At 65.5% G+C, this 230,686-nt stretch carries 162 protein-coding genes, 2 tRNA genes, 3 rRNA genes, 1 other RNA gene, 4 pseudogenes and 1 riboswitch (2 of these 173 only partly in view); of the genes and pseudogenes, 111 read left to right on the top strand and 61 right to left on the bottom strand.

The window, feature by feature from the left end:
- Positions 1 to 413, top strand: partial view of a biliverdin-producing heme oxygenase gene (locus ACDH77_RS20155; protein ID WP_008573226.1) — the 3' portion only. The gene continues 181 nt to the left of window position 1, outside the view; 413 of the gene's 594 nt are visible here — the last part of the coding sequence; the start codon falls outside the window, past its left edge; its stop codon occupies positions 411 to 413.
- Positions 410 to 2,314: a bacteriophytochrome BphP gene (gene bphP, locus ACDH77_RS20150; RefSeq protein WP_031425156.1), complete on the top strand. Its 1,905-nt coding sequence runs from the start codon at positions 410 to 412 to the stop codon at positions 2,312 to 2,314. Before ACDH77_RS20155 ends, bphP begins: the two co-directional genes overlap by 4 nt.
- Positions 2,315 to 2,388: 74 nt before the next feature.
- On the opposite strand, the gene ACDH77_RS20145 is transcribed toward bphP, so the two are convergent.
- Complete coding sequence (locus tag ACDH77_RS20145; protein WP_372353631.1) at positions 2,389 to 3,570, bottom strand: benzoate/H(+) symporter BenE family transporter; 1,182 nt, start codon at positions 3,568 to 3,570, stop codon at positions 2,389 to 2,391.
- A gap of 748 nt (positions 3,571 to 4,318) precedes the next feature.
- On the opposite strand from ACDH77_RS20145, the gene ACDH77_RS20140 reads away from it, so the two are divergent.
- From ACDH77_RS20140 to ACDH77_RS20105, 8 genes are all read left to right on the top strand, one after another.
- Positions 4,319 to 5,865, top strand: a 16S ribosomal RNA gene (locus tag ACDH77_RS20140).
- A 95-nt stretch (positions 5,866 to 5,960) separates the two neighbouring features.
- Positions 5,961 to 6,036: transfer RNA gene (locus ACDH77_RS20135), tRNA-Ala, on the top strand.
- An 18-nt stretch (positions 6,037 to 6,054) separates the two neighbouring features.
- Positions 6,055 to 6,131: transfer RNA gene (locus ACDH77_RS20130), tRNA-Ile, on the top strand.
- Between the two features lie 227 nt (positions 6,132 to 6,358).
- A 23S ribosomal RNA gene (locus ACDH77_RS20125) occupies positions 6,359 to 9,239 on the top strand.
- 127 nt (positions 9,240 to 9,366) lie between these two features.
- Positions 9,367 to 9,481: ribosomal RNA gene (gene rrf, locus ACDH77_RS20120) — 5S ribosomal RNA — on the top strand.
- The 16S, 23S and 5S rRNA genes sit together here with 2 tRNA genes alongside, the layout of an rRNA operon.
- Positions 9,482 to 10,288: 807 nt before the next feature.
- Positions 10,289 to 11,104, top strand: coding sequence for a bifunctional DNA-formamidopyrimidine glycosylase/DNA-(apurinic or apyrimidinic site) lyase (mutM, locus tag ACDH77_RS20115; RefSeq protein ID WP_008571924.1), 816 nt, complete (start codon positions 10,289 to 10,291; stop codon positions 11,102 to 11,104).
- Between the two features lie 718 nt (positions 11,105 to 11,822).
- On the top strand, positions 11,823 to 12,800 hold the full coding sequence (locus ACDH77_RS20110; RefSeq protein WP_218489065.1) for a DUF4380 domain-containing protein: 978 nt from the start codon (positions 11,823 to 11,825) through the stop codon (positions 12,798 to 12,800).
- A 68-nt stretch (positions 12,801 to 12,868) separates the two neighbouring features.
- The gene (locus ACDH77_RS20105; RefSeq protein ID WP_042774141.1) at positions 12,869 to 14,470 is read left to right on the top strand and encodes a glucan biosynthesis protein; all 1,602 of its coding nucleotides are present in this window, start codon (positions 12,869 to 12,871) and stop codon (positions 14,468 to 14,470) included.
- A 175-nt stretch (positions 14,471 to 14,645) separates the two neighbouring features.
- Here ACDH77_RS20105 and ACDH77_RS20100 read toward each other — a convergent pair whose 3' ends face one another.
- Positions 14,646 to 15,890, bottom strand: a complete 1,245-nt coding sequence (locus tag ACDH77_RS20100) for a GAF domain-containing protein (RefSeq protein WP_218489036.1) — start codon at positions 15,888 to 15,890, stop codon at positions 14,646 to 14,648.
- 428 nt (positions 15,891 to 16,318) lie between these two features.
- The gene (locus ACDH77_RS20095) at positions 16,319 to 16,948 is read right to left on the bottom strand and encodes a thymidine kinase (protein WP_005917020.1); all 630 of its coding nucleotides are present in this window, start codon (positions 16,946 to 16,948) and stop codon (positions 16,319 to 16,321) included.
- A 205-nt stretch (positions 16,949 to 17,153) separates the two neighbouring features.
- On the opposite strand from ACDH77_RS20095, the gene ACDH77_RS20090 reads away from it, so the two are divergent.
- The 3 genes from ACDH77_RS20090 (at position 17,154) to ACDH77_RS20080 (ending at position 21,293) form a co-directional block, all read left to right on the top strand.
- Positions 17,154 to 19,130: a UvrD-helicase domain-containing protein gene (locus ACDH77_RS20090; RefSeq protein WP_011052868.1), complete on the top strand. Its 1,977-nt coding sequence runs from the start codon at positions 17,154 to 17,156 to the stop codon at positions 19,128 to 19,130.
- 540 nt (positions 19,131 to 19,670) lie between these two features.
- On the top strand, positions 19,671 to 20,207 hold the full coding sequence (locus ACDH77_RS20085; RefSeq protein WP_029820808.1) for a GNAT family N-acetyltransferase: 537 nt from the start codon (positions 19,671 to 19,673) through the stop codon (positions 20,205 to 20,207).
- 51 nt (positions 20,208 to 20,258) lie between these two features.
- Positions 20,259 to 21,293 (top strand): DUF4272 domain-containing protein, encoded by a 1,035-nt coding sequence (locus ACDH77_RS20080; protein WP_218489038.1) that lies wholly within the window; start codon positions 20,259 to 20,261, stop codon positions 21,291 to 21,293.
- A 283-nt stretch (positions 21,294 to 21,576) separates the two neighbouring features.
- Here the strand turns inward: ACDH77_RS20080 and ACDH77_RS20075 are convergent, their stop codons facing one another.
- Positions 21,577 to 22,245, bottom strand: coding sequence for a YceH family protein (locus ACDH77_RS20075; protein WP_218489039.1), 669 nt, complete (start codon positions 22,243 to 22,245; stop codon positions 21,577 to 21,579).
- Positions 22,246 to 22,576: 331 nt separating this feature from the next.
- On the opposite strand from ACDH77_RS20075, the gene ACDH77_RS20070 reads away from it, so the two are divergent.
- Together ACDH77_RS20070 and pyrF are read left to right on the top strand one after the other, a co-directional pair.
- Positions 22,577 to 23,536, top strand: coding sequence for a 5'-nucleotidase, lipoprotein e(P4) family (locus ACDH77_RS20070; RefSeq protein ID WP_041469920.1), 960 nt, complete (start codon positions 22,577 to 22,579; stop codon positions 23,534 to 23,536).
- Positions 23,533 to 24,264 (top strand): orotidine-5'-phosphate decarboxylase, encoded by a 732-nt coding sequence (pyrF, locus tag ACDH77_RS20065; protein ID WP_122272105.1) that lies wholly within the window; start codon positions 23,533 to 23,535, stop codon positions 24,262 to 24,264. The genes ACDH77_RS20070 and pyrF overlap by 4 nt, the downstream gene beginning before the upstream one ends.
- 409 nt (positions 24,265 to 24,673) lie before the next feature.
- Here pyrF and ACDH77_RS20060 read toward each other — a convergent pair whose 3' ends face one another.
- From ACDH77_RS20060 to ACDH77_RS20045, 4 genes are all read right to left on the bottom strand, one after another.
- On the bottom strand, positions 24,674 to 26,194 hold the full coding sequence (locus ACDH77_RS20060; protein ID WP_127170857.1) for a tryptophan halogenase family protein: 1,521 nt from the start codon (positions 26,192 to 26,194) through the stop codon (positions 24,674 to 24,676).
- A 105-nt stretch (positions 26,195 to 26,299) separates the two neighbouring features.
- A complete protein-coding gene (locus ACDH77_RS20055) occupies positions 26,300 to 29,335 on the bottom strand; it encodes a TonB-dependent receptor domain-containing protein (protein WP_127165759.1) in 3,036 nt (1,011 codons plus the stop codon).
- Between the two features lie 316 nt (positions 29,336 to 29,651).
- On the bottom strand, positions 29,652 to 32,690 hold the full coding sequence (locus ACDH77_RS20050; protein ID WP_031424929.1) for a TonB-dependent receptor domain-containing protein: 3,039 nt from the start codon (positions 32,688 to 32,690) through the stop codon (positions 29,652 to 29,654).
- A gap of 167 nt (positions 32,691 to 32,857) precedes the next feature.
- Positions 32,858 to 33,910: a LacI family DNA-binding transcriptional regulator gene (locus ACDH77_RS20045; RefSeq protein WP_008571910.1), complete on the bottom strand. Its 1,053-nt coding sequence runs from the start codon at positions 33,908 to 33,910 to the stop codon at positions 32,858 to 32,860.
- Positions 33,911 to 34,321: 411 nt separating this feature from the next.
- Here ACDH77_RS20045 and ACDH77_RS20040 point away from each other — a divergent pair, with 411 nt between their 5' ends.
- Together ACDH77_RS20040 and plsB are read left to right on the top strand one after the other, a co-directional pair.
- Positions 34,322 to 35,293, top strand: coding sequence for a hypothetical protein (locus ACDH77_RS20040; RefSeq protein WP_031424928.1), 972 nt, complete (start codon positions 34,322 to 34,324; stop codon positions 35,291 to 35,293).
- The gene (gene plsB / locus ACDH77_RS20035) at positions 35,293 to 37,959 is read left to right on the top strand and encodes a glycerol-3-phosphate 1-O-acyltransferase PlsB (RefSeq protein WP_011349118.1); all 2,667 of its coding nucleotides are present in this window, start codon (positions 35,293 to 35,295) and stop codon (positions 37,957 to 37,959) included. The genes ACDH77_RS20040 and plsB overlap by 1 nt, the downstream gene beginning before the upstream one ends.
- Positions 37,960 to 37,963: 4 nt before the next feature.
- Here the strand turns inward: plsB and ACDH77_RS20030 are convergent.
- A non-coding RNA gene (locus ACDH77_RS20030) (sX9 sRNA) lies at positions 37,964 to 38,039 on the bottom strand.
- 259 nt (positions 38,040 to 38,298) lie between these two features.
- Here ACDH77_RS20030 and ACDH77_RS20025 point away from each other — a divergent pair.
- Positions 38,299 to 39,279, top strand: coding sequence for a zinc-binding dehydrogenase (locus ACDH77_RS20025; protein ID WP_008573818.1), 981 nt, complete (start codon positions 38,299 to 38,301; stop codon positions 39,277 to 39,279).
- A 626-nt stretch (positions 39,280 to 39,905) separates the two neighbouring features.
- Here ACDH77_RS20025 and ACDH77_RS20020 read toward each other — a convergent pair.
- Positions 39,906 to 40,109 carry a YdcH family protein gene (locus tag ACDH77_RS20020; RefSeq protein WP_008573820.1) on the bottom strand — a complete coding sequence of 68 codons (204 nt, stop codon included), beginning with the start codon at positions 40,107 to 40,109 and terminating at the stop codon, positions 39,906 to 39,908.
- A 152-nt stretch (positions 40,110 to 40,261) separates the two neighbouring features.
- Between ACDH77_RS20020 and ACDH77_RS20015 the strand changes: the two genes are divergently transcribed.
- The 3 genes from ACDH77_RS20015 to ACDH77_RS20005 all read left to right on the top strand — a co-directional run bounded on the left by ACDH77_RS20015 (position 40,262) and on the right by ACDH77_RS20005 (position 41,857).
- A complete protein-coding gene (locus ACDH77_RS20015; RefSeq protein ID WP_008573822.1) occupies positions 40,262 to 40,834 on the top strand; it encodes a hypothetical protein in 573 nt (190 codons plus the stop codon).
- Between the two features lie 57 nt (positions 40,835 to 40,891).
- Positions 40,892 to 41,290: a DUF5076 domain-containing protein gene (locus ACDH77_RS20010; protein ID WP_011349115.1), complete on the top strand. Its 399-nt coding sequence runs from the start codon at positions 40,892 to 40,894 to the stop codon at positions 41,288 to 41,290.
- Between the two features lie 213 nt (positions 41,291 to 41,503).
- On the top strand, positions 41,504 to 41,857 hold the full coding sequence (locus ACDH77_RS20005) for a ribonuclease E inhibitor RraB (RefSeq protein ID WP_372353630.1): 354 nt from the start codon (positions 41,504 to 41,506) through the stop codon (positions 41,855 to 41,857).
- Between the two features lie 59 nt (positions 41,858 to 41,916).
- Here the strand turns inward: ACDH77_RS20005 and ACDH77_RS20000 are convergent, their stop codons facing one another.
- From ACDH77_RS20000 to ACDH77_RS19985, 4 genes are all read right to left on the bottom strand, one after another.
- Complete coding sequence (locus tag ACDH77_RS20000) at positions 41,917 to 42,450, bottom strand: lipocalin family protein (RefSeq protein WP_184423226.1); 534 nt, start codon at positions 42,448 to 42,450, stop codon at positions 41,917 to 41,919.
- Positions 42,451 to 42,789: 339 nt separating this feature from the next.
- Complete coding sequence (locus tag ACDH77_RS19995) at positions 42,790 to 43,824, bottom strand: glycoside hydrolase family 43 protein (protein WP_055026858.1); 1,035 nt, start codon at positions 43,822 to 43,824, stop codon at positions 42,790 to 42,792.
- Positions 43,825 to 43,856: 32 nt separating this feature from the next.
- Positions 43,857 to 45,344 (bottom strand): MFS transporter, encoded by a 1,488-nt coding sequence (locus ACDH77_RS19990; protein WP_372353629.1) that lies wholly within the window; start codon positions 45,342 to 45,344, stop codon positions 43,857 to 43,859.
- 98 nt (positions 45,345 to 45,442) lie between these two features.
- Complete coding sequence (locus tag ACDH77_RS19985) at positions 45,443 to 48,376, bottom strand: TonB-dependent receptor (protein ID WP_372353628.1); 2,934 nt, start codon at positions 48,374 to 48,376, stop codon at positions 45,443 to 45,445.
- 460 nt (positions 48,377 to 48,836) lie between these two features.
- On the opposite strand from ACDH77_RS19985, the gene ACDH77_RS19980 reads away from it, so the two are divergent.
- The 17 genes from ACDH77_RS19980 (at position 48,837) to ACDH77_RS19900 (ending at position 69,518) form a co-directional block, all read left to right on the top strand.
- Positions 48,837 to 50,150 (top strand): MFS transporter, encoded by a 1,314-nt coding sequence (locus tag ACDH77_RS19980; RefSeq protein ID WP_218505733.1) that lies wholly within the window; start codon positions 48,837 to 48,839, stop codon positions 50,148 to 50,150.
- 9 nt (positions 50,151 to 50,159) lie between these two features.
- The gene (locus tag ACDH77_RS19975; RefSeq protein ID WP_277575418.1) at positions 50,160 to 51,152 is read left to right on the top strand and encodes an endo-1,4-beta-xylanase; all 993 of its coding nucleotides are present in this window, start codon (positions 50,160 to 50,162) and stop codon (positions 51,150 to 51,152) included.
- Entirely contained in the window at positions 51,149 to 51,550 is a 402-nt protein-coding gene (locus ACDH77_RS19970; RefSeq protein ID WP_372353627.1) for a hypothetical protein, read from the top strand. The genes ACDH77_RS19975 and ACDH77_RS19970 overlap by 4 nt, the downstream gene beginning before the upstream one ends.
- A 100-nt stretch (positions 51,551 to 51,650) precedes the next feature.
- On the top strand, positions 51,651 to 52,628 hold the full coding sequence (locus ACDH77_RS19965; RefSeq protein ID WP_008573839.1) for an endo-1,4-beta-xylanase: 978 nt from the start codon (positions 51,651 to 51,653) through the stop codon (positions 52,626 to 52,628).
- 40 nt (positions 52,629 to 52,668) lie between these two features.
- Positions 52,669 to 54,087, top strand: coding sequence for a glucuronate isomerase (gene uxaC / locus ACDH77_RS19960; RefSeq protein ID WP_218489040.1), 1,419 nt, complete (start codon positions 52,669 to 52,671; stop codon positions 54,085 to 54,087).
- A gap of 84 nt (positions 54,088 to 54,171) precedes the next feature.
- The gene (gene galB, locus ACDH77_RS19955) at positions 54,172 to 56,943 is read left to right on the top strand and encodes a beta-galactosidase GalB (protein WP_372353626.1); all 2,772 of its coding nucleotides are present in this window, start codon (positions 54,172 to 54,174) and stop codon (positions 56,941 to 56,943) included.
- Between the two features lie 47 nt (positions 56,944 to 56,990).
- Entirely contained in the window at positions 56,991 to 58,175 is a 1,185-nt protein-coding gene (locus ACDH77_RS19950; protein WP_014091488.1) for an endo-1,4-beta-xylanase, read from the top strand.
- Positions 58,176 to 58,388: 213 nt separating this feature from the next.
- Positions 58,389 to 59,426 carry an SMP-30/gluconolactonase/LRE family protein gene (locus tag ACDH77_RS19945; RefSeq protein WP_029820783.1) on the top strand — a complete coding sequence of 346 codons (1,038 nt, stop codon included), beginning with the start codon at positions 58,389 to 58,391 and terminating at the stop codon, positions 59,424 to 59,426.
- 511 nt (positions 59,427 to 59,937) lie between these two features.
- The gene (locus tag ACDH77_RS19940) at positions 59,938 to 60,384 is read left to right on the top strand and encodes a DUF2147 domain-containing protein (protein ID WP_277574465.1); all 447 of its coding nucleotides are present in this window, start codon (positions 59,938 to 59,940) and stop codon (positions 60,382 to 60,384) included.
- 82 nt (positions 60,385 to 60,466) lie between these two features.
- Entirely contained in the window at positions 60,467 to 61,384 is a 918-nt protein-coding gene (locus ACDH77_RS19935; protein ID WP_277574464.1) for a TorF family putative porin, read from the top strand.
- A complete protein-coding gene (locus tag ACDH77_RS19930) occupies positions 61,384 to 63,030 on the top strand; it encodes a xylulokinase (RefSeq protein WP_008573852.1) in 1,647 nt (548 codons plus the stop codon). The genes ACDH77_RS19935 and ACDH77_RS19930 overlap by 1 nt, the downstream gene beginning before the upstream one ends.
- Entirely contained in the window at positions 63,017 to 63,697 is a 681-nt protein-coding gene (locus tag ACDH77_RS19925; protein WP_008573853.1) for a class II aldolase/adducin family protein, read from the top strand. Before ACDH77_RS19930 ends, ACDH77_RS19925 begins: the two co-directional genes overlap by 14 nt.
- An 11-nt stretch (positions 63,698 to 63,708) precedes the next feature.
- Positions 63,709 to 65,157, top strand: a complete 1,449-nt coding sequence (locus ACDH77_RS19920) for an aspartate aminotransferase family protein (RefSeq protein WP_031424915.1) — start codon at positions 63,709 to 63,711, stop codon at positions 65,155 to 65,157.
- Positions 65,158 to 65,161: 4 nt separating this feature from the next.
- A complete protein-coding gene (locus tag ACDH77_RS19915; RefSeq protein WP_031424914.1) occupies positions 65,162 to 65,803 on the top strand; it encodes a hypothetical protein in 642 nt (213 codons plus the stop codon).
- A 78-nt stretch (positions 65,804 to 65,881) separates the two neighbouring features.
- Positions 65,882 to 67,021 carry an MFS transporter gene (locus ACDH77_RS19910; RefSeq protein ID WP_109291776.1) on the top strand — a complete coding sequence of 380 codons (1,140 nt, stop codon included), beginning with the start codon at positions 65,882 to 65,884 and terminating at the stop codon, positions 67,019 to 67,021.
- 102 nt (positions 67,022 to 67,123) lie between these two features.
- A complete protein-coding gene (locus tag ACDH77_RS19905) occupies positions 67,124 to 68,560 on the top strand; it encodes an aldehyde dehydrogenase family protein (RefSeq protein ID WP_372164695.1) in 1,437 nt (478 codons plus the stop codon).
- A gap of 211 nt (positions 68,561 to 68,771) precedes the next feature.
- Positions 68,772 to 69,518 (top strand): TetR/AcrR family transcriptional regulator, encoded by a 747-nt coding sequence (locus ACDH77_RS19900; protein WP_029820776.1) that lies wholly within the window; start codon positions 68,772 to 68,774, stop codon positions 69,516 to 69,518.
- 132 nt (positions 69,519 to 69,650) lie between these two features.
- On the opposite strand, the gene ACDH77_RS19895 is transcribed toward ACDH77_RS19900, so the two are convergent.
- From ACDH77_RS19895 to ACDH77_RS19885, 3 genes are all read right to left on the bottom strand, one after another.
- Positions 69,651 to 70,673 carry a Kelch repeat-containing protein gene (locus ACDH77_RS19895; RefSeq protein ID WP_372353625.1) on the bottom strand — a complete coding sequence of 341 codons (1,023 nt, stop codon included), beginning with the start codon at positions 70,671 to 70,673 and terminating at the stop codon, positions 69,651 to 69,653.
- Between the two features lie 552 nt (positions 70,674 to 71,225).
- On the bottom strand, positions 71,226 to 71,759 hold the full coding sequence (locus tag ACDH77_RS19890; protein ID WP_109298472.1) for a hypothetical protein: 534 nt from the start codon (positions 71,757 to 71,759) through the stop codon (positions 71,226 to 71,228).
- A gap of 224 nt (positions 71,760 to 71,983) precedes the next feature.
- On the bottom strand, positions 71,984 to 72,142 hold the full coding sequence (locus ACDH77_RS19885; protein ID WP_011349095.1) for a DUF2256 domain-containing protein: 159 nt from the start codon (positions 72,140 to 72,142) through the stop codon (positions 71,984 to 71,986).
- 239 nt (positions 72,143 to 72,381) lie between these two features.
- Between ACDH77_RS19885 and ACDH77_RS19880 the strand changes: the two genes are divergently transcribed.
- Together ACDH77_RS19880 and ACDH77_RS19875 are read left to right on the top strand one after the other, a co-directional pair.
- Entirely contained in the window at positions 72,382 to 72,792 is a 411-nt protein-coding gene (locus ACDH77_RS19880; RefSeq protein ID WP_065613382.1) for a hypothetical protein, read from the top strand.
- Between the two features lie 108 nt (positions 72,793 to 72,900).
- Positions 72,901 to 73,290 carry a bleomycin resistance protein gene (locus ACDH77_RS19875; protein WP_011349093.1) on the top strand — a complete coding sequence of 130 codons (390 nt, stop codon included), beginning with the start codon at positions 72,901 to 72,903 and terminating at the stop codon, positions 73,288 to 73,290.
- A gap of 81 nt (positions 73,291 to 73,371) precedes the next feature.
- Here the strand turns inward: ACDH77_RS19875 and ACDH77_RS19870 are convergent, their stop codons facing one another.
- The 6 genes from ACDH77_RS19870 to ACDH77_RS19845 form a co-directional block, all read right to left on the bottom strand.
- Positions 73,372 to 74,844 carry a mannitol dehydrogenase family protein gene (locus ACDH77_RS19870; protein WP_372353624.1) on the bottom strand — a complete coding sequence of 491 codons (1,473 nt, stop codon included), beginning with the start codon at positions 74,842 to 74,844 and terminating at the stop codon, positions 73,372 to 73,374.
- A 148-nt stretch (positions 74,845 to 74,992) separates the two neighbouring features.
- On the bottom strand, positions 74,993 to 77,701 hold the full coding sequence (locus tag ACDH77_RS19865; protein ID WP_372353623.1) for a glycoside hydrolase family 3 C-terminal domain-containing protein: 2,709 nt from the start codon (positions 77,699 to 77,701) through the stop codon (positions 74,993 to 74,995).
- 2 nt (positions 77,702 to 77,703) lie between these two features.
- Positions 77,704 to 79,374 carry a glycoside hydrolase family 43 protein gene (locus tag ACDH77_RS19860; protein ID WP_338338531.1) on the bottom strand — a complete coding sequence of 557 codons (1,671 nt, stop codon included), beginning with the start codon at positions 79,372 to 79,374 and terminating at the stop codon, positions 77,704 to 77,706.
- Between the two features lie 23 nt (positions 79,375 to 79,397).
- Positions 79,398 to 80,657 carry a D-mannonate dehydratase ManD gene (gene manD / locus ACDH77_RS19855; protein ID WP_372353622.1) on the bottom strand — a complete coding sequence of 420 codons (1,260 nt, stop codon included), beginning with the start codon at positions 80,655 to 80,657 and terminating at the stop codon, positions 79,398 to 79,400.
- An 11-nt stretch (positions 80,658 to 80,668) separates the two neighbouring features.
- Entirely contained in the window at positions 80,669 to 82,633 is a 1,965-nt protein-coding gene (locus ACDH77_RS19850) for a sialate O-acetylesterase (RefSeq protein ID WP_372353621.1), read from the bottom strand.
- Positions 82,630 to 84,825: an alpha-glucuronidase family glycosyl hydrolase gene (locus ACDH77_RS19845; protein ID WP_372353922.1), complete on the bottom strand. Its 2,196-nt coding sequence runs from the start codon at positions 84,823 to 84,825 to the stop codon at positions 82,630 to 82,632. The genes ACDH77_RS19850 and ACDH77_RS19845 overlap by 4 nt, the downstream gene beginning before the upstream one ends.
- Before the next feature lie 176 nt (positions 84,826 to 85,001).
- Between ACDH77_RS19845 and ACDH77_RS19840 the strand changes: the two genes are divergently transcribed.
- A complete protein-coding gene (locus tag ACDH77_RS19840) occupies positions 85,002 to 86,075 on the top strand; it encodes a LacI family DNA-binding transcriptional regulator (protein WP_011349086.1) in 1,074 nt (357 codons plus the stop codon).
- A 212-nt stretch (positions 86,076 to 86,287) separates the two neighbouring features.
- Here ACDH77_RS19840 and xylA read toward each other — a convergent pair whose 3' ends face one another.
- Complete coding sequence (gene xylA / locus ACDH77_RS19835) at positions 86,288 to 87,625, bottom strand: xylose isomerase (protein ID WP_122272683.1); 1,338 nt, start codon at positions 87,623 to 87,625, stop codon at positions 86,288 to 86,290.
- A gap of 605 nt (positions 87,626 to 88,230) precedes the next feature.
- Here xylA and ttcA point away from each other — a divergent pair.
- From ttcA to ACDH77_RS19820, 3 genes are all read left to right on the top strand, one after another.
- Positions 88,231 to 89,148: a tRNA 2-thiocytidine(32) synthetase TtcA gene (gene ttcA, locus ACDH77_RS19830; RefSeq protein ID WP_014091470.1), complete on the top strand. Its 918-nt coding sequence runs from the start codon at positions 88,231 to 88,233 to the stop codon at positions 89,146 to 89,148.
- A 63-nt stretch (positions 89,149 to 89,211) separates the two neighbouring features.
- Positions 89,212 to 90,117, top strand: a complete 906-nt coding sequence (locus ACDH77_RS19825; RefSeq protein ID WP_008577753.1) for a recombination-associated protein RdgC — start codon at positions 89,212 to 89,214, stop codon at positions 90,115 to 90,117.
- A 561-nt stretch (positions 90,118 to 90,678) separates the two neighbouring features.
- Positions 90,679 to 91,464: a SprT family zinc-dependent metalloprotease gene (locus ACDH77_RS19820; RefSeq protein WP_011349082.1), complete on the top strand. Its 786-nt coding sequence runs from the start codon at positions 90,679 to 90,681 to the stop codon at positions 91,462 to 91,464.
- Positions 91,465 to 91,593: 129 nt separating this feature from the next.
- On the opposite strand, the gene ACDH77_RS19815 is transcribed toward ACDH77_RS19820, so the two are convergent.
- Genes ACDH77_RS19815 through hemH form a run of 3 tightly spaced genes read right to left on the bottom strand, consistent with a single transcriptional unit; the run spans position 91,594 to position 93,738 of the window.
- A complete protein-coding gene (locus ACDH77_RS19815; protein WP_031424903.1) occupies positions 91,594 to 91,860 on the bottom strand; it encodes a hypothetical protein in 267 nt (88 codons plus the stop codon).
- Positions 91,861 to 91,909: 49 nt separating this feature from the next.
- A complete protein-coding gene (locus ACDH77_RS19810; RefSeq protein ID WP_277574472.1) occupies positions 91,910 to 92,770 on the bottom strand; it encodes an alpha/beta fold hydrolase in 861 nt (286 codons plus the stop codon).
- Positions 92,771 to 92,772: 2 nt separating this feature from the next.
- Complete coding sequence (gene hemH, locus ACDH77_RS19805) at positions 92,773 to 93,738, bottom strand: ferrochelatase (protein WP_031424901.1); 966 nt, start codon at positions 93,736 to 93,738, stop codon at positions 92,773 to 92,775.
- A 153-nt stretch (positions 93,739 to 93,891) separates the two neighbouring features.
- Here hemH and ACDH77_RS19800 point away from each other — a divergent pair, with 153 nt between their 5' ends.
- The 4 genes from ACDH77_RS19800 to tatC all read left to right on the top strand — a co-directional run bounded on the left by ACDH77_RS19800 (position 93,892) and on the right by tatC (position 96,476).
- Complete coding sequence (locus ACDH77_RS19800; protein WP_218499233.1) at positions 93,892 to 94,800, top strand: YSC84-related protein; 909 nt, start codon at positions 93,892 to 93,894, stop codon at positions 94,798 to 94,800.
- 72 nt (positions 94,801 to 94,872) lie between these two features.
- The gene (gene tatA, locus ACDH77_RS19795) at positions 94,873 to 95,100 is read left to right on the top strand and encodes a Sec-independent protein translocase subunit TatA (RefSeq protein WP_003484969.1); all 228 of its coding nucleotides are present in this window, start codon (positions 94,873 to 94,875) and stop codon (positions 95,098 to 95,100) included.
- 15 nt (positions 95,101 to 95,115) lie between these two features.
- Complete coding sequence (tatB, locus tag ACDH77_RS19790) at positions 95,116 to 95,742, top strand: Sec-independent protein translocase protein TatB (RefSeq protein WP_008577765.1); 627 nt, start codon at positions 95,116 to 95,118, stop codon at positions 95,740 to 95,742.
- Positions 95,739 to 96,476, top strand: a complete 738-nt coding sequence (gene tatC / locus ACDH77_RS19785) for a twin-arginine translocase subunit TatC (RefSeq protein ID WP_005923115.1) — start codon at positions 95,739 to 95,741, stop codon at positions 96,474 to 96,476. Before tatB ends, tatC begins: the two co-directional genes overlap by 4 nt.
- A 184-nt stretch (positions 96,477 to 96,660) precedes the next feature.
- On the opposite strand, the gene ACDH77_RS19780 is transcribed toward tatC, so the two are convergent.
- Together ACDH77_RS19780 and ACDH77_RS19775 are read right to left on the bottom strand one after the other, a co-directional pair.
- Positions 96,661 to 97,560 (bottom strand): BPSS1780 family membrane protein, encoded by a 900-nt coding sequence (locus tag ACDH77_RS19780; RefSeq protein ID WP_029820758.1) that lies wholly within the window; start codon positions 97,558 to 97,560, stop codon positions 96,661 to 96,663.
- A gap of 59 nt (positions 97,561 to 97,619) precedes the next feature.
- Positions 97,620 to 98,372, bottom strand: coding sequence for a glutamine amidotransferase (locus ACDH77_RS19775; RefSeq protein ID WP_029820757.1), 753 nt, complete (start codon positions 98,370 to 98,372; stop codon positions 97,620 to 97,622).
- A gap of 469 nt (positions 98,373 to 98,841) precedes the next feature.
- Here ACDH77_RS19775 and xopAD point away from each other — a divergent pair, with 469 nt between their 5' ends.
- Entirely contained in the window at positions 98,842 to 107,499 is an 8,658-nt protein-coding gene (gene xopAD, locus ACDH77_RS19770) for a XopAD/skwp family type III secretion system effector (RefSeq protein WP_372353620.1), read from the top strand.
- Positions 107,500 to 107,893: 394 nt separating this feature from the next.
- Here the strand turns inward: xopAD and ACDH77_RS19765 are convergent, their stop codons facing one another.
- A complete protein-coding gene (locus ACDH77_RS19765) occupies positions 107,894 to 109,708 on the bottom strand; it encodes a GspE/PulE family protein (RefSeq protein ID WP_372353619.1) in 1,815 nt (604 codons plus the stop codon).
- An 89-nt stretch (positions 109,709 to 109,797) separates the two neighbouring features.
- Between ACDH77_RS19765 and glyQ the strand changes: the two genes are divergently transcribed.
- The 3 genes from glyQ to ACDH77_RS19750 all read left to right on the top strand — a co-directional run bounded on the left by glyQ (position 109,798) and on the right by ACDH77_RS19750 (position 114,809).
- Positions 109,798 to 110,706: a glycine--tRNA ligase subunit alpha gene (gene glyQ, locus ACDH77_RS19760; protein ID WP_008577775.1), complete on the top strand. Its 909-nt coding sequence runs from the start codon at positions 109,798 to 109,800 to the stop codon at positions 110,704 to 110,706.
- Between the two features lie 318 nt (positions 110,707 to 111,024).
- Positions 111,025 to 113,220, top strand: coding sequence for a glycine--tRNA ligase subunit beta (glyS, locus tag ACDH77_RS19755; RefSeq protein ID WP_277574454.1), 2,196 nt, complete (start codon positions 111,025 to 111,027; stop codon positions 113,218 to 113,220).
- Entirely contained in the window at positions 113,220 to 114,809 is a 1,590-nt protein-coding gene (locus ACDH77_RS19750) for a sulfotransferase (protein ID WP_372353618.1), read from the top strand. The genes glyS and ACDH77_RS19750 overlap by 1 nt, the downstream gene beginning before the upstream one ends.
- Before the next feature lie 253 nt (positions 114,810 to 115,062).
- Here the strand turns inward: ACDH77_RS19750 and ACDH77_RS19745 are convergent, their stop codons facing one another.
- The gene (locus ACDH77_RS19745; protein ID WP_031424896.1) at positions 115,063 to 117,753 is read right to left on the bottom strand and encodes a TonB-dependent siderophore receptor; all 2,691 of its coding nucleotides are present in this window, start codon (positions 117,751 to 117,753) and stop codon (positions 115,063 to 115,065) included.
- A gap of 237 nt (positions 117,754 to 117,990) precedes the next feature.
- Here ACDH77_RS19745 and ACDH77_RS19740 point away from each other — a divergent pair, with 237 nt between their 5' ends.
- The 5 genes from ACDH77_RS19740 to ACDH77_RS19720 all read left to right on the top strand — a co-directional run bounded on the left by ACDH77_RS19740 (position 117,991) and on the right by ACDH77_RS19720 (position 124,990).
- Positions 117,991 to 119,772 (top strand): autotransporter assembly complex protein TamA, encoded by a 1,782-nt coding sequence (locus ACDH77_RS19740; protein ID WP_008571752.1) that lies wholly within the window; start codon positions 117,991 to 117,993, stop codon positions 119,770 to 119,772.
- On the top strand, positions 119,769 to 123,623 hold the full coding sequence (locus ACDH77_RS19735; RefSeq protein ID WP_372353617.1) for a translocation/assembly module TamB domain-containing protein: 3,855 nt from the start codon (positions 119,769 to 119,771) through the stop codon (positions 123,621 to 123,623). Before ACDH77_RS19740 ends, ACDH77_RS19735 begins: the two co-directional genes overlap by 4 nt.
- A 270-nt stretch (positions 123,624 to 123,893) precedes the next feature.
- Positions 123,894 to 124,322 carry a hypothetical protein gene (locus tag ACDH77_RS19730; protein ID WP_008571740.1) on the top strand — a complete coding sequence of 143 codons (429 nt, stop codon included), beginning with the start codon at positions 123,894 to 123,896 and terminating at the stop codon, positions 124,320 to 124,322.
- Between the two features lie 10 nt (positions 124,323 to 124,332).
- Positions 124,333 to 124,782: a type II 3-dehydroquinate dehydratase gene (locus ACDH77_RS19725; RefSeq protein ID WP_014091453.1), complete on the top strand. Its 450-nt coding sequence runs from the start codon at positions 124,333 to 124,335 to the stop codon at positions 124,780 to 124,782.
- Entirely contained in the window at positions 124,763 to 124,990 is a 228-nt protein-coding gene (locus ACDH77_RS19720) for a hypothetical protein (protein ID WP_005914565.1), read from the top strand. Before ACDH77_RS19725 ends, ACDH77_RS19720 begins: the two co-directional genes overlap by 20 nt.
- A 339-nt stretch (positions 124,991 to 125,329) precedes the next feature.
- On the opposite strand, the gene ACDH77_RS19715 is transcribed toward ACDH77_RS19720, so the two are convergent.
- Positions 125,330 to 127,060: a PQQ-binding-like beta-propeller repeat protein gene (locus tag ACDH77_RS19715; RefSeq protein WP_008571737.1), complete on the bottom strand. Its 1,731-nt coding sequence runs from the start codon at positions 127,058 to 127,060 to the stop codon at positions 125,330 to 125,332.
- Between the two features lie 815 nt (positions 127,061 to 127,875).
- The gene (locus tag ACDH77_RS19710) at positions 127,876 to 128,460 is read right to left on the bottom strand and encodes a gluconokinase (RefSeq protein WP_008571736.1); all 585 of its coding nucleotides are present in this window, start codon (positions 128,458 to 128,460) and stop codon (positions 127,876 to 127,878) included.
- A gap of 157 nt (positions 128,461 to 128,617) precedes the next feature.
- Here ACDH77_RS19710 and ACDH77_RS19705 point away from each other — a divergent pair, with 157 nt between their 5' ends.
- Together ACDH77_RS19705 and ACDH77_RS19700 are read left to right on the top strand one after the other, a co-directional pair.
- Positions 128,618 to 130,000 (top strand): MFS transporter, encoded by a 1,383-nt coding sequence (locus ACDH77_RS19705; RefSeq protein WP_008571735.1) that lies wholly within the window; start codon positions 128,618 to 128,620, stop codon positions 129,998 to 130,000.
- A gap of 2 nt (positions 130,001 to 130,002) precedes the next feature.
- The gene (locus tag ACDH77_RS19700) at positions 130,003 to 132,402 is read left to right on the top strand and encodes a GH36-type glycosyl hydrolase domain-containing protein (RefSeq protein ID WP_218556131.1); all 2,400 of its coding nucleotides are present in this window, start codon (positions 130,003 to 130,005) and stop codon (positions 132,400 to 132,402) included.
- Positions 132,403 to 132,495: 93 nt separating this feature from the next.
- On the opposite strand, the gene ACDH77_RS19695 is transcribed toward ACDH77_RS19700, so the two are convergent.
- Positions 132,496 to 135,138, bottom strand: a complete 2,643-nt coding sequence (locus ACDH77_RS19695) for a glycosyl hydrolase 115 family protein (protein ID WP_372353616.1) — start codon at positions 135,136 to 135,138, stop codon at positions 132,496 to 132,498.
- Positions 135,139 to 135,861: 723 nt separating this feature from the next.
- Between ACDH77_RS19695 and ACDH77_RS19690 the strand changes: the two genes are divergently transcribed.
- Positions 135,862 to 139,314 carry a PAS domain-containing hybrid sensor histidine kinase/response regulator gene (locus ACDH77_RS19690; RefSeq protein ID WP_031424891.1) on the top strand — a complete coding sequence of 1,151 codons (3,453 nt, stop codon included), beginning with the start codon at positions 135,862 to 135,864 and terminating at the stop codon, positions 139,312 to 139,314.
- A gap of 96 nt (positions 139,315 to 139,410) precedes the next feature.
- Here the strand turns inward: ACDH77_RS19690 and ACDH77_RS19685 are convergent, their stop codons facing one another.
- Positions 139,411 to 139,995 carry a manganese efflux pump MntP family protein gene (locus ACDH77_RS19685; RefSeq protein WP_008571731.1) on the bottom strand — a complete coding sequence of 195 codons (585 nt, stop codon included), beginning with the start codon at positions 139,993 to 139,995 and terminating at the stop codon, positions 139,411 to 139,413.
- 12 nt (positions 139,996 to 140,007) lie between these two features.
- Positions 140,008 to 140,168: riboswitch (yybP-ykoY riboswitch) on the bottom strand.
- Between the two features lie 265 nt (positions 140,169 to 140,433).
- The gene (locus ACDH77_RS19680; protein WP_372353615.1) at positions 140,434 to 141,183 is read right to left on the bottom strand and encodes an IclR family transcriptional regulator; all 750 of its coding nucleotides are present in this window, start codon (positions 141,181 to 141,183) and stop codon (positions 140,434 to 140,436) included.
- Positions 141,184 to 141,363: 180 nt separating this feature from the next.
- Between ACDH77_RS19680 and fucP the strand changes: the two genes are divergently transcribed.
- Together fucP and ACDH77_RS19670 are read left to right on the top strand one after the other, a co-directional pair.
- The gene (fucP, locus tag ACDH77_RS19675) at positions 141,364 to 142,665 is read left to right on the top strand and encodes an L-fucose:H+ symporter permease (protein ID WP_218533370.1); all 1,302 of its coding nucleotides are present in this window, start codon (positions 141,364 to 141,366) and stop codon (positions 142,663 to 142,665) included.
- Positions 142,666 to 142,667: 2 nt separating this feature from the next.
- The gene (locus ACDH77_RS19670) at positions 142,668 to 143,027 is read left to right on the top strand and encodes an L-fucose mutarotase (protein ID WP_011349049.1); all 360 of its coding nucleotides are present in this window, start codon (positions 142,668 to 142,670) and stop codon (positions 143,025 to 143,027) included.
- Positions 143,028 to 143,252: 225 nt separating this feature from the next.
- On the opposite strand, the gene ACDH77_RS19665 is transcribed toward ACDH77_RS19670, so the two are convergent.
- The 6 genes and pseudogenes from ACDH77_RS19665 to ACDH77_RS19640 all read right to left on the bottom strand — a co-directional run bounded on the left by ACDH77_RS19665 (position 143,253) and on the right by ACDH77_RS19640 (position 149,059).
- Positions 143,253 to 144,575 (bottom strand): L-fuconate dehydratase, encoded by a 1,323-nt coding sequence (locus tag ACDH77_RS19665; protein WP_372353614.1) that lies wholly within the window; start codon positions 144,573 to 144,575, stop codon positions 143,253 to 143,255.
- Between the two features lie 576 nt (positions 144,576 to 145,151).
- Entirely contained in the window at positions 145,152 to 146,009 is an 858-nt protein-coding gene (locus ACDH77_RS19660) for a fumarylacetoacetate hydrolase family protein (RefSeq protein WP_031424886.1), read from the bottom strand.
- Between the two features lie 169 nt (positions 146,010 to 146,178).
- Positions 146,179 to 146,949 carry an SDR family oxidoreductase gene (locus ACDH77_RS19655; RefSeq protein WP_008576004.1) on the bottom strand — a complete coding sequence of 257 codons (771 nt, stop codon included), beginning with the start codon at positions 146,947 to 146,949 and terminating at the stop codon, positions 146,179 to 146,181.
- Entirely contained in the window at positions 146,946 to 147,818 is an 873-nt protein-coding gene (locus ACDH77_RS19650; protein ID WP_372353613.1) for an amidohydrolase, read from the bottom strand. Before ACDH77_RS19650 ends, ACDH77_RS19655 begins: the two co-directional genes overlap by 4 nt.
- Positions 147,815 to 148,825 carry an aldo/keto reductase gene (locus tag ACDH77_RS19645; RefSeq protein ID WP_136733726.1) on the bottom strand — a complete coding sequence of 337 codons (1,011 nt, stop codon included), beginning with the start codon at positions 148,823 to 148,825 and terminating at the stop codon, positions 147,815 to 147,817. The genes ACDH77_RS19650 and ACDH77_RS19645 overlap by 4 nt, the downstream gene beginning before the upstream one ends.
- Positions 148,822 to 149,059, bottom strand: a pseudogene (locus ACDH77_RS19640) (hypothetical protein). The gene ACDH77_RS19645 and the pseudogene ACDH77_RS19640 overlap by 4 nt, the downstream one beginning before the upstream one ends.
- A gap of 72 nt (positions 149,060 to 149,131) precedes the next feature.
- On the opposite strand from ACDH77_RS19640, the gene ACDH77_RS19635 reads away from it, so the two are divergent.
- Positions 149,132 to 150,754: a family 43 glycosylhydrolase gene (locus tag ACDH77_RS19635; protein WP_031424883.1), complete on the top strand. Its 1,623-nt coding sequence runs from the start codon at positions 149,132 to 149,134 to the stop codon at positions 150,752 to 150,754.
- 208 nt (positions 150,755 to 150,962) lie between these two features.
- On the opposite strand, the gene ACDH77_RS19630 is transcribed toward ACDH77_RS19635, so the two are convergent.
- On the bottom strand, positions 150,963 to 151,166 hold the full coding sequence (locus ACDH77_RS19630; RefSeq protein ID WP_005922076.1) for a hypothetical protein: 204 nt from the start codon (positions 151,164 to 151,166) through the stop codon (positions 150,963 to 150,965).
- Positions 151,167 to 151,169: 3 nt separating this feature from the next.
- Entirely contained in the window at positions 151,170 to 151,733 is a 564-nt protein-coding gene (locus ACDH77_RS19625) for a peroxiredoxin family protein (RefSeq protein ID WP_008575992.1), read from the bottom strand.
- 553 nt (positions 151,734 to 152,286) lie between these two features.
- On the opposite strand from ACDH77_RS19625, the pseudogene ACDH77_RS19620 reads away from it, so the two are divergent.
- Positions 152,287 to 153,193, top strand: a pseudogene (locus ACDH77_RS19620) (DUF4424 family protein).
- 285 nt (positions 153,194 to 153,478) lie between these two features.
- On the opposite strand, the gene ACDH77_RS19615 reads toward ACDH77_RS19620, so the two are convergent.
- Positions 153,479 to 154,147, bottom strand: a complete 669-nt coding sequence (locus ACDH77_RS19615; RefSeq protein WP_008575987.1) for a response regulator transcription factor — start codon at positions 154,145 to 154,147, stop codon at positions 153,479 to 153,481.
- Between the two features lie 210 nt (positions 154,148 to 154,357).
- Entirely contained in the window at positions 154,358 to 156,301 is a 1,944-nt protein-coding gene (gene acs, locus ACDH77_RS19610; RefSeq protein ID WP_041469907.1) for an acetate--CoA ligase, read from the bottom strand.
- Positions 156,302 to 156,597: 296 nt separating this feature from the next.
- Between acs and ACDH77_RS19605 the strand changes: the two genes are divergently transcribed.
- The 5 genes from ACDH77_RS19605 (at position 156,598) to ACDH77_RS19585 (ending at position 162,012) form a co-directional block, all read left to right on the top strand.
- A complete protein-coding gene (locus ACDH77_RS19605; protein WP_008575984.1) occupies positions 156,598 to 157,980 on the top strand; it encodes a DcaP family trimeric outer membrane transporter in 1,383 nt (460 codons plus the stop codon).
- Between the two features lie 86 nt (positions 157,981 to 158,066).
- Positions 158,067 to 158,384 carry a DUF485 domain-containing protein gene (locus ACDH77_RS19600; protein ID WP_008575982.1) on the top strand — a complete coding sequence of 106 codons (318 nt, stop codon included), beginning with the start codon at positions 158,067 to 158,069 and terminating at the stop codon, positions 158,382 to 158,384.
- Complete coding sequence (locus ACDH77_RS19595) at positions 158,381 to 160,108, top strand: cation acetate symporter (protein WP_127171732.1); 1,728 nt, start codon at positions 158,381 to 158,383, stop codon at positions 160,106 to 160,108. The genes ACDH77_RS19600 and ACDH77_RS19595 overlap by 4 nt, the downstream gene beginning before the upstream one ends.
- A gap of 690 nt (positions 160,109 to 160,798) precedes the next feature.
- The gene (xth, locus tag ACDH77_RS19590; RefSeq protein ID WP_122272141.1) at positions 160,799 to 161,578 is read left to right on the top strand and encodes an exodeoxyribonuclease III; all 780 of its coding nucleotides are present in this window, start codon (positions 160,799 to 160,801) and stop codon (positions 161,576 to 161,578) included.
- Positions 161,575 to 162,012 carry a GFA family protein gene (locus ACDH77_RS19585; RefSeq protein ID WP_008575974.1) on the top strand — a complete coding sequence of 146 codons (438 nt, stop codon included), beginning with the start codon at positions 161,575 to 161,577 and terminating at the stop codon, positions 162,010 to 162,012. The genes xth and ACDH77_RS19585 overlap by 4 nt, the downstream gene beginning before the upstream one ends.
- A gap of 61 nt (positions 162,013 to 162,073) precedes the next feature.
- Here the strand turns inward: ACDH77_RS19585 and ACDH77_RS19580 are convergent, their stop codons facing one another.
- Positions 162,074 to 162,325 carry a GlsB/YeaQ/YmgE family stress response membrane protein gene (locus ACDH77_RS19580; RefSeq protein WP_005914591.1) on the bottom strand — a complete coding sequence of 84 codons (252 nt, stop codon included), beginning with the start codon at positions 162,323 to 162,325 and terminating at the stop codon, positions 162,074 to 162,076.
- A gap of 126 nt (positions 162,326 to 162,451) precedes the next feature.
- Between ACDH77_RS19580 and ACDH77_RS19575 the strand changes: the two genes are divergently transcribed.
- Complete coding sequence (locus tag ACDH77_RS19575; protein ID WP_008575969.1) at positions 162,452 to 163,048, top strand: 4'-phosphopantetheinyl transferase family protein; 597 nt, start codon at positions 162,452 to 162,454, stop codon at positions 163,046 to 163,048.
- Positions 163,049 to 163,066: 18 nt separating this feature from the next.
- Here the strand turns inward: ACDH77_RS19575 and ACDH77_RS19570 are convergent, their stop codons facing one another.
- Both ACDH77_RS19570 and ACDH77_RS19565 read right to left on the bottom strand, forming a co-directional pair.
- A complete protein-coding gene (locus ACDH77_RS19570; protein ID WP_029820729.1) occupies positions 163,067 to 164,638 on the bottom strand; it encodes an alkaline phosphatase D family protein in 1,572 nt (523 codons plus the stop codon).
- A gap of 171 nt (positions 164,639 to 164,809) precedes the next feature.
- Positions 164,810 to 166,438, bottom strand: a complete 1,629-nt coding sequence (locus ACDH77_RS19565; RefSeq protein WP_372353612.1) for an alkaline phosphatase — start codon at positions 166,436 to 166,438, stop codon at positions 164,810 to 164,812.
- A gap of 223 nt (positions 166,439 to 166,661) precedes the next feature.
- Here ACDH77_RS19565 and rsmG point away from each other — a divergent pair, with 223 nt between their 5' ends.
- The 10 genes and pseudogenes from rsmG (at position 166,662) to rpmG (ending at position 178,161) form a co-directional block, all read left to right on the top strand.
- Positions 166,662 to 167,300: a 16S rRNA (guanine(527)-N(7))-methyltransferase RsmG gene (gene rsmG, locus ACDH77_RS19560; RefSeq protein ID WP_372353611.1), complete on the top strand. Its 639-nt coding sequence runs from the start codon at positions 166,662 to 166,664 to the stop codon at positions 167,298 to 167,300.
- Between the two features lie 308 nt (positions 167,301 to 167,608).
- Positions 167,609 to 169,426 carry a DUF885 family protein gene (locus ACDH77_RS19555; RefSeq protein WP_218489058.1) on the top strand — a complete coding sequence of 606 codons (1,818 nt, stop codon included), beginning with the start codon at positions 167,609 to 167,611 and terminating at the stop codon, positions 169,424 to 169,426.
- 152 nt (positions 169,427 to 169,578) lie between these two features.
- Positions 169,579 to 169,826 (top strand): annotated as a pseudogene (locus tag ACDH77_RS19550) (hypothetical protein); the annotation flags it as partial.
- An 87-nt stretch (positions 169,827 to 169,913) separates the two neighbouring features.
- Positions 169,914 to 170,297, top strand: a complete 384-nt coding sequence (locus ACDH77_RS19545) for a DUF2946 family protein (protein WP_008577212.1) — start codon at positions 169,914 to 169,916, stop codon at positions 170,295 to 170,297.
- A gap of 55 nt (positions 170,298 to 170,352) precedes the next feature.
- The gene (locus ACDH77_RS19540) at positions 170,353 to 171,624 is read left to right on the top strand and encodes a TolC family protein (RefSeq protein WP_372353610.1); all 1,272 of its coding nucleotides are present in this window, start codon (positions 170,353 to 170,355) and stop codon (positions 171,622 to 171,624) included.
- A 182-nt stretch (positions 171,625 to 171,806) separates the two neighbouring features.
- The gene (locus tag ACDH77_RS19535; RefSeq protein ID WP_372353609.1) at positions 171,807 to 173,078 is read left to right on the top strand and encodes an efflux RND transporter periplasmic adaptor subunit; all 1,272 of its coding nucleotides are present in this window, start codon (positions 171,807 to 171,809) and stop codon (positions 173,076 to 173,078) included.
- A gap of 549 nt (positions 173,079 to 173,627) precedes the next feature.
- A complete protein-coding gene (locus ACDH77_RS19530) occupies positions 173,628 to 176,840 on the top strand; it encodes a CusA/CzcA family heavy metal efflux RND transporter (protein ID WP_338338505.1) in 3,213 nt (1,070 codons plus the stop codon).
- On the top strand, positions 176,837 to 177,484 hold the full coding sequence (locus tag ACDH77_RS19525; protein ID WP_338338504.1) for a cation transporter: 648 nt from the start codon (positions 176,837 to 176,839) through the stop codon (positions 177,482 to 177,484). Before ACDH77_RS19530 ends, ACDH77_RS19525 begins: the two co-directional genes overlap by 4 nt.
- A gap of 259 nt (positions 177,485 to 177,743) precedes the next feature.
- On the top strand, positions 177,744 to 177,980 hold the full coding sequence (rpmB, locus tag ACDH77_RS19520) for a 50S ribosomal protein L28 (RefSeq protein ID WP_002809459.1): 237 nt from the start codon (positions 177,744 to 177,746) through the stop codon (positions 177,978 to 177,980).
- Positions 177,981 to 177,993: 13 nt separating this feature from the next.
- Entirely contained in the window at positions 177,994 to 178,161 is a 168-nt protein-coding gene (gene rpmG / locus ACDH77_RS19515; RefSeq protein WP_002809462.1) for a 50S ribosomal protein L33, read from the top strand.
- Between the two features lie 323 nt (positions 178,162 to 178,484).
- Here rpmG and ACDH77_RS19510 read toward each other — a convergent pair whose 3' ends face one another.
- The 3 genes from ACDH77_RS19510 to ACDH77_RS19500 form a co-directional block, all read right to left on the bottom strand.
- Entirely contained in the window at positions 178,485 to 179,507 is a 1,023-nt protein-coding gene (locus tag ACDH77_RS19510) for an amidohydrolase family protein (protein WP_372353608.1), read from the bottom strand.
- A 228-nt stretch (positions 179,508 to 179,735) separates the two neighbouring features.
- On the bottom strand, positions 179,736 to 180,791 hold the full coding sequence (locus ACDH77_RS19505; RefSeq protein ID WP_372353607.1) for a 4-oxalomesaconate tautomerase: 1,056 nt from the start codon (positions 180,789 to 180,791) through the stop codon (positions 179,736 to 179,738).
- Positions 180,784 to 181,455 (bottom strand): 4-carboxy-4-hydroxy-2-oxoadipate aldolase/oxaloacetate decarboxylase, encoded by a 672-nt coding sequence (locus ACDH77_RS19500; protein WP_011349026.1) that lies wholly within the window; start codon positions 181,453 to 181,455, stop codon positions 180,784 to 180,786. Before ACDH77_RS19500 ends, ACDH77_RS19505 begins: the two co-directional genes overlap by 8 nt.
- Positions 181,456 to 181,556: 101 nt before the next feature.
- Here ACDH77_RS19500 and ACDH77_RS19495 point away from each other — a divergent pair, with 101 nt between their 5' ends.
- On the top strand, positions 181,557 to 182,861 hold the full coding sequence (locus ACDH77_RS19495; RefSeq protein ID WP_031424861.1) for a LysR substrate-binding domain-containing protein: 1,305 nt from the start codon (positions 181,557 to 181,559) through the stop codon (positions 182,859 to 182,861).
- A gap of 16 nt (positions 182,862 to 182,877) precedes the next feature.
- Positions 182,878 to 184,296, top strand: a complete 1,419-nt coding sequence (gene cls, locus ACDH77_RS19490; RefSeq protein ID WP_109290447.1) for a cardiolipin synthase — start codon at positions 182,878 to 182,880, stop codon at positions 184,294 to 184,296.
- Positions 184,297 to 184,306: 10 nt separating this feature from the next.
- On the opposite strand, the gene ACDH77_RS19485 is transcribed toward cls, so the two are convergent.
- Positions 184,307 to 184,702 (bottom strand): VOC family protein, encoded by a 396-nt coding sequence (locus ACDH77_RS19485; protein ID WP_031424857.1) that lies wholly within the window; start codon positions 184,700 to 184,702, stop codon positions 184,307 to 184,309.
- Positions 184,703 to 184,871: 169 nt separating this feature from the next.
- Between ACDH77_RS19485 and ACDH77_RS19480 the strand changes: the two genes are divergently transcribed.
- Together ACDH77_RS19480 and uvrD are read left to right on the top strand one after the other, a co-directional pair.
- Positions 184,872 to 186,266, top strand: a complete 1,395-nt coding sequence (locus ACDH77_RS19480) for an FAD/NAD(P)-binding protein (protein ID WP_031424855.1) — start codon at positions 184,872 to 184,874, stop codon at positions 186,264 to 186,266.
- A 304-nt stretch (positions 186,267 to 186,570) separates the two neighbouring features.
- Positions 186,571 to 188,757 carry a DNA helicase II gene (uvrD, locus tag ACDH77_RS19475; protein WP_031424853.1) on the top strand — a complete coding sequence of 729 codons (2,187 nt, stop codon included), beginning with the start codon at positions 186,571 to 186,573 and terminating at the stop codon, positions 188,755 to 188,757.
- A 182-nt stretch (positions 188,758 to 188,939) separates the two neighbouring features.
- On the opposite strand, the gene ACDH77_RS19470 is transcribed toward uvrD, so the two are convergent.
- Entirely contained in the window at positions 188,940 to 189,164 is a 225-nt protein-coding gene (locus ACDH77_RS19470; RefSeq protein WP_031424851.1) for a hypothetical protein, read from the bottom strand.
- Between the two features lie 449 nt (positions 189,165 to 189,613).
- Here ACDH77_RS19470 and ACDH77_RS19465 point away from each other — a divergent pair, with 449 nt between their 5' ends.
- Positions 189,614 to 190,195, top strand: coding sequence for a sugar O-acetyltransferase (locus ACDH77_RS19465; RefSeq protein ID WP_031424849.1), 582 nt, complete (start codon positions 189,614 to 189,616; stop codon positions 190,193 to 190,195).
- A gap of 250 nt (positions 190,196 to 190,445) precedes the next feature.
- Positions 190,446 to 190,892 carry a universal stress protein gene (locus tag ACDH77_RS19460; RefSeq protein WP_008572535.1) on the top strand — a complete coding sequence of 149 codons (447 nt, stop codon included), beginning with the start codon at positions 190,446 to 190,448 and terminating at the stop codon, positions 190,890 to 190,892.
- 96 nt (positions 190,893 to 190,988) lie between these two features.
- Here the strand turns inward: ACDH77_RS19460 and tagK are convergent, their stop codons facing one another.
- Positions 190,989 to 191,660, bottom strand: coding sequence for a transcriptional regulator TagK (tagK, locus tag ACDH77_RS19455; protein WP_031424847.1), 672 nt, complete (start codon positions 191,658 to 191,660; stop codon positions 190,989 to 190,991).
- Between the two features lie 313 nt (positions 191,661 to 191,973).
- On the opposite strand from tagK, the gene tssB reads away from it, so the two are divergent.
- From tssB to ACDH77_RS19380, 15 genes and pseudogenes are all read left to right on the top strand, one after another.
- Positions 191,974 to 192,483: a type VI secretion system contractile sheath small subunit gene (gene tssB / locus ACDH77_RS19450; RefSeq protein WP_008572540.1), complete on the top strand. Its 510-nt coding sequence runs from the start codon at positions 191,974 to 191,976 to the stop codon at positions 192,481 to 192,483.
- A 4-nt stretch (positions 192,484 to 192,487) separates the two neighbouring features.
- The gene (gene tssC, locus ACDH77_RS19445) at positions 192,488 to 193,981 is read left to right on the top strand and encodes a type VI secretion system contractile sheath large subunit (RefSeq protein ID WP_008572541.1); all 1,494 of its coding nucleotides are present in this window, start codon (positions 192,488 to 192,490) and stop codon (positions 193,979 to 193,981) included.
- Between the two features lie 82 nt (positions 193,982 to 194,063).
- Positions 194,064 to 194,567 (top strand): Hcp family type VI secretion system effector, encoded by a 504-nt coding sequence (locus ACDH77_RS19440; RefSeq protein WP_008572542.1) that lies wholly within the window; start codon positions 194,064 to 194,066, stop codon positions 194,565 to 194,567.
- A gap of 251 nt (positions 194,568 to 194,818) precedes the next feature.
- A complete protein-coding gene (locus ACDH77_RS19435) occupies positions 194,819 to 195,613 on the top strand; it encodes a type VI secretion system accessory protein TagJ (protein ID WP_109290448.1) in 795 nt (264 codons plus the stop codon).
- Positions 195,614 to 195,619: 6 nt separating this feature from the next.
- Positions 195,620 to 196,123: a type VI secretion system baseplate subunit TssE gene (tssE, locus tag ACDH77_RS19430; RefSeq protein WP_008572544.1), complete on the top strand. Its 504-nt coding sequence runs from the start codon at positions 195,620 to 195,622 to the stop codon at positions 196,121 to 196,123.
- Between the two features lie 4 nt (positions 196,124 to 196,127).
- Positions 196,128 to 198,011 (top strand): type VI secretion system baseplate subunit TssF, encoded by a 1,884-nt coding sequence (tssF, locus tag ACDH77_RS19425; RefSeq protein ID WP_031424838.1) that lies wholly within the window; start codon positions 196,128 to 196,130, stop codon positions 198,009 to 198,011.
- Complete coding sequence (gene tssG, locus ACDH77_RS19420; RefSeq protein ID WP_031424836.1) at positions 197,975 to 199,015, top strand: type VI secretion system baseplate subunit TssG; 1,041 nt, start codon at positions 197,975 to 197,977, stop codon at positions 199,013 to 199,015. The genes tssF and tssG overlap by 37 nt, the downstream gene beginning before the upstream one ends.
- A 56-nt stretch (positions 199,016 to 199,071) precedes the next feature.
- A complete protein-coding gene (gene tssH, locus ACDH77_RS19415; RefSeq protein ID WP_372353606.1) occupies positions 199,072 to 201,810 on the top strand; it encodes a type VI secretion system ATPase TssH in 2,739 nt (912 codons plus the stop codon).
- 43 nt (positions 201,811 to 201,853) lie between these two features.
- On the top strand, positions 201,854 to 202,735 hold the full coding sequence (locus ACDH77_RS19410; RefSeq protein ID WP_372353605.1) for a LirA/MavJ family T4SS effector: 882 nt from the start codon (positions 201,854 to 201,856) through the stop codon (positions 202,733 to 202,735).
- Positions 202,736 to 202,824: 89 nt separating this feature from the next.
- Positions 202,825 to 202,941 (top strand): annotated as a pseudogene (locus tag ACDH77_RS19405) (IS5/IS1182 family transposase); the annotation flags it as partial.
- A gap of 379 nt (positions 202,942 to 203,320) precedes the next feature.
- Positions 203,321 to 204,010, top strand: coding sequence for a hypothetical protein (locus tag ACDH77_RS19400; protein ID WP_031424834.1), 690 nt, complete (start codon positions 203,321 to 203,323; stop codon positions 204,008 to 204,010).
- Positions 204,011 to 204,472: 462 nt separating this feature from the next.
- The gene (locus ACDH77_RS19395; RefSeq protein ID WP_031424832.1) at positions 204,473 to 204,862 is read left to right on the top strand and encodes a DUF4124 domain-containing protein; all 390 of its coding nucleotides are present in this window, start codon (positions 204,473 to 204,475) and stop codon (positions 204,860 to 204,862) included.
- A 51-nt stretch (positions 204,863 to 204,913) separates the two neighbouring features.
- Complete coding sequence (locus ACDH77_RS19390; protein ID WP_031424830.1) at positions 204,914 to 205,573, top strand: CPBP family intramembrane glutamic endopeptidase; 660 nt, start codon at positions 204,914 to 204,916, stop codon at positions 205,571 to 205,573.
- 60 nt (positions 205,574 to 205,633) lie between these two features.
- A complete protein-coding gene (locus tag ACDH77_RS19385) occupies positions 205,634 to 206,368 on the top strand; it encodes a hypothetical protein (RefSeq protein WP_014091413.1) in 735 nt (244 codons plus the stop codon).
- Between the two features lie 473 nt (positions 206,369 to 206,841).
- Positions 206,842 to 207,950 (top strand): IS3-like element ISXca2 family transposase gene (locus ACDH77_RS19380; RefSeq protein WP_087944180.1). Its coding sequence is split into 2 segments (ribosomal slippage): positions 206,842 to 207,094 and positions 207,094 to 207,950, totalling 1,110 coding nucleotides; the frame shifts between segments, so codons are not numbered across the junction.
- 241 nt (positions 207,951 to 208,191) lie between these two features.
- Here ACDH77_RS19380 and ACDH77_RS19375 read toward each other — a convergent pair.
- The 5 genes from ACDH77_RS19375 to ACDH77_RS19355 all read right to left on the bottom strand — a co-directional run bounded on the left by ACDH77_RS19375 (position 208,192) and on the right by ACDH77_RS19355 (position 215,920).
- Complete coding sequence (locus tag ACDH77_RS19375) at positions 208,192 to 209,496, bottom strand: jacalin-like lectin (RefSeq protein WP_031424827.1); 1,305 nt, start codon at positions 209,494 to 209,496, stop codon at positions 208,192 to 208,194.
- Between the two features lie 71 nt (positions 209,497 to 209,567).
- Positions 209,568 to 210,869: a histidine-type phosphatase gene (locus tag ACDH77_RS19370; protein WP_014091412.1), complete on the bottom strand. Its 1,302-nt coding sequence runs from the start codon at positions 210,867 to 210,869 to the stop codon at positions 209,568 to 209,570.
- A gap of 103 nt (positions 210,870 to 210,972) precedes the next feature.
- On the bottom strand, positions 210,973 to 213,864 hold the full coding sequence (locus ACDH77_RS19365; RefSeq protein ID WP_372353604.1) for a TonB-dependent receptor: 2,892 nt from the start codon (positions 213,862 to 213,864) through the stop codon (positions 210,973 to 210,975).
- 461 nt (positions 213,865 to 214,325) lie between these two features.
- A complete protein-coding gene (locus ACDH77_RS19360) occupies positions 214,326 to 215,402 on the bottom strand; it encodes a FecR family protein (protein ID WP_008573293.1) in 1,077 nt (358 codons plus the stop codon).
- Positions 215,393 to 215,920: an RNA polymerase sigma factor gene (locus tag ACDH77_RS19355; protein WP_014091409.1), complete on the bottom strand. Its 528-nt coding sequence runs from the start codon at positions 215,918 to 215,920 to the stop codon at positions 215,393 to 215,395. Before ACDH77_RS19355 ends, ACDH77_RS19360 begins: the two co-directional genes overlap by 10 nt.
- Before the next feature lie 349 nt (positions 215,921 to 216,269).
- Here ACDH77_RS19355 and ecfK point away from each other — a divergent pair, with 349 nt between their 5' ends.
- The 7 genes from ecfK (at position 216,270) to tagH (ending at position 225,542) form a co-directional block, all read left to right on the top strand.
- Complete coding sequence (gene ecfK / locus ACDH77_RS19350; RefSeq protein ID WP_017156342.1) at positions 216,270 to 216,809, top strand: ECF-type sigma factor EcfK; 540 nt, start codon at positions 216,270 to 216,272, stop codon at positions 216,807 to 216,809.
- Positions 216,788 to 219,307, top strand: a complete 2,520-nt coding sequence (locus ACDH77_RS19345) for a protein kinase domain-containing protein (protein WP_031424822.1) — start codon at positions 216,788 to 216,790, stop codon at positions 219,305 to 219,307. The genes ecfK and ACDH77_RS19345 overlap by 22 nt, the downstream gene beginning before the upstream one ends.
- 43 nt (positions 219,308 to 219,350) lie before the next feature.
- The gene (locus tag ACDH77_RS19340) at positions 219,351 to 219,665 is read left to right on the top strand and encodes a PAAR domain-containing protein (RefSeq protein ID WP_014091406.1); all 315 of its coding nucleotides are present in this window, start codon (positions 219,351 to 219,353) and stop codon (positions 219,663 to 219,665) included.
- Between the two features lie 232 nt (positions 219,666 to 219,897).
- Positions 219,898 to 221,229: a tetratricopeptide repeat protein gene (locus ACDH77_RS19335; RefSeq protein WP_046935130.1), complete on the top strand. Its 1,332-nt coding sequence runs from the start codon at positions 219,898 to 219,900 to the stop codon at positions 221,227 to 221,229.
- Positions 221,230 to 221,378: 149 nt separating this feature from the next.
- Entirely contained in the window at positions 221,379 to 223,346 is a 1,968-nt protein-coding gene (locus ACDH77_RS19330; RefSeq protein ID WP_372353603.1) for a type VI secretion system tip protein VgrG, read from the top strand.
- Positions 223,343 to 223,891, top strand: a complete 549-nt coding sequence (locus ACDH77_RS19325; RefSeq protein WP_218497496.1) for a DUF6931 family protein — start codon at positions 223,343 to 223,345, stop codon at positions 223,889 to 223,891. The genes ACDH77_RS19330 and ACDH77_RS19325 overlap by 4 nt, the downstream gene beginning before the upstream one ends.
- 319 nt (positions 223,892 to 224,210) lie before the next feature.
- On the top strand, positions 224,211 to 225,542 hold the full coding sequence (gene tagH, locus ACDH77_RS19320; RefSeq protein WP_372353602.1) for a type VI secretion system-associated FHA domain protein TagH: 1,332 nt from the start codon (positions 224,211 to 224,213) through the stop codon (positions 225,540 to 225,542).
- Between the two features lie 58 nt (positions 225,543 to 225,600).
- Here tagH and ACDH77_RS19315 read toward each other — a convergent pair whose 3' ends face one another.
- Positions 225,601 to 226,482, bottom strand: coding sequence for a LysR family transcriptional regulator (locus ACDH77_RS19315; RefSeq protein WP_057681276.1), 882 nt, complete (start codon positions 226,480 to 226,482; stop codon positions 225,601 to 225,603).
- A gap of 237 nt (positions 226,483 to 226,719) precedes the next feature.
- Here ACDH77_RS19315 and ACDH77_RS19310 point away from each other — a divergent pair, with 237 nt between their 5' ends.
- The 3 genes from ACDH77_RS19310 to icmH all read left to right on the top strand — a co-directional run.
- A complete protein-coding gene (locus tag ACDH77_RS19310) occupies positions 226,720 to 227,610 on the top strand; it encodes an aldo/keto reductase family oxidoreductase (protein WP_031424811.1) in 891 nt (296 codons plus the stop codon).
- A 501-nt stretch (positions 227,611 to 228,111) separates the two neighbouring features.
- Positions 228,112 to 229,446 (top strand): type VI secretion system baseplate subunit TssK, encoded by a 1,335-nt coding sequence (tssK, locus tag ACDH77_RS19305; RefSeq protein ID WP_031424809.1) that lies wholly within the window; start codon positions 228,112 to 228,114, stop codon positions 229,444 to 229,446.
- A protein-coding gene (icmH, locus tag ACDH77_RS19300; protein ID WP_372353601.1) for a type IVB secretion system protein IcmH/DotU crosses the window boundary here: on the top strand, positions 229,428 to 230,686 show its 5' portion. 19 nt of this gene lie beyond the right edge of the window; only the first 1,259 of its 1,278 coding nucleotides appear in the window; it begins with the start codon at positions 229,428 to 229,430; its stop codon lies off the right edge, out of view. Before tssK ends, icmH begins: the two co-directional genes overlap by 19 nt.

The raw sequence follows: 230,686 nt of genomic DNA, 5'->3' as shown, positions 1-230,686 counted from the left end.
AAGCGCAACTCGGCAACTGGCTGGCCACCCTGGTCGGCAACGGCTGGCATTACCGCCGTCGGGTGCCGGCACTGCGCGATGACCTGCGCGCGCTCGGCCAGCAACCGGATCTGCCGGCCGCACTGCCCGCCACTGCCGACGATGCCGCGCGCTGGGGCATGTTGTACGTCATCGAAGGCTCGCAGCTCGGTGGACGGGTGATCGCACGCAGCGTGCGCAAGCAGCAGCCCGCGCTGGCCGGCGCCCTGCGCTATTTCGAGATGGCCGACGACGACCCGGCCGGCTGGCGCCGCTTCCAGGCAGCGCTGGACCGACGCCTGGCCACCCCATCCGCACGCGACGCCGCCATCGACGGCGCGCAGGCCATGTTCGCCCACTTCCATACCTGCCTCGCAGCGGAGCCACAGCCGTGAATCAGTCCACCGAACCTCTGGATATGGATGTCTGCGCGCGGGAACCGATCCATATTCCCGGCCTGATCCAGCCTTACGGCGTGTTGCTGGTGATCGAACCGGCCGATGGCCGCATCGTGCAGGCCAGCAGCACCGCCGCCGATCTGATCGGCGTGCCGATGGATGCCCTGCTGGGCATGCCGTACACCCAGGTGCTGGAACTGCCCGATGCGCAACCATTTGCAGTAGACGATCAACCGCAGCACCTGCTGCACGCCGATGTGCGCTTCCCGCAGCGCAGCGCGCCGACCGATCATCCCTGGGTGGCCGCCTGGCATCTGTATCCGGAGCAATGGCTGATTGAAATCGAGCCGCGCGACGCGCGCCTGATGGATGTCACCCTGCGCGAAGCGCTGCCGCTGTTGCGCAGCATCGAGCGCGATGCCGGCATCGACGAAGCGGCGGTGCGCGCGGCCAAGGGCCTGCGCAGCATGATCGGCTTCGACCGGGTGATGGTCTATCGCTTCGACGAAGAGTGGAATGGCGACGTCATCGCCGAAGCGCGCCAGCCCGAACTGGAAGCCTATCTGGGCCTGCATTACCCGGCCAGCGACATCCCGGCGCAGGCACGCGCGCTGTACCTGCGCAACCGCGTGCGCCAGATCGCCGATGTGCGGTACCAGCCGTCGCCGATCCAGCCCACCTTGCATCCGCGCCTGGGCACCCCGGTGGATCTGAGCGATGTCAGCCTGCGCAGCGTCTCGCCGGTGCACTTGGAATACCTGGCCAACATGGGCGTCAGCGCCACCCTGGTGTCCTCGATCGTGGTCAACGATGCGCTCTGGGGGCTGATTTCCTGTCACCACTACAGCCCGCACTTCACCAGCCATGCCATGCGCGATGCCACCGATGCGGTGACCCGCGCGCTGGCCGGGCGCATCGGCGCGCTGCAGGCGGTGGGGCGGGCGCGGCTGGAGTCGGTGCTGCTCACCATCCGCGAAAAGCTGATCACCGACTTCAACGACGCCGAGCACCTGACCGTGGACATGCTCGCCGACATGGCCCCGGACCTGATGGACGTGGTCGACGCCGATGGCGTGGCAATCTTCCACGGCAACGAAATCAGCCGTCATGGCAGCGTGCCGGATGCAGAGGCGTTGCGCCGCATCCGCGACCACATCGAATCCGAGCATCACGACGCCCTGCGCGAGGATGCGGTCGGTGCCCTGCATGTGGACGCCATCGGCGAGGTGTTCCCCGAGCTGGCCGACCTCGCTCCGCTGGCTGCCGGCTTCATCTTCGTGCCGCTGATGCCGCAATCGCGTAGCGCCCTGTTGTGGACCCGCCGCGAGCAGGTGCAGCAGGTCAAATGGGCCGGCAACCCGCAGCTGGCCAAGCTGCAGGACATCCCCAATTCGCGGCTGTCGCCACGCAAGAGTTTCGATCTGTGGCAGCAGACCGTGCGCGGCCGCGCACGGCGCTGGTCGCCGCTGCATCTGGAATCGGCGCGCAGCCTGCGTGTGCTGATCGAACTGATGGAACGCAAGCGCTTCCAGCAGGATTTCACTCTGCTCGAAGCCTCGCTGTCGCGGCTGCGCGACGGGGTGGCCATCATCGAACGCGGTGCCAACGCCGCTGCGCACCGGCTGATGTTCGTCAACCCGGCGTTCGCCGAACTCAGCCAGACCGAAGTGGCCGAGTTGATCGGTTGCGACATCCTCGCTTTGCTGGCCGACGATGCCGCACGTGGCAAGGTCGAACTGTTCGAAGAGGCGCTACGCCTGGGTCGCGCCGCCTATGTCACCTTGCCGCTGCGCACCCGCGATGGTGCACCGGTGTATCGCCAGTTCCATCTCGAACCCTTGCCCAGCCCCAGCGGCGTCACTGCGCACTGGCTGCTGCAGTTGCGCGACCCGGAGTAAGAGCGCTGCGATCACCGGCAGGCGGCCAGCGCATGCGTCTGCCGCACTTGGTGCTCCATCAGCGGGCACGCACGCTAAGGCGCTGGCTTCGTCCGCAATGCCAGCAACGTGATCGTTCCGGCCACCAGGCCCCAGAACGCCGCGCCGATCCCGACCAGCGTCAGCCCGGAGGCGGTGACCAGAAAGGTGATCAACGCCGCTTCGCGTTCGCTGTCCTCGCGCAATGCCGCCGCCAGGCTATTGCCGATGGTGCCTAGCAGCGCGATCCCGGCAATGGCCATCACCAATTCACGCGGGAAGGCCGCAAACACCGCTGCCACGGTCGCACCGAACAACCCGACCAGCAGGTAGAACACGCCTGCACTGACCGCAGCGGTGTAGCGCCGCGCCGGATCTTCATGCGCTTCGCGACCCATGCAGATCGCCGCCGTAATCGCCGCCAGATTCAACGCAAAGCCACCGAACGGCGCCAGCACCGCATTGACCGCACCGATCCAGCCGACCGTCGGTGAGATCGGCACCGCATAGCCGGACGCCCGGATCACCGCCACGCCCGGCACGTTCTGCGAGGCCATGGTCACCACGAACAACGGAATCGCCAGGCCGAACAGCGCCGCCCACGATAGCGACGGCACTACCAGCACCGGGTGGGCCAGTTGCAACTGCACCGCCTCCAACCGCAGCAGCCCGCCGCTGGCAGCGATCGCAATACCCACCAACAAGGTCGCAATCACCGCATAGCGCGCGAACCAGCGCCGCCCGCCCAGGTAGGTCGCCAACATCGCCAGCGCCAGCAACAGCTGGCTCTGCATCGCCACAAAGATGTCCAGGCCGAAGCGCAACAACACGCCGGCCAGCATCCCGGAGGCAAGCGAGACCGGAATCCGCCGGATCGCGCGTTCGAACAATCCCGAAAACCCGGCCACCATCCCCAACACCGCGGCCACCACAAACGCACCGACCGCCTCGCCCAACGGCACCCCGGCTGCACTGCCGATCAGCATCGCCGCGCCCGGCGTGGACCAGGCCGTGACCACCGGCACGCGGTAGCGCAGCGACAAGCCGATACACGTCACGCCCATGCCGATGCCCAGTGCCCACATCCACGATGCAATTTGCGCCTGGTCGGCGCCCAGATGGCGCGCGGCCTCGAATACGATCACCGCAGAGCTGGCGAACCCCACCAGCACGGTGACAAACCCGGCGGCAATCGCGGGCAGGGATAGATCGCGAAGCAGATAGCGGGAAGCGGGCATGAGGGCGCTCTCTGTCTGGTACATGCATTTTCATCGAGCCATCCCGCGATCGAGACCGCACCGTTACGCCTCCGGGTGTCGATCAATGAGCCTGCAGCCTGCATGCGTGCGGGACGTGGTGAGAGTGCGCAATCGCGTGCCGTATCCGCGTCGATACAGGTCGATGTCATGCCAGCGTCAAAAAGTGCTTGCACTTCTGCGTGGTCTCGATAAACTGCGCGGCCTCGCTCAAGACGGCGGCGCTTCTCGAAGCAGCGCAACAACGAACGAGGCGAATCGGAGACATCACAAGGTGTTGACGAAACGAAAAAGCCGGCTATGATGGGCGGCTCGCTACACGGAAAGACGCTACGGCGGATTGAGGTGCAGCGGCGGCAACTTCCTCTTCACGAGGGGTTGACGAGGATGAAAAGCCTGCTAATATGGCCGGCTCGCTTCGCAGAAAACCTTCGGCTTCAAACGAAGCAGCGTCAACCGCCTCCAAATGAGGTGTTGACGGCAAGAAAAAGTCCGCTATAATGGGCGGCTCGCTTCGACGGAAACGGCGAAGCTGACGGGAACGGCGCTGAGGCCACTTCCCCATGTTCTTTGACAGTGTGCGCAGGTAATTTGTGCGGACGCCTGCAGGAAGGATGATTGTCCATCTTGCAGACGTTTAATCAAGCAACATATTAATTGCTTTGCAAGCGATAAGTTGCCAGTGGTTGGACTTCTGCAGCTAAAGTATTTGCCTTCGGGCATGTAATTTTAAGTGAAGAGTTTGATCCTGGCTCAGAGTGAACGCTGGCGGCAGGCCTAACACATGCAAGTCGAACGGCAGCACAGTAAGAGCTTGCTCTTATGGGTGGCGAGTGGCGGACGGGTGAGGAATACATCGGAATCTACTCTTTCGTGGGGGATAACGTAGGGAAACTTACGCTAATACCGCATACGACCTACGGGTGAAAGCGGAGGACCTTCGGGCTTCGCGCGGTTGAATGAGCCGATGTCGGATTAGCTAGTTGGCGGGGTAAAGGCCCACCAAGGCGACGATCCGTAGCTGGTCTGAGAGGATGATCAGCCACACTGGAACTGAGACACGGTCCAGACTCCTACGGGAGGCAGCAGTGGGGAATATTGGACAATGGGCGCAAGCCTGATCCAGCCATGCCGCGTGGGTGAAGAAGGCCTTCGGGTTGTAAAGCCCTTTTGTTGGGAAAGAAAAGCAGTCGGTTAATACCCGATTGTTCTGACGGTACCCAAAGAATAAGCACCGGCTAACTTCGTGCCAGCAGCCGCGGTAATACGAAGGGTGCAAGCGTTACTCGGAATTACTGGGCGTAAAGCGTGCGTAGGTGGTGGTTTAAGTCTGTTGTGAAAGCCCTGGGCTCAACCTGGGAATTGCAGTGGATACTGGATCACTAGAGTGTGGTAGAGGGTAGCGGAATTCCCGGTGTAGCAGTGAAATGCGTAGAGATCGGGAGGAACATCCGTGGCGAAGGCGGCTACCTGGACCAACACTGACACTGAGGCACGAAAGCGTGGGGAGCAAACAGGATTAGATACCCTGGTAGTCCACGCCCTAAACGATGCGAACTGGATGTTGGGTGCAATTTGGCACGCAGTATCGAAGCTAACGCGTTAAGTTCGCCGCCTGGGGAGTACGGTCGCAAGACTGAAACTCAAAGGAATTGACGGGGGCCCGCACAAGCGGTGGAGTATGTGGTTTAATTCGATGCAACGCGAAGAACCTTACCTGGTCTTGACATCCACGGAACTTTCCAGAGATGGATTGGTGCCTTCGGGAACCGTGAGACAGGTGCTGCATGGCTGTCGTCAGCTCGTGTCGTGAGATGTTGGGTTAAGTCCCGCAACGAGCGCAACCCTTGTCCTTAGTTGCCAGCACGTAATGGTGGGAACTCTAAGGAGACCGCCGGTGACAAACCGGAGGAAGGTGGGGATGACGTCAAGTCATCATGGCCCTTACGACCAGGGCTACACACGTACTACAATGGTAGGGACAGAGGGCTGCAAACCCGCGAGGGCAAGCCAATCCCAGAAACCCTATCTCAGTCCGGATTGGAGTCTGCAACTCGACTCCATGAAGTCGGAATCGCTAGTAATCGCAGATCAGCATTGCTGCGGTGAATACGTTCCCGGGCCTTGTACACACCGCCCGTCACACCATGGGAGTTTGTTGCACCAGAAGCAGGTAGCTTAACCTTCGGGAGGGCGCTTGCCACGGTGTGGCCGATGACTGGGGTGAAGTCGTAACAAGGTAGCCGTATCGGAAGGTGCGGCTGGATCACCTCCTTTTGAGCATGACGTCATCGTCCTGTCGGGCGTCCTCACAAATTACCTGCATTCAGAGATGCGTATCGGCACAGGCCGATATGCGAAAGTCCCATCATGGGGCCTTAGCTCAGCTGGGAGAGCACCTGCTTTGCAAGCAGGGGGTCGTCGGTTCGATCCCGACAGGCTCCACCATTTGAGTGAAACGACTTTGGGTCTGTAGCTCAGGTGGTTAGAGCGCACCCCTGATAAGGGTGAGGTCGGTGGTTCGAGTCCTCCCAGACCCACCACTCTGAATGTAGTGCACACTTAAGAATTTATATGGCTCAGCGTTGAGGCTGAGACATGTTCTTTTATAACTTGTGACGTAGCGAGCGTTTGAGATATCTATCTAAACGTGTCGTTGAGGCTAAGGCGGGGACTTCGAGTCCCTAAATAATTGAGTCGTATGTTCGCGTTGGTGGCTTTGTACCCCACACAACACGGCATATGACCCTGAGGCAACTTGGGGTTATATGGTCAAGCGAATAAGCGCACACGGTGGATGCCTAGGCGGTCAGAGGCGATGAAGGACGTGGTAGCCTGCGAAAAGTGTCGGGGAGCTGGCAACAAGCTTTGATCCGGCAATATCCGAATGGGGAAACCCACTGCTTCGGCAGTATCCTGCAGTGAATTCATAGCTGCTGGAAGCGAACCCGGTGAACTGAAATATCTAAGTAACCGGAGGAAAAGAAATCAACCGAGATTCCCTAAGTAGTGACGAGCGAACGGGGAGCAGCCCTTAAGCTGGAATGGCTTTAGAAAAACAATCTGGAAAGATTGGCCATAGAAGGTGATAGCCCTGTATTTAAAAGGGCCACTCCAGTGAAGACGAGTAGGGCGGGGCACGTGAAACCCTGTCTGAATATGGGGGGACCATCCTCCAAGGCTAAATACTCCTGACCGACCGATAGTGAACCAGTACCGTGAGGGAAAGGCGAAAAGAACCCCGGAGAGGGGAGTGAAATAGATCCTGAAACCGTGTGCGTACAAGCAGTAGGAGCTCGCAAGAGTGACTGCGTACCTTTTGTATAATGGGTCAGCGACTTACTGTTCGTGGCAAGCTTAACCGTATAGGGGAGGCGAAGGGAAACCGAGTCTGATAAGGGCGCATAGTCGCGGGCAGTAGACCCGAAACCGGGTGATCTAGTCATGGCCAGGGTGAAGGTGCCGTAACAGGTACTGGAGGCCCGAACCCACGTCTGTTGCAAAAGACGGGGATGAGCTGTGATTAGGAGTGAAAAGCTAATCGAACCCGGAGATAGCTGGTTCTCCTCGAAAGCTATTTAGGTAGCGCCTCATATGTATCCTCTCGGGGGTAGAGCACTGTTATGGCTAGGGGGTCATCGCGACTTACCAAACCATTGCAAACTCCGAATACCGAGACGGACTGTATGGGAGACACACGGCGGGTGCTAACGTCCGTCGTGAAAAGGGAAACAACCCAGACCCACAGCTAAGGTCCCAAATTCACTGCTAAGTGGAAAACGATGTGGAAAGGCATAGACAGCCAGGAGGTTGGCTTAGAAGCAGCCACCCTTTAAAGAAAGCGTAATAGCTCACTGGTCGAGTCGGTCTGCGCGGAAGATTTAACGGGGCTAAGCAGTGAACCGAAGCTTGGGGTGCATAAAACTTGTTTTATGCGCGGTAGAGGAGCGTTCCGTAAGCCTGCGAAGGTGGATTGAGAAGTCTGCTGGAGGTATCGGAAGTGCGAATGCTGACATGAGTAACGATAATGCGGGTGAAAAGCCCGCACGCCGAAAGCCCAAGGTTTCCTTGCGCAACGTTAATCGACGCAGGGTTAGTCGGTCCCTAAGGCGAGGGCGAAAGCCGTAGTCGATGGGAAGCAGGTTAATATTCCTGCACCTCGCGTGAGTGCGATGGAGGGACGGAGAAGGTTAGGTGTACCGGGCGTTGGTTGTCCCGGGGAAAGGCGGTAGGTTTGGATCTTTGGCAAATCCGGGATCCTTTAAGACCGAGCACCGAGACGAGCCTTTATGGCGAAGTCACTGATACCACGCTTCCAGGAAAAGCTCCTAAGCTTCAGCTCACGAAGACCGTACCGTAAACCGACACAGGTGGGTAGGATGAGAATTCTCAGGCGCTTGAGAGAACTCGGGTGAAGGAACTAGGCAACATGGCACCGTAACTTCGGGAGAAGGTGCACCCTTTTTGGTGGCTCGTGCGAGCTATAGCTGAAGAGGGTCGCAGAAACCAGGCCGCTGCGACTGTTTATCAAAAACACAGCACTCTGCAAACACGAAAGTGGACGTATAGGGTGTGACGCCTGCCCGGTGCTGGAAGGTTAATTGATGGGGTCAGCCGCAAGGCGAAGCTCTTGATCGAAGCCCCAGTAAACGGCGGCCGTAACTATAACGGTCCTAAGGTAGCGAAATTCCTTGTCGGGTAAGTTCCGACCTGCACGAATGGCGTAACGACAGCGGCGCTGTCTCCACCCGAGACTCAGTGAAATTGAAATCGCTGTGAAGATGCAGCGTTCCCGTGGCAAGACGGAAAGACCCCGTGAACCTTTACTATAGCTTTACACTGAACGTTGAGTTCGTCTGTGTAGGATAGGTGGGAGGCTATGAAACTGTGGCGCTAGCTGCAGTGGAGCCATCCTTGAAATACCACCCTGTCGTGCTTGACGTTCTAACCTAGGTCCGTTATCCGGATCAGGGACCGTGTATGGTGGGTAGTTTGACTGGGGCGGTCTCCTCCTAAAGAGTAACGGAGGAGCACGAAGGTACGCTCAGCGCGGTCGGACATCGCGCACTGTGTGCAAAGGCATAAGCGTGCTTGACTGCAAGATCGACGGATCAAGCAGGTACGAAAGTAGGTCTTAGTGATCCGGTGGTTCTGTATGGAAGGGCCATCGCTCAACGGATAAAAGGTACTCCGGGGATAACAGGCTGATACCGCCCAAGAGTTCATATCGACGGCGGTGTTTGGCACCTCGATGTCGGCTCATCACATCCTGGGGCTGTAGTCGGTCCCAAGGGTATGGCTGTTCGCCATTTAAAGTGGTACGCGAGCTGGGTTCAGAACGTCGTGAGACAGTTCGGTCCCTATCTGCCATGGGCGTTGGAAGTTTGAGAGGGGCTGCTCCTAGTACGAGAGGACCGGAGTGGACGAACCTCTGGTGTTCCGGTTGTCACGCCAGTGGCATTGCCGGGTAGCTATGTTCGGAAGCGATAACCGCTGAAAGCATCTAAGCGGGAAGCGCGCCTCAAGATGAGACTTCCCGGGGCACAAGCCCCCTAAAGGAACCATGTAGACTACGTGGTTGATAGGTCAGGTGTGTAAGTACAGCAATGTATTGAGCTAACTGATACTAATGATCCGTGCGGCTTGACCATATAACCTCAAGTTGCCTTGGTCCCAACGAACGTTGGTAGATCATCAAATGCAAGCTACGTCACAAGTTAACTCTGCGAGACTGGGCGCCTTAATCCGTTTCTTGGATGGCGACGCTCCAACCGTCTCCCTGGTGAAATTAGCGCTGTGGAACCACCCGATCCCATCCCGAACTCGGAAGTGAAACGCAGCTGCGCCGATGGTAGTGTGGCTCAAGCCATGCGAGAGTAGGTCATCGCCAGGGGCTTTACCCCGAAACCCTCAGTCCAAACGGACTGAGGGTTTCTTTTTTGCGCGAGCGCTGCATAGCGCCGCGCGCAAACGCGCCTCGCATCCCCCACGCGTTACCACGCAAGGCGCTGGCGCATCTGCGCCGCTTGCCGACCGGCACCGATGTCATGCCGTACGTACAGTACCGCCGGGGCCGGTAGCCCGTCAGGACGCTGGCACCAAGCCTCGCCACACACGCCACGCGCCCATCTCTTGGAGAAAAGGGCGCGATCCATCTGTTGGCCAAAAACCTGCCTGGCCAATGCCAGATGCACGGGTGCGGTAGTGGCTGAAGCCGATAACAGACATCGCCCATGACAGCCTCGCTCGGCCGACGTCCTAGTGCGCATATCCTCGATACAAAGAACGGCCTGGAGCGGGTCGATCACGGCATCAGTGATGGGCCCCACATCCTTGGTGAGACAAGACGCAAGGAGGACGTTTCACATATCCAGTCCCAGAAACTGGATCGCCAACGCAGGGCTCAGCATTACATCGCTGCGCCATTGATCGGCTCCACGCGGTGCAGTCGAAGAACGCGTAGATGCGAGCCAGAAACGCAAGGGCCGCCGCTGCGAAAGATCAGCAGGTCACGTCGAAACGAATCGTGATCCGATATCTTCAGTTCACGGTATGACGTGGAAGTAGCGCTTCTATCAGGCGGGCAAGGCAGGGATAGACCAGCGATGGCACGCCGGCAGCGTCGCATTGATTGCATTTGAGTGTTTCGACCCCATTAGCTGCCTTGCCGGTATGTGACCGGCGCTTGTTGGATGCGCTGATGCCCGAGTTGCCCGAGGTCGAAACGACGTTGCGTGGCCTGTCGCCGCATCTGGTTGGGCAGCGGATCCATGGCGTGATCCTGCGTCGGCCCGATTTGCGCTGGCCGATTCCCGAGCAGATCGAGCGCTTGCTCCCCGGCGCTACCATTACCAACGTGCGCCGACGCGCGAAATATCTGTTGATCGATACAGATGCGGGCGGCAGCGCGCTGTTGCATCTGGGGATGTCCGGAAGTCTGCGGGTGCTGCCAGGCGATACCCTGCCGCGGGCGCATGACCATGTGGATATCAGTCTGCAGAACGGGCGCGTGCTGCGCTTCAACGATCCGCGTCGCTTTGGCTGCCTGCTGTGGCAATCCGGCACACAAACCCATGAGTTGCTCGCTGCGCTTGGTCCAGAACCATTATCGGACGCATTTACTGGCGATTATCTCCACGCACTGGCACAAGGGCGGCGTGCCGCCGTCAAAACCTTTTTGATGGATCAGGCCGTGGTTGTCGGGGTTGGAAATATCTACGCTGCCGAAAGCCTGCATCGGGCGGGAATCAGTCCGCTGCGCGAGGCGGGAAAAGTGTCGCTGGCGCGGTATCGGCGTCTGGCTGACGCAGTGAAAGACATCCTGGCGTATGCCATTCAACGCGGCGGGACTACCTTGCGCGACTTCATCAGCCCGGATGGTGCGCCTGGCTATTTCGAGCAGGAACTCTCTGTGTACGGGCGCGAAGGCGAGGCCTGCAAGCAGTGCGGGCGGGTGCTGAAGCACGCGACGATTGGTCAACGCGCCACGGTGTGGTGCGGGAGCTGTCAGCGATAAGCGCGATATCGCGCCGACGCGGTGTTTGAGCACTGGCACTCGCGGTGTTTGAGCACTGGCACTCGCGCGATCGTGTCACCATCGTTGCCGCGCAAGTCACAACAAAGCGACTCCGATCAACTCTCCATATGGCTCGACTGCGGGCGTGCTACACGCGTCTGCTCTGCGCAATGCTGTGACGGTCGACGCGGCTCTCTTGGGCACCGTAGTTTTCGGCATGCACTGGCTGGTTGCGGCGCATGCGGTCGGGCCGCCCGAGACTACTGAATCGATCGCTATACCGCACCTTTAAAGCGGCCAGCTAGCTGCAGGAATCGTCGCGATCGTTACGCTCGCTCTGGATACCGGCATCGGGCGTGCGCTCCAACCTGCATGCATGTCCGGGCGCAGGTGCCGACCGCACGGAAACCCTCTTCTGCTCGAGTCCGTCGAGAGTGCTCAGCGCCCAACGTGGCCAGTTCTCCAGGCAAGCATAGTGCGACATCGCACCTTAGCTGCAGCGGAGGTACAGCAAGCAGCCGCGAGCAGCGGTGTCCTGGTGTCCAGGTAGGCGGCGGGCCACAATCGTGAAGTCCTCATGTGGAAGCGCTGTATGTCCAGCTCGCGACAGCTTGTCATTCCTCTGATCCTTATCGGTGCATGTGCGCTGGTAGCCATGCCGTCGACCGGCGCGATGACGCCCTCTTCGAGCGCGGCAGCTGCCGTAGAGCGTCTCCAGTTGAAGACCAACGCGATAGAGCTGAGCGTCACGCCGGCATTTGGCGGGCGCGTGCTGTCGTTCCATCTGCGCGGCCAGCCCAACGTGTTGAAGGTCGGTGCGGCAGTGGAGCAACAGCCTGCGCCCGAGGTGTCGGTCACTGCGGGGGATATTCCCTATTTCGGCCATGATGTGTGGGTCGGGCCGCAGAGTCAGTGGTGGTTGCACCAGCAGCTCAACCACGAGCGTCAGGCGGCGGCCGCGGTGTGGCCGCCGGATCCGTATCTGTCCCTGGCGCAGACGCGCGTCAACGTGCGTCGTCATGACGTGGTGGAATTTGAAGGGGTGCCCAGCCCGCTGACCGGGGTGCAATTGCGCAAGCAGATCAAACGTTCTGCAGTGCGTGCGGATACCGTCGACATCCAGGCCAGCGCACGTAATATCCGCGCGCAGCCAATTGCCTGGGATCTTTGGTTCAATACGCGGGTTGCGGCAACGACGCGGGTGTTTGTGCCCGTTGCCGCTGCTGCGGATATCCGGCTGCAGCCGCCGCGCGAGCCCGGCACGATTGCGCCGCGCTATCAGCATGAGCGCGGCCTGCTCGCGCTGCGCGCCGATACGCGTCCAGACCAATTGATCCAGCGCGGCAAGCTATTGCTGCAGCCGTCGGCAGGATGGATGGCCGGGTTCGCAGGCGGGCAGGTCTTGGTGATTCGCTTCGCGCATCAACCGCTGTCGGCGATCCATCCCGAGCAAGGCCAGGTGGAGTTGTATCTGGATGCGCCACCCCGGCATCCGGAACAGGGATTGCTGGAAATGGAGGTGCACGCGCCGTATCGGCAGCTTGCGCCAGGTGCGCAAATGCAGGCACAGGAGCAGTGGACGCTGCTGCGCTATACCGGGCCGGATGAGGAACAGGCGCAGCGGCGGTTCCTTTGCAGCCACGCCAACGCGCTGGCGCTGGCCAATGCGTGCGATGCGTCGCCTGCGCCTCGCTGAGATGCGCATTCACGTCGATGCCGGGCTGTGGCTATGATGTCGCCCATTCCCTGACCAGATCGATGCGCATGCAACGACGCCACTTCCTGAAGAATGCTGCTGCCGCATTGGCCGCGCTCGGTTTGCCGACGTTGCCGCAGTGGGCGCTGGCGGCCAAGGCCGTTGGCCTGCGTCGACTCGGGCAACCGCAACCCTTCGACTACGCCTGGTTGAAAGGGCAGGCGCGCGCGCTGGCGAAGGCGCCTTACAAAAGTCACAAGCAGGTATTGCCGGGGCCGCTTGAGGCGCTGAACTGGGATCAGTATCAGTCCATCCGCTACCGCCAGGACCACGCGTTGTGGGCCGATGGCAACGGCAAATTCCAGGCCAAGTTCTTCCACCTGGGACTGTATTTCCATACCCCGGTGCACATTTACGACATCGTCGATGGCAAGGCACAGCAACTGGCCTACGACCCGGCGGCATTCGATTACGGCCGCAGCGGGCTGGGCGGCAAGCAATTGCCAAAGGATCTGGGCTTTGCCGGTTTCCGGCTCAACACACGCAAGGACACCGAACGCGACTTCTCGGCATTCCTGGGTGCAAGCTATTTCCGTGCGGTCGGCAAGGAAGGCCAGTATGGGCAGTCGGCACGCGGGCTGGCCATCGATACCGGTACCGGCGGGCCGGAAGAGTTTCCGGATTTCATCGCCTATTACCTGGAGCAGCCGGCCGACGATTCGGACACGGTGGTGGTGTACGGCTTGCTGGATTCGCCCAGCGTTGCCGGCGCGTACCGCTTCGCCATCACCAATGGCGATGTGCTGCTGATGGATATCGACAGCGCGCTGTACCCACGCAAGGCGATCGAGCGGCTGGGTATCGGCCCGTGCACCAGCATGTACCAGGTCGGCGAAAACGATAACCGGATGGACTGGGATTGGCGTCCGGAAATTCACGACACCGATGGCCTGGCGATGTGGACCGGCGGCGGCGAATGGATCTGGCGCCCGTTATGCAACCCGCCGCATCTGCGTTTCAACATGTTCGTCGACGAGAACCCGCGTGGGTTCGGGCTGCTGCAGCGCGACCGCAACTTCGACCATTACCAGGACGATGGCGTGTTTTACGAAAAGCGCCCGTGCCTGTGGGTGGAACCCAAGAGTGGTTGGGGCAAGGGCTCGGTGCAGCTGGTCGAGATTCCGACCGTGGACGAGACCTTCGACAACATCGTGGCGTTCTGGAACCCGCAAGCCAAGCCGCAGCCGGGGCAGGAACTGCTGATGGGCTACCGGCTGTACTGGGGCGCGCAGCCGCCGGCCAGCTCGCCGTTGGCGCATTGCGTGGCGACCCGAACCGGCCTCGGCGGCATCGTCGGGCAAAAACGCAGCCATTTCTCCTGGCGCTTCGCGGTGGATTTTGCCGGTGGCGAACTGGCCGCGCTGGCAAAGGACGCAAAGGCCAAGGTGGAGGCGGTGTTGCAGGTGTCGCGCGGCACCACTGAAATCGTGTCGGCGCGCCCGCTGCACGAGCTCAAGGGCTATCGGGCGATGTTCGACCTGGTGCCGCCGGACGAGGGCACCCAGCAGATCGATATCCGCCTGTATCTGCGCGCCAATGGCAAGCCGCTCACCGAAACCTGGCTGTACCAGTGGACGCCGCCGCCGCCGAGCGAGCGCAAGATTTACTGAGAAGCGCCGGGCGGGGCGGCCGGCGACGCTTGTTGCGGGCATCGCGGGGCCAGCGCGGTCGCATGCGGCAATGCGGCGCCAGGGGACGCGTGGCCAGCTGCGGCATGCAGCATGCGGTTGGAGCGCCATCTGTTGTCGGACGTGTTTGCGGGACGATCGTCGCTGCGTAAAGCACTCAGGCCGGCGCCGAGGTGCCGACCAGGTGAAGTCGTCCGCGCGGACGTGTGCAGGCCAGCTCCACGCGGAAGCAGGTGCCGTCCTTGCCGCTGATGATGCGTAATTCGCCTTGATGGGCCTTTGCGATCTGCGCTGCCATATGCAGGCCCAGATCGACATCCGGTAGCGCACGTCCGCCGGTATGCACATGGGTGGAAGCGTGCAGCACATCCAGCCGCCGTGGATCGATCCCATCCAGATTGCAGACTTCGATGCGTAGCCGGCCATGTTCGGTGACCGCGACCGCCTTGATCAGCGAACTTTGCGGCCCTTGCACGACGGCGTTGATCATCAGGCTGCCGAACATCTGCGCCAGCCGAATCGCATCGCCGTGCACCGGCTCGTCGATGGCCACATGCGTGGACAGCACCTGGTTGGGGTAGGCGGCGCGGGTTTCGTCCACGACCTGGGAGAGTGCATCGACCAAGTCGCTCCCGTCGCCATAGTCCAGCTGCAACCAATCGAGTTCGATGCCGCGAGCGAAATCGCAGGCGAAATCGATCAGTTCTTCCATGCGCCGCAGGCTACGCTGCAGCGAGCGGATGGAGCTGCCGTAGCGATGGTCGAGTTGGTCGATGGACAGCATATCCACCACCGCATGCATGGACTGCAATGGGTTGCGCAGGTCGTGCCCGAGAATGCCGATGAATTCTTCGCGCAAGCGCGCCGAGGCGCCAACACGGCCCAGTTCGCTGCGGGCGCGTCGCGATTCCAGCGCGCTTTCTTCGGCGCGTTGCTCGGCCTGGATCTGTGCGGCCAGCAACTGTGCGAGCAGTTCGACCTTTTCCACCAGCGGTGCGTCCATGACGCGCGGCTGCGGATCCAGCGCGCACAAGGTGCCGAACACGCTGCCATCGTCGAACCTGATCGGCACCGAGACGTAGCTTTCGAAGCCGTAGAGCCGCGGCGAGGGATGATCGCGGTAGATCGGGTCATCCGATGCATGCCCGAACCACACCGCATTGCCTTTCACCCGTACGCTGTCGCAAAACGTGGTGGCCAGCGGAAGTTCGTCGCCCGGACGCAGGCCAAAGGACAGTGCATCGTGCACCTGGCAGGTGATCCAGCGCGCGTCGGTGACGCGGGCGACGGCGGCAAATCCCATCCCGGTCAGGCGGGTGAGCACGCTCAACACGTCGGCGACCGAGGAGAGCCGGCCGACACGCGCGATATCGGCGCGCAATGCGGGAGGCAGTGGATCCATGAGTGCCTCCAAAGAGTGGACGCTTGCCAGTTTACAGGACCGCGGTTGCGCCCGGTTGCGTGGTGCGCCGCTGTCTCACAGGCGCCACGATACGCCTGTCTGATGGCGCTCGCGACGCCGGCGTGACCGCATGCCCGCACGGGTTTAGCAGCGCATGCAAAGCGTATAGAGCGTGGCCGGCGGTCGCGGCTGGCTGTCGACGAACGCGGTGCCGCACCGTGTGCTGATGTGTGGTTGTAGCCGCTGGCGCCAGTGCGGCGGTGAGCGTTTGGTGTTGGCGAACGACCAACGGCGATGTGCAAACCCCTGCTTCCAGCGCGATATCGCAGCGCAAACGAGGATGCGCGCACACGCTGCTCCGGGGCAGTGCTGTCCTGGATGCACCACGGCAGCGCGGATGGCCGCGGGTGCGGTACCAGGCCCCGGCGCTAGGCGACGGGCAGCGGCAAGGCGATCTGCAGCGGATCGATGCGGCCTTCGCCACGCATGATCTTCTTGAACTCGGCCCGGCTGACCGACACATAGCGCTCGTTGCCGCCGATTTCCACCTGCGGACCGTCCTGCACCGCGTGCCCGTGTGCATCCACGCGGACGGTCATGGTGGCCTTGCTGCCGCTGTGGCAGATGGTCTTGATTTCTTCCAGCTCGTCGGCCCAGGCCAGCAGGAACTGGCTGCCCTCGAACAACTCGCCACGAAAATCGGTACGCAAGCCGTAACACAGCACCGGAATCCGCAGCCGGTCGACCACCTCGCTCAACTGCCAGACCTGCGCGCGGCTGAGGAATTGCGCTTCGTCCACCAGCACGCAGTGCAACGCGCCGTCGTTGTGGATGTCGCGTTCGACCAGCTGCTGCAACTCGGTGTCGCGCTCGAAGATACGCCCGTCCGCGCGCAGGCCGATCCGCGAGGCGACCACGCCGCTGCCGGCGCGGTGGTCGAGCTTGGGCGTGAGGATCAGCGTGCGCATGCCGCGCTCGCGGTAGTTGTGCGCCGATTGCAGCAAGGTGGTGGTCTTGCCGGCATTCATCGCCGAATAGTAGAAATAGAGCTTGGCCATCGGGCGATTTTACCGGGCCAGGCAGCAGGATGCGGCGCCTGTGTGTGCTGCGCTGGCGCGGTCGGGCGGGGTCGACGCCTGCCGTCGAGCGTGTGGGAGCAGCCTCCGGTTGTGGGCAGGGCTAGCCGCACTGGAGACATGAATCCATCGCGTCGGCCAGCCGTGGGCAGCCCCGGTACAATGGCGCGCTCTGTCGGAAGCCTCTATGTACGGTCTCAATCCCCCGCAAAGCGCCGCCGTGCTGCACTGCGAAGGTCCCCTGTTGGTGCTGGCCGGCGCCGGCAGCGGCAAGACGCGCGTGATCGTGGAAAAGATCGCGCATCTGATCGCCATCGGCCGCTATCCGGCCAAGCGGATCGCCGCGATCACCTTCACCAACAAATCCGCCAAGGAAATGCGCGAGCGTGTGGCCAAGCGCATTCGCGGCGACGGTGCCGAGGGCCTGACGATCTGCACCTTCCACGCACTGGGCCTGAAGTTTCTGCAGATCGAGCACGCCGCCGCCGGTTTGAAGCGCGGCTTTTCGATCTTCGATTCGGACGATGCCGCCGCGCAGATCAAGGACCTGATGCATGGCGCCAAGCCCGATGCGATCGAAGATGCCAAGAACCTGATCTCGCGCGCCAAGAATGCCGGCCTGTCGCCGGAGCAGGCGATGGCGGCCGCACGCAGCACCCGCGAAAAGGAAGCGGCCAGCTTGTACGAGCGCTACCAGGCGCGGCTGACCACTTTCAACGCAGTGGACTTCGACGACCTGATCCGTCTGCCGGTGCAGATCCTGGAAGCCAACGAAGACATCGTGATGGGCTGGCGCGAGCGCATCGGCTACCTGCTGGTGGACGAGTGCCAGGACACCAACGATGCGCAGTACCGGCTGCTGAAGATGCTGGCCGGGCCGCGCGGCAACTTCACCTGCGTGGGCGACGACGACCAGAGCATCTATGCCTGGCGCGGCGCCAATCCGGAAAACCTGCAGCAGATGGCGCGCGATTATCCGGCGCTGGAAATCATCAAGCTGGAACAGAACTACCGCTGCTCCAATCGTGTGCTGCGTGCGGCCAACGCGTTGATCGCGCACAACCCGCATGAGCATTTGAAGACCTTGTGGAGCGACCAGGCCGACGGCGAGCGCATCCGCGTGTGGGAATGCCGCGACAGCGAGCACGAAGCCGAAAAGGTCGCCGCGGAGATCTCGTTCCTGGGTACCGCCAAGCAGGTGCCGTGGAGCGACTTCTGCATTCTGTTCCGTGGCAATTTTCAATCGCGGCCGCTGGAAAAAGCGCTGCAGCTGTTGCGCGTGCCGTATCACCTCACCGGTGGTACCGCGTTTCTGGAGCGGCAGGAGGTCAAGGACTTGCTGTCGTGGTTGCGGTTGATCGTCAACCCGGATGACGACGCGGCGTTCTTGCGTGCCGTGCAGTCGCCCAAGCGCGAAGTCGGTGCGACCTCGCTGGCGCGTCTTGCCGAACTTGCCAGCGCCAAGTCGGTACCGATGTCGCGCGCAGCCGAGTCGATGGGCGCCTTGCAGCATTTACCGCCGCGCGCGGCCAACGGTTTGAGTGCGTTTACCGACATCCTGCGCGACATGCGCGAGCACTCGTCCAGCATGCCGGCCGGCGAGCTGGTGCGCCTGCTGGCCGACAAGTCCGGTTTGCTCAACGACTTGCGCAATCAATCGAAAGACGAGACCGGCTTCCAGCGGCGCAAGCGCAATCTGGACGAGCTGGCCGAGTGGTTCGAAGGTGGTCCGCGCGGTGCAAGCGCCAGCGATCTGGCTGCGCAGTTGGCGTTGCTGTCGCGCAACGACAAGGACGATGGCGGCAACCAGGTGCGCATGATGACCATGCATGCGTCCAAGGGACTGGAATTCCGCTATGTCTTCATCGTCGGCTGCGAGGACGGCGTGCTGCCGCACGAAGTGAGCCTGGAAGAAGGCAATCTGCAGGAAGAGCGCCGCCTGCTGTACGTGGGAATCACCCGCGCCAAGGAGCAGCTGTGGATGAGTCACAGCAAGCTGACGCGCAAGTTCGGCGAGCATGTGCGACTGAAGCCGAGCCGGTTTTTCGATGAGATTCCGGCCGAAGAACTGCAGCGCGATGGTGCCGACCCGGTGGCCGACGCCGAGCGCAAGAAGGAACGCGCCAGTGCGGGATTGGCCGCGATCCAGGCATTGTTCGACTGAGTTCTCCTGAGCCGCGCGGGCAGCTTTGGGCCACATGAGGTGAGTCTGGCAGGCAAGGCGGCGCTGGGCGCCTGCCGGATGCACTGCGGGTGAGTGCGTGGCACACATCGGTTGCCAGGCGTGCCTGACGCTGAGCCTCCCGGGCCGGCTGCCCTGCGCGGCACGCGTGCGCAAGGATGGAGCGCATCGTGAACGTCTCGGCCGTGATGCGCTGGCGGTCAGGCGTGCATCGATGCGCAGTCTTGCCGCTCGACGTGCGTACTACGCGCTGCAGCACGCGACCTGCAACAGACGTGGAACAGCCTGGCATGCAGGCCCGGCATGATCGCCCGCGCCGTCGCTGGCACGGCCCAAGGCTGGAGCGTTGCTGGCCAGCCAGGCGAGCCGGCAACGCGCCGGTGGCGCACGCCAGTTGCACCACCCAACCGGAGTGATATCGCCAACCGTGCGGGTACTGCAGCGTGGCCATGCATGCGGTCGTCAGACTTGTCAGTGCCACTGCCGCACGGCAGTCTGAGGTTCCCGCCAACGGAGTGCGCCGTGACCGTCATCCTCGAAACCGCACGCGTGCGCTTGCGTCTGCTCGATCCCGAGCGCGATGCCGAGGCAATGCTGGCGCTGGTCAACGATCCTGCGTTCATCGCCGGCATCAACGACCGCGGTATCCGCACCCGCGAGCAGGCGCGCGAGCATGTGCGCGAATGGGCGCAGGCGCATCAGCAACGACACGGCTTCGCGCACTGGGCGCTGGAAACGCGCGAGGCAGGCACCTTCATGGGCACCTTGGGCCTGTTGTGCCGCGAGACCTTGCCGGTGCCGCATATCGGTTTTGCGCTGTTGCCCGCGTATCGCGGCAAGGGCTATGTGACCGAAGCCGGGCGCGCGGTGCTGGAGCATGCACGCCAGGTACTGGGATTGACGCAGGTGTGCGCGATCGTCTCGCCAGGCAATGCGGAGTCGATCCGCGCGCTGGAAGCACTGGGGCTGCGCTATGAGAGCCTGCGGGTGCTGAGTCCCGGCACCGAGGCCGTGGCGTACTACACGATCGACCTCGGCCCTGGTGGCGTGGACAGCTGAGCAGCGCTGCGTCACCCTGCCGGCTGTTTTCCACCGCACAGGGAGGCCTGCATGGCACTGTTGGTCAACGCCTATTCCACGCTACGCACGCCCCTGTGGCCGGACTTCCTGCCGCAGACTGCCGTGCAGCATCGCGACCACGCCGACCCGGAACTGGCCGCGCATCTGCACGGCTTTGTCGGCTATGTGAATCAGGCCGGCGATGGCCAGATGACCCAAGCGCGCTATCACCTGATGCGGCATGTGCAGCGGGTGCGGCAGCACTTCAGCTTCGAGGTGGACGATGCGGACGTCGGCGCGCTGGCGCAGTGGGCCGAGCACGCCAATGCGGTGTGTTTCCTGGCCGATGGCAGCGTGCGCGACCCGCAGGGGCGGGTGCTGATCAGCCAGGGCGAGCCGGCCATCGACGACGATGCGCAGGTACCGTATCCGCCCGATGCGTTGCAGCGGCGCGCGCAGCAACTTTCCGTGCTGGCCGCGCAAGGCATCCGCGTGCCGCCCAGCCTGCCGCCGGTGCCCGGCGAGGCCGAAGCGCGCGTGCGCGATGCGGCAGTCGTCAGTCGACGCATGCTGGCGTTGTTTGCGGTGGCGCTGCGTGCAGAGATCCTGGCCGCTGGCGATACGCCGCCGTCGCTGGCCGAGGTGGAGACGCGTCTTCCCGGCGTGGCAGATGCGCTGTCGCCGCAGGAGCGCGCCTTCTTCGCCCAGCCAGCGCCGGATGCGCAGGCGCTGGCAAACTTCGGCTGGCGTTACGAAAGCCTGGCCGTGCTGCAATGGGCCTTGGGGCTGGCCGACACGCTGCCGGAACCCAACGCGCTGTGCGATGTGCCCCTGGTTGCACAGCGCGCGCTGGACAACGCACAAGCTGCCGAGCGCCCGACGCTGGCGCGACGCCCGCTCGCCGAGCTGCTGGACACGCTGGACCGCCACCTGCGCCTGCACTGGGCGGTCCGCCAGGCCGGCCAATCCGGTCAGACGGTCCCCGCCGGCATCGTGCCGGGCGTGGTGTATGAGCGGCATTACGCGCTCAATTGGCTACTGCACTTCGAAGATGCCGAGTGGGACGAGGTGGACACGCCGACCTGAAGCTGGCGTGCCCCGACCCCGACCCCGGCGTTCGTGCGCGGGCAGCGCTTGCACCGACGCGGCAGGACTGGCCGGTGCATCCATCCAACACGCGCACACACTGACATCGTGCGGCCGGGCGACAAGACCGTGCGGGTCTTGCAGGCGATGCCGCATGCCTCTGCGTGCCGTGGTGCGTATCGAGCGATCCTGCAACTGCTGGGTCACCCAAGGCAGCTGACGTCGATGCTGCAGCACACCTGCCGCGCTGCCGCTACGGCCGTCGGTGGGTGCCGCGCACAGATCAGGCGCCAGCTGCGTCCAGCCGCGCCTGTACCGCGGCAAGCGCCTCCTGCAGTTCGACGACCGTTGCTTCCAGTGCCTGCATCCGCGCGTCCAGGTCGCTGCTGTCGCTGCCACTGCGCGCGCTCGGTGCCGCACGCGTGGCAGCGGCCTGCAGCGCCTCCACATCCAGCTCGCCGCTGAGCAGATGCATGTAACGGTCTTCGCGCTGACCGCTGGCGCGCGGCAGTTGTGCGGCCAGGCCGCGCTGGATCAGCCGCTCCAGGTGATGGCGCACGTCGTCGGCATCGTTGAAGCGCGCCAGGCGCTCGCTACGTGCGTACAGCTCGCCCAGCGTCTGCGGGCCGCGCAACAGCAGCAGGCCGATCAGTGCGACTTGCTGGCGGGTCAGATCCAGCACGCTGCCCAGGCGGTGCTCGTAACGCTCGGCACGCGAAGAAAACTGCTGGCGCACCAGGCCCAGGGTTTCCAGCTGGCGCAGCGCGTGGTGCACCACGCCAGTCTGCAGATTCAGCACCGGCTCGCGCGCGGTTTTCTGGTTGGCGGCCACCTGCGCAGCGTTGACGGTGAGCGGGTACGCGTCCGGCGTGGTGGCCTCCTTTTCGATCAGGCATCCCAGCACGCGGGCCTGGGCGGTATCGAGGACGGGCGGGGGCGAGGTCTCTGTCATGGATGACTCCGGAGGGCGATCAGCGCACAAGGATATGCCGATCCGCTGCCGGCATTCTTCCGCTGCGACGCGATGCAAGGTGGCCGACGCCATCGACGGTGTCGCGCATGTCAGCGTCGTGCGCCGGCAACGGGCGTGGGCATCCAGGAACGGGCACGGCACATATTCGCCATCGTGTGGAAGACCGATGCAGCCACGCGGTTGGACGACCGGTATTGCGGCGACCGTCATCCGTGCGCCCCTGTCATTTCGATGGCGGCGCCATCGGCCAGCGCGAGCGGTACGGCGCGAACCGGCTAAAATCGCACGCTTTATTGTCGACCCTGTCCCGGTGGATGCCATGCGCCCCTCGCTTTACGCTCCGTTGTCCTTCATCGCCTGCACCGCGCTGGCCCTGGGCGCCTGCAAGCCCGCCGACACGCAGCCAGCCCCGCACGCGCAGGAAGCCACCGCAACTGCCAATGCCGACGCCAGCGCTGCGGCCAGCAAGGCCGCAACGTCGTCCACCACTGCACCGGCCGGCGACGACAACCTCAACGCAGTGCTGTGGATGCAGCGCTCGGAGGAATACCGTGCCGTGGCCGAGCAGACCTATCGCGCTGCGGCCGACAAACTGGACGCGGCACTCAAGCAACCCAACTGGGACGCGCTGGTGCCGGAGGAACGCGGCAATGCCGCCACCGGCCTGAAGCCGGCGGTGGTGCTGGATGTGGACGAGACCGTGCTGGACAATTCGCCCTACCAGGCGCGGCTGCTGCGCGATGGCAAGGAATACGACGAGCTGAGCTGGGACCAGTGGGTGGCCGAGAAGAAGGCCACTGCCATTCCCGGCGTGGTGGATTTCGCCAAGGCCGCCAATGCCCGCGGCATCACCCTGATCTACATTTCCAACCGCGCGGTGCACCTGAAGGACGCCACCTTGGCCAATCTGCGCAGCGTGGGCCTGCCGGTGGCCGATGACAGCGTATTTCTCGGCCTGGGCACGGTGGTGCCCGGCTGCGAGCAGAACGGCAGCGAAAAGAACTGCCGCCGCCAGCTGGCCGGACAGAAGTACCGCGTGCTGATGCAGTTCGGCGACCAGCTGGGCGACTTCGTGCAGGTCACCGCCAATACCGGCCAGGCGCGTGGCGCCTTGCTGCAGCAGTACCACGACTGGTTCGGCGAACGCTGGTGGATGCTGCCCAACCCCAGCTACGGCGGCTGGGAGCCGGCGCAGTTCAACAACGACTACGCGCAACCCTGGCAAAAGCGCCACGACGCCAAGCGCGCTGCGCTGGAGGTGGCCCGATGAGCCGCGCGCCCTTGCCGCTGGCCGCGCATGAGCGGCTGATCTTCGCGCTGGATGTGCCCGGCCACGATGAAGCGATCGCCTGGGTGGACCGGCTCGGCGATTCGGTGTCGTTCTACAAGATCGGCATGGAGCTGCTGGCATCGGGCGAGTACTTCCGCGTGCTCGATGCGCTGGCCAAGCGCGACAAGCGCGTGTTCGTGGACCTCAAGTTCTTCGACATTCCCGCCACCGTGGCCGGCACGATTCGCCGCCTGGCGCAGTGGCCGGTGAGTTATTGCACGGTGCACGGCTGGCACGCCGGCATGCTGCAGGCCGCCGCCGAGGCCAATCACGGTGACATGCGCCTGCTGGCGGTCACGGTACTGACGTCGATGGGCCGCCCGGACCTGGCGGCAATGGGCATCGACCGTGAACCGGTGGACGTGGTGGTGGAACGCGCGCTGGCTGCGCAGGCCGCCGGGATCGATGGCGTGATCGCTTCGGGGCAGGAAGCCGGCCCGATCCGCCGCGCCACTGGCCCGGACTTTTCGATCGTCTGCCCCGGCATCCGCCCCGGCGGCCCGGTCGGCGACGACCAGCAACGCACGGTCGGCGTGGCGCAGGCCTTCACCGACGGCGCCGACGCGATCGTCGTTGGCCGCCCGATCCGCCAGGCGAGCGACCCTGCAGCCGCTGCCACCGCCATCCAGGACGAGATCCGCGCGGCACTGCCGCAGAACGGAAACTGATCGGGCCGAAGCAGCGGCCAGCTTCCAAATAAATCAATAGCTTAGGCGGCAACAATTAAAGCATTGCTTTAATGTGAAAGTCTCGTTAACATGCCAGCGTCCGATGTCAGTCGGAAGCTGTGCCACTCATTGTCCACCGGGCTTGTCCCGGTTTTCGAAGGGATCGGGCCTTGTGTCCGATCCTTTTTTTTGGCCGTCACGTTCGCGTGTCGTGGCGACCGACATCAGTGGCTGGCTGCGTGGTGGCATAGATCGCGCGTTACCCGCGGCACCAGGCGAGCATGCATCGCCTGGACGCACGCGCGAAGCGCGGCGTTAGCGCACGCTTGGATCCCTGCGTTCGTTATCGGTCATGCGCAACTGCCACCACCTTCAGCATCAGTTCCAGCCGCAGTGCAAACCAAGGCACTTACGGTAACGCAGCCGCCTTGCAATAGCGGTCGATGAATTGCTGGTGGCTTGGCATCACGTCCACGCAGTGGCTGATGGTCTGCGCCACGCTGGCCAGGAAGCCCTCGGCGTCGGTATCCGGCACCTGGTCCACCAGCGGGTGATATCCCTGCGGCAGGATGCCCTGGCCCACCAGTACCTGGACCCAGCTGATCTCGGCGAACATTTCTTCGGCATTGCGATAGAAGCGCCCGCTGTCGCGGAACAGGTCCAGCGTGGTCTGCAGCTCCGGGGTGATCGGCATGTGGCGGCAATGCCGCCAGAACGCGCTGTCGTCGCGCTCGGTGGCGTGGTAGTGCAGCAGCAGAAAGTCGCGGATGCGGTCGAACTCGAATGCAAGCCGGTCGTTGTAGCGCTGCACCAGCACCGGGCTGATGCCCTCGCGCGGAAACAGCTCCAGCAACTTGGAAATGCCGGACTGGATCAGATGGATGCTGGTCGATTCCAGTGGCTCCAGAAATCCGCTGGCCAGGCCCAGTGCGACGACATTGCGGTTCCAGCACTGCTTGCGCCGCCCGGTGGTGAAGCGCAGCGGGCGCGGGTCGGCCAGCGGCTTGCCGTCCAGATTGGCCAGCAACGTGGCGGCCGCTTCGTCGTCGCTGATGTGCGCGCTGCAGTACACATAGCCGTTGCCGGTGCGGTGCTGCAGCGGAATGCGCCATTGCCAGCCGGCTGCGCGCGCAGTGGAGCGTGTGTATGGCGTGGGCGGGCCCACCTTTTCGCAGGGCACTGCCAGCGCGCGATCGCACGGCAGCCAGTGGGTGAAGTCGTGATAGCCGGTGTGCAGCGCCTCTTCGATCAAAAGCCCACGGAAGCCGGAGCAATCGATGAACAAGTCGCCGTGCACCGTCTGTCCGGACGCCAGCTGCAGCGATTGCACATGGCCGCTTTCCGGATGCAGCTGCACCTGCTCGACCAACCCTTCGATGCGGGTCACGCCGCGCTGCTGCGAATACCGGCGCAGAAAGTGCGCGTATTGCGTGGCGTCGAAGTGGTACGCGTAGGCGATGTTGGCCAGCGGCGAGTTGGCCGGCACATCGCCGGCGGAGGTCATGAACTTGCCGCGCGCAGCCGCCACGGTATTGAGCGTGTACGCGCCCAACGGCTGCGCTCTGCCGCGTGCGTGTTGCTTGATCCAGTATTGGTGAAACGGCAATAGCCCCAGCGGGTGCCCGATCTGGGTGCCGAAGCCATGCATGTACGCGGTTCCCGGGCGTTGCCAGTCGACGAACTCGATACCGAGTTTGAAGCTGCCCTGGGTCTGGCGCACGAACTCGGCCTCATCGATGCCGAGCAGGTTGTTGAAGGCCTTGATGTGCGGCACGGTGGCTTCGCCCACCCCGACGGTGCCCAGCTGGTCGGACTCGATCAGCTGCACCTTGAAAGTGGGCCCGAGCACGCGCGCAAACGCGGCGGCCGCCATCCAGCCGGCGGTGCCGCCGCCGACAATGACGATGTTGCGAAGTGGAGCGGGAATCATGTCGATGCATTCCTGAGCAAGACAGCGGACGGACACACGAACGGGGCCAGCCGGCCCCGTTCGAAATACCACATGCCCGTGCCGGCGCATGTGGCAATGCGCGCATCAGAACTTGGCGCCGATCTCCAGCACCACGCTGCGCGGCACGTAGTTGATCTCGCCACTGGTGTTGATGGCGATGTCCGGAGCGAACTGACCATTGCTGCCGAAGCCGTTGTAGGCGTAAGCGCTGTAGTTCTTGAAGTTGAACGCGTTGAGCAGGTTCACACGTGCGTTGAGCTTGAAGTCGCCGGCCACGGTGAACTCCTTGGTGGCCTGGAAGTCCACCGTGCGGTAGCCCCAGATATCGCCGCCGACCAGGAACTTACCGCTACCCGGCGGGGTGACGCCGACCTGCTGGCAGGTGGCGCCATCGGGATCGGTGAAGCCGAAGCAGGCGATCGTGTTGATCGGCTCGGGCGTGGCCAACACCAGCTTGGCACCGAAGGTCACGCCCCACGGACCATCGATCGAACCGGAAGCGACAAAGCGATGTGCGGCCACGGCATCGGACTTCACGAACGGATAGCCGCGGATGGTGGCCTTATCGAAGCCGTAAGGCTCGTCGATGTTGCGGTTCTGGCGCGCGCTGGTGTGGGTGTAGGACAAGGTCAGGCCCCAACCGGATTCCTTGGTGTACGGCTTGTCGGCCGACAACAGCACCTGGCTGTTGCGTTGTTCCAGGCCGTTGCTGCCCAGGATGGTGTTCTGATAGCCCGGCACCGGCTCGCCCCACGGCACGTTGCCGTTCTGGAAGTAGGAGCCATCCGGATAGCGGTTGATCAAGCCCATCGCGAAACCGTCGTAGCTCAGGATGCGCTGGAAGGTCACATCGGTCAGCCAGTCGCCCACCTGGTTGGTGATACCGATGCTGTACTGGTCGCTGTACGGCGTCTTGAGCTTGTTGTTGAACATGAAGAGCTCGGCGCTGCCGGCGACACCGGGAATGGTGTTGAGCTGATCGATGCCGTTGAGATAGCGCGGGTCGAACGCTACGCAGGTGCGGTCGGCGCGATAGCACGTGCCGGTGGCCGGGTTTTCGAAATACACCGCCACCGGCGACAGCGCCGCCTTGCTGGTTTCCAGCGCCAACTGTTCGAACAGGTTGCGGTCGTACGAGCGCGCGGCACCGCCATGCACAATGGCGGCTTCGTCGCCGAAGATGTCATACGAAAAACCGAAGCGCGGCGCCCAGGCATCCTTGAAGTTCTTGCGGTTGTTGCCGGTGCTGATGTAGTCGGCCACGTTGATGCCGCTGGGCAGCAGACGGTTTGCCCACGGCTGGCCGGGATTTTCTGCGTCGTTGGCATACAGCGCATCGACGAACGCCTGCGAGGTGACGAAGTTGGTGTAGGCCGGGGTGTCTTCGTAATCCCAGCGCACACCGATGTTGATCATCAACTTGTCGGTGGCGGCCCAGTCGTCCTGCAGATAGATACCGTACTGCTTGGACGGCGAGACCACCGTGGCGCGCTGGCCTGGCGTGGTGTAGGGCGCAATGAAGTCCACGCGGTACGGCGTTGAGTCAATGCTGCCATTGCTGACGCGATAGCTGAACTGCGGATTCAACGCCGCCGCATCCTGCGAGGTGAGCTCGATGTCCTTGTAGTTCACACCCATCTTGATGGTGTGTTCGCCATGCCACTGGAAGCTGGTGAAGGTCAGATCGTTCTGGATGAACCAGCCTTTCTGGCTCTTGCGCTGCGCGTTCTTGCCGCCAGCCGAACCGGTGGTGAGGAACGTGCGCTCATCGATATCGGTGGAGCCGGCACGTGGCTGGAAATAGGTGTAGACGATGCCATTGCCCAGGGTGCGCGGGGTCGGGTTGTTCTCCGAATTTTCGGTGCCGACGATGACCTCGTTGAACCAGTTGTCGGCACTGTGCTGCCAACGCAGGTTGGTGCGCTTGTCCTTGTTGATCTTGTCAGTGGCCTGCGCGAGCGTGTTGGTACCGCCGACGTTGGCAGTCTGCGTCTCGTCGCGGTAGATCGTGCTCAATTCGATGCGATCGCGATCGGTGGGCTCGAAGTCGATCTTGCCGAACAACAGGTCTTCTTCGAACGGCATGTTGGCCGGGCCATATTGGCTGGCCAGGTTGGCCGGCAACTGGCTGACGAAGGCCGCCGCCTCCGAGCTCGGCTGCACGCTCTTGGGCGCCACGTTTTCCTTGCCTTCGTAGGCAACGAAGAAATGCATGCGGTCCTGGATGATCGGCCCGCCAAGTGCGAAGCCGTATTCCTTGGTCTGCGAGTCGATCTTGCCATTGGCTTCTTCGTCGGGCCGCTTGTCGCGCAGGTCCTGATCGGTATAGCGATAGAACGCTTCGCCGTGGAATTCGTTGGTGCCGGACTTGGTGGCCGCGGTAATCGCCGCGCCACTGATCTGGCCGTACTCGGCCTTGTAGTTGGAGGTAATGACCTTGTATTCGCCGATCGCCAGCTGCGGGAACGGATTGCCCTGCGTATCGCTTTGACCGGCGACGCCGCCGCTACGCACGTAGCTCTTCTGGCCTACGCCGTCGATATACAGATTGCCGGCGCTGGCATTGGATGCACCGCCGCGCAGCTTGGTGTTGCCGTTGCCATCGACCTGAAACACCATGCCCGGCACGGTATCGGCAAACTCCAGGAAGTTACGCGTGGCCTGCGGCAACTGCTGGATCTGGCGCGCGCTGATGGTGTTGCCCACTTCCGAGGTCTTGACGTCGCGAATCATCGGCGCGCTGACCGTCACCGTATCCAGCGTGGTCGCATCACCGGCAGGCGCCGCGGCCGTCTCGGTGCCTAGATCGACGATGGCGCTGGAGGCCACCGACAGGGTCACCGTGCGGCTGATGCCGTTGGATTCGACCTTGTAGGTGCCCGGCTGCAGCCCGACGATGGTGTAGTTGCCGTTCGCATTGACCGGCGCGCGTCGCACCGAGCCGGTGGCGATGTTGGTGACGACGACTTCGCTGCCGCTCTGCGCGGAAGCGACCTGGCCGCGCAAGGTGGCGTTGCTGGACTGGGCCATGGCCGGAGTGGTGGCGAACAACGAGGCGGCCAGGGCGCAGCACAACAGGCTGCGCGCCGGCAGGGTGGAGACGGTGCGGTGATTCTTCATGACTTTCCCCCTCCCAGGGGTAAAGCGCGACGCAGTGCAGTGACTGGCGCGTTGGGTTGGTGCTTTGGTGTGGAACACAGGGACAACAGGCAACAGCAGCCGCAAGGGCTGCAAGAACAACAAGGGTCTGCGGTGACGGGTGCTTGCTCCTTCAGGCACGGGTCGAGACGGGTGAGGCAATGACGACGCGTGGACGATGCAGTGCCGTGGCAATCACCGGGCAATGCAAGACCAACGATGCACCAGGGTGCGTGCCGTGCACGATGGCCAGCACAGGCGGCACCCCTGTGCTGGCGACTGCGGCGGAGCTAGCGACTTACCAGATGATGCGTGCGCTCAGGAACAGCGTCCGCGGCGAGGTGGACAGCGCCCCGTACTGGTTGATGCTGGCACGCGGGTTGTAGACGCCGTCCTGGCCCCAGTCGATGGCGTACTGGTCGTAGTTGCGGAAGTTGAGCGCATTGATCAGATCCCCGCGCACCTGCACGGTCAACGCCTCGGTGACATGCATGTCCTTGGACAGCGACAGATCCAGCTGGCGCGTGCCGAAGATGTCGCCGCCGGCGATGAACTTGCCGCCCGGTGCATCCACCGAGACGATGCGGATGTTCTCCGACGGCTGGCCGCCGTACTGGTCGTAGGACACCGCCTCATTGCGCGGCGGCACCGTGGCCAGGGTCAGCTTGGCCGAGGCGCTGATGCCCCAGAACAAATCGTAGATGCCGGTCAGCACCAGGCGGTGGCGCGGCACTGCGTTCAGATCCAGGAACGGGTAGTCGGCGATGGTGGCCGCATCGAACCCGTAGCGCTCGTCGTTGCCGCGGTTGCCGCGTGCGCGCGAGAACGTGTAGGCCGCCGTCAGCCCCCAGCCGCTTTCCTGGGTATAGGGCTTGTCGGCCGACAGCAGCAGCTGTCCGGTCTTGGTTTCCACGCCGTTATTGCCGATCAGCAGCGAACCGAAGCCCGGCGGATTCTCGTTCCACGGCTGGCCGCCATTCTGGAAGAAATCGCCATTGGGATAGCGGTTGCCCAAGGTCAGGATCAGACCGTCCTTGCTGTGAATGTAGGACACCGTGGCCGAGGTGTTCCACTCGCCCAGCCGCGTGCGCAGGCCCAGCGAATACTGGTCGGAATAAGGCGTCTTCAGATCGTTGTTGAGCAGGTCGATCTCACCGTTGCGCACACCCGAATTGACCAGACCGCCGAGGCTTGCCGGGTCGCTGAGGTAGGCCGGGTTCCAGTTGACGCAGGTACCCGGCGCCGGCGTGCAGCCGGGCGCGGCCTCGGCGAAGCGGAGCGTGTACTGCGCCAGCGCCGACTTGACCTGCTCCAGCCCCAGGATGTCGAACAGGTTGCGGTCGTAGCTGCGTCCGGCACCGCCGAACAACACCAGCGATTCGTCGCCACGGAAATCGTAGGAAAAGCCCAGGCGCGGCGCGAAGTTGTTGTTGTCCTGCTTGCGGTTATTGCCGGTGCTGATGTAGTCGTTGATGTTGACGCCGCCCTTGGCCAGTTGCTCGGCGTAGGTGGCGCTCACCGTCGGGTCGGTGCCGGGGCCGTTCAAGGCCGCCACCACTTCCGGCGGGGTCACGTTGTCCAGGTAGGATGGAATCTTCTCGCCATCCCAGCGCACGCCCAGGTTCAATTGCAGCTTGTCGTTGACGTCCCAATCGTCCTGGATGTACAGGCCCAGCTGCTTGCTCTTGGTCGTCACCGAGGGCGCCGCACCGGCAAACGGCAGGTTGAACTTCACCTGGTACGGAATTGCCGAGGTTCCCAGGCCATCGGCCACCGCGTAATAGAACGAAGGATTGACCGTCGAGTTTTCGCTCTGGGTCAGCTCCACCTCCTTGTACTTCACGCCCATCTTGATGACGTGGCTGCCGTGCCAGTCGATGCTGTTGAAGGTCAGGTCGTTCTGGAAGCTCGGGCCTTTCTGTCCCTTGCGCTGGATCGCCAGGCCGCTGGTGGCGTTGTCGCGGATCAGCACATCGTCTTCGGCAACGCCGCGGGTATAGATGTTCTGGTTGCCCAGGGTGAAGGCATTGGGGTTGAACAGCACGTCCTCGTAGGAGACACGCGCCTCGTTGACGTAACGTTCGCCGAAATGCTGCCAGCGCAGGTCATAGCGCTCTTCGGTGTTGAGGTTGTTCTTGCCGGCGATGGCGGTGTTGCGGTCGCCCACGTCGTCGCGGCTCTTTTCGTCGCGGTACTTGGCGGTCAACTCCAGGCGATCGTTCTCGCCCACGTCCCAGTCGATCTTGCCGAAGTACAGATCTTCCTTGAACGGACGGGTGACCGAACCCAGGCGGCTCTGCACGCCGGCCGGCAGGTCGTCGCTCAGGGCGCTGAAGCTGTCCGGCACCGAGACCGGGTTGGCCGACACCTCGAAGCCCTTGCCTTCGTAGCTGACGAAGAAATGCGCCTTGTCCTTGACGATCGGCCCGCTGAAGGCCATGCCGTATTCGTCCTGGTGGGTCTGGCGCTTGCTGCCGTCGGCATTGGGCGCACCGGCGCGCTCGTCGGCCTGACGCGCGCGGAAGTCGGTATTGGTGGTGCGCCCGAAGATCTCGCCGTGGAACTCGTTGCCGCCAGACTTGGTGGAGGCCACGATCGCGGCCGACCCCACCTGGTCGAACTCGGCCTTGTAGTTGGAGGTGATGACCTTGTATTCGCCGATCGCCAGCTGCGGGAACGGGTTGCCCGCGCTCTGCTCCTGGCCGGAGACGCCGCCGAACAGATAGCTCTTCTGGCCCACGCCGTCGATGTAGACGTTGACCGCCGAGCTGGCCTGCGCGCCACCGCGGATGCGGCTGTTGCCGTTGGGGTCGGTCTCGAACTGCATGCCGGGCACGGTGTCGGCGAACTCCAGGAAGTTGCGCGTCAGCTGCGGCACCGTGTTGATCTGCTTGAGCGACACATTGGTGCCCACTTCGGAGGTCTTGACCTCCTGCAGCGAGGTGGCGGTGACCTTGACCGTGTCCAGGGTAGTGGCGGTGCCATCGGCGGGCGTCGTCGCCTCGCCGACACTGCCCAGATTCAGGCTCACCGACGAGGCCACCGACAAGGTCACCGTCTTCTCGGTACCCGGGCCGGCATCCACCTTGTAGGTGCCCGGCGGCAGGCCAACCAGGGCATAGCTGCCGTCCGGCCCGGTCGCCACGCGTCGCGTGGTGCCCGTGGCGACATTGGTGGCGGTCACCGTGGTGCCTGCCTGGGACGCGGCGACTTGCCCGCGCAGGGTGGCATTACTGGACTGGGCCATGGCCGGGCTGGCGGCCAGCAACGAAGCGGCAAGGGCGCAGCACAGCAGGCTGCGCGCCGGCAGGGTGGAGACGGTACGGTAGGTCTTCATGACTTCCCCCTCCCAGGGGTCAGGCGCGTACCGGCAGCGTGGTCGGCGTGGCGCAGGGTGACGCGTTGTTTCAAGGACGAACGAGCAGCGGTAGCGGCAACGATAGAGTTATAAAAAACATAAGAAACCGTAAAGAATTCGTGAAGATGCGACAGGGTGCATAGACGTCAATGGCCCGATGTGCTGCGGGCGGCGCTGGACGCACGCACGATCAGTTCCGGAACCATCTGCGAAAACGCCGGCGGCGCAGCGTCGGAAGGCGGTGCAGGCGCATCGACCAACTGCTGGCCCAGCAACAACTGCAACGCGCGCGCGCCCAGGCCGGCGATATCCACCCGCATCGTGGTCAGCGCAGGCAGCACGTAGCGCGCCATCGGCACATCGTCGAATCCGGCCAGCGCAATGTCCTGCGGCACCTTCAGCCCGGCGTGGCCGAGCGCGAACAGGCAGCCCAAGGCCATCATGTCGTTGGCGGCGAACACGGCGTCGGGCCGCGTGTCCCGGGCCAGCGCCTGGCCGGCGCGATAACCGGATTCTTCGTCGAAATTGCCGGGCAAGACCCAGGGCTGCGCGGCCGGGTCCAGCGCCAGTTCGTCGCGATACCCGCGCAGGCGCTCATGCGCATCGAAGTTGTCGTCCGGCCCGGCGATGAAGGCGATGCGGCGGTGGCCACTGTCGCGCAGATGCCGGGTCATGACCCGCGCGCCGCCGTAGTTGTCCACATTGAGCACCGGGCGCTGGCTGGCGCTGCCGGCGCAGTTGAGCAGCACCGCCGGCAGGCCACCGGGCAGCGCGTCTTCATGCACGCCCGAATCGCCCAGCGACGGCGACATCACCACCACGCCGTCCACGCGCCCGGGCAGGCGCTCCAGTGCACGGCGCTGCGCCTGCGGGTCGCCGTGCGAACTGGACACCAGCAGGTGATAGCCCTGCTCGCGCGCCACCTGGTCGATGCCGCGGATCAATTCGGAAAAGAATTCGCCATGCAGGTCCGGCAGCACCACCCCGATGGTGTGGGTGCGCCGGCTGCTCAGGCTGCGCGCGGCGTGGTGCGGGATGTAATTGAGCGCACGCGCCACCTGCAAGACCCGCTCGCGTACCGACTCGGCCACGTGCTGATGCCCGTTCATGGTGCGCGAGACCGTCGCCACCGACACCTGCGCTTCGCGCGCAACGTCCTTGATGGTGACGCTGCCGCCTTCGGACCGTGGCCGACTCATGCTGTGGCGTTCTCCAGGTCAACGCGCGTGGCACCGCGCGCCAGGGGGAGGCGCACGGCCTGCTGGCACCGAGCGCCCGTGTCACACAGGCACATGAATGACATCAGCCCCATCTGATGGAGACCCCCCAAGCGAGATGCAGCGCACGCTAGCAGGAACTGCAAGCGCTTACATGATGCGCCGCAGCATTGGGCTAAACGCAAGTGGCGCAAGGGCTGAAGCCCGATCGCTGGACAAGTTTGTCCGAATAAGACATCAGCAGCCAATGTCGGACACTGGTCGACAACGTGCCAGGAACTACGAAAACGTAACATCTACCTACCATACCGTGGCGCACGGTTTGCGCCCGCCTTGCCGCCAATGCCTCCAGACAGCAAGATGCGCCGATCGATCAGGGGGAACATCGTGCGCATGTCGCTACCTACCGTCCGTGCAGGGCGGTTCCACTTCGCCGCGTGGCTGCTGCTGGCCGCGCTGTGCGTGAGCGGCTGCCAGCGCAACCAGACCGCGCCCGCACTGCCCGGCGCCAAGGCCGAGCCGGCCGCGGCGATGCAGGCGATGACCCTGCCGCTGCGGCGCAATGATCTGGTGGCGTATGCGCGTATCCGGGTGACGCCTGCGCAATACACCCAGCTGGAGGCGGCGTGGCGCAGCGGTGCCAGCCGTTGGCCGCTGACCGAACTGCCGCTGCCCAATGAAGTCGGCGCGCTGCTCGGGTCGTTGTCGGCGCCCGATGCCGAACGCCGCCTGCAGCAGGCCTTCGATGCGCAGCTGGCCGGCCAGGCCCAGGGCATCGCGCAGGCGGCGCAATCGCTGGGCCAGTTCGGCGTGCAATACCTGCGTAGCCGCAACGACTACCAGCCCGAGCAGCGCGCCCATTACGTGCAGTTGGTCGACGCCTTGAGCGCGTGGGCCGCCACTGCGCCGCTGGCCGATCGCCCCCGCGCCAAGGCCAGCATCGCCGACCTGGTCACCGCCGCCCGTGCCACCGGCATCACCTCCGATGCCGACCTGCAGCGGCTGGGCATGGAAGAAAGCCTGCGCCGGCTCGGGCCGTTCTGGGAAACCTGCAAGAAGGTGCTGGAGCGCTACGACCTGTCGATCGACGGCAGCCTGGACGCGCTGCGGACCGGCTTGATCAAGCAGGATGCCGACACCGCCCAGGTACGGCTGCGCTATCCGCTGGCCGCCCACGATATCGATCTGAACGTCGCGCTGATCAAGCGCGAGGGCCACTGGTACCAGCTGCAGACCCAGAACGAAGTGCAGGCGCTGCTCGATGCCCAGGCCGCGCCCTTACCCAGCGCCACTGCAGTGCCCGACACCGCAGCGGTCGCGCCGGCGAAGGCTGCCGACACCGGGCAACGCCCGGCTGGGCGATAATGACCGTGATGCCAGAACAGAATCCCCTGCCGTTCCCGGACGGCCAGCCCAGCCCGCCCAGCACTGCCGCAGCCGACACCGGCGCCACGACGGCGGCCTTGCCGCTCGCCGAGCCGGTGCCGCCGGCGGTTGCGCCATCGATCGCCCCCGGCGTTGCCGCTGCGCGCAGCGCCAAGCGCCCGTGGTGGGCGCGCCTGCTCGGCCGCCTGGCCGACCCCTGGCTGAGCCTGACCATCGAGCCGGACCAGCCCGGTCGCTACGACGACGGCCGCCCGGTGGTGTACGTGCTGGAAGACTACGGCATGTCCAATGCGCTGATTTTGGACAAGGCCTGTCGCGAAGTCGGCCTGCCGTCGCCGCTGGTGCCGTTGCCGGGCGACCCGCTGGAGCGCAAGCGGGCCTACCTGGCGCTCTCACGGCGCAGCAGCAGCAATTCGCTGATTCCCGAGCAGCGCGGCGGCAAGACCCACTCCGATTCGCTGGCCAAGTTGCTGCAGGCGCACCGCGTGCGCGCCGACCTGGACGTGCATCTGGTGCCGGTATCGATCTTCGTCGGCCGCGCGCCGGACAAGCAGAGCGGCTGGTTTGCGGTGCTGTTCTCGGAAAACTGGGCGCTGGTTGGCCGCTTCCGCCGCCTGCTGTCGGTCTTGCTCAACGGCCGCACCACCATCGTGCGCTTCGCCCCGCCGATTTCGTTGCGCCAGACCATGGCCGAAGGGCTGCCGCCCGAGCGTACCTTGCGCAAGTTGCAGCGCGTGTTGCGCACGCACTTCCGGCGCATCCGCGAAGCGGTGATCGGCCCGGACTTGTCTACCCGCCGTTTGCTGGTGGACCAGGTGCTGGCCGCCGAGTCGGTACGCGAAGCCATCGCCATCCAGGCCAAGCGCGACAATTCCAAGCCGGTCGATGCCTGGCGCAAGGCGCATGCCTATGCGTGGGAAATCGCCGCCGACTATTCCAGCCCGGTGGTCCGCTCGGCCAGCTTCCTGCTGACCCACGTGTGGAACCGCATCTACGCCGGCGTGCTGGTGCATCACCTGGACAAGCTCAAGCAGGCCGCGCCCGGGCATGAAGTGGTGTACGTACCCAGCCACCGCAGCCACATGGACTACCTGTTGCTGAGCTACCTGCTGTACGAACGCGGCATCGTGCCGCCGCACATCGTGGCCGGCATCAACCTCAACCTGCCGGTGGTCGGCACGTTGCTGCGCAAGGGCGGCGCGTTCTTCATCCGCCGCTCGATCAAGGGCAATGCGCTGTATTCGGCCGTGCTCAGCGAATACGTCGCCCAACTGGTGGCCGGCGGCTATTCCATCGAATATTTCGTCGAAGGCGGGCGTTCGCGCACCGGGCGTCTGCTGCAGCCCAAGGGCGGCATGATCGCGATGACGCTGCGCGCGTATCTGCGCCAGCCGCGCAAGCCGGTGCTGTTCCAGCCGGTATACATCGGCTACGAAAAGTTGATGGAAGGCAACAGCTACCTGGACGAGCTCACCGGCCGGCCGAAGGAAAAGGAATCCATCTGGGGCCTGCTGTGGTCCATCCCCAAGGTGCTCAAGCAGAACTACGGCCAGGTGGTGGTGAACTTCGGCGAGCCGATCGCGCTCAACGACGTGCTGGCCAGGCACGCGCCCGATTGGGACGGCCAGCCGCTGCCGGAAGACGAAAAACCCACCTGGCTGGCGCCCGCGGTGGACATGCTGTCTACGCAGATCCAGACCCGCATCAACTGCGCCGCCGACGTCAATCCGATCAACCTGCTGGCGCTGGCCCTGCTGTCCACGCCCAAGCACGCGATGGGCGAGGCCGACCTGATCGCGCAGATCGAGTTGTGCAAGAAGCTGCTGGCCGAAATGCCGTACTCGGACCGCGTCACCGTCACCCCGCACACGCCGGCGCGCATCATCACCCACGCCGAAGAGATCAACGTGCTCACGCGCGTGTCGCACCCGCTGGGCGATGTGCTCAGCGTCAGCGGCGATACCGCGGTGCTGCTGAGCTACTTCCGCAACAACGTGCTGCACCTGTTCACCGCTTCTTCGTGGGTGGCGTGCTGCTTCCAGAACAACCGCCGCATGAGCCGCGCCGGTCTGTTGCGCCTGGGCCGCACGGTGTATCCGTTCCTGCAGGCCGAGTTGTTCCTGCCGTGGAGCGAAGACCGCTTTGCCGAACGCATCGAACAGACCATCGACATGTTCGTGCGCGAAGGCCTGCTGCTCAACGTCACCGACGACGACGGCGGCATCCTGACCCGCAACACCGGGCAGACCGACGAAGTGTTCCGCCTGCGCGCGATCGGCCATTCGCTGCAACAAGCGTTCGAGCGCTATTACATCGCCATTTCGGTGCTGGTGAAGAACGGCCCGGGCGTGCTCGGTGCCGGCGAACTGGAAAGCCTGTGCCAGCAGGCCGCGCAGCGTCTGAGCCTGCTGTATGCACCGGCCGCGCCGGAGTTCTTCGACAAGACCCTGTTCCGCGGCTTCATCCAGAAATTGCGCGAGTTGCGCCTGGTGTGGCCGGACGACAACAGCAAGCTGATGTTCGACGAGCGCCTGGATGCCTGGGCCAAGGACGCCAAGTTCATTCTCGGCCGCGAACTGCGCCATACCATCGAACGCGTCAGCCCGGCAGCGGCCAAGCCGGACGTGGCTGTGCCGCCGCAGTAAAAGCGACTGACAAGACGTGGCGAGCAGTCGTCAGGTGGGTGTGGACGGCGGGCAGGAACCGGAGCGTACGCGTGGTACATGCCGATACCGGGCACCGGCCGCGCCCGCCTGGCGGCTGCACAGTCGTTTTGTTGGATGCTCTAGGCCGTTGGCGAATGCCTTCACGTCTTGCAGGGCGCGTCGGGCGCGTGGCGAGGTGGCGGTAGGCGAGCGCCGGCGGCTTTCACACAGCGGTTCCGTTCGCTTCATCGGGCGCTTGCAGCGTTCCCGTTAGCATCGCAGCACCTTTCACTGTGATCGGCTGCGTTGCACCACGGGCGTCGCCGACAGGAGACTTGCATGCGCGCAGCCATCCACACCCAGTTCGGCGACCCGGCCAAGGTGCTCGAACTCGGCGAACGGCCCACACCGCAACCCGGCAAGGGCCAGGTCCGCATCGCGATGCGGCGTTCGCCCATCCACAACCATGACCTGTGGACGGTGCGCGGCAACTACGGCTACAAGCCCACGCTGCCGGCGATCGGCGGCAGCGAAGGGTCTGGCGTGATCGATGCGCTGGGCGAAGGCGTGCAGGGCCTGCAGGTCGGCCAGCGTGTCGTCGCCGCCGGCGTGCACGAGAGCTGGGCCGACTACTTTCTGGCCGACGCAACCGGCGTGGTCCCGCTGCCCGACGCACTGGATGACGACCGCGGCTGCCAGCTCATCGCCATGCCGCTGAGCGCGTTGATGCTGATCGAGTTCCTGAATGTCGACAAAGGCGACTGGATTGTGCAGAACACCGCCAACGGCGCGGTCGGCAAGACTGTGGCCATGCTGGCTGCGGCACGCGGCATCAACGTGATCAATCTGGTGCGTCGCGATGCCGGCGTGGACGAACTCAAGGCACTGGGGATCGGGAATGCGGTGTCGACCGCGCAGGACGGTTGGCAAGACCGCGTGCGCGCGCTGGCCGGCGATGCACCGATCGTGCGCGCGATCGACTCGGTGGCTGGCAAGGCGGCAGGCGAGCTGATGGGGCTGCTCGCCGAGGGCGGCGAGTTGATCTCGTTCGGCTCGATGACCGGCGAACCGCTGGAGATTGCCAGCGGCGATGTGATCTTCAAGCAGGCCACCGTGCGCGGCTTCTGGGGCAGCAAGGTCATGGCCGCCACCAAGTCCGAGGACAAGCGCCGCATGATCGGCGAGCTGTTGAAGGCCGCGCTCGACGGCAGCCTGGCGCTGCCGGTGGAAGCGGTGTTCGATCTGGAAGACGCGGCCAAGGCGGCAGCGGCCAGTGCCGAACCGGGGCGAGGTGGCAAGATCCTGCTGCGCGCCGGTTGAGCGGGGTGCGCCGATCGAAACAGCGCCAGCGCGGGGACGGAGTGGCAGGTCGCCCGCGCTGGCTGGATGGCAGTGTCGCTTGCGCGGTGGAACTCTCAGAGCGGCTCCTAGCGAGCACTGATCTTTCGTGCGCCGCGCGGTTGTATGTGTCGTGTGGCCGATGTGGGTATTGATCCGTTGCAGCCAGCGGTCTTTCGCAGTTAGCGCTGCGCAATCAGAGTAGAGCGACTTGGCCGTTGACAACGTTCAGCACTCGTACCCTCATCCGCCCCTTCGGGGCACCTTCTCCCGGTGGGAGAAGGGAGCTTATCGGCGCGATGGGTTTAGCCGGTTCGATGCAGGAGACGTGCAGTTCCGGCTGCGATGCAGTGAGCTTCTCCAGGTACGAGAAGGAATGTCTCGACGCGAAGCGCTAGAGCCTGCTTCGGCGAAATAAGGAAGCCGCGAACCAGCGCTTTACAGAGCGTCATCCCACCAGCACAGATCAAAGCCTTTCCTCACGTCGGGGCGAGAACGCATGGCTGGTGCGCCCCTGGCGCTCGTGCCTTCGGGTGCCCGCGTCGCAAGCACGGGCTCTGGTTGAGGGACCGTTTCTGCAGCTGACGCAAGCTACCGCCAACCAGCCATCACGCCGGCTCGTCGGGCACCAACTCCATCTCCAGCCGCGTGATGCAGTCCTTGATGTGCAGCTTGCGCTTCTTCAAGCGCTTCATCTGCAGCTCGTCGTCCAGGTTCGCGGGCACGCGCTGGATCTCCTCGTCCAACGCGCGGTGGGCGCGTCGCAACTCGGCGATCTGTTCGACGATCTCGGCGGTTGACAGGGTTTCCACCCCCCGAGCATACACAACCCCGGGCTGCGCGCGTCACCCACGCTTGCCAAGCGGCCCGGGGCTGCGACAATGCCCGCGCGCCGCGGGGAAACGGCGGCGCGCCCCGTCCATCATTGCCGCGCGGCTACGGCCGTCGAGAAAGGAGTCTTTCGATGCGTCTGCATCCTTCCCTGCTGGCCCTGGGCCTGTTCGCCGCCGCCAACCTGGCCAGCGCCGCCGATGTCGCCAAGTACGACGGCTTTCTGTGCTGCAACCTGCGCACCGACGGCAGCTGGATCAGCGACAGCAACTACGCCGAAGACGGCAAGCGCATGCTCCCGGTCGGCACCCCGGTCAGCGTCACCGGCTTCGGCCGCAACCGCGTCAACCTCAAGATCGCCGGCGAAAAGCAGTCCATCGGCAACGATTACAGCCGCGACCTGGACAACACCGCCTTTGCCGCCCGGTATGTCGTCACCACCGACCCCAAGCTCAAGCTCGCTACCTTCCCGCCCAAGATTCGCCAGGCGATCAACGATGGCAAGCTAACCGGCGGCATGACCCGCGAACAGGTGCTGATGGCGGTCGGCTACCCGATCAGCAGCGAAAACCCCAACCTGGACGCCTCGCTGTGGCGCTACTGGCGCGACAGCTTCTCCGAGTACCAGGTGCAGTTCGGCCCCAGCGGCAAGCTGGTCAAGGTGACCGCCGATCCGCAGGTGATGAATTTGATCTGGGTGCCGTGAGGCACTCAGCGGAGCAGCAGGCGCCGGCGTGAGCCGGCACCTGTCATCGCCCCACGGTTGCTGATCACTGATGTCGCGTGCGTGCGCGCTGGCGAATGCAAGGCATCGACGACACCGCGCGGGTTCATTGAACGTGCGACCCCGACGAGGGAAGACATGCACGATGGTGAATTGATTATCCCGCCCGACGCACTGGCCGATCCGGAGGCCTTCGAACTGCTGCGTCTATGGGCCGCGAATGAACAGCTGCACGTGAGCATCAATCGCGATCTGGGTGGCGGTGCAGAGGACTTCGGCGAACTGCTTGCGGATCTGTTCGAGCATGCTTCGCGGATGTACGCACAGCGCGATGGCATGCCGCTCGCGCAATGTCGCACGCTGATGCTGGATGACTTCTTGCGACGCGTTGCCGACCCGAGCGGTCGGCAAGAGGGAGCGCTGCCAGTCGAGCACTAGCGGCGCCGTGCAAGGCCCTTGTTGCGCGATCGCGCGTCCCGGGCAAGCCTCTATTGACTGCGATGACTCGGTTAGCAGTGCGCCGGGCACGGACGCATCGCCGTGCTGCCTTTTGGATACCATCGACGCTGGCTTTCTCGCCCAAGGGCAAAGATCCTGGCGTCACTGGCCTTCCCGACCAACACCTGATGAGAGCGTCCTGATGAGAGTGTCATGCAGCGAGATCTGATTCTGTATCCCAAAGACGATAACGGCGACACGCTCTGGCATATCGCACAGCAAGGTGTCGACCTTTCAAAGCCGCGGGAAATCGCTTTTTCGGTGGTCTTCCCCAGCAAGGAATCGGCGCTGGAGTTCTCGGTGAAGATGCTTCGCTTCGAGCAGAAAGTCCGCTGCTGTCATTACCCGGAAAATACGGCGTTTCCCATGGATGTGACGGTCTATCCGATCATGGCGCCGTCGTACAAGGCGATTTCGGCATTCGAGGACGACTTGGCAACCGAGGCCAAGCCCTTGGGCGGCTTGAACGATGGATGGGAACTTTCTGTGGACGCGAACGACGCCTGAGGCGCTCGACCGGTTCGAGGACTGCACGGCGTGCAGATCCTCCTATCAGCGCTTTCGCATCAGCGCGCAGACTGCGGCACGCGTCGCAGCCGCGACACGTCGTAGCCCATCGCCGCGATACGCTCGACCGCTTGCTGATAGTCGGCATCGGAGACCTGCGGGGTACGCGCCATGTACCAGACGTAGTCGCGCTTGCTGCGCGCCACGATGGTCTGCGTATAGGCTGCGTCCCGCCAGGCGATCACGTACTCGGCCTTGAACGGCCAGAAGAACTGCATGCGCCAGAGCGCGCCATTGCCTTCCTTCGCCACCTGGCCGATCGGATGCATCGATTTGAGCGGCGCCTGGAAGCTGCCCTTGCGAAAGGTGAAGGTGGTCTGGATGCGACCATCCGGTCGCAGCGCGTAGCTCTCCACCGCGTCGTAGGCGCTGCGCTCGGGCCGGGTCGGAATATGCGCAATCACATACCAGTCGCCCATGAAGCGCGGCACATCAACGGTGTCTGCGCGGGGCAGGGCAGCGCGTGAATCGCTTGCGCCAGCACTGCCGTGGACCGCGAGCGTGAGTAACAACAGCATCGAACTACGTCGCATGACACTTCTACCTAAGAGGGCACGTCTAAAGCAATACGTAGCTGCACTGCGTCTGGATGCGAGCCCATGCGATGTGGTCCCAGCCTGGAGGCAAGACTGGTGTTGGTGCGTGCGACATCTCGGTGCCGTTTGCCGAGTCATCTGCGTTCAAGAGCCAAATAAGGAGCCACTCAAACGCCGGAAACGCCCAATTTATGCCGTGAGTATTGTTCAACCCTCAGCCGCCGTGATGACGACAAGGTGCGCTGAAGCATCGAGCTGAAAGGACGTTTCTTCCACCGTCAGCTGCCCAGCGATCACTGACTCGAGGGATGTCGGCGGGCGGTTGCCCAACGGCACTCACCAAGGCGATACCGCGTCTTCCCCATACGGATAAATCGTCGCGATCGTTCCATCTGCAGCATGTTCCAGCGGTGCCATCTTGATGCTGCGCAGATGCGTCTGGCCGCCCGAAAGCACGCTGTCGTGATAGAACAGATACCACTGCTCCTGGAACAAGCAGATGGAGTGATGCGTGGTCCAGCCGACCACCGGTGCGAGCAGCACGCCCTGGTAGTTGAACGGGCCGTAGGGTGAATCGCTGGTGGCGTAGCAGATCTGGTGGGTGTCGCCGGTGGAATACGACAGGTAGTACCGACCTGCATGTTGGTGGACCCAGGGACCTTCGAAGAAGCGGCGGGCGTGGTCGTCTGCGCGCAGCGGGGCGCCGTGTTCGTCGAGGATGACGACTTCGCGGCTGGGTTCGGCCAGTTCGGTCATGTGCGCGTGCAGGCGCGCCACGCGCGGGCCAAGTGCGGGTGCCTCGCCCACCGGTTCCTGATGCGTCTGCGCGTAGGCATTGTCGCGGTAGTGCTGCAGCTGGCCGCCCCAGATGCCGCCGAAGTACAGGTAATGGGCGCCGTCGTCGGCGGCGAGTACGGCCGGGTCGATCGAGTAGGTTCCGGCAATGGGCTGCGGCTCGGCGACGAACGGGCCTTCGGGGCGATCGCCCACCGCCACGCCGATCTGGAACATGCCGTCGGCGCGTTTTGCGGGGAAGTACAGATAGGTCTTGCCGTTGCGTTGTGCCGCATCCGGTGCCCACATCTGCCGCTGCGCCCAGGGCACATCGCGCACATGCAGCACTTGCCCGAGGTCTTCCACCGCCGCACCCGGATGCGCCATGCGCAACACGTGGTAGTCGGCCATGTCGAAATGCGAGCCGTCGTCGCTGAAGGCCACGCCGGCATCGAGGTCGTGCGAGGGATAGATATACAGCGCACCGTCGAATACATGTGCGGACGGGTCGGCGGTGTAGAGGTGGGTGACCAGCGGTGCGGAAATGGCGGTGCGCGCCAGCGCCTGCAGATTAGCGGCTTGCAGTTCATCGGACATGCGCGTACCTGTGCATGAAGTGGGAGGGGAGGTCAGACAGTGGCGAGCGGTGCGGCCTGGCGGCGCATGCCCAGTTCGTGCTCGATGCGGGTTTCCAGCGCCTTGTCGATTTCGTACAGCGCCAGCAATGCAGTGCCGAACAGGAAAGGAAGCGAGGCGTACACGCTGATGGCCAGGCGGATGCCGTTGGTGACGGCCGCGCCTTGCTGCGGCAGTGCTGCGTCATAGCCATAAAACGCCAGGATGCCGGCGACCAGTGCGCCGCCTACGCTCAGTCCGATCTTCAAGCCGCACAACATCGCCGAGAAGATGATGGCGGTGGCGCGGCGGTGGTTCTTCCACTCCGAGTAATCGGCCACATCGGCGATCATGGCCCACAGCAACGGGATGGTGATGCCGTAGAAATACCCGTGCAGGACGTAGGAAGCGAACACCCAGCCGATCGCATTCGGTGGGTACAGATAGAACGCCAGCAGGAACAGCGTGGAGATCAGCAGCGCGCCGCCGAAGACATTGCGCTTGCCAAAGCGGTCGGCCAGGCGTTTGGAAAAACCGATGCCCACGATCATCGCCAGGATGCCGCCGGCGCTGAATACGCTAAATGCGGAAGTCGGCGCGTCCTGTGGCCACTGCAACGCGCTCATGCCGGCGCCAGTCAGGACGCTGTTGATGCCGGCGATGAAGCGGTTGAACCCGGCGTGGTCGAGAAACTGCGTCAACGCATTCGCGTCGAGGTAGTACTTGAAGTAGTAGATGTACATCCCGCCCTTCATCGCCAGATTGATGAAGACCAGGATGGTGAGCGCCAGCATCACCAGCCAGGGCTTGTTGCGGACCAGATCGGTCAGGTCCTGGCGCACGCTGTTGCGTTGTTCGCTGATCGGCAGCACCCGCTCGCGCGTGGTGAAGAAGGTGATCAGAAAGCACAGCGTGCCGATCGCCGCGAACAGCGCCATGGTGTTGCGAAAACCCTGCGCCTTGTCGCCATTGCCCAGGATCAAGACCAACGGCAGTAACAGCACCTGGATGATGAACTGCGCAAAGGTCACCGCCAGAAAGCGATACGCCGACAAGCTGTTGCGCTGCTCCATGCTGCCGGTGAGCACGCCGCTCAAGGCCGAATACGGCAGGTTGTTGGCGACGTACACCAGCATCAGCAAGGTGTAGGTGGCAAAGGCGTAGGCGATCTTGCCCTGCTCGCCGAGCGTGGGCGTATTGAAGGCGGCCAGCGACAACGCCCCGAAAGGCAGTGCGGTCCACAGGATCCACGGGCGGAACTTGCCCCAGCGGGTGCGCGTGCGATCGGCCAAGATACCGATGACCGGCGTAAACACGAACGCGCCCAGCATGCCGACCACAAAGATCAGCGTCGCTGCCACGCTGGCAGGTATGCGGAACACATCGGTGTAGAAGAACGCCAGGAAAGTGACCAGCGTCTGGAAGATCAGATTGGCAGCCAGGTCGCCCAGGCTGTAGCCGATCTTTTCGCGCAAGGAGAGCTGCTGTGACCGATCGTTCATGAGGTGGGGCGGACTCGAAGAATGCTGCGGAAAACGCCGCGGCGCGCATTGCGCCATCGGTCGCCGCTGGGAGGAACGGCGACCGATGACGACAACACTCAAAAGGTACCGCGGATGCCGAGCATGACGGTGCGCCCGGGCTCATACAGGTCGTAGGTGGCGTTGGGCCAGGCGAAGGTCGTGCGCAACGATTCGTTGGTGATATTGGTGACGTTGAGCGTGATCTGCGGCTTGGACGGCAGCCAATCCAGTGCGTAGCTCGCCGACATATCGAGCTGGCCGCGCGCATCGGCGTTGAGGCGCGCATACGGAATGCCGTTCTGGTTGGCGCCGGAGATCACCATGTCGTCGTTCCAGGTGTAGGACAGGCGGATCGAGGCTGCGTCCTTTTCCCAGTAGACGGTGCCGTTCCAGAGGTTGGGTGCGACACCGACGGCCACCGCCGGCACGCCTTCGCCTTCGGACTGCTGGTTGACGTGGGTGTAGTTGAGGCTGAAGCCCAGGCCGTCGAACAGCTTGTCCAGCGGCTGCACCCAGATGGCCTCGGTGCCGCGGATATTGAGCACACCATCGGCATTGACCTGCGTCTGCACATCCACGGTGGCCGCATTGGGGCCGCCGCGCTGGGCCAGGCCGGCCTGCTGGATCGGCAATAGCGTGTCGTAGTTCACGCCCAGGTCGTTGAACGGAATGCGGCGGATGCCGTTGACGGTGAAGCCGGTGATGCGCTTGTTGAACAGGGTCAGGCCCACATAGCCTTCGCCGCCGGTGTACCACTCGCCGCCGAAATCAACATTGGTCGACAGATACGGCTTGAGGTTCGGATTGCCCTGCGTGGCGGTCTGCGCGGAAGGGTCGCTGAAGTTGGTGTTGGGCAGCATCGCGCTGGGATCGGGGCGGGTCAGCGTGCGCGAGCTGGACAGGCGCATGACCACCTTGTCGGCCACGTCCCATGCCACGTTGAACGAGGGCAGGGTTTCCTTGTAATCCGAATCCAGCACCTGCACGCTGCGGACGCCATTGATGGTGACCGGGCCGGTAATGGTCTGGTCGGTGGTCACATAGCGCACGCCGGCGTTGAAGCGCATGGTGCGGTTCCAGACATCGGCTTCCGCATTGGTCTCGATGTAGAAGCCCAGATTTTTTTCGCGGATGCCGCCGGTCGAAGCGCCGGTGTTGGCCGAGTTGCTCTCCGGTGCGGCATCGCGCAGCGCGTAGTAGTTGGTGTCGGCCAGGAAGCGGGAGAAGTCGGCCGTGATGAAACCGCCTGGGCCGGGTTTCAGATAGCTGGCCAGGGCCGCGTTCGGGATTGCCGAGCCGGCGCCGCCGTTGCACACGTTGCCGCCATTGCCGCGGCATACCACCTGTTCCCAGGCAGTGCTGTTGTCGAAGCCACGGATGGTGCGCTCGGCCATGTCGTAGGACGCGCCGATCTTGACGTTGCGCTTGTCCTCGCCGAACTGCAGATCAGCGCGCGCGCCGCGCGTTTCGGTCTGGCGCTTTTCGTTCTGGATATTGACCCGGCCACCCGTCCAGCCCCAGCCCAGGTTGGGGTCGTTGAGATCGAGCGGGCTGGTGATGCTGGGGTGGTCGCCGCCTTCGTTGCGGTAGTCCACGGTGGTGAACGGCGAGGTGACCAGGATGCTGGGCGATTCGCGCGCGAGCCAGCTACGGGTGGCATTGGCCTGCACATTGAGCTTGATGTCCTGCTCGGCGCCAAACAGCAGTTCCGCACCGGGATTGACGCTCCAGAACTTGACGTTTTCGTGGTACGGGCGCGCTTCCAAAAAGTACTGCGCGTTGGCGAAGGTGGCGCTGGTCACCACGTTGTTCTGATCCAGCTGCATGCCGAGCGGAATCATGTTGCCGTTGCGGCCGATCAGATTCATGCTGATCCGCTCGGTGGTGCGCTCGGCTTCGGAGTACAGCGTGTCCAGGTAAAAATGCATGCTGTCGGAAGGGCGCCATTCCAGCGACATGACCGATGCATCGCGGTCGCGATCGCCACTCATGTAGACGCTGCGGCCCAGACGCGGGATCAGCGCGTCGCTGATCTGGTCGATGCTCAGGCCCGGGTTGCGCGCCAGCAGCCAGGCGGCGTCGATGGTCTCGCCGGTGGTGAGGCCGCTGCCGGCAGTGGCGGGCACAGTGTCTGGAATGCGCCAGTTGCCGCCGCCATTGACGTTGCAAGCCGCCGGTTGGTTGGTGGCTGGCGTTCCTGCCGGCGGCGCGAGACCGCACTGGGTGTAGGTGAGGCCGGGGTTGGTCCAGCCCACGCTCTCGAAACCGCGCACGCCGAGTTTGCTGCGGACCGACGCCACACCGAACAGTGCGCCGAAGGTGCCTGCTTCATTGGTCCAGCTGCCCATGAAAGCGCCGCGTGGGGTGGTTTTTTCGCTGGTGCTGTTCCAGTCGGCCTGCGCCTGATAGGTGAAGTGCACGCCGGGGCGGTCGAACGGGCGCGCGCTGCGCATGTCCACCACACCGGAAACGCCGCCTTCGAGCATGCTCGCGGTGGGTGTCTTGCTCACCGTGAGCTGGGTGAAGAATTCGGTGGGGAACAGATTCAGATCGACTTCGCGGTTCTGGTTCTGCGCATTCAGGCCGATCGAGGCGGTAGCGATGCTGGCGCCGTTGAGCGTGGTCTTGGTGAAGCTGGTGCCCAGGCCGCGGATGGCGATATTGAGACCTTCGCCGTTGACGTCGCGCGCCAGCTGCACGCCGGGAATGCGGTTGAGCGACTCGGCGATATTCATGTCCGGAAACTTGCCGATGTCTTCGGCAAACACCGTGTCGGCAAAGCCGACCGAATCGCGCTTGGCGTCGGTGGAGAACTGGATGCTGCGTCGGTAGCCGGACACGGTGACGGTATCCAGCTGGGTCACCGCATCGTTATTGCCGGCAGTGGTTGGCGGGGTTTGCGCCGTGCTCTGGGCATCGGCGGACTGTGCCCAGGCGGCGGTGCTGGACATGCCCAGCAGGATGGATCCCAACGCGCAGGACAACGCGGTTCGTGCGTAGCTGTTCTTCACCGTAATCCCTTCCCTAACAGGTAGCAGATGTCCCACGCATCGCCCCTGCGCAGGGAGTGCCGCTGCCGTTGCGCGGCGCGACGATGGTGCGATGGGGGAGACGGACGATCAGTGCATTTGATGTTAGCGCTAACAAAATCGGAACATCACGCTGCAGGGCAGCATAGATGCGTGCACGCGCCGGCAGGCCGCCGGCCAACCCACGCCGTCGCGCCGGACGCGCTTGCGTACGGGGGCGCAGTGTTGCACTGCGCGATGGATTTATCGCGATGCCGTGTTAATGGTAGCGCTATCATCCGTGGCGCAAGGCCACCTTCGTGCAGGTGCAGTGGTCGATGAATCGAACCGAAGAACACGGCAGCGACGGTCCCGGCCGGCACCTGATGGGTGCACGCTTGCACCACGTCGGGCAATCCGCGCAGGAAGCTGGCGCGCTGGCGCGCCCGCATAGGCCACGCGCATGAGCGAGGTGCCCGCCGCGGCCCCGGGGGCCGCAACGGCAAGGCTCGGCCGGGTGCGCTGGCGGGTCTGCGCCCTGCTGCTCGCGGCCACCACCATCAACTATGTGGACCGCCAGGTACTGGGCGTGCTGGCGCCGTTTCTGCAGACGCAGATCGGTTGGAACGAAATCCAGTACGGCTATATCGTCACCGCATTCCAGGCGGCGTATGCGCTGGGCTTGCTGTGCAGCGGTGCGGTGATCGACCGCTTCGGCACTCGGCTCGGCTATGCGCTGGCGATCGGCCTGTGGAGCCTGGCGGCGATGGGGCATGCCTTGGCCACCAGCGTGGTGGGGTTTGCGATTGCGCGGTTTTTCCTGGGCCTTGGCGAATCGGGCAATTTTCCTGCAGCGCTCAAGACGGTGGCCGAATGGTTCCCGCGCCGTGAGCGCGCGCTGGCCACCGGCATCTTCAATTCCGGCTCCAATATCGGGGCCATTGTTGCCCCATTGTTGGTGCCGTTGATTGCCACCGCCTGGGGCTGGCAGGCGGCATTCCTGTTCACCGGCGTGCTCAGTGCAACCTGGTTGGCGGTGTGGTGGTTCAGCTATCACCCGCCCGAGCAGCAACCCCGGTTGTCTGCCGCAGAACTGGCGCACATCCGCAGCGATGCGCATGAGCCGGTGCAGCGCCGGCTGTCGTGGTTACAGGTGCTGCAGCATCGGCAAGCCTGGGCGTTTGTGCTGGGCAAGTTCATCACCGACCCGATCTGGTGGTTCTTCCTGTTCTGGCTGCCGAAGTTCCTGCACGCCGAATATGGCCTGAGCCTGCTGCAATTGGGCGTGCCCTTGATCGTGATCTTCGTGCTGGCCGACATCGGCAGCATTGCCGGTGGTTGGGTGGCCGGGCGTTTCATCGCACGTGGCTGGAGCGTCAATCGCGCACGCAAGACCGCGATGCTGATCTGCGCGATTTCCGTCGTGCCCATCGTCTTTGCCGCACGCGCCGACAACCTGTGGCTGGCGGTCGCGCTGATCGGGCTGGCCACTGCCGCCCATCAGGGCTGGTCGGCGAATCTGTTTACGCTGCCTTCGGACATGTTTCCGCGCCACGCGGTTGCCACGGTGGTGGGCATCGGCGGCTTTGCCGGTGCGGTGGGCGGCATGCTGATCGCCACCTTCATCGGCTTTCTGTTGCAAGCCACCGGCAGCTATGTGCCGGTGTTTCTGATGGCAGGCTCTGCCTACCTGCTGGCCTTGGCCGTCGTGCACACGCTGGTGCCGCAGCTGGAGCCGGCGCAGTTGCCTGCCGATCCAGCGCCGATATCGTCCTGAGGTGAGCCTATGCACATGCGCGCAGTAACACTGGGGTTATTGATGGCGGCGGGCATGGCCGCGCCAACCCACGCGGCACCGCTGGCAGCGGCGGCGTCCAAGTTCCTCGGAAGTGCGTACGGCGCGCAGCAGGCGCCGGGGTTTGCGCAGTACTGGAACAAGCTCACCCCGGAAAACGGCGGCAAATGGGGCAGTGTGGAGGCGGTGCGCGACCAGATGGACTGGAGCACGCTGGATGCGGCATACCGGTTTGCCCAGGCCAATCAGATGCCATTCCAGATGCATGTCATGGTGTGGGGCAACCAGCAGCCGGAATGGATCAAGACCTTGCGGCCGGCCGAGCAGCGCCGCGAGATCGAGCAATGGTTTGCCGCCGTTGCGCAGCGCTACCCGGATATCGCGCTGCTGGAGGTGGTGAACGAGCCACTCAACGACCCGCCCAGCAAGGCCGATACCGGCGGCGGCAATTATCTGCAGGCGCTGGGGGGTAACGGCGACAGCGGCTGGGAATGGGTACTGCAATCGTTTCGGCTTGCGCGCCAGCATTTTCCCAACACCAAGTTGATGATCAACGACTACAGCATTACCAATAGCGCGCAGGCCACGCAGAAGTATTTGCAGATCGTGCGGCTGCTGCAGCGTGAGAACCTGGTCGATGCGATCGGGGTGCAGGAGCATGCCTTCGAGACCACGCCGGAGGTGGCGATGTCGGTGCATCGCGACAATCTGGATGCGTTGGCCGCCACAGGCCTGCCGATCTACATCACCGAGTTCGATCTGGACGGGCCGACCGATGCGCAGCAGCTGGCCGACTATAAGCGTGTGTTTCCGGTGTTCTGGGAACACCCGGCAGTGCATGGCATCACCCTGTGGGGCTTTCGGCCCGGGTTGTGGCGCGACAAGGAAGCTGCCTACCTGATCCGCGCCGACCGCACCGAACGTCCGGCGCTCGCGTGGCTGCGCGACTACGTTGCAGCCCATCCCGGTGCACCTGCGCCATGACAATTATTGATGCGCGCCGCGCTCACAGACCTTTGTCTGGTGTCCTGACCTTATGCCGATGCGCGCACGTCATCGTGTTGGCTGCATGCGCCGTGTGGCAAATAGCCGCGCTGACCGCGCTGACCGCGCTGACCACTGCCGCACACCAAGGCGGGTCGGCATGTCCTTTTACGCTGCTTGCTGACCTGCTTGCTGACCTGCTTGCTTGTCCTGCAGTCGCAAGAATGGACAGCCTCGGCGCCATCCTGATCACACCGTTCATTGGTTTCGTTTTGCAGGCCATCGGCGGCTACATTTCGAAATTTTTTTACGGTGGGTGCGGCCTACATTCTGGCGCTGGCGGTGGTGCACCGCCTGGTGTCACGACGCAGCCGGCGCGAGTGGAGCAACCGGCCTAGACGCGGTTCCAGGTGTCTGCGCACTTGGCGTCGATCCGACGCACGTCAGCGCACCTGCTCCTTTCCGTAGCTGCCTTGCTCACTTATCGAGGATGCCAACATGTTGAAACTCCGTTATCCGCTCACGCTTGTGCTGTTGCTGGGCGCGTATGCGTCCGCTGTTGCCGGGCCCATCGCTGCCGGCAAGCAGCGCGTCCTGGGCAGCGCCTACAGCCCACAGCAAGCGCAGGGCTTCACCAACTACTGGAACGCCGACGTGCCCGAAAATGCGGGCAAATGGGGCAGCGTCGAGCCCGTGCGCGGCCAGATGAACTGGGGCCCGCTCGACGAGGCTTACCAGTTGGCCAAGCGCAACCACATGCAATTCCAGTTCCATGTCGGGCTCTGGGGTGCCCAGCAGCCGACGTGGGTGCGCAACCTGCCGCCAAACGAGCAGCTTGCGGCGATCGAGCACTGGTTTGCCGCGATTGCGCAGCGCTACCCCGACATCGACTTGATGCAGGTGGCCAACGAGACGCTGCCGGGTCACAACCAGCCGGACAATCGCCGCAGCGATACGGGCAACTATCTGCGGGCACTGGGCGGCACCGGGGCGACCGGCGTGGACTGGGTGCTTGAGGCATTCCGCCTGGCACGCAAGTATTTCCCCCATACCAAGTTGATGATCAACGACTACAACGTCACCGAGTACAACGACCAAGCCAGGCAGTATCTGCACACCATCCAGCTGCTGCAGCAAGAACACCTGATCGATGCGATCGGCATCCAGGGGCACCTGTCGAGCAACGGCCCCTCAGTTTCGGTGCAGCGCGCCAACCTCGACCTGTTGGCGTCCACCGGACTGCCGATCTACATCACCGAGTTCGACCTGGATGGGCGTACCGACGCTCAGCAGTTGGCAGCCTGGCAGCGTTTCTTCCCGATGTTCTGGGAGCATCCGGCCGTGCGTGGCGTGAACGTGTGGGGTTTCCGTCACGGTCTATGGCGTGAAAATGAAGGTGCATATCTGATCAATTACGACGGCAGCGAACGCCCGGCCTTGACCTGGCTACGCAGCTACGTTGCCAGCAGGCCCTGACCGGGCTTCCTTCTCATTGTCCATAGGGCTGATATCGATCATGCGTTCTTCCGTGTTGTCCTTGCATCCCGATCGTTTGTTGCCGGCCGATCCCGGCACGCGCGCGATCGCCCGCCGCCTGTACGCACAGGTCGCAACGCTGCCGATCATCAGCCCGCATGGCCACACCGACCCGGCCTGGTTCGCCACCAATGCACCGTTTGCCAACGCCACCGAACTGTTGTTGGTGCCGGACCACTATGTATTCCGCATGTTGTACAGCCAGGGCATCGACCTCGATGCCCTGGGCATCCCGCGCGCAGATGGAACCCGCGCAGCAGTCGACCCGCGTGCGGCATGGCGCGTGTTTGCCGAGCACTACACGTTGTTGCGCGGCACGCCGTCGGCGCTATGGCTCAATCATGTGTTCCATGATGTCTTCGATTTGCGTATCCGTCTCGATGCCGGCACCGCCGATCACTATTACGACCACATCACCGCCGCGCTGCGAACGCCGGCATTCCTGCCGCGTGCGCTGTTCGAGCGCTTCAATATCGAGGTGATCGCCACCACCGAATCGCCGCTGGATCGGCTGCAGCACCATGCGGCCATTGCCGCCAGCGGTTGGCAGGGACGGGTGGTGACGGCGTATCGCCCTGACCCGGTCGTGGACCCGGAGCACGAGCAGTTTGCCGGCGCGCTGCAGCAGTTCGGCGCGCTCACCGGTGAGGACGTGCTCAGCTGGGATGGCTACCTGCGTGCGCATCGGCAACGGCGTGCGTTCTTTGCCGCGCATGGCGCCACCTCGACCGATCACGGGCACCCCAGCGCCGCGACCGCCGATCTGTCACCAGCCGAAGCGCAGCGCCTGTTCGATACGGTGGTGCGCGGTGCGGCCACGCCGGAGCAGGCCGAACTGTTTCGCGCGCAGGTGCTGACCGAAATGGCGGCGATGAGCCTTGACGACGGCCTGGTGATGCAGCTGCATCCGGGCTGCTTCCGCAATCACAATCGGCAGCTCTTCGGGCAGTACGGACGCGACAAGGGCGCCGACATTCCGATGCGCACCGACTACGTGCATGCGTTGAAGCCCCTGCTGGATCGGCATGGCAACGACCCGCGCCTGCGCCTGATCGTGTTCACCCTGGACGAAACCAGCTACAGCCGCGAGCTGGCGCCATTGGCCGGGCATTACCCCTCCCTGCTGCTCGGCCCGGCGTGGTGGTTCCATGATGCGCCGGAGGGCATGTGGCGCTTTCGCGAGCAGACCCTGGCCAGCGCCGGCTTCTACAACACCGTGGGCTTCAACGACGATACCCGCGCATTCCTGTCCATTCCCGCGCGGCACGATGTGGCGCGGCGCGTGGACAGCGCCTTCCTGGCCAAACTCGTTGCCGAGCACCGGCTGGAAGAGGACGAGGCAACCGAGGTGGCAATCGACCTGGCCTACCGCCTACCCAAGCAAGCGTACAACTTGTGAGGTGGCGTAAACGGAGGGCGGCAGTGCCGAGGCGTGCGCACGCGGCGCCACTGCATCCTGCGCAGCGGCAGGATCGGTGAACTGATGCGTGAACACGCCAAGCACAACGTCACACGAGCGCTGCGCGCAGGTTATGCAGCACGTGCCTGCACAGGGCTTTTCTGGCTCTGCAGTGCATGGCCCATCATCGCAGCACCGCACGCTGCCAGCGACGCCTCGCGCGAACGTATTTCGCTGGATGCGCAGTGGCGCTTTCATCGTGGCGACCCGCCCGCAAACCAGGAAATCCTGGACTACGATGTGCGCCCGCAGGTGGTGCGCAGCAGCGATGGCAAGGTGGCCGATGCGCAGCCGGAACAAGCGCAGCTCATCGATGCGCCCGCCGTGCGCGTGCTCAAGCCGTGGATCCTGCCCACCGCCAACGGTTTGATCGCAGACCCGGCCCAACGGCACATACGCCCTCCAGGCAATCCGGGCAGCACGGTGGCGTATGTGCAGCCGCACTTCGACGACAGCGCATGGGAAACCGTGGACCTGCCGCATGACTGGGCCATTGCCGGGCCGTTCCTGGCAGATGGGCCTTACGGTGGCATGGGTCGGTTGCCGAGCTGGGGCATCGGCTGGTATCGCAAGCGCCTGGACATCCCGGCCAGCGATCGCGGCCGCGCGATGTTTCTGGATCTCGATGGTGCGATGTCTTACGCCACGGTCTGGCTCAACGGCAAGCTTGTCGGCGGCTGGCCGTACGGTTACAGCTCCTGGCGCGTGGATCTGACGCCGTATGTGATCGCAGGCAAGCGCAATCAATTGGCCATTCGCCTGGATAACCCGCCCGAGTCAGCGCGTTGGTATCCAGGCGGTGGGCTGTATCGCAACGTGTGGCTGACCAAAGCGGCGCCGTTGCATATCGCGCACTGGGGCACGCAGCTGACCACGCCGTACGTCTCGGCCGATGCGGCGCAGGTGCAGCTGACCGTCACCTTGGACAACGCCGCCCGCGGCGCAACCCAGGCGCAGGTGCGCACAGCGATTTATCTGCTCGACGATGCAAGCGACCGGCCCAGTGGCGAAGCGGTCGCGCGCATTCCCGCGCAGCCCATCAGCGTCCCTGCCGGCGGCACGGCGCAGGTGCAAGGCAGCACCCGGATCGATGCCCCGCGCCTGTGGGGGCCTCCACCCACGCAGCACCCGCATCGCTATGTGGCCGTCACCGAGGTCGACCAACAGGGACGCGTGGTGGACCGCTACGAAACCCGCTTCGGCATTCGCAGCATCGTGTTCGACGCCGACAAGGGCCTACTGGTCAACGGCGAGCACGTGCCGATCCGCGGGGTGAACAATCATCACGACCTGGGCGCGCTCGGTGCAGCGTTCAACAGGCGCGCCGCCGAGCGACAGTTGCAATTGCTGCAGCAGATGGGCGCCAACGCCATCCGCATGAGCCATAACCCGCCTGCGCCCGAATTGCTCGACCTGACCGACCGCATGGGCCTGCTGGTGGTGGATGAGGTGTTCGACAGTTGGGAGATGAAGAAGACCCCGCTGGACTTTCATCTGGTGTTTCCGCAGTGGCATGCCGCCGATCTGCGCGCGATGCTGCGCCGCGACCGCAACCACCCCTCGGTGATGCTGTGGAGCGTGGGCAACGAGGTTGGCGAGCAATACACCAGCCAACAGGGCGCGGCGATTGCGCGCACGCTGCGCGCCATCGTGCATGCAGAAGACCCGACGCGCCCGGCCACGGTGGCGATGAACTACGCCTCGCCCGAGATGCCGCTGCCCGCTGCGCTGGATGTCGTCAGCCTCAATTACCAGGGCGAAGGCATCCGCGATGCAGCCGAGTTCGAGGGTACCGAGCGCATCCGTAAACCGCCGCAATACCCCGCGTTCCATGCACGGTTTCCACACAAGGCCATTGTCAGCAGCGAGACTGCCTCGGCACTGAGCAGTCGTGGCGTGTACCTGTTTCCGGTCACTGCGGACAACAGCGCACCGGTACGCGATGGCCGTGGCGGCGATTCGGTGGCGCATCAGGTCAGCGCGTACGAACTGCATGCGGTGGACTTTGGCTCCAGCGCGGACAAGGTGTTCGCTGCGTTGGATCAACACCCTTACGTGGCCGGTGAGTTCGTCTGGACCGGGTTCGATTACCTGGGCGAGCCCACCCCGTATTACAGCTCGCGCAGTTCCTACTCGGGCATCTTCGATCTGGCCGGCTTCCCGAAGGACCGTTACTGGCTCTATCAGTCGCGCTGGCGTCCGGAACTGCCGGTGGCGCATCTGCTGCCGCATTGGAGCTGGCCAGGGCGCGAAGGACAGGTCACGCCCGTGCATGTGTTCACCTCCGGCGACGAGGCCGAACTCTTCGTCAACGGCGTTTCGCAGGGGCGCAAGCGCAAGGCGCCACGGCAGTACCGGCTACGCTGGGACGCGGTGGTGTACCAGCCGGGCGAATTGCGGGTGCAGGCGTACAAGGACGGCAAGCCGTGGGCCAGCGAGCGCGTGCAGACGGCAGGCCGCGCCGCGCGCATGCAGCTGACGCCGGATCGGGGCAGTATCCGCGGCGACGGACAAGACCTGAGCTTCATCACCGTGCGCCTGCTCGATCGCGACGGACGTCCCGCACCGACCGCGGGCGACCGCCTGCGCTTCCGCATCGAAGGCCCTGGCGAGTTGGTGGCCACCGACAACGGCGACCCCACCAATCTGGAAACGTTCGCTGCGTCGCAACGTCATGCCTTCAATGGGCTGTGCCTGGCGATCGTGCGTGCCAAGGCCGGGGCGCGTGGCACGATCACCGTGCATGTGGAATCGGACACGTTGCAAGCCGCACAGACCCAGGTGGCGGTGCAGTGATGCGATCCAGTGCAATCGAAACCTGTGACCTCTCAACGGACCTGCTCATGCACATCAACCGCGCCAACCTCACCAAACGCCTGGGATTGCTGATCGCCGGCCTCAGTGCAGTGTGCACGCTGCAGGCCCTGGCCGCGTGCGGGACGCCCGGCACCTCGCTCAAGCAGGCGTATGCGCAAGGGTTTCTGCTGGGGACTGCCGTCAATGCCGATATCGTCTCCGGCAAGGACGCAGCCTCCGCTGCGTTGGCGGCCTGTCACTTCAATGCGGTGACCGCGGAAAACGTGATGAAGGCCGAAGTGGTGGCGCCGCGTCGTGGGGTGCAGGATTTCAGCGCAGCCGATGCATTCGTGGCCTACGCACAGCGCAATCGGCAGTTCGTGGTCGGTCACACCCTGGTCTGGCACAACCAGACACCGGAGTGGTTCTTCACTACCGCCGATGGTCGGCCCAATACGCCGGCACAGCAGCTGGAACGCATGCGTGCGCATATCGCGGCGGTGGCCGGGCGTTACACGGGCAAGGTGCAAGCCTGGGATGTGGTCAACGAAATCATCGACGAAGACGGCAGTTACCGTTCGACCAACTGGGTACAGCGCGTGGGCGACGGCGACACGGTGGTCCGCAATGCCTTCACCTTCGCACAGCGCTATGCACCGGATGCGCAGCTCTACTACAACGATTTCAATGCATGGCGGCCGGCCAAGCGTGATGGCATCGTGCGCATGGTCAAGATGCTGCAGCAGGCTGGTGTCCGTATCGATGGCGTGGGCATGCAAGGCCATTGGGGGCTGAACTACCCCAGCTTGCGCGACATCGAGGACGCGATCGATGCGTACGCTGCGCTTGGCGTCAAGGTCATGATCACCGAGCTGGACATCGATGTGTTGCCGCTCACCAAGGAAGGCCAGATCATCGGCACCGGCATGGCGCACAAGCAGTTTCAGCTGCCGGAATTCAAGCGCTTTCTCGACCCCTATCGTGATGGTTTGCCTGCCGACGTGCAGGCGCAATTGCGCGACCGGTATGCCGAACTGTTCGCGCTGTTCTGGCGCAAGCGCGACAAGATTGCGCGCGTCAGCGTGTGGGGCGTCAGCGATGACATGTCGTGGAAAAACGATTACCCGGTACCTGGGCGCACCAACTATCCGCTGCTGTTCGATCGCAATCATCAACCCAAGCCGGCGTTGGATGCGGTGTTGGCCGTGCCCACCGCAACCGCTGCACGCTAGCGGCTGCCGGCCCAAGAGCTGCTGACAACCAGGGCCCGGGCAACAGGCGAGCACGGCCGATGTTCGGTGCGGCATGGATGGCTCGAAACACCGCATTCCTGCGTGCCGTGCACCTCATAGATGCATGCGCGCGATGCATTGGTGGCCGCTATGCGCAGTCGCCTGCACACGCATGATGGCATCATGCCCCCAACCATGAGACAGGACTGACCGATGCGCTTGCCGTCTTATCTGCTGTTGGCCGTGCCGTTGCTGGCGGTGCTTGCTGCCTGCACCAAGCAGACTCCACCGACGCCGCGTTTTGCGGCCATCGGCCAGCTGCAGACATTCGACCGCCGCTTCGGTGATGTGGTGGCAAGCGATGCGCGCATCGAGAAGCTCACCGAAGGCTTCACCTGGTCCGAAGGCCCGGCATGGGTACGCAAGGGAGGCTATCTGTTGTTTACGGATGTGCCGGAAAACAAGCTGTATCGCTGGTCCGAACAGGCCGGCCTGTCGGTCCTGCTCTCGCCCTCCGGCTACACCGGCCCGGAACTGCCCACGCTGCGCGAAGCCGGCGCCAATGGTCTGTACGCCGAGCCCGACGGCACGGTGCTGCTAGCCGATTCCGGCACGCGCATCCTGGCCAGGCTCGATCCGGTCACGCGCAAGAAGACACCGCTTGCGACTGCCTTCGAGGGCCACCGCTTCAACAGCCCCAACGATGTCGTGCGGCGCAGCGATGGCGTGGTGTTCTTCACCGACCCGCCGTACGGGTTGAAGGATCTGGATAAATCGCCGGTCAAGGAGCTGCGCTTCAATGGCGTCTATCGCCTGGACACCGATGGCAGCGTGCATCTGCTGGACGATGGCCTGAGCTTTCCCAACGGCATTGCCCTGTCGCCGGATGCGCGCACCTTGTACGTCTCCAACTCCGATCCGCAACGGCCGATCTGGATGGCGTATGCACTGGATGCACAGGGCGCCGTCACCGGCAAGCGTGTGTTTGCCGATGCGTCCGACCTGATCGCCAAGGATGTTCCCGGCCTGCCCGACGGCATGGCGGTTGCCGCCGACGGTACGTTGTTTGCGACCGGCCCCGGCGGGGTGATCGTTTTCGATCCCGCCGGCCAACGCCTGGGTCGCATCGCCACCGGCGAGGCCGTCTCCAACTGCGCCTTCGGCAACGATGGCCACACGCTGTACATGACCTCGCACGCGATGCTGGCGCGCGTGCGCGTGAAGTCGCTGGGCCTGCAGTTCGTGCGCTAGACGATCGCGGCGATGCTGCTGCATCGCCTCGCGATGGACACGCACGTCTGGCCGCATGCGTGTCTGACCGCAGCGCCAATCGCCTGGTACTGCCGCTGTATCGGCTGCCTTGTGTACTGCCTCGGTCAATCGTCCAGCCGCCACAGGCCGCTTGCTTGCAGACAAGGCCAGCGGCCATGACGCGCGCCCGCACGACGCGTCCTCGCCCGTAGCGCCACCGCTGCCGGTCTTACCGAGCAGCGTGGTGCCCGCACCTCCGACCGCCGGCCGCAGCGCCTGCGAGCCAGGCCTTTTACCTGGCTCGCCGCACCAACGTTGGCGACCGCAACCGTGGTGCGGCGCGTCAAAACAGGCGTGCACCGAATCGCTCTTGCACCGCGCAACGCCTGCTGCGCCAAGGCGTGCAGCTGTCCAGGCAATCGCCACGCTTGAGCCTGTTGCAAAAAGGTAATCATCGCTATACGGTAGTTTTCACTACTGTCATGAGCGGGTTGCCCGCGGGGTTGCGGCAATGAACGAAGCTTGCGTTTCCCGGTTGCTGCGCACCCTGGCGTGCGTTGTCGTAGCGGCGCTGCCGCTGATGCCTGCGCTGGCGGCAGCGTCCTCGCCGGTACAGGGCCTGTGGCTGACTGCGGCCAAGGACGCCGTCATCGCATTTGCGCCGTGTACCGATGCCGCCAGCGCGATGTGCGGAAAGGTGGTGTGGGACAAGGACGCCGGCACGCCGAAGGACACCTGCGGTGTGCAGATCGCGCGCCTGGAGCGCGACGACAACGGCACCTGGCGCGACGGTTGGGCATTCGATCCGCGCAGCGGCAAGCGCTACAAGGCCACGCTGCGTAGCAAGGGCGACAGCCTGACCCTGCGCGCGTTCATCGGCGCCGAAGTGCTCGGCGAAGACATGCTGTTTACCCGCGTGCAGGCCCTGCCATCCACGCCGGTGTGCGCCAGCCACTAGCTGCGGCCAGCGCTACATGCGCGCGCAGCACCGGCCGCCGCGATCGCGGCGGTTCTCACTCACATCCACCGGGGGAATCCAGATGGCGAAGATCCATGTCGGCGCGGTTGTCGCGTGTGCGTTGCTGCAAGGTGCGGCTTGCCTGCCGGCGCAGGCCCAGCAAGCCGACCCGGCCAGCGAAGGCAGCGTGGCGACCTATCAGTTCGACAACCAGGTCAAGCTGATGAGCGAACAGCGCACGCGCGGCATCTCCGATTCGTTGATGCGGCCCTCGGCCAAGTGGAGCACCCAGTTCGTGCATGCCAGCGGGCTGGTCGCCTTGCTGGAAGTGGCCGGGGTCAGCAAGAAGCAGTTCGTCAATGGCGACGGCCTGGGCGTCACCCTGGCGGGCGGTTATCGCTTCGGCAATCCGGACGGCTGGCACGCTGGCGTGGGCTTGGCCACCGAGCGATTCCCGGGCGCACACTTCATGGCGCCGCACAGCATCGACCTGGAAACCGGCACGCCGACCGACGTGCGCACGACCAACTACAACAGCGACTTCGCCGTGATGGAGCTGGGCTACGGCATCGTCGAAGGGCGCGTGTTGTATGTAGTGTCCAAGACCTACCGCGGTGCCGATACCGGCGGCGTGTGCGGGCAGATCCTGCGCTTCTCGATCGATCCGACCGCCGCATTGCAGTGCTACGCGCGCGGCGAACAGGATTCGCGTGGCACCGTGTTGGCCGACCTCAATACCCAGGTGCCGTTGCTGCCCTCGCTGCTGCCGTCCACGACGCTGCGCCTGCATGCCGGCTACCAGAAACTGGCCAACTTTCGCGAAGGCAACTTCGCCGATTACCAGATCGGCATCACCCATCGGCGTTGGGGCCTGGACTGGAACCTGGACTGGCTGACCACCAACACCAACGCGCACCAGTTGTACTGGGTGCAGGACGGCGAGCGTATCCGCAAGACCGACGGCGATGCGCTGGTGTTCTCGATCGGCTACACGTTCTGATGCGCACCCAAACGCTCGCAGACGACACCGGCGGCAATGCGCCGCTGGTGCTGGCGGTGGACCTGGGAACCTCAGGCTGCAAATGCGCGTTGGTGACGCTGGACGGCAAGGTGCTCGCCTGGGCGTTCGAACCGGTGCAACTGCACGTGCAGGGCGTCGCTGCCGAACAAGACCCGCACGCGTGGTGGGACGCGTTCAGCGCCACCGCCGCTGCCGTGGTGCAGGGCGATGCGGCGCTGCGCCGACGCGTGGTGGCCGTGTGTTGCTCGACCCAGGGCGAAGGCACCGTCTGCGTGGACCATAACGGCCAGGCGCTCGGGCGCGCCATGCTGTGGCTGGACATGCGCGGCCAGGCGGCCATCGCCCGGCGTCTGCAGGGGCGTTGGCTCAATGTGCGCGGCTACGATCCCCTGCGCCTGTGGCGATGGTTGCGCCTGAGCGGTGGCGCGCCTGCGCGCAGCGGCAAGGATTGCGCCGGCCACATCGCCTATCTGCGCGATCACCAGCCCGTGCGTTACCAGCGCACGCACAAGTTTCTCAACGTGCTCGATTACATGAACCTGCGCCTGACCGGCCGGTTCTGCGCCACTCCCGATTCGATGCTGACCACCTGGGTCACCGACAATCGCGACCCGCACCATATTCGCTACGACGCGGGCCTGCTGGACATGGTCGGCGTGGAGCGCGACAAGTTGCCGGACCTGGTGCCTTCCACTGCCGTGCTGGGTCCGCTGCTGCCGCAGGTGGCCCAGGCGCTGGGCCTGTCGCCGCAGACCGTTGTGGTGGCCGGCGCGATCGACACGTCGGCCGTGGCGGTCGCCGCGGCGGTGGAAGACCACGCCGCGCACCTGTACCTGGGCACCTCGTCGTGGTTGGGCGCGCATGTGCCGCGCATGAAAACCGATGTGCGCAGTACGATCGCCGCGGTGCCGTGCGCGGTGGAAGGGCGCTATCTGGCGATCGCCCTGCAGACCACCGCCGGTGCCAACCTGTCCTTTCTGCGCGACCGCATCCTGTTCCATGCCGACGAACTGCTCAGCGACGAGCAGCGCCCGGACGTCTATGAAGTGCTCAATCGCATCGCCGCACGCGTGCCCGCAGGGTCCAACGGGTTGATCTACATGCCCTGGCTGTTCGGCGAACGCACGCCGGTGGAAGACCCGAGCCTGCGTGCGGGTCTGATCAATCTCTCGTTGATGCACAGCCGCGAAGACATGATCCGCGCGGTGATGGAAGGGGTGGCGTTCAACACGCGCTGGATGATGGAGCCGTTCGCGCGCCTGCTCGGCTGCGACCCAGGCACGATTGCCGCGGTCGGTGGCGGCGCGCAGTCGGATCTGTGGTGCCAGATCATCGCCGATGTCAGCGGCCGGCCGATCCGGCAATTGCACAATCCGATCCAGGCCAATGCGGTCGGCGCGGCCTTTATCGCCGGGGTCGGCCTGGGCCGGCTCGGCTTCGGCGATCTGGCGGCACTGCAGCGACCCCGGCGGGTCTACGAGCCGGATGCGGGCACGCGTGCGCTGTACGACGACCGCTACGCGGTATTCAAGGATCTGCAGCGCACCTTGGCGCCGATCTACCGACGGCTCAATCCCTCCACGCCTGCCGCCGCCCCGGAGGTCGCCGCGCATGTTTGCCCTTGAACAACGCCAGCGCGTGGTGGCGCTGTGCATCGAACTGTCGCGCCGCGGCTATCTGGCCGGCACCGGCGGCAATGTCGCCTTGCGTATCGATGCGGAGTGTTTCGCGGTCACCCCTTCGGCGATCGACTACCTGAGCATGCAGGCCGAGGATATCTGCATCGTCCGCACCAAGGACCTGCACCAGCTCGACGGCACGCGCACGCCGTCGGTCGAAACCGGCCTGCATGCGCAGGTGATGCGGCGGCGCCCGGACGTGGGCTGCAGCATCCACACCCACCAGCCGGTCGCCAGCGCCTGCACCCTGCTGGGCGCGCCGCTGGAGGTGACGCAACCGGCGTTGCGCCGCCTGCTCGGCGCACGGATTCCGATTGCCGGCTACATGCCGTCGGGCACCGGCCTGCTGGCCCGCCTGCTGGCCCGGCAGCTGCAGCCCACCGTCAACGCCTATCTGCTGCGCAATCACGGCGTGGTCTGCTGCGGCACCAACCTGGAGGCGGCCGTCACCGTGGTCGAGGCGTTGGAGCTGGTCGCGCGCAGCCACCTGCAGACGCAGATCCAGGCGCGTGCGGCGCGCGAGCCCGACCTCGCGGCCGGCCTGCAGCGGGTGCTGACGGCGCTGGATTCCAGCCGGCACACGTCCGGCGCGTCCTCCCTTTCCCAGACATGATGGCACCGACAATGAGCGTGACTTCCGCGATTTCGCAATGGCCCGATGTGGACCAGCTGTATCGCCGCTTCGATGCGTTGGTCAAACAGCCGATGCGGCCGGTCCGGCGCGAAGGCATGGACAAGGTGATGCGCTACTTCGAGCAGCGCTGCCAAGGCTCCAAGCAGTTGGGCGACGCCGCGCAGCGGGTGATTCCCGGCGGCGTGCAGCACAACCTGGCCTTCAATTACCCGTTCTCGCTGGCGATGCGCAGCGCCGAGGGCGCCTACCTGACCGACGTCGACGACAACCGCTACATCGATTTCCTGCAGGCCGGCGGACCGACCTTGCTCGGCTCCAACCCGCCGGCGTTGCGCGCACGCGTCAACGAGGTGCTGGACCAGTGCGGACCGGTGACCGGACTGCTGCACGAATACGAGGTCAAACTGGCCGAGCTGGTCTGCGCCAGCATGCCGGCGGTGGAGATGGTGCGCCTGCTCGGTTCGGGAACCGAGGCGGTGATGGGCGCGGTGCGCCTGGCGCGCGCGTATACCCGCAAGCGCTGGATCATCAAGATCGGCGGTGCGTATCACGGCTGGAGCGACCAGTTGGTGTACGGCCTGCGCCTGCCCGGCACCGGCCGCATGGAAGCGATCGGCATTCCGCGTGGGGCGACCGCGCATACCCAGGAATGCCTGCCCAACGATCTGGACGCGTTGCGCCGCAAGCTGCAATTCAATCGCCTGCGCGGCGGCACCGCGGCGGTGCTGCTGGAACCGCTGGGGCCGGAGAGCGGCACCCGCCCGGTGCATGCGGACTACAACCGCCAGGTGCGCGCGCTGTGCGACGAGTTCGGGGCGCTGCTGATCTTCGACGAAGTGGTCACCGGTTTCCGGTTGGGCCCCGGCGGTGCGCAAGGCTACTTCGGCGTTGCGCCGGACATCACCGTGCTGGGCAAGTGCCTGGCCGGCGGCTATCCGATGGCCGGGGCGATCGGTGGCCGCCGCGAGGTCATGATGAGCCTGGTGGGCGGCATCGGCACGACCGCGCGGCGCGCCTTTGTCGGCGGCACGCTCTCGGCCAATCCGCTGTCCTGCGTGGCCGGCTACTACGCGTTGCTGGAAGCGCAGCAGAACGATGCCGCCGGCCGCGCCGGTCGCGCCGGCGATCGCCTGCGTGCGGGTCTGGAGACGATCATCCAGCGCCGCGGATTGCCGTACGTGGTCTACAACATGGGCTCGATCGTGCACCTGCAGACCTCCGGCGTGCTGCTGCTGGACACCGGCAACCTCTACAAACTCTGGCGCGTGCGCAACGAAGCCAAGGCGCGCAAGCACATGATGGAAGAGATGGGCGCGGCGTATTCGGCGCATGGCCTGATCACCCTGGCCGGTAGCCGCATCTACACCAGCATGGCCGACACCGATGCGGTGATCGACGAGGCCCTGAACCGTTTCGACGATGTCTTTGCACTGGTCTGAGCCGATGAACGCCACCGATGCCCTGCGCGACACCTGGCTGCAGACCCGCGAACGGCTGCAGGCCTCCCACTTGCTCGGCGACGATGACGCGGCCTTGTCGTTGCGTTGCCCGGGCGCCACGCAGATATGGATCGGCAGCGCCACCGCGTCAACGCCGCTGCTGCTGGACTGGCGCGAGGATGCCGCGCTGGATGCGGCGCAGCGCCTGCATGCGCAGGTCTATGCGCAGCGTGGCGATGTGGGGGCGGTGGCGTGGTCGGCCGGTGCCTTCGGCCACTGCCTGGCCGACTGCGGCGGCGCGTTGCCGCAGGTGTTCGACGAACAGGCGCGGCATCTGGGGCCGATGCCGCCGCCGGTGCGCGCGGCCGACGCGGCGGCCACGCTGGCCGGGGCGATCGGCAATGCCGTGCTGGTGGCACGGCGGCCGCTGTGCCTGGGCACCAGTGCGCGTCGCCTGGCGCTGAACATCGCGTTGTTCGAAAAGTGCGCCAAGGCGTATGTGCTGGCGGCGGCCACCGGAGGACCCACCCGGCAGCTGCCGTGGTGGGTGCGTCGCATCGCCAACGGGCGTCTGCGCAAGGACCAGGTACGTGCGAGCGCCGCATTCGCCAATGGCGCCCTGCCCACCGAAAGCACGGCCTACTGAGGGCATCTCATGCGCAGCAGTCATCCATCCGCGTTGTCCGCCGTGGCCGTTCCCGCCTCGCAGGGGTTGCCGTCCGGTTTGTTGATCGGTTCGATCGCCCTGCTCATCCTGGGCGTACAGCCGATCCTGCTGGGAACATTGGTCGAGCAGAAGCTGATCACGCTCTCCGGCGTGGGCATCGTGGCAATGGGGGAGATCGTCGCGCTGGGCCTGGGCGTGGCGTTGGGCGATGCGCTGTTGCCGCACCGCTGGCAGCGCCAGGTCGCCGTGCTGGCGGCGCTGTTGGCGGCACTGCTGGACCTGGCCACCACCCAGGCGGTCGGCGACACCGCATTCGTGCTGGTACGCGCAGCTGCCGGCCTGGCGGAGGGGCTGCTGTTGTGGGTGGCGACCCTGACCATCGTGCGCGCGGCCAAGCCGGATCGGGTCACCGCGGTGTTCATGCTGACCCAGGCGGTAGCGCAGATCGCACTGGCGAACCTGCTGGCATTGTGGGTGCTGCCGTCCACCGGCTGGAAAGGCGGTTTCGTGGCGCTGGGCGCGGTGACGCTGTGCGCGGCCCTGCTGACACCGTTGCTGCCGGCGACCCTGTCTGCGGTGAGCGCAACCGCGCCGGCCAGCCGCGTGCGCTGGTCGCCGACAACCCTGTTGCCCTTGCTGATTGCCTTCGTGCAGATGGCCGCGACCGGCGCGCTGTGGGCGTACCTGGAACCGTTGGGGTTGCGCGCGGGCCTGGATGCCGGGGCGGTGCAGGCGCACACCTCGCTGGTGCTGGCGATGCAGATCGTCGGCGCGCTGGCGGCGATCTGGTGGGTGCGCCGGCTCGGTCACGCGCGCACCCTGGTGGTCGGCAGCCTGGTGCTGGCAGCGGTGGCGGCCATCATGGCGCGTGCGGCGCCGGCCGGCACTGCCGCGTTCACGGTTGCCTGCGTGGGCTTCGGCCTGGTCTGGATGTTCCTGATGCCCTTCCACGTGGGCCTGGCGTTCGGTGCCGACGCGCATGGCCGGGTGGCGGTGCTGGTGCCGGCGGTGCAGTTGCTGGGATCGGCAGCCGGCCCCTTGCTCGCTTCGCTGCTGCTACAGCACGATGATCCGGCTCCGGTACCGGCGTTCAGTCTGGCCGCCGCATTGCTGGCGGCGGTCCTGGCGGCGGCAGCCGGCCGCGACCAGCGCCGCCGGGCGCCGGCCGGAGCGCAGCCGAACAGGGGGGATCGATGAGCGACAGCGTGTGCGGAATGGGCCGCAGCGTGCCGGCGCGTCCGGCGCGCCGGTCGCGGATGCGTTTGCGGTGTGTGCGCTTGCAGCAGGGGCGTGCGCGTCATGCACGCTGACCTGGACGTCTGCGCCGAGGACATCGCGGCAGTGTTCGCCGCCCAGCAGCCGGTGGCCGCGGCCTGGCGCAGTTCCACCGCCGCGCAGCGGCGCGAGCGCCTGCGCGCGTTGCGCAGCGCGCTGCTGGCGCGGCGGCAGGCCCTGTATGCCGCCTTTGCCGGCGACTTCGGCAAGCCGGCACTGGAAGTGGAGCTGAGCGAGCTGTTGCCGGTGGTCGACGAAATCGCCGCCGCCATCGCCGGGCTGCCGCGCTGGATGCGCCCGCGCAAGGTGTCGCCCACCTTGCTGACGCTGGGCACGCACGCGCAGATCGGCTATCAGCCCAAGGGCCGCTGCCTGATCATCGGCCCATGGAATTATCCGGTTGCCACCGTGCTGGGGCCGCTGGTCTCGGCGCTGGCGGCAGGCAACACCGCCATCCTCAAGCCGTCCGAATTCACCCCGCAGGTCAACGCGGTGCTGCGCGAGCTGCTGGCCGAGGCGTTCGACCCTTCCGAAGTGGCGATGGTGCAGGGCGGGGTGGCCACTGCGCAGCGCTTGCTGGCCTGCCCGTTCGACCATGTGTTCTTCACCGGCTCACCGGCAGTGGGGCGGCAGGTCATGGCCGCCGCTGCCGCCCAGCTGGCCTCGGTGACGCTGGAGCTGGGCGGCAAATCGCCGGCCATCGTCGACCGCAGCGCCAACCTGGAACGCGCCGCGCAGGTGCTGGTGTGGGGCAAGCTGGTCAATGCCGGGCAGACCTGCATCGCGCCCGATACGCTGTTCGTGCATCGCGAGGTCCGCACGGCGCTGCTGCAGCGGTGCCGCGAACTGCTGGCGCAGCGCTACGGCAGCAGCGCGGCGGCGGTGGCTGCCAGCCCCGACCTGGCGCGCATGATCCATGTCGGCCATGCGGCGCGCCTGGCGGCCCTGATCGATGAAGCGCGCGCTGCCGGTGCCGAGCTGGTGGCCGGCGGCGAGCATGACGTGGCGCAGCGTTTCATCGCCCCGACGGTACTGGCCGATGTTCCGGAACACGCGCGCATCGCGCAGGAAGAAATCTTCGGGCCGGTGCTGCCGGTGGTGACCTTCGACCATCTCGACACCGTGCTCGCCGGACTCGACGCCGCCGCCAAGCCGTTGGCGCTGTATCTGTGGAGCAACGATGCCGCACAGGTCGCCCGCGTGCTGGCGCGCAGCAGCTCCGGCAGCGTGGTGGTCAATCACTGCCTGCAGCAATTCATGCACACCGGCTTGCCGTTCGGCGGCATTGGCCAGTCGGGGATCGGCAGCGCGCATGGCCTGCATGGATTCAAGGCGTTTTCGCACGAACGTGCGGTATTGCGCGGCGGCCGCCTGCTGACCGCGCGGGCCTTCTTTCCGCCGTATCGGGGCTGGCAGCACCGCGTGGCCACCGCATTGACCGCCTGGCTGGCCCGCCGATGACGCGCGCGGCACAGATCGCCCGCGACGCAGCGCGTATGATGTGGCTCTGGCAAACACCGGCCGTGCAGGCGCATGGCTTGGCGGTGGCATGGCGCTACTGCAGACGATGGACGCCGCCTGGCCGGCGCGATGCAGCAGCGACGCAACGGCGCAGGTGCAGTCGCGGTGGTCTGGCCGACGCATCACTCCGTGTTCGAGGAATCCCCCGCCCATGTCCACGACCAAGTCCCGTCCGCGCGCGCCGCTCAAGGCGCCCGCGCCCAGGCTGACCGGCAACAAGCTCCCGGCCCAGCATCGCGCGACCGAGACCTACGAACATATCCTGGCGGTGACCGCGCAATTGCTCGGCGATGTCGGCGTGGAACGGCTGTCCACCAATCTGGTCTGTGCGCATGCCGGACTGACGCCACCGGCGCTGTACCGCTACTTTCCCAACAAATATGCCTTGTTGTCCGAGCTCGGCACGCGCCTGATGCAGCGGCAGAACGCGCTGGTGCCCAAGTGGATCACGCCGCAGGCGATGTCCGGTTCGCGCGAACAGGTGCAGCAGGCGCTGACCGGCCTGGTGCTGGAGACCTACCGGGTGACCAAGGCCACCGAGGGCGGTGTCTGGATCCTGCGCGCGCTGCGTGCGGTGCCGGCCTTGCAGCAGGTGCGCCTGGACTCGCACGCGCAGGTCACCAAGGCGCAGGTGCGCATGCTCGCCGAATTCTTTCCCGATGCAGACCCGCGCCAACTGCGTCTGGTCAGCCGCATCGTGGTGGACCTGATCTATGCGACCGTGGAGCTGCTGTTCGATGTGCGACTGAGCAGCCGTGCGGTGGCCGAGACAGTCGGCACGATGATCGCCGGCCACGTCGAGCAGTTGCGCGATGCAACGGCCGATGTGCCGAAAGGCAGCGCTGTGGAGCGCCGGCGAGGTTCGCCACCGGCACGGCGTTCAAACCGCGCTGGGTGATGGGCCGGCAGCGGGCGCGGTCGTCAGAGCCTGCGAAGGACGCGCCTTCCCTGCACCGAGGCATCTGGCAGGTGCAATGCGGCTGCTCGCAGGCGCTGAATGCCGCAAGCACACCTGCGCCGCATGCAACGCTCAGGGCAATGACGGCAGCACGAGCAGATCCTGCAGTTCCGGTCCGCCGCCGCGGTTGCCGCTGCCTGCGGCGATGTACAGATCCTCGCCCACCTGTGCCGCCTGCGTGCCGTGCCTGCCGCGCGGCAAGGCCGGACCGGTCTCCCACCGCGCGGTGGCCGGGTCGTAGGACTCCACCTCCGCGTGGCCGGCGACCTGGGCCGTGCTTTCGCCGCCCAACAGCATGACCCGGCCGTGATGCGCGACGGTTGCCGCGCCCGCGCGCGGGGTGGGCAGCGTGGCATCGGCCACCGACCAGGTGGCCTGCCGCAGATCGTAGATATCCAGCTGCGGAATTGTTTGCGACAGCGTGTCGCCGGTGTCGTGCGAAGACCGGCGCCCGCCGCCCGCGTAGAGCTTGCCGTCGAGCACCACGGCCTGGAAGTGATCGCGCGCATGCGGCGCATCGGGCAGGCGCGTCCAGCGCTGGGTCCGCGTGTCGAAGGCGTCCAGCCAGGGCACATAGCCGCTGTTGTGGCCACGCGTATTGCCACCCACCAGATACAGCACTCCGTCGTGCGCGACGGTACCGGCCGAACCGCGGCGGCGATCGGCAGGAATCTCCGCGCCCGTCTGCCAGCGGTCGGTGGCCGGGTCGTAGATCAGCAGATGCGTCAACGCCACTTCGTTGGGATAGTCGCCGGTAAACCCGCCCACCAGATAGAGCTTGCCTGCCCAGACCGCCGCCTGGGCGTGGTTGACGGCCAATGGCGGTGCGCTGCCGCGCGACCAGCGCCGGGTGCGGGTATCGAAGATATCCAGCGGGCGTTCGCCGCGACCGCCGAGCAAATACAGGCGCTCGCCAATGGCGGCCATGCTGTTTTCGTGGCGTGCGTGCGGCTCGCCCTGCGCCTGCACCGCGCGCCATTGCCGCTTGCTGGTCGATCCGGCTGGTTCGAGGTCATTGGCCTGCCCGCTGACAGGCATGCTTGCGGCCACCACGAACAGGACCACCGCGCAGAACGACGTTGCCAAGCGATGCATCGGTGTTCCTTGGTTGCAAAGAGCGGCCAGTCTACTTACCTGTCGACGCACCGCCATAGCAGAAAGCGGACAGAGCCGCGACGCACGTAGCGACCGCGACAGTTCAGCGCTGCCACCACGCTTGACGATGGCAGTGGTCGATCATCTGATTGCGGTGTTGCAGCCGGATACGCAGCGCACTTCAACAAGCCCAGCGCCTTTGCTGCTTGCAAGTGCCCGGGGAGACGCCGGCTCTTCACGTCCGACAGCACCGCGTATGCAAACACTACCGCGACCGCAATGACAGGAGACCTGCGTGACGCGTTCCCCGACAACTTCCCGTTCGGCGACAACGCCGCCCAAGAGCGTCGCCGCTGCGGCGGCGCGTGGACTGCGCCTGCGCGAGCAGCACGGCCGTGGCGGTACCGCCGTTGGTGTGGCGCGTGCGCGCGATCTCTCCGCACAAACGTCGCTGTCTGCACAGACCATTGGACGCATGCATGCGTACTTCGCGCGACACAGCGTGGACAAGAGCGGCAAGGGTTGGGCGGATGCCAAGGCGCCATCGGCCGGCTACATCGCCTGGCTGCTCTGGGGCGGCGATGCAGGCCAGCGCTGGGCAGCGCGTGTGTACGCGCGCCTGCACCAGGCAAGCGCGACGAAGGGCGCCAGCAGCGGAAATGGCTCGAAAAAGACTGCTGTAAAGAAGGTTAAAGCAAAGAAGAGTGCAACCAGGCAAGCCGCAGCCAAAAAAACGGCGACCAAGAAGTCAGCAAAAAAGACAGTCGCAAAAAAGACCGCACCGAATAAGCGCACCACGAAAAAAACGGCGGCCGCAAGCGCCTCTGCCAGAAAGACTGCATCGTCCAAGGTCGCAAGCAAGGCAAGCAAGGCAAGCAAGAAAGCTGCAGCAAGGAGCAGCGCGGCTGAGAAGAAAGGCGCGACCAAGAAAGCGCCATCAAGGCGCACTGCGGCCAAGAAGAAGAGCACCTCCACAGCTGCGAAACAGCGTGCAGGCAAGACGTCCGCGCCCTGGAGCACGTCCAGCCCAAAGAGCGCTTCGCGCTCCAAGCCACTGTCTGCATCGCAGAAGACCCAGGCCCGCAAGCGCGCAAAAGCCGCAGGCCGCCCATATCCGAATCTGGTGGACAACATGGCCGTCGCCAGCAAGCGCAGCACGAGCAAGCGTGCGGCCAAGTCCGGCGGCACGAAACAGCGTGCAGGGAAGAAATAGCGGTATCGTTAACCCGCGTTTTTGCATGCTGCGCTCGGAGGTGCGGCGGCACAGGCCCGTCTCTTGTCGGCATGCCCCCGGTCCGAGGCAGTGCCGACTAAGCCGTGGAGCGGTGGCGCTTGCTGTCGCCCCGGCATCGGTCCGAGCAGTACTTCACCTGGTCCCACACACGCTCCCACTTCTTGCGCCAACGAAACGGCCGCCCGCATTGCACGCAGACCTTCTCCGGTAGATCCTGTTTTTTGCGTGTTGCCATAGGCTGGAAGGACTGGGACACGTGTCGGTGCAGGGGGGTGCAAAGCATGTCATAGCGAGGTCCACTGCAAAATGCCGTCTCGGACTTCATGCAGGCAGCTGCCCAGAACACAGCAGTACATGGGCGGGGAGACCGGCGCGCACGCTTTGTTATAGTTAGCAGGAAGCGGTTTGGCGGCACGTCTCGGACATCGCAAGGCGGCACGCTCACATTCTCAAACAAGGACGTGCGTGAAAACATTGTTGCTGGTCGCGTCGGCCCTTTTGTACGTTGCCGCACTCTGCCTTCCTGCACTGCATGGTGGTGCCGAGCACGTGAGCGGCGTTGTCCTGCTCCTGTTCGGCTGGATCCAGGTGCTCGACGGCCAATGCGTCGCCTGGTTAGGCAACCTGCTGTTCTTCAGTGCGTGGCTCTGTTACCTCTTCAAATCTGATAGGACGGCATTGGGTCTGCTGCTGTCGGCATGCCTGATCGGCATGGATACCTTTCGTGCCACCCGCTATCTGAAAAACGAAGCCGGGCACGAAGTGATGATCGACCGGGTAGGCGCAGCCTTCTACGTATGGGAGCTGAGCTTTCTGGTCCTGGTGATCGTGGTGCTGATGCGTCTGTCGGAGACGCGTGGCGTCACGCGACCGAATACGGTTTGATACCGTAACCGCCGCCAGGACTTTTAAGGCGCGTGGGGAGCGAGCCTGTCACTTCCATCGAGCTGCTCACATAAGCGCTTCTGAAGCTTGGATACACGGAGGTTGGTCATGGACACCAGCATCAATGTAGAAACGCAAACCATCCCGACCCTGCCGAGCCGTTCGATTCCGCAGACGGTGGCGTTCTATCGGCAGCTGGGCTTTGTCGGCGATGCGCATCCGCATGATGCAGGTTACGCAATCCTGCGACGTGGCGATGTGGAGCTGCACTTCTTCGCGCATCCGGACCTGGATCCGGCCGGCTGTTATGCGGGCTGTTACATCAGGGTAGGCGATGTGGATGCCGTCCACGCAGCGATGAAGCTTGCCGCCTTGCCCGAGCAAGGCATTCCACGGCTCGACCCGGTTGGCGACAAGCCCTGGGGCATGCGTGAGTTCGCCATCGTCGATGAGAGCGGCAATCTGCTGCGGATCGGGCAGGTGATCGCGTCCGGGTGATGCATTGCGTGGGCGAGGCGACTGCACTGCTCGCCCCGCCTGATTCCACCGCTCGCCAATGAGATGGTGCTGTGCACCGTCTTACACGTCACCCATCGACCCAAGGGCGTGTGTCACTTCAGCAGGGGTGGCCATGCCGAGCGCTGCATAAGCCGCCTGCAAGGACGCAGGAAAACGTGCGTCTGCGGGCAACGATCCGAACACCGCCTCCAATGTCAGAAAATCAGCGACATCATGACCTGCATCGCCAGTCGCGTTGCGGCCAAGCGCGCTGAGGACATCGTTCAACGGGTCGGTCAGCGGAACGCCGTTGTGCGCCTGCCTGCGGACAAAATGCAGCCACGCCGCAACGGCCAGGCATAGGCGCTGGATCGGTCGGCCGGTAGCGAGTGCGTCGCCGATCGTGCCGAGCAGGCGCACCGGGAGTTTCTGCGAGCCGTCCCAGGCGATCTGGGCGAGCAGGTGCCCAATGGCGGGATTGCGAAAACGGGCAAGGATGGCGTCGCTGTAGCGTTGCGCATCGAAGCCCTGCATGGCCTGCAGGGTGGGCGCGATCTCCGCGCGCATCAACGTTTCCACGTATGCGGCAAGTTCGCGGTGACGCATGGCCTCGGCCACGGTTTCCAGGTCCAGCAGGCTGCCGAGATACGCCAGCGCCGAGTGCGGCGCGTTGAGCAGACGCAGCTTGGCGCGCGCGTAGCCGGCGATGTCTTCGCTCAGGGTGACGCCCACGCGCTCGAATGCGGGGCGACCATTGCAGAAGCGGTCTTCGATTACCCACTGGCTGTAGCGCTCGCGCTGGATCGGCCAGGCATCGTGCACGCCAAGCTGGTCGTGTACGCGCGTGCGCAGCGCGTCATCGGTGGCGGGCGTGATGCTGTCGACCATCGAGCGCGGGAAGGCTGCGTGCTGCGTGATCCATTGCGCAAGCGCGGGGTCGGTCTGTTCTGCAAGCCGCACGACCGCGCGCTGCAGCAGCATGCCGTTGTCGGTGAGGTTGTCGCAGCTCAACGCAGTGAACGGCGCGGTGCCGTCGTGCCTGCGTTGCTGCAGCCCGGCGACGAGGTAGCCGATGGCGCTGCGCGGGCGCGCGGGATGGGCGATGTCGTGCACGATGTCCGGATGCGAGAGGTCCAGCGTGTCGCCGGCCAGGCAATAGCCCTTCTCGGTGATGGTCAGCGTGACCAGGCGCACTGCCGGGTCGGCAAGGCGCGCGAGCACGGCGGCGTGTTCGTCTGCGGCGCACAGTACTTCGCGGATGGCACCGATGACACGCAGGTGCGGGTGTTCGTCGAGCAGGGCGAGGGTGTACAGACCATGCTGTGGGCGCAAGGCATCGCGCACGTGCGGGCGATGCAGCGAGACGGCGCTGATGGCCCAGCTGGGGTCTTCGGCAAGCAGGTCATCGATGTAGACGGCCTGGTGAGCACGGTGGAAGGCACCTGCGCCCAGATGCACGATGCCGATGGTGGGGCTTGCCGGGTCATAGCTGGGCCTTGAAACCACCGGCGGCAATGTGGCCAGGGTGTCGCGCGAAAGACGTGGTGCTTGCATCGTGTCGCCTGTGAGGTAGGAGTGTTTGGAGGAAGGGCTGCGCCGAACCCTCACCCCAACCCCTTTCCCGCAAGGAAAGGGGATTTGCAGTAATCGTGGCCGAAGGAGTTGTCGATCCACGGCCGCATGGCGAGAGTGTGGGCGGCTGTTACTTCTCGGTCACGGTAAAGCGCTGCCTGGCGCGGATATCTGCACTGGAGGCGCCGATCTGCACTTCATAGGCGCCGGGGTCCACCGCATACGCCTTGCGCTGCGCGTCGTAGATGCGCAGCGCGTTCTTTGCGTCGAGGATGAAATGCAACGCGCGCTGCTCGCCCGGCTGCAGGGTGATACGTTGAAATCCGTGCAATTCCTTGCCGGCACGTTCGCGTTGCGGGGTGAGCGGATGCAGATACAGCTGCACTACCTCATCGCCTGCGCGTTGGCCGGTGTTCTTGACCGTGACGGTGGCAGTGAGCGAGCCATCGGCTGCGATGGTGGTGCGGTCCAGGCGCAGGCCGGAATAGGCGAACTGCGTGTACGACAGGCCGTGGCCGAACGGATACAGCGGCGTGCCGCCGAAGTAGCGGTAGGTGCGGCCGCGCATGGCGTAGTCGTCGAACGCCGGCAGGGTTTCGCTTTCCTTGTAGAACGTCACCGGCAAGCGGCCGCCCGGGTTGGCATCGCCGAACAGCGTGTCGGCCACCGCGGTGCCGCCGCGCTGGCCGGGATACCAGGCCAGCAGGATCGCCGGCAGGTGCTGCTGCGCCCAATCGATGGCCAGCGCCGAGCCGGTGGTGAGCACCGCCACCACCGGCTTGCCGGTGGCCTGCAAGGCTTCGAGCAGGTCGCGCTGCGGCTTGGGCAGGCGCAGGTCGGTGCGGTCGCCGCCGGCAAATCCGGGGTAGTTCACCTTCATCTCTTCGCCTTCGACATCGCCGGTCAGGCCACCGACAAAGACCACCACGTCGGCGCTGCTCGCCACGTCCAGCGCCTCCTGCAAGGGCGGCTTGGCACCGGGTTGGCGCCAGGCCAGGCGCACGCCGGCATCGCGCTCGCCTTCGAAGTATTCCAGCCGCACCTGGTAGGCACGGCCGGCCTGCAGCTGCACGTCGACGCCATCGGCGTGCAGGCGGTCGCTGGTGCTCCAACGGTCGATCACCGGCTTGCCGTCCAGGTACAGGCGCACGCCGTCGTCGGCGGCCGCTTCCAGGTGGTAGGTGCCGGTAGTCGGCGGGACCAGCTGGCCGCTCCAGCGGATGCTGAAGTTGTCCGCCGGCACCGCCTCGCTCGGGCCAGCCTCGCCACGCGCCAGCAGATTGTCGGTCGGCGAACCGCGGTCCCATTTGAAGCCGATTTGCGCATCCACGCGCACCAGGGCCGGCGTGCCGGACAAATCGCGGTTGCGAAAATACTCGCCCCGCAAACCGCGTTCGGGCGAGTTGGCCGACGGCCGCAGGTATTGCGGTTCGATCAGCGGCGTGGCGGCGGGGTCGTCGCGCCCCTCGACCAGGTCGGCGCCGCGCGCGTACAGCACCTGCGCATTCGGGGCCGCGGCGCGGATGCCTTGCAGCACGGTGACCGGCGCGGCCGGCGTGCCGTAGTAGTTGCCGAGCAGTGCCATGGTGTCATCGGCGGTGGGGCCGATCACCGCGATGCGCTTGAGCTTGGCCCGCGACAACGGCAACAGGCCATCGTTCTTCAGCAGCACCAGCGATTCGCGCGCGGTGCGCCGCGCCAGCGCATCGTGCGCCGGCGACTGGTTGACCGAGGCGGGAATCGTCGACCACGGCAACTGCCCGGGCGGATCGAACATGCCCAGGCGCATGCGCGCGGTCATCAAGGTCTTCAACGCGGTGTCGATCTGCGCCTCGTCGATCAGGCCCTGGCGGACCGCCGCCGGCAGGGTGGAATACTCCTCTCCGCATTCCAGTTCGGTGCCGTGCTTGACTGCCAGCGCGGCGGCTTGTTCGCGGGTGGCGACGATCTTGTGGTGCTTCCAGATATCCACGATTGCCCAGCAATCGGACACCACGTAGCCCTTGAAGCCCCATTGCTGGCGCAGCACATCCTGCAGCAGGAACTTGCTGGCGCTGGCCGACTCGCCGTACACGCGGTTGTAGGCCCCCATCACCGCATCCACCTTGCCGTCCTTGACCAGTGCCTCGAACGCCGGCAGGTAGGTCTCGTACAGGTCGCGCTGGGAGGGGCGCGCATCGAAGTGGTGACGATCGGCTTCCGGGCCGCTGTGCACGGCGAAATGCTTGGCGGTGGCGTCGAGCTTGCGGTACGGCTCACCTTGCGCGTTCTTCGGTGCGTCGGCGCCTTCGCCCTGCAGGCCCTGCACGAAGGTCACGCCCATGCGCGCGGTGAGGAAGGGATCCTCGCCGTAGGTCTCCTGGCCGCGGCCCCAGCGTGGATCGCGGAAGATATTGATGTTCGGCGACCAGAAGGTCAGCCCCTGATAGCGCGCGTGCTGGTTCTGGCGCAGGAACTGATGATGCTTGGCACGCGCCTCGTCGCTGATGGCGGTGGCGACCTCGTGCATCAGCGGCAGGTCGAAGGTGGCGGCCATGCCGATCGCCTGCGGGAACACCGTCGCCCCGCCGGCGCGCGCCACGCCATGCAGCGCCTCGTTCCACCAATCGTAGGCCGGCACCCCCAGGCGCGGAATCGCCGGCGCAGCGTTCTGCATCTGCGCGGCCTTTTCTTCCAGCGTCATGCGCGACACCAGATCGGCCGCGCGTTGTTCGAAACTGCGTTGTGTATCCAGATACGGCGGCGGTGTCGCGGCATGGGCAGCGCCTGCGGTACATGCCAGTGCGAGCAGGACACCCTGCGCGAGCGAACGAAACGGGGCGGGCGGATGCGAAGGCATGGTCAGTCCTGTGAAGGGCGGTCGGGATGCGATTGGGCGAATGGCCCGATCACGCTGCCGACGAAGCCGCCGGCCTTTTCGGTGCTGAGAAAGCTGGCGTCGTCGTTGCGGCGTAGCCATTGCCAGCCGCGGCCATCGGCATCGAAGGCGAAGCTATACGCACCACCATCGCCGCTGATCTGCAGCCGCAGCTGTGCAGTGGCCGGGATGCGGGTCTGCGCCAGCGTGGTGGTGGCCGCGCCCTCGCGCTTGTCCAGAAACACCTGGACGGCATCGCCATCGCGACGGGCGCCGAGTGCATACCACGCGGTCGAATTCTGAAATGCGGCCAAGCCTGCACGGATGCCCGCCTGGGTCGGGACCTCCAGTGCGGTGCTGGCGGTGAAACGCAGATGTTGCTGGCGGCGTGCGAGAAACGCGGGCGTGCCGGTACCGTCCAGCCCCTGGCTGCTGGCATGCAACGTCAACCAGCCTGCCCGCGTGCGCAGGTCGGCCACGTCGTGCTTTGGCACGCGCACGGTCAGCCATTCGCGTTGCAGCGTGGCCTGATCGAAATCGTCATGCCAGACGAAGTTGCCCGACAATGGTGCCTGCGTGGCAACTGCCTTCATGCCTGCGGGCGCCTTGGCGATGTAAGGAATCGGCTGTCCCGCCGGCAGGATCGAGGGCCAGCCATCGCGCCACTGCACCGGCAGCAAAAACGTTTCGCGCCCGGTGTTGTAGTGATCGCCGCGATACGGACGGCTTGCGAGAAACACCGCCCACCACTGCCCGTCCGGTGTGTCGACCAGGTCCACGTGGCCGGCGTTGCTGACCGGATGCGCGCGCCCGGCCGGCAGATCGCGTTGGGTCAGGATGGGGTTGTTCGGTGCCGGTGCATACGGCCCCCACACGTTACGGCTGCGCAACACCACCTGCGAATGCTGCGGCCCGGTGCCGCCCTCCGCACATGAGAGGTAGTACCACCCGTCGCGTTGATACAGGTGCGGGCCTTCGATCCAGATCGGCTTGCTGGCCAGGTCCACGCCGCCATTGAGCAGCACCTTGCGCGGGCCGACAGGCGCATTCTTCGCGATATCGAAGCGCTGCATCCAGATCGCGCGATGCCCGTCGTACAACGGCGTGCCTTCCGGCGGGCCGTTGTTGAGCAGGTACGCGCTGCCATCGGTATCGAAGAACAGGGACGGGTCGATGCCGTCGATGCTGGGCAGCCACGTCAATGCCGACCATGGCCCCGCCGCATTGCTGGCACTGGCGATGAAATTGCCACCGCTGTCGACCGAGGTACCCACCACGTAAAAACGCCCGTCGTGATGGCGGATGCTGGCGGCATACATGCCGCGCGACATGCGCAGCCCGTCGTAGTCGAGCTGCTCGCGGCGTTCGACCACGTTGCCAATCTGGGTCCAATGCACAAGATCGGTGCTCTCCAGCACCGGGATCGCCGGAAAGTAGGTAAACGTCGAATTGACCAGGTAATAGCGCTCTCCCACACGCGTGATGCTGGGGTCCGGGTAGAAACCGGCCAGCACCGGATTGCGGTAGTGCCCGGCCGGCAGCGGCGTGGCGAACACCGCATCGTCGCCGCGGTATTCGAACCAGTCGAACGCAACATCGGCAGCGGCCTGCGCCTGCGCGTTCGCAGGCACCGCCAAGGCCATCAGCAGGGCCACACACGTGGCAGAAAACGCGCGCATCACCAATCCCACATCGCGCCGTCTTCCAGTCGCGCGATCGGCAACTGCTTGGGCACGTAGGGATACTTCGCTGCAAGCGCTTCGTCGATGTCCACGCCATGCCCCGGTGTCTCGCCGCAGTGCAGGCGGCCATCGCGGAATTGGTAGTCGTGCGGGAACACCGCATTGGCCTCGTCGGAATGGAACATGTATTCCTGGATGCCGAAGTTGGGCACCCAGGTGTCGAAGTGCAGGGCGGCGCCCATGCACACCGGCGAAAGGTCGGTGGCGCCGTGGAAGCCGGTGCGCACCTGATGCAGCGCGGCGAAATCGGCCAGCCGGCGCACATGGGTGATGCCGCCAGCGTGGACGATCGTGGTGCGGATGTAGTCGATCAGCTGCTGCTCGATCAGGTGCTTGCAGTCCCAGATTGAGTTGAATACCTCACCCACTGCCAGCGGCGTCACGGTGTGCTGGCGAATGATCTCGAACGCACGCTGGTTTTCCGCCGGTGTGGCATCTTCCAGCCAGAACAGCCGGTACGGCTCCAGGTCGCGACCCAGCCGGGCGGCTTCGATCGGGGTCAGCCGATGATGCGCGTCGTGCAGCAGCTCGATCGCGTCGCCGTGGTCGTTGCGCAGCTGTTCGAACAGCTTCGGCACCACGCCCAGATAGCGCGGCGTGGACCACACGGTTTCGGTGGGCAGCTCGCTTTCGGCCGGTTCGTACGGTTTGCCGCCGACAGAAATGCCGTAGGTCTTCTTGATGCCGGGCACGCCGCATTGCGCGCGAATCGCGATGAAGCCCATCTCGCGGAAGCGGCCCACCTCGTCGCTGGTTTCGGCGATATCGCGGCCGTTGGCATGGCCATACACCAACGCACCCTCGCGCGAGCGCCCGCCCAGCAGCTGGTACAACGGCATGCCGGCCATCTTGCCCAGGATGTCCCACAACGCCACGTCCACCGCGGCGATCGCGCTCATCGTCACCGGTCCACGCCGCCAGTACGCACCGCGGTAGAAGAACTGCCAGATGTCTTCGATGCGCCCGGCATCGCGACCAATCAGGTTCGGCACCAGGTGTTCCTGCAGATACGCGGCCACTGCCAGTTCGCGCCCGTTGAGCGTGGCATCGCCCACGCCGGTGATGCCCGAACGCGTGCGGATCTTCAAGGTGACGAAATTGCGCCCCGGGCAGGTGACGATGACGCGCGCCTCGACGATCTCGCGGTCGCGGGCAGAGCCTTGCAGCGGTGCAGGGGAGTCGGAAGTCTGTGACATCGTGATCTCGCTCAGGGGGAAGAGGTGGCAGTGATGGGAAGTTCGAACGGGCCGGCCGGCAGGCCGCTGCGGTCGTACAAGGTGCACACCGGGCTGTCGGCCCAGCAGTAGCGCACGCGCGTTGCGGTCATGCCGGAAGGAATGGGCACGCTGACATCGTGGCCCTGCAGTGTGGCGCTGGCATAGCGGCAAGTGCCGGACGCCTCGCCGCACAGCTCGAAGCCGATCGGTGCGTCGTTGCCGTAACTCAGTAGCGTGGTGTCGACATCGTCGAAGCCGATGCGCACGCTGTCGCGCTCGCGCTGCACGCTGCGCGGCACCGGGCCGGACGGCGCAATCGCCTCGCCATACACCACATGCCGCGCCGCGCGCGCCAGGCGCCGGCCCAGCTCCTGCTTGTTGGCCGGATGGATGTCGTAGCGGTCGCCGATATCGATCGCCACCGCCAATCCTGCGTGCGCGTCGCTGGCCACAAAGCGTCGCTGCGCCTCGCGCAATTGCGCCCAGCCGCTGTCGGTCGGCTGGGTAGGCGGTGCGCCGTAATTGGCCAACTGCACCACCAGCAACGGCAGGCCTGCACCGAAGCGCTGCCGCCAGTCGCGCTGCCAGGCAGTGAGCAAGGCCGGATAACGCGCTGCATCGCCGGTATTGGATTCGCCCTGGTACCACAGCACGCCGCGCAGGCCCAGGTGTTCCAGCGGCGCGATCATGCCGTTGTACAAGGTGGTCAGCCCGGCGGCCGACGACCACGGTGCGCGCGGTGGCGTGCCCACTGCCTGCGGCACGATGCGGTATTGCCAGGGCGCGTCCAGTGCCACTGTGCTGCCGTCTGCAAATTGCAGTGCGCGCGATGGCGCGTCGCCCAGCAGCCCGCCGCGGCGATAGGTATTGAGCACATTGAGCACGATGCTGTTGCGCCCGGCATGCAGCAGTCCGCGCGGTAGCGCATAGCGACGTGGTTGATCGGCGCCATAGCTGCTGCCCACGCCGCGTCCGTTGACCCAGGTCTGGTCCAGTTCGTCCACCGGCCCGAGTCGCAACGAGGCGTCCTGTGCGGCCTGTGCCGGGGTCAGCTCGACGCTGGTGCGGTACCAGACCATGCCGTTGAAGCCGACCAGTTGCGGCACGCCCCAGTCGTCCCATGCGCCCAAGGCCGGCGGCGCATCCTGCCAATGGCCAGGCGCATCCGGCTGCCACGGTTCGCCTTCGCCATGGGCACGCCACCAGCGTTCCCACAGCGCGGCCCACCGCGGTGCGGCCGCCACCGGGTCGGTTGCATAGCGCGCCAGCACATCCAGCGCCGGACCATCGTCGCCGGCCGCACGCAGGGCCTTGTCGCCGATCCAGGCCTGCAGTTGCGACCCGCCCCATGACGCATTGATCAACCCCATCGGCACGTCGACCTTCTTCTGCAACTCGCGTGCGAAGTAGTAACAGGCAGCCGAAAAGTCCTTCACCGTCTCCGGTGTGGTGCGCTGCCAGGTTGCAGCGCCGCCGAAGCCGCGTTGCGGTGTCGGGCTGGATTGCGCGGGCACCTTGAACATGCGGATGCTGGGGTGCTCGGCATCGGTAATCTCGCTGCGCGAATCCAGCGTGCGATGCACCTGCAGTTCCATGTTCGATTGCCCCGAACACAGCCAGACATCGCCGATCAGCACGTCATCGATCTGCTGCATCGCACCGTTGGCAGTGCTGGCCTTCAGGCTGTACGGGCCGCCGGCGGCGTGCGCGGGCAAGCGCGCCTCCCAGTGACCTTGCCGGTCTGAGCGCGCCTGCACCTGCGCACTGTCCAGTTGCACGGTCACACGCGTGCCCGGCGCCGCATCGCCCCACAGGCGGATCGGCGCATCGCGTTGCAGCACCGCATGGTCCTGAAACACCGGATGCAGCAGCGGCGCATCCGCGGCGCGCGCAAGTTGCGGCAGCAGCAACGCCGACAGCGTGCCGATCAATATCTTTACGCGACATGCGCTCACTTCGGATTCCCCGGTGCATACGGAAATGTCAGTGCCTGGTAATACGCCAGCGGGTGCGCCGGCGGGCTGACGCCTGCAGGCAGCGGGCGCCCGGACACGCTCTGGAAATAGGCGATGCTGGCATCGCGCCACCACTGCGCCTCACCTTGCTGGATCGCCAGAAAATCGGCGACCTGCTGGTAGCGCTGTGCATCGATCTTGCCGGCCAGATGCTGCCAGGTCGTGCGCATCGCAGCGACCTCGGCCACGCCATGGTCGTAACGTCGCACCAGTTCGTCCCACAGCGGTCTGCCGGAGGCCATGCGGTGATCCCACGGCACATGATGGAACCACAGCAGCAACGGCTCGGGCACGCGCCGCACATCGCCGAACTCGCGCGCCACCGGCGGCGCATATTGCGCAACGGCATTGCTGCCGCTGGCGCTGCGGTCGAAGCCGATCCCGTTGCGGTCGGCGCGGTGGTAATACACCGGATCCCAGTCCGGACGTTCGCTGCCGGCATCCCACGGCGCCGGGCCGTAATGGTGGCCGCGCCCCATCAGGTGATGCAGACCGAGCGGAGTCATGTAGTCCACCACTGCCTCGCGCGAACGCAGCATCATGCCGACCACCGGCTCGACCACTGCCGGATCGTTGGAAAAGGTCATGCGCGTCCATTCCTGCGCAATGGCCTGCGGCGACAGCTGCGGGTCCCACGCCAGCCGCCCGTACGCGTACCAGTTGGCCTGATCGAAGATCGAGCCGCTCCAGTTGCGATCGGCGCCGATATTGGCCACGCCGGCGATCCCGGTCAGCCGTGTGCGTTTGCTCTCGGCGAACAAGCTGCCATCCACTGTCTTTGCAACGGTCGAGCCCTTGCCGCGCGCATAGGTGTCGGCTTGCAAGGTCTCGGAAAACAGCGGGCCCAGATAGGCCAGATGGGTGGAAAAGCCCAGATATTCCTTGGTGATCTGAAACTCCGGCATCAATGGCGTCCTGCCCATCGCACCGAACAATGGGTGAAACGGCTCGCGTGGCTGGAAGTCGATGGCCCCGTTTTTCACCTGCACGATCACGTTGTCGGCAAACGCGCCATCCAGCGGCACGAACTCGCTGTAGGCCTGCTTGGCGCGGTCGTCCGGTTGCTCATGCGAATAGACGAAGGCGCGCCACATCACCACCCCGCCGTGCGGCGCCAGGGCATCGGCCAGCAGGTTCGCGCCATCGGCGTGGCTGCGTCCATAGTCCTGCGGGCCGGGCTGGCCTTCGGAGTTGGCCTTGACCAGGAACCCGCCGAAATCCGGAATGCGCGCATAGATGGCGCCGGCGGTGTCGCGCCACCAGCGCCGTACCTGCGGGTCCAGCGGGTCGGCGGTTTTCAGGCCACCGATTTCGATCGGTGCACTGAAACGCGCGCTGAGGAACACACGAATCCCGTACGGACGAAACACCTTCGCCAGCGCCGCCGCCTTGTCGAGGTATTGCGGCGTCAGGCTCCAGGCCTTGGCGTTGACGTTGTTGAGCACGGTTCCGTTGATGCCCAGCGACGCATTGGCACGTGCGTAGTCGGTGTAACGCGGATCCAGATAGCCAGGCAGCGTCTGCCAGTTCCACAGCGACGCGCCGGCATAGCCACGCTCCACCAGACCATCGAGATTGTCCCAATGATTGAGCATGCGCAGCTGCAAGCGTGGCGACGCGCGCACATCCAGCGCTGCGAGCGATTGCCCGGTCTGCAGCAGACGCAACAGGTGGAAGGTGCCGTATAGCACCCCGAGATCGCTGCCGCCGACAATGGCGGTGATGCGATGCCCATGTACCTCGGCGCTCCGAATCAGATAGCCATCGCGGCCCAACTGGCCTGTATCGAGCTTCATGGCGGCAATCTGTGGCGCGCTGGCGGCGCCCAGGACGACGGCGCCATCTTGCGTCACCGCGTCCACGCGCGGCGGTGTGCGTGCCAATAATCCCTGCAGGCCGCGCGCCAGTTCATCGCGTGCTGCATGCAGGGTGGGCGAATCGCCAACGACGACCAATTGACTGGCACTATCACGCAATTGCGCGGCATTGGCCAGCGGTTGGTAGCGCAACCATAGATCGTAGCCATCCTCGGCATGCGCGTTGGCGCCGATCAACAGGCCACTGCATAACAGCGCCGCCCACATCACTGCCTGCAGCGTAAATGCGCCGACACCCGTGTCGTGCTGCTGCATTGCAGACCGGCTCATGCGGCATGCTCGAGCGTCACCGGCGCATGCAGGCGCATATCGCCGCTCTGCCTGCTTCCCGGTACCATGGCTCGCATCGTCATACCTGCACCCGGCGTCCGCGTTACCGCAGCAGCGCCCGTGCATCCCGCAGCTTTCGCACGCATTTGAAGAGGCCACGCTTGGAGAAGGTCAGGAAATCGGTCCGCCGCACCAGCCGCGCGACCACCATCGACGAGGTGGCAGCGCTGGCAAAGGTCTCGCCGATGACAGTCTCGCGCGTGGTCAACAACACCGGCAGCGTGCGCGATGCCACCCGCGAACGGGTCATGCGCGCGGTCGACAAGCTGGGCTACACGCCCAATCTTGCCGCCAGCGCACTGGCGGCCGCGCAGAGCACGCGGATTGCGTTGATCTACAGCGATCCCAGCGGTGCCTACCTGCGCGAGTTGCTGCTGGGCGTGTTGCGGGTGGCATCGCGTACGTCGATCCAGCTGGTGATCGACTGCTGGGACGACCTGGACGCCGATGCCGAACGCAAGGCCGCGCGCAAGCTCGCCAAAGGCGTTGCCGGTGTGATCCTGCCGCCGCCCTTGTGCGAATCCAGGGCCGCAGTGCTGGAATTGGTGCGCGCCAAGGTGCCGGTGGTGGCGATCGCCTCCAACCATTTCAGCCCGGATGTCGCGTGTGTGCGCATCGACGAATTCGCTGCTGCCAAAGAGATCACCGAACATCTGATCGCACAGGGGCATGCGCGCATCGGCTACATCGCCGGGCATCCGAACCTGTCGGCCAGCACGCGGCGCTTCGAAGGCTTTCAGGCGGCGCTGGCCGACGCCGGTCTGCGCCTGGATCGGCACCTGGTGCAGCCAGGCGATTACACCTACAAATCCGGCCTGGTCGCCGCGGAAAAACTGCTGGCGCGCAAACGCCGTCCCAGCGCCATCTTCGCCAGCAACGACGACATGGCCGCCGCGGCAATCTCGGTCGCGCACCGGCGTGGGCTGGATGTGCCGCGCGATCTGTCGGTGGTCGGGTTCGACGACACCTCTGCCGCCACTGCGGTGTGGCCCGAAATCACCACCGTGCAGCAGCCCATCGCCGCCATGGCCGATGCCGCGCTGGACATCTTGCTGAAGACGATTCGGGCCAAGGAGCGTACGGCAAGGATGGTCGATCATGTGGTCGCGCACCTGCTGGTCAAGCGGGATTCGGTGGCCGCACCGACAGCGGACGATGCGGCCGAGTCAACGTAGCGATCAGACCCCTGCATGCCGCAAGCCGGATGTGGTCGCCTCGCAGGCTTGCATGCAACACACCAGCATTGCCGGTGTGCGCTCACGTTTCTGGTGACCGCGCATCACATTGGCAGCCATTGCTGACCGCTGCAGTGATAGCTGGCCCACCGTCGCAATGCAGACGGTCATTGCACGCGCCAGGTGAGGCGAGGCGCATGCAGTGGCAATGCTCAACGCGTCAGATACTGATTGATCAGGTTTTCATACGCTTCCTGGCGGCCGCTGAGCTGCTGGGGCGCATTGCCGGCCGCGTGCTTGGCCAGATCGGCCAGCGTGGTCTTGCCTGCGGCAAAGTCCGCGCCGGCGCCGCTGTCGAAGCTGGCGTAACGCTCGGCGCGCCACTGTTCCAGCGGCGAGGCGGTCAGCAGCGCGTTGGCCACTTCCAGCCCGCGTGCGAACGCATCCATGCCGCCGATGTGGGCCAGGAACAGGTCCTGCGGGTCGGACGATTCGCGACGCACCTTGGCATCGAAGTTCAAGCCGCCCGGTGCCAGCCCGCCCTGCCGCAGCACCACCAGCATGGCGCCGACGGTGTCGTACAGATCGGTCGGGAACTGGTCGGTGTCCCAGCCGTTCTGCGGGTTGCCGCGGTTGGCATCGATGCTGCCGAGCAGGCCGGCATCGGATGCTACCTGCAGGTCATGCTCGAAGCTATGGCCGGACAGCGTGGCGTGATTGGCCTCGATGTTGAGCTTGAAATCCTGGTCCAGGCCATGCTGGCGCAGGAAGCCGATCACCGTGGCGCTATCGAAATCGTACTGGTGCTTCATCGGCTCCATGGGCTTGGGCTCGATCAGGAAATTGCCCTTGAAGCCGATCGCGCGGCCGTAGTCGCGCGCCAGGGTGAGGAAGCGCGCCATGTTGTCCTGCTCGCGCTTCATCTGCGTGTTGTGCAGACAGGCATAGCCTTCGCGACCGCCCCAGAACACGTAGTTTTCGCCGCCCAATTCAACGGTGGCATCGATCGCGGCCTTGACCTGCACCGCCGCACGCGCCACGACATTGAAGTCCGGGTTGGTCGAGGCGCCATTCATGTAGCGCGGATGCGAGAACAGGTTGGCCGTGCCCCACAACAGCTTGATGCCGGTGTCGGCCTGACGCTGCTTGGCGATGCCCACCATGTGCTTGAGGTTGCGCTCGTACTCGCCGATGTCGTCGGCATCCGGTGCCAGGTCGATGTCGTGGAAGCAGTAATACGGCACGCCGAGCTTGGTGAAGAACTCGAACGCCGCATCGGCCTTGGCTTCGGCACGGTTCAACGCGGTAGTGCCCGCATCCCACGGATACGCACGCGTGCCCGGGCCGAACGGGTCGGCGCCATTGCCGCAGAAGCTGTGCCAGTAGGCCACGGCAAAGCGCAGATGCTCGGCCATGGTCTTGTCGCCGATGGTTTTGTTGGCGTCGTAGACCTTGAACGCGAGCGGGTTGTCCGAATCGCGGCCTTCGAAACCGATCTTGCCGATGCCGGGGAAATATTCTTTCGCGCCGATGTACACGGTGTTGCTCATGGGGTGAACTCCTGCAGCAGGGGAGGGAAGAGAGGGAAAGCGTTACACCGGGACATCGGCATCAGCGCACAGGCCATGGCCACGTACGCGTTGCGCAGCGCACATGGCACCGGCAAGCGATGCGTCCGCGCGACTGCCATCGGCATCCAGCCAAAAAATGTTAGCGCTACCACAACTGCGACTGAAAAAAGCCGCGCGTTGTAGCGAAGCTGAAGATGCCATGCCGGTCCCGGGTCAAGCGACCTGCCGACTGTACCGAGCCTGCCGCAGAAAGGCTTGCTGCGCTGCGAGATACGAGCTGTGCTGTGGCATCGCACCAGGCAACGCGGGTCAATGGAGGCGGCCCGCAAGTAACAACGCGCGCAGCTACCGTGCGCATTGCACGCTGACGACTGCATGCATCTGCGGACAAAAACCTGGGCTGCCGGCACGTGGTTACCTGGCAACGGCCGCAGGACACCATGTGCGGGCAACAGGTCTGCATCGACCGGCGCCACTGCCGCGTCAACGTCCAATGCGTCACAAGGGCTGCGTGTCGGCGTGCCGCCCCCGCGCGCAGCCAACCCCGTCGCCTGCCAGCCCCCGGCAGCTACAATGGCCAGCTTATGACCGCTGTCCTGCCGCTGCCGCAACCCCTGGCCGACCCCGCACCGCGCGACCCGCGCCAGCGGTTGCAGCGCGAACAGCTGCGCCTGGGCAAACGCCTGCAGCGCCAGGTCGGCCAGGCGATTGCCGATTTCGGCATGATCGCACCCGGCGACAAGGTCATGGTCTGTCTGTCCGGCGGCAAGGACAGCTACACCTTGTTGGACATGCTGCTGCAGTTGCAGCGCAAGGCGCCGGTGCCGTTCAGCCTGGTGGCGGTCAACTTGGACCAGAAACAGCCCGACTTTCCCGCCCATGTGCTGCCGGCCTACCTGCGCGGGCTGGGGGTGCCGTTCGATATCGTCGAGCAGGACACCTATTCGGTGGTCAGCCGGGTGATTCCAGCCGGCAAGACGATGTGTTCGCTGTGCTCGCGGCTGCGGCGCGGCGCGCTGTATGCCTACGCGCAGACGCATGGCGTGACCAAGATCGCGCTCGGCCATCACCGCGACGACATCGTGGCCACCTTCTTCATGAACCTGTTTCACCACGCGCGGCTGGCGGCGATGGCGCCCAAGCTACGCAGCGACGACGGCGCGCATGTGGTGATCCGCCCGCTGGCCTATGTGCGCGAAGCCGACATCGCGGCGTACGCGCAGGCGCGGCAGTTCCCGATCATTCCGTGCAACCTGTGCGGCAGCCAGGAAAACCTGCAGCGCCAGCAGGTCGGCAAGCTGTTGCAGCAATGGGACCGCGAGTTCCCCGGCCGCGTGGAGCAGATCGCCCGCGCCTTGGGCGATGTCCGCCCCGAGCAATTGGCCGATCGCACGTTGTTCGATTTCCTGGCGCTGGGCCGCAGCGGCGATGCGCCGAGCGATGTTGATCCCGATCCCAGCGCGTGGCTGTCCGCCAGCCACGCCCCCCACGACAGCGACTGACGCCGCCGCTCCGGCTGCCGGCAGTCTTCCACCCTCCACGTTTTTCTTCATTCGGTCCAACGCATGTTCTTTCGCAACCTCACCCTGTTCCGCTTTCCCACCACCCTGGATTTCTCCGAGATCGACACCTTGCTGCCGCCGGTGCAGCTCAAGCCGGTCGGCCCGCTGGAAATGAGCTCGCGCGGTTTCATTTCCCCGTTCGGCCGCGACGAGCAGGAAGTGCTCTCGCACCGTCTGGAAGATTTTCTGTGGCTCACCGTCGGCGGCGAGGACAAGATCCTGCCCGGCGCGGTGGTCAACGACCTGCTCGAGCGCAAAGTCGCCGAGATCGAGGAAAAGGAAGGCCGCCGCCCCGGTGGCAAGGCACGCAAGCGCCTCAAGGACGATTTGATCCATGAGCTGCTGCCGCGCGCCTTCGTCAAGAGCTCGCGCACCGACGCCATCCTGGACCTGCAGCACGGCTACATCGCGGTCAACAGCTCCAGCCGCAAGAGCGGCGAGAACGTGATGAGCGAGATCCGTGGCGCGCTCGGCAGCTTCCCGGCGCTGCCGCTCAATGCCGAAGTGGCCCCGCGCGCCATCCTCACCGGCTGGATCGCCGGCGAACCCTTGCCCGAAGGCCTCAGCCTGGGCGAAGAGTGCGAGATGAAGGACCCCATCGAAGGCGGCGCGGTGGTCAAGTGCCAGCACCAGGAACTGCGCGGCGACGAGATCGACAAACACCTGGAAGCCGGCAAGCAGGTCACCAAGCTGGCGCTGGTGCTGGACGACAATCTGTCGTTCGTGCTCGGCGATGATCTGGTGATCCGCAAGCTCAAGTTCCTCGACGGCGCCCTGGATCAGCTCGAACACAGCGAAGACGATGGCGCACGTGCCGAACTCGACGCACGCTTTGCGTTGATGAGCGCGGAAATCCGCCGGCTGTTCCTGTTGCTAGAAACCGCGTTGAAGTTGAGCAAGGCCGAGTAACCGGAACGTCGCACGGTGGCGGTGTCGAGGCGCGATGCGTGGCGTGAATCAAACGCTTTCGGTGCGTCGAGGGCGCGGTGCCCTCGCCACACGCGGGACACGCCGTGAATCCATCCGTGGAGGCTCGGCGGCGGTATCCATGTCGCCACACGGTCCCGCAAGCGGCAAGGACACCGCACCAGACAAGGTGCGGATCGTTTTAGTGAAGGCCCTGCACACCGGCCAACTCGACGAGTCCTTGCCCGCCCGCCGTCGCGGGACACGCCGTCAACCCGTCGCTGGGGATTCGATGGCGGCATCCATGCCGCCAAAAGTCTCGCAGGCCTTGAGAACACCGCACCAAAGCGTTCTTCCGCTGCTCTCGTGAAGGACATACGTGCGATGTGTCCTGCGCGGTGGCGGACAAGGGCCCGGCAGCAACGTCGCAGATCAGCTGCCCCACCACTGATCGATCGGTGGCCAATCGCTTCCAGGGACGACACCGATCACGGTCTGGCACTCACCGAGTGCGGCAGTCAATGCGTCTCACCGCCTGACACATCGCGGCGGTATCCTGTGCGCATGTTCAAGCCCGTCCGCCGCCTGATTGTTCCGCCCTCGCAGGTTGTCGAACGCGACTGCGTGCACGTGCAGCTGGACGGCCGCGACATCGCGGTGCTGCGCGTGCGCGACCCGCGTGCGCGACGCATCAAACTCAGCGTCGACGAGCGCGGCGCACGGCTGACCTTGCCGCTGCGCGCAAGCCTGATGTCCGGCGAACGGTTTCTGCATGCGCATCTGGACTGGCTGACCACGCAGCTGTCGCGGTATCAGCAGGTCGATGCGTTTCCTGCGCTTGAGCGTGGCGTGCCCGGGCAACTGCCGTTGCGTGGTGCGTTGCTGCCGTTGAGCTGGCACGAGGGGCGCTATGCACGCATCGATATCACCGACGACGGGGCGCAGTTCCATGTGCCCATCCGCCTGGGCGATGCCGGCCTGCGCCGCACCTTGAAGGAATTCTACGAAGCGCAGGCACGCGCCGACGTCGGCCGCTGGTTGCCGGGTTATCTGCCCGGCCTGCCGCGCGCACCGGCACGGCTGCGGCTGAAGGTGATGTCCTCGCAGTGGGGCTCGCTCGCACCGGATGGCTCGATGGCGTTGGACCTGGCGCTGGTGCTGGGTCGCCCTTCCGCGTTCGAATACGTGCTGGTGCACGAGCTCTGCCACCTGGTGCAGGCCAACCACTCGCCTGCGTTCTGGGCCGAAGTGGAGCAACGTTTTCCCACTTGGCGCGAGGAACGCAGTTACTTCCACGAACACGGCCGCCAGCTCAAGGCGCAACTGCGCCGGTTGCTGCACGTGCAGTGACGCAGGCGTAGCGCGCGGCTGCGATGACGTGCCTTTCGCGACAGTGGTGCAGCTACGGGTGCGGCAACAGCAACAGGCGATCGGTGCGGCTGGCACCGGCGAGTGGTCAACGCTGCAACGAAGACGCCGCTAGCGCCACGCGTAGGAGGCAGCCCGGGCAAGTTGCCGGCAGGCCAGCGGCGACAGCCAGGCAAAGCGTTTTGACACGGCGTGTTCTGCAGCCGCAGCGCCTGCGTCCAGGGTGCGCGCCGACATCCAGTGGTCGGCGTGACACGCCGCTGCCCATGCCTGCTCCAACAGGACGCGATCGCCCGCATCCAGGTGGGCAGCGGCGCGCACCGCCTGGATGAAGGTCCACGGCGCATGCCACCGATCGAAGGATTCGAGTGCGCCCACGACACGGGCTGCATCTGCCACGTTCACCTGCGCGATTGGCATCTGCGTATCACGCGTGACGCACACCATCCAAGAAGCCGTTGATCACCGCCGCGACTGCTTCCGGCGCTTCCATATGCACGTGGTGCGTGCCGGGCAGCAGCTGCAGGCGTGCGTCGCGCATCACCGCCACGCGGTGGTCGCGCAATGCTTCCGGGAAATACGCCTGGGCGGGCGTGGCGAAGATCGCCTGGGCGGGGCAGGCGATGGAGGCCAGCAGCACGTCGATCTGCGCTTCGGTCATGCGGATGGCGGTGGGCAGGGTCAGGCGCGGATCGCTGCACCAGCTGTAGCCACCTTCCACCACGCGTACGCCGCGTTCGACCAGCAGCCGTGCAGCCGGTTCGGTGAGTTGGTTGGCCATCATGCGCGCGCGTACCGGCATTTCCATCGACGGAAACACCCGCAGCGGCCGCTCTGCCAGCGTGCGTGCCGACGCAACGGCATCGCGCAGGCGTGTGGCAGTGCTTTCCACGGGCTCGGCCAGGGCGCCCAGCGCCTCGATGGCGATCAAGGCCTCCACGCGCTCGGGCGCAGCGGCGGCCAGCAGGCTGGCAATGCCGCCGCCCATCGAGTGGCCGAGCACGGTGAAGCGCCCCCAGCCCAGAGCATCGGCGACCTGCAACAACATGGCGATCGCGCTGCTGAGCGTGTATTCGGCGCCTGTCGGCAGCCAAGCGCTGTGGCCATGGCCGGGCAGATCCAGCAGCACCAGATCCAGCTCCTGCGCGTGCAGATGCGCGCTCAGCGGCACGAAGCTGGCCGCGTTGTCCAGCCAGCCATGCAAGGCCAGCACCCGGCGCGGGCCGCGATCTTGGTTGCGCAATCCGGTGACCCGGCCGATGGCCAGGTCGCACGCAAACGGCTCCAACTTCACGCGCGGCGCGCCACGGCGGCCAGCGCGTGCGCATGCGCATCGCTGGCGTTGAGGCAGGGGATGTAGCTGAGCGTGGCACCACGCTCGGCCAGCGTTTCGGCAAAACCCAGCGCCACTTCTTCCAGCGTTTCCAGGCAATCGGTGGCAAAGCCCGGGCAGACCAGGTCGAAGCTGCGCACGCCGCCTTCGGCCAACGCCCACAGCGTGGGTTCGGCGTACGGCTGCAGCCAGCGTTCGGCGCCGAAGCGCGACTGGTAGCCCATCTGCCACTCGTCCTCGCCCAGCCCCAGCGCTGCCACAATGGCCTGCGCGCTGCGTTCGCACTGCTGCGGATACGGGTCGCCGGCATTGGCCACGCGCTGCGGCAGGCCGTGGAAGGAAAACATCAATTTTTCGCTGCGCCCATGCACCTGCCAGTGCGCGCGAATCGACTCGGCGATCGCGGCCACCCAGCCGGCGTCCTCGCAGTAGTCCTGGATCACCTCCACCGCGATCTCCGGCGCGCTGGTGCGCCATGCCTCCACCACATCCTGGATCGAGGCGGTGGTGGTGGTGGAATACTGCGGATACAGCGGCAGCACCACGATGCGCCTGATGCCGCGTGCGCGCAGCCCGTCCAGCGTCTTGCGCAAGGCCGGCTCGCCGTAGCGCATGGCCCATTCCACATGCCAGTCGGGCATGACCGCTTGCAGGCCGTCGGCCAGGCGGCGCGTGTAGACCGCCAGCGGCGAGCCCTCCGGCAACCACACCTTGGCGTATTTTTCGGCCGATTTCGGCCCGCGGATCGGCAGGATCACCCCGTAAAGCAGCGGCTTCCAGAACAGTGGCGGAATCGCGACCACGCGGCGGTCGCTGAGGAACTCGGCCAGGTAGCGGCGCACGGCCGGCGCGGTCGGCGATTCGGGAGTGCCCAGGTTGACGACCAGCAGGGCGGTATCGGGTGTCGTGTTCATGCGCACCATTCTGGCAGAGCCGGGCACCGCTGCCGACAGCAGCGCAACGATCGCTGCGATCGGCCGTCTCTTCCACGCCGGTTGCGCTCACCACCGATTCATTGCGCCGGCACTAACGTCGCGGCATTGCTATCTTTGACGGATTCTTCCTTGGAGCTTGTCATGCCTCGTTTGTCGCGCCTGGCCCTGTTGTTGTCGCTGACGTTGGTCGCCGGCCATGCCGTCGCCGGCCCGGAAGAAGACCAGCGCGCACGAAATGCGGTGCGGGTGCTCACCGAGATCATGAAGATCCCCGAGCAGGCCATTCCGGACAAACTGCTCGACGAGGCGCGCGCCATCGTGGTCATTCCCGACACGCTCAAGGCCGGTCTGGTGATCGGCGGCCGCCGCGGCCACGGCCTGATGTCGATGAAGAATGCCGACGGCAGCTGGTCGCAACCGGTGTTCGTCAAGCTCACCGGCGGCAGCATCGGCTTCCAGGCCGGCGTGCAGTCCTCCGACGTGGTGCTGGTGTTCCGCAACGACCGCAGCCTGGACAACATCGTCAACGGCAAGTTCACCCTCGGCGCCGACGCCGGCGTGGCCGCAGGTCCGGTCGGGCGCAACGCCGCCGCCGCCACCGACGGCCAGCTCAAGGCCGAAATCTGGTCCTGGTCGCGTGCCCGTGGCCTGTTCGCCGGCGTGGCGCTGGACGGTGCGGTGCTGCAGATCGACGATGCCGCCGACCTCAATGCCTACGGCAGCGGCGCGACTCCGCGCATGATTTTCGAAGGCCGCACCAACGAACGCCCGTCCACCGATGTGATCGCTTTCCGCGACCGGCTGGAAGAGGCGACCTACACCGCGCGCGCCAATCGCAGCACCGATGCCGCCGCCGATGGCGCGCCGCCGGCACCGCGTCCGCAGACCCCGCCGCCGGTGCAGGCACAGCAACCGGCCAATGTGCCGCCGCCGGGCAGCGAAGCCAGTACCGTGCCGATGCAGCCCAGCACCACGCCGCCCGCCCAGCAAGGTTTTCAGCCGGTATCGGAGGGCGAAATCCGCACCGAATCACTGGACGGCAACCGCTAACGCACTGTCATCCCCCTGCGCGGTGCGCTGGGGTATCCTGCGCGTTCCATCTTTCAAGCAAGCGAGCAGATCATGGGCGGTTTCAGCATTTGGCACTGGCTGATCGTGCTGGTGATCGTGTTGCTGGTGTTCGGTACCAAGCGGCTCACCAGCGGTGCCAAGGATCTCGGCAGCGCGGTCAAGGAATTCAAGAAAGGCATGCACGACGACGACAAGCCGGCCGGCAAGCTCGGCGACGACTCCCGCACTGCCGAGCAGGCGCGTGAGGCGCAGGCCGAACGCGACCGCGACGCGCGCTGATCCGGAGCGGCGTCGGTGTTTGACATAGGTGTTGGCGAACTGACGCTCATTGCGGTCGTCGCCCTGGTGGTGCTCGGCCCCGAGCGTTTGCCCAAGGCGGCCCGATTTGCCGGATTGTGGGTGCGCCGCGCCCGAATGCAGTGGGATTCTGTCAAGCAGGAACTCGAACGCGAACTCGAGGCCGAAGAGCTCAAGCGCAGCCTGCAGGACGTGCAGGCCTCGCTGCGCGAGGCCGAAGACCAGCTGCGCAACACGCAGCAGCAGGTCGAGCAGGGCGCCCGCACGCTGCATGACGACGTCAGTCGCGATATCGACATCCGCGCCAGCGCCACGCCGGTGGCAACGCCGCTGGAACTGGCCCATGCGGATTTGTCTGCCAGCCCCGATGTGGATGCAACAGCCGGCGTAACCGATGCGGCTGGAGCTGCACATACCGCGCCGGTGATTGCGCAGGCCCAACCCATTGCGCCAGCGCCGCATCAAACCCTGGTTCCGGCTCCGCACGACACGATAGTGCCCGCGCCGCATGCCGCGCATCTTGCCAGCGCGCCCGAGCCGGTCGCCGTTGCGCCAGTCGATGCGGGCACACCGGCCGCGTGGACGCCGGGCGCGCCAGCCAAACTCCAGGAGAAACAGCCGTGAGCCTGTTCGACGACGCACAGGCCGAAAGCAGTCTGATCGAGCATCTGGTCGAATTACGCGCCCGCCTGGTCCGCGCACTGATCGGTCTGGGCGTGGTGTTGCTGGCGCTGCTGCCGTTTTCGCGGGCGATCTATTCGTGGCTGGCCGCACCGCTGATCTCGCAACTGCCGCTGGGGCAGACGATGATCGCGATGAATCCGGCCGGCGCGTTCTTCGCCCCGCTCAAGCTGACCTTCTTCGTGGCGGTGTTCTTCAGCGTGCCGTGGCTGCTGTATCAGGCCTGGGCGTTCGTGGCGCCGGGGTTGTACCAGCGCGAAAAGAAGCTGGCATTCCCGCTGCTGGCGTCGGCGGTGGCGCTGTTCTATATCGGTTGCGCGTTCGCCTATTTCCTGGTGTTGCCGGCGGTGTTCCACTTCCTGACCACGTTCAAGCCAGACGTGATCGCCATTACCCCGGATGCCAATTCGTACCTGGATTTCGTGCTGGCCATTTTCTTCGCCTTCGGCGCGAGTTTCGAACTGCCGGTGGCCTTGGTGATCCTGGTGCTGCTGGGCTGGGTCAGCCCCAAGCAGCTCAGCGAAGGCCGTGGCTACGCCATCGTCGGCATCTTCATCCTGGCCGCCGTGCTCACCCCGCCAGACGTCGTATCGCAGCTGATGCTGGCCATCCCGATGTGCCTGCTCTACGAGCTGGGCATCATGGCTTCGCGAGCGGTGGCGCCGAAGAGCGCCTAGTGCCGTCGCTGCACCCAAGCGCGCCGCCATGCAGGTGCGCGGTGCGGTGGTCTTCGGGCACATGCGTCGCTGCGCGGCATCGCCCCGGACGCCATGGTCCACGTTAGGAGCGCGCCCGGGCGCGACGAAGCCTACGTCGAGAAGCCTTGGTCGCGCCCGGGTGCGCTCCTACGGCTAAGCGAATTCAAGCAACAAATACATCCGGTCGCGATGGCCGGGCTGGTTGGGCGGCGGCGCCGGCGTGGGTGAACATCTGCTTCCACGCGGCGTAGACCGAACCGGCGAACACCGGCATCAGCACCGCCATCAACAGCAGTTGGGCCAGCCACATCGCCACGGTCTGGCCGGCAATCAGGCCGACGATCAGCGCCACGATCATGACCGCGAAATAGATCGCGAAAATGGCGATGAAGGCCAGGACGAAGAACACCAGCATCGCCGGCAGGTTGTGCAGGCTGGCGCGCAGGCTCTCGCGCAGCGCGTGGCCGCCGGTGCTGCGGTCGAACATGACCTGCGGCGGCATCACGAACAGCGCCAGCGTCATCGCCGCGAAGGTGGCGATGGTCAGCAGCAGCCACAGCAGGATGCGCCCGGCCGGCAGGCTGGCGGCCAGCTGCTCGATCTGCACCGGGTCCGGCTGCGCGCCGGACTGGCTGATCTGGTTGATCTTGACCATCACTTCGGACAGCTGCTGCAGCCCGCTGGCGCCGATCATCGCCAGCAACAGCACGCCCAGCAGCAGGCCGGCGATCAGCTGCGGCAGCAGCGACACCAGCAGGTGCGGCGCGCGGCCGTCCTGCAGGCCATGCAGCAGATGCGACGGTTTGGCGATGCGGCCTTCGTCCACTTCGCGGATGGCCCACAGCAGGCCGCCCATGAACAACGGGCCGGCCAGCACCAGCAGGAACTGCAGAGCCGGGCCCAACAGCGGCACCAGGACCGACAGCGACACCACCAACGAGGCGGCCACGCTCCAGATCACCCCCATCGAGCCAAGCGCCAACGGCGCCCGCTTCAACAGCGAGAAACCGGTCAACAGCCACTCTGCGCCGGCAGATGCCGGCACCTTACGAATTTCGCTCATTCCCATTCCGGATCGATACGCGCGCCGGACCATCCGGCGTCACGCGATTATCGCTGCTTTTACGTGTGCGCGGCGGGACGAGCGCTCACGGTTTGCAACCGGCGTGCGTGATGCACGAAGCGGCGCAACAGCTTGCGGGCGATGGGGGCGGCGGTGACCTCGCGGGCGACCGTGCGGGCGCAATGTCCGTGGCGCGCAATGCAGTCGGCACGCGCCTGCACATAGCCGCGCATGTGGTGGGTGGCGAATTCGGGGTGGAACTGGACGCCCCAGGTGGCCCGGCCCCAGCGGAAGGCATGGCAGCGGTCCTGCCGGGAGTGCGCCAGCACGATGGCGCCGTCCGGGGCACGCACGACCGTCTGCAGATGGGTGGCATGGGCCGGGAACTGCGGCGGAAGCCCTGCGAATAAAGGATCCTGCTCGGCCGGCGGGTGCAGCTCCAGCGCGATGGTGCCGGATTCGCGCCCGGCCGGGTTGTAGTCGACCTCGCCGCCCAGCGCGTGCGCCAGCAACTGGTGCCCGTAGCAGATGCCCAGTAGCGGCATGCCCTGATGGGCGGCATGGCGCAGCCATTCGGCACTGCGTTCGCTCCAGTCGGCGCGGTCGGTGACGAAGGCGGCCGAACCGCTGACGATGATGCCGGCAAAGTCGGCCGGGTCGGGCAGCGCGTCCCCATTGGCAACGTCGATGGCCACCGTTTCCTGCTCGGCCAGCCCGGCCGCCACGCGGATCCAGTGCGGAAAACGGCCGTATCGCTTCATCTCCGGCACGGGCTGCCCGGTTTCGATGATCAGGAACGGCAAGACGGACATGCGCAAAGATCCGGACACAACAGATGCCCCCGATTGTAGGCGGCAACGACGCGTTTTTTTCAAGCGGCACTCCAAGACGCGCGCTGCGGGTCATTGCCGAATGACATGTCCTGATGCCCTCGCAGCGAGATGCGGATGATGGTAGCGGTGGTTGCCGACTGGTGCATGTCCTGGATATCGGCAGACAAACGCAGGGCTGCAATGACAGTGCCTTTGCGCCGTCGCGGTGGTCAGGTCGAGGCAAGGTTCGGCGGGGTTGGTGTGGAAAAGCATCGAATCGTGCATACCCTTCAGAACACTGCGCTTGACGGCAGCGGAGCACGTCGCCGTGCCGGCGTGCTGCATCCCACGCGTTCAATCCATGCAATGTAGTAGGGCCATTGGCCCAATGCGCAGCGGGCGTCGCACACGTCGTCGGCGCTTCGTATTGAAGAAGTCGTTCGCGGGCAGATTGACTAAATTTCCAGGCATGAAAACCCATGCCACCCATCCAACTGCGTTCCGCACAAACTCGCCTTACGCTCATGCCGAAAAGCCCGGGCTAACGGAGGATCAGGTAGCAGCCAGCAGCAGCGGCACGCATCAACCGCTTGGACGGCCGCCTAGAAAACGGCAGAGGATAGAATCGGATGACCCAGGGGCCTCGACGCGCGACAGGCAGCCCTTTACGGCAAACGCCTTAAAGAAAGAGGAAATCGATGCCAGCGAAGGCGCATGGGACAGGCGCGTTCGGCAGTGGCAGCCGGCTGCCGTCAAAAACGCGCGCATCAAAACCGAGCGGTATCCGGACAGGGTGACCGCTGACGTCGGCGCGTCGTCAGCGCAGCATCGACCACAACGATCGTCGCAGCATGGTGGGGAGGTAAAAGCATCTCTTCGACCGCGCGAACAACCCTCCGAATGGTCCGCCAGAAAGCGACCGCGTGAAGAGCAGGCGCCCTCTCGGCAGTCAAAGCGGCCATTCCATGGCATGGGGCTGACCGAGGATCTGCGCAGGGCCGAACATCAGCTGGACTGGGCCGCAAGCAAACGGCTACAGGCACAGCGACTGCAACAGCAGCGACAGTTGAGCGAGCCCCACGGAATCGCTCGCAACCACAATGCGGGTCTGTGCGTGTCGATGGCATATGACAACGAGCTGGCGCCTCGCATGCGTGACGGGATGGCGTTGCCCTTCCTGGAAGAGAGTTTGCATGCGCAAGTCAACGCGAGTCGGCTCGACAAGTACCTCAAGCTGGTTGCCAATGCACAGCGCACCAGGGGGGCAACGCCCCGCGATCTTGATCGTTGCATCGAGCTTGCGGCGCAGTACCTGTCCGGGACCGGATGGTTCGAAGGCGCATCGCTGGCGCAGCTGGCGCATATGGGCAACAAGCTGAGCAAGCACCCGAACCTGCCTGCATGCATGGAGGCAATCGCGTGGATCGCCGGAGAGCTCACCCAGGCCGACGATCTGGTGGGGCTGGGAGGCTACCCCTCAGTTCTGCTTCTGAACGCCTTCTCGAAGAATCTCGACAGCGGCCGGTGTGAACGCGCGGTGGCGCGTGTGGCACGTCATCTGTGGCGTGACGATCACGCCCGACAGGCTCTGAGTGCGCAGCACATCAGCCTGGCACTCAATGCCTTCAGCAAGTGGTCCGAAAACCCGGACTGCCAGGCGATGGCGCACCGGTTTGCCGCGCTTGTCGCCAGCGACTACCACCTGCGTTGCGCCATGGATGCCCAGAGCGTGGCGACCGCGCTCAACGCCCTGTGCAAATGGCCCGACGCGCCGGACTGCGGGAATGCCGTCAGCGCGCTCGCCGAGCGGTTGGCCGACGAGTCCAGATTGCGCAAGGAGCTGAAGCCGCAGGAACTGGGAAACGCACTCAACGCCCTGAGCAAATGGGCCGATACCCCGATCTGTGCGGCGGCCGCCAGTGCGCTGGCCGAACGGCTGGTGGACGATCCCCGGTTGTGCAAGGCCCTGGACCCCATCAACGTGACGCAAGCGCTCAACGCGCTGAGCAAATGGGCCGATATACCGGTGTGTCCGGTGTGTGCGGCCGCCGCCATCGCACTGGCCGAGCGGCTGGCCGACGACCCCGAGTTGCGCAAGGCTCTGAACGCGCGAGGCCTGTCCAACGCGCTCAACGCCCTGAGTAAATGGCCCGACAACGGGGTCTGTGCGGCCGCCGTCGGTGCGCTGGCAGGGCAGCTCGCCGACGATCCCCGGCTGCGCGAGGACCTGGACCGGCAAGGCGTGTCCAACGTGCTCAACGCGCTGAGCAAGTGGCCCGACACTCCCATCTGTGCAGCGGCCGCCAGTGCACTGGCCGAACGCCTGGTCGACGATCCCGAGTTGCGCAAGGATCTGGATCCGCAAGGCGTGGCCAACGCGCTCAACGCGCTGAGCAAATGGCCGGAGACACCGATCTGCGGGCAGGCCGTCAGTGCGCTGGCCGGGCGGCTGGCCCACGATCCCGAGCTGTGCAGGGCGCTGGACCCGATCAACGTGACCCAGGCGCTGGACACGCTGAGCAAATGGCCCGACACGCCGGTCTGTGCGGCCGCCGCCAAAGCGCTGGCCGGGCGGCTGGCCGACGAGAGCGAATTGCGTCATGCCCTCAAGCTGCAAGAAGTGGTCACCGCGCTCCATTCCCTGAGCAAATGGCCCGCCACGCCGGTCTGCGCGGAGGCAGCCTGCGCGCTGGTCGAGCGGTTGGTCGACGATCGCCAGTTGCGCAAGGCGCTGGACGCATACCAAGCTGTCACCACGCTCAAGGCCTTGAGTAAATGGCCTGACAAGCAGGTCTGTGCGGTTGCCGCCAGCGCGCTGGCCGGGCGGCTGGCCGACGAGCGTCGGCTGCGCACGGACCTGGACCGGCAAGGTGTGGTCATCGTGCTCAACGCATTGAGCAAGTGGCCGGACATTACGGTTTGTGCTGAGGCCGTCAACGCGCTGGCCGAGCGTCTGGTCGAAGAGCCCGACCTGCGCAACGCACTTGGCCCGGTCGACGTGACCAACGTCTTGAACGCCTTGATTAAATGGCCGGGCACCGAGGTCTGTGCGGAAGCTGCCCGCATGTTGGCAGGGCGCCTGGTCGGCGATCGCCAGTTACGCAAGGCCTTCAATGCACTGGACGTGGCCAACGCGTTGAATGCCTTGAGCAAATGGCCTGACACCCCGGTCTGTGCCGCTGCCGCCGGTGTGCTGGCCGAGCGGCTGGCCGCCGATCCCGGGTTACGCAAGGATCTCAATCCATTGGACGTGGCCAATGCGCTCAATGCCCTGAGCAAATGGCCCGGCACGCCGGTCTGTGCGGCCGCTGCCAGCGCATTGGCCGCACGGGTGGGCGCCGAACCCAGGTTGCGCAAGGCCTTCGACGCGCAGCAAGTGGCCACCGTGCTCAACGCCCTGTGCAAATGGCCCGACAACCAGGCCTGTGCGGCGGCCGCCAACACCTTGGCCGAGCGACTGAGACGCGAGCCCGACGTGCGCGACGTGCTCAAGCCGCGAGAAATGACCAACGCGCTTAACGCCCTGAGCAAATGGCCCGACACGCCGGCCTGTGCGGGCGCCGCCAGCGCGCTGGCCGCACGGGTGGCCCACGATCCCAGGTTGCGCGAGGCCTTCGACGTGCAGCAAGTGGCCACCGTGCTCAACGCCCTGAGCAGATGGCCCGACAACGCGGCCTGTGCGGCCGGCGGCGGCGCGCTGGCTGAGCGCTTGGCCGACGAACCCGCGTTACGCCACGCTCTGACCGCGCATGGCGTGGTCACCGTGCTCAACGCCCTGAGCAAGTGGCCCGACAACGCGGCCTGTGCGGCCGCCGCCAGTGCGCTGGCCGAGCGGCTGGTCGACAATCCGGAGTTGCGCAAGGCCCTGAGTCCGCATCGCATGGCCACTGCGCTCAACGCGCTGTGCAAATGGCCGGGCATGCCGGTCTGCGCAGCCGCTGCCAGCGCGCTGGCAGAGCGGCTGACCGACGATCCCGACCTGCGCAAGGCGCTGGACGCTTCCAGTCTGGCCCAAGTGCTCAATGCCCTGAGCAAATGGCCGGACGTGCCGGTCTGTGGCAAGGCGGTCAACGCGCTGGCCCAGCGATTGGTCGACGATCCCGAGCTGCGCAATGCGCTCGACCCGTTCGGGGTGGCCAATACGCTCAACGCCCTGAGCAAATGGCCCGAGATGCCGGTGTGTGCGGCTGCCGTCGCCGCGCTGGCCGCACGGCTGGCCGACGATCCCGGGTTGCGCAAGGATCTGTGCCCGCAAGGCGTTGGCAACGCACTCAACGCCCTGAGCAAATGGCCCGACGCGCCGGTCTGCGCTGCCGCCGCCAGCGCACTGGCCGAGCGGCTGACCAACGATGCCGGCTTGCGTCGCGCCTTCGACCCTATCAACGTGAGCCAAGCGCTCAATGCCCTGAGCAAATGGCCCGGCACGCCCGCCTGCGAGACCGCCATCGACGTCCTGGCGGCGACGCTGGCCGACGATCCCGATTTGCGCAAGGCCCTGGACCCGCAAGGCGTGGCCGTCGCGCTCAACGCACTGAGCAAATGTCTCGCCAGGCCGGTGTGCCGGTCGGCATTCGTGCTGGTCGCCGAGCGTGCAGGCTCGGCCGAGCTGCCCTGGCGGCAGTTCCAGATGCGGGGGATCGCGGTGGTGGCCAACGCGATGTCCCGCCTGCTGCCCCTGGACGATGAGGACGATGAGCAGTTCCAGACCCTGGGTGTCGCCAAGCTGCAGGCGATGGCCGGGCACCTGGATGTGCATCGCGAGCGGTTTGCGTCCGCGTCGGCCGCCGACATCGGTGTGCTCTTCAAGGCCCTTGCATCGGCGCGGCTGCAGCGCCAGATGCGTCCGCTGGGACAACCGGCGCTGGAGCGGGTGTCGATCCTGATCGGGGACGACGGATTACGCCAGACCAGCCTTGAGGGGATCGGCAGCCTCTGCATGGGACTGTTGCCGCTGATCCGCAGTCCGGAGTTGGCCCCTCGCCATCGGGGCCAGGCATTGCGCGTGTTCGATACGTTGCAGCCCATCGTCGCGCGCAAGATCGAGCTGTACCTGCGCGGCGACGGCGCGCGCGCGTCGGCCGACATCGAACAGCATGCCACGCGCTGCCCGGCGCTGACCTTCTACCAGGTGCTCAAGGCCTACGCGGTGGTGAGCCGGCAGTGGAAAGCGCGCCATCTGGACGGCCCGCGCAAGCAACTGCGCCAGCGCCGCGACGAACTGGTGAAGTGGGTGGACCTGACGCTGGCGCGCACGCGCGAGGCGATCGAGGCGGACCTGGGCGAGATGAGCTGGAACCTGATCGCGCAGATCGAGGCCGGCGACCGGATGTTCGACGCCCTGGACCTGCGCATGGCCAAGGACGCGCCGGCCATTACCCAGGCCCATCCACCCACCCGCTTCGACCTGGACAGTGGGCGCCTGAGCATGTCCACGGTTCCCGGCCGGCCGGTGGCGCCGGCGCCCGGCCGCGGCAGCACGACCCATGTGGTGGTCGATCTGGTGGGCAAGGAGCTGTCGACCAACCGGTCCGAATCGGACAAGCCGTATTCGCTGTTTGCACGCCTGACCGGGCTGCCACTGGTGGAGGTGCAATTGCCTGGTGAGCTATCGACCTTCATGCTGGCGCGGACGTTCAACTACAACGGCGAGCCCTGGCGCTTCGACATGTTCGGCGGCAGTCGCGCCGCGCGCAGCAAATCCGGTAGCAGCAGTCTGGTGATGTCTCACAGGAAGGAGTCGGCGTCGCTGTTGCCGGCGTTCCGCTATGCCGACACCGCCCCGGGCAGCAGCCTGATGCATCTGGCGGCCAAGCTCGCTCCGCAACGCGAGGACTGGTCGCGCATGCAGCGCTCGCTGCTGGAGATGGTGCCCAGCGACCATGTCGTGGAGGGCACGCTGCGACTGGGCGTATTCGATGACGTCGAGGGCCCTGCGCATCCGTTCAAGCCGTTGGCCGTGGATGGCACGGCCCTGGCGTTGTGCCCCAACGATGGCTGCGGCTTCCTGAAACTGGAGGTGGCCTTGGCCATTCCGGCCTTCCGCAAGCATTACGAGGCCTGGCACGCGGTGCAGGCGAACCAGGCCACCGAGGAGCAGCGCGAGCTGGTGGCCAAGGACAAGGGTCCTTCGCTGATGCCGGCGCAGGCGCTGCAGCATTACCCGCGCGATGCGGCGGCGCTGGAAGAGGCGCACGCGGCGCTGCAGGACCGGCTGCAGACACTGGAGCCGACAGGCGATGATCCGCTGTGGGTGTACAGGCCGCTCATCGGCGGTGGCTACCAGGGTCAGCGGGTGCGGGCGGTGCCGTCGGCCGACGACAAGGTGCATCTGCCGCAGCAGCGCAGCCAGGCCTTCGACGTCGCGGGCGGCCCTTTGCTGCTCGGCAAGCCTCCCTACGACAAGGAGAATCTGCTGCCGGTGCCGGAGCAGCGCATCGCCACCGTGGCCCAGGGCGATGCCACCGCCGCGTTCCTCTCCCAGTGCTTCGGCATCCAGTACAGCTACACCGGTTTCGATGATCGTTCCGGCGTCGATCCGCAGATGCTGCACAGCAAGGGCATGCTGGTGGTGGTGCCGGAGCAGCAGTGGCCGGCCGCGTTCAGCGACACCGACCTGGCCTGCTCCAAGGAAGATCTGAAGACGCTGTCGTGCTGGACAAACGGCCGTGACCGCGGTGCCTTGCCGCGCGATATCCTCAGCACCGGCAGCCTGCGGCTCAAGGACATCGTGGAGCCTGGGCGCCTGGGCGCACTGCCGATCGACGAGTTGCGCAAACGCGACATGGACACCGATGGCGACGACGCCTTCATCTACGCAGGCTATCCCAAGCTGGCTGCGCTGATTTCGCGGGTGATGGATCGCAAGGCCAGGCTCGGTCGGCAAAAGTCCTTCAAGCCGCCGAAGACGGCCACGCCGGCCATCGATCCGGTGACCGGTCACTACCAGCCCGGGCGGCTGGCCGAGATCATGGCCCTCAAGCGCGGTCAGCGCATCACCTCGGCGGCCGCCACGCTGGCGGCGCGCTTCATGGGGCAGCCGAACGAACTGCGCGAAGCGATGGCGCGCGACATGATGTTCGGCACCTACGATGGCATCGAGCGCGGCTTGCGCAACGGTTTGCGCGAGCTGCTCGAAGAGCCGGTCCGCGATCCGGTGGTGTTGGCCACGCTGCGCGTGCAGGCGCGCGAGGCGATCGAACGCGCCCACCTGCCCGAGGCGCGTGAAGCTGCCGAGTTGCTGCACGCGCAGCTGCTTGCGCTTGAGACGGACCCGGCCGCCGACAGCGACGCCCCGGCGTTGCCCGACGCCCTGGCGGAGGCGTTTCCCGGCCTGGCCAAGGCCTACGACGCCGCTTCTGGCGTGGATGCGCGCATCCACGCCATCCTGGACAACTACCCGGTGTGCCGGCTGTCGCATGCGCAGTTCCCGGACGGGCAACCCGGGCTCGTCCCCGGCGAGCCGGAACTGACCATGCGCAACCTGTTCACCATCGCGATCAAGGTCGGCACCGATGCGCTGAAGTCCGACACCGGCACGGCGCTGTTCGCCAAGATCGTGGAGGCCTGCGAACGGGCCGAGCGGGGCTTCGCCGAGCGGGTCCGCAACGTGCCCTACAGCAGGGCAACCGCCCGGGCCATGCAGGACGGGCGCTTCGATCCCGAACAGACCAAGCTGCTGCTGCAGCGCATGCCGTCGATGGCCGCCGGCGTCATGGAAGACGCGCTCGAGGCACTACAGCAGGCCGGCTGGATCGCCCGGTCGCAGCCGCCGGCCGAGCGTCTGCGCGACGTGCAGCCGCAGGACATTGCGCTCAAGGCACAGGCCTTGCTCAGGCGCGCTCGCCAGATGGAGCCGCAGGTCACCGACATGCTGCAGAACATCGCCGCGCGCCATGGTGGGCAACTGGCCGGCACGCAGCATCAACTGAAGTCCTACGGCTCGTTGCAGGACAAGCTCAAGCAGCGGATGGCGCTGAAGAAGCAGCCGTTGGACGAGGCGGCAGCCAGCGTCAACGACGCGCTGCGCTACAGCGTGGTGCTGGAACCGCAGGGCTTTACCGCCGGCCTGCGCGCCGTGCTGGCCGCACTGGACGATCAGGGCCATGCACGGGTCAAGCTGACCAATCAATTTACTGAATACCCGCCAGTCTTCAAGGCCATCAATGTCACGCTGCGCAGCCCTGAGGGTGCGCTATGGGAGATCCAGTTCCACACCCCGGAGACCTTCGCGCTGAAGGAGCGCTTCCACGATCTGTACAAGCACGCCCATGCGCTGGCGCTTGGCGGCGCATCGCGGGCCGAGCAGCGCAAGCTACAGGCGCCTGCGCTGGAGGCCTTCAAGCGTGTGGCCTCGCCGCCGGGGTGCGAGGAGATCGACGACTGGCAGGAAGAGACCGTGCCGGCGCTGGCAAGCGCGACGCCGACGCCCGGCTCCGAACAGACCCCCGTCAATACAGGCGCATCGCCGGCACACAGCGTGTTCCATGCCGCCACACGCAAGCAGGCGTCGCTGACGCCGGTGCTCGACACGCTGGCCGACGGCTTGGGCGCGCGGCTCTGGGGCAACGTGCGCTACAACGCCAGCCAGGGCCGGATCGAGCAGGTGCAACACGACCCGTTCCAGAAATCGGTCGCCTCGATCAAGGACAAGATCCGGCGCCATCAGCGCGCCGGCATGACAACAGAACAGGCCACGCAACGCGTGGGCGATGCGCTGCGCTATGCGCTTGAGTTGCCGTCCGAGGGTTTCGTGGCGAAGGTGCAGGCGGCCCAGGACGCACTGCGTCGGCACGGGATGACGTGCGTGAAGCTGCAGAATTACTTTACCTCGGGAGATGGCACCTACCGGGGCATCAATGCCAGCTTCACCGATGCCGAGGGCTACGCGTTCGAAGTGCAGTTCCACACGGCCGAGAGCTTCAACGCCAAGGCGCAAACGCATCTGTCCTACAAGCGGATGCAGTTGGCGCAGACACGCCTCGAGAAGGAGCGGCAAAAACCCCGGCCCGATCCGGTCAGGCAGGCAAAACTGACGCAGGAAATCGCAGGGCACAGACAGGCGATGCACGAGATGACGGCCAGGGTGAGCAAGCCCGCCCACATCGAGCGCCTCGGAGGCCGCGTATGAGCACCCATCAACGCGCAAGACCTGGCGAATCTGCGGCTCTCAAGCCGGTTTAGCTGTGCGCCGGACGATATCTCCGCCCTCAAGGCATGAGCGCCGAGTGCCACTGGGGCGGGAATCACGCGCGTGCGGCTCGCAGGCGCGGGCGAACGCGTCGATCGCCATCATGGCGATCGACCGCGACGTGCGCGAGACCGGCATGCACTCCGGAGGCGTTGCTGCATGCATGCCACGCAACCGTGCACCTGAGCGAACACGAGCACCCGGCAGGGATCGGTCCTGCCGCCAGCACAGCAGTTTTCAACCGAATCCCACTGCCCTCGACCCCTCGCCGCGTCGAAGGTCCCTACGGATCATGCGCGCGCAAGCGGCGTGGTCGTCAGAACGAAGGAGGCGTCTATTCCCGCGGCGGCAACACCGACAGCACTTCTTCGATGGTGGTCAGCCCGGCGGCGACCTTCTCCAGGCCGGTGCGGCGCAACGTGCGCAGGCCTTCGCCGCGGGCAGCCTGGCTGAAGCTGGCAAGCTCCGTGTCGGGGCGGATGAGGGTACGCAGGCGCGGGCTGACCGGCAGCAGTTCGTACAGGCCCACCCGGCCCAGGTAACCGGTGCGGCGGCATTCCAGGCAACCGACCGGTGCGTGCACGTTGAGCGGTTCCGGCAGCGCTTCGCCGGGCTCGCGGATGGCCGCCCAGTCGGCGTCGCTGAGCGTATGCGGGCGCTTGCAGTGCACGCACAACGTGCGCACCAGCCGCTGCGCCAGCACGCCGTTGAGGGTGGAGGCCACCAGGTAATGCGGCACGCCCAGGTCGAGCAGACGGGTGATGGCCGAAGCGGCATCGTTGGTGTGCAGCGTGGACAGCACCAGATGCCCGGTGAGCGAGGCCTGCACCGCCATCTGCGCGGTTTCCAGGTCGCGGATTTCGCCGATCATGATGATGTCCGGGTCCTGGCGCAGCAGCGTGCGCACGCCGCTGGCGAAATCCAGGTCGATGTTCTGCTGCACCTGCATCTGGTTGAATTCCGGCGCGATCATCTCGATCGGGTCTTCCACGCTGCACACGTTCACGTCCGGCGTGGCCAGCCGCTTGAGCGTGGAATACAGCGTGGTGGTCTTGCCCGAGCCGGTGGGGCCGGTGACCAGCACGATGCCGTGCGGGCGCTCGACCAGCGCGCTCCAGCCGGCGGCCTCTTCCGGACTGAAGCCGAGCTGCTCGATGCTCTTGAACGCCGAATCCGGGTCGAAGATGCGCATCACGCATTTCTCGCCGAACGCGGTGGGCATCGTGGACAGGCGCATTTCCACCTCGCGCCCGCCCGGCGAGCGGGTCTTGATGCGGCCATCCTGCGGGCGACGGCGTTCGGCCAGATCCATGCGCCCGAGCACCTTGATGCGGCTGACCACCGCCGTCATCACCGACGGCGGCACTTCCAGCACCTTGTGCAGCACGCCATCGATGCGGAAGCGCATGCGTCCGGCCTCGCGCCGCGGTTCCAGATGGATGTCGCTGGCGCGCTGTTCGTAGGCGTACTGCAGCAGCCAGTCGACAATGTGCACGATGTGGTGGTCGTCGGCATTGACGTCGCCGGCGCGGCCCAGTTCCACCAGTTGCTCGAAGCTGGGCAGGCCGGCGTTGGGTTCGGTGCTGCGCGCATCGCTGCGCGCGCCGCGTACCGACTGGGTGACACCGAAGAACTCCATCGTGTAGCGATGCAGATCCAGCGGGTTGATCAGCGCCAGCTCGATGCGGCGCCGGCTCAGGTGTTGCACGTCGGCCAGCCAGTCCAGCGCCAACGGCTCGCTGGTGGCGATCAGCACGCGCTCGGCATCCAACGCCAGCGGCAGGATGCGGTGGCGGCGCGCGTAGGCGTGCGAGACCACGCCGGTGACGGCGGCCACATCGATGCGGGTGGGGTCGATGCGCAGATAGCGCAGCCCGGTGCGGGTGGCCAGCCATTCGGTGAGCCGTTCCAGGCCCAGCTCGCCGGCCGGCGGCTGCGCGGCGTGCAATTTCAGATTGGCCAGCAGCACCAGCGGATGCACATCGCTGGCGGTGCGCGCGCCGCTGGCGGAGAACTGCACGCGCTCGTGTTCGTGCGGTACCACCATGCCGTCGGCCAGCAGGGCCGCGGCCACCGGGTCGAACATCAGCCGGCCGCGCGGCAGCAGTGCCACGGCGTTATCCGGGTCGGCGGTACGCCGCTGTTCCATGCGTGTTTTCCCCAGCAGCGGTGCTGCGCGGCAAAGCGCCGCGGGTCGGCCGGTATACTAGCGCACCCCTTCCGTACGGCCTTTGCTGCATGTCCGATTCCCGGCGCGTTCCAATCACTTTCCAGGGCCTGATCCAGACCCTCAACCAGTACTGGGCCGAGCAAGGCTGCGTGCTGATCCAGCCGCTGGACCTGGAAGTGGGCGCGGGCACGTTCCATCCGGCCACGTTCCTGCGCGCGCTGGGGCCCGAGCCGTGGAATGCGGCGTACGTGCAGCCTTCGCGCCGTCCCACCGATGGCCGCTATGGCGAAAATCCCAATCGCCTGCAGCGTTATTACCAGTACCAGGTGGCGATGAAGCCCAACCCGGACAACATCCAGGACCTGTACCTGGGCTCGTTGCAGGCGCTGGGCATCGACCCGTTGGTGCACGACCTGCGCTTTGTCGAAGACAACTGGGAATCGCCCACGCTCGGCGCCTGGGGCCTGGGCTGGGAAGTCTGGCTCAACGGCATGGAAGTGACCCAATTCACCTACTTCCAGCAGGCCGGCGGGCTCGAGTGCAAGCCGGTGCTGGGCGAGATCACCTACGGCCTGGAACGGCTGTGCATGTATCTGCAGAGCTGCGACAACGTCTACGAGCTGGTGTGGACCTACGGCCCGGACGGCGCCGCGGTGACGTATGGCGATGTGTACCACCAGAACGAGGTGGAGCAGAGCACCTACAACTTCGAACACGCCAATGTGGCCGAGCTGTTCCATCGCTTCGACGCCTGCGAAGCCGAAGCCAGGCATCTGGTCGAGGTCGGCCTGCCGCTGCCGGCGTACGAGCAGGTCACCAAGGCCAGCCACGCTTTCAACCTGCTGGATGCGCGCCGCGCGATCAGCGTGACCGAACGCCAGCGCTACATCCTGCGCGTGCGCGCGCTGGCCCAGGGCGTGGCGCAGGCGTACTACGCCCAACGCGAGAAGCTGGGATTTCCTGGTGTGAAGAAATAACCGAGAGCCCCTCTCCCACCGGGAGAGGGGGTGGGGTGAGGGTCGGGGCGTAGCCCTCATGCACCCAACCTCCACAGGGCTTCGCCCGTCCCCTCATCCGCCTCTGCGGGGCACCTTCTCCCCCATGAAGGGGGACAATGTCCCGCAGGGAGAAGGGACTAGCGAGCCCCTCTCCCCTCGGGAGAGGGGTTGGGGTGAGGGGACGAGGCGCAGCCCTCATGCACCCAACCTTCCACAGAGCTTCGCCCGTCCCCTCATCCGCCCCTTCGGGGCACCTTCTCCCGCAGGGAGAAGGGACTACGCAAAGGTCCATGTCATATGAGCGAACAACTTCCCCTGCTGATCGAACTGGGCACCGAAGAGCTGCCGGTCAAGGCGCTGCCGGGTCTGGCGCAGGCCTTTTTCGATGGCGTGCTGAGCGGCCTGGAAAAGCGCGGCGTTGCCGTCACCCGCGGCGATGCCAAGCCGCTGTCTACCCCACGCCGTCTGGCGGTGCTGCTGCCGGGCGTGGCCACCGAGCAGCCGGAGCAGCGCTCGGAAGTGCTGGGGCCGTATCTCAACATCGCCCTCGACGCCGAAGGCCAACCGACCAAGGCATTGGCCGGTTTCGCCGCCAAGGCCGGTATCGACTGGACCGCGCTGGAACGCACCAGCGACGCCAAGGGCGAGCGTTTCGTGCATCGCGCAGTGACGCCGGGCGCGCGCACGGCCGACTTGTTGTCGGAGATCTTGCGCGAGGCCATCGCCGCGATGCCCATCCCCAAGCCGATGCGCTGGGGCGCGCACGAGTACGCCTTCGCACGGCCGGTGCAATGGTTGGTGCTGTTGTTCGGCAGCGAGGTGATTCCGGCCGAGTTGCTGGGCGTACGCGGCGACCGCATCACGCGCGGGCACCGCTTCATGCATGAGGGCGCAGTGTCGCTGGCGGCACCCGGCGACTACGTCGATGCGCTGCGCGCGGCGCACGTGCTGGTGGATCCGGACGCGCGCCGTGCCCGCATCGTCGACGAAGTGCAGGCGGCCGCCAGGCAGGCCGGCGGCAGCGCACGCATCAGCGACGACAACCTGGAGCAGGTGGTCAACCTGGTCGAATGGCCGGCGGCGGTGCTGTGCAGTTTCGAACGCGATTTCCTGGCGGTGCCGCAGGAAGCGCTGATCGAAACCATGGAGATCAACCAGAAATTCTTCCCGGTGCTGGACGACGGCGGCACCTTGACCGAGCAGTTCATCGGCATCGCCAACATCCACTCCAAGGACGTGGCCGAAGTGGCCAAGGGCTACGAGCGCGTGATCCGTCCGCGCTTTGCCGACGCCAAGTTCTTCTTCGACGAAGACCTCAAGCAGGGCCTGCAGGCGATGGGCGAAGGCCTGTCCAGCGTCACGTATCAGGCCAAGCTGGGCAGCGTGGCCGACAAGGTCGCGCGCGTGGCGGCGCTGGCCGAGGCGATTGCACCGCAGGTCGGTGCCGACCCGGCGCAGGCACGGCGTGCTGCGGAATTGGCCAAGAACGACCTGCAATCGCGCATGGTCAACGAATTCCCGGAATTGCAGGGCATTGCCGGCCGCCATTACGCCAAGGCCGCCGGCGAACCGAGCGAGATTTCGCTGGCCATCGACGAGGCCTACCAACCGCGTTTTGCCGGCGACGACATCGCACTGTCGCCGCTGGGCAAGGTGCTGGCGATTGCAGAACGGCTGGATACCTTGGCCGGTGGCTTTGCGGCCGGGTTGAAGCCGACCGGCAACAAGGACCCGTTCGCGCTGCGGCGCAATGCGTTGGGGTTGGCGCGGACGGTGATTGAGAGTGGGTTTGATCTGGATTTGAAGGCGACGCTGGTGGCTGCGGTCAAGTTGCTGCCGTGGGATCGCCTTGTCAGAAAAGCCAAGCTAACCAGCGAAGAAACGATTTCCGATATCGACACCACGCAGTACGCGCAGCTTGCCCAAGAAATCTTCGACTTCATCCTCGACCGCCTACGCGGCTATTACGCCGACAAGGGCGTACCTGCAACGCATTTCAACGCGGTCGCCGCATTGTTCTCCGTCACGTCCGAAGCCGTGCCGACACCGACCAGCGTAGGAGCGCACCCGGGCGCGACCCACGGATCGCTCTACGACTTCGACCGCCGCATCGATGCCATCGGCATCTTCGCCACGTTGCCCGAAGCCGACGCGTTGGCCGCGGCGAACAAGCGCATCCGCAATATCCTGCGCAAGGTCGAGGGCGAGATCCCCGGCGACATCGACACCAGCCTGCTGCGCGAACCGGCCGAACAAGCGCTCGCCGAAGCGGTGGAAGCGGCCATCGGCGACACCGGCGATGCCTTGCATCGTCACGACTATGTCGCCGTGCTCGCACGCCTGGCACGCCTGCGTCCGCAGGTGGATGCGTTCTTCGACGGCGTGATGGTCAACGCCGACGACCCGCAGCTACGTGCCAACCGGCTCGCACTGCTGAAGAAGCTCGGCGACCGCCTCGGCAGCGTCGCCGCCATCGAGCATCTGTCCAGCTGATGTCCAGGTCGGCGGGCGCGCTGCACTGGCAGGCCGCCCAGGCCGCGTTGGCGCGGCGCGACCTGGGCGTGGCAGCGTCTGCATTGCAGGCGCTGCTGGAGGTGGAACCGACGCATGTGGCTGCACGCGTGCTGCTGGCCGGCACCGTGTTGGCCAACGGCCGCATGCGCGAGGCCGTGACGCAACTCCAGCTGGCCGCTCGCGATGTGGGCGACGATGTGGCGATGCGTTGCCGTGTGGCGCAGGCCTTGTTGCGCGTGGGCGAACATCGCGTGCTGCACGCGCTGCTGCGGCATCCCTCGGTGACGCAGTGCCGCGACGGCGCGACCTTGGCTTTGCTTGCACACGTGCACCAGTCCTTGGGCGAACACGTCGAGGCACTGGCGATGATGCAGCGCGCACAGGCGTGCGGATTCGATGGTCCGGACTTCCGTTTTTTTCTTGCGGTGCAACTGCAGTTCAATGGGCGCCTGGATGAGGCGGCGCAGGCGCTGGAGCAGACCCTGGCGCTGTCGCCCGGCTACGGCCGTGCAGCGCTCGCGCGTGCGCGACTGCGCCGTCAGACCACCGGCAGCAACCATGTCGCGCAATTACGTCAGCAATTGCAGCTCGCCAAACCCGACAGTGAAGATCGTGCCGGGCTGGCCTTCGCGTTGTACAAGGAGCTGGAGGACCTGGGCGACACCGCTGCCGCCTGGGACGCGCTGCAGCACGGCAATGCAGTGATGCATGCACGTCTGCGCCACGATGCCGATGCCGAGGCAGCGCTGTACGCGCAACTGGGTGACCTGGCTGCGCGGGGCGTGTTCGCAGCGCAAGGCACCGGTGCCGTACAAGGTCCGCAGCCGATCTTCGTGCTCGGCCTGCCGCGCTCGGGCACCACGGTGCTGGAGCGCATGCTGGGCAATCATTCGCAGGTCGTTTCGGCCGGCGAATTGAACGACTTCGGTCATCAGTTGCGTTGGGGCGCCGATCAGGCCGGGCGCAGTCTGCTGGACGCGCCGCTGTTGCAGGCGCTGCCCACGCTGGATTATGCGCAGATTGGCGCGCGGTATCTGCAACAAACGCAGTGGCGTGCCGGATCGGCGCGCTGGTATATCGATAAATTGCCGGCCAATGCGGTGGCGATCGGCGCGATTGCGCGCGCACTGCCGGGTGCACTGATCGTGCACCTGGTGCGTGAGCCGATGGCGGTATGTTTTTCCAATTACCGCGTGCTGTTCGGCGATTCGTATGCCTACAGTTACGACCTGCACACACTGGCGCGTCACTATCGGGCGTATCACGGCTTGATGGCGCAATGGCGCGCTGCCTTGCCGGGCCGGGTGATCGATGTGGACTACGCGCAGATGGTGCGCGATCCATCCACGGTGCTGCAGCAGTTGATGGCACATTGCGGGCTGGACATCGAGCCGGGGCAGATCGACATCACGCGCAATGCCGCAGCGTCGGCCACGCTGAGCAGCGTGCAGGTGCGCGAGGGCGTGCACAGCCGCAATTTGGAGGAATGGCGCCGCTATGCAGTCCAGCTGGAGCCTTTGCGGCAGGCGTTGTGGCAGGCGGGTCTGCTCGATGCTGGCGTGCATTGACAGCAGCCATTAGGTCTTGGGCGGCGCACCAGACGCGCTGCGAGCACGTTTCATCGGCCTCCAGTTCGATACGCGCCGAAGCAGTCGCCCCGATGGACAGCGGTTGCGCCAGCCGGGTCTGCTTGCGCAACGCCATCACTGCATGCTCTGGCATGCAGGCGAGCAACAGTGCCGCAGCTGCGTCACAAGCCCAAAAACGCCGGCGGCAGCCGTATTGGCTGCCGCCGGCGGTGCGCATGCACAGTGCAGTGAATCAGTGCGCGCCGAAGCGCCAGTTCAATTCCAGCATGTAGGAACGGCCGTAGCCGGTGTAGTTGAAGATGTTGTAGTACGGGTAGCTGGTATAGGTGCGGTCACGCGGCGGGCGGGTATTGGCGAGATTGTTGACCGTTGCCGTCAGCGAGATATCGTCGCTGATCGCGTAGTCCAGCGTTGCATTGAACGTGGTCCACGCGCCGATCTTGCGTGCTCCTTCCACTGCGTAGCCGTCGGTACTCTGCTGCGACAGAAGGTTCGGGGTGCGGCCGTAACGCTGGCCGAACAAGGTGGTCGTCCACGCATCCTTCTGCCAGGTGACCGAGGCATTGGTGATGCTGTGGAACTCGGTTGAGAAGAAGGGCTCATTGAGCAGGTCGCGTACCGGGTCCTGCGGGAACTGCTGGCTTTCGTGTTTGAGGGTCAGGTTGTACTGCGCGTCGAACACGAACAGGCCCCAGGATTCGGTCGCCAGGTTGTACGTCGCCTTGCTGAGCACACCGGAGATTTCCTCGTTGGAAATATTCACCGGATTGATGCGGATGCTACTCAGGCGATTGGGCACCGGTGCATCGGGCCCGGTGCGATCGATCCGCGAAAGCGCGTCCACGCAGGTAGGCGAATTGATGTCCAGGCTGCCCAGGCGGCACGCCGATTCGGTCTGCAGCAGATTGTCGGTGCTCAGATCGCTGACCTTCTGGTCGATCTTGATGTTGTAGTAGTCGGCATTGACGCTGAAGCGTGCACTTGGCGACCACACCACGCCGGCGCCCCAGGACTTGGCCGTGATCGACTTCAGGTCGCGATTGCCGGCGCGGCGTCCTGAAATCGTGGTGCCAGCGTAGGTGCAATCGGCGATCGGCACGCCTGGTTCTTCCACCGCGCAACGGTAGTAATCGTTGACGCCCTGGAAGAAGCCGCTGTCGCCGGCAAAGCTGAAGGCCATGTCCGGCGCCTTGAAGGCGGTGGCGTAGTTGCCGCGAAACAGCAGCGAGTCGATCGGGCGGAATTCTAGTGCCGCCTTGTAGGTGAATTTGGAATCCCCACCGCCTCCCTGGTTCTTGTAGTCGTCGTAGCGACCAGACAGGTTGGCGGTCAACGTGCTCAGGATCGGGATCCGCGTTTCGAAGGCGGCCGCCCAGTTGTCGCGCTTGCCGCTGCCTTGGGTGCCGGTCAGCTGATAGAAGTCGCCGGCGATGACACGCGGGTCGGTCGGGTTGGTCCAGTACTGATTGCCTGCCTGCAACACGCCGGCGATGCCAACAGCGCCGGCCGGCAGGTTGAACAGCTCGGTGTTGGTCAGCTGCAGGTTGACGTTCTGGGTCCAGGTTCTGGACTTGGTACGGATTTCGTCGTTGAAGCTGCGGTACTGCGCCGGCGTCAACGCGCGATAGAAGTTGGCATCGTTGGGCGAGTAGATCGGGTAGCCGTAGTACTCGCCTTGCGGTGCACCGAGGAATTGTTCGCGGAAGAAGTCTTCGATGCGATCGGCCAGCGGCCATTGCTGGCGGCTGTCGATGCGGTATTCCGAACGGGCGTAATAGGCATCGTAGGTCCAGTTGCTGGCGCCCAGGCCGCCCTTCAGGCCAATTGCGATGTTGTAGGAATCGGCGGTCTGGCGCTGATTGTTGAAATTCAGATTGCCGGTTTCTTCCGGCGCAAAGATGCGCTGATAGCTTTCCAGCTGCTGGCTGTCCTGGTTGTAGAACAGACCGCCGGTGTCAGAAGAGGCCTGCCAGAACTGCGAGCCACTGTTGACTTCGACCTTGGTGCGGTTGAGCAGCAGGGTCGAATACAGCTCGGCGTTGTCGTTGAATGCATAGCTCAGGTTGGCATAGCCGCTGGCGCTGCGCTCCTTGTTGAGGATGCTGGCATAGCCAGGCTCGGCACGGCTGCTGCAGAAATTGCCACGGTTGGCACGGTTGTCGTATTGCACCGAACCGTTGAACAGCGCGCCCAGCGCGGCGCAGTTGTCGGCACCGGGGTCGATGTAGGTGCGCGGTGTGTTGTGCAGCGCGATGCGCGAGCCGTAGCGCAGGGTCGGGTCCGGGTTGTCGTTGGTGGAATCGAAATCGCGCCGCTGAAAACCGTAGATCGGGTCCTGATTATTGAGCTGCAGCCCCCACACGATATTGGCGCCGCCGATCTCGTTGCCGCCGGTGAGCTGAAAGCGCTGGTTGTTGCCGCCGCCACCATCGTAGGTGCCCATGCGGTAGTTCATCTGCACGCCGTCCATGCGCTTTTTCAGGATGATGTTGACCACCCCGGCGATGGCGCTGGAACCGTAGATCGAGGACTGGTTGCCGGGTGCCACGTCGATACGCTCGACCATGCCGACCGGCACGCTGGCCAGATCGACGAAGTTGCTTTGGCCGTTATAGAGCAGCGGGTAGTCGGCCATGGGCCGGCCATCGATGAGCACCAGGGTGAAGCCCGGGTCCAGTCCGAGCAGGCTCAACGACTTGGCGCCCGGAGTAAAGCCGCCGCTGAACTGACCGTCCTGCACGGAGCCAGTGGCCATCGGCTGCGAGCGCAGCACGTCGTAGACGTCCTTGAAGCCGCGGCGCTGGATGTCCTGGGCAGTGATCGAAAACACCGGGGTCGCGGTTTCGATCTGGGAGCGGGGGATCAACGAACCTGTCACGGTGACCTTGTCCAACTGGGTCACGTCACCTTGCTCCTCTGCCATCGCAAGCGATGGCATCGTCAGGGCGGTGCATACGGCGGTAACCAGCAAACGACGCTTCATGAAACGGACCTCTCTCTCAAGGTGTAAACGGGCGAGCAGCAATTGGGGGGCCGCTCGCAATCGATGCCAACGAAACGTTAACAACACGCCGACTGTAACCACTTCACTCGGCCCCCGTATAGTCGCGCTTGCCTAGATTTTTTGTCCCTTCACGCCGAGGCTGGGTATCCTTTGACGATGCTTAAAGTCGCGTTTGCTCTTTCCTTGCTGTGCACCCTGTTCGTTCCGCTGCAAGCGGTTGCTCGGGCAACCATCGACAAGATCGAAATCAAGGGGTTGGACGGCGGCGACGACGCCGAGATGATCGAGAACATCCAGGTCTCCCTGTCTCTGTATGAGGCCGTGGGCAAGGAGCAGGGCGAATCGCGTCTGGAATATCTGTTGGCACAGGCCGAGCGGCAGACGCGTGAGGCGCTAGAGCCCTTTGGCTATTACTCGCCGACCATTACGCTGGCCGCACCGCGCGCCGGCGACAGGGTGACCGTGGTGATCACGGTGGACCGTGGCGAGCCGGTGCGGGTGCGCACCTCGCATATCTCGATCACCGGCTGGGCCGAGCAGGACCGCTACCTGGGCCAGGACCTCAAGCAGTTCGAGCCGCGCGAGGGCCAGGTCTTCAGCCATCCGCAATACGAAGCCAGCAAGGTGCGCATCACCCGGCGCCTGGCCGAGCGTGGCTACTTCGATGCCGACTTCACCCAGCGCCGCGTTGCGATCACGCGTGCCGAGCATGCGGCCGACATCGATCTGAACTGGGACAGCGGCCGCCGCTACGACATGGGCAAGGTGCGCTTCGACTACGACTACTTCCGCGACGGCCTGTTCGACCCGCTGGTGTACTGGGAGGAGGGCAGCTACTACCACGAAGGCAAGCTGGATCGGCTACGCGAGTCGCTGACCAAGCTGGATTACTTCAGCACCATCGATATCCAGCCCAAGCCCGAAGAAGCCGACGACCAGGGCCGCGTGCCGGTGGACGTCAAACTTACCCGCGCCAAGCGCACGGTCTACACCGCCGGCTTGAGCTACGGCAGCGAAAGCGGTGCCGGTGTGCGCGGTGGCGTGGAGCGGCGTTACGTGAACTCGCGCGGCCACAAGATGGACACGCAGCTGGATTACGCGCAGAACCGCAAGAGCCTGACCACCAGCTACCGCGTGCCGGCGTTCCGTTGGCTGGATGGCTGGTACACCGCCTCGGCGCGGCTGTACGACGAGCAGACCGATTACATCGACCTGCGCAACGTCAAACTCACCGGCAGCCGCAGCGGCCAGATCAACGAGCGTTGGAGCGCGATCGCCTCGATCAACGCCTTGCGCGAGCGGTGGCGTTTCAGCAGCGGCGACGATTTCGAAGGCGCGGTGTACGAGACCTCCACCCTGATCTATCCGCAGTTGCAGGCCAACTACGTCAATGTCGACGACCGGCTGTTTCCGCGCAGCGGCGTGTCGGCGCAGATGTTCATCCGCGGCGGCGCCGAAGGTGCCGGCTCCGATACCAACTTCGGCCAGCTGTATGGCCAGCTGCGCTGGTTTCTGGGCGCCGGCGACAACAGCCGGTTGATCCTGCGCGGCGAAGGTGGCACCACCTGGACCAGCGACCTGGTGGCGATGCCACCGAGCCTGCGCTTTTTCGCCGGTGGCGCGAACAGCATCCGCGGTTATGCGTTTCGCGAAGTCGGCCCGCGTACGCCCAAGCCCGACGAATTCGCGCTGGGTGCCAAGAACGTGGTCACCGCCAGTGCCGAGTACGAGCATTACCTCAAGGGCGGCCCCTGGGGCGGGGCAGTGTTCGTCGATGGCGGCAGCGCCTTCGATGACCGGCCCGACTGGCATACCGGCGTCGGCTTTGGTCTGCGCTGGCGCTCGCCGGTGGGCCCGGTGCGGGTGGATATCGCACATGGCTTGAACGATCCCGACTCGCAGTTTCAGCTCTACATCGATATCGGGGCCAACCTGTGAGCGCACCTTCCCCTACGCCGCCGGCACCGCGTCCGCGCTTTTATCGCCGGCGCCGGTTCTGGGTGGGCTCGGGCCTGACCGTGCTCGGGCTGGTGTTGCTGGCCTTGATCGCGGTCTATTGGCTGCTGCAGACCGTGGCCGGGCGCGACGTGTTGCTGGCGCAGGTCGTGGCGCGCCTGCCGGTGGGCGCCACGTTTACCTACGGCAAGGTCGAAGGCCCGGTGGCCGGCCCGCTGACCTTGCGCGATGTGGACTTCCATTATCAGGACATCCACTTCACTGCAGAACGCGTGTATCTGGAGCCGGACCTGCGCCCGCTGCTGGGGCGCAAGCTGCAGCTGGACGCGGTGCAGGTCAGCAATGCCACGTTGAACCTGGGCAAGAGCGAGGAACCGTTCACCCTGCCCAGCTGGCCCGAGTCGCTGCCGCAGATCAACGTGCCGCTGGCGATCCAGGCCGACAGGATCGATGTGCAGAACCTGCGCATCACCCAGCTGCAGCAGCCGATGATCGTGCTGCACAAGGTGCAGGGCGGGCTCGAGGTCGCCACCGGCGAGCTGCGCACGCGCGATCTGGTGATCGACACCGACATGGGCGACTTCCGCCTGCACGGCGATTACCTGCCCAACGACGACTACCGTGCCGATCTGACTGCCACTGCCGTGCTGCCTGCCGCACGCGGGCGCACCCCGGCCAGCCTGGGGCTGGTGGCACGCGGGGATCTGGACAAGATGGAAGTGGCCATTGCCGGCCGGGCGCCGGCGCCGCTGCAGGCCAGCCTGGTGTTCACCGGCCGCGACGACCCGACCTGGGCATTCAACGCCGTGACCGAGGCGCTGGATACCTCGTTGTTGATTCCGGCCGCGGAGGGGCAAGCCAACCCGCCGGCCACGCCGATCGCGCTGAACCTGCAGGCGTCCGGCAAGGGCGGCAACGCCGATCTGCACGGCAGCCTCAAGCAAGGAGAGCTGAGCGCCACGCTGCAACCCTCGCATGTCCGCCTGGCCGAGCAGGTCCTCACTGTCGAACCGTTGGTGATCGACACCTTCGAAGGCCGCACGCAACTGCGTGGCACCGCCGATTTCCGCGACACCCAGAATCCGAGTTTCCGGTTTGCGGTCAACGCCAGCGGCCTGCGCTTCACCCCGGCCGCGGATCCGGCCACGCCGGACGCGCCGCTGGTGCCGGTGGAGTTGCAAGACGCACGCCTGGGCGTGGCCGGCACCTTGAAGGCCTGGGCCGCGATCGGCCGCGCCTCCCTGGAGCGCGATGGTCAGCAGGCCGAGCTGGTCTTCGACAGCCGCGGCAACGACCAACGTGCACAGCTCAAGCAGGTGCAGGCAAAAACGCCGGGCGGCGCGCTGGATCTCACCGGTGAAGTGGCCTGGGCGCCGGAGCTGCAATGGGATGTCAGCGCGCAACTGGCCAAGTTCGACCCGGGCTATTTCGCGCCGGGTTGGAACGGCAACCTGTCCGGCAAGATCGCGTCCAAGGGTCGCCAATTGCCGGCACCTGCCGGCGGTGTCTCGCCGGGGTTCGAGGCCACTGCAGAGATACCCAGCCTGACCGGGCAGCTGCGTCAACGCGCGCTGTCGGGCAACGGCAAGTTCGCGTTGCGCGGCGAACAGGGCGAAGGCGAATTGCAACTGGCGCTGGGCAATAGCCGCATCAACGCCAAGGGCAAGCTGGGCGACCAGCTCGATATCGCCGCGCAGCTGCAGCCGTTGCAGCTGGACGACGTGCTGCCTGGCGCCACCGGCATCGTGCGCGGGCAGCTGCAGGTCAGCGGCAAGCGCGACGCACCCGACATCACCGCCGACATTGCCGGCAACGGCCTGCGTTGGGACACCTATAGCGCCCAGAGCATCAGCCTGCGTGGCCGGCTGCCGTGGCGTGGCAGCGACGGGCAATTGGCCTTGCAAGGCACCGCCATCGAAGCCGGTGTGGTACTGGATAGCGTGCGCGTGCAGGCGCGTGGCGCGGTGGAGGCCTTGCGACTGGATGCGGACATCGCCAACAGCATGGCCAGCGTCGCCCTGCAGGGCGATGTGCGGCGCAACGGCGAGCGCTGGCAGGGGCAGGTCGCCACGCTGCGCATCGCACCGGCCAAGGGCGATGCCTGGGCGCTGCGCAAACCGGCGCAGTTCAGCACCGATGGCGCCGCGTTTACCTTGTCCGACACCTGCCTGGGCGCGGCCACCGGCGGCGCGCTGTGCGCCAGCGCCAACTGGCCGCGCGAGGGCATGGTGGTGCACGGCGACGCATTGCCGCTGTCGCTGGTGCAGCCGTGGCTGCCCAAGCAGGAAGGTCGGCAGATCTATCTGCGCGGCGAACTGTCGCTGGACGGCAGCTTCAAGCCGCGCGGCAACGCCTGGGAAGGCAGCCTGCGCATCGCCTCGCCCGAAGGCGGCATTCGCTTGGGCGAAACCCGCTACGCGGCAGTGGCCGGCAATCCCAATCGCGGCGAGTTGCTGCGCTACGACCAATTCAGCGTGCAGGCCGATTTCACCCAGCAACAGATCCAGGGCAAGCTCGGTATCGGTTTCCAGGGCGCCGGCTTTGTCGATGCCAAGTTCAATACCGGCTGGGATGCGTACGCGCCGCTCAACGGCGAGCTGTATCTGAACATGTCGCGGCTGTACTGGCTGGAGCTGGTGATTGCCGACGTGGTGCGGCCGAAGGGGCTCGTCGAGGGCCACGTGAGCCTGCGCGGCACCCGCGACAAACCGCTGCTCGGCGGCGATGCCACCCTGAGCGATTTCACTGCCGAATACCCGTCGATGGGTTTGACGCTGAGCGAGGGCAAGGGCCGCTTCGATGCGCTGCCGGACGGCTCGGCCAAGATCACCGCCTCGGCCAAGTCCGGCCCCGGCACGCTCACTGTCGATGGTGGGTTGTCGTGGTTCGGAACCAGCACCCCGTTGCTGCTCAATATCCGCGGCGACAACGTGTTGGCCTACAACACCAGCGAGTTGCGCATCATCGCCAACCCGGACATGCAGTTCGGCATTACCGACAACACCATGCAGTTGCGCGGCAAGGTCACCGTGCCCGAAGCGGACATCGACCTGGAACGCCTGGACCGTGGCACCTCGGTGTCCGAAGACGTGGTGGTGCTGGACCCGGTGGACCCGGAACAGACGCCCGCATCGCCATTGGACATGGACCTGGCCATCGTGCTCGGCGACAAGGTCAACATGAGCGGCTTCGGCCTCAAGGGTGGACTGAGCGGGCAGATGCAGATCCGCGCGCGCCCTGGCCGCGAAATGACCGCCAATGGCGGGCTGGATGTGCGTGGGCGCTACAAGGCCTATGGCCAGGATCTCACCATCACCCGTGGCCAGCTGACCTGGAACAACAACATCGTCTCCGACCCGCGCGTGAGCCTGCGCGCCGAACGCAAGATCGGCGATGTCACCGCCGGCATCGACGTCAGCGGCCGCGCCGAATCGCCGCGTGCCGATGTGTGGTCCGAGCCGGCGATGTCGCAATCGGAGGCGCTTTCGTACCTGGTCCTCGGCCGCGGGCTGTCCACTGCCAGCAGCGACGAAACTCAGCAGGTCAGCGCCGCCTCGGCCGCGCTATCGGCCGGCAGCAGCCTGATCGCCTCGCAGATCGGCGCCAAGCTCGGCCTGGACGAAGCCGGCGTCAGTCAATCCAGCACGTTGGGCTCGGTGGTGGGTTTCGGCAAATATCTCTCGCCCAAACTCTACGTCGGCTACGGCGTGTCGATGGTCGGCGGCGGCTCGGTATTGACGCTCAAGTACCTGCTCAGCCGCGGCTTCGATATCGAAGCCGAATCGAGCACCATCGAGACCAAGGGGTCGGTGAACTGGCGGCGGGAGAAGTAAGCGACGGTGAACTGGCAGAAACTGCTGGCGACCGATGATCTCTGCCGCCGTTCGCGTGCAGCGCTCGTTGCATGGGTAGAGGATTACATCGGTTGCATCTGCTTTACCTGCGCTGCGCATCGGCATCGATGGCGCGTTGGACTGTGTCTACTGATGGAAAGCGCGCCATTACGCACTCTTTATGCTCGCGCCCCGGCGCGCGAATAGCTCCTTTATGCCCGCCGGGCCTACCTTGGCACTCCCGCACTGTGGTGCGTTGAGTCGAACACGATGTGTATCCTGATTTTGCGCGGTCCTCAGGCCGATCCGGCACCGTCGGTGACGATGCAGTTGCCTGAGTGTGCTGGCCGTGCGTTGCGCACGTTGGCGTGTGCCGATGTGGATCGCTTGATTGCCGAGCTGCATGCGGCCGGTGGCGATGCCGAGGTGGAGCTGGTGTTGCTGGATTCGGGCGATCTGCCCTTGTCCGAGCGCAGTTGTGCGCGAGCCTTGCGTGCTGCCGTGGACGCGTTGCCCACGCCGTATATCGAGCTGCATACCGATGCCGATCAGGAACTGGAGCCGTGGCTGCATGCGCAGCATGCGCCATTGGCAGTGGTGATCACGCCGCACGATGCGCCGCGTGCATATGCGATGTCGCTCGGCATTGCCGCGCGGTGTCTGCCGCCGATACACGCGCCACTGCGCGTTGCTGCCTGAGGAGGTCGCCATGTCGATCATGATCATGCGTGGGCCGGAGGCGGCCATGCCGCAGGTGCGTGGGCCGCAGCCGTTGCCGCGCGCCGTCATTCGCCAATTGGTGGCGTGTGCCGGGGACGCGGGCAAGACGGTGGCCTTGCGTGCCTGTGGCTCGGAACAGGAACTGCTGGATGCGCTGCGTGTGGCCGGCCAGGCGCGGATGGAGATTGCGCTGATCGATCCGGGCAGCTGTGTGGACAGTGCGCGGTTGCATCGCGTGTTGAGCCAATTGCCTTACCCCTATGTCGAAACGCACGACGACAGCGTGGACCGTCCGGAACGCTGCCTGCCGCACGGTTTGGGGCAGTGCATCGCCACGGTGCGTGGCTACTGCGCGCAGAGCTATCTGTTGGGGCTGGAGATCGCGCTGGAACATCTGGGCTGCACGGAGATTCAAGGCGATGTCCACGTCGGGACCTGAGCGGCGCCAGCTGCATTACTTCGCCGATTACGAGGGCTACTGCGATGGTCGGCCAGTGCTATGGGGGCAACTGGCGCATAGCGTGGACGTGCCGGCCGATGGCGAACTGGACGCAGCCGCGCTGGTGCGCGCGCTGCGTCGCCGTGCGGCCGAGGCGCACGGCCTGGAAGCAGGGCAGATTCGCCTATGCCAGGTCACGCGGTTGTAACTGGGAGCCCGGAGCAGCCACCACCGCGTGTGCGGCAGCCACTAGCAGCCACTCGGCGGGTGCGGCCTCTGCTCGTCCGGCATGGCCTGTGGACGCTGCGGTTGCTGCACGCTGTCCTACGCACCTGGCAACCACTGGCGACGTTTAGTTTGCTGCGCTGTGTTTGGCGCGTGGACGCGGCGTCATCGCTGCAGACGATCCCGCACCGCATTGCGGCTCACGCCGTGCAGCGCTTGCAGCCATACCAGCCCAACAACAATCACTGAAAGACACTGCCGCCCGAAGGCGGCAGTGTCGTGTTGCAGACAGGACGCGTCACTGCCGTCCTGCTAACTCCGCTCACTTGGCTGCTGCGTTGTCCGGCACGAACTTGGTCAGCTGGTTGCCGGTGGCCGCGGTGCCGAAGTTGAAGCGGCCGTAGCCGGCGCCCCAATACAGCGCGCCGTTTGCGATGGCCGGCGAACTGATCACCGAGCCGCTGGCGTTGTAGTTCCACACGGTGGCGCCGGTGTCGGCGTCCAGTGCCACCATATTGCCGGCCATCGAGCCCGCATACAGCAGGTTCGGCGACACCGTCAGCGAGCCCTGGCCGCCCGCCGGCACGGTCGGATTCACCGGGTTGACGCCGGGCACCTTGACCTGCCATTTGATCTTGCCGGTTGCCGCGTCCAGCGCGGCCCACGAACCGCCGTTATGGGTCTGCACGTTCGCCGGCCCCAACGTATAGGTGGCGTTGGAGTTGTTGTTGATGGCCACGTAGATCTGCGACTTGTACGGGTCGAACGCGGTACCCCATTCCACGCCACCGGTGGTGCCGCCGGGGCCGACCTGGGTCGACCAGACCTTGGCGCCGGTCTTGGCGTCGAAGGCCCAGTAGATGCCGCTCTTCTGACCAGCGCCGACCAACTGCTGCAACCTGCCGTTGCGCGGCACGGCAAACAGTTGCACGCCGGCACCGCCAAAGTCGTAATCCGGGCCGGTCAGGTTGGTTGCCTGCGTGTTGGGGCACAGACCGTTGGTTGGCGCCACGATGCAGGACAGGTTCCACGCATCGTATCCCTGTGCACGGTTGGCCCAGATCAATTTGCCGGTATCCAGATTCAATGAAATCACCGAATCGACGTAGTTGTCCGGCGCCATGCAGTTGAGCTCATCCTGCACGGTGAGTTCGCTGCCGCGATAAGAGCGCGCGTTTGAAATGCAGTTACCCACGCCCTGCGGAATGTTGTAGTTGTTGCCGGTGCCGAAATACAGGCGACGGTTGATCGGATCGATGGCCACCTGGCCCCACACCGATGCGCCGGTGTAACCCTCGGGCACGTTGTAGAACTGCCATACCTTCTTGCCGGTGTTCAGATCCACCGCCACCACGCTGCCGCGGAAGCTGAAGGTGTGGTTGGCCGCCAGGTTGCCCCAGTCGCCGGAGGAGACGCCGACGTAGATGCGGTTGCCGTAGATGACCGGCGAGGAGGTGATGCGCGCCTGCGGGTTGGCTTCCACCGTGGTCTTCCACAGCAGCTTGCCGGTCTTCTTGTCTAGCGCCAGCAAGGTGCCGGCGACCTGGTCGCCAACGATGATGCTCTTGGCGCTGATGGCCGGCGTGTTGCGCGTCACCGAGTTGGCGTTGCCGGTGTAATCGGACAGTTTGGCTTGCCAGTTCGGCTTGCCGGTTTGCGTGTCCACGCTATACAGCGTGCCACCCCAGTCGGGCACATACAGGGTGCCGCCTTCGACGCTGGGCGTGGCCGAGATGTCGCCGGTGGTGGTCAGCGTCCACGCCGGTTTGAGCGTCTTGGCGGTGGTGCGATTGATCTTCCACTCGCCCGGTGCGAAACGCGAGTTCAAGTAGCCGCCACCGGCGGTGGTCCAGTTGGTGGGGCTGGCGAAGGGAAGGTCTTGACCGAAGCTGCGCCAGACCTGGCCGGAGCGTGCGAATGCCTCGGTATCCAGGGACGATACCGGCTGTTGCGCGGTGGTGGCGCCAGACTGCGCGAAAGCCACGGCACTGACGAGCAGGCAAGGAACGAGCGTCAAACTGCAAAATCGCAAACGGCGTTTGGGATTGGTCATCACGGCATGTCCTAGATGGAAGGAAGCGCTGGATCCCCCCGGATCTGCTGACCGAACGATGGACGATTGACGTGACTGCGCAACACCTGCGCGGCGCTGCATTCAGACAGCGGTCGGGTCCGTTTGCATCTGGTGCGACCAGCTTGAAAAATTTACGTTCAATCGGTTCGTTATTCGCACCAATCGTGATGATTCATCACTATTTCCTGGGTTGCGATAGAAAAAATGATTGATGCGGGCTTGGCCCAGGATGCGCCGATGACGGCGGTTTGCAAGAAGTAACCAGGAAATGTTGCGCAACCTTGTGTGGTGGGCCTTTGCAACGGATGGACGCGATGGGGAAGGGCGCGAGGAGAACCCAGTGCGCAGCGTCTCCGGTCGATGGCAGCGTCCTGCGGTATGTACCGAACGGGGCGTTTGGGATCGGCGCTGTGGCCGATTGCATTGCGCATTGCTTGTCGTGCCGCGTGCGGCGGTGGCGGGATGCGCGATGCGGGTGGCCGTACCCTCATCCGTCCCTCGGGACACCTTCTCCGGCAGGAGAAGGGCATGGCGCGTTGCAGATTCGCGCACTTCGCAGCGGCGTGAGGTCGTGCGGCTGCGCGCTGGATACGCAAGCCAGCGCGACAGCAGATGTTTCGCGCGCTACGCCGTGATGGGTACCACCGATCTGCACTGCGGTAACGCTGCGCGCCGCGCATCGCTGCAGGTTATCCATCTCGACACGGAAGCGGCAGCCTTGCGACGCACAGCGCACAACGCACAACGCCTAGACGGCACCCACTGCACGCATCACGCAAATGGTCTGCGTCCGCTTACACCCGCTCCGACGCGCGCGAAGCATGTTGCACCGCAGCGGGATCGATCGCTGCCAGCTGTGCGATCGCATCCTGCACAACCGCTGGCACGCTGGCGTCCACGTCCACCGATACCACGTCCGCTTCGTCCAACGGCAGCTCCAACGTCTGCAGCTGGCTGTCGAGCAAGGTGGGTGGCATGAAGTGGCCTGCGCGGTTGCTCAGGCGGGCGGCGATCACGTGCGGGGCCGCATGCAGGAACACAAAGCGCATCGGCACGCCGCTGTTGCGCAGCAGTTGGCGATGCGCGCTGCGCAAACCGGAGAAGGCCAGCACCACCGATTCGCCGGCCTGTACGCAATCGCGCAGCGTGGCCGATAGCAGTTCTACCCACGGCAGGCGCATCGCGTCGGTGAGCGGTTGACCGGCCGCCATCTGCGCGCGTGCTGCCACGCTGTGGTAGTCGTCGGCATCCAGAAAACGGAAGCGGTAATGCGCTGCCAGCGCGTGTGCAATGGTGGTCTTGCCGCTGCCCGACACGCCCATCACCACGATGGCAAGCGGCGAAGCGGACGCGGGCGTGGCATGTGTGGCGGTGTCCATCACGTCAGGTTATATCTCTGGATCGATTCGGCATTCGAATGGATTTCACGTTGGCGGCAGCCGATGCGTGGTGTAGCGTCGGCGCTCCTCGCCAGGTGCGCGGGCACCCAGCGTAACGGCGTGCTCGGCCGGGTACAACGCATTTGAAGGTGTGTCGATGACGTCATCGCCCGCAACGTCTCCTGCATCGGCGCGCCTGCGCTGGCGCGAAAAGCTGGGCTATGGTGCCGGCGATCTGGGTCTGAATCTGTACTGGGCCAACATCTCGGCGTTCTTGCTGATCTTCTACACCGACACCATGCACCTGCCGGCGGCTGCAGTCGGCACCATGATCCTGTTGACCAAGATCGCCGATGCGATCGCCGACCCGGCGATGGGCGCATTGGCCGACCGCACGCGCAGCCGGCTGGGCAAGTTCCGCCCTTACCTGTTGTGGGGTGCGTTGCCGATGGCCGCTGCCGGCGTGCTTGCCTACACCACGCCGGATCTGGACCAGCATGGGCGTATGTGGTGGGCCACGATCACCTTCCTGGTGATGATGCTGGCCTACACGGTGGTGAGCATTCCGTACTCGGCACTATCCGGCGTGATCACCGCCGACAGCCAGCAGCGCACCGGTCTGATCAGCTTGCGTTTCATCGGTGCATTTGCAGGGACCACGTTGGTCAATTACTTCACGATGGACCTGGTGCGCTGGTTCGGCGCAGGCAACGATGCGCTGGGATGGCAACGCACGATGCTGCTGTATGGCGCAGTGGCGCTGGCGTTGTTCGTCACCGTGGCGCTGACCACGCGCGAACGCGTGCAGCCGCCGCCGCAACAACGCACGCCGATTCGTCGTGACATCGCCGACCTGCTGCAGAACAAACCGTGGTGCGTACTGTTCGTGCTGTCGTTGATCATCATGATCACGATCACCATGCGCGGCGGTGCGGGCGTGTACTACCTCAAGTACTACGTACAACGTCCGGATCTGGTCGGCCTGTTTCTGGGCAGCTACTCGGTGGCCCTGGGCGTGGGTGCGGCCATCACGCCGCTGCTGACGCGGCGCTGGGACAAGCGCCAGCTGATGTTCTGGCTGATGGTGCTCGTCGGCCTGCTGAGTTGTGCGATGTTTTTCGTGCCGGCCGATGCGGTGTGGGCGGTGTTTGTCTTGAACATGCTGATCGGCCTGGCGCTGGGGCCGAAATCGCCGTTGGCGTTTTCGATGTATGCCGATAGCGCCGACTACACCGAATGGCGCACCGGCCGCCGTGCCACGGCGATGACGTTCGCCGCGGCGACGTTTTCGCAAAAGCTCGGCGGGGCATTGGCCTCGGCCGGCATTGCCTGGGTGCTGGCTGCAATGGGCTATGTCGCCAATACCGCGCAGTCCACCGGGTCGTTGACCGGCATCGTGCTGTTGCTGACAGTGATTCCAGGCGCGGTTGCGCTGCTGGCGGCCTGGACCATGCGCTTTTATCCGCTGGACGACGGGCTGTTGAACCGCATCCAGCTCGAACTGGCCGCGCGCAAGCGCGACGAACCGGAGCACCCCTGACCGTGTCTGCAACGCCCCCCGCCACGTCCGATGCGCTGTCCAGCCTGATGGCGCCCAGCGCCGATGGTGCGCGCTATGCGCTCTATAGCCCTACTGCAATGCCCAATGCCGGCGGCTTCCTGTGGAACCGCCGCATGATGGTGCAGCTGACCTGCCGCGGTTATGCCACCGGCCAGTTCATGCAGCCGGAGCCATCGAAATACGCGCATGCGCCGATGCTGGAAGCGCGCAATTTCATGATGCCCGAGCAGCCGTACTACGCGCATCATCCCGGTCGTTTTTTCTATCTCAAGGACGAAGACACCGGCGCGTTGTACTCGGTGCCGCACGAGCCGGTGCGCGCGCAGCCGCAGGCGTTTGAATTCTCTGCAGGCAAGCACGATGTGCGCTGGCGGGTGCGCCACGACGACATCGTGGTGGAGTTGTGCGTGTCTCTACCCACCGACGATGCGGTGGAGCTGTGGGAATGTCGTGTGCACAACCTGTCCGGGCGCGCACGCAGGCTGAGCCTGTATGCCTATTTCCCGGTCGGCTACATGTCGTGGATGCATCAGTCCGGCGGTTACGAGCCGGCCTTGGGCGCAATCGTCTGCCGTAGCGTGGCGCCGTATCAAAAGGTGGACGATTACTTCCGCCAGCGCGATTTCAAGGACTGCACCTTCCTGCTGCACGAGCAGACGCCGGTGGCCTGGGACGCGCAGCAGATGGCATTCGAAGGCGAGGGCGGGTTGCACGCGCCTTCGGCCGTGCAGGCCGAGCAGCTGGGCAACCACGATGCGCACTACGAAACGCCTGCCGCCGCGTTGCAATACCGGCTGACACTGGACGCCGATGCGGCCAGCGTGTATCGCTTCGCATTCGGGCCGGCCAAGGATGATGCCGAAATCGCTGCGCTGCGTGCGCGCTATCTCTCCGAAGCCGGTTTCGCCCAGGCGGCGCGTGAATATGCGGAGTATCTGCAGGCCGGCCGTGGCTGCGTGCAGATCGCAACACCCGATGCGGCGCTGGACAATCTGGTCAACCATTGGTTGCCGCGCCAGGTGTTCTATCACGGCGACGTCAATCGCCTGACCACCGATCCGCAGACGCGCAATTATCTGCAGGACCATATGGGCATGGCCTACCTGCAGCCTGCCACCGCACGCGCGGCGCTGTTGCACGCCCTGTCGCAGCAGGAGCCCAGCGGCGCAATGCCGGACGGCATCTTGTTGGTGGAAGGCGCCGAGCTGAAATACATCAACCAGGTGCCGCATACCGATCATTGCGTGTGGTTGCCGATCTTTTTGAGCGCCTATCTGGCCGAAACCGGCGATACCAGCATCCTGGACGCGCTCGTGGCAACCCATGACGGGCAGCGCCTGAGCGTGGCCGAGCGCCTGGATGCGGCCATGCAGTGGCTACTGGATGCGCGCGATGCACGTGGGTTGAGCTTCATCGCGCAGGGCGATTGGTGCGACCCGATGAACATGGTCGGCTGGCGCGGCAAGGGCGTGTCCGGCTGGCTTACCGTGGCCACCGCGTATGCAGTGCGCCTGTGGTCGGAGATCTGCACCGCGCAAGGGCGCAGCGCGCAGGCGCAGGCATTCGGCGAAGCGGTTGCCGTCATCAACGCCGACGCCAACCGTGAGCTGTGGGACGGCAACTGGTACGCGCGCGGCATCACCGACGACGGGGTGCGCTTCGGCATCGCCGACGATGTGGAGGGGCGCATCTATCTCAATCCGCAGAGTTTCGCGCTGCTGGCCGGCACTGCCGATGCACAGCAACGTGCGGCGCTGCTGGAGGCGGTGCGCGAGCAGCTGCACACGCCGTATGGCCCGGTGATGCTGGCGCCGGCGTACACGCACATGCGCGATGACGTAGGACGGCTGACCCAGAAGTGGCCGGGCGCGGCGGAAAACGGCGCGGTGTACAACCACGCGGCGGCATTCTATTTGTACAGCCTGTACCAGATTGGCGAGGCCGACCGCGCCTGGGAAATCCTGCGCGCATTGCTGCCGGGGCCGACCCGCGAGGATGTGCTGCAACGCGGCCACCTGCCGGTGTCGCTGCCCAACTACTACCGTGGCGCGTGGCATCAATACCCGCGCACGGCCGGGCGTTCGAGCCAGCTGTTCAACACCGGCACGGTGGCATGGGTGTATCGCTGCGTGCTGGAGGGCTTGTTCGGACTGGCCGGGCAGGGCGATACGCTGGCGATCCGTCCGCAGCTGCCGTCGCATTGGCCGCACGCGCGTGCGAGGCGCCAGTTCCGTGGTGCGGACTTCGACGTCACGCTGACGCGCGAGCCGGGTCGCACCGCGATGGAGGTACTGGTCGATGGCGCGCTCTGTCCGGAGCAGCGCATCGGCAACATCGCGCGCGGGCAGGTGTATCGGGTCGAGGTCCGGTTGCCCGGATGAGTCCGCGGGCCGGTCGCCGCCTCGGCGTTGGCGGCGGCAATGGACGGCTGAAGCGGCTGGAGCGCGCTTGCGACGCCCTCCAGCTGGCTTGCGTCAGCGTGTCGGCGCTGGCCCCAGATAGGAGGCAGGCACCGGCACGGTGCTCAGCACGAGCTTCTCCAGGACGATGTTGTCGTCGATCCTGAAGACCTTGATCGTGTGCCGACCCTTCGCCAACGCGCCCATCTGCGCCGAGACGAACACCGCATTGTCCCGTACCGCGGTTGCCCAGGCTTTTTCGGCGGGCGTGTTCTGTGCCCCGCCGGTCGGGTGCAGCTCCCAATTGACGGTGGTCACCGGACCGTCGTCGATGGAGACGCCGAGGCGAAGCGGCCCGCGGTTGGACGTATCCAGTGTGGGCGCAAGATACAGGCCGAGCGTCGCAGGGCCCGGCGTGGTGACCACCACGTCGTACTCCACTGCGACACGGTCTTCGGCCGTGGTGGCAGGCTGTCCCTGCGGCAGCGCGACCAGGGCGCCTTGCGTTCGTCCCAGCGCGGGGATCGCCGTCCATTGCAGCCCCTTGTTGGCGATGACCCGCGAGAACATGGGCGCTTCGAGCGCAAGCACCCCTGGCGTTTGCGGGGCAGGCGGGGCGAATGCGATCGAGCGCGCGATCCGGTCGGGCGGCGTATCGCCGCCAACGCGGCTGATCGAGGGCATGGACTGTTGGGTCGGGTCGTTCCAGATCACATAGCTCATGTGGACCTGATTCATCATGCCGTCCCATTTGCCGCCGTTGATCGCGTGGTAGCGCTGTGTCAGGGCCTTGTCGCGCTCGAAGGTGGTTTCGACCATGTCGGCGAAGTAATTGGCACGTGCATCGTTGCGAGCGGCCAGGCGCTTGTTCCATGCGGCCGCGTAATAGAGCTGGTACAGATTGGAAACTGCCGCGATCGGGTATTCGATCAACTGGTAATAGGCATCTTGCTGGTCGGCAGGCAGGCTCGCCTTGACGCCGAGCATGCGCTGCTCGAGCGCCTGCCACTGCGCAACCATTGCGCCGAACTCGCCGCCATCCAGCTTGGCCGGCGCACCTTCGCCCAGGGCGAAGCTGTCCTGATCGACCAATTCCGGCTTTCGCCGTGCAACCAGCATGCTGTAGCGGGTGATCAGCTCTCCGATGCGTGCGGCATGCGCCGCGTCGAACGATTCCTGCGCCCATTGCTGCGGATACGCCGCAAGTGCGCCGGGCGTAATCGCTTCCGGATTCCAGGCCATCTTCAGGAAAAAGCTCAGTGGATATTCCATCGGCTTGATATCGCCGACGTTGACCACCCACAGTTGCCGTGCGCCGCGCCGATAGGCCAGATCCATCTGCTGCCAGATCTTTTCGACCTGATTGGTATTGATCCATTTGTAGTTGCGCGGCACCCCCACATAATCGAAGTGGTAGTACACGCCGTACCCACCGGCGCGCTGCAGGTCGGTGACCGGAAGACGGCGGATCTGGCCCCAATTGTCGTCGGAAAACAGCAGCGTGACATCGTCGGGCACCTGCATTCCGTGGTCGTAGTAGTCCTGCACTTCCTTGTAGAGCGCCCACACCTGCGGCGTTTGCGTGGCCGGCGCCTTCGTCACATCGGCAATGATGGCGCGCTGGTCAGCCACAACCTGTTCCAGCAAATGGCTGGCCGTGCTCTCGGCCATCGGTTCGTCGCCATCCCCGCGCATGCCGACGGTCACCAGGCTGTCGTAGCGTTGGCCGCTGCCCTTGGACATCATTCGCGCAATGCCGCCCTTCCAGAAGGCGCGCAGGTTGGCGGCATTGCGGGTGTAGTCCCAGGCGCCGCCGCTGTTGGGGATGCTCTTGAGATGCCACTCCTTCTGCGCGCGCATCATCGGCTCATGATGGGAGGTACCCATGACGATGCCCATCTGATCGGCCAGCACCATGTTGTTGGGATCATCGACATTGAATGCCTTGCCCCACATCGCCGGCCACAGATAGTTGGCCTTCATGCGCAGGCCCAGCTCGAAGACATGCGCGTACATCTTCGCATTGACGCCACCGAATTTCTTCGTCGCCCAGCCCTTCAAGGCAGGGTCTTCGTCGTTGATGAAGAATCCGCGGTAGCGCACCTTCGGCGCATCGGACACGCTGCCGCGGGTGATGAACAGGTTGGATCGATGCGCCGTTGCGACGTCGGCAAACCAGTACCACGGCGACACGCCAATCTTCTCCGAGACATCGTAGGTACCGAAGACCGCGCCACGGCGATCGGCGCCGACGATGACGAGCGCCCGATCGATCTGCGGCGTGGGGCGATCGACGACAATCTGCGTATACGCCTCCCAGCGTTGCAGCAAGGCGCGCCTGTCGATTTTCCCGGCGGCGATCAGCGCATCGATGATCGGGCTCTGGCCGAGCGTGCCCACGATCACGGCCGTTCCGCGGACGCCTGCCAGATCGGTGCTCACGCCACTGGTGCGGCCGGCAACCCGTTGCAGGTCGGCTGCGAAATTGTCGGCCACCGATCGCACGGCGGAATCGGCCGAGGCATCGACCACGACCGTGGCGGGTACGTCCGAGCGAATCAGCGCAAACGCACCGACGCTGTCGCGTTCGCACACCGACACCGGCGTGCGACAGGCCCAGGCACCGTCGGCGGCGAAAAGGCCGGCCACGATGAGCAGCAGGGATCGCACGCCCGACGGCGCACTAGACGAGATCTGGCTTCTTGCTTGAACGGACATGGGCTCTCCACATGCGGTGCTGATTTCTGGATGGTGCGACACACGGATCGATGGCACTGCCAAGCGGCGGTCGCGGCCGATGCACCGCACCGGTCTGCGCCACGCCTGCACGAGGGGGCGCGTTCCATCGCGTGGTGATGAACGCGCAATTGGGTGCGTTGACTGCCGTCGTTGCACTGCAACAGTCGATCGCACTGGCGCAGTGACGCAAGCGATGACCTTGTGCCTGGCATTGCTGTCATGCAAGACGCCATCGAGCAATGAAATGCTTTGGGTACATCGTCCGATTCAAGGTGGACAGACAGTATGTTGTGTTAGCGCTAACATCAAGCCCGCCGGCAAGCGCGGCTGCTCGGTAGACGCTCCGCAGCCCTGCGCAGGTCGCGTCTTGCGCGGCGATGGTTTCGCCGAGCGCGGCGATGGTCGCTGTGTGGCTCAACCGTGCGGCATGTGTGAATGGCCACGGGCGCCGCGCCGGTGGCCGCACACCAACCGCAGATATGCCCCCAGTCCGCGCGGGCATGTTTGCGCAATCTGCGATGCCTATGCCCGGCAAGGCGGGGCGCAGTGCAGGCCACCAAGGCCTTGCGCAGCCCGGCAGGACGCAACGCGCATGCCGATGCACCCACACCGCAGAGCCGCCCGGCCCGGATGCCGCGCCTGCAACGCCGATGGGCGCGACTGCGTAAACTCCACCGCTGGCGCTGCGCCACGTCGGAGGACATGTTGGTCTCGAGCTGGATCCTGCTGCTGGTGTCCCTGGGTTACGCAGCCCTGCTGTTCGGGGTGGCGTGGTGGGGCGACCGCCGCCCGCTGTATCCGGAGCGGCCGTGGCTGCGGCCGGCGGTCTACAGCCTGGCGCTGGCGGTGTATTGCTCGTCGTGGACCTTTTACGGCGCGGTTGGCTCGGCGGTGCGCAATGGCATCGGCTACCTGCCGATCTATCTGGGCCCGCTGCTGTTGCTGCTGTTCGGCTGGCGCATCATCGAGCGCTTGGCGCTGATCGCGCGCGCCGAAAATACCGTGTCCATCGCCGATTTCATCTCCTCGCGCTACGGCCGTTCGCGCCGCCTGGCCGCGTTGGTGGCGGTGATTGCACTGATCGGCATCGTTCCGTACCTGGCGCTGCAATACAAAGCGGTGGCGATGAGCCTGGAAGTGCTGACCGGGCATAGCAGCGCCGGGCGCGGCATCTTCGCCGACCCGGCGTTTTATGTGGCATTGCTGATGGCCCTGTTCGCCACCTTGTTCGGCACCCGCCAGGTCGACGCCACCGAACACCACCGCGGCATGATGCTGGCGATCGCACTGGAGTCGGTGATCAAGCTGGTCGCCATCGTGGCGGTGGGGCTGTTCGCGTGGCTATGGTTGAGCGAGCACCAACTGCATATCGCCGATTCGGCGCGCACGCTGTTCGAGCACACGCCGTCGGTGGGCTTCATTTCGCAGACGCTGCTGAGTTTTCTGGCCGTGATCTGCCTGCCGCGCCAGTTCCATGTGGCGGTGGTCGAATGCAGCGACGTTGGCGATATCCGCCGTGCGCGTTGGTTCTTCGGCGCCTATCTGGTGATCATCTCGGCGATGGTGGTGCCGATCGCTTCGGCAGGCATCGCATTGTTCGGCAAGGGCAGTGCGGTGGTCGACGATGCGGTGGTGCTGGCCCTGCCACTGAGCCAGGGCAACACGGTGCTGGCGCTGGTGGCGTATGTGGGCGGGTTTTCGGCGGCCACCGGCATGGTGATCGTGGCCAGCATCGCGCTGGCCACCATGGTCAGCAACGACCTGGTGATGCCGGTGCTGCTGCGTCGCCGCGGCAGCGCCGATGCGCGCGCGGCGGTGGCCTCGCGCGTGTTGTGGATCCGACGTGTTGCCATCTTGCTGCTGGCGCTCATTGCCTATGGGTATCACCGCAGCGTGGCCAACGACACCACGCTGGCTGCGTACGGGCTGATGGCATTTGCCGCGGTGGCGCAGTTTGCGCCCGGTGTGATCGGCGGGCTGTATTGGCGCGGTGCCAGCCGCAAGGGCGTGGAGACCGGCATGGCGCTCGGCTTCATGACCTGGATCTACACGCTGCTGCTGCCGGCGGCCACGCGCGCCGGCTGGCTGCAGACCGACTGGCTGGTGGACGGGCCGTTCGGTATCGCCTGGCTGCAGCCGCAGCAGCTGTTCGGCATGCGCGGCTGGGACCCGTTGGCGCATGGCACGTTCTGGTCGCTGCTGATCAACGTGGGCGCGATGATGCTCGTCTCTGCGCGCTGGCGTCCCGGCGTGGACGAACGGTTGCGTGCAGCGCCGTTCCTGGACCCGTACGCGCAGCGCCCGGCGGTGGCCGGCGACTGGCCGGGGCATGTGCGCGTGGCCGATCTGCAGGCGCTGGCCGAGCGTGTGGTGGGCGAGCGGCACGCGCATCGCGCTTTCGTCGACCAGGCGGTGCTGCTGGAACGCGAGCTGCAGCCCACCGTGGTGGCCGACCGCGCCTGGGTACAGTTCACCGAACGCCTGCTCGCGGCCTCCATCGGCGCCGCCTCCGCGCGCCTGGTGCTGACCAGCCTGTTGCGCGGTTCGGGCATGGAACTGGGCGAAGTGGTGGCAGTGCTGGACGAAGCCGGCCAGGAGCTGCGCTTCAATCGCGAGATCTTGTCCACCACGCTGGAAAACATCAGCGCCGCGGTCAGCGTGGTCGACCCGGACATGCGCCTGACCGCCTGGAACCGGCGTTATCAGCAGTTGTTCGGCTATCCCGATGGCATGTTGTATGTGGGCCGGCCGGTGGCCGATCTGATCCGCTACAACGCCGAGCGCGGCGAACTGGGCGAGGGCGATATCGAAGACCAGATCGACCGGCGTATCCGGCATATGCGCGCCGGCTCGCCGCATGTGTTCGAACGCACCCGCAGCGACGGCAAGGTGATCGAGATGCGTGGCCAGGCGCTGCCGGGCGGTGGCTACGTCACCAGCTACAACGACATCACCGACTACAAGCGCGCCGAACGCGCGTTGCTGGACGCCAACGAAAACCTGGAACAACGCGTGGCCGATCGTTCGCGCGAAGCCGAGCTGGCGCAACAATCCAAGACCCGCTTTCTGGCGGCCATCAGCCATGACGTGTTGCAGCCGCTCAACGCCGCGCGCCTGTTCGCCTCGGCCTTGCGCGAGAGCCATCAGAACAACGAAGAGCAGCGGCATCTGGCCGAACGCGTGGATGCCTCGCTGCGTGCGGCCGAAGAATTGCTCGACGGCTTGCTCGACGTCTCGCGCCTGGATGCCGGTGGATTGCGTCCCACGGTCGAGGATTTCGACGCCAGCGCGCTGATGCACGAGCTGGCCGCGCAATACGCGCCGGTGGCGGCCAGCCGTGGTCTTCAGCTACAGGTGCATGTGCGCCCGATCTGGGTGCGCAGCGACCGCCGCCTGCTGCGCCGGGTGATGCAGAACTTCCTGGCCAATGCGCTGCGCTACACGCGCCAGGGCCGCATCGTGCTGGGCATGCGCGGGCGTGGGCAGCAGGTGGAGCTGCAGGTGTGGGACACCGGCCCTGGCATTCCCGAGCACCACATGCGGCAGATCTTCGAAGAATTCCGCCGCTATCAGCAGCCCTTCGATTGGGGCGAGCAGGGTCTGGGCTTGGGTCTGTCGATTTGCCAACGCATCTCGCGCCTGCTCGACCACGACCTGAGCGCGCGTAGCCAGGTCGGCCGAGGCAGCATGTTCTCGATCCTGTTGCCGCGTGTGGCGCCGGTTCCGGTGGCACCGCTGTTGCCGGTGACGGCCGCACGTGCATCGCCCAGTGGCGATTCGCTGGCCGGCCTGCGCGTGCTGTGCGTGGATAACGACCGCGAAATTCTCGATGGCATGCGCGCGCTGCTCGGTCGCTGGCAGGTGGAGGTGATCACCGCCAGCACCGTGGACCAGGCACTGGAACGTGCGCGCGAACAGCCGGACCTGATGCTGGTGGATTACCACCTGCACGACCGCATGGATGGCCTGGACACGCTCGATGCCGTGCAAGCCGCCGCACCGGCGCCGATCGCCGGCGCCCTGCTCACGGCCGACGGCCGCGACGAACTCAAGCAGCTTGCGCGCGAACGCGGTTACCGGCTGCTGACCAAGCCGGTGAAACCGGCCTCGTTACGCGCGTTCCTGAGCGCCTACCACGATGCAAAGACACGCTGACAGGTGCGACTGCAGCGTAGCAGCGTGCCTGCGCGCGATTGGGCATTACCGATAACGCTCCGTCGCGCGCAGGCACGCTCCTACGAGGAGAGGTGCTTACGCCGCGCCGCTCAGGTGCTCGTAGAGAATCACGCTGCCGACGATCACCAGAATCAGTCCACCCAGCATTTCAGCGCGCTTGCCGATCAGATTGCCCAGCGCGCGGCCCAGCATCACTCCGGCAGTGACCATGCTGAAGGTGCACAGGCCCACCACCACCGCCACCACGCCGATATGCACATCAAGAAACGCTAGGCTGACGCCGACCGCCATCGCATCGATGCTGGTGGCAAAGCCGGTGGTGGCCAAGCCCAGCACGCCATGCCGTTTTGGCGTGTCGGAGGCTGCGTCTTCGGCATCATCCGGCCCGTCGCGCAGGCCGGCAACGATCATGTGCGTGCCCAATGCGCCCAGCAGCACGAAGGCGATCCAGTGATCGTAGGCAGACACATAACTGGATGCGGCACGGCCCAGCAGCCAGCCGATCACCGGAGTGATGGCTTCGATGCAGCCGAAGATCAGGCCGGCGCGTAGCGCATCGCGCCACTGCGGTTTGCGCATCGCCGCGCCCTTGCCGATCGCCGCGGCAAACGCATCGGTCGACATCGCAAAACCGATCAACACAATGGAAAAAGGAGACATCGACACTCTCGGGTTGGGCACGGTCACAACGACATGCGCCCGCGCCAACCGTCGTCGTGCACGCATGCCGCTGGTCTCGCCAAACCGAACTGGTTGCCTGCACCACGGCGCACTGGCCGAGTATGTTGATGCAGGCGCTTTCGATGCACGAAAGCAGGCTACTCCCCAAGGGGCGCGCAGTGTACCAACGCATTGCCGCGTTCGGTGCGTTTGCACTGCACGCGAAGGTCGGTCTGATCTTTATAGCCGTGGCTATCCGGGCGCCATGCGTGCGGCCTGCCCGCTTCTTCGAGCTGCCCAACAAGTGTGTATTTCTTACATCGCAGGCATCGACGTGCGGCGCAGTGGCAGCACGGGCGATGCGGCATCGCGCAGGAGCCGGGCGCCTGGAAACGCGTATGGCAGGCGACGGCGCGCGTGCGCCGGGCGTGCAAGTGGCTAGTGCAGCGCGCTGGAAATCTCGGCGGTTGCCGCACACAGGGCCTGCAACGCCGCTTGCGGGCTCACCAGCGCAGGGCGCCGTTCGATGAAGGGCACCGTGAGCGTGTAGCTGGCGCTGCCGCGTTGCAGGATCGGTGCAGTCAGATCGACCACGCCCACCACTGCCTCGCTGGGCTGCATGGCATAGCCATCGCGGCGCGCCTGCGCGGCGGCGGCCAGGAACTGCGCGCGCTCGAATGGCACGTCGCTGGCTTCGAGCATGTCCAGCCAGCGCGCCTGCACCTCCGGCTGCTGGAAGGCGAACAGCACCAGCCCGGAGCTGGAATGCGTCAACGGGCGACGATGCCCCGGGCGCACCACCAGGCCCAGGTCGCTGGGCACGTCCATTTGCGCGATCACCACGATCTGGTCGCCGGACGGCGCCACCAGGTGGCAGGGCTGGAAGATCGCATCGGACAGCCGCCGCATCACCGGCAACGCGGCCTCGCTGATGCTCTGCACGTGCGGCTGCTGCATGCCGAGCATGAACAGCCGGTTGGTCAGCACGTAATCGCCTTCGCCATCGCGCGTGAGGTAGCCGCGCTCTTCCAGCACCTGCAGCATGCGAAAGATCTCCCCGCGCGAGCGCCCGATACCCTGTGAGATCGCGCCCATGCTCATCGGCTGTGCCTGGCGGGCGAGCAATTCCAGGATGTCCAGCCCCTTGTCCAGGGCGGGTGCGCGGTACTTGGCGGGTTCGGTGCTCATCCGTTTGCGGATCCAGGCAAGGTGCGGCGCGCCAGGGTACAGGCATCGCAGGCACGGCGGCGGTGGAGGTCTCTTCGTGCAAATATAAACAAAGATTTTATATTTGCATGGTGCTGGCCTGCGCAGTACGCTCGTCCGATTGCAACGCAAGCGCCACAGCCTTGGGAGGGGAACGGTCGCATGCATCACAGTGACATTGCCGCGTCGCCGCGCGGCAACCTGGCGCGCACCGCCATGGTTCCCCTGTTGTTGATCGTCAGCCTGTTCTTTCTATGGGGCATGGCCAACAACCTCAACGACATCCTGATCAAGCAGTTCAAGAAGGCGTTCGAGCTGACCGACCTGCAGGCCGGGCTGGTGCAGAGCGCGTTCTACATGGGCTATTTCGTGTTTGCGATGCCGGCGGCGATGTTCATGCGTCGCTACAGCTACAAGGCCGCGGTGGTGCTGGGCCTGCTGCTGTACGCCTGCGGTGCGTTCCTGTTCTATCCGGCCGCGCAGGTGCACACCTACTGGCTGTTCCTGCTGGCGCTGTTCGTGATCGCCAGCGGCCTGGCGTTCCTGGAAACCACGGCCAACCCGCTGGTGACCGTCCTTGGTCCGGCCGATGGCGCGGCGCGACGCCTGAATCTTGCGCAGGCGTTCAATCCGCTGGGCTCGATTACCGGCGTGCTGGTCGGCCAGCACTTCATCTTCTCCGGCGTGGAGCACACCCCGGCCGAACTGGCAGCGATGGCGCCGGCCGCGCGCGAGGCGTTCTTCGCCACCGAATCGGCGGCCGTGCAGATGCCCTACCTGATCATCGGTGCGGTGGTGGTGCTGTGGGCGATCCTGATCGCGCTGGTGCGTTTTCCCAGCGGCGCGCCGGAGGCAGACACCGGCGTTGCGCCCAGGCGCGCACGCTTCGGCGAACTGCTGCGTAACCGCTTGTTCGTGTTTGCGGTGGTGGCGCAGTTCTTTTACGTGGGCGCGCAGGTCGGCATCTGGAGTTATCTGATCCGCTATCTGCAGGACGCAGTGCCTGGCACGCCGGAGAAAACCGCTGCGACCTATCTGACCATCTCGCTGGTGCTGTTCATGGCCGGCCGCTTCATCGGCACTGCGCTGTTGCGTTACCTGGCGCCTGCGAAGCTGTTGGCAAGTTTTGCCGTGATCAATCTGGTCTTGTGCGCGGTGGCCATCGCGCTACCCGGCTGGACCGGGCTGTACGCGCTGGTGGCGGCCAGCGTGTTCATGTCGGTGATGTTCCCGACCATTTTTGCGCTGGGCCTGGACGGCATGCACGACGATGCCCGCAAGCTGGGCTCGTCCATGCTGGTGATGTCCATCATCGGCGGTGCCTTGCTTACGGCGGCGATGGGCGCGGTGTCGGATATGGCCGGCATCCACTGGGCGATGGTGGTGCCGGGTGCGTGCTTTGCGGTGATTTTGTCGTTCGCGTTGCGCGCACGTCGCGCGGCGCCCGTCGTTGCAGGAGCCTGAGCATGCCGCGTCTTTGTTATGTGCTGGATCTACACGACGATGCAGCGCTGATCGCCGAGTACGAGCGCTGGCATCAGCCCACCGAGGTGTGGCCGGAGGTAGTGGTCTCGCTGCAGCAGGCCGGCATCCTGGAATTGGAGATCTTTCGCAGCGGCGACCGGCTGGTGATGCTGATGGAGGTCAGCGAGGACTACGACCCGGCCGCCAAAGCCGCGCGCGATGCCGCCGACCCGCGCATCCAGGCGTGGGAGCAGTTGATGTGGCGGTTTCAGAAACCGCTGCCCGGCAGTGCCCCAGGCGAGAAATGGCGGCAGGCCGGGCGGATCTTCGCGCTGGGCGAGGCGATCCACGCGCAGCGCTAAGAGCGCCCTCATCCGCCCTGCGGGCACCTTCTCCCGCAGGCGGGAGAAGGGCATGCTCCGCGTTGATCCAGGCGTGGCAGGTTTAGGCAGCCAGCCGTTGGCTGTTCTGCATGGCCGAAAGTTCAGGCCGAGATGTGTCAATCCGAATTGCCGAGCGGTCCCGTACCGTTTCCTTCACCCGCGCGCGGGAGAAGGTGCCCGAAGGGCGGATGAGGGAACGCGGGCTCAGGTCTTCGCGCTGGCCGCCAGATCCTCCACCCAGAACCGTCCACCCGGATAGCTGAACTCCGCGATCGAGGCGGCGTGCATTTGTGCGGAGAAACCAGCCGCTTCCGGGGCCAGATAGCGGCCGTGGCGAATGCGCACCGGGTCCAGGAAGTGTTGGTGCAGGTGGTCGACGAATTCGATGGCGCGGTCTTCCATCTTGCCGGTGATGGCCACGAAATCGGCCATGGCCAGATGCTGCACCAACTCGCAAAGACCGACACCGCCGGCATGCGGGAACACGCGCACGTTGAACTTGGCGGCCAGCAGCAGGATGGCGAGATTCTCGTTGACCCCGCCCACGCGCGCGGCATCGATCTGGATCAGGTCCACCGCGCCGGCCTGCAACAGTTGCTTGAACACCACGCGGTTCTGCGTGTGTTCGCCCGTGGAAACCGGCACCGGCGCGATGCCCTGGCGGATGGCGGCATGGCCGAGCACGTCGTCCGGGCTGGTGGGTTCTTCGATCCAGGCAATGTCGAATTCGGCCAGCTGGCGCATCCAGTCGATCGCAGGGCCCACGTCCCAGCGCTGATTGGCATCGACCGCCATGGCGATATCCGGGCCGATCGCTTCGCGCGCCAGGCGGCAGCGGCGAATGTCGTCGCGCACGTTGGCGCCAACCTTGAGCTTGATGGTGCGGAAGCCGTCGGCCACCGCTTCCTTGGCCAGCCGCACCAGCTTCTCGTCCGAGTAGCCGAGCCAGCCTGGCGAGGTGGTGTAGGCGGGGTAGCCTTGCTCGATCAGCTGCGCGATGCGCTGCGCGCGCTTCGGCTGCGCAGCGCGCAGGATGGCCAGCGCTTCGTCGCGGGTGAGCGCGTCGGTGAGGTAGCGGAAGTCGAGGGTGTCGACCAACTGCTCGGGCGTGAGTTCGGCGATGAAGCGCCACAGCGGCTTTTTCGCCGCGCGTGCGGCCAGGTCCCAGGCGGCGTTGATCACCGCGCCGATGGCCATGTGCATCACGCCCTTTTCCGGGCCCAGCCAGCGCAGCTGCGAGTCGTTGGTGAGCCGGCGCGCGAATGCGCCCAGATCGGCGATGACCTCGTCGACCGACAGGCCGATCACATGCTCGGCCAGGGCCGCCACCGCGGCGGTCTGCACGTCGTTGCCGCGGCCGATGGTGAACACCAGGCCGTAACCGGCCAGGTCATCGGCTGCATCGGTGCGCAGCACCACATAGGCGGCCGAGTAATCCGGATCCGGGTTCATCGCGTCCGACCCATCGAGCTCGCGCGAGGTGGGGAAGCGGACGTCATGGGTTTCGAGGGCGATGATGGTGCGCATGAAAATCCTGGGCGGTGAAGGGTGGAAGAAGAACGGACCGACAAGAACGGAAACAGAGAATTGCTTTAGCCCCTCTCCCACCGGGAGAGGGGTTGGGGTGAGGGTACGAACGCTTAGCGCCAGGGATGTTGAGGCGCTGCAGTGACTCATGCCTTTGCAACGCAGCCCAATGAATCGATCGCACAACCAGCTGTGTATTGCCATCGAAGCGCTACACCGTTTTTGAAATGCAACGCGGCGGCAAACTCCGCAAGAGCAACGTGGTTGTGATGCGTCAGCATGAGCGTCTACATGTCAGACCAAACAACAGACGGCATGACATCGAATTGCGCGACTCCGTGGCTACGTACCCTCACCCCAACCCCCGCTCCGCGCCCCGGCCCGCGCCAGCAACGCGGGCGCTTCAAGGCACGCGCGCCAATGGCGCGCAAGCTGTGCCTTGGCGCCCCGATGGGAGAGGGGCTTTGCGTTGTCGTGCGATTCGAGTTGCGTGAGTCCTTCGGCTTTCGCGCAAGAAAAATTCTTAGGGGTGGTACGCAATGTAGTGCAGTGCTACCTCAATCCTTCTAGAGAACCTCAAGCCGCATCGCGCGGGTGCGCCACCACCGGCTGGCGCTGACGACCCAGGCCTTCGATCTCCAGCTCCATCACATCGCCGGGCTTGAGGTAGACCGGCGGCTTCTGGCCCAGGCCCACGCCCGGCGGCGTGCCGGTGCTGATCACATCGCCCGGCATCAGCGTCATGTAGCGGCTGATGTGGCTGACCAGTTCGGCCACGCCGAACACCATCGTGCGCGTGCTGCCGTTCTGGTAGCGGTGGCCGTTGACCTCCAGCCACATCGACAGGTTCTGCGGGTCGGCGATTTCGTCGCGGGTGACCAGCCACGGGCCGATCGGGCCGAAGGTGTCCGCGCTCTTGCCCTTGACCCACTGGCCGCCATGTTCGAGCTGGAACTCGCGCTCGGACAGGTCGTTGATCACCGCGTAGCCAGCCACATGATTCAGCGCTTGCTCCACCGATACATCGCGCGCCACATCGCCGATCACCACGCCCAGCTCCACTTCCCAATCGCTCTTCACCGAGCCGCGCGGGATGATCACCGTGTCATTGGGGCCGCACACCGCCGTGGTGGCTTTCATGAAAAGAATCGGCATCTTGGGCACTTCCATGCCCGATTCGGCGGCGTGGTCGGCATAGTTCAAACCCACGCAGATGAACTTGCCGATGCGGCCCACCGCTGCGCCGTAACGCACCTCACCTTCGATCAACGGCAGCGTGGCCGCATCCAGTGCGCGCAGTTTTTCCAGGCCGGCGTTGGTGATGTGCTCGCCGGCGACATCGTCGATCACACCGCTGAGGTCGCGGATGCGGCCTTCGCTGTCGATCAGGCCAGGGCGTTCGTGGCCTTCGGCGCCAATGCGTACGAGTTTCATGCGGTCTTCCTTTGCAGATGAGAAGGGGAGCGGCTAGCAAACCTAGCGCGCATGCATCGGGTGGGTAAGGACGGTGTGCGCATCCTGACGCAGACACATGCGACAGATCGCGTCACGCGATCGCTGCGCCTGCGTGTGTGGCGGGCGGCCGCATGCGTCGTTGCCGTGCTCAGTTGGACCAGCCGCCATCGATGATGTGGGTCTGGCCGGTGGTGAACGACGATTCGTCCGAAGCCAGGTACACCACCAGCTGCGCAATCTCGCGTGGGTCGCCCAGGCGGCCCATCGGTTGGCGGTCGGTGAAGCTCTTCCACACCGCCTGTTCGTCGCCGCCCAGGGCCTTGACGCGTTCGCCCAGCGACGGCGTCTTGATGGTGCCCGGGCAGATCGCGTTGCAACGCACGCCCTGCGCCACGTAGTCGGCCGCGATCGCCTTGCTCAGGCCGATCACCGCGGCCTTGGTCACGCCGTACACGAAGCGGTTGGGCACGCCCTTGATGCTGGAAGCCACCGAGGACATGTTGATGATGCTGCCGCGGCCGCGTTCGAGCATGCCCGGCAACACCGCCTTGCAGGTGTAGTACATCGCATCGACATTGATCGAGAACGAGCGGCGCCATGCCGGCTCGTCGCAGTCGAGAATGCTGCCCTGATGTACGAAGCCGGCGCAGTTGAACAGCACGTCGAACGGGCCGTGTGCGGCGATCAATGCGTTGATCGCGGCGGCGTCGGTGACGTCGAGCAGCTGGGTGGTGATGGCATCGGATTCGGCGGCCAGCGCCTGCAAGGCCGCGGCGTCGATGTCGGTGGCAATCACCTGTGCACCGGCGCGTGCACAGGCCAGCGCGCTTTCGCGCCCGATGCCGGCGCCGGCGGCGGTGATCAGGCAGCGCTTGCCCTGCAGGCGGGTGTTGGGTGTGGTGGAGATCGAGACAGTCATACCGATGAGGTTCCGTGGGTGGGGGCCGCCGGCCGTGGCAGACGATAGAACGTGCGTGCGTTGTCGCCGAAGATGGCTGCCGCGTGCTCGGCGGCATGCCGGGTGACGAGTTGCTGGGCGAGCGCGAACCAGTGCGCGTAGTCGGCGCGCAGGGTCAGCACCGGCCAGTCGCTGCCCCATAGCAGCCGCTGCGCGCCGAAGCGGGCGAACAGGTGCGCCACATACGGCTCCAGCGCGTCCACGCCCGCGCCGCGCGCGGCTTCGGTCAGCAGGCCGGAGAGTTTGCAATGCACAGTGGGATGCTGCGCCAGGGCCGCCATGCCGGCGGCCCAGGCAACGAACTCGCCGGCCGCAATCTGCGGCTTGCCGCCGTGATCGACCACCACGCGCAAGCCCGGATGGCGCTTCAAGCGCGCCTGCAGTGCCGGCACATGCACGGCACGAATCAGCGCATCGAAGGCCAGATCGTGCGCCAGCAGTGCATCGAAGGCGGCATCCAGGGCGGGACTGGCCAGCCAGTGCACGTCGGCGATGTCCTGCACCATCGGGCGCAGGCCCTTGAGTACGCCGCCGCCGGCATGCACCAGTGCGCCGATGCGTGCAGCGGCATCGGGCGCAGCGAAGTCCACCCAACCCACCACGCCGGCAATGCGCGCATCGTCGCGGGCCAGCTCGAACAGGTAACAGGTCTCGGCTTCGGTGGCGGCCGCCTGCACCACCACCACGTGACCGACATTGGCCGCGTCCAGCGCAGCGTTGACGTCATCCGGGCCGAAGTCGCGGTACAGCGGTGCCAGCTCGGGCGTCAGCCAGTGGTAATCGCCACGGGCCAGGTGCCAGAAATGCAAGTGCGCGTCGACCCGGCTCATGGCGTGGGCAACTCCGCTGCGAGCAGGCCCTCATCGCGCAGGCGTTGCCACAGTGCCGATGGCACCGGAGCTGCAAGCCGCGTGGCAGCCGATCGCACTTCGGCCACGGTGCGCATGCCGGCCACCACCGTGGTCACCGCCGGGTGCGCCAGCGGGAACTGCAAGGCGGCCGCGCCGATATCCACCCCGAACGCCGCACAGGCCGCGTACAGCCGCTGCGCATGCTGCAGCGTGGCGGTATCGACCGGGGCGTAGTTGTAGGTGGCGCCGGGGCCGCCTGCCTCGCTGAGCAGGCCGGAGCTGTACGGGCCGGCCGACAGGATCGCCACATCGCGTTGCTGCGCCTGCTGCAGCAACGCGCGCGCGCCGTGCTGTTCCAGCAGGGTGTAGCGGCCGGCCAGCATCACGCAATCGAGCGGAAAACGCGGCAACACCTCCAGTGCTACGTCCTGCTCGTTGACGCCCAGCCCGATCGCCCCGCAGGCACCGGCCGCCTTGAGCTCCGCCATCGCCGGCAAGGCCTCCTCCAAGGCCTGGCGCAGCACGTTGGCGTGGTTGTCGCCGTGGGTCAGCGCGCCGATGTCGTGCAGCAGCAGCACGTCGATGTAGTCGGTGCCCAGGCGCTGCAGGCTGGAGTCGAACGCCCGGCGTACGCCGTCGGCGCTGTAGTCGAACTCGGCACGCCGCCCGGCCACCGCAAAACCGTCGCGCCCGGCAACGGCGTGGGCGTCGTCGTAGACGCAACGGCCAACCTTGGTCGACAGCGTGTAGTCCGCGCGCGGCACACCGGCCAGGCCACGACCCAGACGCGCTTCGCTCAGCCCGTAGCCGTAGTAGGGCGCGGTATCGAAATGGCGAATGCCGGCCTCGAACGCGCCTGCGACCGCTGCCAGTGCGTCTGCTTCGTCCACTTCCGTGTACAGGTTGCCGATCGGGGCGGCACCGAAGCCCAGTGCAGAAAGCTGCACGTCCGTGCCGCCCAGACGCTGCCGCGCCACGCCGCTCATGCGCGCCGCTCCGCGAGCAGGGCGCAGGTGCGGGGGCTTGAAGAATCCGTCGAGCAGAAGCTGAGCATTGCAACGTCCACCATCCGGCAGGTGCCGGACTGTTCGCATATGAATATGGCAATCATCAATGAACAGATCACGCTGCAGTGCAGCATTGCGGTGCCCGGGTCTGCACACCGTCGTGAGGCCGGCGGCGCTATGTCGGATTTCGCAACTGGCATGACCAGTTCCTATAACGCCCGGCCTGCGGTTGCGGCATGAAAGCCGGTGCGGCTAGATACCTGCCTTCTTCGACGAAGCTGACGCATGGCAGACACGACACGGCGGGACTTGTTCAAGGGACTGGCTGCCGGCGCACTGGTCGCACCGCTGGCGGCCGCGGCCCAGGCGTCGACGCCACAGTGCGCAGGCACCCCGCCGTGGGCGCGCGGTGTGGAGGGGCAGCGCAAGGCGGATCTGGGCAACGGCACCTATCTCAACCCCATCGTGGCCGGCGATCACCCCGACCCCACCATCCTCAAGGATGGCGACGACTACTACATGACGTTTTCGTCGTTCTTTTCCTACCCGGGCATCGTGCTGTGGCATTCCACCGATCTGGTCAACTGGACCCCGATCGGCCCGGCGTTGCATCAGGGGCTGGGCACGATCTGGGCGCTGGACCTGTGCAAGCACAACGGTCGCTACTACATCTACATCCCGGCCAATCCGGACGACACCGGCTGGTCGATCTTCGTGATCTGGGCCGACGACATCCGCGGGCGGTGGAGCGCACCGATCGACCTGAAGATCACCGGCTGCATCGATCCCGGTCACGTGGTCGGCGAAGACGGCAAGCGCTATCTGTTCGTCAACGGCATCCGCAAGGTACGCCTGCGCGATGACGGCCTGGCCACCGACGGACAGCTGGAACCGGCCTACGCGCCGTGGCGCTATCCAGACCACTGGGTGGTGGAGAATTTCGCGCCCGAAGGCCCCAAGCTGACCTGGCACGATGGGTGGCTGTACCTGGTCACCGCCGTTGGCGGCACTGCCGGGCCGGTGACCGGGCACATGGTCATCGCCGCGCGTTCGCGCTCGGTGCATGGGCCGTGGGAACACTGCCCGCGCAACCCGCTGGTGCGCACCCAATCGGACCAGGAGCCGTGGTGGTCGCGTGGGCATGCCACGCTGGTGGAAGGGCCGCGCGGCGACTGGTGGATGGTCTATCACGGCTACGAAAACGGCTTTCGCACGCTGGGGCGGCAGACCTTGCTGGAGCCGATCGAGTGGACGGCCGACGGCTGGTTTCGCGCCACTGGCGGCGATCTGTCCAAACCATTACGCACACCGGCACGCGTGCCGGCCGCCGGCATGGCGCCGGCGACGGGGCTGGCGTTGTCCGACGATTTCTCCAGCGACAGGTTCGGCACCCAATGGAGCCTGCATGCGCCCAAGCCCGGCGAACAGGCGCGGGTGCGGCGCGCGAACAAGGCGCTGACGCTGGCCTGTGCGGGCAGCTCGCCGATCGACAGCACGCCACTGACCTGCGGCGTGCCCGATCGCGCCTACATGGCAGAGGTAACGCTGGAACTGGTCGGCAATGCCGAAGGCGGCATTGTGTTGTTCTACAACCACAAGGCCTTCGTCGGCATCGGCTTCACTGCCGACAGCATGAAGACCTACGAATATTCCGAAGAACTGGTCTGGGCGCGCGCACCCAACACGCATCGGCGCATTCGCGTGCGGCTGACCAACGATCACCAGGTCGTAGGGTTCGAGTATTCGGTCGATGAGGGCCGGCAATGGACGCGCCACCCCACCCGCATGGAAGTCTCCGGATTCCATCACAACGTGTTCGGCGGTTTTCTCAGCCTGCAGCTTGGCGTGTATGCCGCGCAGCAAGGCGAGGTGGTATTGCGCGATTTCCGCTATCGCGCGCTGAGCTGAGCGCGCATCACGCCACCCAGCGTGACAGTCAAACGGCGAGGCCCGGGGGGACCTCGCCGTCAGGCGTAACTGCGACCATCGAGGCCTTGCGCACAGTGTCAGCGGGATGCGGACGGCGCGAAGAATCGCCATGGATACGCGGTACATGCCGATTCCGTACGCCGGCCTGCTCCATCTGGCAGCGACGCAGCCGCTCTATCGATCGCAGTTAACCGCAGCAGTAGCAGACGTTGCCCTGGCCCAGGTCGCCGCCGAATTCCGGACACTCGGCTTTGCAGGCCCATGCACTACACGATTCGACTTTCGGCTGTGCGTTATCGACCGCCATCACCTGGAAGGCACCGAAGCCGGTGCTGGCCAGAAAGGTCGCTGCCATCAACGCACTACGCAAGCTTACCCAACGCTTCTTCATGCATTACTCCTTCACCGTTGCAAAAGCCGCTGGCGCGTCCGTGCGGCGCAAGGCGGCAACGAGGTCCTGCACCCGCTCCGTGGTATCGAAAACGCCAAGATGCGAATGACGCACGCGCCCCTCCCCATCGATGGCCATCAGCAGCGGCACGTTGCGTGCGCGGAACAGCATCAACGCGCGACGATCGGTCAACGTGACCACCGGAAAATCGAAACCGTGCACATGTGCGTAGCGCGCAGCCTGCGCGGCATCGCAATGGCACACGCCCAGCAGCTGCGGCCGGCCGGGCAGGTTGGCCTGCAGCTGCCGCGCTGCCCGCAGCACGGTCGGTGCCGAGCGCTGGCAGTACGGGCAGGTGGTGGTGAAAAAGAACAGCACCTGCGCCGGCCCATGCGGCGCACCGAGCAGATGCCGTCGGCCATCGCCATCGGTCGCTTCGATACGCGGCACGTACATGCCGTCATACGGCGTGCTGATGCGCGTCTGCAGCCAGTGTTGCTGCACGCGTAGCTGCCGGTTCTGCCACGCCAGCACCGCAATCAATGCACAGGCCACCAGCAGGCCCATCCAGAGCCAGGGGAAACGTCGCGCCATGCCAGCTCCAAAGCGTCCTTGGTGCTCGAGCCTTGCCCAGGCATCAGCTCATGGTCAATGGTGATATCGACAACTGCGATGTCGCACGGTCTGCGGTTGTGGATGCGATCACGCCCCCGCGCTTGGGCTTGTCACTGACGCGTGGTGTCGCGATTGGCATTTGCGCAATCAGCGCGCCATGGAAGCGTGCATGCGGCATTGGCGTGGCAAGCGTAGGGAAGGCCGGATGACGGTGCGAGCGCACTGGCGCGTTCAAATCACCCAGCACGCTAAGCGGGCCCCACAGCAACGCCGCCACCAAGGCGAGCGAGCGCATGCGGACGGTCGAGGTGCGTCGCCTCGCGTGCAGGCTGATCCGTAGGCCAGGCCAACGCCACCAGCAAGCACGACAGCACCACAAACACATCAGACCCTGCGCCATTGCCGCACGCGTCGCGCGACGCGCTGCCCACCATTCGGTCGAGCCCGCGCGTGGCATGCTGTGCGGCCCGGCGCGCGGGTACGCCGGCCTTTCAAGGATCACCTCATGCGTGCAATGGCGTTTTCCGTCCGGCTGTGTGTGCTGGCACTGTGTGCCTGCAGTGCTGCACAGGCCAATGACAGCAGTTTCGGCGACGACAATGGCACCATCCGCCTGCTGCATCAGCCCGACATCAGTATGGACCGCGAAGCGCTATTGCTCAGCGAAGAACGCGTGCAAGTGGACTATGTGTTCACCAACACCAGCGAGCGCGACCTGAGCGTGCCAGTGGCCTTCCCGATGCCGCCGATGTACTTTGGCATGGCCGACCATAATGCGCTGAGCGATTTCAAGCTCTGGGCCGACGGCAAACCGGTTGCCACCACGCGCAAGGTGGTAGTGCTGCTGGATGACGGTAGTGACATCTCCACCGCGTTCGCCGCCACCGGCTGGACCCAGGATGATGTTGCCGTTCACCGAATCGGCCACGCCCCCGAAGGGGCGCAAGCCGCTGCCCGCGCGCTGGGTCGATGGCGATGGGCAACCGCGTTTCACGCTCAACGCCTACTTCGTCTGGCAGCAGAAATTTCCTGCCAAGGCAAGCGTGCAGATCCGCCACACCTATACACCCAGCCTGTCTACCGGCGTCCCGCAGCCCAGCAGCTATTTGCTGAAGGCGTATGCAAAAGACACCTGCATCGAACCGGCGACCAAAGCCAGCATGCAGCGTCGTGAGGGCAAGTACGGGTTGGGATGGGCCAACCTGCGCTACGTGCTCACGACCGGCAAGAACTGGAACGGCCCGATCAAGGACTTCCAGCTGACCATCCGCAAGCAGGCGGCCAGCGACATCCTGAGCCTGTGTTTCGACGGCGACCTGAAAAAGATCGACCCGCTAACCTTCCAGTTCAAGCAGGCCAACTTCGTGCCGATGCGCGATTTGAACGTGTTGTTCGTGCGCGCACCGGAATAAACCGGACAAGCAGCAGGGCAGCAGGGCGCGACGAAGCGTTTTGCAACGCTCACCACGATCGTATGCGCCAACGCGCATCGGTTGTCTTCTGCAAAGCGTTGCCGAGAACGCGCATCGTACCCAGGTGCGCTCCTACGTTGGTGCCACGCTGCGTTGCATGGCACGTCCGTCGATTGCCCACCACCGATGACGGCCGAGGTGGCGGGAGCACGGGCACGAGCGCACCCGGACGCGACCAAGCCTCACCGATCAACCCCAACGCACGCAGTCCTACACCTGCGCGCGTCAGTCTTCTTCCGGCGGCGGCAGCACGATGCCGTCGGCATCGATGGCGAGCTTGCCGGCCATCAGCACTGCCTGGGTGCGATTGGTGACGCCGAGCTTGCGCAGGATCGCGGTGACATGGGCCTTGATGGTGGCTTCGGATACGCCCAGGTCGTAGGCGATCTGTTTGTTGAGGCGCCCCGCGCCCAGCATCTGCAACACGCGAAATTGCTGTGGCGTGAGATCGCGCAGACGCTGGCCAACCTCGCGTTCCTCGCTGTCGGTCGGCGGCAGGTTTTGCGCTTCGGCCGGGATCCAGCGCTCGCCATCGAGCACGGTGGCCAGCGCCCGCCCGATGGTGTCCGAATCGGCGGATTTGGGAATGAAGCCGAACGCACCGTGGTCGATCGCGCGTCGCATGACGGTGGGCTCTTCGCGTGCGGAGACCACCACCACCGGCAATTGCGGATGCAGCGAGCGCATGTGCACCAACGCGCTGAATCCCTGTGCGCCGGGCATGTTGAGATCCATCAGCAGCAGATCGGCGTCCGGCTGCGCATCGGCCAGGGTGTACAGCGCATCCACGTTATCGGCTTCGAACAGTTCGACCCCCGGCATCACGCGCTGCACCGCCCCGCGCAAGGCTTCACGGAACAGGGGATGGTCGTCGGCGATGAGCAGGGTGGTCATGGTGGGGCCGGGATTGGGGATTGGGGATTGGGGATTCGTAAAAGCAGGGATGTTGGGATTCGTAACTGCCCGCACGCATTACTGTTCGACAATGCAGATCCGGAGAGGAAAATGGAAAGAGATTGGAAAGCCGCTTCTGCGAATCCCCAATCCCGAATCCCCAATCCCGAATCCCGAATCCCGAATCCCGAATCCCGGCCCTTCGGCGCGTCAGCGCGCCAGGCGCTCGTTGACCAGCGAATCCACCACCGACGGATCTGCCAGCGTGGAGGTGTCGCCGAGCTGGTCCGGCGCGTTCTCGGCGATCTTGCGCAGGATGCGGCGCATGATCTTGCCCGAGCGGGTCTTGGGCAGGCCGGGCGCCCACTGCAGGTGGTCGGGCGAGGCGATCGGGCCGATCTCCTTGCGCACCCAGCTGACCAATTCCTTGTGCAGGTCTTCGCTCGGGCTCTGCCCGGCGATCAGGGTGACGTAGGCATAGATGCCCTGGCCCTTGACGTCATGCGGGAAGCCCACCACGGCCGCTTCGGCGACTTTGGGGTGCGAAACCAGCGCGCTTTCCACTTCGGCGGTGCCGATGCGGTGCCCGGAAACATTGATCACATCGTCCACGCGGCCGGTGATCCAGTAGTAGCCGTCGGCATCGCGACGGCAGCCGTCGCCGGTGAAGTAGCTGCCCGGATAGGTGCGGAAGTAGGTGTCGATGAAACGCTGGTGGTCGCCGTACACGCTACGCATCTGGCCCGGCCAGGAATCGAGCAGCACCAGATTGCCTTCGGTGGCGCCTTCCAGAATCTTGCCTTCGGCATCGACCAGCGCCGGCTGCACGCCGAAGAACGGCAAGGTGGCCGAGCCCGGCTTGAGATCGACCGCGCCGGCCAGCGGCGAAATCAGGATGCCGCCGGTTTCGGTCTGCCACCACGTATCCACGATCGGGCAACGGCTGTCACCGACCACCTCGTAATACCAGCGCCAGGCTTCCGGATTGATCGGCTCGCCAACGCTGCCAAGCAGGCGCAGGCTCTTGCGCGAGGTCTTTTTGACCGGTTCCGCACCGTCGCGCATCAGCGCGCGAATCGCGGTGGGTGCGGTGTAGAAAATGGTGACCTGATGCTTGTCGATCACTTCCCAGAAGCGCGACACGTTCGGGTAATTGGGCACGCCTTCGAACATCACCGCGGTGGCGCCATTGGCGAGCGGGCCATAGACGATGTAGCTGTGGCCGGTGACCCAGCCCACGTCGGCGGTGCACCAGTAGATGTCGTCCTCGCGCAGGTCGAACACCACTTCATGCGTGTAGCTGGCAAACAACAGATAGCCGGCGGTGGTGTGCAACACGCCCTTGGGTTTGCCGGTGGAGCCGGAGGTGTAGAGGATGAAGAGCGGGTCTTCGGCGTTCATGCGCTCGGGTGTGCACTCGGCCGGCTGGCCGTCGACCACATCGTGGAACCAGCGATCGCGCGGTGCCTGCATCTCCACTGCGCCACCGGTATGGCGCACCACCAGCACGGTTTCCACCGTATCGGTGCCGGGAATCTTCAGCGCTGCATCGACATTTGCCTTGAGCGGAATCTTCTTGCCGCCGCGCAGGCCTTCGTCGGCGGTGATGATCAGCTTGCTCTGGCAATCGATCACGCGGTCGGCGATCGAGTTGGCAGCAAAGCCGCCGAACACCACCGAATGCACCGCACCGATGCGCGCGCAGGCGAGCATGGCCACAGCGGCGTCGACGATCATCGGCAGATAGATGGTGACCCGGTCGCCCTTCTTGACGCCCAGGTTGCGCAGCGCATTGCCCAGCTTGCAGACGCGCTCGTACAACTCGCGGTAGGTGACCGGGTAGGACTGCGCATCCGGGCTGTCGGGTTCGAACAGCAGTGCGGTCTTGTCTCCGCGTGTGGCCAGCTGGCGGTCCAGGCAGTTGACGCTGGCGTTGAGCTCGCCATCGCCGAACCAGCGGATATGGAAGTCGTCCAGCGCGTAGCTGACGTCCTTGATCTGGGTGGGTTGCTTGAACCATTCGAGCCGCTGCGCGGCCTTGCCCCAGAACTGTTCGGGGTGTTCGATCGATTCGCGGTACAGCGCGGCGTACTGCTCGCGCGTCACGCGCGCATCGGCGGCGAACGCGGGATCGACGGGATAAACATCAGCCATGGCACCCTCACTTGCGATGAACTTGTCGGAAGAGGGCGTTGCGGCTGCCCTCGGTAGACAATCAGTGTGCCGCATCCATTCTGTCCCGGCGGTCAACGGCGCCTTAGACCATGGTCGTAACCGGGGTGAGTGCGCCAACGCACATGCCAGGCGTGCTGCGGTGCGACCATCGGTCATCTTGCGCAATGCTGCGTTGCAGCTACGACCAAAGGCGAATAGGCTCCGAAGCGCGGACTGCCTCACGCTCCGCACAGCATCGCCATCAAGCGCGAGGCCTTCATTGGGGAGAGGGTTCCATGAAACACCGTATTGCACCGCTGGTGCGCCATCCGTTGGCGGCCGCCTTGTTCGTGGCCACCATTTTGCCGGGCGCTGCGTTCGCCCAGACGTCCAAGGAAAAGGCACTGGAAGCGCGCATCGCCGAGCTCGAGCGCCAGGTCCAGATGCTGGTGTCTGCGCAGCAACAGCAGCAGGGCCAGATCGCGCAGACGCAGACGCAGGTCACCGAAGTGCGCACCTTGCAGGCGCAGACGCCGCCTGCACCGGCGGTGCCGGCCGGCAAGAAGCCGATCCAGCTGACCAGCATCACGCCGAACGCGTTGCCGGGGACAACGTTCCGTTACGGTGGTTTCATCAAGGCCGACTTCATGACCACCCGTACCAGCGACGGCGCATTGCCTGAGGGTGCGGTGGGGCGTTACCTGTATATCCCGACCCAGACGCCGGTCGGCGGGCAGGCGTCCAGCACCGATACCGACTTCCATGCCAAGTTCTCGCGCTTCAATCTGGGCGTGGACACCGTCACCGAAAACGGCGACAAGCTCACCGCCTTCATCGAACTGGATTTCTTCGGCAACGCGCTGGCCAACCAGGTCAACAATCTGTATGGCGGTACCTTGCGGCACGCCTACATGAGCTGGAACAACTGGCTGGCCGGTCAGACCTGGTCCAACTTCATCGATCCCACCATCCTGCCGGAAGCGGCCGACATCGTCGGGCCGACCGACGGTGCGTTGTTCAGCCGTCAGACTCAGATCCGGTACACCCGCGGCGCTTTCAGCGTGTCGGCCGAAAACCCCGAGACGCTGACCACCCCGTACCAGGGCGGCAACACCATCCTGGCCTCGGACCATGGCGCGATGCCGGACCTGACTGCACGCTACAACTGGAAGGGCACCTGGGGCACCTTCGGTCTGTCGGCCATTGCGCGCCAGTACCGCACCCGCAGCGCGCTGACCAACGACACCGACTTCGGCGGTGCCATCGCCGGCGGCGGCCGCTGGATCATCAACTCCAAGAACGATCTGCGTTACCAGCTCAGCTACGGCGAGGGCCTGGGACGCTATCTGGGCCTGGGCAACGGCTCGGATGTGGAGATCGACATCGACGGCAATATCCAGACCGTCACCACGGTTGCCGGTTGGGTGGCCTGGCGCCATGACTACAACGCCAAGCTGCGCAGCACCCTCATGTACTCGCGCGTGAATTACGACCATTCGCTGGCCAATACCGGTGGGCTTGCCAGCAAGTCCCAGCAAAGCATTCGCGCCAACGTGTTCTATTCGCCGTTGCCGAAGGTGGATGTGGGCGCCGAGCTGATGTACGGCCGTCGCGAAGCCGAAAACGGCGACAGCGGCGACATTTCGCGGCTGCAGTTCACCACCAAGTACAGCTTCTAGCGTTCTGCCACTGGCGGCCTGCTCCACTGCGGTGGAGCGGGCATCGCCGCCTTATGTCTTACCAGCGCTCTACCAGGAGACAGACCATGACCGTCTCGAATGACGCGTTGATCGCCAAGATCGATGCCAATCCGAAGTACCACGCACTCAAGCGTCAGCGCAACACGCTGGGCTGGACGCTCACCATACTGATGTTGCTGGCCTATTACGGCTACATCGGCCTGATTGCCTTCGACAAGGAATTCCTCGCCAAGCCGATCGGTGCCGGCGTGACCTCGATCGGCATCCCGATCGCGATCGGAGTGATGGTGTTCACCATCGTCATCACCGCCATCTACGTGCGTCGCGCCAACAACACCTATGACCAGCTGACCGCGCAGATCCTGGAGGAAGCCCGCAAATGAGCAAGACTTCGCGCCTTCTCCTGATCCTGGCCGGCCTGATGCCTGCCGGCATCGCGCTGGCCGCCGGCGGCGACCTGGGCCAGGTCGACAAGCAGCCCACCAACTGGGTGGCGATCGCCATGTTCGGCTTCTTCGTGCTGGCCACCCTGTGGATCACCAAATGGGCGGCGGCCAAGACCAAGTCGGCCGCCGACTTCTATACCGCTGGCGGTGGCATCACCGGTTTCCAGAACGGCCTGGCGATCGCTGGCGACTTCATGTCGGCGGCGTCGTTCCTGGGCATCACCGCTGCGGTGATGGCCAACGGCTACGACGGCCTGATCTATGCGATCGGCTTTCTGGTCGGCTGGCCCATCCTGACCTTCCTGATGGCCGAACGCCTGCGCAACCTCGGCAAGTACACCTTCGCCGACGTGGCCGGTTACCGCTTCGCGCCCACAGCGATCCGCAGCTTTGCGGCGTCGGGCACCTTGGTGGTGGTGCTGTTCTATCTGATCGCACAGATGGTCGGTGCCGGTGCGCTGATCAAGTTGCTGTTCGGCCTGGACTACTGGGTGGCGGTGACCCTGGTCGGCGTGCTGATGATGATCTACGTGTTGTTCGGCGGCATGACCGCAACGACCTGGGTGCAGATCATCAAGGCCGTGCTGCTGCTGACCGGCGTGACCTTCATGGCCGTGGCGATCATGTGGCATTTCAACTTCAGCTTCGAGGCGCTGTTTGCCGAAGGCGTGCGGGTGAAAACCGCGGTCGCGGCCAGCGGTGGCGCTTCGCCCGAGGATGCAGCAAAAGCAGGCTTGTCGATCATGGGGCCGGGCGGTTTCGTCAAGGACCCGATTTCGGCGATTTCCTTCGGCATGGCGCTGATGTTCGGTACCGCCGGCCTGCCGCACATCCTGATGCGCTTCTTCACCGTTCCCGATGCCAAGCAGGCACGCAAGTCGGTGCTATGGGCCACCACCTGGATCGGGTACTTCTACATCCTGATCTTCATCATCGGCTTCGGTGCGATCGCACTGGTGTTGACCAACCCGCAGTTCGCCGATGTCGCCACCGGCACCATCCACGGCGGCAAGGGCGCGGCCAACATGGCGGCGGTGCTGGTCGGTAACGCGGTGGGCGGCAACGTGTTCATGGGCTTCATCTCGGCGGTGGCCTTCGCCACCATCCTGGCGGTGGTGGCCGGCCTGACCCTGTCCGGCGCCTCGGCGGTGTCGCATGACCTGTATGCCACGGTGATCAAGAAGGGCAACCCGGCGCCTGGTTCGGAGCTCAAGGTCTCGCGTGCCACCACCCTGGTGCTGGGCGTGATCGCGGTGCTGCTGGGCATCGTGTTCGAGAAGCAGAACGTTGCCTTCATGGTGTCGCTGGCCTTCGCCATCGCCGCCTCGGCCAACTTCCCGGTGCTGATCCTGTCGTTGCTGTGGAAGAACTGCACCACCCGTGGTGCAGTGACCGGTGGTTTCCTCGGCCTGATCTCCTCGCTGGTGCTGACGATCCTGTCGCCGTCGGTGTGGGTGGACACGCTGGGCAACGCGGCCGGCTCGGCGCCGTTCCCGTACACCTCGCCGGCGCTGTTCTCGATGACGATTGGTTTTGTCGGCATCTGGTTGTTCTCGGTGCTGGATCGCAGCCCGCAGGCAGCCAACGAACGCGCTGCCTTCAAGGCGCAGCAGATCCGTGCCGAAACCGGCCTGGGTGCCAGTGGCGCCTCCGGTCACTGATCGACGGGTTGATGGTTGCTGTGATCGCAGAACGCCGGCACTGGGCCGGCGTTCTGCGTTTTGGCGATGCCGCCGCTGTCGGGGCGGCCCGGCCAGGAACGTGTGCGAGATGCCCGCGCGGCCCTGGCCCAGGTGGCCGCGTGTTCGCGGTGGTGCGCGCATACTCCGGTGCCACGGCTGAGGTCGGCACGGGTGAGTAGGCCGGCCAGACGCAGGCGGTCGCGCATGTCGCGCTCGTCAAGGCTCAGGCCGGGGAAGGCAGGCGACTGCGGTGGCGACGCGACTGCGGCGGATGACGGCATGGCCGGCGGTCTCATGGGGGTCAGGCCAGCTTATCCACTTCGACCGGGCGGGTTGCTTCACGTCAAGTGATTGAATGACGGCGGCTGTCCGGTGCAGGTGCCCGCCTCGTGCCTTCGCTCACGGGCGGCGGCGCCCGACCGGTAGCGCCCGCGCATAGGCGCAGGCCGCTCGCCAACGGTCGGCGGCAAGCGCGTCAGTTGCGCTGATCCAGTGCGCCAGCTCGCAGGGTGGCGCCGATGACGCGCACGCCAGGCCGGCACGCGCGCCTTCCCACACACGGCACGGCAGCGCGTGGCGGAATAGCCCGGTTCCGCCACGCCGGGCTCCACCGTCCTGAGGGCGACGCATGGCGCGGTACCATTGGTGGTTTGAACCACGGTCCGCGCCATGAAGATTGCCTCCTGGAACGTCAACTCGCTCAATGTGCGCCTGCCGCACCTGCAACAGTGGCTCGCCGCGTTTGCGCCGGATGTGGTGGGCATCCAGGAAACCAAGCTGGAAGACCACAAGTTTCCCGATGCAGCGCTGGCGGCACTGGGCTACCGCAGCGTGTTCTGCGGGCAGAAAACCTATAACGGCGTGGCGATCCTGTCGCGCTCGCCGGCAGTTGACGTGCAGATGGGCATCCCCGGGCTCGACGATGTGCAGCAGCGCGTCATCGCCGCCACGGTGGATGGCGTGCGCATCATCAATCTGTATGTGGTCAACGGCCAGGACGTGGGCACCGAGAAGTACGCCTACAAGTTGCGCTGGCTCGCCGCAGCGCACGACTGGATCGCGCAGGAGCTGCAGCGGTACCCGCAGCTGGTGGTGCTGGGCGACTTCAACATCGCCCCGGACGCGCGCGACGTGCACGATGCAACGGTGTGGAACGAGCACCACATCCTCACCTCGACCGACGAGCGCGCCGCGTTGGACAAACTGCTGGCGCTGGGCTTGCACGACGCATTCCGGTTGCACAACCAGGACGCCGAGCACTTCAGTTGGTGGGATTACCGCCAGGCCGGTTTCCGCCGCAATCTGGGCTTGCGTATCGACCTGACCCTGGTCTCGGACGCGTTGCGCACGCGCGCGGTGGAATCGGGCATCGATCGCGAACCGCGGACCTGGGAGCGGCCCAGCGACCATGCGCCGGCGTGGGTGCGGCTGGCGGAGGTCGGCGCATGAGCGAGCGGCATCTGCGTCGGAGCACGCACAAGGTGGGCGATGTCACGCTGGGGCCGGTGCATCGCCTGAGTTGCCACTGCGGTGCAGTGCAAATCGATCTGGATCTGCCGCATGGCCTGCTCGATCCACGCCGCTGCGATTGCTCGATGTGCCGCCGACGCGGCGCCATCGTCGCGTCGGTCACCCTCGATGGCCTGCATGTGGTGCAGGGCGAGGAAGTGCTGCAGCTGTATCAATTCAACACGCAGACCGCAGCGCATTATTTCTGCGGCGTGTGCGGCATCTACACCCATCACCGGCGCCGCTCCAATCCCAACGAATACGGCTATAACGTCGGTTGCCTGGAAGGCGTCAATCCGTATGCGTTGAACATCGCCGTGCCGGTGGAAGACGGCGTGCACCACCCGGCCGATCGCATTGCCGCGAAAGGCTGAAACGACAACGCCCGGGCAGGCCCGGGCGTTGCGCGACGCGAGAGCTGTGTGAGGCGCTGCGTTAGCGCAGTCGGCCGCGGGTCACCAGATTGACGATGGCCAGCAAGATCACCGCACCCACCAGCGACCACACGAAGGTCCACAGCGTAATGGCCTGGTTGATGCCGCCACCAAACAGGAAACCGGCGATCAGTGCGCCCACGATGCCCACCACCACATTGAGGATGATGCCCTGCTGCGCGTCGCGGCGCATGATGATGCTGGCCAGCCAACCCACGATGCCGCCGACGATCAACCAGATGATGATGCCCATGTTGCTGATCTCCATGTTCGCGTGCACCGGAAGTGGTGCATGGGCGCCATTGGACGCAGCTGCGCGTGAAGCAGCTGTCGAGCGCGATGAACGATGTGGCCGAATGTTCGGCTTGGTGCACGGCGCGTGACAGCGCATGCGAGCTGGCAGGTTGGCCCGGTGCAGCTGTGGCTACGCCCGCACCGCCCCGGCGAGCGTGGCGAGCCGCAGGCGCGTCAGCTGCTCGGCCCGGCCTTGGGCATCGACCCGGCAGTGGTGCCATTGCAGCGCGATGCACGCGGGCGTCCCTCGTTGCAGCCGGCGCTGCCCGACCGCGATACCGGTTGGAGCCACAGCGGCGACTATCTGCTGGTAGGGCTGGGCCAGGGCGTGCGACTGGGCGTGGATCTGGAGCGCATTCGTGCGCGCCCGCGTGTGCTGGAGATCGCGCAACGCTTCTTCCATCGCGATGAAATCGCCTTGCTCGCTGCGCTGGCGCCGGACGCACAGCACGCGTTGTTCTTCCGGCTGTGGTGCGCCAAGGAAGCCTTGCTCAAGGCCCATGGGCATGGCCTGTCGTTCGGCTTGCACCGGCTTGCGTATGCGCCCGCGCCCGACGGCGCACTGCGCCTGCAGTGGTGCGATCCGGAACTTGGCCAGGCCGAACACTGGCAGCTGCACGAATGGTGGGCCACTCCAGAGTGCCGCGCCGCATTGGCGTTCCATCCGTTGGCAGGCGCTTAACCCGTCCGCTGCGTGGGCCTACGCCACGCCGTGCGGCAGAATCGGTTGACGGAACTGCGCCACCCCATCCAGGTCGCGCAACGTCACCGTGAGGACGCCGCTGCGGCCATCGATGTCCACTTCGCCAAAGAACTGGTAACCGGCCAGCGGCGAGGTGTTGGGCGCAGGTGGCGCTTTTTGAAACACCACGCTCGGGCCGAACGTGGCATCCAGTGCATTGGGCCCGAAACTGCCGGCATTGAGCGGGCCGCCGACAAATTCCCAGAACGGTTCGAACTGCTGAAACGCGGCGCGATCGGGGTGATAGTAGTGCGCCGCGCAGTAATGCACGTCGGCGGTGAGCCACACCGTATTGCGGATGCGTGCGCGGCTGATGAAGCGCAACAGCGTGGCGATTTCCTGTTCGCGGCCACGTGGCACGCCGGGGTCGCCATTGGCAATCGCCTCCCAGCGCGGGCGCCCGTTTCCATCTTCGCCATCTGGCACCTGCAGGCCGATCGGCATGTCGGCGGCAATCACCTTCCATTGCGCGCGCGAGCCGGCCAGTTCGCGCTGCAACCACGCCAGTTGCTCCGGCCCGAGAAACGCGGCATCGGGACCGGGCCGCGGTTGCAGGTTGTCGCTGTTGGCGCCGCGGTAGGTGCGCATGTCCAGCACGAACACATCCAGCAACGGGCCGTAGGCAATCTTGCGGTAGATACGCCCGCTGCCGTCGGCACGCACACCGCGCATCGGCGCATATTCCAGGAACGCCTGGCGGGCGCGCCTGGCCAGCACGTCGATGTCGCGCACCTGATAGCGCGCATCCAGTTGCTTGCCGGGCGACCAATTGTTGGTGGTTTCGTGGTCGTCCCATTGCCACAGTTGCGGCACCTCGGCATTGAAGCGGCGTACGTGCGCATCGAGCAGGTTGTAGCGATAGTTGCCGCGAAATTCGTCCAGCGTTTCGGCCACCTTGCTTTTGGCCGCGGTGGTGAGATTGCGCCAGCGCTTGCCGTCTTCCACCGTCAGCTCGGCCGGGATCGGGCTGTCGGCATAGATGGTGTCGCCGCTGTGCAGGAAGAAATCCGGATTGCGCTCGCGCATCGCCGAGTAGATGCGCATGCCGCCGATGTCCGGGTTGATGCCGAAGCCCTGGCCAACCGTGTCGCCGCTCCAGACAAAGCGCACATCGCCACGCGCCTGCGGTGCGCTGCGCAGATGGCCGTGGACGGGCGCGCTCAACACACCGCTGTCGGCATCTTCGAAACGCACGCGATAGAAGATGTCCTGGTCGCGTGGCAGGCCGCTCAGGTCCGCACGTGCGGTGAAGTCGTGCGCCGCCGATGCGATCGTGCCGTCCACGCGCCGCGCCTGACGCAGGCTTGGGCGGGTGTCCCATTCCACCCGCAACCGCGCCGGGCGGTCGGCACGGCTCCACAGCATCGCGCGGTCGTCCAGCACATCGCCGCTCTGCACCCCGTCGGTGATGGTGGGTCGTCCCGACGGCGCGGCCAGGCTGCGCGCAGACCAAGCGGCAGTGGCCGGCAGCAACACACCGGCACCCAAGCCTTGCAGGATGCGGCGACGGGCGGGATCGGAGACGGTCATGCGTGTCCTTCAGGCGGCTACGGCTGCGTGCAGGTGTAGCGCCGCCGTCTTACCGTCACGTGTCCGTGACCACCCCCGGGCGCGTTAACGCGATGGGCCGCACAGTGCGCCGCGAGCAGGATGCTGCGCGCACCAGCCTCGGGGCAGTGCGTCCGCGGCTGCCGCCCCGGCTCAGGCCTCCACTGCGCCGGGTCTGCCGTCCTCCACCACGAAGCGCTTGGTTGTCGACACCGTGGCGTTGCGGTCGCGCCGATCGGAGATGCCCTGCAGCCGGGTTTCCATCTGGCCCGGCGTAAGCGTCACCGACACATAGCCGCGCGTTTGCCCGTCCACGTAGTGCACATGCGGGTTGGCTGCCATGGTCGCGTGCAGTTCGTCGTTGCTCTGGCCGTCGGAAGTGATCGAAGTGCCGACGAATTCGGTGGCCAGCGTTGCCGACGCGTCGTCGCCCGGATCGGCCTTCAGGTCGGTGACCCAATACGAGTGGATGTCGCCGCCCCAGAACACCGGGTTGCGCAGGCGCGTGTTCGCAATCGCATCGAGCATGCGCTCGCGCGTGGCCGGGTAGCCGTCCCAGCCATCGGTCCAGTGCCCGACCACGCCGTCGCGCCCAGCCTGTCGCATCGGTGCCACCAGCAGATCCTGCGCAATGACGTTCCAGCGTGCTGGCGACTGCGCGAAGCGGCCATGCAGCCAGCGCTCCTGCTCCCAGCCGAGCATGGTGCGCTGCGGGTCGGTGCGCTGGCGGCAACTGTCGGCCACCACATGGCCGCCGCGCCAGCCATTGGCTTGCGGGCAGGGCTGCTCGCTGCGGTACTGGCGGCCATCGAGCACATAGAAACGCGCCAGCTGGCCGTAATCGAACGAGCGGTAGATGCGCATGTCCGCGCCGTGCGGGCGATGCCGCGCACGCAGCGGGAAATGTTCGTAGAAGGCGCGGTAGGCGGCAGCGCGCCGCGCCAGAAAGGTATCGACCGGAATCGAGGGGTCCTGCGACCAGCGATTGGCGTAATCGTTCTGTACCTCGTGGTCGTCCCAGGTCGCCACGCAGGCGCTGCCGGCGTGCAGCGCCTGCAGGTCCGGGTCGGTGCGGTAGAGCGCGTAGCGGTTGCGGTAGCCGGCCAGATCCAGGCATTCGCCGCTGCCGTGCGCGCGCACGATCTTGTGCGCCGCCTCGCCGTGGTTGCTGTACTCGTAGATGTAATCGCCGAGGAAGAACACCAGGTCCGGCTGTTCCGCGGCGAGGTGGCGGTAGGCACTGAAATACCCCAGTTCCCAGTGCGAGCAGGAGACAAACCCGAACCGCGCTGCGTCCGGGGTCCGATGCGCCGCCGGCAGGGTGCGCGCGGTGCCGATCGCGCTGCATGCACCCAGGGCCTGAAAGCAATACCAGTAGGGACGATCGGCCGCCAAACCGGTGAGCTCCACGTGCACCGCGTGGCCCCAGGCGGGGCTGGCGACGGTCTCGCCCTGGCGCACGATGGTGCGCATCTGCGGGTCGCTGGCCACCTGCCAGCGCACCGGCACCGCTGCGCGCAAGCCGCCGCGTCCGTCCGGGTCCAGCGGGCGGGGTGCCAGCCGTGTCCAGAGTACGAAGCCATCGGCCAACGGGTCGCCGGCCGCAACGCCCAGCGTGAAGGGATCGGCACTGCCGCTGGCGCGTGCGAACGGGCTGAGCAGCCCCGCCGCGGCCAGGCTGGCGCCGGCAATGAGGATGCGCCGCCGGCTCGGATCCGGTGGCGCCGGCGTGGCAGCGCAATCAGGCAGGGATGAGGCGGCAGACGGGTCGATCACAGGCATGGACAAACGGCAGGCAAGCAGACACGACCATGCTGTGGCCACGGCATGTCCGTTTTGTGTCACGTGTTGCAGCGTCACGGCCGGTGGTTCAGCACAGCCAGCCACGGCGCGGCCGGGCAGCACGCGGCAGGGCAGCGGCCTGCCGAGGCAACCACGCCATTCCCAGCCGCGATGCAAAGATCGGTGCGCGCATGCCCGCCAGCCCAGCTGCGATAATCGCGCCATGAACGATGCCGCACTCGCCCCCGATGTCTCTGCCGCGCTCGAACGCGGCCTGCAGGCCCAATCCCTGGATGCGGCCTTCGCCGCACCGCTGCTGCGCTACCTGGCCCTGCTGGTGCGCTGGAACAAGACCTACAACCTGACCGCCGTGCGCGACCCGCGCGAGATGGTCACCCGCCATCTGCTCGATTCGCTGGCCATGCAGCCCTACATCGCCAGCGGTACCCTGGCCGACCTGGGCACCGGCCCCGGCTTGCCCGGCATCCCGCTGGCGATCACCCGCCCGCAGCTGCAGGTGACGCTGGTGGAAAGCAATGGCAAGAAGGCGCGCTTCATGCGCGAGGCCTTGCGCCATCTGGAGTTGGGCAACGCCCGAGTGGCCGAATCCCGTGCCGAAGCGCTGGACGAGGCGGCCGCCTACGACCACCTCACCGCGCGCGCGCTGGACACGCTGGCCGGCATCATCGCCGTCGGCGGCCACCTGTTGCGCCCGGGCGGCAGCCTGTTGGCGATGAAGGGTGTGTACCCGCACGAGGAAATCGCCGCATTGCCGGCCGGCTGGACCGTTGGCGAGGTGCACCCGCTGCAGGTCCCCGGCCTGGAGGGCGAGCGGCACCTGGTGGTGGTGCGCAAGGGCTGAGCCGAAGCCGCGTCGGCCGGTCTCAAGCGGCCCTCACCCCGACCCTCTCCCACAGGCGGGGGCGATACCGCACTCACCAAGAGCGTCTCGTCCTTCCCTGACAAACCTAAAAGTCCCTTCCCCCGCCTGCGGGGGAAGGTGCCCGAAGGGCGGATGGGGGCAGTCCCCCTGACACGCCCGTCAATAACAGGGCAGCACCGACACTCCAGCCATGCCCCTGCACCAGCCCGTGTTGGGACTTCCGGCCCATGGCAGCACGACCGGGTGCTGCCATGATCGGGCGTTCGCTCCAGATCAGGCTTCCGCACGTGACCTCTCCGCTCGCCGCCGCACTCTCGCTCGCCCTGCTGGGCGCAGGCTTCGCCGCCCCCTCGGCGCAGGCCGCCACGCCACCGGCCCCGGCCACGCTCACCGCCGAGGCACCGGCCGATGCACGCTTTCGCGCGATCTACGAGAAAGAGTGGGCCTGGCGCCAGGCCGAGACCGGCCAGGCCGACGAAGACAGCGACACCACCGGCGACAACACGCATCTGCCCGATGTCAGCGCGGCCGCGCAGCAGGCGCGTCTGGCGGTATGGGACGGCGTACTCAAGCAGCTCGACGGCATCGACCCGAAGCAGCTCTCGCCGGCCAACCAGATCAACTTCGCCATCTACCGCCCGCAGGTGGAAAACCTGGCCGCCGAAGTGCGCCTGCGCCTGTACGAAATGCCGTTCAATTCGGATAGCTCGTTCTGGTCGAATCTGGGCTTCATGGCGCAGCGGCCGATGAAGACCGCGGCCGAGTACCGCGCCTACATCGCGCGCCTGAACGATGTACCGCGCTATTTCGACCAGCAGACGGTCAACATGCGCGCCGGCCTGGCACGCGGATTCAGCGTGCCGCGTGCCGTGCTGGACGGGCGCGATGTCTCCATCGCCACCGTGGCCGATGTCAAAGATCCCACCGAATCCACTTTCTACGCGCCGTTCAAGCAGCTGCCTGCGCAGATCCCGGCGGCCGAGCAGGCGCAACTGCGCGAACAGGCCAAGGCCGCGTTGCGCACCGCCGTCCTTCCGGCCTACAGCAAGCTGCTGACGTTCTTCCGCAACGACTACATGCCCAGGGCGCGCACCACGCTGGCGGCCGAAGCACTGCCCGACGGCAAGGCGTTCTACCGTCAGCAGATCCGCGAATACACCACGCTGGAACTGACGCCCGAGCAGATCCACCAGATCGGCCTGGACGAAGTGGCGCGCATCCAGACCCAGATGAACGCCATCATCCAGCAGGTGGGTTTCAAGGGCAGCTTCGCGCAGTTCCTGGCCTTCCTGCGCACCGACCCGCAGTTCTACGCCAAGACCCCGCAGGAGTTGCTCGATCGCGCCGCATGGATTTCCAAGCGCGTGGACGGGCAGGTGGGCAAGTTCATCGGCACGCTGCCGCGCGGGCGCTTCACCATCAAGCCGGTGCCCGACGATATCGCCCCGTTCTGGACCGCCGGCCGCGGCGGCGCCACCACTTACTGGGTCAATACCTACAACCTGCCATCGCGGCCGCTGTACAACTTGCCGGCGCTGACGTTGCACGAGTCCTCGCCGGGTCATTCGCTGCAGGGGTCGCTGGCGCTGGAGCAGGGCGAGCAACCGGCGTTCCGGCGCGAGAACTACATTTCCGCCTACGGCGAAGGTTGGGCGCTGTACACCGAAAAGCTCGGCCAGGAGATGGGCATCTACGAAACCCCGTACGAAGAATTCGGCCGGCTTACCTACGAAATGTGGCGCGCCTGCCGGTTGGTGATCGACACCGGTGTGCACCATGACGGCTGGAGCCGCGAGCAGGCATTGGCCTATCTGCGCGACCGCACCGCACTCAGCGAGCACGAAGTCACCACCGAAGTGGACCGCTACATCTCCTGGCCCGGCCAGGCGTTGAGCTACAAGCTGGGCGAGATCACCATCGTCAAGCTGCGCGCCGAGGCAGAAAAGGCGCTGGGTGACCGCTTCGACATCAAGGCCTTCCACGATGTGGTGCTGCGCCAGGGCTCGGTCACCTTGCCCGTGCTGGAACAGCAGGTGCGCGCCTTTATCGCTGAGAGCAAGGCACGCCCGATAGACGCCAAATCGCCCGGTCGCGCGGCGCCGTGATGCTGGGTCGCATTGCCGACCGCCGGCCAACCTTCTAGTGCGGTGAGGGCATCGCGCCCTCAAGGTCTTCGCGTTTGCTGCAGGGCCCTTGCCCGCCCACCATCGCGGGACACGCCGCAAGTGCGTCCATGTAGGCTCCGTGGCGGCATCCATGCCGCCAGGGTCCCACGACGGTAGGCGGGCAAGGACCAGTCGCGTTGGTCGGTGTGCAGCGTTTTCAACAAGCAACCAGCAGACCACCGGACGCGGCTCTCGCTCTTCAGTAAGAATCACCAGCCAACTGTCTGGTGCGGTGTCCTCGCCGCTTGCGGGACCGTTGGCGGCATGGATGCCGCCATCGAGCCCCCATGGACGGGTTGACGGTGTGTCCCGCGAGCGGCGAGGGCATCGCGCGCTCGAACCACCGAGCTTTGAAAGCCACCGAGCATCAAACAACGCAACACCCCGTGCAATTGTGTAACCACCCCGGCCCCTATACGCTGCGCCCATGCTGCTTCCTCGCGCCCGCCTGTCGGACCCGTTGCTCCGCCTGATGGCGTTGCTGGTGCTGGTCATGGGCGTGCTGGTTGCACCGGTCGCCTGCGCACTGGGCGATGTGCATGCGCTGGCGCACGATCAGGCGCATCTGGACGACACCGCACCGCATGGCCATGACGGTGCCGACGAAGGCGATGCCGGCGAACGCGACGGTGCCGGTTTGCTGCATGCCTTGATGCACAGCGGCTACTGCCACGGGCACAGCCCGGCCATGCTGCCGGCGTTGGCCTGGGGCCCGTTGCCTGCGCGCACGCACGGGCAGCCGCCCGTGCTGACCACCGCCTACCGCTCGCATCTGAGCGAGACCGGATTGCGTCCTCCGATCGCGGCCTGATGTATCGCCGGCAGCTGCCGGCCTGTCCATCGATCCCGATTCCGGAGACACCCTCATGTGGTTGCGACTGACGGCGCTTGCCGTCTTCGCGGTGGTGCCGTGCGCCAAGGCGCAGGACCTGCCGCCCAAACCCGTGCTGACCCTGGACGACGCCATTGCACGCGTCGCCCGCCAGCACCCCGATCTGCGCCTGGCCGATGGCCAACGCGCGGTCCTCAGCGCCGACGCCGAGCGCGACGCCCTGCGTCCGCCGTTGCGCATCGGTGCCGAATTGGAAAACGGGTTCGGCACCGGCCCCACCCGCGCGCTGGACCAGGCCGAACTCACCGTCACCCTGGCCGGCGTGCTGGAACGCGGCGGCAAGCTCGACGCGCGCCGCACCCTGGCGCAAGCACGTCTCGATGCGCTGGCACCGCAACGCGCCCTGGCCCGGCTGGATGTGCTGGCCGAAGTCGCGCGGCGTTACCTGGCCATCGGCATGGCCGCGCAGCGGCACGCGGCGGCGCTGGACACGCTGGCCCAGCGCCAGCGCACCGTCAGTGCTGCGCGCCAACGGCTGCAGGCCGGCGCATCGCCCGAATCGGTGCTGCTGACCGCCCAAGCCCTGCAGGCGCGCGCAGAACTGGAGCGCGATCGCGCCCAGCAGGAGCTGCTGGCCGCACGCCGCCAGCTGGCGGTGTTGTGGGGCGATCGCACGCCGGACTTCGGCGCCATCACCGGCGACCCGTTGCAACTGCCGGCGATTCCCGAGTTCGAGGTATTGGCGCAACTGCTCGACGCCACGCCGGAACTGGCACGCTTGAACGGCGAGCAACGCGTGCGCGAAGCACGGGTGCACTTGGCACGCAGCCAGGCGCGCCCGGATCTGGACTGGCAGGTGGGCGTGCGCCGGCTCGAAGGCAATGACGCCACTGCATTGCTTGGCAGCGTCTGGCTGGCATTGGGCAGCGCTGCACGTGCGCAGCCGGAGATTCGCGCCGCCGAAGCGGAGCTGGCGTTGCTGGACATCGAACGTCAATCGCAGGCGTCGGTGCTCTACGCCACGCTGGCCGATGCGCATGGCCGCTACCGCGCGACACAGCTGGAAGTGACGCGCATGCGCGAGGATGTACTGCCGGCGCTCGCACGCGCCGATGCCGCCGCCGAGCGCGCCTATCGCGCCGGCGCCACCAGTTATCTGGACTGGGCGCAGCTGCAGGCGCAACGCAGCGATGCACGCCAGCAGCAACTGGCCGCCGCACTGGAAGCACAGACCGCGCTGATCGAAATCCAGCGCCTGACCGGGCAGCCGTTCGTGCGCGAGCCTGCCGCGCAGGTGACGCCATGACTGCTGTTTCGGTACTGCGTTTTGATGCCGCGCGTGAGGGCGTTATCGGAATCGCCGCATCTGCAGCGATGTCGGCACCCAGCGCTCGCCAAACGCTGCCCACCCCAGGCGCACCTTCTTCGCAACCCACTTCCATTCGTTCGCCCGACGCAGTGCGTCGGCGCCAACCAGGACCACCTTCGATGACACGTTTCATGATTGCGCCGCTGCTGCTGGCGCTGGTGCTCAGCGGCTGCGGCCGCAACAGCGACGCAGCGCACGAAGACCACACAGGGCACGCCGCCGAAGGCGAGGCGGGCGCCGATGCGCACGCTGATGAAGCCCAGACCGGCACGCACGGCGGGCGGTTGCTCAGCCAGGACGGCGACAGCGTGGAGCTGGCCATCGCCGAAGACGGCACGCCGCCTACGTACCAGGCCTGGCTGTACCGCGATGGCAAACCATTGCCGGCCACCGCCGGCAAGGTGGAGGTGCATCTGACCCGGCTCGGCGGTATCAATGAAGTGCATCGCTTGCGGCCGCGCGACGACGGCAGTCTGCTGGCCGACAGCACGGTCGGCGAGCCGCATTCGTTCGATGTGGAGGTGCGCGCCACCGTGCAGGGCAAGACCCATCGCTGGGCCTATCCCAGCTATGAAGGCCGCACCACCATCGCGGCGAAAGTCGCGCAGGACGCCGGCATTCGTGTTGCGCCGGTGGGCGCCGGCAGCATTGCCGACCAGCACGAAGTGCAGGGGCTACTGACGCCGGCAGAAGGCGCGCAAGCACAGGCGACCGCGCGTTTTCCCGGCCCGGTACGCAGCCTGCGCGTCAACGTGGGCGACCAGGTACGCGCCGGTCAGGTGCTGGCCACGGTGGAGAGCAATCTGAGCCTGACCACCTATTCGGTGAGCGCACCGATCAGCGGCACCGTGCTGGCGCGTAATGCCAGCCTGGGCAGCAATGCCAGCGAAGGCCAGGCCTTGTTCGAGATCGCCGACCTGTCCACCTTGTGGGTGGATCTGCACATCTTCGGCGCCGACGCCGGGCATATCACCGCCGGCGCACCGGTGACGGTCACGCGCATCAGCGATGGCGTCGTGGCGCAAACGAACCTGGAGCGTGTATTGCCCGGCACGGCGACGGCGAGCCAGAGCACGGTGGCGCGCGCGGTGCTGCGCAATAGCGATGGTTTATGGCGGCCTGGCTCTGCGGTGAAGGCGCGGGTCACGGTGGCGCAGCAACCGGCAGCGATGGTGGTGCCGGTGGGGGCGTTGCAGCGGTTCCGCGACTGGGACGTGGTGTTTGTACGGGTGGGCGATGTCTACGAAGTGCGGCCGGTGAAGCTGGGGGCGCGCGATGCGCAGCATGTGCAAGTGTTATCGGGCTTGGCGGCAGGCGATGCGGTGGTGGTGGAGCAGAGTTATCTGGTGAAGGCCGATATCGAAAAGTCGGGGGCTTCGCATGATCATTGATCGCGTTGGTTTGTGTGGCAGTGCGTTGTCGAGTGGGGGCGTTTGTTGGGTGCAGGGGGACGTGCCACGTCCAAGGCCTTCGCGCCCTCTTGGGCTGGAGCAGAGGCTTTCGCGCCCCTTCGGGCTAGGGCAAAGGCTTTCGCGCCCTGTCGGGCGCGAGTCACTTTTCTTTGCTTGTGCAAAGAAAAGTAACCAAAAGAAAGCACACCCCGTCCTCGCGCCCTCCGCGCCTGCGGCGCTGCGGGTTCGCAAGGCCGGCAGAAATTTTTGTAAGGGACGTCCCTGTCCCTTACAAAAACGTCGCGCATCCATGCGCGCCGCCCTGCGGGTTGTATCTGCCGGCCTTGCCGCTGCGGTATGGGGCCCCGAAAGCAAACAACAGCAACAGCAACAACGAGAACTAATACCACGACAGTGCTGGCGCGTGGGTGAGTGTCTGTTTGATGTGGTGCGGCGCGTTCCTGTGGGGCAACGGCGCTGTCTGTCGGTGGTGCGACCAGTGCGACGCTCGGCGGCTTGCGGTGCCATGTCTGCACGGGGGAGCGTGTCATGCTGACCAACATCATTCGCTTTGCGATCGCGCAGCGGTGGTTGATGCTGGCGTTGACCGGTGTGCTGATTGCGATCGGGGCGTGGAGTTTTTCGCGCTTGCCGATCGATGCAACACCGGACATCACCAACGTGCAGGTGCAGGTCAATACCGCAGCGCCCGGCTATTCGCCGCTGGAATCCGAGCAGCGGGTGACGTTTCCGTTGGAGACAGTGCTGGCGGGCTTGCCGGGTCTGGAATCCACCCGCTCGCTGTCGCGCTATGGCTTGTCGCAGGTCACAGCGGTGTTCGCCGATGGCACCGATCTGTATTTCGCGCGGCAACAGGTGGCCGAGCGTCTGCAGCAGGTCAAGTCGCAATTGCCTGCCGAGCTGGAGCCGCAACTAGGGCCGATTGCCACTGGCCTGGGCGAGATCTTCATGTATACCGTGGAGGCCAAGCCGCATGCGCGCAAGCCCGATGGCAGTGCATGGACGGCGACCGATCTGCGCACCTTGCAGGATTGGGTGGTGCGCCCGCAGCTGCGCAATGTGCCGGGCGTGACCGAGGTCAACACCATCGGCGGGTATGCGCGGCAGATCCATATCACGCCCGATCCGGCGCGCCTGGTCGCGCTGGGATTTACCCTGGACGACGTTGCCCAGGCGGTCGAGTCCAACAACCGCAACATCGGCGCCGGCTATATCGAACGCAACGGCCAGCAGTTTCTGGTGCGGGTGCCGGGGCAGGTGGACGACATCGCGCAGATCGGCGCGATCGTGCTGGATCGGCGCGCCGGCGTGCCGATCCGCGTGCGCGATGTGGCGCAGGTGGGCGAGGGGCGTGAGTTGCGCACCGGTGCGGCCACCCAGGACGGCACCGAGGTGGTGCTCGGCACGGTGTTCATGCTGGTCGGCGCCAATAGCCGCACCGTGTCGCAGGCCGCTGCCGAGCGCTTGAAAGTGGCCAACGCCAGCCTGCCGGCCGGCGTGCAGGCAGTGCCGGTGTACGACCGCACCGCACTGGTGGACCGCACCATCGTCACCGTCGCCAAGAACCTGATCGAAGGCGCATTGCTGGTGATCGTGGTGTTGTTCCTGTTGCTGGGCAACGTGCGCGCAGCGCTGATCACGGCCGCAGTGATTCCGCTGGCGATGCTGTTCACGCTCACCGGCATGGTGCGTGGTGGCGTGTCCGGCAATTTGATGAGCCTGGGTGCGCTGGATTTCGGCCTGATCGTCGATGGTGCGGTGATCATCGTAGAGAACTGCCTGCGCCGCTTCGGCGAAGCGCAACGCCGGCTGGGGCGCGTGCTCGAACGCGATGAGCGCTTCGAGCTCACTGCCGAAGCCACTGCCGAGGTGATCCGCCCCAGCCTGTTCGGCCTGGGCATCATCACCGCGGTGTATCTGCCGGTGTTCGCGCTCACCGGCATCGAAGGCAAGATGTTCCACCCGATGGCGATCACCGTGGTGCTGGCGCTGACCGGCGCGATGCTGCTGTCGCTGACCTTCGTGCCGGCAGCGATTGCGTTGCTGCTCGGCGGCAAGGTGGCCGAGCACGACAACCGCGCAATGCGCTGGGCGCGCGGCGTCTACGCGCCATTGCTCGATCGTGCGCTGCGCCACGGCCGGTGGGTCGGCATTGCAGCGTTTGCAACGGTGGCGCTGTGCGCGGTGCTGGCCACGCGCCTGGGCAGCGAGTTCATCCCCAATCTGGACGAAGGCGATATTGCGCTGCATGCCCTGCGCATTCCCGGCACCAGCCTGGAGCAGGCCATCACCATGCAATCCACGCTGGAAAAACGCATCAAGCAGTTTCCGGAGGTGGCGCATGTGTTCGGCAAACTCGGCACCGCCGAAGTGGCCACCGACCCGATGCCGCCATCGGTCGCCGATACCTTCCTGATCATGCATCCGCGTGCGCAGTGGCCGGATCCGCGCAAGCCCAAGGCGCAGTTGCTGGCCGAGATCGAGGAGGCGGTGAAGCAGCTGCCCGGCAACAATTACGAGTTCACCCAGCCGATCCAGATGCGCATGAACGAGCTGATCTCCGGTGTGCGTGCGGATGTGGCGATCAAGGTCTATGGCGACGATCTGGACACGTTGGTCCAGCTCGGGCAGCGCGTGCAGGAAATCGCCGGCGCGGTGCCCGGTGCGGCCGATGTGAGTCTGGAACAGGCCACCGGTTTGCCGATGCTGGCGGTGGTGCCCGATCGCGCCGCGTTGGCCGGCTACGGGCTCAATCCCGGCGTGGTGCAGGACACCGTGGCGGCGGCCGTAGGCGGGCAGGAGGCCGGGCAATTGTTCGAAGGCGACCGGCGCTTCGACATCGTGGTGCGCCTGCCCGAAGCCCTGCGCCAGGACCCGACGGCGCTGGCCGATCTGCCGATCCCGCTGCGTGGCGATGGCGAACGTGCCGATGCGGACGAGTCCAGCCGCGCGGCAGGCTGGCGCAGTGGCGAGCCGGCCACCGTGCCGCTGCGCGAGGTCGCCAAGGTCGACACCGTGCTGGGGCCCAACCAGATCAACCGCGAAGACGGCAAGCGCCGCATCGTGATCACGGCCAACGTGCGCGATCGCGATCTGGGGAGCTTCGTGGCCGAGGTGCAGCAGCGCGTCAAGGCACAGGTCAAACTGCCGACCGGGTACTGGATCGGCTACGGCGGCACCTTCGAGCAACTGATCTCCGCCAGCCAGCGCCTGGCCTGGGTGGTGCCGGGCACCTTGGTGCTGATCTTCGCGCTGCTGTACTGGTCGTTCGGTTCGTTGCGCGATGCGGTGGTGGTGTTCAGCGGCGTGCCGCTGGCGCTGACCGGCGGCGTGGTGGCGTTGGCGCTGCGCGGGCTGGCCTTGTCGATTTCCGCCGGTGTGGGCTTTATCGCGTTGTCCGGGGTGGCGGTGCTCAACGGTCTGGTGATGATCGCCTTCGTGCGCAGCCTGCGCGCTGACGGCATGCCGCTGGAGCAGGCATTGCGCGAAGGCGCGCTGGCGCGGCTGCGACCGGTGCTGATGACCGCATTGGTGGCCGCGCTGGGCTTTGTGCCGATGGCCTTCAACGTCGGTGCCGGTGCCGAAGTGCAGCGCCCGCTGGCCACGGTGGTGATCGGCGGCATCGTCTCCTCCACCCTGCTCACCCTGCTGGTATTGCCGGTGCTGTATCGCTGGCTGCATCGGGAGCGGTCGCCACGCGTCGCATCGCTTCCCAGGCAGCCGCACGGGAGCACGCCATGAGCGATGCCTGCTGCGGCTGCGGCAAGACCCTGGATGTGGCCGCCATGCAGGCGCGCCAACGGCGCGTCCTGTGGTGGGTGCTGACGATCAATACCGGCAGCTTTGCGCTGATGTTGGCCGGCGCGCTGCACAGCGGCGCGGCCTCGCTGCTGTCCGGCAGCCTGGACAATCTGGGCGATGCACTCACCTATGCACTCAGCCTGGCTGTGGTTGGCGCCAGCCTGACCGGCAAGGCGCGGGTGGCCCTGCTCAAGGCCGGCATGATCCTGCTGGCGGCGCTGGCGGTGGCAGCCGAGATCGGCTGGAAACTGGCCCACCCACAGCTGCCGCTGTTCCAGAGCATGGGGGTGGTGGCGGGGCTGAACTTCGCCGCCAATCTGGTCTGCCTGCGCCTGTTGTGGCCCTACCGTAGCGGCGACATCAACCTGGCATCGGCCTGGGCCTGCTCGCGCAACGATGTCTACGAGGGCGTGGCGGTGCTGGCGGCCAGCGCAGCGGTGTGGGCGTTCGGCAGTGGTTGGCCGGACCTGCTGATCGCAGGGGTCTTGCTGCTCTTGTTTCTGCGCTCGGCCTGGCAGGTGGCGCGTGGTGCCTGGGCGGAACTGCGCCGGGTCGCTGCGCCAGCGCAAGCCGGAGGCGGGTGATCGCGCGTTGGCACCGTTGCCGGGTGCACCGCCGACCGCGTCCGGGCAGGTAGCGTAAGTGCTTGCGGCACATAGGAAAGCCGTGCATAATGCGCGGCTCGCTGTGCCCGGATCGCTCCGGATGGCGGTACCCAGCGCAATGGGGTTGCCGGCCTGTTCCAGCGTAAGTTCTTGATTCCCAACGTTGCGTGACAGCCCTGCGCTGTCGGGGCCGCCGCTCCCCAGGCTATGGGTGGCAATTCATTTATCGAGGTGCGTAATGTCCCGCGTATGCCAAGTGTCCGGCAAGCGTGTGCAGACGGGTAACAACGTCTCCCACGCAAACAACAGAACCCGTCGTCGCTTCCTGCCCAACCTGCACGAGCGTCGCTTCTGGGTTGCCAGCGAAAACCGCTGGGTGAAGCTCCGTGTTTCCGCGCATGCATTGCGCACCATCGACAAGAACGGCATCGATGCCGTTCTGAAAGAGCTGCGTGCGCGCGGCGAAAAGGTCTGAGGAGTAAGCAGTCATGGCAAAAGGCAAGCGTGACAAGATTCGTATGATTTCCTCGGCCGCTACCGGCCACTTCTACACCACGGACAAGAACAAGAAAAACACGCCGGGGAAGATGGAAATGATGAAGTACGACCCGGTCGTGCGTAAGCACGTGATGTACAAGGAAGGCAAGATCAAGTGATCGACTGATCGCTGGATCCGCTTTCAAGCAAACACCCGCCGCAAGGCGGGTGTTTGCGTTTGTGGGGTTGGGGAATGGTGTTGATGCGTGCAGGTGCCGATGGCAGTGTGATTTCCACTACCGGGTTGCCAGCCAAGCCCAAGAGAAACAAAGGTGCGTGATAAAGCCCCTCTCCCCTCGGGAGAGGGGTTGGGGTGAGGGTACGGGGCGAAGCCTCGCAATTATTCTGACTGCACGAGGCTTCGCCCGTACCCTCATCCGCCCTACGGGCACCTTCTCCCCCATAAAGGAGGACAATGTCCCGACGGGAGAAGGGGACACGGCTACAGCCCACGCGCACGCAATTGTGCGTCCAGCCGTGGATACACCCGCCGCGCATTGCCCTCGAACACCTTGTGCTTGTCGGCATCGGAAATCGCCAGCGCATCGATGTAGCGTTTGGTGTCGTCGAAATAGTGGCCGGTCTGCGGATCGATGCCGCGCACTGCGCCGACCATTTCCGAGCCAAAAAGGATGTTGTCGATGTCGATCACCTTGAACAACAGGTCGATGCCGGGTTGGTGATACACGCAGGTGTCGAAGAACACATTGCCCATCACATGCGTTGACAGCGCAGGCTTGCCCAGCATGTCGGCCAGGCCGCGAAAACGGCCCCAGTGATACGGCACCGCACCGCCGCCGTGCGGAACGATGAAGCGCAGCTGCGGAAAATCGGTGAACAAATCGCCTTCGAGAAACTGCATGAAGGCCGTGGTGTCGGCATTGAGGTAATGCGCGCCGGTGGCATGGAAATTGGCATTGCAACTGCCGGAGACATGCACCATCGCCGGGACGTCGAGTTCGACCATTTTTTCGAAGAACGGATACCAGGCGCGGTCGGTCAGCGGCACACCGTTCCAGTGCCCGCCGGACGGGTCGGGATTGAGGTTGCAGCCGACGAAACCCAGCTCGTTGACGCAACGTTCCAGTTCGGCGATCGCGTGCGCGATCGGCACGCCCGGTGATTGCGGCAGCTGGCATACGCCGATAAAGGTCTGCGGATACAGCTGTACCACGCGGGCAATCAGGTCGTTGCAGTGGCGCGTCCACGCCTGGCTCACGGCTTCGTCGCCGATGTGATGCGCCATGGTGCTGGCGCGTGGCGAAAAGATCGTCATGTCGGCACCACGCTCGCGCAGCAGGCGCAGTTGGTGCATCTCGACACTTTCGCGCAGCGCATCGTCGCTGATGTGCGGATACACCGGCACAGGCGCTTGCGCATCGTTGTAATGCGCGATCTGCGCCTTGCGGAACGCATCGTGCGCGGCAGGCGCGGTGGTGTAGTGGCCGTGGCAGTCGATGATCATGGCGATGGTGGGTGCGTTGCAGCGGAAGCGGTGCGCCAGCGATTGCCTGCGCGCAAGGTGGGGCGGCCGGGGGCACGGACGCTGCAGGTCCCGACGGATGTGGCGGTCCCAATGCGCAGATCGGCACGGATCACGACGCGCTGCGTGTCAATGGCCTGCTCAGGCGGTCCATACGCACACGTGCCGCTGCGATGGCGGCCGCGGCAGCTCGGCGATGCAACGGCACGTTCAGCCATACAGCTCACCATCGAACAATTTGCGCGCCGTGCGGACCACCGCGGCACCGACCACGCTGCCCTGCGCATCGAGCTCGATCAGGCAACTGCTCGCACCGCTGGGATGTTCGACGTCCAGCCGCTGGCTGCGCCCGCCAGGCACCTGCGCCAGCGCGTAGGCGGGCGAGCTGGGCAGCAGGCAGGCGGTAGCGACGGTCACCGCACCCAGCACGCCTATGGAGGCATGGCAGCGGTGCGGGATGAACGAGCGCACGCTGATGGCACCACCGGCGCGCGGCGCGGCGACCAGCATCATTTTCGGCACTGTGGCAGTGCCTACATCGCCCAGATGCATCAACGGGCCTGCCTGCAGACGCAGCGTTTCCAGGCGCGCCCTGAGCGCAGCATCGGCGTCGAGCGTGGCGCGGTCTTCGTAACCGCTGATGCCGACATCGCTGGCGCGTAGCACCACGCAGGGCATGCCGTTGTCGATCAGCGTGACCTGCAGGCCGTCGAGCGTGTCCACCGCATGCCCGCTCGGCAGCAGCGCGCCGCACGAAGAGCCGGCGATATCGGCGAATGCCAGCGCGATCGGCGCGGCCGTGCCGGGGACGCCGTCGATGCGGGCATCGCCGTCGTACCGCACCGTGCCACCGGGCGTCTGCACGGTGGCGGTGGCCAGGGTGCCGGTGTTGCGCATGAAGATGCGCACCTGGGTCTGGCCATTGCGCGTGGGCAGCAAGCCGCGTTCCAGCGCGAACGGGGCAACGCCGGCCAGCAGGTTGCCGCAGTTCTGTGCATCGCTGACCTGCGCGTGTTCCACCGCGACCTGCAGGAACAGATAGTCCACGTCGGCATCGGCACGCGTCGAGCGCGACACCACGGCGACCTTGGACGTCAGCGGGTCGGCGCCGCCCATGCCGTCGATCTGGCGCGCATCCGGCGAGCCGTAGGCGCGCAGTAAAAACGCGTCGCGCGCGGCGGTGTCGGCGGGCAGATCGTCGGCCAGAAAGAATCCACCCTTGGAGGTGCCGCCGCGCATCCACATCGCGCGCACGCGCTCAGACATAACGCAGGCCTTTGGCGGCCAGACGTTCGCGCATCGCATAGATGTCCAGGCCAAGTTCGCCGTTTGCCAGGCGTTCGCGCTTGCGCAGCTCGCGTGCCTGGCGCGCCTGTGCCTCGGTCAGCACCTCGGCAGCGGTGGCACGCGGCACCACGCAGACTCCATCGTCGTCGGCCACCACCACATCGCCGGGCTGGATCAGTTGCCCGGCGCACACCAGCGGCACGTTGACCGAGCCGAGCGTCTCCTTGATGGTGCCCTGCGCGCAGATGGCGCGGCTCCAGGCGGGGAACTGCATGGCAGTGAGATCGCGCACATCGCGCACGCCGGCGTCGATGATCAGGCCGCGACATCCGCGCGCCTGCGCCGAGGTGGCCAGCAGGTCGCCGAAGTAGCCGTCGCAACAGTCGCTGGTGGGCGCGACCACCAGCACATCGCCTGCATGCAGTTGCTCGATGGCCACATGCATCATCCAGTTGTCGCCGGGCGGAATCGACACGGTGACCGCGGTGCCGGCGATGCGGCAGCCGGCGTAGATGGGACGTAGCCGATGGTGCAGCAGGCCGCTGCGGCCCTGCGCTTCGTGCGCGGTGGCCACGCCGGCCTGCGCCAGCCCGTCGACGATGGCCAACGGCGTCCGCTCGATCCGGGTAACGACCTGGCTCATCCATCCATCCTCGTTAAGAGTGCGCCGAGTCTGGCTGGCCGAAGCCAGCTGGCTCAAGATTCATTTGAGGTATGCATATTGGTTTTGCTTATAGTTAGAGCATGCAGCCGATCCCGGAACCAAATCTGCGTCACCTTTACGCGCTGGTCGTGGTGCACCAGGCCGGAAGCATCAGCGCGGCGGCGCCGCGGGTGAATCTGTCGCAGCCGGCGCTGACCCAGGCGGTGGCGCGATTGGAGCAGCACCTGGGCGTGCGTCTGTTCGACCGGCACCCAGGTGGCATGTCGGCCACCGAGGCTGCCGGGTTGCTGGTGCCGCGTATCGAGCGGGTGCTGGCGCATCTGGCACGGGGGATCGGGGTCGCGCGGCGTGCGCTGCGCCTGCCGGCGCGCCCTGGCCTGGAGCGGCGGGTGTCGCTGGGCCAGCTGCAGGCCTTGGTGGCGGTGGATGCGGCAGGCAGTTACGCGTTGGCGGCGGTGCGCGCCGGCGTTTCGCAGCCGGCGATCTATCGCGCGGTGCAAGCGCTGGCCGATTTAATCGAAGTGCCGTTGACGGTACGCCGCGGCAAGACCATGCAGCCCACGCCGGTGGCGCTGCGGCTGCTGCGGCAGGTGCGGCTGGCGCTGGCCGAGTTGCGCGCCGGGCTGGACGAGGTGGCCGCGTTGCGTTCCCAGCACGCCGGGCGCCTCACCCTGGGGGTGATGCCGCTGGCGCGCGCCATCCTGTTGCCGCAGGTGCTGGCGCGGTTTGCGCGTGCCCATCCGGGGGCCAGCGTCCAGGTGGTCGAGGGCCCGTACGAGCAATTGCTGGCGCGTCTGCGCGAGGGCGGCCTGGATCTGTTGATCGGTGCGCTGCGCGACCCGTTGCCGGTGCGCGATGTGCTGCAGGAGCCGTTGTTCGACGACGAACCGGTGATCGTGGCGCGTAGCGGTCACCCCTTGGCCGGGCAGGGCTACGCGTTTGCGCAACTGCGCGATTACCCCTGGGTGATCGCTGCCGCCGGCACGCCGGTGCGCGCGCGCTGGGAGCAGCTGTTCGGCGACCACCAGCTGGAGCCGCCGCCGGTGCGTATCGAATGCGGCGCCGAATTGACCGTGCGTGGCCTGCTGCTGGAAGGCGACTGGTTGACCTTGATGTCGCGCGACCAGTTCCTGTTCGAGCGCCGCGCCGGCCTGCTCGAGGAAATCGGCAGCGCCGGGCCGCTGCTGCGCCGGCAGATCGGCATGACCACGCGCAGCGACTGGTATCCCACCCGGATGCAGTCGGCCTTCGTGCAGACGTTGCGGCAGGTCTGCGCCGAACGCGTGCAGCCGGCCGATGCGCAGGGCGGGCCGTTTCGTTATTGCCCCCCTGTCTATGCACCGCCGTTGCGTTTGCGCGCGGCCAAGTCAGAATCGGATTCCTGATGAAAACGGACCACTGATGCTGCCCGATTGGGTCACAGGTACCTGGCTGCTGGCGCTGGACTGGGCGATCCGCCTGGCCGCGCTGCTATGGATTCCCGCCCGCACCACGCCGGGTGCGGCGCGCAGCTGGCTGCTGTTGATCGGCTTTGTGCCAGTGGTCGGCCTGCCGCTGTACCTGTTGTTCGGCCACCCGTGGTTGTCGCGGCTGCGGGTGGAGCGGCAAGCCACCGCTTCGCAGGTGATTCGCGAACAACAACTGCCCTTGCATGCGTTGCGCTGGATGCCGCAGGCAGACACCAGCAGTGCCGAAGTGGTGCCGCTGATCGAACGCGAGGGCGATTTCATGCCCACCCTGGGCAACGCGGTGGAATTGCTCGACGACTACGCGCAGTCGTTGCAGGCCCTGATCGCGGCGATCGACGCGGCCGACAAACGTGTGCACCTGCTGTACTACCTGATGTTCGACGATGCGGTGGGCGAGGCGGTGGTGGCGGCGCTGGAACGCGCCAGCGCGCGCGGCGTGCGTTGCCGCGTGCTGCTGGATGCGGTGGGCGCCAAGCGCGGCCTGCGCCGTTACCGCAAGCGCCTGCGGGACGGCGGCGTGCAGGTGCTGGCGGTACTGCCGGGCGGCCTGCGCTGGCGTCGCAGCGGCCGCATGGATCTGCGCAACCATCGCAAGATTGCGGTGCTCGACAACCGGGTGGCATTTGTCGGTTCGCAGAACCTGGCCGAAGCCGGCTTCATCCCTGGCGTGCCCAATCGCGAACTGGTGGCACGCGTGCGCGGGCCGGTGGTCAATCATCTGGAAGCGGTGTTCGCCAGCGACTGGTTCACCGAAACCGGAGAGCGGCTGGACGTGTGGCCCGATGCACCGGTGTGCGAGGCCAATATCGCGACGCAGTTGCTGCCCAGCGGGCCGGCGTACCCGTTCGAAAATGCGCGCGATGCGATCAATGCGGTGATCCATCTGGCGCGGCGCAAGGTGGTACTGGTCACGCCGTACTTCGTCCCCGACGAAGCCTTGCTGAGCGCATTGCGCATCGCCGCCGTCTCGGGCGTGGACGTGCAGCTGATCCTGTCCGAGCACAACAATCAACGCCTGGCCGCGTGGGCGCAGGAAGCCTATTTCGAAGAACTGCTGCGTTGCGGGGTGAAGATTTCGCTGTATCGCCCGCACTTTCTGCACGCCAAGCACCTGAGCATGGATGAAGACATCGCGCTGGTGGGCTCGATCAATCTGGACATCCGCTCGTTCGCGCTCAACGCCGAGATCGGCATGCTCTGCTACGACACCGGGGTGGTGCAGCGGTTGCGTGAGATCGAGCAGGATTATCTGGCCAACGCGCGGCAACTGACGTTGGAACAGTGGCGTCGCCGCCCGGCCTGGCGCCGCAGTCGCGAGGGCATTGCGCGGCTGGCCGACGCGTTGATGTAGGGCGCCTGGGTCAATCCAGGCGCATGACCTGAAAGACGTTGCCCTCCGGGTCGCGGCCGTCGTACATCTGGTACGCAAAGCCGGGGTAACGTTTGAGCTCGCCCACCTGCACGCCTGTGTGCTGCAGTTGCGCACGATGCGCGACCAGATCGCTGGTCATCGCAAACACCAGTTTGGTGGTCGCGTGTGTCGCATCCGCGACAGGAGCCAGCGCATGCGTCGACGGCCGCTGCCGGTAGGCTTGGCCCACCCGATGCAGCGCCAGCTCGATGCCGCCAGCTGCGAGCACCACCCACTCGTCGGCAATTTCCTCGGTGACCGGGAGCGCGAAGTGGGTCTGGTAGAACGCCTTGATCGCCGCCACATCGTGGACGTAGAGGATGAGCCTGACCAGGGTGATGGACATGTTGCAGATTCCCCAAGGGCGCGTGCCGATGCTGATCAACCAATCGTAAGCGCCTGGCATGCAGGGCGTGTGGGAGGCGTTGACACACACCGCGCTTGTGATGCCGTGAAGACAATCACTGCCGGCGTCGGCCTGCGGGTATTGCGCATGCATCGCCTACAATGTCGACATGAATACACTGCGTGATCCCGGCGATGCCGTCATCGCCATCGTCGGTGGTGGCGCGTCCGGTGTGCTGGTGGCGCTGCAGCTGCTGCGCCAGGCCGCAGCGCCGTTGCAGATCGTCATGATCGAGCCGCATGCGGCGCTTGGCGAAGGCGTGGCGTATTCCACCGCGCGCGGCGAACACCTGCTCAATGTGCCGGCTGCGCGCATGAGTGCGCTGCCGGAACTGCCTCACGACTTTGTCGATTACCTGCGCGCGAACGCCTGTTGCCCCGAACTGGACGATGCGCAGTTGCCGCAGCAGTTCGTGGGGCGTCGGCACTACGCGCCGTATCTGCGCGACCGCCTGCAGGCGGCGCGTGCGCACAGCCCGGCGACGCTGCGCGTCCACCCCGCACGCGTGCAGGCGCTGCAGCCCAATGCCGGTGGCGCACTGTTGCAGCTGGACGATGGACAGGTGCTGCAGGCGAGCGTGGTGGTCTTGGCAGTGGGCAATGCGCTGCGACCGCTGCCGCTGCGGGGTGCCACCGGGCTGTCGCACGCGCAGCGTGTCGAAGCCTGGGAGACCGAGGCGGTGGCAGCGCTGCCACCGGACGCGGCCGTGTGCATCGTCGGTTCGGGCTTGAGCATGGCCGATACCGTGATGACGCTGGCAGCGCAGGCGCATCGGGCAAGCGTGCACGTGGTGTCGCGGCATGGCTTGCTGCCGTTACCGCAGGCGCACGGCGGCGTGGCGCTGTTCGATCCACAGCCGCTGCTGACCATGCCGCTGCGCGCACGCATGCGCACACTGCGCCAGCACGCGCGTGCCGCCGCCGCGCAGGGCCTGCCATGGCAGAGCGTGATGGAGCGCATCCGGCCGTTGAGCCAGGCGTTATGGCAGACGCTGTCGGTTGCCGATCAGCGTCGTTTTCTGCGGCATGTGGTGCGCTACTGGGACGTGCATCGGCATCGCATCGCCGCAACGGTGCATGCGCAGCTGCAGGCCATGCAGGCAAGCGGGCAGCTGCAGGTGCATCGCGCACGGCTGGACGTGGCCTTCGAGGTGGGTGCTTGCGTGCGCGTGAGCGCCGGGTTCGCCAGCGCCGGACATGCCTTGCAGCTGGATGTGCAGACCCTGGTCAATGCCACCGGCGTGGAAATGCGGGTGCAGGCGATGCGCAACCGGCTGCTGCAGCAATTATTGGGGCAGGGCATTGCAGTGGCCGGTCCACACGGGATCGGCGTGGACACCGGCCCCGATGGCAGCCTGATCGATGCCGATGGACGTACGCAGCCGCAGTTGCGGGTGATCGGCAGCCTGCGTATCGGAACGCTGTGGGAAAGCCTGGCGGTACCGGAGTTGCGCGAGCAGGCTGCGGCGATTGCGCGGGATGTGCTGGTGCTGCTGGGGCGGTGATGGGCGTTGTTCCCTTCTCCCGCTGGGAGAAGGTGGCGCGAAGCGCCGGAAGAGGGTGCGAGCGAAGCCTCGTGTTACCGATCACTCGTAGTGGCTTCGCCCCGTACCCTCACCCCAATCCCCGCTCCGCGCCCAGCCCGCGCCAGCGGCGCGGCCGCTCAAAGGCACGCGCGCCTTCGGCACGCAAGCCGTGCCTTCTCTCCCCGAGGGGAGAGGGGCGGCTATCCGGCGAGCAATCACCACAATCCCAACCGCTTCATCGCAATCTCAGCCGCAGCGACGCCACAACCGGTAAAATGCGCCGGTGGATGTCTCTCATTTGCTCGATCATTTAAACCCCGCCCAGCGCGAGGCCGTTTCTGCGCCGCCGGGGCATTACCTCGTGCTGGCCGGCGCCGGCTCCGGCAAGACGCGCGTGCTGATCCATCGCATCGCCTGGCTCAACGAAGTCCAGGGCGTGCCCAACCACGGCATCTTCGCGGTGACCTTCACCAACAAGGCGGCCGGCGAAATGCGTCACCGCACCGACCTGCAGCTGCGCAATGGCAGCCGCGGGATGTGGATCGGTACATTTCACGGGCTGGCCCATCGCCTGTTGCGTCTGCATTGGCAGGACGCGCGGTTGCCGGAAGGCTTCCAGGTCATGGACAGCGACGACCAGTTGCGGTTGGTCAAGCGCGTGGTGCAGGCGCTGGAGCTGGACGAGAGCAAGTATCCGCCCAAGCAGATGAGCTGGTGGATCAACGAGCAGAAGGATGAGGGCCGCCGTCCGCAGCATATCCAGCCCGAGCCCAACGACGATTGGACCGAGGTGCGCCGGCAGGTGTATGCGGCTTATCAGGAACGCTGCGACCGCTCCGGGCTGCTGGATTTCGCCGAGTTGCTGCTGCGCGCGCACGAGTTGCTGCGCGACACCCCGGCCTTGCTGGCGCATTACCGTGCGCGCTTCCGCGAGATTCTGGTCGACGAGTTCCAGGACACCAACGCCATCCAGTACGCCTTCGTGCGCGTGCTGGCCGGCGAATCGGGCAATGTATTCGTGGTGGGTGACGACGACCAGGCCATCTACGGCTGGCGCGGTGCCAAGGTCGAGAATGTCCAGCGTTTTCTCAAAGATTTCCCCGGCGCGCAGACCGTGCGGCTGGAGCAGAACTACCGCTCCAGCGCCAATATCCTGGGCGCGGCCAATGCGGTGATCGCGCACAATCCGGACCGCATCGGCAAGCAGCTGTGGACCGATTCCGGCGATGGCGACCCGATCGATCTGTATGCGGCCTACAACGAAGTGGACGAGGCGCGTTATGTGGTCGAGCGTGCACGGCAGTGGGTGCGCGACGGCGGCAGTTATGGCGAAGTGGCGGTGCTCTACCGCAGCAATGCGCAATCGCGCGCGCTGGAAGAAGCGCTGATTTCCGAGCAGTTGCCGTACCGCGTGTATGGCGGTATGCGCTTCTTCGAACGTGCCGAAATCAAGGACGCGTTGGCTTATTTGCGCCTGCTCACCAACCGCAGCGACGACGCGGCGTTCGAACGCGCGGTCAACACGCCCACGCGTGGCATTGGCGACCGGACGCTGGATGAGGTGCGCCGGCTGGCGCGTGCCAGTGCGCTGTCGTTGTGGGAAGCGGCCATGTTGTGCACGCAGCAGAACACGCTGGCCGCACGCGCACGCAATGCCCTGGCCAGCTTCCTCAGCCTGATCGGCCAGCTGCATGCCGAAACCGGGCAGATGGAACTGGCCGAACGCATCGACCATGTGCTGATGCGCTCGGGTCTGCGCGAGCATTGGGCCAAGGAAAGCCGTGGCGGGCTGGATTCGGAATCGCGTACCGAGAACCTGGACGAACTGGTGTCGGTCGCCTCGCGCTTCACCCGCCCCGACGACGAAGACAGCCAGGGCATGACCGAGCTGGTCGCCTTCCTGGCCTATGCCTCGCTGGAGGCCGGCGAAGGCCAGGCCCAGGCTGGCGAGGAAGGCGTGCAGCTGATGACGCTGCATTCGGCCAAGGGCCTGGAGTTCCCCATCGTGTTCCTGGTCGGTCTGGAAGACGGCCTGTTCCCCAGCGCGCGCTCGTTGGAAGAGAGCGGGCGGCTGGAAGAGGAGCGTCGCCTGGCGTACGTGGGCATCACCCGCGCGCGGCAGAAGCTGGTGCTGTGCTACGCCGAATCACGCCGCATCCACGGCCAGGACAACTACAACGTGCCCTCGCGCTTCCTGCGCGAGATTCCGCGCGACCTGCTCAACGAAGTACGCCCCAAGGTGCAGGTTTCGCGCACTGCATCGCTGGGCGCGGCGCGCGGCGGCCCGGTGCATGGCATCGTGGAGACCGCGCCGATCAAGCTCGGCGCCAATGTCGAACACCCCAAGTTCGGCGGCGGCGTGGTAGTCGATTACGAAGGCGCTGGCGCGCATGCGCGCGTGCAGGTGCAGTTCGACGAGGTCGGCGCCAAGTGGCTGGTGATGGCCTACGCCAATCTGACTGTGGTGTAGGCGGCTCGGCACTCGTCAGCGATTGCGCGTTGTTCAGCAGGCGAGGGCGTCGTGCCGTTGCATTGTGCGTGCAGCAAGCAGAGCCGGCCGCTGCTGCACCTCATACGTCGAGCGAGATCGCATGACCATCCGTGACAGATGATCGATGGATGAAGCGTCGCCTCCGCTGCGCTGTTGCGCGCCTACATTTCCCAGCTGAAGCTTGAGTTGATCTGCTTGCCGTTCACGGCCAGTGTCGACCTGTTGGCGAGCACGACCAGGGTAAAGGGCGGCACGCGCGTGTCGTCGCCTGTGTAAATCAGGCGCAGGATTCTGCGTTTGGTATCGAACGTCCTGACCTGGAAATTGCCTCGCAACAACACGGCCTTGCTGTCGCCGGGGGCGTAGAAACGAAGACTGGCGATCACTGGTCGGGTGACGTGACCGATTTCGAAATCTATCCAGTATCCGCCGCCTTCGAATGAAAGTGAGGAAGTTGCGTGCGCAGAGGTGCTGAGGTAGGCCGACAGCAACAACGCAATGCAAGCGGCTACAAATCGTGTCATGACGTCATCCTTGAACGTGGTCGCACCGGAAGGGCACGGCCTGGAGTATCGATGCCGGCGCCGCGGCATTGCAACGGATGCGACAAGCGGTGAAATGGCGACACAGTCACCTCGCGGGTGAGGCCGGTGCTCGAACTCCCATTGGCGGTTTCCGGTGGTGAGCGCGTCAATCGCTTTAGCGAATAGGCAGATCGTGAGGTTCTGTAAGCCACTTTGAGCCGGCAATCGGGGCTATTGGTGCATCGCTCGATGCGTAGCGCGCTGCATCCATGCCACCCTGTCAGCAGTTCATTGCACAGGTACCCGGCGGCATGCAAACCGAAAAACAGAAGATGCTGGCAGGCGAGCTCTACAAAGCCACCGATGCGCAACTGCAGGCCGATCAAGCGGCGGCTGCGGCGTGGATGGAGCGCTACAACGCCACTGGCGCGCAGCCATCCACACAGCGGCATGCATTGCTGGTCGAGCGGCTCGCCGAGGTGGGTGCCGGTGCGGTGATCCGGCCGCCATTTCATTGCGATTACGGCTACAACATCCATCTGGGCGCGGGCGTGTTCCTCAATTTCAATTGCGTGATTCTGGATATCTGTCAGGTGCATATCGGCGAAGGCACGCAGGTGGGGCCCGCCGTGCAGTTCTACGCTGCCGATCATCCGCGCGATGCGGCCGGACGCGCCAGCGGGCTGGAGTTCGGACGGCCGATTCGCGTCGGGCGCAATGTGTGGATCGGTGGCGGGGCGATCATCCTGCCGGGCGTCAGCATCGGCGACGACGCAGTGATCGGTGCCGGTGCGGTGGTCACGCGCGATGTGCCGGCCGGCGCGACCGCCGTGGGCAATCCGGCGCGCGTGCGCGTACCCCGGGGTGCTGCCGATGAAGCGCCCACCGACTGAAGGCAACCAAGAAGCGCCGCGACCGAAGCTGTCAGGCGGACGTGGCCGCTGCGCAATGCAGCTCATACGCAAACAGGGCAGTTTTGAGCGCGTTACTGGCGCCGAGGTGATGGTGGCTCGTCAGCCAGATGAGCGGCTTGAAGCGCTACAGTCCGTGACGTGCAAGATTGATTTGTATCAAGGTCTGCGTTGTTGAGTGCTGTCAATCTCAAATCGCCGGCGCCGCTGCCGGTCCATCCGGGAGGTCATCATGTACAAACGAATCCTGATCGCCATTGATGCGTCCGAGCTGTCGCATCGCGGCCTGTTTCAAGGCCTGGAGCTGGCCAAGGCGACCGGTGCGAAAGTGGATATCGTCACCGTGTCCGAGCCGTGGGCGATGGGCATGTACGACGCAATGGGCTGGAGCGTGGGCTACGAGGCCAGCCCCGAATACCGCAAAGAGCGCGAAGCGGCCGCCGAAAAGATCCTGCGCCCGGCGCTGGAGCTGGCCGCCGCTGCCAACATCAAGGCCACGCCGCGGCATGTGCTGGATCGTTTCGCGGCCGAGGGCATCGTGCAGACCGCCAAGGACTGCAACAGCGATCTGATCATCATGACCTCGCACGGCCGCCGCGGGATGCAGCGCATGCTGCTCGGCAGCCAGACGGTGGAAGTGCTGACCCACAGTGCGATTCCGGTACTGGTCATTCGCTGATGCCGATGCCAGTGCCTTGCCTCACCTGGGCGCGTACCTGGGTGCGATGTGGCGCCCAGGTCATGCACTTCGTGCCCAGGCGCGCTCCTACGCAACTCAAGGTGCTTCGCTCTCCATCGGATCCAGTTTTGCCGCAAAGCGCGGGGCCGGTCGGGCGAGCCGGCGCAGTGCTTCGGTATGCACCAGCGGAGAGCCGTGCGTGGGTGTGGCTGCACCGCTGCGCATGGATGCGTACTCGGGTTGTACGTGCTGGCTCAGTTCGCGCATGAAGCGCCACATCGGCACGTAGTGACCACGCCGTGGTGCAGGAAGATGCGGCGCAGCGCGGCACTGGCGACGCCACTGCATGGGCGGCATGCCGAAGCGCTGCTGAAACGCGCGCTGAAACTGACGCTCGGACGCAAAGCCCATCTCGTAGAGCAACCAGGTCAGGCTGCAGTCCGGATAGGCCTGCAGGTAGCGGTGTGCGGTGCTTAGCCGCTGCTCGCGGATATAGCTGGCCACGCCGCCGCGCGACTGGAACAGGCGGTACAGCGATGCGCGCGATAACGCGAACGCGTGCTGCAACGACTCGGTGCCCAACTCCGCTTCGCCGATGTGCTGCTCGATATACGCCAGCAGGTCGATCATCAGCGGCGTGTGTGCCTCCCCGGCCGTGGATACGTGCGGAACGATGGCGCTGTAGTAACCGGTGCTGCTCATGCGGATGCTGCCTGCGGCCCACTCCCCGGGGCCTGTCCCCTGGTCAACCGAGAAAAGCAGCGCCAACCCATCACGCCTCTTTCACAAAGTCGGCGCTGGATCACGCATCCGTACCTGCCTGCGCACGATCGCGGCGATTGAGACGATTTGTCGGGTGAGCCCACGGGCGCATTTCTATCCTCGCCGCAGCGCTGAGGAAGCGTCATCGCACGGCCTGCCGCTTCGGTCCGCGTGGTGCACGGCGGTTGCGGGCTAGCCCGCGGCAGCGGCGTTGCACGCAGGCTGCAGGCATTCCGCCGGGCCGGCGACATCCAAGCCACATGGCAGCGCACGTGCACCGCACGCTGGCGCAACGGGCAAGCTCAATCGGAGATCAGGCATGGCCAGCAGTCAGAAGTTCATTGCCCGCAATCGGGCGCCACGGGTGCAGATCGAATACGACGTGGAGGTCTACGGCGCGCAGAAGAAGGTGCAGATTCCGTTCGTGATGGGGGTGATGTCCGATCTGTCCGGCGCCAATGCCGGTGAGCTGCCCTCGCTGGATGAGCGCAAGGCACTGGAGATCGACGTCGACAACTTCGACAGCCGCCTGCAGTCGATGCGGCCGCGCGCGCAATTCAAGGTGCCCAACACGCTCACCGGCGAAGGCGAGCTGGCGGTGGATATCACCTTCGAAAGCATGGACGATTTTTCGCCGGCCGCCATCGCGCGCAAGGTTGCGCCGCTGGCCAAGCTGCTGGAAGCGCGCACGCAGCTTGCCAACCTGGACACCTACATGGACGGCAAGGCCGGTGCAGAGCAGCTGATTGCCAACGCCATCCGCGACCCGGCGTTGCTGCAGTCGCTGGTGTCGGCCGCCAAGCCTGCCTCCGAACCGGAAGGAGCCTGACGCCATGTCCGCGACCGAAGCCGCACTGGCCACCAGTAGCACCGAAACAACCGAACAGGGCGACTTTGCCGCGCTGCTCAATCGCGAGTTCCGCCCCAAGAGCGAACGCGCCAAGGAAGAAGTGGAATCGGCCGTGCGCACGCTGGCCGAGCAGGTGCTCAACCGCAGCGATGTGGTCAGCGAAGACGTGTCGCAGACCATCAAGGCCTATATCGCCGAGATCGATCGTGCCCTCACCGAGCAGCTCAACCAGATCCTGCATCACGCCGATCTGCAGCAGCTCGAAGGCGCCTGGCGCGGCCTGCATTACCTGGTCAACAACACCGAGACCGACCAGCAGCTCAAGATCCGCGTGCTGAACATCAGCAAGAAGGAACTGGGCAAGGTGCTCAAGCGCTACAAGGGCACCGCCTGGGACCAGAGCCCCATCTTCAAGAAGGTCTACGAGCAGGAATACGGCCAGCTCGGTGGCGAACCGTATGGCTGCCTGGTCGGCGATTACTATTTCGACCAAAGCCCGCCGGATGTGGAACTGCTCAACGGCATGGCGCAGGTGGCTGCTGCCGCGCATGCACCGTTCATTGCCGCGGCCGCGCCCAAGTTGATGGGCATGGACAACTGGAGCGAGCTCTCCAACCCGCGCGACCTGGCGAAGATTTTCTCCACGCCCGATTACGCCGCATGGCGCTCGCTGCGCGAATCGGAAGATTCCAAGTACATCGGCCTGGCCATGCCGCGCACGCTGTCGCGTCTGCCTTACGGCGCGGCCACCAGCCCGGTGGATGAATTCGATTTCGAAGAAGACACTGCCGGCGCTGACTCGTCCAAGTACACCTGGCAGAACGCTGCCTATGCGATGGCAGTGAACATCAATCGCTCGTTCAAGCAGTACGGCTGGTGCTCGCGCATTCGCGGTATCGAATCCGGCGGCGCAGTGGAAGGCTTGCCCACCCACACCTTCCCCACCGACGACGGTGGCGTGGACATGAAGTGCCCGACCGAAGTGGCAATCACCGACCGCCGCTCTGCCGAATTGGACAAGATGGGTCTGATGCCGCTGGTGCATCGCAAGAACTCGGACATGGCCGCCTTCATCAGCGCGCAGTCGCTCAACAAGCCCGACGAATACGACGACCCGGATGCCACCGCCAACGCAGCGTTGGGCGCGCGCCTGCCCTACATGTTCGCGTGCTGCCGCTTTGCGCATTACCTCAAGTGCATCGTGCGCGACAAGATCGGTTCGTTCTCCGATCGCGAACAGATGCAGAGCTGGCTGACGCGTTGGGTCACCCAGTACATCGACGGCGACCCGTCCAACTCAAGCGAAGAAACTAAGGCGCGCAAGCCGCTGGCTGCCGCCGAGGTGGTGGTGGAAGAAGTGGAAGGCGCGCCGGGCTATTACAGCTCCAAGTTCTTCCTCAAGCCGCATTACCAGCTGGAGGGCCTGACCGTGTCGTTGCGGTTGGTCTCGCGCCTTCCCTCGGCCGCCAAGGCCTGATCCGACGCATTCGCGTCACGGGCACGACGCGAATGCGCGTCGCGCCACCTCGTGTTGTCACTCTCATTGAAGGAGCAGTTCCATGGCGTTCGACATGCACATCAAGTTCGGCAGCGGCAAGGTCAAGATCGAAGGCGCGTCCAACCACAAGAAGCACAAGGGCGAAATTCCGATCCTGGCCTGGTCTTGGGGCGCGAGCAATTCCGGCGACCTGCACACCGGTGGCGGCTCGGCCAGTGGTGGCAAGGCGCATATCCAGGACATCTCCATCACCAAGTACGTGGATGGTTGCTCCAACGCATTGCTCGATGCGGTATGCACCGGGGCACGTGTGGAAAACGCCTGGCTGTACGTCACCAATGCCACTGGCGAGCAGAGCGACTTTCTCACCCTGGAATTGAGCGAAGGCGTGCTGATTACCTCGTTGTCGACCGGCGGTTCCGGCGGCGAAGACCGCCTGACCGAAAACGTGACGCTGCACTTCGGCAAGTTCAAGTACGGCTTCCAGCCGCAGGACGACAAGGGTGCCGCCCAGGGTGGCGCGAAGGAATTCACCTACGACATCCAGGGTGTGGCCAAGGCCTAACACGAACGCAGGCAACCACGACGCCTTCGCCACGCAGGAGCGTTTGGGCGATGCAGTGCGGCACGCAGCACGCGTGTAGACGCTCGCGCTGCGCCGCCAAGCCGCCAAGCCGCCAAGCCGCCAAGCCGCCAAGCCGCCAAGCCGCCAAGCGGATGTTGGCGCTGTGACGTTGGCTGCCTCCGAAGGCGTTCATGCAATGACGGGCGGTGCCGCGCACGGCACCGCCACCTTCTTCGACAAGGAACCGCGCGATGGATGCCACCGCACAGACCCTGCTGGCCCAAGGCGAGCCGGCGCAGGCGTTGCAGCAACTGATCCAGCAGGTGCGCCGGCAACCGGCCGATGCAGCGCAGCGCGTGTTCCTGTTTCAGTTGCTGGCCGTCCTCGGGCAGTGGTCGCGCGCCGCAGACCAGCTGCGCGCCTGCGCTGAACTGGATGCCGCCACGCTGCCCTTGGTGCAGACGTACCTTGCAGTGCTGCAGGGCGAACAGACGCGCGCCGAGGTGTTTGCCGGCACGCGGCTACCGCATGTGATTGGCGAACCGGCCGAGTGGCTGGCAATGCATCTGCAGGCGCTGCAACTGGCGGCGCAGGGCCATGGCGAACAAGCTGCGGCGTTGCGGGCGCAGGCCTTCGAACGGGCACCCACCAGTGCGGGCGTGCTCGATGGCGAACGCTTCCAATGGCTTGCAGATGCCGATACCCGTTTCGGACCCTGCATCGAGCTCATGCTCGACAGCGGCTACGCCTGGGCACCGCTCAGCCACATCCAGCAGCTGCGCATGCAAGCGCCGCTGGATCTGCGCGACACCGTGTGGGCGCCGGTGAGCGTGCTATGGCGCAACGGCGGCCAGGCCTTCGGCTACCTGCCGGTGCGTTACCCCGGCAGCGAGCACCTGGATGCCGGCGAGCTGCAACTGGCGCGCCGCACCGAATGGACGCATGGTGCGCAAGGCGAAATCGGCCTGGGCCAGCGCATGTGGAGCACAGAGTCGCACGAGATTGCGCTGCTCGATGTGCGTGACGTGCAGTTCGACGCGGGCTGACACGCCATGGCCGAACTCACCACCACCGAACGCTTGCAGCCTTCGCTACTGGACCGGCTCACCGATGCCGCGCCCAGCCAGCGCGAAGAGAGCCGCGAGCAACGCGTGATCTCGGCCACGCGCCTGCGCGAATGCGTGATCCGCGATCTATCGTGGTTGCTCAATGCCGTAAATCTGGAAACTAGCCGCCCGCTGGAAGCGCACCCGCAGGTGCGCAGCTCGGTGCTGAATTACGGCATCCCGGACCTGGCCGGTGTTGCAGTGGCCGGCATCGATGCGGCAGCGCTGCAACAGCGCATCCGCGAGGCGATTCTGGCCTTCGAACCGCGGCTGATACCCGAGACGCTGCGCGTCAGTGTGCATGCCGATGCCGCACGCATGGACCGGCGCTCGCTGCTATTCACCATCGAATCGGAGATGTGGGCGCAACCGCTGCCGTTGAATCTGTATCTGAAGACCGCGCTGGACCTGGAAACCGGGCGGCTCGATGTCGTCGAAGGGCACGGCTGACGCCATGGACCCGCGCCTGCTGCCGTACTACACCCGCGAATTGCAGCACGTGCGCGACATGGGCGCCGAGTTCGCGCGCGAGTATCCCAAGATCGCCGGGCGGCTCGGTCTGGACGCGTTCGAATGTGCCGACCCGTATGTCGAGCGGTTGCTGGAAGGCTTCGCGTTCCTGGCCGCGCGCGTGCAACTCAAGCTGGACGCGCAATACCCGGTGTTCACCCAGCACCTGCTGGAGATGGTCTACCCGCATTATCTGGCACCGTTGCCGTCGATGGCGGTGGTGCAGTTGCAGCCGGATCTGAAAGACAGCGGGCTGGCAGCAGGCGTGGTGGTGCCGCGGCAAAGCGCGCTGCGCAGCCTGGTCGGCCCGGGCGAGCGCACCGCCTGCGAATTTCGCACCGCGCATGCAGTGAGCTTGTGGCCGTTGCAGCTGGCCGAGGCCAAGTATCTTGAATCGCCGGCCGCAGTGGCGGCTGCCGGCATCGCCTTGCCGCCCGGGCGCGTGGTGCGTGCCGGCGTGCGTCTGCGCTTTGAGCTGGTGGGTGGCGCGCAGACGCACGCGCTGGCGCTGGATCGGCTGCCGCTATTCCTGGCCGGCGCCGACGGCTTGCCCAAGCGGTTGTACGAACAGCTGCATGCCGATACCACCGCCGTGGTGGTGCGTGGTAGCGATGCCAGCGGTGGCACGCTGGAGATGACGCTGGGCGCCGATACCGTGCAGATGCGCGGCTTTGCCGACGACGATGCATTGATTCCCTACGACGGCCGTTCGTTCAGTGGCTACCGCCTGCTGCAGGAATACTTCGCCTGTCCGGAGCGCTTTCTGTTCGCAGAACTCACCGGGCTACGCGCGCCATTGCGGCGGTTGCACGGCAGCAGCTTCGAGGTGGTGGTGTTGCTGCAACGCAGCCTGCCGAGCCTGGCTGCGGCAGTGGGCGCCGAGCATTTCAAATTGTTCTGCACCCCGGCAATCAATCTGTTCCCGCGGCGTGCCGATCGCATCCATCTGCACGCCGGCCTGCACGAATACCACGTGCTGGCCGACCGCACCCGGCCGATGGATTTCGAGATCCATCATTTGGGCGAAGTGGAAGGCTTCGGCGATCGTCAGGAGCCGGAGCAACGCTTCGCGCCGTTCTATGGTGGCGACGCACGCACCTGGCATGCCCGGCATGGCGCGTTCTACAGCATGCGCCGCGAGCCGCGCATGCTATCGGCCCGCCAGCGCCGCGATGGCGCGCGGTCGAGTTATGTGGGCAGCGAAGTGTTCGTCAGCCTGGTCGATGCCGACGATCAGCCGCACAGAACGCGCCTGCGCCAGCTTGGGCTGCAACTGTGGTGCAGCAACCGCGATCTGCCGCTGCATATGCCGGTAGGCAAGGGCACCACCGATTTCACCATGGACAGCGGCGTGCCGGTGCAGAGCGTGCGCTGCGTGGCCGGGCCGACCAAGCCGCGCCCGGCGTTGTCGGATGGGCAGACTGCGTGGCGCCTGCTCAGCCAATTGCAGCTCAATTATCTCTCGCTCTTCGAAGACGGCCCCGACGGCGCCGCTGCGCTACGCGAGATCCTCACCTTGTACTGCGACCCGTTCGACGCATCCGCGCAGCGGCAGATCGAAGGCGTCAAGCAGGTGAGCGGCACACCGATCGTGCGGCGTATCCCGGTGCCTGGCCCGATCACCTTCGGCCGCGGCCTGGAGATCACGTTGACCTGCGAGGACGCCGCGTTCGAAGGCACCGGCGCCTTCCTGCTGGCTTCGGTGCTGCGGCACTTCTTCGCGCGCTATGTCTCGGTGAATTCCTTCACCGAAACCGTGCTGCGCACCACCGAACGCAACGAGGTGGCCCGATGGCTAGCCCAGCCCGGCACGCGCCCACGCCTGTGAGCGCCGCGGCTGCGGCGCTGGCCCAGGCGCTGCAGACCCGGCCACAGGATTTCAGCCCGTTCGCTGCCTTGCGCGCGATCGAGCGCTGCCATCCGCTGCAGCCACGCCTGGGTGAATCGACGCGCGCCAGCGACGATGTGCTGCGGCTGCGGCATGCGCCATCACTGGCATTCGCACCCCATGCGCTGCACCGCTACACACCGGCAACGCACGATCAGCCTGCCGCGCTGTACGGTCTGTTTTTAGGCCTGTTCGGTCCCAATGCACCATTGCCCTTGCACCTGACCGAATACGCCATCGAGCGTGCGCAGCAAGCCAAGGACGGCACCTTTGCCGCATTTGCCGATGTGTTCCACCACCGCATGCTGAGCCTGTTCTACCGCGCCTGGGCGCAGGCACAGCCCAGCGTGCAGGCCGAGCGCCCGGCGAGCGACCAGTTCCGTGCCTGGCTGGATGCACTGGTCGGCATCGCCAGCCCGCATCTGCGCGACCGCGACGCGTTGCCGGACGATGCACGTCGTTACTACGCCGGCCGTCTTGGCACCGCCACGCGCACGCCGGAAGGCTTGCGGGCACTGCTGCAGCAGTTGTGCGAATGGCCGGTGCAGGTACAGGAATTCATCGCCGAATGGATGCGCCTGCCGGCCGATGCGCACCTGCAACTTGGTCTGGGTCCGCGCAACGCGCGGCTGGGCGTGGACAGCGTGGTGGGCGCACACGTGCGTGGCGCCCAGCAACGCGTGCGCATCTGCCTGGGGCCGCTGCCGCGCCTGGCGTTTCAACGCTTTCTTCCGGGCGGCCAGGCGCTCAGGCAACTCACCGCTGCGGTGCGCAGTTATCTGGGCGACGAATTTGGCTGGGAACTGCAGCTGTTGCTCAAGGCCGACGAGGTCCCCACGCCGCACCTGGCGCGCAATAGCCGGCTGGGCCTGGATACCTGGCTCGGCCGTCGCGCCTGGAGCATTGCCGACGCCGACGAGGTGCTGCTGCGCCCATCGGGCTGACGCACACCGCTCTACCTTTCGCTCACACGTAACGTACCGACTTCGAAGGACGCACCATGGCCGAGATCTCCCGCAGTGCCCTGTTCGGCAAGCTCAATCCGCTGGCCTACCGCGGTATCGAGAGCGCCACCGTGTTCTGCAAGCTGCGCGGCAACCCGTATGTGGAGCTGGTGCATTGGCTGCATCAGTTGCTGCAGCTGCAGGACTCGGACCTGCACCGCATCATCAAACACTTTCAGCTCAACCCCTCCACGCTGGCGCGTGATGTCACGTCGGCCCTGGACGCCTTGCCGCGCGGTTCCACTGCCGTCACCGACCTGTCGACCAATGTCGAAGAAGCGGTGGAGCGCGGTTGGGTGTATGCCTCACTGAGTTTTGGTGAAGCGCAGGTGCGCACCGGCTATCTGGTGGTTGGCATTCTGAGCGTGCGCGGTTTGCGTAATGCATTACTGGCGATCTCCAAGGAGTTCGACAAGCTCAAGCCCGCGGTACTCAGCGAAGACTTTGCGCAGATCGTGGCCGGCTCGCCGGAAGATGGTTTGCTGCCCAGCGATGGTTTCTCACTCGGTCAGACCGCTGCACCTGGGGAGGCTAGCGGCGCCATCGCGCCGGCCGCACTGGGAAAGCAGGAAGCACTGAAGAAATTCACCACCGATCTCACCGCACAAGCACGCGAGGGCAAGCTGGACCCGATCATCGGCCGCGACGACGAGATCCGCCAGGTGGTCGATATCCTGATGCGCCGCCGCCAGAACAACCCGATCCTGGTTGGCGAGGCCGGTGTCGGCAAGACCGCGGTGGTGGAAGGCTTCGCACAACGCATCGCGCGCGGCGATGTGCCGCCCGCGTTGAAGGACGTACAGCTGCGCACGCTGGATGTGGGCCTGCTGCAGGCCGGCGCCAGCATGAAGGGCGAATTCGAGCAACGCCTGCGCGCAGTCATCGACGAAGTGCAGGCCAGCCCCAAGCCGATCATTTTGTTTGTCGACGAAACCCACACCCTGGTCGGCGCCGGTGGCGCGGCCGGTACCGGCGATGCGGCCAACCTGCTCAAGCCCGCACTGGCGCGTGGCACCTTGCGCACCGTGGGGGCGACCACGTTTGCCGAGTACAAGAAGTACATCGAAAAAGACCCCGCGCTGACGCGGCGCTTCCAGGCCGTGCAGGTGGACGAGCCGGACGAAGCCAAGGCAGTGCGCATGATGCGCGGCGTCGCTTCGATGATGGAACAGCACCACCGCGTGCAGATCCTGGACGAAGCGCTGGAAGCGGCGGTCAAGCTCAGTCACCGCTACATCCCGGCGCGGCAGCTGCCGGACAAATCGGTGAGCCTGCTCGACACCGCCTGCGCGCGCGTGGCGGTGAGCCTGCACGCTACGCCTGCGGAAGTGGACGACAGTCGCCGCCGCATCGAATCGCTGGAGACCGAGCACGCCATCATCGAACGCGAGCGTGCGATTGGCATCGTGGTGGATGAGCGTGCTGCAGCTTGCGCCAACCTGCTGGAAAGCGAACATACCCGCCTGCGCGAGCTGGAACAGCGCTGGGTTGGCGAAAAGGCGTTGGTCGATGAGCTTTTGTCGCTACGCGCGCAACTGCGAGGCGCCAATGCGCCGGTGGAAGGCACCGGCAGTGCGCTGGAAGCGGAGGCCGAACAGCGTGCGCCTGGCGATCTCGCCGTGCTCGAGGCACCGGTGCAGGTGGATCGCGACACGCTGTTAGCACGCCTGCAACTGGTACAGGCCGAACTGGCCGCACTCCAGGGCGAATCGCCTTTGATCCTGCCCACCGTCGATTACCAGGCGGTGGCCGCCGTGGTCGCCGACTGGACCGGCATTCCGGTCGGGCGCATGGCGCGCAACGAGATCGACACCGTGCTGCGCCTGCCCGAACTGCTGGCCAAGCGCGTGATCGGCCAGGACCATGCCATGGAGATGATCGCCAGGCGCATCCAGACCAGCCGCGCCGGTCTGGACAACCCGGACAAACCGATCGGCGTGTTCCTGCTCGCCGGCACCTCCGGCGTCGGCAAGACCGAAACCGCACTCGCCCTGGCCGAAACCTTGTACGGCGGCGAACAAAACCTGATCACCATCAACATGAGCGAGTACCAGGAAGCGCATACCGTCTCCTCGCTGAAGGGTGCACCGCCGGGCTATGTGGGCTACGGCGAAGGCGGCGTACTGACCGAAGCGGTGCGACGCAAGCCGTACTCGGTCGTGTTGCTGGACGAAGTGGAAAAAGCCCACCCGGACGTGCACGAACTGTTCTTCCAGGTCTTCGACAAGGGCTGGATGGAAGACGGCGAAGGCCGCCGCATCGACTTCCGCAATACCTTGATCATCCTCACCAGCAACGCGGGCACCGACCTGATCGCCAGCCTGTGCAAGGACCCGGAACTGATGCCGGATCCGGACGGAATGGCCAAGGCCATCCGCGAGCCGTTGTTGAAGGTGTTTCCGCCGGCATTGCTCGGCAGGTTGGTGGCCATTCCGTACTACCCGCTGAGCAACGCCATGCTCGGGCAGATCGTGCGACTGCAGTTGAACCGCATCAAGAAGCGGATCGAAGAGCGCTACAAGATTCCGTTCGAGTACGACGACTCGGTGGTGGAGCTGGTGGTGAGTCGGTGTACCGAGAGCGAGTCGGGTGGGCGGATGATTGATGCGATTTTGACGAATTCGATGTTGCCGGCGATGTCGAGGGAATTCCTGGGGCGGCTTGCACACCAGGCATCCATCGGAGGCGTAGGAATGAGCACGAATCCAGACGGCTTCTCGTACCTGTTCCACTGACAGGCGCAGGCGCGCACGGACAGAATCCAAAGAGAGGACTTCGATGAAGATCAGTGATGCATCGGAATTGGAAATGGTGTTGTTCCTGGATGAGAATTTCCAGGTTGTCGATGGTGTCCAGATCGAAGCGACGCAGCGGATGAGGGACATGCTCGTCTTCGCGCGCATGGCCAGTTTCCTTTCCGACAACGAAGCGCTTGCGTCGGCGGTCAAGGACCTGTCCTTTGAGCTGGGCACGGAATACGCAAAGTTCCGTGAGGTACAGCGCGATGGCGTCAATTATCGCCGTCTCGGCGCCTTCTCCTGTGCGCTTGGAAAATATGCATCCTATTACGGGTTCAGTAGGAAAGTGGTCATTCTCAATGGCCAGATTAGCCCTGCTGATTTCAACGATGTAGTGGGGGCGAAGATCATGTTTCGCGACCTTTTCACCCGCGCCCATGGCGAGTTCACGCACGCGATACAGTGGCTTCTGCTGGTCCAGCGATTCGGCGAGGTGGCGGCCGTTTACTACGCCAAGTCAGTCCAGTACCGTTCCACCCGGACGTTTCTCGCACAAGGCGGGCCACAGCGAGCCTATATGTGGAATTTCCTGGTGGACTGCTTCGACGGTGCGGAGGACTATCGACAGAACATCTACGCTAAGACATTCAGGTGCCCGCAGATCGCTACCGAACGCCTGCGGACGCTGCTCCCGACTCAATCGTGGTTGGGGGAATTCCTCTACGCTCGCCGGCACAAGGGCTTGAAAAATGGGGAGGAACCCTACGTAGACGCACACTACACGAATGGGCGGACCATCAACATGAAGCCACCCCACATCAACAGGACGGTCTGGACAAACGACGGGGAAGAAATTCGGGCCTATACCCAGCTGCGCGAAAACATCTATTACAAGTCTGTCATTGAGGGGAGGAAGAACTGAACTTTTGGAATTGTCGGGTGCGCGGCCAAGATTTCCGTAATGCCCGATAAGAACTAAAAGGAGCGCAGAGCATATGAATTCCGAGCTAGACCGGTGCAGGCAAAAACGAAGAACTGCAGAACTGCGAAGCTGCATTCTTCATCGCCGCCACTTCCTCGACGATCCAAGCCATCGGCAACAAGCGCGAGCGTGCTCGGGAACAGCGTTAGGAACACTTTAATAAAAAATCGGATCAGGTTCGGTTTAGAAGTGAATCTGACCCCGTCTCCCGGTCCAGGAGCGTTACAGGATTATTTTCAAGCATGACGATGCGCTGATGGAACTAGTGATGATTCGGTTTGCCGCGGTAGTGAAACGGAACGACGAATGATCGATGCGATTTTGTCGAATTCTTTGTTTTCCCAGATTTTCGGGATTTGGTGACGCCTATTCGGATTGGAGAACTGTGATGATTAACACCAGTGGCAGAAGGCGGTGGCTTTGCTATCAGTCGAATTTTTTAAAGGCAGGGTGCCTGGAATGAGGATCCTATTCTGGAATGTCCAGCGGCTTGGTACTGGAACGCCAGGCAGCAAGCAAAAAATAATGGAGCAAGTTGTCGCTGAGGCTTTCCATCTGCACAACGCAGAATTTGCTGTCCTATGTGAAGTTACAAGCGACCTTGAGCTTGGAGGTGTGGCCATCAACAAGCAAGTAGTCACTGCTAAGCGGACCGCAAAGGGGACCAAGGCTCAGCTTGGCTATGCAGCTATCGATGATGACCTCGATGAAAGTGTATTGATGCGCTTTAATCCTCCAAGCTTCAGGGACGTTTTCGGGACTTCGCCTTGGAAAAAAGGCGGAGGTGAATTCACGAAGCAAAGCAAGCGTCATGTTGCGTGTCTGGGGGCTTTGAACGGGATAAGTTTGTATGTTTACCATGCCAATGCTAGCGGGAAGGCGGCCTTTTTAGTTGGGTGGGTAGCCGAGGCACTGCATCAGCTGCACAACGGCTCGTTTGTGTTAATGGGAGATCTGAATTGTGAGCCCGCAGGTCTCATCCTCGCCATGCAAGAGAGTGGTTCCGATCTGAATTATTTCAATGTTGCTTTTAATGGAGACACGCATAACGCTAAGATTGGAGTTTCCAAGACGTACGATTATGCAATCTCCGGAAGCAATGTTGCGACCAATGTTGAAGTGCTTAATATTGCTCCCGCAGTGGCCAACTTTTCTAAAAGCATCAACCCGCTCGACGACATATCAGATCACTGTCCAATCATTGTGACGTTCTGAAAACCATTTGTCAGCAATGTGCCGGAACGAACGAAAGTGCAAAATAGGTAACTGGTATCACAAAGCCGGGGTAACCGGGCCAGGCTAACCTATCGGTCGACAACAGCGACTTGAGATGCCGACGAGCCGCTGAATGCCCGCAAAAAGATGCGTCTATGGCCGCTGTGCTTGCGCGTCGGCGGAAACTGCAGTTCTTTGCACTTCCATCGCCGGCCAGAGTTGTGTCCGGCGCAAAAAAAAAGGGCTGCATGCGACATCGGTCAGCGAGCACTGTGCGTCTGCTTGGCGCTGCCATCGGCAATGTGCCGGGTTCATGGCGGTCCAAGCCGGTCCAAGCCGGTCTGTAACAAGCCGCCAGGCGCGCTTTACCCGTCTTCGTCACTGAAGAAGAGAACGCGTGCTCCAAGAGACAACCTTCGTTCTCCGCTATCGGTAAGCTATGCCGTTTGGGGGGAGGCGTAAATGAAAATAAGTCTTGCGCTGGTGATGTGCGTATTGTCGTTACCGGCAGCGGCGCAGTCGGCCTACAAGTGCAGCGATGCAAAGCTGGGGACCGTTTACCAGTCCACGCCGTGCGCCGACGGCGCCGAGCAGAAGCGTTGGAACAAGCAAGCCGGGCCGGCTCCGACCGCAACGGTTACGGCGACGCAGGCAGGCCCGAACACGGCGTCTGCCACGGGCCAGGAGTCAAACCTGGGCTTACGCCTGATCAGCTACGAGCGCCAGCCGAGCCCGGAGGCGTGTATGCGCGCCACCCATGTGCGCGACAGCGCCCGCGCCGATACTACGATGCGTGGCGATCCGGATTTCATGCAGGCTCTTGAGCGAGCGGTCGTGCAGGCCTGTCGCTAGCAAGGGTGTTCAAGTCGCGCATCTGCAATCAAGGCACGGCAAGGAAGATCGATGCAAGGACGTGAAGGGGCTTTTTCCAAATGGTGCGAGTTGCTGATCGTGGTGACGATCGCCTTCGGTCTGCTGATCTGGTCCAGCCTTTCGGCGGTGGCGCGCGATGCCATAGAGCCGGTCTTCTCCGACGCTAGCCTGTGGGGCATGGTGGTCTACGAACTGCTCGTTCTGGCGATCTTGCTGCCAGTGCTGTGGTTCCGCGGATGGAGGCCGCAGTCGGTCGGGCTGCAGTGGCAACTACGCGACTTGGCGGCGGGACTCGGCTTGCTGGCGGTGTGTCTGTTGCTCACCTATCCACTGACGCTGTTGAACTGGAGCTCGGGGAGCAACACGAATCCATTCGATGCGATGGTCGCCGGGCGGCTATCGATCGCGGCTGTGCTGGCGATCTCGCTGATCAATCCGATCTTCGAGGAAGTATTGGTGTGCGGTTACGTGATCCGCGCGCTGGAGCCGCGCTATGGCCCTGCAGTTGCGGTGAATGTCAGCGTGGCGGTCCGCGCCTCGTATCACCTGTATCAGGGTCCGATTGGTGCCATCAATATCTTGATGTTCGGGCTGATCCTGGGCTGGTGGGTGGCCCGACGCGGGCGGCTGTGGCCGGCGATCCTGGCGCATGGCGCGCTGGATTTGCTGGGCTTGATGGCCTACACCTGAGTGGCCTGGCGTAGCCGCGATGCCGCACACTTGCCGCTTAACCGAACACAGGACGAAGCAATGGCACGGCGATATGGATGGAGCGGGATGCTGGTGTGGCTGGTGGCGTTCGGCGCGGTGGCGGCTGGCCCGACGCCCGGCGAATACGGCACCAAGCAAGGTTGGGGCAGCCTGCAGGTCAGCGACAAGGGTGGGGCGCGCCACTTCGAGATTCTCGCCGTGGGCGCCAACGGCCACACCTGTTCGCTGGAGGGCACGCTGCAAGGCGACAAGGCGGAAGTGCGCGATGCCAGCGACACGCCTTGCAAGCTCGCGTTCAAGCCGGTGGCCGGTGGCTTCAGCATCGCCGCACTGACGCAAGACAGTTGCCGCGACTACTGCGGCATGCGCGCCAGCTTCGAAGGCGACTATCTGAAGTTGCCTGCCGGCTGCACCTCCGCGGCCAGCAGCCGACGACGTGAGGCGTACCTGCGCGACTATCGCGGCAAGCGCTATGCCGAAGCACTCGCCGGCATGCAGGCGTTCGCGGGCGAGTGCGGCGAGTTTTTCAACTGGCTCGATCGCGACCGCTTCGCCAACGACCGCGCGCTCACCCTGCTGCGCCTGAACCGTCCGCAGGAGTGCCTGAAGGCGCTTGATCAGACCATGGCCGGTCGCAGCCGCGACGAGGCCTCGTTCCAGGCGGAGATGGACAAGGACAGCACGATGCTACCGCCAAGCGACTGGGATGCGTACCTGCCCATCGCCAAGTCCACTTGGTTCAATCGCAAGCTCTGCGAGGCGGCCAAGCGTTGAATGGGAGATGGCTTGCCTTGCTGCACGCAGGGAAGCCCTTGCGCGCGGCGTCGCACGGAGCGTCGCTCGTGGTTGATCAACGTGATGTGCAAGAGAGTGGGCGCTTGCAGCCGCGCGCGCTGGTACTCATAACAGTATCGCCACTTCAGCCCGCGAAGGATGGACAATCGAGTTCATCGTTGGATTCTTGCCAATACGCAGTCATGCCGTTCCCGATCGTCCATCGCCGCAATGCTGCGGCTGATCGCACTAGAGCGTCTTACCTAGCGTGATGACCTGGAGCCCGCTGCAGACAGAACCACCATTCTCGATCTTCGCAACCGGCTGAAACCCGTTACCTTGCCGCGTAACTACTGCCGAGCGTCAGCGCGGATCTGTCCCGAAAGCGCCGGCATCTGCTGTCGACTCCCCGTAAACTTGATCCAGCCATAACTAGAGGTCTCCGGGCACACTAGCCATCAAGGAGACCACCAATGCGCAAGAGCAAGTTCACCGATAGCCAGATCGTCGCCACGCTGAAGCAGGTCGAGGGTGGCCGCCAAGTCAAGGATGTGTGTCGTGAGCTAGGGATTTCCGATGCGACGTACTACGTCTGGAAATCCAAGTACGGCGGCATGGAGGCCGCTGATGTGCAGCGCCTTCGCGACCTGGAGACCGAGCACAACAAGCTCAAACGCATGTACGCCGAGCTGGCGATGGAAAACCATGCATTGAAGGATGTCATCGCAAAAAAACTGTAGACCCGGCGCACAAGCGCCCGCTTCTGGCCTGGCTCATCGAGCAGCATGGCTGGAGCGAGCGCCGGGCCTGTTCGGTGGTTGGCGTGGCGCGCTCGACGATGCGCTATCAGCGTCGTCCCGATCGGGATGATGAGGTTATCGCGCTGTTGTCCGAGTTGGCCGAGCGTTTTCCTGAGCGTGGATTTGGAAAACTTTTTCAAATCATCCGCCGTCGCGGACATGTGTGGAACCACAAGAGGGTCTGGCGCGTGTATTGCCTGATGAAGCTCAATCAACGTCGTCGCAGCAGGCGCCGGGTACCGACGCGTCATCCACAGCCGCTGGCCTGCGGTGATCGCCCCAATGCTGGATGGTCGATCGACTTCATGTCCGATGCGTTATGGGACGGTCGGCGTTTTCGCACGTTCAATGTCATCGACGATTTCAGTCGGGAAGCCTTGGCGATCGAAGTGGACCTGAATCTTCCGGCCGCCCGCGTCATCCGCACGTTGGAACGCATCGCAGCTTGGCGCGGCTATCCGAACAAGCTACGTTTGGACAACGGGCCGGAATTTGTCGCGCTGGCCTTGTCCGAGTGGGCCGAGCGTAAGGGCATCGCCTTGGACTTCATTGAACCGGGGCGTCCGATGCAGAACGGTTTTATCGAACGCTTCAACGGCAGCTACAGGCGCGGCGTGCTGGACATGCATCTCTTCCGCACGCTGAGCGAGGTCCGCGAACAGACCGAACACTGGCTTGCCGACTACAACCAACAGATCCCGCACGACAGCCTGGGCGGACTAACGCCCGCTGAGTTCCGTGATCAACATCAACCGCAGACCTCTAGTTTTAGCTGGCATTGAATTGCGGGGAGTCGACACTGCGGTGCTGTTTGATCTTGGATGTGGCGCCGGAACTGCACGAAGTTGAAAGCCCGTGCACGCATGGAGTACGGGATTTTAGGCGGTACGCAATTGCGGAGCGTTGCAGAAGTACGCCATCGCGCGCTGCGAGGATGCCGGCCGAAGCCTCGTCGTGATTGCCGCAGACAAGAAAAGCGGCGCCAGACCGACGCCGCTCCGTTGCAGTGGTAGAACCGTTCGCTCAATCCTTCCGGTAGATCACACCCAGCTTGTCGATGGCATCGCCGGCGCGGCCGGTGAAGCCGGCGATATGCCAGCCGGTGGGAGCAGTGAGGGTGTAGCGCTCGCTGGTCGGGGTGCCGGCGGCGATGCTGCGGCCCTGGTTGGTGGTCAGGCTGAGCGAGAACAGCCGGGTGCGGCCGTTGTACTGGCCGAGCGTGACGGTGGCCGCGGTCAGCGTTTCGCCGCTGCGCAGGGCCAGGGTGGTGGCGGTGCCGCCGCTGCCGCCGTGGGCGAGCGTGGCGCCGTTGTCCAGGCTGGCGGCCACTGCATCCAGGCGTTCGGCACCGCGCAGGGTGACACTGCGCAGCTGGCGCTGGTGCGCGCCGCCGGCCACGTCGTTGAACGGTACGCCATGCGGTCCGCCGAAGCTGTCGCTGGTGCGCACGTCGGTGCCCACCGCCCAGCCGAACTGCGTGTACAGCGGATAGTGATCCGACAGCGGCTTGCCGGCGCTGTCGTAGAAGTTGCCTGGGTCGAGCTGGTAACGATTGGCGGCCAGGGTCAGCTGCGGCGCGGCGCGGTACAGGATCTTGTCCACCACCTCGCAGGTGTTGGTCGGCGGCGTGCCGCACAGCAGCGGCGCGGCGCCGGCGGCCGGGGCGGTGCCCTTGATCAGTTCCACCCACGGATCGATCAGGTTGTTGCTGGCGATCAGCTCGCGGATGTTGTCTTCGCTGCGGGTGTAGCGGGTGTTGGAGTCCATCATCACCAACACCGCGTTGCCGGCCGACCAGGTGCCGATGAATTGCGACAACTGGCTGATGTTGGCGCGGCGGGCGGCCAGGTCGGCAGTTTCGGTACCGGCATTTGGATGGGCGTTGTAAACGTCCAGCAGCACGCCGTTGTCCAGCCGCAGCTGCATGTAGCTGAAGCCCTTCGGCGTGAGGCAGTCGGTGCCGTTGCACTTGTCCCATGTGACCCGGGTGAAGTCGTTGAAGGGATAGTTGCTCAGCGTGTTGAGGCCATCGCCGATGGCGGCGCCGCCACTGGTGGGCGTGCGGTAGGGATGGTTGTCGCCGGCGTAGAGCGCCGCGTGGTAGTTGAAGTCTTCCTGCACGTGAACCAGCGCATACGGCGCCAGTTTCGGTGCCAGCAGCGGCGTATTGGTGGCGGGGTTGCTGCTGGAGATGCCCTCCGGCAGGCCAGCGACGTTGTAGGTGAGCACGTCGAGGACGCCGACGCTGGATTGGGCGTGGGCGACACCGGCGCAGGCCAGGGTCACACCGATTCCGACGCTGAGCAGAGAACGCAGATGCTGAAGCATGATGACCTCGTGCGGTTGGGTAACAGCGGATGGACGCGACGCGTTGGGCCCAGCGCGCCGCGTGGAGGGGATCAGTGGTCCATGGCGAGCGGGTCGAGGGCGGCCTGGACGATGCGGGCGAACTGCGGCAATGGGCAGTCGTACGCCGGCGTCGCAGTGCTGCAGCCGGGAATGAAGATGGCCGCGCTCGGCGGCGGTGCCTGCAGCGTCAATGGCACGCGTTCGCGCAGCTGCGTCAGGCTCTGCGCGGTGTAGCGCAGGCGGATGACGCGCTCACCGTCGGCACGCCGCCAGCGCTCGAACACCAGCGCGCCACCGGGCACGGTTTGGTCCGGTTGGTAACCGGGCAACTGCCAGTGCAGATCGAACATGCCGGCCAGCAGGGTCAGGGTGCCGTCGTGGCCGGACACCACCACCAGACGCGCATCGCCGCCGATGGCGTCGGCCGCGGCGTGTGCATCGCTACCTTGCTGCAGCGTCGCCAGCAGGCGTGCGGCCAATGGCGTGCTGGCCAGACGCGCGACGGTCGGCGCACGCAGACGCAGCGCGAACTCGGCCTGATGCGGGGCGAACACGCGCAGCAGCGTGGCCTCGTCCAGGCTTTGCCAACCCAGCGCGGCGAAGTCCTGTCCATCGGCCCAGCCCATCAGCAGGCTTTCGGTGATGCCTGAAGCGGCGGCAGCCGGGCCATCGATACCGGGAATCGACGGGCCGGCATCATCCAGCCCGGCCGGCACCGTGGTCAGCCGCAGCTTGCCGGGCGCAGCCTGCGGCGGGCAGGGACGTTGCGCGCATTGCAGCAGCAGAAGTTCGAGCGTGTCGATCGCATCGGCCTGTGCGGCGTTCCAGGCGTGGGCGTCGCCGCCGATGCGGCCGGCGATGGCGGCCTGCATGCGCGCACGCGCTTCGGGCTGACGCAGCGCAGCGGTGCCATCGAACAGCACATCGGAAGTGCCGGTCGGCACGTGATGGACGGGGTTGGCGCAGCCGGGCGTCAACGTGCTGGCCAGCGCTTGCGCCGAGGCAATGGTGCGTTGGGTGCGGTTTGCCCAGTAATAAGCCTGGCTGCAGCCGTCGCCGATCAACAGACCAAGCGCGGTGTAGCGGGCGTGGTAGTAGTCGCCGAACAGGCGCTCCAGATGCGCACCGTTGGCGGTGAGGTGACCGGCCGGCACGGCAAAATGCGGCCATGGATGCAGCGAATAGCGGCCCAGCTGTTCGGGGCTGGACATCGCCGCACGCACGCCATGGCGTTTGAGGATCACCACCTTTTCCAGCGTGTCGGGCGCCGCATCGGTGGCGTGTGCAGGGCAGAGCGGTACGAGCGCGAGTCCGAGCAGGGCGGTGGCGCGGCGGCAAAAACGCAGAAGCATCGGCAAATCCAGTGCGAATGAAACGGTGGGGCGAAAAGAACGGCGCAGCACAGTGACGGCCGCGCGCGAGGGCGACGACCGTCAGCCGCGCATGCAGGCGCGCTTAGAACCGCGCGCGCAGACCCAGCGACCAGGTCCGGCCGTAGTCGGTGTAGCCGCCGAACAGGTGATCGCCGACGTATTGCCGCTGCACCTGACCGGTGAGATTGATGGCGTTGACGAACACCGACAGGGTGTCGTTGACCTTCCAGGCCACGTTCGCGTCCAGGCTGCCGAAGGCATCGCTGTTGAGCGTGGCGACATTGGCCGTGCCCACCGCGTTGACGATGTTGTCGCTCCAGCTGTAGCTGGCGCGCGCCATCAGCGGGCCCTTCTCGTAGAACAGCACGGCGTTGTAGGTGTTCCTGGCCACGCCTTCCAGGCTGTCGGTGAAGCGGCGCGTGCCGTCGCGGTAGGTCGCCTGGCTGTCGGTGAAGGTGTAGTTGAGCTGCATGCCCAAGCCGTCCAGCGGCGCCGGCAGGCCGGTGAACACCTGCTGGTAGGCCAGCTCCACGCCCTTGACGCTGGCCTGGCTGCCGTTGGTCTTGGACGAGAGCAGGTAGGTCTGGCCCTGGTAATCCAGGTAGGACAGCTGGGTCTGGATGAAACTGGAGATGTCCTTGTAGAACACACCGCCGGTCAGTGCCGAGGTGCCGTCGATGTACCACTCGAAGGTCAGATCGTACTGCCAGGCCTCGAACGGCCGTAGCGCCGGGTTGCCGCCGCTGGCGGTCAGCACTTCGCCACTGGAGTTGAAGGTGAGCTTGGACGAGAGGTCGGTGAGATCCGGGCGAGTGATCACCTTGGCCGCGGAGGTCCGCAGCACCATGTCCTCGCGCACGTCCCAGGCGGCGTTGAACGAGGGCAACGCGTTGGTATAGCTGCGCTCGAAATGCACTGGCTGGGCGGCGCCGTCGAGATCGGCATGGCCATCGGTGGTCTGCTCGGTGCGCACCAAGCGCACGCCCAGGTTGCCGCGCAGATCGCGCCCGGCCAGCGCGCCGCCGAAGTCGGTCATCGCATATGCCGAGCCGATCTTCTCGCGCACCTTGTAGGAATTCTGCAGGTCGGCACTATTGGGCGTGCCGCTGAGGTCGGTGGCGGTGGGCCAGTCGCCCCAGAACGGCGCCTCGATCGGCGCCAGCCACTGCCGCGGCAGTGTGCCCTTGCCGTCGACCAGCATGTCGCTCACGGGCAGCGCGGTGAAATAGCTGCCCGGAAAACGTACGCCGGCGATGCGGTTGAGCAGCAGGTCGGCACGGTCGTAGGTGCGCGAGCGCTCGCGGTACTTGGCGCCGAACTTGATGTCGCGCAGCCAGCCATCGCCGAGCGTGCGCTTGGCGTCCAGCTGCAGTGCGTTTTCCTTGTCGCGCGCATCGATCTCGCGCCATTCCAGCCGGCGCCCGCTGACGCTGGCCGGGTTGGTCGGATCAAAGCCATTGGTGAAGCTCCAGTTGGGCACGTTGTCGTCGTCGGCTTGCGGCATCTCCACGCGCATCGACAGGTTGGTGCCGCTGCGCAGGCGCGTGCGGCGAATCGGGTCGGAGTCGTAGCTGTGTGCCTGCGAATGGAAGGCCACCGCACCGAGTGTCCACAGATCGCCATTCCAGGTGCTGGACAGGCGCGCGCTGCGGTTGTCGTCGGTGATGCCGGAGGTTTCGCGCGACACCTGCACCTGGCCATTGCGATAGTCGAAGCCGGTCACGCCGCCGTGGTCCACCTGCAGGTTGCTCATCTTGGCCACGCCGTCGAAGCCCACGCCCAGGCTGTATTCGTCGTAGTGCACCGTCTGCTTGGCATACAGCAGGTCCAGATTGGTTTCCCAGGCGGCGCTGGGGCGCCATTGCAGCGAGGCGGCCACGCCGGTGCGCTCGCGCTGTTCCAGTTCCAGCGTCGGGCGCAGGCCGGTGGGCAGGTAGGACGCACCCGGCGCACCCGGCACGCCGTTGGGGTAGTAATCCCAGCTCACTTCGTTGACGCGGTCCTGGCGCAGGCTGCGCTGGGCATACGCACCGGACACCAGCATGCCGAAGGTGCCCTCGGTATTGACCCAGTTGAACAGGCCGGACACGCGCGGGTCGTTGGCATGCGTGCGTTGCGCCTGGCTGGATTCCAGCGAGGTGTTGAGCAAGGTCTTGCCCAATTCCAGCGGGCGGAAGGTGCGCACATTGACGATGCCGCCGATGGCGCCTTCATCCAGATCGGCGGTGGGGCTCTTGATCACGTCCAGGCCGGAGACCAGTTCCGCCGGCAAGGTGTCGTAGCGAAACTGGCGGCCGGTCTGGCCGGAAGTGCGCACGTTCTCGTTGACCGCCATGGTCTGGCCGTTGAGCGTGGTCACCTGGAAGTTGGGGCCCAGGCCGCGCACGCGCACGTACACGCCTTCGCCGCGGTCGCGCACGATCGACACGCCTGGCACGCGCTGCAGGGCTTCGGCCACGTTCTGCGCCGGCAGCTTGCCGATGTCTTCGGCGGCGATCACGTCCACCACGCTGTCGGCATAGCGCTTCTCGCGCAGCGCGGCACTGAGACTGCCGGCATAGCTGCCCAGCACCTGGATGCTGTCCAGTTCGCGCACCGGTGCACCGGCGGTGGCCGGGGTGGCGGTGGTGGCTGCGGCAGGCGGCGTTGCCGCGGGCGCATCGCTCACCGTCTCGGCCGGCTCGATGGTCACCGTGGTCGGCGTCAGGTAGCGATAGCGCAATCCGGTGCCTTGCAGCAGTTGCTGCAAGGCCTGCTCGGGCGCGGCGCCGGCGGTGGTGCCGCGACTCTGCTGCGTGCCGCCGACGCTGGCCGCATAGACGAACTGCAGGCCGGTCTGGCGCGACAGCGTATTGAGCGCGCGCGCCAGCGGTTGTGCGGGAATGGCGTCGACTGCGACGGGTGGCGTCTGGGCGCCGGCAGCGCCGGCATGCAGGGCGAGGGCAACGGACAGGAACAGGCAGCAGCGCATCATCACTTCCAGGCAGAGGGAGAGGGGCGTCGCACCGATCCACGCGGATCGCTGCGGCGACTACCCCCTCTACGAGGGGCGACGAGCCGAGTCGGGCACCGTTTTTCGATGAATTTTCTGTGACACGTGCAAGGGCGATGGCGTGCGCGTGCCGTGGCTACGCGCAGACCGGTGGTGCGCGGGAAAAAGCACGTTGCCCCTCCGATCGCCGATCGCGTCGATCGTTGCGTTGCGCGGCACCATGCAGCGCAACGCGTGCGCCTAGATCGAATGCGCCGATTCGGATGCCAGCCATTCGCTGCGCAGATGCGTCGGCGCCAATACCCGATGCAAACAGGCATGGCCGTGCGGCACTGCGGCGTGTCGGCCAATGGCAAGCACACGTCGGGCAATGCCGTGGTGCCTGCCGTGCGATTTCTGCGCGCACGTTAGCGCCAGCGTGTCGGTCGCGTCGGCCGCGTGCGCTACCGGTCGGTGGTCGCCGGTGGTGCACCGCCGACGATGTGCAGCGCATCGGCGTGTTGTTCGAGCCGCAGGCCGGGCTGCCTTGCAAGAAACGCGCGCAGGCCGGCGAGATCGTCGCTACGCAGATTGCCGGTCAGGCGCATTGCGCCGGCGCGCGCATCGTCGATGTGCAGCTGGATGCGATTGAGGCGATTGAAGTCTTCGGCCACGTTGCGCAACGGCTCGTCGCGAAACACGATGCGCTGCTGCTGCCATGCATGCATGGTGGCGACATCTTCATTGCTCAATGCGAGCTGGCCGGCCTCGTCGATGCGCGCGCTTTGTCCTGCGCCAAGATTGGCCAGCATCGGCTGCGCCGGGCGGTCGGCACGCCAGACATGCACGCGACCGGCAGACACGTCGATGCGTGCCTGCTGCCCATGCAGCGCAATGTCGAACGCGGTGCCGATGTCTTCCACGCGCAGGTCCAGTGCCCGGACCTGCAGCGGGCGCCGGTCCGCTGCGACAGCGAAGCTGGCCTGGCCCTGCAGCAACTGCAGGCGGCGCGACCACGGCGTCATGGTGGCCTGGATGCGCGTGTCCGCATTGAGGAACACCACGCTGCGGTCGGACAGTTGCACGCGGCGTTGTTCGCCATGCGCCGTCGCATAGGTCGAGGTGTGCGGCCAGGCCCAGCTGCCGAGCACCGTCAGCAGACCGAGCATGGCGGCCAGACCGACATGCCAGTGCGGCCGGCGTGCCGCCGACTGCGAGCGAGCGGTTCCCCTTGCAGCGACGGGATGCCGTGGCGGCAACGGCAGTGCGATCACGTTGCGCGCCATCCCGGTGTCGTGTCGGCGGTCGGCCTGCAGCAGCGCGTCGACATCCAGCGCCATCGCATCCAACGCCTCACCGAGCGCACCGGCCACCTGCGTCACTGCCAGGTATTCGCGCACATGCGCCGGCGAGGCGGTCAGCCAATCCATGAAACGCGCCTGCTGGTCGGCATCCAGCGGCTGCATGCGTTGCAGCGCATGCCAGTGCGCCGCTTCCTCGGTCAGGCGGCGCGCCGCCAGCGACGCGACGCTCACCACCATTGCGCTCCCTCGTCGGCCAAGGCCTGTCGACAGGCCGACAGGCCACGCACCACGTATTTCTTGACCATGTGCGAAGACACACCCAGGCGTTCGGCGATCTGTTTGTAGCTGAGGCCATCGCGGTACTGCATCACCAGCACCGCGCGCACGCGTTCGGGCAGCCCGGCCAGCACGGTCTGCAGGCGTTGCTGGCGCTGTTGCCGTTGGGCGCTGTCTTCGACATCGTCACCGGCCACCAGCCGTTGCGCGAACTGTTCCATGTCCTCGATACGCAGCGGCGCCTGCTTGCGCCGCACCGCCTGCTCGCGCGCCAGATTGACCGCCACCGTGTACAGATACGCTTCCGGGTTGGCGATGGCCTGGCCCGGCTGCTGATGCGCACGCAGCAGGCGCAGATAGGTTTCCTGGACCAGGTCTTCGGCGTCCTCGTTGGCCCCGCGGCGCACGAAGAAGCCGCGCAGCACCGGGCCATGTTCGGTGAACAAACGTGCCCAGGCGCGCTTTGGATGTGCCGACACCCCGACCTCCGGCCGATTGCAGGGGCGCAGGCTAGCGGCGTCGTATGACGTGGCGGTGACGCGTTGGCTGCCGATGACGTGGCGGCGGGCACGCACGACCGGCGCCAGACCCGTGCCTGCCCATGCAGCCGCCGCGACCCGAGACCGCCGCGTCCTGGGACCGCGCTCTGCCGGGGACAGGCTGGGCGTACCTGAGGCGGACCCGGCTGCCGGCGCACCCTCGCTACCTGCCTGGGCTGCTCCGCGCTGTCGGGCACGGTGATCGGGGGTCTGAATGATTACCGGCGGCGTGTTCCGCGTCGGTGCCAATGCGGGATACTGCGTGTCCACGCAGGCGAGATGGGCTTGGATGTCCGAGCTGCCGATCACCGAGTTGTTGCAGGCCTGGCAGCGCGACGAACCCGGCGCGGGCGACGCCTTGGCGCGCCAGGTCTATGACGTGTTGCGCGCCACCGCCATGCGCGAGCTGCGTCGCGACGGGCGCGCTGGCTTGCAGGCGACCGAGCTGGTGCACGAGGCGTGGATGCGGCTGGAACAGGGCCAGCAGGGTTTTCGTTCGCGGGCGCACTTCTATTCGGTGGCTGCGCTGCAGATGCGCCACCTGTTGGTGGATCTGGCGCGCCAGCAGGCCAGCGCCAAGCGGTTGGGGCAGGCGGTGACGCTGACCATCAGCCTGTCCGACGGCGCCGCACGGCCGGAGGCATTGATGCTGGTGGCCGATGCCTTCGACAAGCTGGCCCAGGTGGACGAGCGCAAGGCCCGTGCATTCGCATTGACCGAGCTGGTGGGCTTCAGCGTGGCCGAGGCCGCCGAACAGCTGGAGGTGTCGGTGCCGACGCTGGAGCGCGATCTGCGCTTTGCCAGGGTGTGGCTGGCGGCGCAGCTGTGAGCCTGGCCGCCACCGCGTGGCAACGTCTGGAAGCCTTGTTTCATCAGGCCTGCCAGTTGCCTGCCGCCGAGCGCGAGGCATTTGCGCGCGCGCAGGCCGGCGACGACGCCAGCGTGCGCGACCAATTGCTGGCGATGCTGGCAGTGGAATCGCAGGCCACCTTGCGCGTGCGGGCGCCGTTGAAACAGGCCGCCGCCGCATTGCGTGCGCCGTTACCGGAACTGCCGGCCGGCACGCGCTTCGGTGCCTGGGCGATCGATCGCCTGATCGGCGCCGGCGGCATGGGCCAGGTGTATCTGGGCCACCGTGCCGATGGCGCGTACGAGCGCGAGGTGGCGATCAAGCTGGTGGCCGCCGATGCGCTGGATGCGCAGGGCCGTGCACTGTTCGAATTCGAGTGCCGGCTGCTGGCGCAGATGGTGCACCCGGCGATCGCGCAGATCCACGACGTGGGCACCGATGCCCACGGCCAGCCGTACCTGGTGATGGAATACCTGCGCGGCGAGCCGATCACCTGGTGGTGCGACCAACACCGCCTGTCGCTGCATGCGCGCGTGTTGCTGATGCTGCGTGTCAGCGAGGCGGTCCAGCACGCGCATCAGAAGGGCGTGATCCATCGCGACCTCAAACCCAGCAACGTACTGGTCAGCGAGATCGACGGGCGGCCGATGCCAGGGGTGATCGACTTCGGCATCGCCATCGATGCGACCAACCCGGGGATGACCTACGCGCACGATCGCGGAACGCCGGGTTACATGAGCCCGGAGCAGGCACGCGGCGCGCCGGATGTGGACGCGCGCAGCGATATCTATGCCTTGGGAGCGATGTTCTACGAATTGAGTTGCGGGCTGGCGCCGGTGGCCGGGCGCGACGGGGTGCCGCAGCCGCCGTCGCAGCGGCTGGCAACAGTGCCGGCCGATGCGCGTGCACGCATCTGCGCGGCGCGCGCGACCACCTACCAGAAACTACACGAGCACCTGCGCGACGGGCTAGATGCGATCGTGCTGCGCGCGCTGGAGCCGCAGCCGGGCGCGCGCTACGCATCGGTGTCCGCATTGCTGGACGATCTGCATCGCTGGCTGGACGGCTACCCGCCGCGCGCCCTGCAGGCGAGCCGCTGGCTGCGGCTGCGCAAGTTCACCCAGCGTCATCGCAGCGGCGTCGTCGCCGCCGGCCTCGCTGCGATTGCCGTGGTCGCCGGGCTGGGGGCCACGCTGTGGTCGCTGCAGCAGGCCGCGCGCGATGCGCAACGTGCGCAGGTCACCGGCGATTTCATGAGTTCGGTGTTGTCCAGCGTGGACCCTGGCGTGGCGCGCGACCTGGACAAGACCCTGATGCTGCGCGTGCTGCAGCAGGCCTCGCAGCGTGCGGCGCGCGAACTGGCCGACCAGCCCGATGCGCGCACCCAGGTGGAACTGACGCTGGGCCGCACGCTCATTGCGCTGGCCAATTTTGCGCAGGCCGTGGAGCATCTGCGCATCGCACAGACCCTGGCGCAGCAGACTGCCGGTGCGGGCAGCCTGCCGGCCTTGAAGGCCACGTCCATGCTGGGCCAGGCGCTCACTGGCGACGGCAAACCAGGCGACGCCGAGCGCGTCTTGCGCCAGGGCATTGCGCAGGCAGCACGCGGCGATGCGCAACAGCAGGCCATGGGCAACGAGCTGCGTGCCTGGTTGGCGTGGGCCCTGCGCGAACAGGGCCGCATGCGCGATGCGTTGGCAGAGAGCCGGCATGCCTATGTCGCCGCGCTGGCCAATGCCTCCAGCAGCGCGGACCAGCGTATCGACGCCGGCAACAGCTACGCCGCCATGCTGGCCGATAACGGCCAGCTGGTACCGGCGATCGCCTTGCAGCGCAGCCTGTTGCGCGAGCGCATGGCCATGCATGGGCCCGAGCATCCATTGGTGGTGTCGATGCGCAACAGCCTGGCAGTGTTCCTGCTGATGCAGCGCGACTTTGCCGGTGCCGAAGCCGAACTCGTCCCGCTGCTGCAGGTCGCACGCGCGTTGTATGGCGAGAGTGCCGCCGACACCTTGATGGTCGAAGGCAACCTGGCCGGCGCGTTGCGCCAGCAGGGCAAGCTGGCCGAAGCCGGGCCGTACTATCGCAGGACGCTGGAGCGCGCACGCGCGGCCTTCGGCAACGATGCACCGGCCACCATCGCCTATCGCAGCAACCATGCGTTCTGGCTGCTGGACGACGGCCAGGTGGAAGCATCGCTGGCCGAACAGCGCGCCGCGCTTGCTGCCTCGGAGCGTGTGCTGGGGCGCGCGCATCCGCAAACGGCCGAGATCCTGCGCGGCATGTCCGAAGCCGAGCGCAGGCTGGGCCAGACCGTGGCGGCGCGCGACCACGCGCAGCAGGCCCTGCAGATTCTTACCGGCATTTTCGGCAATGCAGACCAGCCCCTGCGCGCGGCGCGCCAGACCCTGGCGTTGGCGACGCCGCCGGTGGATACCAGCGAGGCACAGACCACCACCTCGGTGGCGCAGCGCTGAGACGAATTGTCGGGTGACCGCTGCGGCCTGGCGGGATAGTGCCGTGCATGGCCACGACCGAAGCGTGCCGATGCAACCTGCCGCGCGCCTGACCGATTTGCATGTCTGCCCCATGGTGACCGGGGTGGTGCCGCATGTGGGCGGGCCGATCGTCAGCCCCGGCGCGCCAACGGTATTGATCGGCGGCCTGCCGGCGGCGCGGCTGGGCGACATGGCCGTATGCGTCGGCCCGCCGGACAGCATCGTGGCCGGCGCACCGACCGTGTTGATCGCAGGCCAGCCGGCCGCGCGACTGGGCGACAGCACCGCGCATGGCGGGGTGATCACCCTGGGCTGCTTCACCGTGCTGATCGGGTGAGTACTGCGTGGCGGCTGGTGGCCGGTGGCAGGCCGCCGCCAGTTGTCTGCCCATGGCGCGCATGCGCCGGTACTCGAGCCTGCCGGCGCCCGCGGCGATGCCAGGCGGTGGCCGCCCCGGCGCATCGGCACCACGGTCGGGGTGTTGGCGGCTCGTTGCAGACATGACGCCGTGCCCCTGCGCGCTCACATTCGTACCCGCACCACCGGTTGCCGTGTTTTTGGAGAAGCTCATGCAAACTGCGCCACAGCCACATACCGAGCCACTGCAGCAGGCGATCGCCGCGCACCGCAGTGGCCAACTCGAACATGCCGCGCAGCTGTACACGCAGCTGCTGGACGATCAGCCCGCGCATGCCGACGCGCTGCATTACCAGGGCATCCTGTTGCATCAGCGCGGCAACAGCGCCGCAGCAGTGGCCTCCATCACCCAGGCGTTGACGCTGGCGCCCGCGCAACCGGATGCCTGCAACAACCTGGGCAACGTGCACCGCGAATGCGGCCGCCTGCGCGATGCCGAACACTGCTATCGCCGCGCACTGGCGCTGGCGCCTGCACATGCTGATGCACTGGCGAATCTGGCAGCGGTGCTGGAAGCGCAGCGGCGCAGCGAAGAAGCCTTCGTCACCTACGCGGCGCTGTTGCACACCTATCCGCAGTCCGCGCATGCGCATTACCTGCTCGGCCTGTTCCTGCGCAACAACGCGCAGGCCGCCGAGCATCTGCAGCAATCGGTGCAGTGCCTGCAGCAGGCCTGCACGCTGGCACCGGACCACCTGCACGCCCGCGAGGCGCTGGGTACCGGGCTCTACCTGTTGGGCGAGCATGCGCAGGCGCAAACGGTGTATCGCGACTGGCTGGCGCTTGAGCCGGGCAACCCGGTGGCAACGCATATGCTGGCGGCCTGTGGCGGCGCCGAACCGCCGCCGCGTGCCGGCGATACCTATGTGCGTGAACTGTTCGATGGCTTTGCCGACAGTTTCGACGAACAGTTGCTGCATCACCTGGAGTACCGCGCGCCGCAACGGCTGACCGAGGCACTGGCGGCCTGCCTTGCGCCGCCGCATGCGGGCCTGCGCATGCTCGATGCCGGCTGCGGGACCGGGCTGTGTGCGCCGCTGTGGCGCCCGTATGCACGTCAACTGGTGGGCGTGGACCTGTCGCCTGGCATGGTCGCCAAGGCACGCCAACGCGGTGGCTATGATCGGCTCGACGTGGCCGAACTCACCGCGTACCTGCACGCGCAGCACGCGCAGTGGGATGTGATTGGCTCGGCCGACACCTTGGTGTACTTCGGCGCGCTGCAGCCGGTGCTCGCTGCCGCTGCCGGCGCGCTCACGCCAGGGGGCGTGCTGGGTTTCACGGTCGAAGCGCTGGACGAGCCGGACGACCGGGTCGAACTCGATGCCAGCGGGCGCTATCGGCACAGCCATGCGCACGTGCGCGCCGCATTGCGAGGCGCCGGTTTGCAGCCGATCGCGTTGGAATTGGACGTGCTGCGCAGCGAACGCGGCCAGCCGGTGCACGGCTGGGTCGTGACCGCGCGCACGCCTGGGCCAGCCTGAGACGAAATGTCGGCTTTGCTGCACGCACGCATGTGAGCATGCGCGTGACAGTTGCCGTGCCTTTAGCCGCCTGCCGTTGCACGCGCGGGCGCAACACGGCGCCGTCGGTCAGCGCAACGTGCGTTGCCCCATCACCTGTGGATGCTTCGATGCCGCGCACCATCACGCTGCACTCCGACCTTGGCGAGCGCCTGCTGCTGCATCGCATGCAGGCCAGCGAAGCGTTGGGGCAGCTGTTCGACTACCGCATCGATGCGTTGTGCACCGAACTGCAGCCCAACCTGCGTGATCTGCTTGGCACGCCAGTGGCGGTGCAACTGGCCGATGGCGAGGGCGAACAGCGCTGGTATCACGGCATGGTGGCCAGTTGCGCGCACAACGGCTACGCCGTGGTCGATGCGCTCGATTACGCCGTGCTTGAACTGCAGGTGGTGCCCAAACCCTGGCTGCTGACCCAGCGCCGCGATTGCCGCATCTATCAGGACATGAGCGTGCCGGAGATCGTCACCAGCGTGCTGGGCGAGATCGGCTACGGCGATGTGCAGCAGCAGTTGAGCGCGCAGTACGCCAAGCGCAGCTACTGCGTGCAATACCGCGAGGACGATTTCAGCTTCATCAGCCGGCTGCTGGAACGCGAAGGCATCTACTACTACTTCACCCATACCCGCAGTGCGCATACGTTGGTGCTGGCCGATGCGCTGGGTGCGCATGCAACGAAGAACGGCGTGGACAGCCTGCCCTATGTGCCGCCGGGAACCGACGACCGGCGCCTGATGCGCTCGGTGGTGAGCCATTGGCGCAGTGCGCGCGGCGTGCATTCCAGCCAGCATGGCAGCACCGACTACGACCCGCTGCAGCCGCGTGCATCGCTGGCCGCCGATGCCGATGCCGGCGGCGAACAGTTGCACACCGTCGATGGTCTGATCGCCTTCGACTACCCCGGCGCGCATACCGTGCAGGCCGACGGTCGTCGCTACATGCAGGTGCGCACCGAGGCGCACAACGTGCAGCGCGCCAGCCATGCAGCCACCACCAATGCCTGCGGCCTGATGGTCGGTGCCTTGTTTCACTTGCGCGGGTTTCCGCGCGCCGAACTCAATCAGGAATATCTGGTGCTGTCGGCGCACACCACGCTGGCCGCGCCCGAACACGGCAGCGGCGAGCCGCCGTTTTCCAGCAGCGTGCAGGTGATGGAAAGCCGGCTGCCGTTCCGTAGCCTGCAACGCACCGCAACGCCGACCATTGCCGGCCTGCAGACGGCGGTGGTGACCGGCGACACCGACGAGGACATTGCGGTGGATGCGCATGGCCGCGTGCAGGTGACCTTTCACTGGGCCACTGCGGCACGCCCGCATGCCGCGCCGTCGTGCTGGGTGCGTGTGGCTTCGATGTGGGCGGGCAAGGGCTGGGGCGCAATGAGCCTGCCGCGCGTGGGGCAGGAAGTGGTGGTGAGCTTTCTGGAAGGCGACCCGGACCGCCCGTTGATCGTGGGCAGCGTCTACAACGGCGACCATGCGCCGCCGTTTTCCTTGCCCGATAACAAGACCCAAAGCGGCGTGCGCAGCCGCAGCCTGCTGGGCGGCGCTGCCGATTTCAACGAGTTGCGTTTCGACGACAAGGCCGGCGCGGAAGAACTCTACCTGCGCGCGCAGCGCGATTTGCGCGAAGAGGTGCAGCACGACCACACCAGTACCATCGACAACGATCGGGTCCTGGCGGTCAAGCACGACCGTCGTGCGCGGATCGACAACAACGACAGCGTGGAGGTCGGCAAGAAGCTGCTGCTGAAAGCCGGCGAAGAGATCGAGTTGGTGACCGGCAGCGCGCGGCTGGTGATGAAACACAACGGCGAGATCGTGTTGAGCGGCATCAAGATCCTGGTCGATGCCAGCTCGGAGGCCAAGATCACCTCCACCGCCATCAAGCTGTTGGCCAATGCACAGCTGCAGGTCAAATCGCCGGCCACCGAGGTGGCTGGCGATGCCACGCTCAAACTGACCTCCGGCGGCATGCTTAGCGCCGAAGCCGGTGCCTCGGCCACGCTCAAGGGCCCGTTGGTCAGCATCAAGGCCGACGCCTTGGTGCAGGTCGGCGGCGGCCTGATCATGATCGGATGAGCGCGCCCACGCTCTCACTGGCGCAGGCCTGTGCGCAGATGCAGCTGTCTGCGCCGGCCTGCGCACAGCTTAGTACGCCGATCACGCCGCAGGCGGCGGTCAGCGCGCTGCTGGCCAGCGGTCACGGCGAAGATGCCATCAAGCTGCTCGCGCGCCTGCTGCCCAAGCGCTACGCGGTGGCCTGGCTGTGCCAATGCGTGCGCGGCGAAACCCTGGACGAGGAAGACCGTGCGGGCGCGGCACTGGCCGAGAAGTGGGTGCGCGAGCCCAGCGAGGCGCATCGTCGCGCCGCGCAGGCATTTGCGCATGCCGGCGATTATGTCTCGCTGGGCGCGTGGCTGGCTGCGGCAGTGGCCTGGTCCGGCGGCAGCCTGGCGCCGCCGCAACAGGCCACGCCGGTGCCGCCGGCCGACCATCTCACGGCGCGCGCGGTGGCCGCCGCCATCACCTTGCTGGCCGCGCGCGAGCCGGCGCAGCTGGAGGCGCGGCGCAGCGGCTATGCAGCGCATGCCATGGAGTTGCTGACCAGTGTGGGGGCGCCATGAAGCCACCTGATCGTCGGAGTGGCGATCCGCGCGCGGCACATCGTGGGCGCGGCATCGGCGCCAACTGCGCGAGACGCAGCTGGTGTTCCAAAGCATGGTTGGATGCGGCGCACACGCCAAGCTACCGCACCAGGAGAAGCCTTGGTGCCGAACCGACAGCGCGGGGGCGCACGGCGATCAGCATTTGCGACTGTGCTCCAGCGCAGGCGATATCCGTTTGCCGCATGCCCTCCACCGGCAATGACGCACGCAGCGTTTTCTGCCGACATACACGCATGCCAGTCGCACCTTCCGATCACCGTATGCAGGAGTCCATGGCGTGTCCAGTTCGCAGTTGATTCTCACCGTCAGCGGCGCGCAGGCCGCGCAGTTCGGTGCCAGCGCGCAGAAGCGCTTTGCCGGCACCGGCGGCAGCATCGGCCGCTCCGACGAAAGCGATTGGGTCCTGGCCGCGCCCGGTGTCTCGCGCACGCATGCGGTGGTGCGCTTCCTCAACGGGATGTATTTCATCGAAGACCGCAGCACCAACGGCATGTCGCTCAACGGCACTGCGCTGACGCGTGCGGACCCGTCCGCGCTCAGCGATGGCGACCGCCTGCAGCTGGACAGCTTCGAGATCCAGGTGCAGGTGCAGGCGTTGGCTGCAGCATCGCCGGCAACACCGGTGTTTGACCCGCTGCCAGATGCGATGGACGACCGCACCCAGGTTGCGCCACCGCCGTCGACGTTGCGTGCCCCCTCCGCCACAGCGGGCTTCGATCTGCTGGAGTTCGGCACGCCGCCTGCGGCGCGGCCTGCGGTGGACGCAGTGTTGGACGAATTGCTGCTGAGCGGCGCATCCCGCGAGCTGGATCCGTTGCGCCTGCTCGACCCGTTGCCTGCGCCGGCGCGCGATGCCAGCCCCAGCGCGTGGAATCAGAGCAACGCCCGCCACGACCATTTCCGTCCGCCGGCCAGTCCCGATGCACGTGCCACCTTGCCGGAAAACTGGGACATGACGCTTGGCGATTTTGCGCCACCCGCGCCATTGCCTGCGGTATCGCCCATGGCCGCGCCGGTGGCTTCGCCATTCACGCCGCCGGCGGCGCCGGTTGCAGCCGCAGCATCGGCGGCAACGACGGTGCCGCCGGAGCTGGATCGCATCTTCGCCATCGTGGTCGACGGCGTCATGGACGTGCTGCGTGCACGCGCAGAGATCAAGAACACTTTCCGGCTGCCGGTCACGGTGATCCAGCGCTCGGAGAACAATCCGCTCAAGTTCGCCGCCACCGCCGAAGATGCGCTGCAGAAGTTGCTCGCACCGCCAAGCGCGTCGTTTCTGTCCGGCGTGCCAGCGTTCGAAGATGCCTTCGACGATATCCGCTGCCATCAGATGGCGATGCTGGCCGGCATGCGCGCGGCCTTCGACGCCATGCTGTTCCACTTCAGCCCGGACCGCCTGGAGCAGGAAGCCGACGCCGGCGGCAAGCGCCTGAGTTTCGGTGGCAAGGGGCGTTACTGGGAGCGTTACCGCGACAACTTCGAGCAGCTACGCAGCGACCCGGACGAATGCTTCCGTCGCCTGTTCGGCGATGAGTTCGCGCGTGCCTACGAAGCGCAACTGGCGCGCCTGAAATCGGCACGGCGGCAGCCGGCGGGGCGCGGGATCTAGAACGCTTCATCCAATCGCATCCCGTCTGCACGGGCACACCGGCGGCGTTGCCGGCGCGCTAGTCAGGCAGAGTCTTGACGAACTCGATGAAGGCGCGCAGCGCCGGCGGTGTGAGGGTGCGATTGGGGTAGTACAGGTACGGGCCCTGGAATGGCTGCCACCACGGGCGCAGGATGGGTTCAAGCGCACCTGCGTCGAACTGCGGCTGCAGCCATTGTTCGAACAGATGCATGATGCCGCTTCCGGCGATCGCCGCCTGGATCGCCAGCTCGATCCCGCCGCCGATCTCCACCAGCAATTGCCCCTGCGGAACGATGGTGACCACTTCACCGTCGCGCTCGAACTCCCACTCTGCAATGACGCCGCTTGGGAAGCGCCCGCGGATGCAGTCGTGGGCAACGAGTTCCCGCGGGTGGGTGGGGCGTCCGCGCCGGTCCAGGTAGCCTGGCGCAGCCGCCGTTGCGATGCGTTGCACGCGCGGGCCGATCGGGATGGCCACCATGTCCTGCTGCAGCCGTTCGCCATAGCGGATGCCGGCGTCGCAGCGTGCGGCGATCACGTCGACAAAACTTTCTTCGGTCAGGATCTCCAGCGTGATGTCCGGGTACGCCGCCATAAACGCCGGCAGGATCCTCGGCAGCACCAGGCGCGCGGCACTGACCGGCACGTTCAGCCGCAGCGTGCCGGTCGGCGTATCACGAAAGGCGCTGACCACCTCCCTGGCGTTCTCCAGTTCCAGCAAGGCGGGCGCGATGCGTGCCAACAACGCATTGCCTGCATCGGTGAGCACCACGCTGCGTGTGGTGCGGTTGAACAGCCGCACGCCGAGCGATGCCTCCATGCGCTTGATCGCATCGCTATAGGTCGATGCGCTCACACCCGCGCTCTTGGCGGCTTCTCGAAACCCTCCCGCGCGCGCCACGCGCACGAAGGCCTCCATGTCTGCCAGGTGACCGCTCATTGTTCGACAATCCGTACGGCCCGTCCGCTTTGTACCGGATTGTCGCACAAGGGCGGCCTACGTACAGTTCCCTTGCGCCGCGGTAGCGGCCACGCAGTCGCCGCAGCGCACGTCCAGCGTTGCTTCTTGCTTCTTCAAGCCACGCAAAGATCCCGTCGCAATCTCGGCGTGTCCCAACACACGCGGCGGTTTGGCACACACACCAAAAGGATTCCCATGAACAACGGCAAGCCCCTTGGCGGCACATTGACCCTGCCCGGCACCACCCTTGCCATCAAGCGGATGGGCTACGGAACCATGCAGTTGCCCGGACCGCATGTCTGGGGACCGCCGGCCGACAAGGCATCGGCCTTGTCGGTGCTGCGCGAAGCAATCGCCCTGGGCGCCAACCACATCGACACCGCGCAGTTCTACGGCCCCGATGTGTCCAACGCACTCATCCGCGAAGCACTGCATCCCTATCGCAGCGATCTGGTCATCGTGACCAAGATCGGTTTCAGCCGCGGCCCCGATGCTTCGTGGAATATCGATGTGTCGCCTGCAAGCCTGAGGCGGCAGGTGCATGAAAACCTGCAGAGCCTCGGCCTGGAGACACTGGACGTGGTCAACGTGAGGCTGGGCACGGCAATGGACACCGACGAGCGTTCGATCGCCGAACCGGTCGCGTGCCTGGCCGAGCTGCAACGCGAGGGCCTCGTACGCCACATCGGCTTGAGCAACGTCACTGCGCGACAGTTCGAACAAGCGCAAACACTGGCCAGCATCGTCTGCGTCCAAAACCAGTACAACCTGGTCAAGCGCGACGACGACGCCTTCATCGAGATGCTCGCGCAACAGGGTGTGGCCTATGTTCCGTTCTTTCCGCTCGGCGGCTTTTCGCCCCTGCAGTCGGAGCTGCTGTCGGGCGTTGCCAGGCAGGTAGGTGCGACGCCGAAGCAGGTTGCACTTGCATGGCTGCTGCAGCGCTCGCCCAACATCCTGGTCATCGCGGGAACATCGTCGGTGACGCACCTGCGCGAGAACTTCGCATCCGCCGAGCTGAGCCTGTCGGCCGAGCAGGTCGCAACGCTCGATGGCATCGCTGCCGAGGCCAGTGGCGCTCAATAGGAAGGTGAGCGGCAACATGCCGATGGAGATCGGCCAACCCGTCTCCGCGCAATCGCCAGGCGGGTGCCTACGCACCATCCAGGCCGCCCAGACGACTCGCGAGGTCTTGTTGGCCGTTCCACGATGCGCCTGCCGCATCGACACCGCAGGCCTGCTCTCACGGCCAGCGCCCCACAGCCCAACGTCTCGCCCAATGACCGCAACGTGACCGGCTGACGGCAGCGGCGCAGGCGTTGGCGCCTGTCCGACAGGACGCGGCGCCTGAGACGTTTTGACGGGTGACCACCTTGGGTGCGCCGCAGAATCGTTCCACCGACACGCATCGGCGGTGCGGCGCTTGCGTCGGCAAGGACCGCCGGGCGTGCCGCGTGCAACGCAGCTCAATGCACCCGACAACGCAGCGCGCAGGCGTTCCTGCAGGCATGCCTGGCAGTCGCATGCAATGCGATGTGGACGCCTGTGCGCTGCATCGGTGGCCGACCTTTTCTCAGCGAGTGGATCATGCAGAACAACAAGGTCGTGTGGAGCGAAGGGCTGTTCCTGCGCCCGCAGCATCTGCAGCAGCAGGAACGCTACCTGGAGCGCTACGTGGACCTGCGTGCGGCGCGGTTGCGGCCGCATGCCTGGGGCGTGAGCGAGCTGGAATGGGAGACCGATCTGCTGGCGGTCGGCAAGCTGGGCCTGCGTCGTGCGCGTGGCGTGTTCGCCGATGGCACGCCCTTCGCCATGCCGGGCGACGACCCGCTGCCGGTGGCGCTGGAGGTCGAGCCCACTTGCCGCGACCAGATCGTCTATCTCACCGTGCCGCTGCGGGTGCCGGCGCAACCCGAACTGGGGCGCCCGGAATCGCCGGCCGATCAGCTGTTTCGCTACCGCGTGCGCGAGACCGAGAGCAACGACGCCTCCGGTAGCACCAGCGAAGCGGTGTTGATGGAAGTCGGCGGGTTGAGCACGCGATTGTTGCCGCACTCGCAGCCGTTGGAAGGGCTGGACCGCATCGCGGTGGCGCGCATCATCGAGACGCGCGCCGACCGCCAGGTGGTGCTGGACCCGCATTTCATACCCAGCGCGATGGTGTGCCAGGCGGCGCCGCGCTTGACCACGTTTCTCACCGAGCTGCTCGGCCTGTTGCATCAGCGCGGGGAGGCGCTGGCATCGCGTGTGACGCTGACCGATCGCGGCGGTGCTGCCGATATCGCAGACTTTCTGTTGCTGCAGCTGGTCAACCGTTGGCAGCCGCAGATGGCGCATTGGGCCGCCGCGCCATTGGCGCATCCGGAAGAGCTGTTCCGTGCCCTGGTGGCGCTGGCCGGCGAATTGAGCACGTTCACCGCTGCCGGCAAGCGCCCCCCTGCATGGCCCGCCTATCGGCACGATTCGCAGCAGGACAGTTTCGAGCCGGTGATCGGCGCCCTGCGCAGCAGCCTGAGCGCAGTGCTGGAACAGACCGCCACGCCGCTGCCGATCCAGGCGCGCAAGTTCGGCGTGTGGGTGGCGATGGTGCCGGACCCGGGCCTGCTCGACAGCGCAGCGTTCGTGCTCGCGGCCAAGGCCGACATGCCCAGCGAAGAGTTGCGCCGGCAATTGCCCGCGCACGCCAAGATCGGGCCGGTGGAGCAGATTCGCGATCTGGTCAATCTGCAGTTGCCCGGCATCGTGGCCACGCCCATGCCGGTGGCGCCGCGACAGATTCCGTATCACGCCGGCTATCTGTATTTCGAATTCGACAAGAGCGCAGCGTTGTGGCGAACGCTGAAGACCTCCGGCGGCATCGCATTCCACTTCGGCAGCGAATTCGCCGGGCTGGACCTGCAACTGTGGGCGATCCGGAGCTGAGCATGAGCCGACCTGTTGCCGATCTGGCGCCTGCCTACGCCGCACCGCTGCCGGCCGCCGAGGGCAGCGGCGTGCCCAGCGAAGATACCGACATCAGCGAACTGCTGGGCCGCAGCGTCAACCCGTTGGTGCAGGCGGCCACGCCGCTGCTGCTGTTGGCGGTGCAGTTGCGCCACAGTGCGCAATCGCCCGATGTGGCCCGCCTGCGCGAGCAGGTGATGGCGCAGGTGCGCCGCTTCGAACAACGTGCACGCGATGGCGGCGCGCCGGTGGAGGCGGTCACCGCCGCGCGCTACGTGTTGTGCGCGCTGCTGGACGAAGCGGTGCTCAATGCGCCGTGGGGCGAGCGCAGCGGCTGGTCGCAGAAGACCTTGCTGGTGACTTTCCACAGCGAATCGTACGGCGGCGCCAAGTTCTTCCAGATCCTGGAGCGCTTGTGCGCCGATGTGCCACGGCATCTGGACTTGATCGAGCTGATGTACCTGTGCCTGGCGCTGGGGTTTGTCGGCCGCTACCAGATCGAGTCCGGCGGCATGGTGACGCTGGCGGCCATCCAGGACGATGTCTATCGCCGCATCCGTGCGGCGCGCGGCCCGGCGCCGGACAGCCTGGCCCCGCGTTGGCGCGGGGTGGAAGACCGCCGCCGGCTGGGCCGTTATCTGCCGGTGTGGGCGGCTGCGTTGCTGGGGGTGAGCGTGGTGGTGGTGACGTTCGTGTGGTTGCAGGCGCGTTTGAACAGCCTGTCCGCACCGATCAGTGCGCAGGCTGCCCAATGGGGCATTGCGCCGGCCACGCCACCGGACGCTGCGCCCGTGCCGCCGCCGGTGCGGCTCAAGCAGTTGCTCTCCGCGCAGGAACGCGCCGGCCTGCTGCGCGTGGACGAACAGGCCGACGGGCAGACGCGCGTGCGCCTGAGCAGCGCGGCGATGTTCGCCTCCGGCGGGGTGGAGGTGGAGCCGCAGCAGCGCGGCTTGATCGCGCAGATTGCAGCGGCCATCGAGCAATTGCCGGGGCGGGTGATCGTGGTCGGGCACACCGACGACGTGCCGGTGCGCTCGCTGCGCTTCCAGGACAACTACGCCTTGTCGGCCGCACGTGCGCAGGCGCTTGCGCAGGTGTTGCAGGCGCAGCTGAGTACGCCGGGGCGGGTGGACGCCATCGGCGCTGGCGATTCGCAACCGATCGCACGGCCAGTGCAATTGCCGGCCAACCGCGCGCGCAATCGCCGCGTGGAGATCCT

The organism is Xanthomonas axonopodis pv. maculifoliigardeniae (assembly GCF_041519315.1).
Lineage (GTDB): Bacteria > Pseudomonadota > Gammaproteobacteria > Xanthomonadales > Xanthomonadaceae > Xanthomonas > Xanthomonas euvesicatoria.
Note: the sequence above shows the minus strand (reverse complement) of the source record. Positions and strands in the feature narration are given on the sequence as shown.

Bases quoted from the DNA above. Each gene is read 5' to 3' on its own strand.
- cls (WP_109290447.1), top strand. From the start codon at position 182,878: ATGCTGCCCGATTGGGTCACAGGTACCTGGCTGCTGGCGCTGGACTGG.
- plsB (WP_011349118.1), top strand. From the start codon at position 35,293: ATGACCGTGATGCCAGAACAGAATCCCCTGCCGTTCCCGGACGGCCAG.
- ACDH77_RS19920 (WP_031424915.1), top strand. From the start codon at position 63,709: ATGAGCGTGACTTCCGCGATTTCGCAATGGCCCGATGTGGACCAGCTG.
- ACDH77_RS19865 (WP_372353623.1), bottom strand. From the start codon at position 77,701: ATGCCTTCGCATCCGCCCGCCCCGTTTCGTTCGCTCGCGCAGGGTGTC.
- tatA (WP_003484969.1), top strand. From the start codon at position 94,873: ATGGGCGGTTTCAGCATTTGGCACTGGCTGATCGTGCTGGTGATCGTG.
- rpmB (WP_002809459.1), top strand. From the start codon at position 177,744: ATGTCCCGCGTATGCCAAGTGTCCGGCAAGCGTGTGCAGACGGGTAAC.
- ACDH77_RS19705 (WP_008571735.1), top strand. From the start codon at position 128,618: ATGACGTCATCGCCCGCAACGTCTCCTGCATCGGCGCGCCTGCGCTGG.
- ACDH77_RS19885 (WP_011349095.1), bottom strand. From the start codon at position 72,142: ATGGCAACACGCAAAAAACAGGATCTACCGGAGAAGGTCTGCGTGCAA.
- ACDH77_RS19595 (WP_127171732.1), top strand. From the start codon at position 158,381: ATGAGCAAGACTTCGCGCCTTCTCCTGATCCTGGCCGGCCTGATGCCT.
- ACDH77_RS20100 (WP_218489036.1), bottom strand. From the start codon at position 15,890: ATGGATCCACTGCCTCCCGCATTGCGCGCCGATATCGCGCGTGTCGGC.
- tssF (WP_031424838.1), top strand. From the start codon at position 196,128: ATGGACCCGCGCCTGCTGCCGTACTACACCCGCGAATTGCAGCACGTG.
- ACDH77_RS19900 (WP_029820776.1), top strand. From the start codon at position 68,772: ATGTCCACGACCAAGTCCCGTCCGCGCGCGCCGCTCAAGGCGCCCGCG.
- ACDH77_RS19580 (WP_005914591.1), bottom strand. From the start codon at position 162,325: ATGGGCATCATCATCTGGTTGATCGTCGGCGGCATCGTGGGTTGGCTG.
- ACDH77_RS19780 (WP_029820758.1), bottom strand. From the start codon at position 97,560: ATGAGCGAAATTCGTAAGGTGCCGGCATCTGCCGGCGCAGAGTGGCTG.
- ACDH77_RS19870 (WP_372353624.1), bottom strand. From the start codon at position 74,844: ATGCAAGCACCACGTCTTTCGCGCGACACCCTGGCCACATTGCCGCCG.
- mutM (WP_008571924.1), top strand. From the start codon at position 10,289: ATGCCCGAGTTGCCCGAGGTCGAAACGACGTTGCGTGGCCTGTCGCCG.
- ACDH77_RS19530 (WP_338338505.1), top strand. From the start codon at position 173,628: ATGCTGACCAACATCATTCGCTTTGCGATCGCGCAGCGGTGGTTGATG.
- ACDH77_RS20060 (WP_127170857.1), bottom strand. From the start codon at position 26,194: ATGATTCCCGCTCCACTTCGCAACATCGTCATTGTCGGCGGCGGCACC.
- ttcA (WP_014091470.1), top strand. From the start codon at position 88,231: ATGACCGCTGTCCTGCCGCTGCCGCAACCCCTGGCCGACCCCGCACCG.
- ACDH77_RS19750 (WP_372353618.1), top strand. From the start codon at position 113,220: ATGTCCAGGTCGGCGGGCGCGCTGCACTGGCAGGCCGCCCAGGCCGCG.
- ACDH77_RS19720 (WP_005914565.1), top strand. From the start codon at position 124,763: ATGTCCACGTCGGGACCTGAGCGGCGCCAGCTGCATTACTTCGCCGAT.
- ACDH77_RS19655 (WP_008576004.1), bottom strand. From the start codon at position 146,949: ATGACTGTCTCGATCTCCACCACACCCAACACCCGCCTGCAGGGCAAG.
- ACDH77_RS19995 (WP_055026858.1), bottom strand. From the start codon at position 43,824: ATGTCCGATGAACTGCAAGCCGCTAATCTGCAGGCGCTGGCGCGCACC.
- ACDH77_RS19645 (WP_136733726.1), bottom strand. From the start codon at position 148,825: ATGAGCGGCGTGGCGCGGCAGCGTCTGGGCGGCACGGACGTGCAGCTT.
- ACDH77_RS19625 (WP_008575992.1), bottom strand. From the start codon at position 151,733: ATGGGCCTGCTGGTGGCCTGTGCATTGATTGCGGTGCTGGCGTGGCAG.
- ACDH77_RS19745 (WP_031424896.1), bottom strand. From the start codon at position 117,753: ATGGCAGAGGAGCAAGGTGACGTGACCCAGTTGGACAAGGTCACCGTG.
- ACDH77_RS19375 (WP_031424827.1), bottom strand. From the start codon at position 209,496: ATGCTTCAGCATCTGCGTTCTCTGCTCAGCGTCGGAATCGGTGTGACC.
- ACDH77_RS19460 (WP_008572535.1), top strand. From the start codon at position 190,446: ATGTACAAACGAATCCTGATCGCCATTGATGCGTCCGAGCTGTCGCAT.
- ACDH77_RS19730 (WP_008571740.1), top strand. From the start codon at position 123,894: ATGTGTATCCTGATTTTGCGCGGTCCTCAGGCCGATCCGGCACCGTCG.
- xylA (WP_122272683.1), bottom strand. From the start codon at position 87,625: ATGAGCAACACCGTGTACATCGGCGCGAAAGAATATTTCCCCGGCATC.
- rpmG (WP_002809462.1), top strand. From the start codon at position 177,994: ATGGCAAAAGGCAAGCGTGACAAGATTCGTATGATTTCCTCGGCCGCT.
- ACDH77_RS19365 (WP_372353604.1), bottom strand. From the start codon at position 213,864: ATGATGCGCTGCTGCCTGTTCCTGTCCGTTGCCCTCGCCCTGCATGCC.
- ecfK (WP_017156342.1), top strand. From the start codon at position 216,270: ATGTCCGAGCTGCCGATCACCGAGTTGTTGCAGGCCTGGCAGCGCGAC.
- ACDH77_RS19510 (WP_372353608.1), bottom strand. From the start codon at position 179,507: ATGATCATCGACTGCCACGGCCACTACACCACCGCGCCTGCCGCGCAC.
- ACDH77_RS19715 (WP_008571737.1), bottom strand. From the start codon at position 127,060: ATGACCAATCCCAAACGCCGTTTGCGATTTTGCAGTTTGACGCTCGTT.
- glyQ (WP_008577775.1), top strand. From the start codon at position 109,798: ATGTCCGATTCCCGGCGCGTTCCAATCACTTTCCAGGGCCTGATCCAG.
- ACDH77_RS19965 (WP_008573839.1), top strand. From the start codon at position 51,651: ATGTTGAAACTCCGTTATCCGCTCACGCTTGTGCTGTTGCTGGGCGCG.
- ACDH77_RS19370 (WP_014091412.1), bottom strand. From the start codon at position 210,869: ATGCTTCTGCGTTTTTGCCGCCGCGCCACCGCCCTGCTCGGACTCGCG.
- ACDH77_RS20080 (WP_218489038.1), top strand. From the start codon at position 20,259: ATGGCACTGTTGGTCAACGCCTATTCCACGCTACGCACGCCCCTGTGG.
- ACDH77_RS19545 (WP_008577212.1), top strand. From the start codon at position 169,914: ATGCTGCTTCCTCGCGCCCGCCTGTCGGACCCGTTGCTCCGCCTGATG.
- ACDH77_RS19775 (WP_029820757.1), bottom strand. From the start codon at position 98,372: ATGTCCGTCTTGCCGTTCCTGATCATCGAAACCGGGCAGCCCGTGCCG.
- ACDH77_RS19505 (WP_372353607.1), bottom strand. From the start codon at position 180,791: ATGTCTGAGCGCGTGCGCGCGATGTGGATGCGCGGCGGCACCTCCAAG.
- ACDH77_RS19525 (WP_338338504.1), top strand. From the start codon at position 176,837: ATGAGCGATGCCTGCTGCGGCTGCGGCAAGACCCTGGATGTGGCCGCC.
- ACDH77_RS19310 (WP_031424811.1), top strand. From the start codon at position 226,720: ATGAACAACGGCAAGCCCCTTGGCGGCACATTGACCCTGCCCGGCACC.
- ACDH77_RS20050 (WP_031424929.1), bottom strand. From the start codon at position 32,690: ATGAAGACCTACCGTACCGTCTCCACCCTGCCGGCGCGCAGCCTGCTG.
- ACDH77_RS19740 (WP_008571752.1), top strand. From the start codon at position 117,991: ATGCTTAAAGTCGCGTTTGCTCTTTCCTTGCTGTGCACCCTGTTCGTT.
- uxaC (WP_218489040.1), top strand. From the start codon at position 52,669: ATGCGTTCTTCCGTGTTGTCCTTGCATCCCGATCGTTTGTTGCCGGCC.
- tssK (WP_031424809.1), top strand. From the start codon at position 228,112: ATGCAGAACAACAAGGTCGTGTGGAGCGAAGGGCTGTTCCTGCGCCCG.
- ACDH77_RS20000 (WP_184423226.1), bottom strand. From the start codon at position 42,450: ATGCGACGTAGTTCGATGCTGTTGTTACTCACGCTCGCGGTCCACGGC.
- ACDH77_RS19400 (WP_031424834.1), top strand. From the start codon at position 203,321: ATGGAGCAAGTTGTCGCTGAGGCTTTCCATCTGCACAACGCAGAATTT.
- tssG (WP_031424836.1), top strand. From the start codon at position 197,975: ATGGCTAGCCCAGCCCGGCACGCGCCCACGCCTGTGAGCGCCGCGGCT.
- acs (WP_041469907.1), bottom strand. From the start codon at position 156,301: ATGGCTGATGTTTATCCCGTCGATCCCGCGTTCGCCGCCGATGCGCGC.
- ACDH77_RS19500 (WP_011349026.1), bottom strand. From the start codon at position 181,455: ATGAGCCAGGTCGTTACCCGGATCGAGCGGACGCCGTTGGCCATCGTC.
- ACDH77_RS19325 (WP_218497496.1), top strand. From the start codon at position 223,343: ATGAGCGCGCCCACGCTCTCACTGGCGCAGGCCTGTGCGCAGATGCAG.
- ACDH77_RS20075 (WP_218489039.1), bottom strand. From the start codon at position 22,245: ATGACAGAGACCTCGCCCCCGCCCGTCCTCGATACCGCCCAGGCCCGC.
- ACDH77_RS20040 (WP_031424928.1), top strand. From the start codon at position 34,322: ATGTCGCTACCTACCGTCCGTGCAGGGCGGTTCCACTTCGCCGCGTGG.
- manD (WP_372353622.1), bottom strand. From the start codon at position 80,657: ATGTCACAGACTTCCGACTCCCCTGCACCGCTGCAAGGCTCTGCCCGC.
- ACDH77_RS19710 (WP_008571736.1), bottom strand. From the start codon at position 128,460: ATGGACACCGCCACACATGCCACGCCCGCGTCCGCTTCGCCGCTTGCC.
- tssC (WP_008572541.1), top strand. From the start codon at position 192,488: ATGTCCGCGACCGAAGCCGCACTGGCCACCAGTAGCACCGAAACAACC.
- ACDH77_RS20105 (WP_042774141.1), top strand. From the start codon at position 12,869: ATGCAACGACGCCACTTCCTGAAGAATGCTGCTGCCGCATTGGCCGCG.
- ACDH77_RS19410 (WP_372353605.1), top strand. From the start codon at position 201,854: ATGAAGATCAGTGATGCATCGGAATTGGAAATGGTGTTGTTCCTGGAT.
- ACDH77_RS19330 (WP_372353603.1), top strand. From the start codon at position 221,379: ATGCCGCGCACCATCACGCTGCACTCCGACCTTGGCGAGCGCCTGCTG.
- tssH (WP_372353606.1), top strand. From the start codon at position 199,072: ATGGCCGAGATCTCCCGCAGTGCCCTGTTCGGCAAGCTCAATCCGCTG.
- rsmG (WP_372353611.1), top strand. From the start codon at position 166,662: ATGAACGATGCCGCACTCGCCCCCGATGTCTCTGCCGCGCTCGAACGC.
- ACDH77_RS19650 (WP_372353613.1), bottom strand. From the start codon at position 147,818: ATGAGCCGGGTCGACGCGCACTTGCATTTCTGGCACCTGGCCCGTGGC.
- ACDH77_RS19895 (WP_372353625.1), bottom strand. From the start codon at position 70,673: ATGCATCGCTTGGCAACGTCGTTCTGCGCGGTGGTCCTGTTCGTGGTG.
- ACDH77_RS19465 (WP_031424849.1), top strand. From the start codon at position 189,614: ATGCAAACCGAAAAACAGAAGATGCTGGCAGGCGAGCTCTACAAAGCC.
- ACDH77_RS19535 (WP_372353609.1), top strand. From the start codon at position 171,807: ATGACACGTTTCATGATTGCGCCGCTGCTGCTGGCGCTGGTGCTCAGC.
- ACDH77_RS19540 (WP_372353610.1), top strand. From the start codon at position 170,353: ATGTGGTTGCGACTGACGGCGCTTGCCGTCTTCGCGGTGGTGCCGTGC.
- ACDH77_RS19930 (WP_008573852.1), top strand. From the start codon at position 61,384: ATGCGCACCCAAACGCTCGCAGACGACACCGGCGGCAATGCGCCGCTG.
- ACDH77_RS20045 (WP_008571910.1), bottom strand. From the start codon at position 33,910: ATGAGTCGGCCACGGTCCGAAGGCGGCAGCGTCACCATCAAGGACGTT.
- ACDH77_RS19970 (WP_372353627.1), top strand. From the start codon at position 51,149: ATGACAATTATTGATGCGCGCCGCGCTCACAGACCTTTGTCTGGTGTC.
- ACDH77_RS19360 (WP_008573293.1), bottom strand. From the start codon at position 215,402: ATGGTGGTGAGCGTCGCGTCGCTGGCGGCGCGCCGCCTGACCGAGGAA.
- ACDH77_RS19905 (WP_372164695.1), top strand. From the start codon at position 67,124: ATGCACGCTGACCTGGACGTCTGCGCCGAGGACATCGCGGCAGTGTTC.
- ACDH77_RS19725 (WP_014091453.1), top strand. From the start codon at position 124,333: ATGTCGATCATGATCATGCGTGGGCCGGAGGCGGCCATGCCGCAGGTG.
- ACDH77_RS19665 (WP_372353614.1), bottom strand. From the start codon at position 144,575: ATGCGCACCATCATCGCCCTCGAAACCCATGACGTCCGCTTCCCCACC.
- ACDH77_RS19945 (WP_029820783.1), top strand. From the start codon at position 58,389: ATGCGCTTGCCGTCTTATCTGCTGTTGGCCGTGCCGTTGCTGGCGGTG.
- ACDH77_RS20005 (WP_372353630.1), top strand. From the start codon at position 41,504: ATGCAGCGAGATCTGATTCTGTATCCCAAAGACGATAACGGCGACACG.
- ACDH77_RS19915 (WP_031424914.1), top strand. From the start codon at position 65,162: ATGAACGCCACCGATGCCCTGCGCGACACCTGGCTGCAGACCCGCGAA.
- ACDH77_RS20025 (WP_008573818.1), top strand. From the start codon at position 38,299: ATGCGCGCAGCCATCCACACCCAGTTCGGCGACCCGGCCAAGGTGCTC.
- ACDH77_RS19800 (WP_218499233.1), top strand. From the start codon at position 93,892: ATGCCTCGTTTGTCGCGCCTGGCCCTGTTGTTGTCGCTGACGTTGGTC.
- tssE (WP_008572544.1), top strand. From the start codon at position 195,620: ATGGCCGAACTCACCACCACCGAACGCTTGCAGCCTTCGCTACTGGAC.
- ACDH77_RS19615 (WP_008575987.1), bottom strand. From the start codon at position 154,147: ATGACCACCCTGCTCATCGCCGACGACCATCCCCTGTTCCGTGAAGCC.
- ACDH77_RS19875 (WP_011349093.1), top strand. From the start codon at position 72,901: ATGGACACCAGCATCAATGTAGAAACGCAAACCATCCCGACCCTGCCG.
- galB (WP_372353626.1), top strand. From the start codon at position 54,172: ATGCGTGAACACGCCAAGCACAACGTCACACGAGCGCTGCGCGCAGGT.
- ACDH77_RS19485 (WP_031424857.1), bottom strand. From the start codon at position 184,702: ATGTCCATCACCCTGGTCAGGCTCATCCTCTACGTCCACGATGTGGCG.
- ACDH77_RS19940 (WP_277574465.1), top strand. From the start codon at position 59,938: ATGAACGAAGCTTGCGTTTCCCGGTTGCTGCGCACCCTGGCGTGCGTT.
- ACDH77_RS20090 (WP_011052868.1), top strand. From the start codon at position 17,154: ATGTACGGTCTCAATCCCCCGCAAAGCGCCGCCGTGCTGCACTGCGAA.
- ACDH77_RS19980 (WP_218505733.1), top strand. From the start codon at position 48,837: ATGAGCGAGGTGCCCGCCGCGGCCCCGGGGGCCGCAACGGCAAGGCTC.
- ACDH77_RS19685 (WP_008571731.1), bottom strand. From the start codon at position 139,995: ATGTCTCCTTTTTCCATTGTGTTGATCGGTTTTGCGATGTCGACCGAT.
- ACDH77_RS20095 (WP_005917020.1), bottom strand. From the start codon at position 16,948: ATGGCCAAGCTCTATTTCTACTATTCGGCGATGAATGCCGGCAAGACC.
- ACDH77_RS19565 (WP_372353612.1), bottom strand. From the start codon at position 166,438: ATGCCTGTGATCGACCCGTCTGCCGCCTCATCCCTGCCTGATTGCGCT.
- ACDH77_RS20015 (WP_008573822.1), top strand. From the start codon at position 40,262: ATGCGTCTGCATCCTTCCCTGCTGGCCCTGGGCCTGTTCGCCGCCGCC.
- ACDH77_RS19660 (WP_031424886.1), bottom strand. From the start codon at position 146,009: ATGAAACTCGTACGCATTGGCGCCGAAGGCCACGAACGCCCTGGCCTG.
- ACDH77_RS19765 (WP_372353619.1), bottom strand. From the start codon at position 109,708: ATGGAACAGCGGCGTACCGCCGACCCGGATAACGCCGTGGCACTGCTG.
- ACDH77_RS19820 (WP_011349082.1), top strand. From the start codon at position 90,679: ATGTTCAAGCCCGTCCGCCGCCTGATTGTTCCGCCCTCGCAGGTTGTC.
- ACDH77_RS19315 (WP_057681276.1), bottom strand. From the start codon at position 226,482: ATGGAGGCCTTCGTGCGCGTGGCGCGCGCGGGAGGGTTTCGAGAAGCC.
- ACDH77_RS19570 (WP_029820729.1), bottom strand. From the start codon at position 164,638: ATGACCGTCTCCGATCCCGCCCGTCGCCGCATCCTGCAAGGCTTGGGT.
- hemH (WP_031424901.1), bottom strand. From the start codon at position 93,738: ATGGTGCGCATGAACACGACACCCGATACCGCCCTGCTGGTCGTCAAC.
- pyrF (WP_122272105.1), top strand. From the start codon at position 23,533: ATGAGCCGCGCGCCCTTGCCGCTGGCCGCGCATGAGCGGCTGATCTTC.
- xth (WP_122272141.1), top strand. From the start codon at position 160,799: ATGAAGATTGCCTCCTGGAACGTCAACTCGCTCAATGTGCGCCTGCCG.
- ACDH77_RS19695 (WP_372353616.1), bottom strand. From the start codon at position 135,138: ATGTCCGTTCAAGCAAGAAGCCAGATCTCGTCTAGTGCGCCGTCGGGC.
- ACDH77_RS19630 (WP_005922076.1), bottom strand. From the start codon at position 151,166: ATGAAGAAGCGTTGGGTAAGCTTGCGTAGTGCGTTGATGGCAGCGACC.
- ACDH77_RS19605 (WP_008575984.1), top strand. From the start codon at position 156,598: ATGAAACACCGTATTGCACCGCTGGTGCGCCATCCGTTGGCGGCCGCC.
- ACDH77_RS19975 (WP_277575418.1), top strand. From the start codon at position 50,160: ATGCACATGCGCGCAGTAACACTGGGGTTATTGATGGCGGCGGGCATG.
- ACDH77_RS19990 (WP_372353629.1), bottom strand. From the start codon at position 45,344: ATGAACGATCGGTCACAGCAGCTCTCCTTGCGCGAAAAGATCGGCTAC.
- ACDH77_RS19935 (WP_277574464.1), top strand. From the start codon at position 60,467: ATGGCGAAGATCCATGTCGGCGCGGTTGTCGCGTGTGCGTTGCTGCAA.
- tssB (WP_008572540.1), top strand. From the start codon at position 191,974: ATGGCCAGCAGTCAGAAGTTCATTGCCCGCAATCGGGCGCCACGGGTG.
- ACDH77_RS19495 (WP_031424861.1), top strand. From the start codon at position 181,557: ATGCAGCCGATCCCGGAACCAAATCTGCGTCACCTTTACGCGCTGGTC.
- ACDH77_RS19600 (WP_008575982.1), top strand. From the start codon at position 158,067: ATGACCGTCTCGAATGACGCGTTGATCGCCAAGATCGATGCCAATCCG.
- ACDH77_RS19680 (WP_372353615.1), bottom strand. From the start codon at position 141,183: ATGAGCACCGAACCCGCCAAGTACCGCGCACCCGCCCTGGACAAGGGG.
- ACDH77_RS19845 (WP_372353922.1), bottom strand. From the start codon at position 84,825: ATGCAGCAGCACGACACGGGTGTCGGCGCATTTACGCTGCAGGCAGTG.
- ACDH77_RS19335 (WP_046935130.1), top strand. From the start codon at position 219,898: ATGCAAACTGCGCCACAGCCACATACCGAGCCACTGCAGCAGGCGATC.
- ACDH77_RS19925 (WP_008573853.1), top strand. From the start codon at position 63,017: ATGTTTGCCCTTGAACAACGCCAGCGCGTGGTGGCGCTGTGCATCGAA.
- ACDH77_RS19690 (WP_031424891.1), top strand. From the start codon at position 135,862: ATGTTGGTCTCGAGCTGGATCCTGCTGCTGGTGTCCCTGGGTTACGCA.
- xopAD (WP_372353620.1), top strand. From the start codon at position 98,842: ATGAAAACCCATGCCACCCATCCAACTGCGTTCCGCACAAACTCGCCT.
- ACDH77_RS19395 (WP_031424832.1), top strand. From the start codon at position 204,473: ATGAAAATAAGTCTTGCGCTGGTGATGTGCGTATTGTCGTTACCGGCA.
- fucP (WP_218533370.1), top strand. From the start codon at position 141,364: ATGCATCACAGTGACATTGCCGCGTCGCCGCGCGGCAACCTGGCGCGC.
- ACDH77_RS19635 (WP_031424883.1), top strand. From the start codon at position 149,132: ATGGCAGACACGACACGGCGGGACTTGTTCAAGGGACTGGCTGCCGGC.
- ACDH77_RS19825 (WP_008577753.1), top strand. From the start codon at position 89,212: ATGTTCTTTCGCAACCTCACCCTGTTCCGCTTTCCCACCACCCTGGAT.
- ACDH77_RS19385 (WP_014091413.1), top strand. From the start codon at position 205,634: ATGGCACGGCGATATGGATGGAGCGGGATGCTGGTGTGGCTGGTGGCG.
- ACDH77_RS20145 (WP_372353631.1), bottom strand. From the start codon at position 3,570: ATGCCCGCTTCCCGCTATCTGCTTCGCGATCTATCCCTGCCCGCGATT.
- glyS (WP_277574454.1), top strand. From the start codon at position 111,025: ATGAGCGAACAACTTCCCCTGCTGATCGAACTGGGCACCGAAGAGCTG.
- ACDH77_RS19440 (WP_008572542.1), top strand. From the start codon at position 194,064: ATGGCGTTCGACATGCACATCAAGTTCGGCAGCGGCAAGGTCAAGATC.
- ACDH77_RS19480 (WP_031424855.1), top strand. From the start codon at position 184,872: ATGAATACACTGCGTGATCCCGGCGATGCCGTCATCGCCATCGTCGGT.
- ACDH77_RS20055 (WP_127165759.1), bottom strand. From the start codon at position 29,335: ATGAAGAATCACCGCACCGTCTCCACCCTGCCGGCGCGCAGCCTGTTG.
- ACDH77_RS19950 (WP_014091488.1), top strand. From the start codon at position 56,991: ATGCACATCAACCGCGCCAACCTCACCAAACGCCTGGGATTGCTGATC.
- ACDH77_RS19670 (WP_011349049.1), top strand. From the start codon at position 142,668: ATGCCGCGTCTTTGTTATGTGCTGGATCTACACGACGATGCAGCGCTG.
- ACDH77_RS19390 (WP_031424830.1), top strand. From the start codon at position 204,914: ATGCAAGGACGTGAAGGGGCTTTTTCCAAATGGTGCGAGTTGCTGATC.
- ACDH77_RS19585 (WP_008575974.1), top strand. From the start codon at position 161,575: ATGAGCGAGCGGCATCTGCGTCGGAGCACGCACAAGGTGGGCGATGTC.
- ACDH77_RS19435 (WP_109290448.1), top strand. From the start codon at position 194,819: ATGGATGCCACCGCACAGACCCTGCTGGCCCAAGGCGAGCCGGCGCAG.